We start from the raw sequence: 230,686 nt of genomic DNA, 5'->3' as shown, positions 1-230,686 counted from the left end.
CCAGATGGGCAACTCGGAAGTCGGCCACATGAATCTCGGCGCCGGACGAGTGGTCTACCAGGACTTCACCCGCGTGACCAAATCGATCCGCGATGGCGACTTCTTCGAGAACCCGACCATCTGCGCAGCAGTCGATAAAGCCGTCGCGGCCGGCAAGGCCGTGCACTTCATGGGCCTGCTCTCGGACGGCGGCGTCCACAGCCACCAGGACCACCTGATCGCGATGGCCGAGCTGGCCTTCAAGCGTGGCGCCGACAAAATCTACCTGCACGCCTTCCTGGACGGCCGCGACACTCCGCCTAAAAGCGCGCAATCCTCCATCGAGCTGCTCGACGCCACCTTCGCCGCCCTGGGCAAGGGCCGCATCGCCAGCCTGGTCGGCCGCTACTTCGCCATGGACCGCGACAACCGCTGGGACCGCGTGGCACAGGCCTACAACCTGATCGTCGACGGCCAGGCCGAATTCAACGCCGCCACCGCCCAGGAAGGCCTGGAAGCCGCCTACGCGCGTGGCGAGAGCGATGAATTCGTCAAGGCCACCACCATCGGCGAGCCGGTGAAAGTCGAAAACGGCGACGCCGTGGTGTTCATGAACTTTCGCGCCGACCGTGCCCGTGAGCTGAGCCACGTCTTCGTCGACGCCGGTTTCAAGGACTTCGAACGCGCGCGCCAGCCGAAAGTCGAGTTCGTGATGCTCACCCAATACGCCGCCAACATCCCGGCCCCCTCGGCTTTCGCCCCGGGCAGCCTGGAAAACGTGCTGGGCGACTACCTGGCGAAAAACGGCAAGACCCAGCTGCGGATCGCCGAAACCGAGAAGTATGCCCACGTGACCTTCTTCTTCTCCGGCGGGCGCGAAGAGCCGTTCCCGGGCGAAGAGCGCATCCTGATCCCGTCGCCAAAGGTCGCCACCTACGACTTGCAGCCGGAAATGAGCGCGCCTGAAGTCACCGACAAAATCGTCGACGCCATCGACAACCAGCGTTATGACGTGATCGTGGTCAACTACGCCAACGGCGACATGGTCGGCCACAGCGGCAACCTCGAAGCTGCCACCAAGGCGGTGGAATGCCTGGACCTGTGCGTCGGCCGCATCGTTGACGCGCTGGAGAAAGTCGGCGGCGAAGCGCTGATCACTGCCGACCACGGCAACTGCGAGCAGATGTCCGATGAATCCACAGGGCAAGCCCACACTGCCCACACCACCGAGCCAGTGCCGTTCATCTACGTCGGCAAGCGCGACCTGAAAGTGCGCGAAGGCGGCGTGCTGGCGGACGTGGCGCCGACCATGCTGAAGCTAATGGGGCTGGAGAAACCGAAAGAGATGACCGGCACTTCGATCCTGGTTTAAGTTTCGGATACACCCCAAAACAGTGTGGGAGCGGGCTTGCCCGCGATAGCGGTAGATCAGCAGACATTTATATGGCTGACCCACCGTCATCGCGGGCAAGCCCGCTCCCACATTGGTTTTGCAGAGTTTTCAAAGATATCGTTTTGCCATACCGGCGCCACTCGGCACCTATCTTGCCTTCCAGCCCGAATTGGGCGTTTTTTTTGCGGCGCTTGGCGGGCATACTAGGCCGTCCCTTTCCCTGGTGTCGCCCGCCTCTATGCTTCGCGCCTTGATTACCCTTGCTCTTGTCTGCCTGCTCCAACCGGCATTTGCCGATGAGCGCGCACAAACCCAACAACAGTTGGACGCTACGCGTCAGGACATTACCGAGCTGAAAAAGCTGCTCGGCAAGCTCCAGGAAGAAAAATCCGGGGTACAGAAAGACCTGCGCGGCACGGAAACCGAGATGGGCAAGCTGGAGAAGCAGGTCCAGGAGCTGCAAAAAGAACTAAAGAAGAGCGAGTCGGAACTGGAGCGACTCGACGCTGAGAAAAAAAAACTCCAGAGCGCACGCGTTGAACAGCAACGCCTGATCGCGATCCAGGCCCGCGCCGCCTATCAGAGCGGCCGCCAGGAATACCTCAAGCTGCTGCTCAACCAGCAGAATCCGGAAAAATTCGCGCGCACCCTGACCTACTACGACTACCTGAGCAAGGCCCGCCTGGAGCAGTTGAAAAGCTTCAACGAGACCCTGCGCCAATTGGTCAATGTCGAACAGGAGATCGCCAACCAGCAGTCGCAGTTGCAGGACCAGAAAAGCGCCCTCGACACCCAGCGCGACGAACTCGACAAGGTCCGCAAGGAACGCCAGCTGGCCCTGGCCAAGCTCAATGACGACGTGAAGGCCCGTGACGCCAAGCTGCAGGCCCGCGAGCAAGACCAGGCCGACCTGGCCAAAGTCCTCAAGACTATCGAAGAAACCCTGGCGCGCCAGGCACGCGAGGCCGAAGAAGCGCGGCAAAAGGCGTTGATCGCCCAGCAGGAAGCCGAAAAAAAGCGTCAGCGTGAGGCCGAACTGGCTGCCACCTCGGACGCTCCCGCGCCGCGTAAACCGGCACATGCAGCGCCCGGGCCGCTGGTTTCCAGCGCCGGTGAGTCGTTCGGTGGGCCTTTTGCTTCAGCTCGCGGCAAACTTCCATGGCCAGTTGATGGTCGATTACTGGCACGCTTCGGTGAAACCCGTGGCGATGACACCCGCGCCAAGTGGGATGGGGTGATGATCAGCGCCTCCGCCGGCAGCCAGGTGCATGCCGTTCACGGTGGGCGCGTAGTGTTCGCCGATTGGCTGCGGGGCGCCGGTTTGCTGGTGATTCTTGACCACGGTAATGGCTATTTGAGCCTTTACGGCCACAATCAGACTTTACTCAAGTCGGCAGGTGATGTTGTAAAAGCCGGTGAATCCATCTCCACTGTGGGTAACAGTGGTGGCCAGGACACCCCGGCGTTGTACTTCGCTATTCGTCAGCAGGGCCGCCCGAGCGACCCTGCACAATGGTGCAGAACCCAAGGATAAGGGTCGCATCTACATTAGGAGTTCGTTCGACATGCTGCATTTGTCCCGCCTCACTTCGCTGGCCCTGACGATCGCCCTGGTGATCGGCGCGCCCCTGGCTTTCGCCGACCAGGCTGCCCCGGCTGCACCCGCCGCCTCGGCCGCGACCACCAAGGCACCGTTGCCGCTGGACGAATTGCGCACCTTTGCCGAGGTCATGGACCGGATCAAGGCCGCTTATGTCGAACCCGTAGACGACAAGACCCTGCTGGAAAATGCCATCAAGGGCATGCTCAGCAACCTCGACCCGCACTCCGCTTACCTGGGCCCGGAAGATTTCGCCGAGCTGCAGGAAAGCACCAGCGGTGAATTCGGCGGCCTGGGCATTGAAGTCGGCTCCGAAGACGGCAATATCAAGGTCGTCTCGCCAATCGATGACACCCCGGCGTCCAAGGCCGGCATCCAGGCCGGCGACTTTATCGTCAAGATCAACGGCCAGCCGACCCGCGGCCAGACCATGACCGAAGCCGTCGACAAGATGCGCGGCAAGATCGGCCAGAAAATCACCCTGACCCTGGTGCGCGACGGCGGCAACCCGTTCGACGTGACCCTGACCCGCGCCACCATCGTGGTCAAGAGCGTGAAGAGCCAGCTGCTGGAGTCGGGCTACGGCTACATCCGTATCACCCAGTTCCAGGTCAAGACCGGCGACGAAGTGGCCAAGGCCCTGGCCAAGCTGCGCAAGGACAACGGCAAGAAACTCAGCGGTATCGTGCTCGACCTGCGCAACAACCCCGGCGGCGTGCTGCAGTCGGCGGTGGAAGTGGTCGACCATTTCATCACCAAAGGCCTGATCGTCTACACCAAGGGCCGTATCGCCAACTCCGAGTTGCGCTTCTCGGCGACCGGCAACGACCTCAGCGAAAACGTGCCACTGGCCGTGCTGATCAACGGCGGCAGCGCCTCGGCATCGGAAATCGTCGCCGGCGCCCTGCAGGACCAGAAGCGCGGCGTGCTGATGGGCACCACCAGCTTCGGCAAAGGCTCGGTGCAAACCGTGCTGCCGCTGAACAATGACCGCGCGCTGAAAATCACCACCGCGCTGTACTACACGCCGAATGGTCGTTCGATCCAGGCCCAGGGCATCGTGCCCGACATCGAAGTGCGCAAGGCCAAGATCACCAACGAGATCGACAGCGAGTACTACAAAGAGGCTGACCTGCAAGGTCACCTGGGCAATGGCAACGGCGGCGCCGACCAGCCAACCGGCAGCGGCACCAAAGCCAAGCCGATGCCGCAGGACGACGATTACCAGTTGGCCCAGGCGCTGAGCCTGCTCAAGGGCCTGAGCATCACACGCAGCCGTTGATATGCGCTTTGCCCTGATCCTCGCTGTGCTGTGCAGCCTGGCGGGAGTCGCTCACGCGGCCCCCGCCAGCGAGCCCCACAAAGCCTACCTGACCCTCATCATCGACGACCTCGGGCAAAACCTGACCCGGGATCGTCGCGTGCTGGCCCTGCCGGGGCCGGTCACCACCGCGGTCATGCCCGACACGCCCCACGCCGCCGAATTCGCCCGCGAAGCGCACAAGGCTGGCAAGATCGTGATCCTGCACATGCCCATGGACCCGGCCACCGGCCCGTTCGCCTGGCACCCCGAGCTGCCCATCGAAGAACTCGGCAAGCGCCTGGACGCCGCCTTCAAGGCCGTGCCCTACACCGCCGGTATCAACAACCACATGGGCAGCCGCATGACCGCCCAGCCGGTCGCCATGGCCTGGTTGATGGCCGAGCTGCAGCGGCGCAACAAATTCTTCGTCGACAGCCGCACCAGCGCACAAACCGTCGCCGCCGCCGAGGCGCAGAAGATCGGCCTGGCGCATGTCTCGCGAGACGTGTTCCTCGACGATGAACGCACCGAAGCAGCAATCACCACGCAACTGCAAACCGCGATCAAGCTGGCGCACAAACAGGGTTCGGCGGTGATGATCGGCCACCCTTATCCACAGACCCTGGCGGTGCTGGAGCGCGAGCTACCCAAGCTCAAGGCCCAGGGGGTCGACTGGATTGATATCAAGCTGATGATCAGCGTGCGCGGCAACCAGGCGATGGCCGGGCACGGCAAGAATGGTATTTATCGCTGACGATTCATTTTAGGAGCTGGCTTGCCAGCGATGGCGGGGCATCAGTCAGCAGCTTCAGTGACTGACCTGGCGCTTTCGCGGGCAAGCCCGCTCCCACATTTTTGGGCGTGTTTAGGCCGCTGATTGTGTAGCGCAATTTGTGGGAGCCTGGTTTGCCAGCGATGGCGGGGCATCAGTCAGTAGCTTCAGTGACTGACCTGGCGCTTTCGCGGGCAAGCCCGCTCCCACATTTTTTGGGCGTGTTTAGGCCGCTGATTGGGTAGCGTAATCTGTGGGGGCTGGCTTGCCAGCGATGGCGGGGCATCATTCAGTAGCTTCAGTGACTGACCTGGCGCTTTCGCGGGCAAGCCCGCTCCCACATTTTTTGGGCGTGTTTAGGCCGCTGATTGTGTAGCGCAGTCGGTGGGAGACTGGATTGCCTGCTCCATAGAAGTGCTCGCCAGTTAAAGATAGTTCGCCATGATCTGGTCGACGACGCCGTCTTTACGCAACTGGTCCAGCGCGGCCTGCAGCCTGGCCACCAGTTCGTCAGGGACCTCCTTGTTCAACGCAAGGTAAAGCTGCGCACTGTTGAACCGCAGTACGGTCTTGAGCCCGGTCACACCGACCTGACGCGCCAGGTAACGCCCGGCAGGATCACCGGTGGCCCAGAGGTCGATCTGGCCATCCATGAGCTTTTGCGCGTTGTCCTGGTCGCGCAGTACCACCAGCGGGTTGAGCCCCTGTTTCTCAAGCGTCTCGGCGATCGCATCGCCCTTGTAGGCGCCGATCTTGTAGCGGCGCGCGTGCTCCAGGTCGGTCAGTTGGATCTTGCTGTCAGCCTTGGCCAGCATCACCCAATCATCCGGACCGATCGGGCCGACCCACTTGAACAGCGCTTCGCGGTCCGGCAGTCGCGCCATCACGAATACGCCGTAGCCAGGCTTTTCCAGGGCGAGTTTGTAGATTCGCTCCCAAGGGAAACGCAGCGTGAGGTTGTAGGAAATGCCGGCGCGCTTGAAGGTCTCGCGGACGATGTCCACGGCGATGCCTTCGATGTTTTCTTCCTTGGCGAAGTTCTTGCCGTTCTTGGCCATGTTGTAGGGCGGGAAGTTTTCCGTCAGCAACACCAGGGCGGCGTCAGACGGTTCTTCGGCGTGGGCCGAACCTGCCAACAAAAGGGAAGTACTGGCGAGGGCGAGCAGCAGGGTCTTGAACATGAAGGCTACCGGAATCCATGGCAAGCGCAGAGAGTGCCGCGCGCCCGCCATGGTGTCCAGCAACGTTTAGCGAACGACGATACCGCGCGCTGCCATGTAGGCCTTGGCCTCGGGAACGGTGTATTCGCCAAAGTGGAAAATACTCGCCGCCAGCACCGCGCTGGCGTGGCCTTCGATCACGCCGTCAGCCAGGTGCTGCAGGTTGCCGACGCCGCCGGAAGCGATCACCGGAATGCCCAGCGCGTCGCTGATGGCGCGCGTCACGCCCAGGTCGAAGCCATTTTTCATGCCGTCCTGGTCCATGCTGGTCAGCAGGATTTCACCGGCGCCCAGGCCTTCCATCTTCATCGCCCACTCCACCGCGTCCAGGCCGGTCGGCTTGCGACCGCCGTGAGTGAAGATCTCCCAGCGCGGGGTTTCGCCCGGGGCGGAGACTTTCTTCGCATCAATGGCGACCACGATGCACTGCGAGCCGAAGTGCTGCGCGGCTTCGCCGACGAACTCCGGGTTGAACACCGCAGCGGTGTTGATCGAGACCTTGTCCGCGCCGGCATTGAGCAGGTTGCGGATGTCTTGCACGGTGCGCACGCCGCCGCCCACGGTCAGCGGGATGAACACCTGGCTGGCCATGCGCTCGACGGTATGCAGCGTGGTGTCGCGGCCGTCGACGCTGGCGGTGATGTCGAGGAAGGTAATCTCGTCGGCACCTTGCTCGTCATAGCGACGCGCGATTTCCACCGGGTCGCCGGCATCACGGATGTTCTCGAACTTGACGCCCTTGACCACGCGACCGTTGTCGACGTCCAGGCAAGGGATGATGCGTCTGGCTAAAGCCATTGACTTAATCTCCGATTAAGAAGCTTCAAGCTACAAGCGGCAAGCTGGAGCAGGTGTGCTTTGACTTGCAGCTTTCAGCTTACGACTTGGAGCTGTTCGCGTAGGCATCGCAGTAAGCCTGGGCTTCGGCGACGTCCAGGGTACCTTCGTAGATCGCGCGGCCGGTGATGGCGCCGATGATCCCGGGAGCCTTGGCGTCCAGCAGCGACTTGATATCGCCCAGGTTGTGAATACCGCCAGAGGCGATCACCGGGATCTTGGTGGCCGCCGCCAGTGCCGCGGTAAACGGCACGTTGCAGCCCTGCATCATGCCGTCTTTGGCGATGTCGGTATAAACGATGGCAGACACGCCGTCGGCTTCGAACTGCTTGGCCAGGTCGATCACCTGCACGGTGCTGATTTCAGCCCAGCCGTCGGTGGCGACGAAACCGTCCTTGGCGTCCAGGCCCACGATTACCTTGCCCGGGAACGCGCGGCAAGCTTCGGCGACGAACGCCGGATCCTTCACGGCCTTGGTGCCGATGATCACGTAGCTCACGCCCGCCTTGACGTAGTGCTCGATGGTTTCCAGGGAGCGGATACCGCCGCCGATCTGGATCGGCAGGTTCGGGTAGCGCTTGGCGATCGCGGTCACTACTTCGCCATTGACGGGCTGGCCTTCGAAGGCGCCGTTCAAGTCCACCAGATGCAGACGACGGCAGCCACCTTCCACCCATTTGGCAGCCATGCTCACCGGGTCATCGGAGAACACGGTGGAGTCTTCCATGCGGCCCTGGCGCAGGCGTACACAAGCGCCGTCCTTGAGATCGATAGCGGGGATAATCAGCATGCTTTTTCCTTCGTCAAAAGAGTTGCGAGTTGCGAGCTATAAGCTGCAAGCAAGCACGCGTATCAATTCTTGCAGCTTGGCGCCTGACGCTCTCAGCTGCTCTTTTCAAGCGACCACAGGTCGCTTTCGATGCTTTCGAACCTTTCTTTAAGGAGCGTCTGCGTGTCGAAAATCGCCCTGTTGTAATAGTGCGGAGCCACTTCGGTGGTGAACAACTCAAGGATCTCGGCGACCTCGAACGAGCCCAGCTTGAGCTCGAAACGATCTTCCATGAAGCGCTTGATCTTGAGGATCGCCTCACCCTCCTGCTCAGGCGTGAGGTTGAGCACCGGCAGCTTCGGCTTCTTGGCCATTTACCAGCGACCGTCCCAGGCGGCGAAGTTCTGCAGCAACTGCAGGCCATGGGTATGGCTCTTCTCCGGGTGGAACTGCACGGCAAACCGCGAGCCCTCGGCCAGCGCGGCGGCGAAGTCGACGCCATAATGCCCGCCACCCACCACCTGGCGCGGATTACCGGCGGCGATGTAGTAGCTGTGCACGAAGTAGAAACGCGCCATGTCAGGGATTTCGTGCCACAACGGGTGGTCGACGGTGCGACGCACTTCGTTCCAGCCCATGTGCGGGACCTTCAGGTGTTCGCCGTCTTCATACAGGTCTTTGCCGAAGAACTTCACCTGGCCTGGGAACAGGCCGATGCAGTCGACGCCGTCGTTCTCTTCACTGCTGTCGAGCAAGGCTTGCATGCCCACGCAGATGCCGAGGAACGGGCGATCCTGGCTGACTTCGCGCACCAGGCTGTCAAAGCCCAGGCGACGGATCTCGGCCATGCAATCGCGAATCGCGCCGACGCCCGGGAACACCACGCGATCGGCTTCGCGAATCACGTTGGCATCGCTGGTGATCAGCACCTTGCCGGCACCGACGTGCTCGAGGGCCTTGGCCACCGAGTGCAGGTTACCCATGCCGTAATCGATAACCGCGACCGTCTGCATTACAGGACGCCCTTGGTCGATGGCATTTGCCCGGCCATGCGCTCATCAAGCTCGACAGCCATGCGCAGCGCGCGGCCGAAGGCCTTGAACACGGTTTCGATCTGGTGGTGGGTGTTGGTGCCGCGCAGGTTGTCGATGTGCAGGCTGACCAGTGCGTGGTTGACGAAGCCCTGGAAGAATTCCTGGAACAGGTCAACGTCAAACCCGCCTACGGTGGCGCGGGTATAGGGCACATGCATCTGCAGGCCAGGGCGGCCGGAGAAGTCGATGACCACGCGCGACAACGCTTCGTCCAGCGGGACATAGGCGTGGCCGTAGCGACGGATGCCTTTCTTGTCGCCGATGGCCTTGGCAAATGCCTGGCCCAGGGTGATGCCTACGTCTTCCACCGTATGGTGGTCGTCGATATGCAGGTCGCCCTTGCTGACGATATCCAGGTCGATCAGCCCGTGACGGGCGATCTGGTCCAGCATGTGCTCAAGAAAAGGTACACCGATATCAAATCGGGCCTTTCCGGTGCCATCCAGGTTGATCGAGGCTTTGATCTGGGTTTCCAGAGTGTCGCGCTCGACGGACGCCTTACGTTCGGCCATCACCAGCTCCGCAAAATCATTGGGCGAAAAAGGCAGCCATTATAGGGGCGCGGGCGCTAAACAGAAACATCGGAGGGGATAAGACTGATGGAGTGTCGACGATAGACATGTGCATACAAGCAGGCGCCCCAACATGGTGCGCCCGAGGTATTTACTCGAATGCCCTCGGCGGCTTCGCTGTAACATGAACGCAACGTTTAAAACCTGATGAACTGAACAGTGACAATACCCAGAGTCTTAAGGCGCAGCGGCATTCTCCTCTTGTGGGCACTCACCTACTACGTGACCGGCGTCGCCTCGCTGGCCTTTGCTGATCCTGTCTCGGGCATGGCGATCATCTGGTTCCCGGCGGGTGTTTCGGTATCAGCCTTCCTCAGTTCGAAACGCGCACACTGGCCGCTGCTGTTCCTGGTGTTGCTGGCCGCGCGAGTGCTGCTGGATGAGCCAGGCTGGCAACACTTACCGGTCGCCGTGGCGCTTTCGGCCCAGGCGCTGGCGGGCTCGGTGGCGATTGCCTGGCTGGTTCGGCGCTTCGCCCGGCGTGGCGACGACCTGCACGCCATCGTGCTATGGCTGCTGGCAACCGTGGCCGTGTGTGGCGCCGAGGCGTTGCTGAGGAAAGCCTGGCTGATACTGGCCGGGGAGGCCTCGTCGCATACGCTGATGAGCAACTGGATGGCCGGCGTCAACGGCGTGTTCTTCGCGACCGTCGTGGTGATGAACGTACTGACCCGCAACCTGAGCGACGTCGCCCTCAGCGCGCGCGAGAAATGGGCCGGCGCCGTGTGCCTGGCGCTGCTGGCCGTGATGACCTGGTACGTGTTCGGCACGACGCCGCACTGGCTCACCGACATGCTGGACACCGACGCCGGTGCTGCGCTGTATTTCATCCTCGCCTGCCTGCCCATCGCCCTCACCCTCGCCGTCTGCGTGACCTGGCGCAGCCCCGGTGGCTCGCTCGCACTGCTGGTCCTGGGCAGTATCGTGGTCAATTACACCGATCAGCAGACAGGCCCGTTTTATGTGCCCGGCCTGCTGGAAGGTGAACCCTTGCTGCTTGCGCAAAGCTACCTGTCGATCACTGCCTTGCTGGTGGTCGCGATACGCCTGATGACCCAGGCAGCCAAGCCTTATGACCCGCAAAGCGGCCGCCTGGCGGGTGATGGCGTGATGTACCAACTGCACCCCGGCACGGGGGAAATCCTCTGGGACGACAACCTTGCAACGCTCCTGGATGTGAGCACCCTGCCACTGGGCACCGTGCAACAGGTCCTGGAACGCGTGCATCCCGAGGATCGCGACAAGCTCAAGCGCCACTGGACACCGGCCACCCACGCGCGCGCGGCCTCATTGGCGTTTCGCATCGACAAGGGCAACGGTGACTGGCTGACCCTTTATGACCAGAGCCCCGGCGCCCTGCGTGATGCGCACGGCCAAGTGATTGTCGGCAACTGGCAACCGAGTCGTTATGACTGACCCCATGACTATTGCCGACCCGCGCCTACCTGTACGAGTACCTTCATGATCCAGATTGCTTTACTGCTGTTCGGCGCAGAATTCGTCCGTTCCAAGTTCTGGTTTCTCGGCCTGGTCGGTATCGTCTGGGGCGCGCTGGGCCTTGGCGTGATGATTGATGGGCTGGATGGCGAGCTGTATTTCCCGCTGCGCGCGTTCGGGTTGATGTTGCTGCTCGAAAGCATTGTCACCCTGAGCGTGGCCGCCAGCGGCGTGGGCACTCAGCGGGCCGTGCTGTATTTCAAGGGCGGCATCTGCTTCTTCGTCGCGGTGCTGATTCTGGCCGACAAGGTCTACAGCAACCTGCTGCTGGCGATCATCTTCGGCTTCACCTACTTCGTGATCGGCCTGCTGACCATCACCTCGGCCTGGGTAGTGAGGTTCCCGCATTGGCGCACATCACTGATCAGCGGCGGCGCGCAGGTGGTGTTTGCGGGGTTGCTGGTCAGTCCCTATCCGATTGCCAACAGTGCAACGGTGTCGTTTTTCCTCGGCGCGTTGATGATCGTCAGCGGCTTGAACACCGTGCGGATCGCGCGTCGCGTCCGACGCCTGCGCCACGGCACCTCGACGTTCGAGTTGCTCGCGCCCAGGGACCTGCTGTCGGACTTCAAGAAGTTGCCGCCGCAAGCACCGCTCGAACAGCAGGAGCCCGAACCTGCCTGCAACGATCCGCTGGTGGTGCATATCTGGACACCGGAAGGCACCGCGAGCGCCACGACGATCCCGCGCCCGATCATCAACCGCTACATCGCAGCGGTGGATGCGCAAGGCGTGATTTCCACCGGGCATGCGGCCCTTGAACTGTCGCCCTCGGTGTACCTGAGCCTGTACCCGGTCGCCGACATCGATCGCTCGCCGTCAGAGTTTTTCCGCATCCTCAAGGCCACGCGCAACAACGACGTGCCCGGCACGTTCCAGCCGGACTACGCCACCGAAGTCGCCAACTGGTGCGACTCAGACCGCAAGATCGTGTTTCATCGGTACAGCCGCAAGGCGCTGATTGAGTTCTCGACCCACTATCGCCAACAGGCCACCTACAACCTGACCTATCGCAACTGCTCGAGCAGCGTGGCATTTGCGTTGGAAGCCTCGATGGATGGCGTGCTGTCGGAGCGGTCCCGGCGTTGGCGCTCGGTACTGCAGACCTTGCTGATGCCCGAGCTGTGGATTGCCGCGCAAGTACGCAAGCGCGCCATGACGATGGCGTGGACACCCGGATTGGTAATGGACTATGCCCGCGCGTTGCGGGTGATTGTGCATCCGGTGCCGCAGCCATGGTTTCAACGGATTCCATGGCGCGGCACTGCGGCCAAGGCCGCACCTGACAAGAAACAGGACTAGCACGGCCGGATGCCCGGGCCCCACTCACCTTGCGTGAAAGGGCGCCGGGAAACTGCGTATCAGTGGAACAGTACCGCGGTCTTCTGCAGGGTCACCCACACACCCCACGCCAACGGAATACCCACCACCAGCCAGGCGGCGATCGCCAACGGCTTGCTGCCCGCAGACGCTTTCCACTCCAGCGACGTAGAGGCATCGGTACCTTTGTCATGACCCAGCGCCTGTTCGGCGGCCAGTTCGGCATCGGTCATGAAGTACTTGTCGGCCACCGGACGCACCAGCAGGTTGCAGAGGAAACCCAGCACCAGCAGGCCCGCGAGGATGTACAAGGTGATGTCGTAGGCCGCAGCGCGATCCACGCCGATGCTCAACTGGTACTCACGCAGGTAGTTCACCAACACCGGGCCGAGTACGCCCGCAGCGGCCCAGGCGGTCAGCAGGCGACCGTGGATCGCGCCGACCATCTGGGTGCCGAACAGGTCGGCCAGGTAAGCCGGGACGGTCGCAAAACCACCGCCGTACATCGACAGGATGATGCAGAACGCGGCCACGAACAGCGCCACGTTGCCCAGGTGCCCCAGGTTCGGGATCAGCGCGTACAGGGCAAAGCCCAGGGCGAAGAACACGAAGTAGGTATTTTTACGCCCCAGGTAGTCGGAGAACGACGCCCAGAAGAACCGACCACCGATGTTGAACAGGCTCAACAGGCCGGTGAAGCCCGCGGCAATTGCCGCAATTGAAGCCAACTGACCGGCATCAAGCTGGCCGAATGGCACGTCCACACCCAGCAACTTGCCGCCGAAGACTTCCTGCAGCAGTGGCGAAGCCATGCCGAGGATGCCGATACCGGCGGACACGTTCAGGCACAGCACCAGCCACACCAGGCGAAATTGCGGGGTTTTCCACGCCACATTCACGTGCACGTGACGGTGGGTGATCATCGCGTTGCTGGCTTTTTTCGCCGGTGCGGTCCAGCCCTCAGGCTTCCAGCCGGTCGGCGGAACGCGGTACAGCAGCGCGCCGGCGATCATGAACACGAAGTAAATCGCCGCCATGACCACAAAGCTCTGCCACACGCCCACGCTGGTCGGCGTGGCAAAGTGGCCCATCAGCGCTGCCGCCAGGGGAGCGCCAACCATTGCGCCGCCGCCAAAGCCCATGATCGCCATGCCGGTGGCCATGCCGCGCTTGTCCGGGAACCACTTGATCAGGGTCGACACCGGCGAGATATAGCCCAGGCCCAGGCCGATACCGCCAATGACCCCGGAGCCGATCCACATCAGCCAGATCTGGTGGGTATAGATACCCAGCGCCGAGATCAACAGGCCGCCACACCAGCACAGGGCCGATACAACCCCGGCTTTACGAGGCCCGGCATGTTCCAGCCAGCCGCCCCAGATCGCTGCCGAGCAGCCCAGGAAAATGAAGAACAGGGTGTAGATCCAGCCCAGCATGGAGATGGGCCAGTCGCATTGGGACGAGAAGACTTGGGCGATGAACCCCATGTCCGGCGCGCAGGCGACCGGCTTGGTGATGCCCAGTGCCTTGGACAGTGGCAGCCAGAACACCGAGAAACCGTAGGCCATGCCGATGCACAAGTGGATGGCCAGGGCGGCCGGTGGAACCAGCCAGCGGTTGAACCCGGGCTTGGCGATAATGCGCTCCTTGGACAGAAACGCAGGCTGTGCGGCAGTATGACCTGCTGCAGTGCTAGTGCTCATTGGTGTTTCCCCCAGTTGTTAGTATGTGTCCGTCAGGCGCTCTCTCCCTCGGCCTTGCACGCAAAGCGTTGGCCGTTGTTGTTGAGTAAAGCTCCTTTTAAGCGCGACGCTGTGTCGCAGAAGGCAGACGAACCTGCGCAGATTAGCACCTGTGGATGACAGAAAAACCAAACTGATATCACCTTTTTCAGGAAATCTGTTTTGTTTGACGCCAGAAACCCGTTCCCGCGCCCCTGGATACAATGTAACGATCCGCGAACTGACGCGGGCCGTCGGGCGTTATACTCTGCGGCTAAATTTTGAAATCGACATACAAGGACTCGCCCATGAAAGCGTTCGGCAAAATCCTGGGTCTGGTACTTCTCGGGCTGTTGCTGATCATTGTGGCTCTGGGCTTTGCCCTGACCCATCTCTTCGATCCCAACGACTATAAAGACGAGATTCGCCAGATAGCCCGCGACAAGGCCCACATCGAGCTGACGCTCAATGGCGATATCGGCTGGAGTTTGTTCCCCTGGCTCGGCCTTGAACTGCACGAAGCCAGCGTCGCGACCCTGACCAACCCGACTCAGCCGTTCGCCGACCTGCAGATGCTGGGCCTGTCGGTGCGCGTGCTGCCGCTGCTGCGCCGCGAAGTCCAGATGAGCGACGTGCGTGTCGAAGGCCTCAACCTGCGCCTGACCCGCGACAAGCAAGGCCACGGCAACTGGGAAGACATCGGCAAGAACGTGTCGTCGGCCAGCACCGGCGCACCCGCTCCGACCGAGCAACCTGCCGAGACCGAGCCGGAAAAACCGTCAAAGCCGATCCGCCTGGATATCGACAGCCTGACGGTCAACAACGCCCGCATCGAATACAACGATGAACAGACCGGCAAGCAGTTCAGCGCCGAAAGCATCCAATTGAGCGCCGGCGCCGTGCACGAAGGCGCGAGCATTCCGGTGAAACTCACCGCCTTCTTCGGCAGCAACCAGCCGGTGATGCGCGTCAAGACCGAGCTCAACGGCAACCTGCGCATCCAGCGCGCCCTCAAGCGCTACCAGTTCGAGGACATGAAAATCACCGGCGAAGCCACGGGCGAGCCGCTGCAAGGCAAGACAGTGACCTTCTCCACCCAGGGCCAGTTGCTGGTGGACCAGGCGGCGAATATCGCCGAGTGGACCAACCTGAAGCTGTCGGCCAACCAGCTGCGCGCCTTGGGCGAGCTGAAGGTCAATGACCTGGACAAGACCCCGCAATTCAGCGGCGCGCTGTCCATTGCCCAGTTTGACCTGGCCAAGTTCCTCGACAGCGTCGGCCACCCGTTGCCGCCGATGGCGGACGGCAGCCTGAGCAAGGTCGAGCTGGTCAGCCGCCTCAAGGGCACGCCAAACAGCCTGGCGCTGGAAGACCTGAACCTGAAACTCGACGGCAGCACCTTCACCGGCCGCGTTGCCGTGGACGATTTCGCCAAGCAGTCGCTGCGGGTTCAGCTCAAGGGCGACACCTTCAACGCTGACAACTACCTGCCGGCCAAGTCCGACTCCGCCAAAGGCGCGAGCGCCGCCCGCCAGGCCGAGGTGCAGAACAGCGAAGCCGGGGCCATGGCCGCCGGTGGCACTACACCGCTGCCGGACGCGCCCACCAAAGGCGCCTGGAGCACCGACAAGCTGCTGCCGCTGACGCACCTGCGCACCCTGGACATAGACGCCGACCTCGCCTTCGGCCAGCTGACACTGAGCAAGCTGCCGATCCAGAACGCGGCACTGAAAGCCTCCGGCGTCGACGGCCAACTCAAGCTGGACACCCTCAGCGGCGGTCTCTACAACGGCACGTTCCAGGCCAACGGCAACCTCGATGTGCGCCAGGACATCCCGGTCCTCGCGCTACAGACGCATATCAAGCAGGTGCCGGTTGAACGCATCCTGCAGGCCCAGGGGCAGAACCCGCCGGTCAAGGGCCAGATCACCCTCGACAGCAACCTCAACGGCCGTGGCAACAGCCAGAAGGCGCTGATCGACAGCCTCAACGGCACCGCCAGCTTTGTGATCAACAACGGCGTGCTGCTCAACGCCAACCTCGAACAGCAACTGTGCACCGGCATCGCCCTGCTCAACCGCAAGACCCTGAGCACCACGCCCCAGGGCAAGGACACGCCCTTCCAGGAGCTGCGCGGCAACCTGACATTCCGTAACGGCGTGGCCAGCAACCCCGACCTGAAAGTGCGCATTCCAGGGTTGACGGTCAACGGCAACGGCGACGTCGACTTGCGCGTACTCGGCATGGATTACCGCGTCGGCATCATCGTCGAAGGCGACCAGCGCGATACGCCGGACCCGGCCTGCCAGGTCGGCTCCAACTTCCAGAACATCGAAGTACCGCTGCGTTGCCGTGGCCCGCTGGAACTGGGCGCCAAGGCCTGCCGCCTGGACAAGGACGGCCTGAGCCAGGTCGCGATCAAGGCGGCCGGCAACAAGCTCAGCGAGAAGCTGGAAGAGAAACTCGATAAGGTAAACCCGCAGTTGAAAGACGCGTTGAAAGGCCTGTTCAAACGATGAGAAACGAGCAGTTTTCAGAGGCCGTACTCAACTGGTACGACCGCCACGGTCGCCATGACCTGCCCTGGCAACAGGGCATCACGCCTTACCGGGTGTGGGTCTCGGAGATCATGCTGCAGCAGACCCAGGTGAGCACCGTGCTCAACTACTTCGACCGCTTCATGGCTTCGTTGCCAACGGTCGAGGCCCTGGCTGCCGCGCCGGAAGATGAAGTACTGCACCTGTGGACCGGCCTGGGGTACTACACCCGGGCGCGCAACCTGCAAAAGACCGCGAAGATCGTCGTGGCCGAGTACGGCGGCGAGTTTCCCCGGGATGTCGAAAAGCTCACCGAACTGCCGGGCATCGGCCTGTCCACCGCCGGCGCGATTGCCAGCCTGAGCATGGGCCTGCGCGCGCCGATCCTCGACGGCAACGTCAAGCGCGTGCTGGCACGCTTTACCGCGCAGGAAGGCTATCCGGGCGAGCCCAAGGTGGCGAAGCAGCTGTGGGCCACCGCAGAACGCTTCACTCCGCATGACCGCGTCAACGCCTACACCCAGGCGATGATGGACATGGGCGCCACCCTCTGCACCCGCAGCAAGCCCAGTTGCCTGCTGTGCCCGCTGGAAAAAGGCTGCGAAGCCCACATGCTCGGCCTGGAGACGCGCTACCCGATCCCCAAGCCGCGCAAGAGCATCCCGCAGAAGCGCACGCTGATGCCCTTGCTGGCCAATGCCGAAGGCGAAATCCTGCTTTACCGGCGCCCATCCACCGGCCTGTGGGGCGGTTTGTGGAGCTTGCCGGAGCTGGACGACCTCACCGACCTGGAACACCTCGCCCACCAGCACGCGCTGGCACTGGGCAAACAGCAGGAGCTGCCGGGGCTGATCCACACCTTCAGCCACTTCCAGCTGGCCATCGAACCCTGGCTGGTCCAGGTCGAGGAATCCGCCCATCACGTGGCCGAGGCCGACTGGCTCTGGTATAACCTCGCCACCCCGCCGCGCCTGGGCCTTGCCGCCCCGGTCAAGAAACTGCTGAAGCGCGCGGCCGACGTATTGAATGCAGGAGTGTCGTCATGACCCGCACCGTAATGTGCCGCAAGTACAAAGAACAATTGCCCGGCCTGGAACGCCCTCCGTACCCAGGTGCGAAAGGCCAGGACATTTTCGATCACATTTCCGCCCAGGCATGGGGCGACTGGCTGAAACACCAGACGCTGCTGATCAATGAAAAACGCCTGAACATGATGAACGCCGAAGATCGTAAATACCTGTCAGGCGAAATGGACAAGTTCTTTTCCGGCGAGGATTACGCCAAGGCCGACGGCTACGTGCCGCCTGCTCAATAATTGATCAAAAACCGGGGTCGGCACGTAAGCGACGGTAATAATTAAATATTTTTTGAAAACTTGCTTGACGACCCCCTGAAAAACCCGTTTAATGCGCCCCGTTGCCCAGATAGCTCAGTCGGTAGAGCAGGGGATTGAAAATCCCCGTGTCGGCGGTTCGATTCCGTCTCTGGGCACCACTATTAAGTTTCAGGTGGTGCAAATATCATCTGAAACACACAAGAAACCCGCCTAGTGCGGGTTTTTTGTTGCCTGCGATTTTTCGGTCTACCGAGGCGATTCAACATCGCCCCAAAGCATCGATCACCCTCCTCCACATCAGCGCCTTCCGCCCCTCACATGACCGGCCAACCACTCGACCGGCAGACGCATAGCCCGTCACTGACTCACTCCAACAAAAACACCATCAGGGGGTTGTCGTTCAAGCGCCCCTCAAAGCTTGGCGCCAGATGCTCCAGGGGCGTGCCCTTGAGCAGCGCGGTTTCCTTGCGCGCGACGATGACCCACGCCGGGCGGGGCAGAGTGTCCAGCCGCGCAACGTCGGCGCCACCGACAAACAATGGCTGCTCGTCATGCTCCAGATTCATCATGTAGCGCACCGCCCAGGTGTCCCGGCCGAGATTCACAAATACCAGCGGCCCCGGTTGCGCCACGCGCAGGGCTTCCACCTGGCTGACAAACTGGCGGGTGTCGAACTGCAGGTCCTTGGCGGGCTCCACCACCGTCACCAGCACCAACCACTGCGCCGCGAGTGCGAACACGCTGAGCCACACCAGCCGCCCTGCTCGCCGCCAGGCAAGCAGCGCCGCGACTTGCAGGATCACCAACCCACCGATCAACAACGGCAGCGGGACGCCCGGCCAGTAACCGTGTTTCTGCCAACTATGCCGACAGACAAACACGACAACCACGCACAACGCCGGCAGCGCCGCGACGAGCCCCTCGTAGCATCGGCGCACGCCAATCAGCCATCCTTGCGCCTGGAGCAGCCCATAGGCCGCGACAGCGGCAAACATCGGCACCATCGGCAGGATGTAATAAGCGCGCTTGAAGTGCGGCACCGACAACCCGAGCAGGATCATCAAGCCGCAGGCACCGAGCCGCACGACCAATTGCACATCATCGTCGAAGCGCTGCGCCCAGCGCTGGCGCAGGGCAACCAGTGTGGCCAGCGCCAGGGGCACCACGGGGAAATAACGGTACAGGCTCAGCTGGAAGTAAAAATAGAACGGCTCGCCGGTTTCATCGAGGCGCCCACCCACCTGCATCTTGAACACCTCATCGGCAAACGCATCGCCGCCACTCAAGCGCGCGAGCTTGACCAGCAGCCACCAACAGGCCGCCAGCAACACCAGCCCGACGATGCCATGAATCAGCACCTGCTTGACCCGCTCTCCAGGCCGGGCCAGTGCCCAGTACACGCACACCACGCCACAGACTTCGATCAAGCCCAGCGGGCCGCGAATCGCAAAGCCGAGGATGAACAACGGGAACACGGCGAGTTGGCGCCACCGCGAGCCGAGGCGCTCGCCCCTGTGCAGCAGGTAGAAACTGCCCAGGCACAACAGCGCGACCATTTGGTCCAGGCACACCGAGCGCGACTTCTCCAGCAACTGGGTCGTCAGCAGGGTCAACAGCACGGTAAGCAGCGCCCAACTGCGACCGTACGGCACCAGCAGGCGATAGATCAGCGCCACCACCCCGGCCGAGGCCAGCGCGGTCGGCAGGATATTCGCCAGATGGTTGGGCGCGCCGAACAACCGGGCGAAGACAAAACTGAAGAACGTCGCGGTGCCGGGATAGTCCGCGTAGGGCTGTCCGTAGGTGGTGGGGAAAAGACTCGCGCCATGGCGAAACATTTCCTGCAGGAAAAGCGCCCAACGTCCGTCAAACCCTTGCGGCTGCTGATCCCAGATGCCCAAGGTAAACAGCAACAAGGCAAGCAGGAAAATGCCCAGGGATTCCATGCGAAAACGGTTGCGATGATCCATCAGTAGGCCTGTCAGGTAGGGAGCGCCAACCTATGTTGCCGAGCGAGCCCCTGAATAGCGCCTGAACAAACCTGAACATTTGCGCTTTTACCGACCTGCGGGCCACACCGCTTTGGGAATCAGCCTAACGTAAATCAGCTCACCCACCAGTTCGACCAGGGTTTGCAGGATGACCGCCGTCGCCGCCAGCCCTCGTACGTCTTCCGGCAAGGCCAGCGCCAGGGGCAGCACCACCAGCGAATTACGCGTCGACGCGCTGAAAGTCACCGCCCGCGCCGTTGCCGCCGGCAGCGCGAACAGCCGCGCCGCCAGCGCACCCATCAGCGGGGCCAGCACCAGGAAGCCGACATACACCGGGATCACCGGCAGCAGCAGGCTGATGTCGCGCACCACCGAGGTGATTTGCGAACCGATCACTACAAACAGCACCGCTGCCATCGCCGGCACCGGCAGCCACGCCCAGGCGCTGTTCCAGGCATTGATGAGCACTGACTTGCGCGCCAGCGACGTCGTGATCACCGCGAGCACCATCGGCAACACAATCAACCACAGGAACGCCTCGATAAACGGCTCCGCCACCACCACGACCTCGGACTGCGCGCCCAGCATGAAACCCAGGTACAGCGGCAACAGCAGCAACTGCAGCAGCAACAGCACCGGCGTCGCCGCCAGCATCAGTCGCGCATCACCTTTGCCGATGTGGGTGAACACCACCACGTAGTCGATACACGGCGTGAGCAACACCAGCAACGCACCCACCAGCAACGCCGGGCGCTCCACCAGGCCACGCGTCAACGCCCACACCAGCAACGGCACCAGGATGAAATTGGCCAGCAGCAACGCCGCGAGGAAGCGCCTGTTGCCCAGGCCCTGACGCAGATCCAGAAAAGGGATTTGCAGGAACATGGCGTACATCAAGACCGCGATGGCAGGCGTGACCAGCGCACCCAATCCATGCCCCCAGGACGGCGCAAGCAGGCCGAAGGCGACGGCCAGAATGACGGCGACGAAGTAGACCGGGATCTGGTTGTGCTCGAGGGTGTCGCGGGTCATGGACTGACTCCGGTTGATCAAAAGTTCGTAAGCCTAAGCACCCCAGGGGATAAGGTCGAGCATCGCAATAATTCCTGCGCCTGCGCCGGGCGAAATTTGTTAATTTCGGCTGACTACAAAAGCGCATGGGCCTTCCAGCCCACATCGAAGCGCAAGGATCGAGTCGACCTATGAACCTGCCCACCCGACCTGCCCCAGAAGCATTCCGCGAGCCCGCTGCCGATGGCTACCCTCTCGGCGGCTTCAGCTGGCGCCACGTCCGAACCGACCTGGCGCGCCCCGCCGTGATCATCAACGCCGCCACCTCGGTACGCTGCCGCCATTACTCACGCTTCGCCGACTACCTGTTCGCCCACGGCTTCGACGTGATTACCTATGACTACCGAGGCATCGGCGAATCCCGCAGCGGTTCGTTGCGCGTCTTCAAGGCCTCGTGGTCGGATTGGGGCGCGCTGGATTTCGAGGCGATCCTGCAGCGGGTGCAGCGGGAGTTTCCGGGCCAGCCGATTGATGTGGTCGGCCATAGCTTCGGTGGTTGTGCGGCAGGGCTCGCCGCCTCAGGGGCGGTGATCCGGCGGATCGTCACGGTGGGCGCGCAGTTCGCCTACTGGCGCGATTACCAGGCGAGCGGACGCTGGCGGATGTTTGCCAAGTGGCATGTAGCGATGCCACTGGTCACCGCGCTGTGCGGGTACTTCCCCGGCAAGCGGCTGGGCTGGCTGGAGGACACGCCGGCAGGCGTGGTACGCGACTGGAGCACGCCGACGCCCAGGTATGAAACGCGGCCCAGCGGTCGCGCGCTGGCGGGCTTGCCGTTCAGTCGTGTGAGTGCGCAGATCCTGGCGATCAGCATCACCGATGATCCGTTTGGCACAGTGCCGGCGATTGAGCGATTACTGGGCTACTTCGACGGCAGCGAACGCACTCACCTGCGGATTGCACCTGAAGACATCGGCGAAAAACAGGTCGGACATTTCGCGTTCTTTCGCAGCGAGTATCAGGATCGGCTGTGGCCGATTGCATTGGCGTGGCTGCAAGACGGCGAATTAACAGCAGATACCCTTGGGATTTCCCCCAACCTGCGCTTCAATACCCATCCCAGATCCTCAGGACGTTGAGCCCATGGCCTCGCCAAACAAGCAGCAAAAACGCGCCCAACGGGCAAAGGCCAAGGCCAAGCAGAACCGTACCCAGCGCGCCGTCGCGAGCAAGCCGGATGCGTTTGCCGGCGATGACAGCCGCATTGACCTTGAATCGGTGGATTTGACCGAACTGTTCGTAGAGATGCGCACAGCCGGCGAGATCAGCCAGCAGGCATTGTGTGCCGTGTTCCTGGCGCACCCGTTGCTGGCGCTGGTGCTGGAGCAGGAAGGCGAAGAGGAAGCCACCGACTTCATCCTGGCGGCACTGATCGAATATCGGCAGTGGGCCACGGATACCGATGATGAAGCGGCTGCGCTGGCGTGGATCGAATCGCCGCAGTTCCAGGCGGATTACCTCGCGGCCTCGCAGGCACTGACCCAACTCTGACTCTGTAGAAGCCGGCTTGCCGGCGATGGGGCCCTTGAAGACGCCATCGCCGGCAAGCCGGCTCCTACAGGCATTGGTGCAACCTAGCTAAGTGCTGCAGCGCCTACCCGCTGGGCCTTGCGACGGCTCGACACAAACAGCCCCGCCACGACCACCAGCAAGCTGAGGATACCGGTCGCGATGATCTCGACCCGGTGCGCCTCCTGGAACAGCATGATGGTCAGCGTGCCCACGATGAAGACCATCACTGCGTAGGTCAGGCCTGGGAACAGCCACATCTTGAACACAATCTTCTCGCCCGCCGCCGTGCGCTTCTGGCGCATGCGCAATTGCGATACCGCAATCACCAGGTACACCAGCAACGCGATGGCACCGGAACTGGCCAGCAGGAATTCGAACACCGCCGCCGGAGCCACGTAGTTGGCAAACACTGCCAGGAACGCCGCGCCGGTCGACAGCAACACTGCCCAGTAAGGCGTGCCGCTCTTGTTGGTGCGCTTGGCGACTGCCGGTGCATCACCGCGACGACCCAGCGAGAACAGCATGCGCGAAGCGGTGTACAGCGCCGAGTTCAGGCAACTGGTCACAGCGACCAAGACCACCAGGTCGACGATCAGCTTGGCATTCGGGATGCCCATGCGTTCCAGCACGGTCTGGTAGGAACCTACGGCAGCCAGGGTCGGATCGTTCCATGGCACCAGCGACACTACGATGAAGATCGACAACAGGTAGAACAAACCAATCCGCCAGATGACCGAGTTGGTGGCCTTGGTGATTTGCTGGCCTGGGTTCTTCGATTCGGCGGCGGCGATGGTAACGATCTCGGTGCCCATGAAGGAGAACATGGTGGTCAGGATCGCAGCCAGGACAGCGCCCATGCCGTTAGGCATAAAGCCTTGGGTGTCGAACAGGTGTGAAACGCCGCTGACCTGGCTGGTCGGCAGGAAGCCGAAGATCGCCGCGAGGCCGAGGATCACAAAGCCCACGATCGCCACGACTTTAATCAACGCAAACCAGAACTCGAACTCACCGTAGTTCTTCACGCTGAACAGGTTGGTCGCCGTCAGCAGCAAAGTGATGATCAGCGTAAAGGCCCAGATGGCCACATCCGGGAACCATGCGTGCAGGATGGTCGCGGCGGCGTTGGCCTCCAGGGGGATGACCAATACCCAGAACCACCAGTACAGCCAGCCGATGGTGAAACCGGCCCAATGGCCGATCGCGCGGTCGGCGTAGGTGGAGAACGAACCGGTGTCAGGCGAGGCCACGGCCATTTCGGCGAGCATGCGCATCACCAATACCACCAGCGTCCCCGCAGCGGCGTAGGCCAGCAGTACGGCAGGGCCGGCGGCAGCAATCGCGTGGCCGGAGCCGACAAACAAACCGGCACCGATGACGCCGGCAATCGACAGCATGGTGACGTGACGCGGTTTGAGCCCCTGTTCGAGGTCATTGGAGCTTTGCGTACTACTCATTGACACACCTTTACGAGGAATTGCGAAAACGGTCCGCCCGGCCTGAAATCTTTCTCGTGAAAAGAAACCAACAGGGCGTTCTTTATTTTTTACGCAAGATTTGCGCCAAAATGTTACAAGGCCGCGATTGACGCGGGCTGTAGGACGATTCAACAGCAATCGCAAGTCATTGAGAACAATGGCATTCCGCTATAGCGTTACCGTGCGACTCACTTCCAAGGCCACCCAGCGCACCAAAAACACACACAAAAAGTACGTGACGCTCCATAAAAGGGCTGATAAGCACCGTTTGCCCGGTTAACCCTTCCAACACCCGCCCAAAGCTGGCACCATCGCGCCCTTTTTTACGCGAAGCCTGCGGTTTTACAGGTTCAAACGGTTGTTCGGTTGTTGATGGCGCGACACGCTGCTGTGCCGATGCGACACCCTGCCGCACACCGCCTGTTTACCGCCGGCCGCGCTGTTGGCTGCCATCAAGGCGCTATGCTAGCTTGGCGCCTCGCCAGGAAGGCGGCCCAACAGCAGGAACGCAATGAACACAATGAGGACCGCACATGGCCGAGGCCGCGCCCGCGCTTGAAATCCGCAACTTGCATAAACGCTATGGTGAGCTGGAGGTACTTAAAGGTATCTCGCTGACCGCTCGCGACGGCGACGTGATCTCGATCCTGGGTTCCTCCGGTTCCGGCAAGTCCACGTTCCTGCGTTGCATCAACCTGCTGGAAAACCCGCACCAGGGCCAAATCCTGGTCGCCGGCGAAGAGCTCAAGCTCAAGGCCGCGAAAAACGGCGAGCTGATGGCCGCCGACGGCAAGCAGATCAATCGCCTGCGCAGCGAAATCGGTTTTGTGTTTCAAAACTTTAACCTGTGGCCACACATGAGCATCCTCGACAACATCATCGAGGCACCCCGCCGTGTGCTCGGCCAGAGCAAGGCCGAGGCGATCGAAGTCGCCGAAGCCTTGCTGGCCAAGGTCGGCATCAGCGACAAGCGCCACGCCTACCCCGCGCAATTGTCCGGCGGCCAGCAACAACGGGCGGCCATCGCGCGCACCCTGGCGATGCAGCCCAAAGTCATCCTGTTCGATGAGCCTACATCCGCGCTTGACCCGGAAATGGTCCAGGAAGTACTTAATGTGATCCGCGCGCTGGCCGAAGAAGGCCGCACCATGCTGCTGGTCACCCATGAGATGGGCTTCGCCCGCCAGGTGTCCAGTGAAGTGGTGTTCCTTCACCAGGGCCTGGTCGAAGAGCAAGGATCGCCACAGCAGGTATTTGAAAACCCGCTTTCGGCGCGCTGCAAACAATTCATGTCCAGCAACCGCTAACGGAGCAACATGCATGCAGAACTATAAAAAATTCCTTCTGGCCGCGGCCGTCTCGATGGCGTTCAGCGCCACGGCCATGGCAGAAACCTTGAAAATGGGGATCGAAGCGGCCTACCCGCCCTTCAACAATAAAGACGCCAGCGGCAACGTGGTCGGCTTCGACAAGGACATCGGCGACGCCCTGTGCGCCAAGATGAAAGTCGAAAAGTGCGAAGTGTATGTGTCCGACTGGGACGGCATCATCCCGGCCCTGAACGCCAAGAAGTTCGACTTCCTGGTGTCCTCGCTGTCGATCACCGATGAGCGCAAGCAGGCCGTCGACTTCACCGACCCGTACTACTCCAACAAGCTGCAGTTCATCGCCCCTAAAGCCACGACGGACTTCAAGACCGACGCCGCCTACCTGAAGGGCAAGGTCATCGGTGCACAACGCGCGACGTTGGCCGGTACCTACCTGGAAGACAAACTGCCGGAAACCACCGCCAAGCTCTATGACACCCAGGAAAACGCCTACCTCGACCTGACGTCCGGCCGCCTCGACGGGATGCTCGCCGACAAGTACGTGCAGTACGAATGGCTCAAGAGCAAAGACGGTTCCGCCTATGAATTCAAGGGCGACCCGGTGGTAGAAAGCGACAAGATCGGTATCGCCGTACGCAAGGGCGACCCGCTGCGCGAGCGCCTGAACAAAGCCCTGGCCGAGATCAAGGCTGACGGCACCTACAAGAAGATCAACGACAAGTACTTCCCGTTCAGCATCGAATGATCTGAACGGCCTGACCGGCGCGCCCCCTCGGGCGCGCCGGCTTTCAGCAATGCCTGCCGCGATATGAAAACACCATGAATTTCGATCTCTACGGATTCGGCCCGGCGCTCGCCGCTGGCGCGCTGATGACCGTCAAACTGGCGCTCACGGCCCTGTGCCTGGGGCTGGTGCTCGGCCTCGCCGGCGCCTTGGCCAAGACGTCCCCGTACAAGCCGCTGCAATGGCTTGGCGGTGCTTACTCGACCATCGTTCGCGGTATTCCCGAGTTGTTATGGGTACTGCTGATTTATTTCGGCACGGTCAACCTGATGCGTGCCCTGGGGGAGTTCTTTGGTAACCCCGACCTTTCTTTAAGTGCCTTTGCTGCCGGGGTCATTGCCCTGGGCCTGTGCTTTGGTGCCTACGCCACGGAAGTATTCCGTGGCGCGATCCTCGCCATTCCCAAGGGCCACCGCGAAGCCGGTGTGGCATTGGGGCTGTCGAAGTTTCGCATCTTCACTCGCCTGATCATGCCGCAGATGTGGCGCATCGCTTTGCCGGGCCTGGGCAACCTGTTCATGATCCTGATGAAGGACACCGCGCTGGTGTCGGTGATCGGCCTTGAAGAAATCATGCGCCACGCGCAGATCGGCGTGACCGTGACCAAGCAGCCGTTCACCTTCTTCATGGTGGCCGCCTTCATGTACCTGGGCCTCACCGTCCTGGCCATGACCGGCATGCACTTCCTGGAAAAACGCGCCGCCCGCGGCTTTGCAAGGAGCTCCCAATGAGCGGCGACTACAGCTGGCTGGCGCATTTCGACCTGGGCCTGAACTGGGCCGTGATCATCAAGTGGCTGCCAAAATTGGCCCAGGGCGCGACCCTGACCCTGGAGCTGGTGGCCATTGCCGTGATCGCCGGCCTGCTGCTGGCGATCCCCCTGGGGATCGCCCGTTCCTCGCGCCGCTGGTATGTCAGCGCCCTGCCCTACGCCTATATTTTCTTCTTCCGTGGCACGCCACTGCTGGTGCAGCTGTTCCTGGTCTACTACGGCCTGGCCCAGTTCGACGCGGTGCGCAACAGCTTCATGTGGCCGTACCTGCGCGATCCGTTCTGGTGCGCCACGGCGACCATGACCCTGCACACCGCCGCCTATATCGCCGAGATCCTGCGCGGCGCGATCCAGGCCATCCCACCTGGCGAGATCGAAGCCGCGCGCGCCCTGGGCATGTCCAAGCCGAAGACGCTGTTCTACATCATCCTGCCCCGCGCCTCGCGCATCGGCCTGCCGGCCTACAGCAACGAAGTGATCCTGATGCTCAAGGCCAGCGCCCTGGCCAGCACCGTGACCCTGCTGGAACTGACCGGCATGGCACGCACCATCATTGCCCGCACGTATTTGCCGGTGGAAATCTTCTTCGCTGCCGGCCTGTTCTACCTGCTGATGGCCTACATCCTGGTACGGGGCTTCAAGCTGCTCGAACGCTGGCTGCGCGTCGATGCTTGCCAGGGACGTTGAGGCACGCTTTGCGGCGCTGGATGCGTTTCTGATCGAGCATCAGGGGCTGTGGAAACCACGGCCCTTCACGCATCGCCAGCTAGCCTGGGAAACCCGGCATCCCGACCTCGCCCAGTGGCTGCGTCAACGCTCGCTGGCCGATGCCGAAGCCAGTCACAACCACCCCCACGACCTGGCCGCACCTGCGCCTTTTCCACAGCTCGCCGAGCAAGCCCTGCAACTCAGTGCTGTGGATAAGTTGCCGACGCAGCCCCTGCACCCCGCCCGCCAGCGCTTGAACGTCGACGTGCCGGGCCGCAAGTGGGAACAAATCGAAGCCTTCGGCGCGGCGCTGCCGTTTGCGCAAACACCCCGGCACTGGCTGGACTGGTGTGCAGGCAAGGGCCACCTGGGTCGTCGCCTGCTGCAAACAGGCCAAACATTGACCTGCCTGGAATACGACCCGGCACTGATCGCCGCCGGCCAAGCCTTGAGCGAGCATCACGGCTTGCCGGTCACCCATCGCCTGCAAGATGTGATGGCCGACGTGGCTATCGGCCCCGAACACACGCCCGTCGCCCTGCACGCCTGTGGCGACCTGCATGTGCGCCTGCTGCACCTGGCCAGCGCCGCCGGCTGCAAACAGCTGGCGCTGGCGCCGTGTTGCTACAACCGCATCAACGCCGACACCTACCAACCGCTGTCCACCGCAGGCCGTGCATCGCGCCTGCAGCTGTCGATCGATGACCTTGGCCTGCCGCTGAGCGAAACCGTTACCGCAGGCAAACGCGTGCGCTTGCAGCGGGACACGTCCATGGCCCGACGCCTGGGGTTCGATCACTTACAACGCGAGCTACGAGGCCACGACGACTACCTGCCCACACCGTCCCTGCCCGTCAGCTGGCTGGACAAACCCTTCGCGGACTACTGCCGGGAGCTGGCGAGCCGCAAAGGGTTATCCACAGGTGAGCAGGATTGGGTGGCGTTGGAGGCATACGGCTGGCGCCGCCTGGCCGAGGTCAGGAACCTGGAATTGGTACGTGGTCTGTTTCGGCGCCCGCTGGAGGTCTGGCTGGTGCTGGATCGGGCATTGTTTCTGAGTGAAAACGGCTACACGGTCGAAGTAGGCAGCTTCTGCGAACCAACCCTGACGCCGCGCAACTTGATGGTGCTTGGCGAGCGCGATTAAGGGGCGAAATTGTCGCACCCCAACCTGTGGATAACTCTGTTGATGAATTCTTTACAGAGCCCGTAGCTATCTGCGCTACAGGCCGAAAGCCGCGCTGGTCATTTTTTGTTCACAAAATAAAACACACGTAAAACAGGCAGTTGCGGCGTGATGAGAACGGCTCCACAAAATGGCTGTTTCGTGACAACTCAGTCCAACCGATTGTGCATAAGCATCTGCTGTTACGCGTATAAACCGCCGTTCACAGCTGTTTTCTGCGTGCGATCAGCAGCCGGCAAAGCGCATCGATATCGTCACCCGCCAGGCTCAACGCCTGGCTGTCCAAGGGATCCGTGCCAAACGCCAGCGCCTCACTGATCGCTAAATCGTGGTGCACCTCCAATGGCTCCTTCGTGCCGAGGCGCTGCCTGAACGCCTCAACCATATCCAGGCTGAAGGCATTGTCCTCATCGAGTTGATTGATCACAAAGTGAACATGCGGTGGCCGCTCGCGCTCAAGGTGCGGCGCCATCAAGGCATCAAGTTGATCCAGGGTGCCCAAGGAAGCGGCATCGGCCTGGGTAATCACCAACACCACATCGGCGACACTCAAGGCTTGATGAAAATAGACGTTATTGCCGGCAGGAGTATCAATGATCACCGTGTCGCGGGCACTCAGCTCCAGGGCTGCCAGGCGCTGCGCCAGCCATTGCGGCTCATGTTTGAGCCAGCGCTGGAGGTCGTCCTGCTGGCGAATATCGGTATCGCCAAAGGTGATCACGCGACTGCCGACAAAACCCGGCTGCTGGAGGGTTTCCCAACGTGCATTGCGCAGGCTGGCGCGGCCAATCCCGGGCGAGGCGCGGCTGACACCGAAGTGCAATCGCAATGCATCCTGGGGGTCCAGATCCACCGCCACCACTGACTCACCCAGGCGCTGCAAACCGCTGCTCAACGCCGTGGCCAGAGTGCTTCGCCCCACGCCGCCATTGACCGACACCAACGCCACCACGCACGGACGCCGCTCGGCCTTGTCCACCGGCAGGCAATGCTCATTGGCGCTGGGAGTCTGAGCGGGAAACGGGGTGCCATCATCCACGGGGATGCTGCCGAAAAAGTGCAGCCGCGCATTCAGCCCACGGGCGTCGCGACTGACATCTTTGCCAAGCAAGGCAAGAAGACCATCGGTAAAACTCATAGCGCGTTCCTCGTCACGGCGAAGTTTAAAGACGTGAAAAGGTCAGCTGATACGACTGCTTACCGCAGGTCTTTTTCTGGTCGCCCTAGTCCGTGCAGTCTGCTTCAAGCGCTTAAAAGTGTCATTATTTTGATGCCGCGGCTGGCTATTTTTTAGACAAACGGCAAGTCGTCAATTTAATGACCATCAACGCGCTTGTCATAGGGGTTTTCAATCGATTTGCTGCATTAGACGAGGACGGGCCCCATAACCAAATTCCAGTGCGAAGCTAGAGGTAATTCCTTGCTGACTGTGCAAATAGAAGCCATTGCAGTGGGCAAAATAACCAGCCAGGCAAAAAAACTGCAATTGCGCAAAAATAGTCAGAATTCAGGGGTTTACAGAACCCCTCCAATCGCTATAATCGTCGCCCTAACACGCCGGTATAGCTCAGTTGGTAGAGCAACTGACTTGTAATCAGTAGGTCCCGGGTTCGACTCCTGGTGCCGGCACCATTTAAAAACAAGGGCTTGCAGCGATGCAGGCCCTTGTTTTTTCTGCCAGACGTACAAATACGCGTACAATAGGCCTTCCCCCCCCCCCCTTCCAGCATTTTTCTCACCAAATTCATATAAGCTCACTGTCAGAGATCCCAACAAAGTTCGGTCATCCATATCGCCTACATCCGCACATATGCAGTCTGACTGAATTTGGCCGAGGCGCTCGAACTGTTTTTGACGCAAGTCGCTGGCTGATTAATGAAGTCATATGGCCAGCGACTTGGCGATTTAAGCACTACTAATGGCCGTGTGGAGGTGTGAGTCGCTATCGGAGAAACGGTTCATATTGACCAAGGCAACGAACAGAGCAGCCCTGATTGACGCAGTTTTTTATAGGCCGACAACCTGGTCGTCAGCATGAGTCGTCGAGTAACAGCTAAGACAACGTCGTAGTTGAAAGTTTTTTCTGGCTGCTGACTTGGAAACGAATCAAGAGCAAAACATACACCACGCGACAACATACTCGTGGGTATGTACTCAATTGCATCCAGTGGTTAACGTTACGACTCAAAAATCAACTGTGGAAGATTAAGAGCTTATTCTAAGAGCCCTATAAAAACTTGATTGCGCCCGTTTCTTTTTGCATGGTATAGATTCTTGTCAGCCAGAACGAGCCAACTGTCCACGTCAGCAATACTGGGGCTCCAAGGCATAATTCCAGCGCTTAGAGTTGCATTAGATGATGGAAAAGCCTTCTCCACCTCAGCTTCAAATATTTTACCAACCTCAACCATTCTCGCCACTGACTCTTTAGCTGAAATATCCGTGAGAAATATACAAAATTCGTCCCCACCAAATCTGCATATATAGTCCACACCTCTAAGTTTTGACCTGAGAGCATCTGCCAACAAACAAAGCGCTCTATCACCAGCATTATGGCCATACGCATCATTAACAAACTTAAAACGATCAATATCAACCATTATAAGAAAAGCTGACTCCATTAATTTTGGCCGACTCATACGTACAGAAACCAGCTCACACCAATATCGACGATTGAGCAAACCAGTTAAAGAGTCAGTACAACTTAACCGCCTCAGCAGCATCTTACTATTCTTTAATTCAGTGGCCAAATTATAAAATGATAACCCCAGCACAATTGGGTATATACCCACCAAAGGAAGACATAGCAAGACCTCAGAGACCGCACTAATATCAAACTTATAATCCACACCAAAAAATAAAAACACCAACGCAAAACCTAGAAACTTGCAACCCAAGCCTTTAAGTAAAAACCTCGGACCTCCAATAGCCACATTATTCATAGCCACCATTGAAAATATTGCAACTGAAGGAAGTGGCTTTGCGTGCATTACCGCGATCCAAAACCCACAAAATATTGAATCAGCTAGAAAGTTAATCTTCTCCATTTTGAATGGATTACTAGAATTGCGCGATAGCCAAAAAGCGACGTGCCCCCACACCAAACTATTAAGAGCGAGAAAAACACACTCTACCAATGACATTTTTTCGTACGCTGTAACCGCGATAATAAACCCGCATAACATTGTACCTAAAACTCTAGGAAAGTATATTCTTCGCGCAAATAGCAATCCCTCTCTCACATCTTCCAAATCCACAGCAGTACCCCACCCACAATCAATATAGACCTAATTAAACTTTGTTTTTAAAGCCATGAGCCCGCCACATGCCAGAGAGCTCAACACCATAAATTTGACGCCAAATTATTGCTATGGATTTTAAACCAAGGTACTGATAGATACACTGACGAAACCTAACATCTACCTCTCATTCTCGTAAATCCCCCCTTATAATTCACACGCGACTGAACCCTGGGATTCGCATCTAGCTAAGTAAGGGAGACTTTCAACAATAACGCCAATACCAAATCATCCAGAAAAATTCAACACCACAAAAAAATAATTACAGCCATAATTGTGTAGGTAGTTACCGAATTGCATCTAGACGCCGTAAACCTCACCACAGCGGAAGCAAGAAAATTCACCTATTGGACATTAAAAAAAAAGATAAAACGCTAGTAAGTCATTGCAACAACATCATTATTCCTCTGACCCCGACAGAGCGGGACGTGATTTTTACAGTTTCAAGCCAACCTAGGCGGCCAGTGAAAAACGAAATGATAATAGAGTACATTCAAAGAGACCCTAACCAATATAAGGGTCTTTGCATGTGCATAAGCAGACTGCAAGCAAAATTTGAAAAATTTTCACACGGAGAAAAGCTTTTCCGCTCAGTAAGAAACAGAGGTTATTACCTGATACAGCATATTTTTGTAGACACCTGATAGCCCATCAATCAATATTCAATAATATAAATATAAGAAATCTATCAGAAAATTAGGCAGATCCAACTTACCAGGGATGGTTTGACAAACGACTGACAACATTTAAAACCTTTATGCCTCTATACTTTTCTCCTGACAACTTATAAGTTACCTCCCCTTAGTTTCGAAATTTCTCTAGCATAATCCTGACAGCCCCGCAATGCGATCAATCCTCTGTCGCCGGCATCTGTGATGCCGATAATTCGTTGAGCATGCGTTGGGTCAAGTTGGGCTCGACGGGCCGCATGAACCACGCCGACGGTCGAGGGGGTGGCAGACACGTTGCAGCGACTGGCTGAATCCTTGGCGTCGAGAAGGACTGACAGCCGCACATCAGCAGTAGCAAGGTGATCACGCAATAGAGCTTGATTACGTTTGGCATCGTATAGTTCTCGGGAGTGCTCTTGATCGGAGACGGCGAGTTGTTGCTCTATGGCTAGGCGCTTGACCTGTTCGGTCTGCATCTGGCGGAGCGCGGCTTGGGTCAGATTGTTTAGATCGTCAGCCTGAAGCGCGGCCTGGCTTTCGAGCTTTCCCTTGTAACGCCACGCTTGTACTTGCCAAGCCGCGCCGAAGGCAAAAGCCATCGCGATCAACAAAACAGCCGATTTCGGTTGCGTGGTCAGCATTGCTCATCCCTCCAACTGGGTAGATCGACGGAATGCCCCGCCAATTGGTGACTGCAGTCATCAAAGAACTGGATAAGCCCGCCGATCACGAACGAATTACAAACTCGGGGGCCGTCAGAACAGCTGTATCGGACCAGAATGCTCGACGTGAACGTCGGCAAGTCCAAAAGCTCCCAGTCCACCCTTCACCGTGACCGGGGTCCATTCTCATGCGAATTACCATGAGCTATACCGCAACTCAGGCAATCAAGACATACACAATCCTACTCGGCCTGGGCGATGCAGCGAATCTCCATAGTGCCGTCATGACCGCACTCCATCCGCCAAACGGTACTGCTGGATCAGATCGTCAACACGGTGTTCACGCTGCCCATACCCTGCACCAGGCAGGCTCGCCCAGATGTTCCGGCACTTTGCGATAGCGGATTCGACCTGGCCTGCATGCACGTCCGATAGTGCGCGGCATTCGCGGATGTGCTGCAGAGCCAGCAGGTCCTGACTGATCGGACTGAAATCAGGCAGGGCCAGTAGACTTCGGTAGTACGGCCAGTCCCTCAACATTTGCTGGTAACGGCCCGAGGCATTCGAGGTCAGCCCCCTACTGTTGATGACCTTCGACGGACGCCCTTTTGCGAACGGATGATCACTGAAGTCCTTGAAGATCTCGGGTTTCATGTCGACTCCTGTAACAATGACGTCATAGCCATCCAATACAGTGACCGGCGATCTACTGGTCCCCTCAGACCAAGCAAGCATGTCGAGAAAGGCGAGCGCGTTACTGCTGCCCGCCTGAGCAACTGAAAGTTGTGACATTTTCCCAACTCCAAAATTCGCAACGCGGGTAGTTTCAATTAAGTTATGCAAACTGCAATACAGACATTTACCCCTCTTAACTAGACAATCTAAAACCAAAAGAACGTTATTATTTGTCAGCCCCCAAATATAGCGCTTTGATATCATTCCGAGAAAACTTTAGCTTCAGCAATAAGGGCAGCTGTATGAATGCTAACTCCGAAAAAAAAACGAACAAACAAGGTTGGTTGTGGGCGTATCGAAAGGTGAGAAGTTTTGGATTTTCTAGAACTACGGCTTTTTACAGGGCAACCCGCTATACCGTCTTCGGTGATTCTGGAAGAATTGAATCCAGGTCGAGATGGGAAAAGTATCGTCTCAAAAAGAGAACCCGCTCATAAGCCCTATGCGCTTCGCCGCCATGGAAGGCAGTATTTATTTAATATTTAACACCAATCAATGTGACCTATTTAGCAAGACGTCAAAATTACGCCCATCAAACATCACTCCCCCTTAAAAAATTACGCATTACGATATACGATATAAACTCTATCAGCGACTATTAATAAACCTTCCCATCAAGTTGCCAAGAATGTCAGCCCCAAGCTGATTGGGATGAAGATTGTCTGTCGTGTAGATGGATAAGTTATAACTATTGATACAGCACTGGCCACCTATGTCTAAACACGGCACACCCATTTCCCGGCATACATCTATCATGGCCTTGCCAATACTTTGGATGCTCAAGCCATAACTGTTCAATGCCGGCGGCACTGGTTCAGAGCCAAATTGACCGCGGTTGGTCGGCGTGAAGAAAAAAAGCTGTACCGTAGGCTTGATGGTCAGGATCTTATCGATCAAATACCGTACGTTCCCGTGAATGGAGATCGTTTCCTTCGGATCGGCCAGAGTGCCCAGGGGACAGTTGCCGTGGCCGTAGTCATTCGTACCGCCCCAGGTGGTCACCACATCAATTCCGTCCAAATCACCGGTCGCCAAGTTATCCGCCATCGTACGTAACAGCTGGCCGCTGACTCCCAGATTTTTAGTTTGCTGCAGCCCGGTAACCTCACACAACTTCGCCGCGTACAAATTCAGCTGAGTGAACGAGTCCCCTAATGCGCACCATTTCTTCCCCCAGAACGGTGGGAGTATATTGGTCACACGTGTTAGCGATAACGAAGAATGATAGGGCTCATACCTGATAGGCAAGTCGGCGCCCTTGGTAAACATGATCTTCTCCGGTGAAGCACTGTTGGAGGAAATACGTATATAAGCGGCATCTGCAGGCGCGGTCAGGCTGTTCAAGTTCACTATTCCGGCCAAGAAACGCTTGTCGGCGTCATACCATGCACCTGTCACACCTTGCGTACTGAACTGCGGCTGGGGCATGACGTTGATGGTTGATGACTTTGTTGTTGATCGGTAAGTCGCACCGTCATTAGCAACGGGAATAAAACCCGTCGCCCACCAGCCTTCGACGTTGACCTCCAAGCCATTTGTCGAACTAATATTTTTACCGATTATCCGTGCTCTGTAATCAAACAAATTAGAGGGTGTGTCGATAAAAGAGGCATGTCGCTCAGTCACATAATCCAGTTGAGGTGACAACCCGGCGACTATGGCAGAACCCGTTTCAACAAGCGTTTTCGATAACAGGTCTTTACCAATGTACAGCCCCGCCTCGCTGCTATTACCGTTCATCTCCAGCCGGTATGGAACGTACTGACCAGGAAGCGCATCTGCAGCGACTATTGCCGTGATGGGACCTGCCCAGTTAAAGCTTACCCGCAGGTATGCAGCTCCAGCCGGAGCACTCACACTGTTGGCACCTCCAGCGCCAGAAATAAACGCTTTAGCGGCGGTATAAAAGGCATAAGCCATATTCGCTGCTGCAGGGACAGCAGCAAGAGAGAACTTATACGTTGCGCCAGCTGCCACTGGAATGTACTCGCTACGATACCAAGACCCACCCGGCGCCGTATCTCCCCCAGTTGTCGTATTAAAGGATCCACCTGCAACCTGCGTGGCGTTGTTGTAAAGGTTTTTGCCGACTTGGATACTGAGTGACTTAACCGGAGGCTCGATACTTGCCACCCGGGATGTCACACCACTCACGGCCGCTGCGCTTGGGTAGCGCTTGACCTCAATCGCAACCCCGGAACTGTTCTGGTACAGAATCAAATATTCATTGTTATCGGCGGTTGGCACACTGAAGTATTTCCCCGACACCGTACCTGCTAAACCGAGCGCCGTAGTCGCAAAGATTCCTGCAGATAGCTGAGCTTGACTACTCGCAATTTCAGCCCGATCTGCAGCCTCAACCACCACATTTAAAATGTCCTCGGGATCAGTCGTTACGATGTCCTTCAGCAAAGGCGCAACATACCCTCCGTAACCAATCGATACGTCAATCCTTCGTTCTTTTGCATAAAAAAACACCCGTGCGCTCGCATCCGCATGAGTCGGATTGGCAAGTGGGACAGTCGCCTCTGCGTCGCTAAACAACGCCGTAAGGATTGAGGTACCACTGCTGTAGACGTGAACGGTGGCTCCAGGCAGCAATACGCCGTCCTCAGCCCTTGCGGCAAAGAATTGAATAGGTTGCATGATGAGTCTCTGTCAGGTGATGAAGGTGATCGCCGGAGCGAAGTTGAGTTGACTGCGCACACTGCTCCAGGTGTCGTACGCTGCAGCGCAGAGGTAATACGTGGTGTCTGGCGTCAGCCCCGTGATCTGCCCGGTGCGTGATACGCCTTGATAGCCGATCGTTCCTGCAGTTGCCGGATCAAAGTCCTCCTCTGTCGAATACACAAACACATAGCCGGCCGCGTCTGGCTCAACACTGGCTGCGCAACTGACATCCGCTGTGGTGGTTCCAGTGACCGTGACGGTGGTTCCCGTAACGGGCACAGGCGCCGTATTGGTGACCAACAGCGACACCATTGGTGCCTGGCCTGCAGCGTTTCGCTCGATGATTTCTACCCGATAGCTGCGAATGAGCGCACCATCCACCAACGCATCTTCACGTTGGTAGGTGAATGCCGTACTGGTGGTAGCCACCTCTCGCAGGAGAGCATTGCTGCCCGCGTGACGAACACGTACCAAGCGATCCTCGGCACGAGCTCCGGCCACCCAGCTCACGGTGAAGTATGGCGCCTCGAAGGCACCGACCAGAGCGAGGTTTTGCGCAGTATCAGGCGCTACCCGGGCGGGTGATAACGTGACGCTGTAGGCCGTGACATCCGCCAGATCCTCAAGCGCTCGGCCGAACACGTTAAATGAGCGGAACTTGACCCAGACAGTCTTGCCGACCTGGTCGGATGTGTAGCTGTATTTCCAGACCGCATCATCCAACCGCACAAACGGTGAACCGATCGAGTGACTGGAGATGGCCGTGCTCAGACGCCCGCGTCTCAGATAGCTCAGCTCATACCCTCCGACTCCGGTGAGCACCGCGTCACGGTAACTCAGCAATTCACCAGCCACCCAACACAGCGTGGCGCCACTATCTGCCTCAGCGGTAGTGGCGGCTGCCAACTCGGTCGCCGCTGCCAACTGAATGGATAAGGTGTTAACCGTATCGGGGTCGCTTCCGGATGCGAGCGCTGCGGTCAACTGCCCCATGCGCGCCCTTCCGTAAATCGTCTCCGCTAACCGATAGCTGTCACCATCAGCGCTGATCCAGATCTCACAGCCGCCCCAGGCTTCACCCATGCCGGCAACACCTCCCCATATTTGCAAAGTGCCGGCGGGCAGCAAGCTTTCGGGTGGGTTGAACATGATGGGCGGAAGGACGGGGCCTGACGCGACGTTTTGATTGCCTTGATAACCGCTCTTGCTCTGTACGGGATAATTGGACGCGCTGCCGACGCCCAGCAACGCATCCTCGGCCACGATCGCCAACTTACCCATTTCGTCCTCCTCAACCGAAATCAACCGGACCAGGCGCTGATGCAGGTTCAAGCCAGGATCAGTGATCGTCACCAGGTCCATGGGCTCTAGGAGCACATGCTGCCAGCCGAGGGAGAATTCATATTCGTTGCGCACGTACAGCTTGCGCTGCACCAACAACTGCGCCGCATGGGCGCCGATGGCGATATTGCAGATCTCGTACGCTTTGATGGTGTCCATTGGTTTGGAGCCAAACTGCTCAATGGCAGCCTGGTCAGGCGCACGGACCACGTCCGTGTTGTACTCGTGATCGCGATCAAGGATCTCCAGCGACACCTCGTTGTAGCTGTCGGCCTGGCTCTTGATCTTGAGTGAGACCGGAGGCCCACCCTCCTCTGAGAGAAAATCGTCATCGGTCAGATCCGCCACTGGCGTGATGTTCGGAAACCACGTCACACCGTTGCCGGTGACAGCCTGGTCGCCGTAGGGGATCACCTTGAGTTGACCGGCAGACCATACCAGCTCGCTGTTGGTCAGCTGCAACCAGCGCGCGATGGCCTCATTCGCTGGCGCCTGCTCGTCGAGCACTGGACTCAAGAGTAAGTTTTCCGCCAAGCAATAGTTGCGGTAGTTCGACATATCCGCGACCCATGCCGGGGTAAAACCGATTCCGTCCAAAGGATCGAGCAAAAGCCCAGGCAGGAAATCGCCCGGGTTGGCATCCGGCAGGCCCGGCACTTGATAACGACCGTCCACCTCAAAAGTATGATTCTGTACGCCTGCGTTATCGTTGAGCAGGTACCTGCTGGAAAACACGTAGGCCGTGTCGGCGTAGGCGATCGCTTCAGCTGGGTGGCGAGTCTGAAGAAAGCCCCACACGGCCTGGTCATGGGTACCATTGGCGTAGTTCAAACCAATCTGCGCCAGTGAGGAAAACACTTCCTTGTCGCGAAAAACTCGGTGTATCGCCCCCAGCGGCCCTCGCCCGACAGCCAAAATGATGGCCGCATAGTAGGTGTAGGTCGTGTCCTTCTGAGTAGCCCCCCCACCGCCTTTACCCCCCGATTTTTTCGTCGTGGTTTTTGCGACCGCTTCAAAGTCGCTGTAGTAAATGAGATTAGGGCTGATGCGATTACGGCCGGCGATCCAGGCGATCGGCTTGCCACTGGCACTGCTCTGGACCTGCAACGCGTTGATACGTGTCGCACTGTTGGAAATGGTACTACTGCTGCCCCCCATCGCTGACTCCATATCGGTTAAGTGTGTAATAACGCACGGTGTGGCTGGAAAGCCGCTCTTCGCGCATATCCGCAAACTCGACGCCGATATCTCGATAGGCGTGAATGATGCGGTGCTCATCGACCACCACCGCGCCGTGGCTGAAGGTACGGCCGAATTTCCAGACCGCGACATCACCACGCTGTGGCGTATCGACCTGCCGGCCATACAACTCCAGCCAGCTCAGATAACGCTCCTCACTGCGATGCAGGTGCCAGTCCTGGGCATACGCCCCGGGATCGATCGAGGGAATCAATCCGGCGGCGTGATACACCTCAATCAGCAACCAAGCGCAATCGATACCAACGCCGAGCAGGTGCTGCCGGTGCTGATAGGGCGTGCACAACCAACGCTCGGCCTGCGCGACCACAGCATCTCGCTGCAGTACTTCGAACGCGCTCATACGGAGGTCTCCGCGACGGGAATGAAGGGCATACCCCGGTACCGCGCTCGGTTGCCAAATTTGTTGGTGCAAGCATCCAGCGTCCGTGGACAACCCGGGTAAATCAAAAATTGATCACCCGCCACTGGCACACCTGGCAGTCCCAGGATCATCGTCACGGCGCCATCTGCCGTGAATCGGCGCACGGTTCTTGTCACACCTGCATTGGCACCGCTCACAAAACGAATCACGCCTTGATCGAACCAGCCCTGAGTGGCCGGCACATTGGAGTTCACACGTAGAGCCGTGCTGCCGTCCTGGACCAGACCCACGGTTTCAAACAGGGCACGGTTCACCCCGCAATCGGCGCTGTATACCGTGCGCAGGCACGAGGGCTGATAGACACCCCGGGGCACCTTGGTATCCAGCAGCTCGATCGGCGACTTCACTGTCACCGTCGCCTGCTCGCGGTCGGCAGGATCCACCTCGGCGACACGCCCGATAAAACGTGTGACCGTGCCCACCACGGGCGACCGCCAGTCCGCCATAAACGCTCGGACAAGGTTCAAGGTGGCCCCGTCAAAACCGCCACCGGCAATGAATGGCAACAAGGGCTCGCCGAATAAGGTGTCGTCCATGCCGGCAGTAAAGGTCACGTTCAACGTGTCGACCTCAATCCCACGCACCGCCCGGACACCGGTGCGCTTGATCAGAGGACCGCTGGCCGAGTAGTTCTGACCCGCATAGAAGATCTGCATACCCGCATCGGTGTAACGCAGCACCTGGCCGCTGGCCAGGGCAATCGTGTACAGATCCGCCATGACGAAACTGCGCGCCGTGGCCAGAAAGGCTTTCAATTCAGATGTGGCATCGATCATGGTTTGATACTCGTAAACGCGATGTTTTTGAGCTCCCAGATCGTGCGATAGGGCTGAGCCCCGTCGAGCGAATCGGCCTCGAAAGCACAGCGGAAGTAGAACGCCCCGCTCCACACCAACGCAGCGTTAATGGGAGGCGCCACCGCAAAGGTGATAAGCCCCAACTCATCCACGCTGTAGGCAGAAATGGAAACGCCTCCGACGGTCACAGCATCCACATTGACGACGCCATACACCGGCTCCACCCAGTGACCGATCTCTCGGGAAAGCTGAAATGTTCGCGTGGTGCCGTCCCCGGTGCCGAAGCGCTGAAGCGTTACCAGGTGATCGCTACGGTCAAAGAACAGGAACTCGCCAAATTGCCCTTTGCGCTGATTAAAGAACTCAATCAGTCTCGACCACTCATCTAAACCTGGGCGCTTGCGCACGGCGTTGTAGCTCAGTTGGAAAGACCACAGCGGCGCGGGGTAGTACGCCGTTGTCCGGCGTCGACCACTGGCAGCTTTCTGCACACCGGTGCTCCACTCAGGCGCCTTTTTTGAAAGCAGGGTTTGCCCGGGCAGACGCGGCAGCACACCTTCAACCGCCGCGCCCATATCGGGGTAATTGGCGATCCAGCGCGCCGGCCAAAAAGGTCCTAACGACATCTCGCCCCCTAAGTTTTGATGGCGCCGTTGCGCCGCATTTTCTGCATTTCCTCGGCCAGCACTCGGGCACCACGCCGAATATCAGCAGGTGACATTCGCCCGCTGTTGTCGTGGTAGTGATAGCTGTTGCCAGCGCCTCCCAACTGCCCTTCCCCATTGGCTGCCTGGCGAATGACATTGGCGTATTGCTTGGGCAGCACCATTTCCTGCTCGTGGAGTTGCGTCATGGGATTGGTACCAGCGGGGATGTCATAGCCGCCCTCGGCCGATGCGACGTTTTTCACCAGGCCAAATACGAATGCGCCGGCAGCCACTGCAGCCGCCGCACCGAGGATCGGACCAATGATTGGAATGGCGGACATGGCTGCGAAAGCACCAGCCATGGCTTGCCAGGCGCTGGCGATGATGTTCTTGATCGTCGCCGCCCCCCAGATCGCCACGGACATAGCTGCACCGCCCGCCTCTGCTGCCGTTCGAACGCCAACTCCGACTACCGTCGCACCGGTTTTAGCCGTCTCTCCGAAGATCCAGGCCATCAATGGCTTCGTGACCATGTTTTCAACGAATGCCGTCCCGATGCTGGTGAAGATCCCTCGCAGTAGGCCCTGGGTACTCATGGTGCCGCTCAAGATCCCGCTCAACCCGCTCGACCAACTGGTACGCAAACTGTCGACCATACCCGTCCAGTTGCTTTGCGACTCGAAGGTTTGCTGCCTGCCGATCAACGCCATGCTGTTGCGGTGGGTTTGCTCCAGCGCCAGGATCTGCTGCTGGACCTGCTGCAGGGCGACCGGGTTACGGTCAGGATCCTGCTCCAGCAGTGCTTTACGCTCGGCCAATGCCTGAGCTTCGATCGCATACCGTTGCTTTTCGAACTCGGCTTGGGCCTGCAGCAGTTGGCCTTGGGTGATCAGGTTGGCCTGCAGATCCAGCTGGGCCATCTGTTCGGCATGGGCAACATCGGTAAGCCGCGCCTGCTGATCAGCGGCCAGCTGTTGCTGTTTCATGTTGGTGATTTGCTGCTGCTTTTCGCGCTCGACAGCAACCACCTCAGCCGCAGCTTTGCGGTATTCCTGACTATCCTGGCCGTAGAGTTGCCGGCTGCGCTCTAATGTCTGCTGAGCGATCTGCAAGCGCGCGTCCATGTTGTTGCGGTACTGCTGTGCCTGGGCCTGCAGATCGGCAAAGGCCTGGCCTTCGTCCTGCCGGCGCAACGCATTCAATGACGCCAGGTAATTGCGCTGAACACTCAAGCGTTCGGCCGCGCTCAAATCCGTGCGCTTGAGAATGCCCTGCCAATATTGCATTTCCTGCTGTTCGGAGAACTGCAGAAACGTGCCCTGCTCGGCCTGCTGCTGGGCGTGAGCGACCTTCTGCGCGTCCAATGCTTCTGCCCACTCACTGACCCGTGATTTGGTATTCGCCGGCGCACTTACCGGGTCATCCTCTTTTTTAGGGGGAGTTGTGGACTCAACCACTTTTTTCCGATGCTCGACAGCTGCAGCGTATGCCTGCTCCAGCTTGGTCAACTTGGCGACTTCAACGCCGTAAGCGGTCGGACTTGTCCTGCCCTGTTGTGGTGCCTTGGTCAGGGCTGTATTGCCGGTCGCGGCCATCTCAGCCACTTTGCGCCGCTGCTCTTCGATGCGAGCGGAACGGGAGCGCATACCCGCGTCCACTTCTTCTAGCTTGTTGGACACCAACTGCATGTTTTCCAGCAGCAGGCGCTCCTCGGCCAGTGTGGCTTCAAGCGGTGCCTTACTGCCTCCAGCACGTGGACCTGCCGTAAAATTCGCCAGCGCTTGTTCATAGCGGGCGACATTGGCAGCGACCTCATCAACGGTCACACCAACACCCGTCATGCTTTTCAGAAGGTTATTGAACCAACTGGCAGTCTCCGACAGCCGCTTGTTCAGGCTGATGAAGACAGGCTCAAGAATGGTACCGATGGTGACCTGCAGCTGGTTGCTTTTGGAGTCGAGCTCGGCCTGGCTGCCGGTCAATCCATCGGCCGCCTTGGCGGCGTTGCCGACCTGGGCCTCGGTCTCTTTCATGATGCCGTTGTATTCGGCGGTGATCTGTTGCGAGTCGGACAACTTGTCACGACTGGTGCCGATGCTTTTGGCGTACTCCTCCCACATTTTTGCGACGTTTTTGGTCACGCCGGCGTTATCAACCAACTGCGAGTTTTGATTTTTCAGGCCTTCAGTTGCCCCTACCACCGCTTCCGACATACTGAGATTGGCTTGCCGGTTAAACGCTGCTGCATCTTTCAGGCGGTTGATCACCGCCACCGCCTGGTCAACGTTGTAGCCACGGCTGAGCAGGTTTTGTAGTGCTTTGGCCGCGTCACCGACGCTGAGCAAGCCGTCAGAGGCGAGCTTGTTGGCCTCATCCATGGCTCGGCCAATACCGACACCGGCGTGATTGGCCACCGCTTCCAGGCCACGATAAGCCGACTCTTGTTGGATCGCCGCGTCCTTGCTATCGCTGACGATTTGACCCAGCTTGAAAGCACCCAGACCAAACACACCCGCAATGCCAGCCGCTACACCACCGATGCCAGAACGCATGATGGTGCTGACGCCGGAGAACGCCTCATTCACCGCCGGACCAAAACGAGCGAGACGGGTTTGACTACCAACCATCTCGGTATTGATTGCCCGCAGTTCACGACTGAAGGTCGTCCGCGCGTCACGCATATTGCGCTCAATACTCTCAACTGCACGGTCGAAACCCTGAGTGCCAGCCGTAAACTGGTAAGCAATGTTCCTATCCATACCAACCTCACCAAATAACACGCAATAAAAAGCCCCGTAAATACGGGGCTTTTTTACACACTTAAAAATTCACCAACCACAGGCATTTCGCAAAGGTTCAATCACCCCCTTAAGTCCAGTGATAGGAAATGTTACAGTCTCAGGCGACTGATTATAGGGGGTTGCCCTCACCAACATAACGTCATGATCCAACAGAGATTTGATCATGGGTATAGCCTTCTTACCCGACCACAGACCTAGGGATTGGTTATTGGTAGATGCCGTAAACGCTCTTGTCTCTGCCTTCTGGTTATCAATGCGGTAAGTTACATCACCGTAGCCACTAATATCCGCTAAAAACTCCCCCGCCAAATTGATCAAAAGTGAAGTTTCACGTTCTTGACATCGAAGCGTCAGCGTTGCAGTGTCAGAACCGCCAGAGCGTTTTTCAATACTTTCATTTGATACAACTTGCAGATACACGGCCTGACTATCGTCAACTTTCGAAACCTCGCTGCTCACAATCCATTTACCTACTCTTTCGGTCTTATCGATAGGCTTATACTTCATATCGTAACAAGCAAGCCTTTTTTTATCATCGCTAAGAGCTACACACTCATCTGCTGAAAACGCAGGTGACGAAATTATCAAAAAACCACATAGAAAAATAAAACGCATTTTGATCCCTCCTTAGTCCTACGGAGGAAATTACCTGCAAGTCGAAACGCCGTCTACTCACCCAGGAACAATGAGCGCGTCCAGTGCACTGCGCAGGTGATCGGGCAAATCATTCCGTAGTTCTGCAGCTATTGCTTCTAGGTTGCAGGCCAGGTCAGGCGCATCTGTAACTTCCTGGGTTGGCTTGTAGCCCATGTATCCAGCAACAAGAATGTGCACGGGTGGGTGACTACGCCAGTAGTCGGTCATATGGCCGACCATGACCATGTCCCAGTCCCGTCGTAACGTGACCGGACTCTGCCCCGTGCACGCGATCAGGTGAGCGTAGAGTTGGCCCCAGTCGAAGGGGCCTGGCCTTCCCCCGATGCCGGCTCCATAACTTCCAGACCCGAAGCGCTCATGACCGCATCCAGTGCGTCACGCATGTTGCGAAGGTCCAGCAGCGCTGCCACCTCAGCACGCTCAATGTCAGGGTAGTTCCGGCGCAATGCCGCATGGGTGGCATCAATCACCGTCGCGATGCTGTCCCGGTCCATGTTGCCGGCCATCACCGCGTTGATCCGCTCCAGTAGTTGCTCCAGATCCCCCAGAGCCAGAGGTGGGATGACGAGCGTTTTCCCTGGGAAAGGAAACGAAACACCGGGAACATTCACGACGGTCATTCGTTGGCACTCCAGTAGCACACCTCGCCGAACTCATCCGCGTAGCCGGTGAATTCAAAGTCCGGGATGGTGTAGTCGTCCTGTTTGGTGGCGATCCCTAGCTTGTTGCTGACGAAATTAGGGACGCGCACATACACGGTCTTGCCCTTGTATTTCAGGACCAACTCGCCCTGGAACACCGGCATATCGCCCATGGGCAGGTTTTTCACCGACAGACTTTTACCCGTCGTAACGGTGTAGCGGTAATCAACGAAAACTGACTTGGCCACGTCTGCAGCGGCAAATGCATATTCCCCCGTGGCGGCATCAAAGGTGTACTGCCCCGCTGTCGGCGCGCTCAGTACTCGTACGTAAGGGATCGCACCGGCGCCCCGTACCCCAAGATCTCCTGAGAGCGTCCCGCCCGCTGGGGGCGACACGCTTATCGTGGCCCCTGCTGGGATCACCGTGGGTACCGTCGCGTGATGGACTAGCACCTGGCCGGTGATCAAGGTCTGCCCAAACACCAGTTGATTCCACTGCAGCAGGCTTATCTGGGCGGACTTGGCCTTGCCCGTCAGCTTGCCCTGGCCCCGCGCCGCGTCAACCGCAAACTGCTCGCTGCCGAACAATTCTTTAGAATCAAACGACAGGTCCACCGATGCTTCTTGCATGATGCCCAGCAGGATGGGAGTCGGCGCGGAAATGGCATTGCCATAAGCGTCCATCAGCGGAGTGGCGTAAAACAACCCGCTGCCGAATGCGATTTGCATAATGTGTTCCTCAGTAAAAGGTAGGTCCGGCCGTCAGGTCGCCGGTGTTGCATAGGTAGGTGAAGCGGTAACGCACCATGCAGTTGCCGGCGGTGTTATCGCCTTCGTCCTCAATCCAGTCGATGTAAAAGCGTTGCACCCGATCCGCTTCCTCAAAGGCGTCCTCCGCCATCAATACGGCATGCACGGCAACCTTGACCACGTCAGCCAACTGATCCCATGCGGCGCCTGTGTCGGTGTCCTCCCGGGCGATGATTTCCACCGTCAGCTCGAACTGATTGCGATCCACTGCAGCGCTTTCGCGCTCACACGTTTCAAGATCAGGGCGCAGCACGATCGCCGGCGTCATATTCCGTCTGATCGCCTCAGTACGACTGCGATACACCCGGTCTGCCGCCAACGTACCGGCGGCCAGAATCAGCGCCTGCGCCTTTGCGACGATGCGTTCTTAAATCGAGGACATTAGGGTTAAACCTTGGTGAGGGAGGCCAGGCTAAAGGCGCCGTCATCGATCATCCGGCGGTCACGAACGCGAAAATTCACGCCGGCGACGGTGATCAGTTTGGGGTTGTCGATTCCGAGGCGCTCGGCCTCGGCGGTGATGACCAGGATCTCGTAGCCGGTCGACTGGCTGTTGGTGCCGCCCATGCTGTGGATTTCGTCCGGCATATCCCGCGCAGCCAGAAACAGCTGACCATCAACCATCCCGCCGACGTCGAAGTCTTCAAGGAAGCCCCTGAGATCTTCGTCAAGCATCAGGGCTTACCTTGACGGGCTTGCGTCCGCCCTCAGCCGCAGCGGAAGGTGCCGGTGGTGGCTCGACCATCAGCACTTCCAACTGGTGGCGAAAGCGCTGGGCCACGTCATCAGGCAACTCGATCACGCCCCCTGCCCCGGTCAGTTTGTCATCTGGCCCGCGAAAGGAGCCGGATAGCACCGTGTAGGATTTATTCGGCATTACGCTCTCCTGCGACCTTGTCCAGTTTCGACAACCGCTGCCCCAACGCCTTGTCCGGCTCGCCGGGAATCACAATCACCTCCCCGGCTTTGAACTGAACGGGCGACACAATGGTGTAGCGACCCTTCTTGTTTTCAACCGGCTCCAAGTTGTGCGCACGCGCGCTGGCCTGGGCCGCATTCAGGATCAGCTCACCCCCATAAAGGGTGATCGTCTGTTCCACGCGGTATTTCGGCATATCAATACCCTCAGTGAGGTGTCAGGCCGGATGGGTTACGCCACCAGTTGGTTGAGAACGGCGTACTGCCAGCGCCCAAAACCCACGTTGCGCCAGGTATCGACGCCGTATTGATGGGCATCGTTGTCGAACTCGTACTCCGAGCCTTCGGCCTTGGCTTTCATGGCCACGTCGGTTTCCTGTTGGCGGATGAACGCTTTCAAACGACCGTCAGTGCGGAAGGTCACGAATTTGTCCTGCCAGGCGTTGAGACGCACGTTGCCCACCACGCGGACAACCACGTTGTCCGGCATGACGATCTCGCTGATGTTGGTACCGCGCGGCACGCTAAGCGCCGTCTGCGCAACGCTCAGCAGGTTGAACGGCACCATCACCAGAAACTCGCGTGCCAGTTCGTTGATGGGTTCGCCCTGGTCATCCTTGAAGCTGGTCAACTGGGTGACCGATCGGGCAACCGCCTGCTGAAACTCCTCAACGCTCGGCCGACTGGGCGTCCCGTGAAGTGTCGCTGGCAGTTCGGAAATGTCGGTGGTGATCTTGTTGGACTGCACGCCGCTCTGGCCTTCTTCGTGGTCGGTATCGAAGAAGTACTGGCCGTCATAGCAGGTCTGGCTTTCACCGTTGAGCAGCAGCACCGACAGCAGTCGCGCCCAATGCGCGTTAGTGCGGTCGGCCAGCTCGCCCAGCCGTATACGCAACTGCCCGGTTTTATCGCGGCGCAGCTCGGTGACCAGCACTTCGAGGGTGGCCTCAAAATGCAGGTTTTCAATTTCGAGATCCGCGCTGATAAAGCCCTTGGCGTGGCGACCACCAATCCATTCACGCAGGGTCGGCACCATACCGATCCACGGATAGGTTTCTTTGGCCTGGTCGGAGTCGAACAGGTTGGACACGGCGTCGATCCAGTTCGACCCCACATTCTGTTCGAGCAGTTCGTAAAACATGCCGATGATGGCACGACTGGAAAGTACTTCAGCACCCATGGCTGATTCTCCTAAGAAAGGATACGGTCAGAGAAAAGTCTTAAAACGGGTTGAGCGAAGCGTCAGGCTGCTACGGGAACGGGCTGGGCGGTAAACTTGACGATGCCAACGCCGGTGCGCACGAAACGGTGAACATGCCCGACCAGGCTGTTTCCAGCGGCGGTGAGCAGAAACGTGCCGCTGTCGCTGGCATACACCGGCTTACCGATGTCGGTGATCGCCAGCGCAGTGACGGGCAGTTCAACTTTGCCAGCTTCGCGAAGACGCACGCGTGCTGCTGCAGCGGCACCGATTCGATTGTCGACACCGCGATCGGCGAAGCCCACGAACAGATCGCCTGCTGCGAGAGGCCGCGCAAGGCCGTTGGCCGCGACAATGCCGACCGCCGAACCTTCGAAAATCTGCACGCCGGCTGCAACCGATAAATCGTTGATGTCCCCGATCTCATAAGCGCGGGGAGTGTCGAGTGTAAGAGGCATAGGATTCTCCAGAGCCATGGGTGGAAAGGGGTTACCTGGTACTTACTTTTTCAGGACCTTGACCAGGCCCCGCTCGGTGGCCTTGCGGTAGCCGTGATAGGCCTCGAAGGTGCCAAACTCGGCTCGCAGCTCCTTGTCGCCGTCCCAGGTAGCCTTGGCGCGTTCCTCCAGCGGCGCCTCGGGATCCTCCTTCACAGCCTCAGGGGCTGCCGGTGGCGTCAGCACGTTGGGCACTGGCGCAGGCGCCTGGGTACGAATATCGGCCAGAGCACCGGCGCGTTTGGTTTTTTCGGCGCCGATTACCTGCGCCGCCGCTTCGGCACCGCTGGTTTTGCCGTCGAACTTGAGCGTGGCGATCAACTCTTCGTGCCCGGGCAGCGCGGCGGCTTCCACCGCCTGGATGCGTTCGCACTCAGCGCGGGCACCGGCAGCGACACCAGCGGCGTGTGCGTCATGTTCCAGGCTGGCGAGCAGCTCGGCATGATTCGCGGCCAGGTATTCGCGGTTGATCACGGGTTTGTTTGCAGTTGGAGCGGGTGCGTTACTGTTGGTGGTAGTAGACATAGGTCTTTCTCCAGAAGAACTGCTGTTGAACTCAGCGATGAGTTGTTCAAGGGTGGATTCACGGTCGGCCATGCCCAATGCCACGGCATCGGAGCCAATACGCATATCGCCCTGGCCGAAGTCGGCCAAAACGGTTTCAACACTGAGGCCACGGTAATTGGCGACGTCTTCGACAAAGATGTCAGTCAGCCGGTCGACATGGGCCTGGGCCACAGCACGTCCTGATTCAGTGCTGAAGTCAGGGCGCTTTTTCGGGCTCTGGCTGCTGACGATCTCAAAACTGCCGTCGTCGTCGCTTTTGCGCACCGTCAGCACCGTGCCGATGGAGCCCACAGCGCCGGTGCGGCTCATGACGATTTCATGGGCTGCTGCAGCTATCCAATAGCCAGCGCTGGCCGCGTTACCGGACACGTAGGCCACCACCCGCTTGGGCGAGGCCCGAATCATCTGGCCGAATTCAGCGATGCCACTGGCAATACCACCGGGGGTATCCATCACCAGAATGATGGTGTCGGTGCGCGGATCGTCGACGGCGGTGGTGAACTCCTTGGCCAGCACATCCAGCGACGTCGCACCGGACAGCGCCGTAAACAAGTTGGCGTAGCGAAACACCGGGCCGGTGACGGGCAGCAATGCCACATTGCCGCGTTGGGTCACCGCGCGGCTGTTCTGCAAGGGTTTGCCCTGCCTGGCCTCCAAGGCTTCCGGGCCTTCATGCTCCCGGCGGGCGATGGCGGTAATGGTCTGCAGCATGTCCGGGGTGATGGCCCAGGGCTCGCGTGATACCAGGTCGAACGCCGTCACCCGGTGCACGGGAGGTGCATCGGTTGGGTTGTCGATCATAATTAGGTCCGTTCAGGAAGATCAGGATTGGCCGCAGGCTCTTCCTCGGGGCGAGCCGTTGGTGAGACGGATAAGCCGTCATCGCGCCGGCGCTTCACTTCAAGCGCACGCTGTTCGTGGTTCTCTTCCCAGTCGCTGCCGTCGTAGAGCATGGATTCCTTGGCGAGCGTGCTGACACCAATATCAACGCGCTTTTCGGCAGCATTGATGTCTTTGAGCGGATCAACGGTGCCAGGACCATCACCCACCCATAGCGACCCGCTGTACGCATAGCGCAACAACGGGTGGTCGAAAAAACCGGGAGCCTCGATGTCTCCCTGCGCCACGGCCTCTTCAAGCCAATGCTCGTACACGGGCTGGCAGAAATGCTGGCCCAGAAAGTCACGGCAACCGCGAACGAATTGCCAAGCCTCCATCACCGCAGCACGCGCGGCGGTGTAACTGGCGGTGAAGTGCTTGATCAGCACCTCATAGGGCAGCTCCAGGGCCATTCCGATCTGCCGAAGCATGGCGAGCACGAACGGATCGAACGCCATGTTCGGGCGACCGGGTGATGCGGTATCGATCGACGCACCGTCATCCAGCTCGGCGACAATGCCGCCACTGAGTGAGCCATCCCAACCGCCCTGATCCCGCCCGGCAGGTTTATCGCCACCCACCGGGGTGTTGCCGGTAACGGCCGATGCCAAAGGGCTCAGATTGCCGCCCTGCCCCGGCTTGATGAACACGGCGAAGAACGCAGACACCACAGCCGCTTCCAGTTCAGCATCGGTGTAACGGTCCAACTGCTTAAGTTTTTCAATCACCGGTGCCAAGTACGGCACACCGCGTGGCTGGCCCACCCGACGACGCCGGTACACATGCAGCAGCACCCGACCGCCGCGCTCGTTGAAGAACGGACGGTCATCCCAGACGCGCTCTTTGACGCCCAACGCCCCAGGGTGGCTGCGCAGAATGTGAGCCTTGATCGGCGCCCCATCAGCGTCACGTTCAATGCCGGCGGTGAGGGCTTCCGTATCGGCCTTGTTGCTAGGGTTACAAACCCGGTCGGCCTCAATCAGTTGGATGCACGCCGAGTAGTGCTGACCCGGTTGTTCTTTGTGCGTGAGCAACGTAAAGACGTCACCGCTGCTCAGCACCGACCGCCATGTCAGATCCTGCAGACCATAAAAATTCTGCTCGCGAGTGATGTCGCAGCTGGTGGTTTCTGCCCAGGACTTGAACAGCGATTCCGTTTTGCGTTGCCACTCCCTGGCCTGGTCTTCGTTCCAGCCCAGAATCGAGCGATTGACCACCGACTTAAGCGCCAGGCCGGTGCCGACCGTCTTCGTCGTCACCGTATTGATCGCACCGCCGCCGATGGGGTTGTTGCGTTCTAGATCTCGGCAGCGTTCGCGAAGCGTGGGGAAATCGGGTAGCAGATCTGCCGCCGCACTGCCTGCTGTCGGGGTCCAGGCGCTCAGCGAACGCTTGGCCTTCGACGCGCCGCTGTAACCGCCCAAGGCAGTCATGGTCAATCGGGCGTGCATGCGCTTGGCGCCGCGTTCGGGGCTGAGCCAGGTGATGGCCTTATCCAGCAGCGTCGGCTCTGGCACTTTCGGCGCGCGGCTCATCGCGGCGTAATCCCACGCAGGACGATCCCCCGAGGGCGACCGCTTTCAAGGCGATCAACTTGCTGCTGCCAGTAGTCGATCGTCTTGGTGATTTCGGCAAGGTCGGCGTATTCCAACTGCCGGGTGCCGATGCGGTAGCTCTGCTTTTGGCTGACCTTCATGCTCGCATCGAGCCAGGCTTGCAGCTGGCCCTGCGCTTGTTCCAGGGTGATAGCCATGAATTAATTCCTGCGTTGGGAGAGCACGCGCATTGCACTACGGCGCCCAGAAACAACTCTCCCGCCAGAGGGCGGGAGATTGAGTGGTTCGACTGGTGTTGTTGGTTCCGGACTAGCCCCGTCCGTTTCGGGATCGGGACCCGTCTCGGCTTGATCGGGCTCGGGTGGGTCAAACAACGCCCCCTGACGGATCTGTGCATCAAGCCCTGCCCAATCTTGCTCCCGCATCAAGTGCGTTTTCAGGGAGCGGGCCGCGTGCAATGCATACGTTTCACAGTCGGTACCTTCGTTCGGCTGGCCGGCCTTTTTCTGCCAGACCTTGCGGTAGTGGTGTCGCCGGCTGGGCGCCTTCACTTCGGCGGTGATTTGGCGGAAATAATCCGGACGCACCGTTTTGTAAAAGTGCATCCGACCAGGGCCATCACCGGTCAACGGCAAACGCCCCTCAATCCACAGATCCTTGGCTCGTGACGTGCCGACGATATAAGGGCGAAGGCCGTACTTCGAGGCCTTTTGCTCTTTGTCCGTATCGACACCCTGCCGAGGGGCGCTAAAGATCTCCCGGCGCTCATCGTCGCGTGTGTTACCACGCTCGCTCGCGCCCTTGATCGCCATCACACCATTGCGCTGATGCTTACGGCAAAACGCATACGCCGCGTCCTGGGTGATGGTGCCGTCCGAGGTATCCAGCGAAGTAGCCAGCACTCTCAGCTTGGCGCCGCAGGCGTGTGAAATCGGCGCAAACAGCAACTTTTCCAGATCAAGCCAGACGCCCTGGTCGGGCAGTACCACCTCGCCGTAAATCTCGCCCCAGTAGATCAGCCAGGATTCCTCGCCTCGGCCCCAGGCCCGCATCACCACCGCCAGGCGATCGTGCTGCACGTCGACTCCGGCGGTGATCACCAGGCCCCCCATGGGCACAAACATCTCCGGGTAGTCCTCTGCCCGCTCAGCCAGTTTATCGGCCTCAGGCAGGTCGGATTTGTACTCGTAGGCACGGCCCTGTTTCTGGTTGACGAACTTGATCAGCAACGACAGGTTGCCAATCGACGCCTGGTGTTCGGCGTTGAGTTTCTCTCGCACTATGTCGGCCAGGCTGGTACCGGGGAGGCACGCGTACAGTTCGTTCAGCTCAATGAATCCAGCACGACCGGCAAAGGGCTTGGTGGGCACCCAGCCGCAATAGGGGTCGCCGGCATCAATCGCATTGAACACCGTGTTGCGGATGTTCTCTTTGCGCTGGTAGTCGTCCCAGCAACTGCCACAGTGCGGGCAGGCGTAATAGGCTGTATCCGGGAGCGCTCGGCCATAGATTTCATGCGGTTGATCAAGTATTTGAGCAAGCTTTACGGCCCCCTTCCCAAGACGCTTTAAATCCTTGACCAGATCGCTATTGTCTCGAAGCCAATCGTCATCACGTTTATCTAATGCCTCGAAATGGGACTGTTCGTCCTGCTCAAACCATTTGATGTGCTCAAAATCCAAGACATGAGCGCTGCCACAGTCATGGCAAACAATCGGCAACACCCGGCAATCGGTCTGGGCCAGGCGCGCTTCGGTCTTGCTTGCACCCTTAATCGCCGGCGTACCGCCCACCAGCATTTTAGAGCCGGGGTAGCGCTTGCCGCGCTCCTCCAGCAGGGCGATCGCATCACCCTGCCCCTTTACGTCATCGCTGGTATCGTCCGGTTCTTCCACCACCGATAAGCCCACCGACGACGTGGACTTAACGTTGCCGGGTGAGTTCGACGCTACCAGTTTGAGGAACCCGCCCGGGAAGGTCTTATGGTCCCAACGGTTCCCCGAGGTGCGGCTCACATCGACCGGCATCAATTTGGCCACCTCAGTGTTCGCCGTCACGCCGAACTTGAGCTTTTCATCGTGGAAGTTTTTGCCGTCTTTTTCCTTGGCAAACAGGATCATGATCGGGCGCGGCAGGTGATGGATGAACTTGAACAGGTAGCCGATCAAGAACCACGTCCAGCCGATCTGCGCCGCCTTCATCAGGTCGACCTCACTCACCCGGGGATCATCCAGGGCAGCGGCAACGCCGAGGAAGTAAGGCGTGTAGTGGAAATCGTACAGGCCGTGCAGCACGCCGCTTTCAGCGGGCAGGTAAAACTCGGTGCTCAGGTAGTGCGCGGTCGGGATGTCACGCGGCGGGTTGAATTCCCCCGCCGCTGCCAACAAGCTTCGCGCCAAGTTTTCGCGCGTAACCTGCAATTCGCTCGGTTGTAGGTCCAGCAATTTTGGCCACCACTGATCGATCAACCGTGACTTTTTGCACGCTCTCGATTTCCTGAATGATGCGTTCAAGGCCGCCCAGGTATTCCCGGTTTGCGAAACTGGCCCAGTCGATAAGCACCCGATCAGCCTCGCCAGCCGGAATCAATGAACGCAGTTTTTCGTGATACAGCAGGCGACCGTTAGCGGCCTTGACTCGGCCTTCATCGATCCGCACAGCGTTAAGTTCTTCCAACTGGCTGCCTCCGCGCCCAGCGGCTTTTGCGCGCAAGTCGCGGATGTAAGCAATCCGGATTTCATCTAGGCAGGCTGTCTGCCAATCGCTTATGCCGATTCCCTTCAGCACGTCGCGGGCGTTTCGCTCGCTCATGTCCAGGTGATCAGCAATTTCACGCTGTGTAGGCATGCTCATCTCCAAGGTCGGGACTAGGAAGCGGAACCCCCTACGTCGGGTTGAATCTGCAAAAAAGTCGGGGTTCGAATTACCCCGATTGCCCCGCTGACTGGAAGGACCCATTGATTTTGGGTCGCAGGTCGACCTGTTAAGCAAAACCTACGACAAATCATTGAAAATAAATGGTTTTTAGAAAAAATTCACGATCCGGACAAGAGGTCAGCCTCGCTCCATCTCCCGTACAAGGGCACGTCGGAACAGCGGCTCGAACTCGGCCTCGACGACGCGATTGGCTAACCCGTAGAAGTCAAAGCGCCGCCGATACGTCGGACGCTTGACGAAGATCAGAATGGGCCGTGCCCCGTTGCCGATCCGCTGCCAGATACCCAAAGGGCCAGTGCCGTTGCCAGGTCGACCCACGAAATAGTCCGGTGCGTTGCGGTTGCGGCGTCGGCTACGCTGAGTGCGGTTGGCCATGAAGCCCGACACCCGCTCAGCTGCTCCGAGTGTGGACAGGATCTGTACGATCTGGCCGCGACTGATGTTGCCATTGCCATCCATCATAGCGCGCCGACCAGGGACGGCGTACATGTCCGCTGGCATCAAGCCGTAGTGGATCAGCGCTTTCTCAAATCGCTTGTGTGGTCGGTTGCCACCGTCAATGTGGACCGGCAGGTACTTGGACGCGGGCACGCCTGAGCTGGCTTCGTCCTTGATCCACACACGGGCAAACAGGCGGCTGGCCGTGGCACTGCGCTTGAAGACCGAGTTGAGCGTCCACCGTGTGGGCCTATCGAACACTCGCTCAAGCTCGACCTTTTCAGCTACCTGGACGCGTTCGGCGGTGAAGGTCAGCGCTTTGGCAGCTGCTATTGGCACCTTCGACTTGCTGAGCCCACGCATCTCCCTGACGATCTTGTCGATGTTGTCACGCATCTCAAGTCGCAACATGGTCATTGCCTCTAGATGTTTATGGTCCAGCGTCACCGTTGGCTTGTGCTTCACGCAGACCAAGGCGCTTGGCCGCCCAGCGCTCGTACAGCCCGATCGCTACGTCTGCACCTGCCATGGCGGTCAAGCATCCCAGTGCCCCGGAGGTCCAGATCGACATGCCTGCCGCATACAGCAGCATGATGGCCGACACTCCGCACACCACGCAGGCGCCGGACCGGAGGGCCAATCGGCGGATCAACGCCCAGCCACGCGCACCCTCCTTGTCCGCTCGCCACATCTCGCCCGACACACCGCCCACCAGGGCCAGGACGATCACTAACCAGATCGGCATTTCTGCCAGCGCTTGCTGTTCGTTCGTCATTGCCTTGGCCCCTTAAACGAAAAAGCCCTGCACTGGGCAGGGCTTGAATGGGAAGTTAGTCAGATTAGGTTTGAGGGACTGGGACCTCATCAACGCTAACGCAGTGCTCAATATCCGTGATTTTCTGGAGAGCTTGCTCAGCAGTTGAATACGCGCCAAACATTCGCCCTTGATAAAAAACAACCCATGCAAATTGGATGTCCGCTTCACCAGAATGCCCAACCACCAACGTCTTGAATCTTTCAGCCAAGTCGTCGACATGCATCTGTGCCATGCCACGCAAAACCATGACGCTCTCCCCTTTTTTAGTCAGAGGCCCGTTTTTTTTCGGCCTTCGACAATGTGAGCGCAAAAAAACCGACTCAATGGTCGGGTGAAGACCACTCCTCAGTCCAGCCCCCAAATGAGAGGGATGGAGGGCGGACTGAGGAATGGCGGCGCAAGCATATCAGAGCTTGCTGAAAATTCATCATCGCGTCGACGCGCCAACAAAAAGCCCTGCACTAGGCAGGGCTCAAAGACGTTGTTGTCTAGTGGATGGGAAGCTCACTGCTGCGCAAACTCAGCCTTTTACTTCTGTCGAGATAGTTATATCCCGCATTGGTGACGCGCTGGATACGTATATCCGGAGTTTCCCCTTCAACATTGATACAACCCAAATCTACAAGCAGCTCGATATGGCCATCCACGACTACACCGGACCAATCAACACACTCGGTGCGGGAGAATTTGCTGCGTATATCCTTGGCCGATAAATCGAGCTTCCAGTCATCGGAGTCCTTGATGCAGACCTCTAGAATTTTCACCAACAGCCTCTGATCTCGTTCCATTTCTCAGCTCCAAAGGAAAATTGTCTGTACGAAGTAGTACGTCTGAGGAGAAATGAAAAAACCCGGCACAAAGGCCGGGTTTTTGGTGAGATCGCTGTTTGCGTACCTCTTTGAACATGACTGATTTATACCCCTTCAGTCCGGTGGCAGCAAGAGCTCAGCGCTGCCACCCTGCAATCAACGGTAATCAACGGCAATACGCCTGCAATCAACGGACATATAACGTCACTGGCTATAGCGCCGCAGGCATTGACCCTCCTGTCCCACTGATTTCAAGAGAGGCGCGACGACTCAAACACCGATAAATCAAAGCGGCGCCCCTCCGTCCTACCATTTATTACTTTTTCCATGTAAAGGGAGAATTAATAAACGCTGCGCGTACGCGCGCGCGTATGTGGGTGTGTGCGTCACATGCGGGAAAGATGCAAAAACGGTGGGACGGTGGGCCATCATCAATTAACACGCGGCGCGCAGTTGACCCACCCGCCAAAACACTAGCAGGCCGTACAGGGACGCGCCGCGCCATCAAGCTACGCGCTCCAGCAGCATGCCTGCGATCTCCAGATGTGCCGAGTGTAAGCGCGCATAGAACTGCGTTCGACCACACCCGCAGTGCGCCCATTTCTGGCGTTCTACGCTTTCACGGTTCAGGTAATGCTCCTGCACCACTTGGGCCAGATGCCAGGACAGACGCTTGTTTACGATCACCTCAATGTCTGCACTCCATGGCAGCAGCATCTTCGAACCGCCGCGCGTGCCTCGAATCAATTCCCCCCGGCAATCGATCAATTGACCCAACATACTGCTGGCAGATCCGTTAGGGCCGCCGCCACCGTGCATATCGAGCGCCCACAATTTCAACATCTCATCCATTTCCGGGATCAAAATGCGGTCTCCTGCCTGGGCACCGCCGACCTTCGCTTCCACTCCGGCGGTTTCACATACTCATAGCTGCGCACACCACGCACACAGTTACCCTTGCGCCGGCGGGGCCAATTCATCCGATGCATAATCTTGCCGATGCGCATTTGCTCGGGTCGACCCCAGTGGCTTGGATCGATGTTAAGCGCGTGCTCAAGCAAGTGCGCGCCTGTCACCGTATCGCCAATATGCTTGTCGGCTAGGTAGCCGACCACCAGGTCTTCCCACATATCGGCCTGATAACGCTGATCCTGCTCAGCGGCAAAAACATCAGCTTCATCGCGCTCCACCCACCATATGTCACCCGCGCGAAAACAGGCTAACGCTTCGGCCCAGAGTTGATCACGGTCGGCTCGCAAGCCCTCAAGATCAACTTTGGTACACATCACCGGCCAGTAACGGCGGTTGCCCGTATCGTCCTTCAGGTACTCATCCTGGTTGGTCGTACCGATAAAAACGCTCTGCCGGGGCACATCCAGCATCCGCCGGCCATAGCTCTCGCGGTAGGTATCGATGGGCGATGAGACGAATTGCTTGGCCTTGGTCGACTCTGCCTTGTTCAATGAGTCCAGCTCGGCCATCTCCACAATCCACTTGCCCCGGATCGCCTGATAGGCGTCTTTGCTGCTCAGATCAAATGACGTATCCATGAACCACTCGCCGCCCAATACCCGCGCAGCCGTGGATTTCCCCTCGCCCTGCAAGCCTTCCAAAATCAACATTGAGTCAGCCTTACAGCCAGGTCGACACACGCGGGCCACCGCAGAAATCATCCAGCGCTTGCCCACCTTGCGGGTGTACGAACTATCCTTAACGCCCAGCCGATCCTGCAACCAACGCTCAAGGCGTGGCAGGCCATCCCACTCAAGGCTTTCTAGATACTCGCGCACCGGGTGGTAAGCGTTGTCATTCGCCACCGCACTTACTGCCTCAACCACGTGGGCAGTCTTCACCCGCAGCCCGTACACATCAGCAAGCCACAGCGCCACCCTAATATCGTCCAGATCACTCCAGTCGCCCTTGCCACCACCATATGGAGGCGTACGTAACTTGCGGGTCTTTGAACTGAACGAATCCCAGGCGATTACCCCGGCCCAGCGTTTATCATTACCCAGAATCAATGCCACATTGAATGGATGTACGATCAACCCGCCTTTTTCGGAATACTGCAGCTTCTCGCGCCACCCCTCATCAGCAGACGGACGCACCACCGCTAGTGCCTGACGGCGCACCGTATCCAGGCCCTCAGCGCAGTGAAGATCGTTGAAATCGGTCCAGCCGTCTTCCCGGTTGTTGTCGAATACCGGCATAACCACCTGGCCACCAACCACAACCGCCGCATTGCTAGCCTTGATTACCCCCGCGTTATACGGGTGCCCATTCACTACAGTCTTCCAATCATCATCTGCGCAAAACACCAGCTGCCGGCCGGGATACTTTGTGCGCATGGCTTGTGCCACCGCCAACAGGTTGCCAGCATCAAAGCAAATACATACCGTCAACGAGGTCGCCATGTGCAGGCTGGCGCCGGTCGCGTATCCCTCTGCAATCAGAATCACATCGCCCGGCTCAGGCTCCGGGCCGATCAGGTGAAATGCGCCTTCCTTCGCCAAACCATACGGCCAATAGGTTTTGTTCCTGCCCGTAGCTGCTTGCTTTTCGGGATACAGCACCTGCAGGCCGACGATATCGCCTTTCACATTGCGCATCGGCACAAAAGCCGTACCGCTTTTCGCCTTGTAACGCAGACCGATCCCGACTACCCGCTTGGCATCCAAATAACGCGATCCGCCCTTTTCAGATAGGTGCTTCCACATACCAGCAGCGCGCCGGGCGGCAGTGCGATGCTTTCGATCCTCGGCCAAGGAGGCCTTACGCTGACCCTCCTCGGCCCTGGCGCGCATCACCGCTCGATCTTCAGCGCTCAGCCGCCCGCCCTTAGGCTTGATCTTCTGCCAACTGCCTTTTTCACCCTGACGCCAGTCGCCAAACGCGCCGCAATACAGTGTTTTGCCGTCACCAGTCAGATGGTCATAGATCACATACCAGCCCGTTTTCTCCGGGGCCTTATCACCGTCGCACTCGCAACGCGTTCGCTTACCAATCACCAGTGGCGTTTCTGGTTTAAGTCCGTAGCCCTGCAACTGGGCCAACACATCATCAAGTAGTTCGTGATTAGTCATGCCGTACCCCACGCCGGTCTGCCAGGTCCTGGCAGTCAGTGCAGCGCGTACAGCCGCGATCAAGCATTGCCAACCGCCGAGCCTCTAGGATGACATCCCCGCAGTCCACGCACTCGAGCGTACATTGGCCTGGATTGGCAGTAGGTCGCGCGGCCATGGCCACTGCGAAATTAAGAGCAATGACGTTATCAGCCACATCTGCGTTGTCAGACATAATGCAGATCCTCCGCATGCATCTTGCGGAGCACTGCGCGCAACTTGAACACCGCCTGCACCATTCGCTCGGCCAGCAGTTCAAACTCAGCCAGTTCGTCTTCATCCAATTTGTCATCAGACAACGACGTCGATACATGCGTGGCTAACTCCCCCTCACGAGAAAGCAACTCGCCAATGCCTGCCATCAGCGACTGCGCCGTGTCGGTGTCGCTCAACTCGGAAACGTCGATTCCCACCCAACCGATTGGATGCAGCAACGCGTCTACGATGCGCGGATCGCGCGTGGCATCCAGCACCAACTCAAGATCGCCAATGTTAGGCGTGTGGCTGGTGTTGGTCAGGCTCAGCTTGTGATTGAGGGTAGTGGCGTTGCCGCCGTCGATAGCGGCAATGGCAGTGGCGCCGCCCGGATAATCACGTGCGGCGTGGAGCAAAGCTTGCGGTAGAGTCAACAGCGAACGCCGTGCGCGCTCAATGGAATTGAACTGTTTACGGTTCATGGCAAAACTCCAAAAACTCTGCCAGTGACCGCCGCATGCCTGTTTGGTACAGTTACGCCGTGGTCACTTACAGGTGGTCGCATGCAGCCGGTTGCTCTGTGGTAGAAAACCCGGCTGCACCCCAATGGCAAGGCACACGCTCCGCATGTGCCCTGTCGTTACAGCCTGCAGATCGTGGTGGGTTAGCAGGCAACCCAAGGCATCCGTGCCCTAGGGGGGGGTGGTAGAACGGCGCGTGGTATTGGTTTGCTCCGCGCCGCTCTGCCCTTTACTTCATTCAAGCGGCTTGCTGGGTTGACGCTTTAACTGTCGCCCGGAGCTTTCCATCTGTAAGCACTTGAACCTGGTATTGGCGTGACTGCGGCGGCTCAGTACCCCATTGCGATACTGCAGCGGGAGAGACTTTCAGAGCCGCAGCCACTTTAGATTTCCCTCCGAAGAAGGCGATTACTTCTGTCGTGAGCATGGTGCTCTCCTGTTTGCCTGCCCAATACAGTAAGCACACTTAACTTATTTGGCAAGCAAGTGAAGGACTCCAAACAAAGTAAGCCTTAAGCTAGCTTAATGAATACTCCAGCGGAAAGAATCGCATACGCCATTTCCAAGTGCGGAAAGAAAGCCAGCGTCTTGGCCATAGAGTCCAACCTGAGTGCTGCCAGAATTAGCCAGTTAGCCCAGGGAGACGGGAGCCTCAAGGCTGAAAATCTTTTCTTATTCGCACGCGCTACCGGGTTCTCAGCACAGTGGCTTGCCGAAGGCATTGGGGACAAATATGACGCCGGTGCCCTCGAGGAGGGCCATGTGCTGATTCCCCAATTCACCGCCAAGGCGGGTGCAGGCCCGGGTCACACAAACCACCACATAGAAGACCTCGGCGGCCTAATGTTTAGGAGAGACTGGCTTAGCCGAATGGGCTTGAAGGAAAAGAACCTCAAGGTCATCTACAGCACAGGAATGAGCATGTTCCCGACCATTGCTGATGATGATGTGCTGCTGATTGACGAAGGCCAGCGGGAGCCATTGAACGGTAGAATCTATGCAATTCAGCGCCCAGACGGAGACATCAGCATCAAGCGCTTAGTCCACACGCTCACCAACGGCTGGATAATTCGAAGCGACAACGAGGACAAACGCGCTTATCCGGATGAGAGCGCTACCGATACAAGCATTGGTCATCTACTCATCATCGGACGGGCCGTATGGCACGCCGGCCCCCTATAATTCTAGCCCTCTTAACAAAATACATAAGCAAGCTTGACTTGAAAAGTTAAGAGAACTTTAATTGCCTCACTCTCCTACCACAGAGCGAGGCAATTCCCATGCAAACCGCAACCTTGCACGTCCTACCAACGTGCCCAGAAAGCCGCGTTTTCGAGGTGCGCCGCCTAGCCATAATCCACGGCTGCGCCTTCGCCCCCACTAAACGCAAATCAACCACCAGCCCAACTCCAACTCCCTCCAATCCAGACGATGGAGGGCGCGCAGCATGAGTAAACTATCTCTCAATGCCAGCGCCTACATCCGACTACAGGCCCAGGTAAACCTTAGCGGCACGTTCAATCACACCCTGCATTCGTGTGATGGCTGCCAATCCGTAGCGGCTCGGGTCGAGATCGATCAGTGCAATGCCGGCATCACGGTCTTGGTGCAGATTTGCGGGACGCTCAACTCTGTCACCCTTGATAAGCACCGCAAAAACAACGCCACGCGCATTGCGAGCTTTATTGAAGGTATCGCCAATGGCCGCAGCACTACCGGTGTGCCTGACGTAGATGAGCATGAAGCTGTCAGCGATATAGAGGCCACCCTACGTCTGGCTATCCGACGTGGGCGCGGCATCTACCACCTTATCGCCGATGAACTAGAGCCGTCACTTCAGATCCAGCGCAACCCACGTGGCGGTTATATCGCCACGCTCGAACTCGACGACGCCGGCTACTTGTTCACCCTGCCCGCCGACAACCAGCGCGCCCACACAATCCTGGCTGAATACCTCAACCAATTCCTGCAGGGCTACCGCAATAGCCTCGCAGCCGCCGCATGAGGTGCCGCCATGAGCCTATCCCTCAAACGCGTAGCCGAACGCCTGGGCCTGGGGCACCGCGAGTTGATGAAACGCATGCGCGACAAAGGCCTGCTGGATCAACGCAACCTTCCAACCAACCCTGCCCTGACCAAAGACTTTTTGGTCACCCGTGAAAGTCGCTGGTTTCACGAGAAGCATGGCATGCAATACAAGCGCACTACGCGCGTGACCGATATTGGCATTTCCTGGCTGGCCAGGCAGATCGGTATTGAGCGCCCAGCCCCACCCACCGTACCTGACCCGCGAGAAGTCGCGTAATGAGACAGCCCGAAGCATGGCCGCGCCAGTACGCCCGCCAGATCACGGCGATGCGAACCCGCGAGGAACGCGTCGCCGCGCTGGCAGAAGTACCGGAGCACCTACGCGCTCTGGTACGTACCCACGTTGAGATCGCCTGGAACCACCCCCGAGGGAACACACATGGACCGCAAACTGATTGACACCCTACTGATCGAACTACTGAACCTGCCTGAAGAACGTCGTACGGCTGAGAAAATTCTTGCCAATCTCACCCTGGCCGCAACTGCCGCCGACGTTTCCCTCACCATCACCGGCGCACCGCTGCAAATCGAGCACCTACAACTGGCGGCCGCTCTCGACCAACTCGTGATTGATCTCGGCCCCAACTACCGTGCTCGCGCCATGCTGCGCCTTGGCAATGGCATTGAAGGCGTTGAACTGGGTGCCGTTCTCGAACCGCTAGACAGTACTTCACCACTACCGCGTTTCGTGGCGTTTGCCAGCACGGCACGTACAGCACTGGCAGCCATCAACCGAGACATTCGAGCGAGCCACCAACCCCACACTAAAGAACCGACACAACGTAAATCTGGAAAGCTGACGCTCGGCACGCTCAAGGCGCAAGTAGATAAGGCAAATGCAGCATGACGGCCTCCGTACAGCGCGAACTGCGCCTGCCGATAGCGCCGAGAAGTCAGACCGTTGACCTGTTGTACCGAACGCTCGGGGATCTGCTCGTACCCGTCGAACAGGTACGTGAACGCTACTTCAGCAATCTCAACCAGGACAACTTCACTCGTGCACTGACAAGCGGCCGTGTAGCGCTACCCATCACGACTCTGGATACCAGCGCCAAGCGCCCCCGCTTTATCGACATCCGCCATCTGGCCATCTTCATTGATACACAGGCAGATGCTGCGGACGAGGAGCTGACAAACACTCAACCCCAGCCAGAAGAGCGATGACTTTTTGACCGACACACGTCGATAACAGTCGCACCACCGCAACCGCTGCGCCACCAGCCAAGCGGTATACAACCCAAGGAGCAAACCAAATGACAGCATTTGAAATTTTCGCATTGATCAGCTTCGTAATTGCACTCGCCATTCTGTATTGGGTCGGGTATCGAGGCGGCTTAAAGGATGGCTGGAGCGAAGGCTACGACGACGGCCACGGTAAGGGCTATATCGAGGGCATTGAAGAGGGCGAGTCGTCGGGCGCCACTGCTCTCGAAAACGCCACACGGCGATGTGAGCGCCTAGAACTGATTTTGATGAGGGAACCCCAGGACCGTCAGATCCTTCTGGCCATCGCGGGAAAACTCAAACTCGCCGCCGACTTCTTTCAAGCGATCAAATCGGAAGGCCACGCAACTCAAGCACTCATTCTGCGCGGCCACGCTTTGAGCATGGCCGCCGAGTTGGATTCCTTCTATCAGGAGGATGCAGCATGAGTCGCCCTATCCCAATGATGCGTCTGACGCCCCAGGCCGCTGGAACACTGCAACAGCAGTACAACAAGGCTATGAAGGAACTGAGCGTAATGACTCGACATAACAAAGAGTTTGACCGGCAGCTGAAAGCGCTGATCGGTTACGACGCCCTGCGCAAATTGCATAAGGCAACTGACAACGCCCTGCTGCTGGCCGATCTCGTGAAGGAGGCCGCATGAACTGGATCCTCACCCACACCGGCAAACGTTTTGACCTGTTCGAACCTGACGCCGACATGATCGACCCACGGGATATTTCCCACTCACTGGCACACCTCTGCCGCTTCAACGGGCATACCCGCGAGTTCTACAGCGTGGCGCAACACTGCTGCATCGTCGCCGAGCTGGTGCCGGAAGAACACAAGCTCGTAGCCTTACTCCACGACGCGCCAGAGGCGTACCTGGGCGACATGACCAAGCCACTTAAGCAGTGGCTACACGCATACCAGGACTTTGAAGACTGGGTATGGCAACGCGTGTGCCAACGCTTCGACATTGCTGCACAACTTCCTGCATGCGTTCACCAGGCCGACTTGATTGCGCTGGCCACCGAACGCCGCGACCTCATGCCAACCGATCCGGCTATCTGGGATTGTTTGGTCGGCATACAACCTATGGCCGAAATCATCCGTCCATGGCCTGCCGCAGAAGCCAGACTCACCTACTACCAGCGCCTGATGGACCAACTCGCTGTCGAACATCGGAGGAAAGCGGCATGAAGAACCAACTGGAAAACACCAGCGCCCTGCCCGCTTTGCTCCGCAGCACCAGTGGTGTCGACACGTCAGAAACAAACAGTCTCTGCTGCGCAGCAGCAGGCATTATTGCTCCTTCCAGCGCCACTGCCGAGGCACGTATACCCCACGAAAAGCTGCGCGGGGCAGCGGTCAGTGATGCAACGCTTACCGCTTCGGGACGCCCGCCTGCGCAGCCTGTCGCGGGGTATACGCACGTTTCGGGGAATGTGAGTTGCTATGCCGTGCGGGAGGCTTCCCATGCTTAAGCGCACCCTCACCCACTTCCATCTTTGCTGCGGTCTCGGCAGCGGCGCTGCTGGTTTCAGCGACTCCAAACCGGTCCTGGGACCTGTGCAAGCTGAATGGCGCTGCCTGGGTGGCGTCGACGTCGACCCCGCCGGGTTGCGCGATTTCCAGATGATGACCGGTGTATCTGGCACGCTGATGGACCTGTTCACCCGCGAACAATACACCGCGTTCCACGGCCAACAGCCGCCCGCCGGTTGGAAGGAAGCCACCGCCGAGGATCTGCGCCGCGCTGCCAGCAACGAAGATCCGGATGCAGTGTTCATCAGCAGTCCCTGCAAGGGTGCCTCGGGCCTTTTGTCCGAGACCATGAGCCAGACGCCCAAGTACCGGGCGCTCAATGAGCTCACGTTGCGTTGCGTATGGCTGATGTGCGAAGCCTGGAAGTACAACCCGGTGTCGCTGATCGTGTTCGAAAACGTACCGCGCCTGGCTACCCGTGGCCGGTACTTGCTGGACCAGATCACCAAGCTGCTAAGACACTACGGATACGCGGTGGCTGAAACCACCCACGACTGTGGCGAAATTGGTGGATTGGCCCAGAGCCGAAAACGCTTCTTGCTGGTGGCCAGGCACGTAGAGAAGGTCCCGGCGTTCCTGTACGAACCAGAGAAACGCAGCCTGCGTGCCGTCGGTGACGTGCTGAGCCGCATGCCGCTGGCAGGCGATATAGATCAGGCAGGGCCGATGCACCGCGTGCCGGCGTTGCAGTGGAAAACATGGATACGCCTAGCCCTGGTCGAGGCCGGGAAGGATTGGCGCAGCCTGAGCCGGTTTGCGATCGAGGACGGGCACCTGCGCGACTTTGTGATCGTGCCTGACTACCAATACGGCGTACTCGGGGTTGTCGATTGGGACGATACAGCCGGGGTGGTTGCAGGTGCGAGCCGCCCAATGAACGACAAGTTTTCCGTGGCAGATCCGCGACCCACCAACAAATTCGAGTACACCCAATTCGGCGTACTGCCCTATGACCGCCACTGCGGTGTCGTAACCGGTCAACGCAGCCCGGGGCAAGGGACGTTCAGCGTTGCTGATCCGCGCATGACCGACGAGCGCCACAATAATATGTTCCGCGTGGTACGCAATGATCAAACCGCCGGCACTGTGACTGCAGGACAAGGGCCGAGCTCTGGCGGGCAGGCCGTGGCCGACCCTCGGCAACCGTCCAAGGGTTTCGGCAAGTACCTGGTCACCGACTACAGCAAGCCGGCCGGCACCGTCATCGCCGGCAGCACCACCGGGCAAGGCGCTTTCGCCGTGGCAGATCCCGCCTATAAAACATGGCACCCGAATGCCAGCACGCAAAAGTTGCGGATCACGCCCTGGTGCGAGAGCGCCAAGACCGTGACTGGCTCGCAACAGGTTGCCAGCGGCGCGTTATCGATCGCAGATCCTCGCCCAGGAATGTCGCGCAGCAAGGGCGATGCGTACCTGACTGGCGGGCATTACGGCGTGGTCGAATACAGCGCACCGGCCGGCGCCATATCTGCCAGTGCTTGCCACGATAACGGCCGCTGGTCAGTTGCCGATCAGCGCATGCCGGCGCACAACGATCGGCTGACCTGCATGATCACCAGCCTCGACGGGACCTGGCACCGGCCGTTCACCACGCTGGAGTTGGCCGCGCTGCAATCACTGTTCGACCCAGAAGATCACTGGTCAGCAGATCCACAGATCGCCCATGAGATCGAGCGCATGCAGCGCGTTCGCAAGATTGAACAGGCGGGAGTCTTCCGGCTGGACGGAATCAACGACGGCCAGCACCGGGAGCGGATTGGCAACGCGGTACCACGCGCAGCGGCACGGGCAATGGCGGATGTGTTCGGCATGACGCTGCTGCTTTCCGAGGCTGGGGAGACATTCATACTCAGCAACATTTCGGTTTGGGTGCAGCCAGTGGCGATTGCGCTGAGTCTGGCCCAGCAGGAGGTTGGCGTATGACCGTTTTCCTACTGCTGTACCCGTGCGCGGACGCAACCCATACAGACTGCCAGGTGGTGAAGGCTGATAGCTGGAAGGGACCTCACGCCTACGAGCAATGCCTTGACGTTCTGCCTGATCTGACCAAGGCGCTGACTGCGCCCAACCGGAAACGACACAGATTCGTGTGTGAGATCCAATCCGACGGCGCACAACCCCGCAGAGCAGAAGCTACTGCCGTCGCGCGCTCATCAATCGTTTCGGATCTAACAGGAGAGGGCGATTGCAATGGCTTGTAAGCATGAAGACTTCAAGGCGACCGTAAGTGTTGCTCGAATCAAAAACAAAGGTCGATTCATGGCAGAAATCAGCATCGTATGCACGCACTGCGGCGTTCCGATGCAGTTCATGGGTCTCGAGCCGGGACTCAACTATGACGGCGCCACTGTCAACCTCGATGGTTTCAAGGCGCGCATTGGCATTCATCCTCGCGGCGAACGACCGAATCCCCTGCAGAAGCTTGCAGGCTATTCGATCCGCAATCACAACTGAGGCATTGGCCATGATCACCAAGCAAATGAATGACGGCATGCCGAAGCGATACCGGGCAAGCATTGGCAAATGGGGGGCTTCTCGGCGTGAATCGGTATACCTGTGTTCTGACATTGATAAGATGAACGAGGGCTTTTTTAAAATGGTTTCGGCGCTGCGCACCCTGCTTGATGGCCAAGATCGTCATGACAGTGTGCAGCGCTTCTGGTCCTACAACGCACAAAACATCCGCTGCGTTCGTGAGTCGGACTACGACGCCCTATCGCAACGTCTCGCCAACGCCGAGGCTGCCCTGAAGTGGGAATCGGAACGAAACGCGCTGTTACTAGCCCAGTTTAAGGACGCTCAAGCCCAGCCCCTGGGCGAGCAAGTGGTAATTATTGATATTGTTTACAGCGGAATGATCGAAGGGCTTCATATCTGTAAGCGGGAGGCAGTATGAGCGCAGCCCGTGTACTTGAGTTTGAAGACTTACAACGCGTAACCGGATATAGCCGCCGGGCAGACGTTGAAAAAGCGCTGCGCTCCCAAGGAATTCGAATCTTCAGTGGACGAAAGGGGCCCTGGACTACGGTGGATTTGATCAACCAGGCGGGCGGGCTAAAAACCTTGGATACCGGCAGCTACAGTGCGGACATCGTATGAAACGTGGTCGAAAGCGCCAACACAATCCCAACATCCCTGGGCACATTGACCAGGCGGCTTTGCCGCGCTCGGTCTATTTCGACCATAGGGGCGCTGGGTGCTGGTACATCCTGTATTTCAATGAGGCCGGGCGGCGACAGCGGCAGAACCTTTGCGCGGGTAACGTGACGCTTTCAGAGCTTCACCGCCTCATTGAGGAGCGCAACGGCGTCGACCGCGACAGCCTGCAATACCTCTGTGATGAGTTCCACAAGAGCGACCAGTATAAGGTCCTCAGCGAGAAAACCCACGACGACTATGTCTACTCCCGCGATGTTCTTTTAGCGTTTCCGACGAAGCTTGGCAAACCGCTGGGCGAACTGGCGGTGCTCAAGTTCACGCCGGCGCTCGTCCAGCGGATCATCGACAAGATAGCCCAAGATGGCACCCCCTCCAAAGCTGCCCACTCACTGCGCTACCTGCGCCGAGTGATGCAGTGGGGCCGTAACCGTGGTTTTGTGAAGGACAACCCAGCCAAGGGCATTGAGTCGCCGAAAGAGCGAAAGCAGCGCCGACTGCCAGACGATACTGTCATGGTTAACCTAATCAGGTTCGCGAAACAACAAGGCCAGCTCAAGAGCGGTCAGCCAGGGGCCTGCTCCCCTTACCTGTGGTATGTGATGGAAATCGGTTACCTCTGCCGCCTACGCGGTATCGAGACGATCACGCTCACCGACGAGAACGAGCTCGCCGAAGGCGTCCTCACCAACCGCCGCAAGGGCAGCCGAGACAATATTGTCCGTTGGACGCCCAGGCTGCGGGCGGCGTGGGATGCAGCCAAAGCCATCAGGTCGGAGACTTGGGAGCGGAAGCGTGTGCCGGTGCCGATCCGCGCAGACCAGCGCTTCCTGATCATCGCCGCCACCGGCAGACAGTTGTCGAAGTCGGGGCTTGATACAGCATTCCAGCGGCTGATCGTGCAGGCGATCGAGAAAAGTGTTCTGACCGAGGATCAGCGATTCGGGATGCACGACTTCAAGCGCAAGGGCATCACTGACACGGTGGGCACCCGGGCGGATAAGCAGCAGGCGTCAGGGCACAAAGATGAAGCGATGATGGACGTCTATGATTTGAGCTTGCCTCTGGTAGATCCATCCGGAGGCTAGACGTTTATCGGTACCTTTGTGAATGCGTCTGCAAGGTCCTTTCGAGCTTGCTTCTTTTCCGCATTCGAACGTCCCGCAACTTCGAAAACGTCGGCATGGACTACGTTATCCTCGAGAGCGGTGTCGTACACCGCTAAGAGCCTCTTGTTATCCATCATCAGGCTGCGAAGCGCCACGCAAGTCGCTGTGACGGCTCCGAGGTAGGTCCTCTCAGGCTTGTCCTCTGGCTTGACCAGATTGTAAGCCACAGCCTGCTGGCGTCCACGCTCATGACTTTGCGGGTCGATCGCTGCCGTATCAGCTCTTTCGCAAGATAAGCCTTTATCCTTGGCATCGGAAAACAGCGCTGGGAGCACTTCACCATCGTGCAAATGCAGCGGTGAAAAAACGAATCTGTGTAAATGCTCCTCAGCGCCTACCACGCGAGGAGAGAATTTACTGACGGACTCACACTCGCAGTATGCATCTGGAAAGCTGGCGTCGATCAGCTTAGCGCGGGTAGAGACCTCGCCCCTCCCAGTCGGTAATCCTTCAAACAATGCCCTACATGACATATATAAGTCAGACCAAATCCAAATGGGCCAAGAAGCCAGAATGAAGAACCGCTTCGTTGAGCGCCAAATCGGCACTCGCGAATCTTTGGCCGGGAGCATTATATATGTAGTGAAACGTCCCGTCCCCAGGGAAGGATATCTCTATGTAGCTATCAGCTTCCTTCCAAAAAAGGGAAATCTCTCCGTCACCGGCCAGCATGGGGATAGGAGCTTCAAATCTAATCGGAAGGACGTGCAGAAACTCAACTGCGTTGACCCACGAGGCATAGGTGGCCGGCACTCCGCCGTATCCGTCCCAGTCGTTATCCGCCTGGAGATACGAATGTAGCTTCGCGTAAAGCCTGCTCATACCCACATCCCTGCTATTGGTGTGCGTGGGAGGAAGCTGCACAAAAAAACCCGTAAGCCCTTGAGGGATCACCGTTTTAGGCGCGTTTTTGGTAGTCGGGATCTGCACCACGTATGGTGGAGGCTGATCCAGAATCGTGGACTGTGTTTCCATAGCTACGGCCATAGCAACTCTCCTTAGTTGGGATGGACTGTGTTGAACGAGATCATATCTTTAACCTGATCCGTCAGCATATCCCCCACTACCAATTTATTCTGATCATGCAGGTATTGGAATACGTCATTCATCTGATCGTTCAACTGACCATTTACAACCGGGTTGAACATTTCAAACAGCTGGTACTTATGGACTGTCGTAATTTGAACGTCGAACACCGAAGCGGTTTCGGTTACATTTACATTCACGTTGGTCAGTAGCTTGCCACGAAGGCCGAACTCGGGCCGGCTGAAATAACCATGATGAGAATGGAAAGCGTCAGTCAGCGAGGTGAAGGTCGGTGGCAAGTACTTATTCTGCGGGCTAAAAAGCTCTACAAGGGGTTGAGCTTCACCTCGCGGGAAATTCACCTTAAAGGCGTCTGTGTACTGCAAAGACAGCGCAGAGAACTTCGTGTCTCCCAGCCAAGGGGTCAGAATTGATAGGTATTTCCTGACCTCTGCCCACAGTCCAGCCCAGCGCACGTATTCGCCGCACACGATGATGAGCGCATTCGCCTGAATGTTGACTGAAAGCGCTGGTTCGCCGTTTGGCTTAACCCTATCGAAGGCAATGCCTGAGATTGGCCCTGCAGGGCCAAAGGGTCCGCCAAAGGGACTGGGAAACGGCGCGCCAAAAAATTGCTCAGCACCAGCCCCTTGGGGGATGTTCAACATCATCTGCTGCTGCTTAGAAACCCGAGGTAAATCCCCCACCAACTGGTCGTGGAGCTGGGTCCCCTCCAGCAAGCTGGCGAAAGCGTGCGGTGCCAATGGCGCAGAGAACTCGAACAGAAACAATACGTTACTGATCGCATGTTTACCGCCGTGGGGCTTGATAGTAGCTGCCATGGAACCTCAAAGGATCTTGTACAAAGCTTTAGCACTATATATAGCAGCTGCAAAGGGAATGCGCATGACACGCCAGCGCCGTTCACCCTACCGCTGTGGCCGCGGATAGTAGCACAGCGTACTCGTTCGTCTAACGCCAAAAGCGAAGCACGACGGGGCGCAGATGGCTGCGAATCTCGAGCAGTTATCCACAAGCGCAGCTGAATCTTCAATGAAAAAACGTTTCTTCACCACGTACATTAGATCGGCAGCAGCCAGTGAAACATGAGCCGTAGCTTATGCGTCACGTACATAAAATGTACGCAAGCCTATGATTATTCGAGCTAAGGCAGCTGACTTGTAATCAGTAGGTCCCGGGTTCGACTCCTGGTGCCGGCACCATACAAGGTTCCAGAGAAGGCTTTCAAAATCTCTGAAACCCCCGAAAAACCCGCCTTCTGGCGGGTTTTTTCGTTTTTGGGTTCCATCGGTTTCCGTCAGAAGCTGGTGGATTCCAACCGTTTTAAGGGTAGAGTTTGGGATACAGGTCACTTCGATAAAAGGGAGTACCCTTATGTCGCGCACCACAGCTCCGCTCTCCGACGCAGCTTGCCGCCTGGCAAAACCTACAGACCGCGCCTACAAGCTTTTCGACGGCGATGGCCTCTACCTCCTAGTCCAGCCCAATGGCCGCAAAGGCTGGCGGCTCCGTTACGTCAAACCTGACGGACGCGAAGGACTGACCTCGTTCGGCAACTACCCCGTCATTGGCCTCGCCGATGCGCGCCGCAAGCGCTTGGAGGTCAAGCGAATGCTGTCGGATGGCATTGATCCCATAGAGACCAAGCACCAAGCCAAGGCGGAAGCCGTGATCAAAGGCAGAACCTTTGAAAGCGTTGCGCTGGACTGGCACACAGAAATGTCGGCCAAGTGGGCACCAGGCCACTCCAAGACTGTGATGAGCCGCCTCAAAACCCACGTATTCCCGCTGATCGGCGCCCGCGCCATTGTCGACCTCGACACCCATGACCTCACGCAGCCCTTGGAAGCGATCAAGAAGCGCGGAACGATCGACGTTGCTTTAAGGGTACAAAACTACCTGCAGAGCATCATGCGCGAGGCAAAGCGCCTCCGGCTTATCACCACAAACCCTGCTTACGACCTCGAAGGCTCGATCAAAGCCCCGCGGGTGGTACATCGCCCCGCTCTACCCTTATCGCGACTGCCGGAACTGCAGGAGCGGATCGACACCTACAAAGGCCGCGCACTTACCCGGCTGACGGTCATGCTCTCGCTGCATGTGTTCGTACGCTCCAGCGAACTCCGCTTCGCCCGCTGGGGCGAGTTCGACCTCAAACGCGGCACCTGGGAGATACCGGACACTCGTCCAGCATTGGACGGAGTACCCTTTTCCACAAGGGGTACAAAGATGGCCAGGGACATCCACCTTGTACCCTTATCACCGCAAGCCGTGACTCTGCTTGAACAGATCCACGTCCTCACCGGCGAATTCGACCTGGTGTTTGCAGGCGATGCCAAGCCCTGGAAACCCATGTCTGAAAACACGGTGAACAGCGCACTCAGAAAAATGGGCTATGACACCAAAACCGAAATCTGCGGGCATGGGTTTCGTTCGATGGCCTGCAGCGCACTGATCGAGTCAGGATTGTGGTCGGAGACAGCCATTGAACGGCAGATGAGCTACAAAGAGCGGAACAACGTCCGCGCCGCTTACATCCACAAGGCCGAGTTCATTGAGGAGCGCAGGCTGATCATGAACTGGTGGAGCCGGTATCTGGGGGCCAACCGGCACGAGCATGTCACCCCGCACGAATTTGCAAACCAGACCGGGACGAACGTCACGCGGCTCAAGGCGAAAAGCCGCTTGAGGGAGTAGGCCGTTAGCCTACTCCTCGTCCTGTCCACTAATGTACGCTTTGTACGCCTGCCTTTCATGAGTCGGCTTGGACGGAAATGCCAACTGAATCTGCCTGCTTTTCACCATTCCATTCAAGTACTGCTGACGGAGGGCATCTGGACTGCGCTTTACCAAATTAGCCAAAACGTTGAGCGTCAGATAGTGCTCCTTGCATAGGGTGATAATCACCTGTTGCATACGATCCTTTTGCATGCGCTCTCGATTGCGCGGCTCCTCAGCCAGTATTTCGAGCTTTTCTCGAAACCCTGCATCAAGCCTGTCCAAAGCATCGATCAGCGGCGCGTCAATATGATCGCTCAACAGGCAGCCATCATCGTTTCGCTGCATATCCAGCTCGACCTTATGTTCGGAGCTACCTGCGTTATGTTCGGAGCTAGCCCCGTTATGTTCGGAGCTGCCGGCGTAATGTTCGGAGCTCTGTAGCGGACCTGCGAACACTTGCTCCGGCGTAGGCAGTTGCTCACCCGGCAGGTGATAAATCATGCCCCGTGATCGCCCGTCGGGCACAAGGAATCCCTCGCGTACCAACCGTGCAAGCAGTTGGCTCAAGTCATGAGCATGAGTATCACAAATCTCAAGGAGACGATTATGGCTGACCACCCGCTCAATCGCGGCTGTGGCCAAAATCAACCTAGCAGTATGTTCCAAGCTTTCGAAACGAACCCCAAATCGCTCTCGTAACTGCTCCACCACCCCTTCTGGAAGCAAGTCCAACATGCGAAGCTCAAGCAGGGTTTGCTCGGGCTCGGGCTTTTCATAAAGGGCTGGCGGTCGCCAATGCTGGCTGCGCCACCCGCTGTAGATTTTTGGAACCCCAGAACCACCACGCTCGCCAAGGCCGATAAGAAGAAACATTTGGTGCATTAGCCTGTTCCGGCAATCGCTGGTACCACCTTGCAACACCTGCTCAAGGGGTAAACGTAAGCCGCCAGGATTGCGAAAACCAAACAAGTCAGGACGCTTCACGACTAACACGGAAACCCGCCCGGTATAGTCAGCATGGACCAAGGTATTAACCAAAGCCTCGCGCAGAGCTTCATGTACCGGTGTGTCATCCTGGCGCTGATCACCTTTGAGAGCGAACGGTACCTTTAAGTCCTCAACCAACTTGCGATAAACCCGCCGGTAGAAATCAAACAGATTTCCTGACCAGGTTCCATCAGGGACGAGCCTATCCACCCAACGTAGTTCTGTTTTGGCGTACGGCCGCTCCTGATAGTCCACAAAGTAATGCGGCACACTCTCTTGGATCGAAAGCCAGCGTCCGAACATGAGTAAACCTGCCAGAGTCAGCCCTTCGACTCCGTTCGCGCGGTCCTTACGCCAACCTCCTATCTGTCGGAGAAACTCAATCCCTTGGTACTCCAGCGCTGGATGGCTTGGTTTTATGTCGCTTAGCATCTGGCGGTAGATACGCAGACTGTCCGGATCAATGTCCGCGAAGTCGTAATTCGGCAAAATCCGCTCGTCCCGACAGTCCTCCACTTGCTCTGCGAACATGCGGCGAACATCTTCCTCAGAGCAACGCCGATCACCCTCATGTAATCGACGATAAGTGTTACCTAGCGGCTGACCATTGAGAAATACCGGCTTCTGCTTACGCGAAGCCGCCGGGATTTTCACTTCAAGTACCTGCTTGCCCTCCAGCTCTCTGACGACCACCTCCCGGTCAGTCAGCAGATTGACACTGACCTTGGCCGGATTGTTGAGGGTATTGAACAGGTCAGTACGTACTTTCTCGATATTTGATAGGCCTGCGACGCTGAACTGCCCATCCTTCTCGCGCACGCCAAGCAGTACTACCCCACCCTGAGTGTTAGCAAAAGCGGAGTAGGTTAACCAGAAATCCTTAGGCAACTCTCCCTTCCCATCCTGCCCCTGAGCGAGCTTGCATTCGAGCTCGACAGATTCAACCAGCGAGGGCAGGTCTTCAAGGGTGTGGGGATTGAGTGACATCAAAAGACTTCCTAAATGATCAGCCTGCTTCAAGTAGCTGCAAAAGGTCGAAGAAAAGACATACGTGCGGGGATTGTACTCAGTCTTCCATAGTCGCACGCAACTCGACGAGCGGAGACTGATCATGAACTGGTGGAGCCGATTCCCAGTCACCCATCAGCAGGAGGATGTCACTCCTCACGACTCTGCACGAATGTCACACGGCCAAAAGCCAATCGCGGCGCAGCAAAGTAAGCGTACGTTCTCGAAAGCTCGATGATCCGCTTGTCCACGCGGGTCCATCCAAGCGGGGCTGCAAAGCCGCCCTGTTTGGATGGACCTCACTTAAAAAAACTAAAGCCCACACAACTATCTGTGGAAAACCACTGATTTCCACCGGTGAATAATTTCATCCACAGCCGCAGAAACCCCGACAATTCGAGCCTTGACCCGAATTATCCACAGGCGTAGAAAAGATCGGGCAAAGCGCTGTCGTTGACTGCAACCCAGGTAGCCAGAACCTTTAAGGCTACGCCACACCGTGGTGGTTCTCCCAAAGTGCGATTAGCGTCCGGCGGCTCGCACGGTCACAGCGATGTGATGGATGCCTACTTTTACCAGTGTGCCCACTGCGGCAACTCATCCCCTTTCATAGCTGCCCTGCAGCAACCCTATCCACTTGGCCATTTCCGTGCGCCAACCTGCGCCCGTCTCTTTCTTCCGGAAAGAGACGGGCGCTCCTACCGCTGCTGCAGCCCAAATCGTACAAGGCTTTGCGGCATCCCCCCTCGTGACAATCGGCGTGACAAACACCGAAATCACCAGCAACAGCGATGCAGATGATGGTGCCGCAGCCCACGGAGTGGACTGCACCTGACTGACAGTCAGGCACGCCCCGGTCATCGCTTCACTGCCTTCACCCGACTCAGGATCTCGCGGCGCCGGTCTCGTCGGCCAGTGCAGCCTCCACCCGCCCACTTCTTTGGAAATGTTCAGGAGGTCAGATCATGAGATGCCCAAGCTCCCGGTCGTAAAGAGCCGCCAGTCCTGCGTTAGAGGACAACCCTCACAGGTCGCAGGGGCCTTGATCCCTGATAACACTCAACATTCTTGGCGGGATGACGTGGGGAAAAGCTTCAACGTTTTGGCTTCGAGAGGAGTTTGGTCATGGGATTGGTCGGTAGACGAGATGGGCGGAATTTTGGCTATGGCCGGCAACTGAGTTATGCCGGACCGCAAGCGCTCAAGGATCTGTTTGCAGGTGGCCACTTCGCCACGGTCAAAGCGCATAGCGATCGCTGGCAGGCGTTTGTACGCTGGTGTCGGTCGAAGGATGGACCAGGGATTAACGATGCGCGACAAATTGATCGGAAGACCTTACTAGATTACGCCGGCCATCTGCGTCACCAAGTTGAACAAGGCGCTATCAGCATCGCCACCGCGCAAAACCGGTTGTCCAGCGTAAACCGAACCATGGCCGCACTTCGCGGTGATCAGTATGTGAAAGTGCCGAGTCCGAGCAAGACGCTGGGAATGCGGCGGAACAGTGTTCGTCGCTCGGTGCCGCAAGGCCAAGACCGCGAACACGTGAAGCGGATCGTCGACGTGCTCTGCGAACACCAAATGCCGCGTGCGGCGGCCATCGCCCAGCTGACGCGAGCCACCGGCATGCACTTGCGCGAGGCCATCTTGGCCGACCTTCCGCGCCTGCGAAGAGAAGCCGAACACTACGACAAGATCAACATCCAGGATGGCACCAAAGGTGGCCGCGGCGGCGCAACCGCGCCTCGGTGGATCAGGGTGGATGACCATATTCGCGAAGCGCTCAGGTACGCCGAACAGGTCTCTCCCGACGGTAGCCGCAACCTGCTGGCACCGAACGAGAGCTACCTCGATTTCCAACCAAGTGTCATACGCCTCGCCCGAGACATCCTCCATACGCACAACCTCAAAAGCTTCCACGAATTGCGCGCGGCTTATGCATGCGAACGCTATGAGCAGATCACCCATCACCTAGCGCCCATCAACGGTGGCAGGGGCAGGCGCCTCGATCCATGCCTTGATCGAGAGGCACGCTTACAAATCAGCTATGAGCTGGGACACGGTCGAATCGACGTGGTATCGGCGTACATCGGTGGTCGGGTATGAATAAACCATTCGATATGGAGATCTTCTTGACTGGGGCACTGACTGGAGCACATGCCACACGAGAACGTCACATCCGCCAGGCAAAGACTATTCAAGCAGCCATTTCTGAACGCTGGAACCGAGATAATCCATGGACATGGCAAAGAAAGCATCTCGTTTGGTTTTTGAACCACCACATGAACTCAAACTCGAAATCGACGCGCTACTACTACCTGCTGACCACGAGCCTGATCACTCTGCGCCTAGGAAAATCCTGGAATTTTCAACGTTAGCCGAATGCCAGCAACTGCGCGCTCTGTATCCCTAACTGGCAGATTGAGCCAGCCAACAATTTGATTGGGATTAGGGCGGACCTCTTGAGCTCCTGAACCTAACCTCTGTTGTTTGATAACCTCTATGTTTTACTGATGGACTGAGGGTTGTAGCTCGAGGCTACAGGCTTCACCTGAGACGTAGAGGCTGAAGGCGGTGATAGACACTAGTCTGGTGGCGAAGCTAAGGGCTGAGAATGCAAGATTGGTTGCCTTGCTGGATGCTCATGGCATCGAATGGCGCCCGCCTGCTGAGCCAGTCAAGATAGCGATTGTCCAAGCAGAACAATCACAGCAACTCGATACTGATGGAAAGCTTGCCCTATTTCGAAGCTTGTTTCGTGGTAGGACGGACGTTTATCCCATCCGCTGGGAAAGCAAGGCAGGCAAATCAGGATACGCACCCGCTTGCGCAAACGAATGGAGGCCTGGCGTTTGTGAGAAGCCCCGAATTAAATGTGGCGACTGCAGTAACCGCCAGCTGCTTCCGCTGACCGATGAGGTGGTCTATCGCCATCTGGCGGGCGAAGTGGTCGTTGGTATCTACCCCCTACTCTCTGATGACACTTGTTATTTTTTGGCAGTCGACTTCGATGAGGCCGAATGGCGAGATGATTCCAAAGCTTTTGTGCAGTCATGCCATGAGCTGAACGTCCCGGTGGCGCTGGAAATATCGCGCTCAGGCCAAGGGGCTCATGGCTGGATTTTCTTTGAGCGTAATGTTCCTGCCTGCGATGCGCGCCGCCTCGGTGCCGCAATCATCAGTCATGCCTGTGAGCGCACCCGCCAGTTGGCGCTCAGCTCCTACGATCGACTGTTTCCAAACCAGGACTATATGCCCAAAGGCGGCTTTGGAAATCTCATCGCGCTCCCTTTACAAAAGCGGGCCAGGGCCCAAAACAATAGCGTTTTTGTAGACGATTCGCTTGAGCCTCATCCTGATCAATGGGCCTTCCTGGCATCGATTCAGCGCATGAGTCCAGAAGATATCCAGCCCGTTATTATCCAGGCGATGGGTAATCGGGACCCTTTAGGGGTCGCCTATGTCGATGACGAAGGTGATGCAGAACCTTGGAAAAATCGTGAATCGAGATCACGTAAATTGACATGCCCGTTGCCTGCTGCTGTCAACATCACGCAGGCTAACTTAATTTACTTTGAAAAGTCGGAATTGCCACAGCCATTGGCAAACCAGCTTGTCCGGCTCGCTGCCTTTCAAAATCCTGAGTTCTACAAAGCTCAGGCCATGCGCATGTCAGTGTGGAACAAGCCAAGGATTATCGGTTGTGCCCAGAACTTCCCCAAACATATTGCGTTACCACGTGGCTGTTTGGATGCTGCGCTGGAGCTTTTAGAGGAAAACGGGGTTACCCCTATTCTTAAAGACGAACGCTTCGCGGGCGACCCCATCGACGTGAGCTTTCTCGGGACCCTGCGTTCTGACCAAGAGGCTGCTGTCAGCGCAATGCTAAGTCATGACACCGGTATCCTCTGCGCACCGACAGCTTTCGGTAAAACGGTGAGTGCTGCTGCGTTGATTGCCGCACGTGGCATTAACACGTTGGTGCTTGTGCATCGGACGGAACTGTTAAGGCAGTGGCAAGAGCGCTTGCAGGCGTTCTTGGGAGTCGGGAATGGTGTCGTTGGTACTCTTGGGGGCGGAAAAGCGAAGCTTACAGGCATCATCGACATTGCCGTCATGCAGTCGCTATCGCGAAAAGGCGAGATCAGCGATCAGGTAAAAAACTACGGCCAGATCATCGTTGATGAGTGTCATCACCTATCAGCAGTGTCATTCGAGGCACTACTGAGGAGCGCGACCGCGCGGTACCTATTGGGACTCACAGCGACCCCAGTGCGCCGAGATGGACAGCAGCCCATTATTTTTATGCAATGCGGACCGATCCGACATTCTGCTGCTCGACCAGCGAGTGCGCCCCATGACCTCTCTGTCGTGCCTCGATTGCTGCCCAAACCAATAGTGGTCCCCGACGGCTTTAAGATTCAGGACGTTTTTCGGCGTCTAGCCGACGACTCTGAGCGGACAGCCAAAATCGTCTCGGAGATTGAGCTGGCGTACAACGAGGGTAGAAAAATTCTAGTGCTAACGGAGCGGACGGAACATGTGGATGCCCTTGAATTAGAATTGAAGCAGCGCGTGCATAACCTTTTCACGCTTCATGGGCGAGTGCCCAAGAAACAGCGGATTTCCCGTATGCATGAGCTTGAGTCCCTTCCCCCTGATGCTCCACGAGTGCTGTTGGCAACAGGAAAACTAGTAGGTGAAGGCTTCGATCATCCGCCGTTGGACACGCTGGTGCTGGCAATGCCCATCTCATGGAAGGGAATCCTTCAGCAATATGCGGGGCGGTTGCATCGATCACATGCCGATAAGGCCGACGTGCGAGTGATCGACTTCGTTGACGAGGGTAATGTCGCGCTGATGAGGATGTGGGATAAGCGCCAGGCGGGTTACAAAGCGATGGGCTACCGCATGGCTGATTCTATGGCCACCATGGACCTACTCTAACTCTAACGTGGTTGACCGTTGACACATCAACGGCCCAACTCTCATAGACGAATGACCGGCCGCTGTAGGGGCAACTCCGGCCCTTCGCCGTTAGTCACGTCAAGCAAGATCCTCAGCCGTACGAGGACCTTGAGGTAGTTTTAGAGGTAGAATCGCACAGGGCTTTAAGTATTAATCAGCTAATTCAATAACTTATTAGATCGTTCGACTCCTGGTGCCGCACCATACGCAGTACCAGAAAAGGCTCACCGAAAGGTGGGCCTTTTTTGTGCGCTCTCGATTTTTGTAGGAGCTGCCGAAAGCTGGGAAGGCGTCATCCAACACAAGAACAACAAGCCCCCGGACCTACTCATTCCGTAGGAGCCGAGCTTGCTCGCGATAGCGATCTCAAGCAATCGAGCAATAACAGGCATGAACGTCGTTACAGCTTCCAGTCAGGCGCATTTAATCCACCCATTAAATCTCACTACTGGAGTCGCCTGCGAACAACGACGCATCAACCGAGCAAGTCCCGTATCACTCAATGCTCGCTCAACAGCGTACGAGTATCCGTGAGCGTCGCTCGCTGCGCTCATACGATGGCTCACAACTGGCACTGAACGCGGATACTGCATTGGATATCCGCTCCGACTCAAAACAGCGGTTGATCCAGGTGTACCGTGGCGAAATGCTTGTCAAGACCGCCCAGGATCCCACCCAGCGCCCATTTATCGTTCAGACCGGCGAAGGTCGGGTACGTGCGCTCGGCACCCGGTTTAGCGCCCGTCAACTGACCGAACAAACGCGTGTTGGAGTCCTGCAAGCCGCTGTTGAAGTAAATCTGCACCAGCATGTTGAACGCACTCTGCGCCTCAATGCTGGAGAGCAAGGCACCTTTGACCGCGATGCAGTCGATGTAGCCAGCCCTTTACCCCTGTACAGGGCATGCTGGGCGTCAATGACTGGCGGCTGGACGCTTTCATCGAAGAGCTGGGACGCTATCGCCCTGGCGTACTGCGCCGCATCGGTTCAGGGGCTGAGCATCTCAGGCGCGTTCCGCATCGATGATACGGATACCGTGCTGGAAAACCTGAGCCAGGCCTTACCGGTGAGAGTGCACTACCTGACGCGCTATTGGGCTAGCATCGAACCGGCATGAGTTCGATTTGAAAATGTTTAACGAGTCACCTTGCTGATTTTGATTCTCATCCGTCAATGACACAAGCCGCGATGACGGCGACTTTCTGCCATGACAACGGAAGGATCAACGAATGCCCCTGCTTCCCCTCTATGCGAAGACTTCAATGACCCGCCCGGTTCGCTTGGCCCTCTTTGGACTGAGCCTCGCGAGTCTGTCGGGGCTGGCGCTAATGTCCACGCCAGTTTTGGCGCAAAGCCAGACGTCCTACCAGATCGCCTCAGGCCTGCTTGGCACTGCCCTGACCCAGTTCGGAGTGCAGGCGGGCGTGACTATTTCATTTGATACCGAGCAAACCCGCCGTCTGACTACGGCGGGCCTGACTGGCGTGTACAGCGTCGAGGAAGGGCTGATGCGCTTGCTGGCGAACAGCGGGTTACAAGCGCAGCGTCAGAGCAATGGTGGCTACGTGTTGATCCCTGCCAATAACGGAACCACGGTGGTGCTTGGCGCGACGAGTGTCACGGGCCAATCGCTGGGAGCGACGACAGAGGGGAGCGGATCGTACACCACCGGCTCCATGAGTACCGCGACCAAACTGGCCACCTCCATGCGCGAGACGCCGCAGTCGGTCACGGTAATCACTCGCCAACGCATGGATGACCAGAACATGCAGTCTCTGGAGGACATTTCGACTCACACCCCAGGCCTGACCATGCGCAAAACCGGTGGTGAGCGCCCAGAGTTCTATTCCCGCGGTTCCGCCATCGACAACATCATGATTGACGGGCTGCCAGTCGCGTATGACAGCGACACCCTTGGCACGTCGACCCTGGCGATGTTCGACCGGGTTGAAGTCGTGCGCGGTGCGTCGGGCCTGATGCTCGGCGCCGGCAACCCCTCCGGCACCCTCAACCTGATCCGCAAGCGCCCCACCGTCGAGCCGCAAGTTTCAGTCACCTTGGGCGCCGGCTCGTGGGACAACTACCGCACCGAAATCGATGCCAGCAGCGCACTCAATTCTGTCGGTTCGATCAGAGGCCGCGTGGTCGGTGCCTTCCAGGACAAAGACAGCTTTACCGATGGCTACAGCAGCAAGCGCCAGTTGTTGTACGGCATCACCGAATTTGACCTGAGCGAAGCCACGACCCTGACCCTCGGTGCGTACTACAACCGTGAAGACAACCCGGGAGCCGACTGGTCGGGCATCCCGACCAGGGCCAATGGCACGTTCCTGCCGATATCCCGCTCGACGCGCATGAGCCCGAACTGGACCTACTGGAACAAGAAAAACACCAGCGCATTTGCCGAAATTGAGCACCGCTTCGACAACGACTGGAAACTGCGCCTGAATACCACGTGGCTGCGAGGCGACCTGGACATGCTGGGCACCAGTTTCTATCGACTGGACCCCAGTGCAGATCAGTTGAACCTGAACGTGGGCCGCTACACCTACCAGCACACACAAAAAAGCGTCGACGGCTACGTTTCCGGGCCCTTCACCCTGTTTGGTGCGACCCACGAACTGGTACTCGGTGGCAGCTATCGCAATGATAAAACCGACGATGGCCCCGGCGGTGGTTTCCTCAATGACCCAAACATCGTGCTCGACCCATCAAACTTCGACTATCACGGCGTAGAAAAACCGGCCATCAACTACAACTGGTCTCGTAAGGGCAAGGTCGATCAATACAGCACCTACGCCACCGTGCGCTTCCATCTGCGCGACGACCTGAAATTGATCCTCGGTTCACGCCTGGATTGGTATGAATACGAACAGAACACTATTTCCGGCGACTACACATTCGGCGCCGACTACAAGGCTACGCGCGAATACACCCCCTATGCCGGCCTGATCTACGACATAAACGATACCTACTCGGTGTACACCAGCTGGACCAGAATCTTCCAGCCGCAAGCCAACGTGGACTTCCAGGGCAGCCTTCTGCCGCCGGTCACGGGTACCAACCGTGAAGTCGGGATCAAGGGCGAGTACTTTGACGGGGCGCTGAACGCTAGCCTGGCCTACTTCCAGTTGAACCAGGAAAATCTCGCCCAAGGGCTTGATGCCTGTGCACCGGGTGTTGCTTCCTGCTCCGTGGCCTCCGGCGAAGTGGAAACCAAAGGCGTCGACCTTGAACTGCAAGGCATGCTTGCCCGTGGCTGGCAGGCCTCCGCCGGCTACACCTACGCCGGCGCCAAGAACGTCAAGGGCGGCAGCGGTCGCTTCGACAGCGACACGCCATACAACCTGCTCAAGCTGTCCACCACCTATCAATTGCCGGGCGACCTCGAAAAATGGTCAATCGGCGGTTCATTCCGCAGCCAGAGCAGCACATACACAACCTACGGCGTATCGCAGGGCGGCTACAGCATCGTCGACCTGATGACCGGCTACAACGTGAACAAAAACCTCAAGGTCCAAGCCAACCTGAACAATGTGTTCGACAAGCACTACTACCAGAGCATCAGTAACCCGGCGGGCGCAAACATCTTCGGCGACCCGCGTAACGTGGCCGTGACCATGAAGTGGAGCATGTAAGCTACATCTTCGGAGAATGACAACATCCTGCTTGGGCAGGTGCGCGCCGCAACATGCACTCAGGCGCTGTACACCCCGGCAGCGCCGAGCAATAAGCCGCAGGCAACAAAAAGGGCACTTGCCTAACCGCCAAGTGCCCTTTTTATCACCCGCAAATACGCTTAACGCGCCAACATGAACGTCTCATATTCCAGGTCTTCCAGCGCCGACGACAGGCGCGCCAGCCCCAGCAAAACACACACCAGCAACGACAGCGTGAACCCGTAGCCGAAGAAGCTCGGGCCCAGGTGCATGCTGAGGAGGGTCAGGCCGGCGTTCAACACGGCGAACAGTACGCACAGTTCCAACACCACGCGACGTTTGTCGAGGTAGAAGAACACGTTGAGCAGCGCCATGAACACCACCTGGATGCTCACGCCGATCAGGTCGATGTAGAACAGTGGCAGGTAGTAGCTGGAGATGCCGATCCACTCGAGCAAGCGCGGCGCGAAGAGGAACAGCAGGACCACGGTGAGGCCCTGGACCTTGCAGATTTCCAGCAGGCCCTGGCGAATGGACAGAGTCATTTCGGTTTTCAGCGAACCGATGTGCTGCAAGGTCTCGCCGTCGCGTATGGCGCGGAACAGCCGGTCGTACCATTCGGCGAAGTCGGTTTCGATGCGCACCAGGAAAACCGCCATGCCAGGGATGATCGCCAGGTACGCGATGAAAATCGGCATGTCATACAGGATCGAGGCGCGCAGCGGGCCGATGACGGCGTTGGAAGTGCCTGGGTTGAACCAGAACAGGATCTTGTCGACCCAGATGCCGAAGTTGTAGAAGAACCCGGTGACCAGCAGGCTGAGGAACACGTTGCGACGATTGAGGAAATCGAAGGCAATCATTTTCTCGGCACGGTATTCGCGCAGGATGTCGTAGAGGTACAGGAACAGTAGGCTGCCGTGCCCGATCAACAACGCCAGCAACAGGCCGGGCATCTTCAGGAAGCTCAGCAACCAGGCACTCGCCACCATCAGCGCGTAACCCACCACCATCACCAGCAGGATGCGGTTATATTTTTTCATCCCCGAGAGGAAGATGATCACCAGCCACAGGTTGCACAGCACCACGAAGTTCGACAGTACCAGCACGCGGTAGATCAGGGGCTGATCGAACAGCAGCGCCAGCACGATGACACCCAGTACGCCGGCGCCGACGGTGACCATCAACAGGATGCCTAACAGGTTCGGCAGGATTTGCTCGTAGCGTTGCTCGAACAATTGGTCGGACACAAAGCGGGTGAAGAACAACTGCAGCCCACCCGTGAGGATCAGCGAGCTGGCCATCAGGTAGGTCACTGTCACCAGGAACTGCCCGACCAGTGAGTTGGGCAACAACAGGCCGAGGCTGATAATCCCCACCAGCATTACGCTGATGATCGACAACACCCACGGCCCGGAGCTGATCAAGCCCGCATACACGTAGGCGTGCAGGGTTGCGGTGTATGAGTCGCGCGAAAGAATCTTGCGCAGTTCGAAGCCAATACCGGCCATTTAATTGTTCTCCATGGCTGCCTGGTACAGGTCGCGGTAGCGCTGCAGCATCAAGGCTTCGGTGTAGTAACGGTGGACCCGCAAGAGCCCGCTGGCCTGTGCGGCCTTCCAGCGTTCCGGGCTGCGCAGCAGTTCGAGGATCGCCGCCGAGGTGGCTTGTGGGTCGGCGATCGCCACCACTTTGCCGGCGAGGCCAAGGTCACGGTCTTCGGCGCTGCCACCTTCGATCAATTCTCGACACGAACCGACGTCGCTGCTGATCACCGGTGTACCGGCGGCCCAGGCTTCGAGGATCACCAACGGCTGGGCCTCGCTGATCGAGGTCAGCACCATCAGGCCCAGTTTGGGCAGGATGTCCTGGATGCGCTGGAAGCCCAGGAAGTGCACCTTGCCTTCAAGCCCCAGACTGGCCATCAAACTGCGGCATTCGCTGACGTACTCGGGATCTTCCTCTTCGGGGCCGACAATCCAGCCCTCGGCCTGTGGCATGGCGCTGATCACACCGCGCATGGCCCGCAGGAAGGTCTTGACGTCCTTGATCGGGACTACCCGCCCAATCAGCCCCACCACCGGCGCAATGCCCGGCTCGCGGGATTCCAAGGCCTTTGCCCACTGCGACAGGTCGATGCCATTGGCGATCAATTGCGTGCGGCTCGGGTCGGCGCCGTCCTTGATCTGACGCTGACGGTTGCCGTCATACAAGGCAATGATGTTGTCGGCGCTGTTGTAGGCCAACTGGCCGATGCGTTCGAAATAGCGCACCCACAGCGTGCGGATATACCCCGAGCCGCCATCGAGGCTGCGGTTGAGCGCCTGGCCGGAGCTTTCGGCGATCCACGTGGCCTGGGCCAGGTCGATCTTGCGCTCCTTGGTGTAGATGCCGTGCTCGCTGAGCAGGTAAGGACATCCCCAGCGATGCTTGAGGATGCACCCCAGGAGCCCCGCGTAACCGGTGGAGATCGAGTGCAGCACGCGCGCACGCGGCATCTTGCGCGAAGCTTCGGCGAGCATCAGCAACGGCGACTGCAGCGAGCGCAGGGTCCAGAAATAATTGACGAAGGAGGGGTCGGCGCAATGCTGGCGATAGCCTTCGCTGAGGGTCTCCCAACTGGCGCGGCTGCGCAGTACATCGTCGAGGGTCATGTGCCCTTCGGCGATACAATTGAGCATGCGCTCGCCCAGCTCGCGCGGGGGCGCGTCCGGGTGGTGCAAGAAGCGATACAGGTCGGCCAACTGCTGCGGGTCGGCCTCGCGTGGCTTACCGCGCTGGTTGGCGGGATGGGTGGCATCCTCAAGGAAGACTTCTTCGATGTGCACCACGTTTGTCGGCACTTCATAGCGTCGCGAGGAGTACGCCGAGCGCTGGCCGCCGATGAACATGACCGAAAAGGTCAGCTCCGGCAGGCCCAGGATCATCTGGTGAATCCAGCTCGATACCCCGCCGCGCACGTACGGCCAGGTGCCTTCCAGCAACAGACAGATATCAGCGGTGGGTGTCGCTTCCTTATGATTCATTCCAGCTCCTCACCAGCTCAGCGAACGGAGGACGCTGGCGGGTTTTCTCGGGAAGGCTGGCGAGCAACCCAGGGATTTCGTGATAACGACCGGCTTCGAACGCCAGCTCAGCATGAAACGGCAGCAATTGCGCGGCGCCCAGGCCATTTCGCTCGGCCTCGTGCAACAGCGCTTCAGCTCGCTCGTTCTCGCCGCGCTCCAACGCGATACGTCCCGCCAACAGCAGTAGCTCGCCGCCCTCGCCCGCGGCCAAACCTTGCTCGGCGTGTTCGCTGGCTTGATTGAGGACGTGTTCGAGCACACTGCCCTGGGCCAGGCCGAGGTAGGCCAGCTCCCAATACCAGCGCGCCAGCATGCTGTGCACCGGGCCTGCCATGCGTGGGCTCACGCCGGCCAATTGCTCCAGGGCCATCTGGATGTGCAGGTTGATGTCGCTTTCCTGCTTGTCGAGCATCGAGTACGCCAGCAGGCGCACATCGTCACTCGGATCGCCCAGGGCCAATTTGAGGATGGGCACCGCGTCCTTGCCGGGCATGCGCCGCGTCGCCAGCAAGGCTGCCAGGCGCTGGTCCGGGTCGGGCGCGTGACGCAACACATCCTGCAGGCCGCCATCGGCAAAAATCGGCGTGCGTGTCTGTGCCTGCGCACGGAACGGCAGGCCCGGGATGCCGACAGCCTGCCAGGCCTGGCGGTCGCGTTTACGCGGCAGGTACAGCGCCGGGAAGATTGCCGCCACCACGCCCAAGGTACCGATGACCGGCACGAAGAATGCCAGGCAGAAAATGAACAGCGGGCTCCAGGGAAGCGGTGCACGGTAGCGCGCCGGCAGCATCCGCCACACGGCAGCGCACAGCATCAGGCAGGCGAGGCCGTGGCTGAAGATAAACACCAGCAGTTGATGCAACTCCGGCGCATTGAGCCACAAACTGGCCCAGCTGCCCGCCTCTAACAACAAGGCTCCGCTAAACAGCCACTTGCTGATCATTCAGGCCACACTCGTTGTGAAGAAAGTTACGCAGCCCGTTGCGGTCACAGCCAGGCTCCAGGTTGAAAGGCATTACCCGCACACCCAGGCTGTCAAAATCGGTGTCGATGCCGAAGTGCTCGTGCAACAACAGGCCGATACGCGCCAGGTAGCCTTGGGTGCCTTCCGGGCTGGTCAGCGGCAACAGGACCAACAGCAAAGGATGATCGCGGTTGTTGCGAACCGGCAGGTGCAGGTCGAGACCACGCTGGCTGCGCTCCATCAAACGCGTCAACTCGTCGTTGGGGCGCGTCATTTCAAACGCGAACAGGCCGGCCGGCAACGTGTGCTGCTCCGCATCCACCAGCGAGCGCTTGAGCTGCAAGGTGAACTGCTGCGCGTCGGCATCGGGCAGGCGCAGCACTTGCGGATCGCGGCGCAACAGGTCGGCGATGTGGCCGGCGAGCAACGACAGGAGGCTCAGCGTGCGGTCCTGGAACGCGAAGAACGGCATCTGCCGGACCGCCAGGATCGCCAGCAGGCGACCTTCGGCGTCGATCAGCGGGATGCATGCCTGCAGCGATGAGAACTGCGCGGAGTTGCCGGAGTCGATCAGGTCCTGACGCACGCTGACCAGCTCGCCACGCTCCAGGCACAGGGTGATCAGACCGTCGTCGGTGCCCAACGGGCCCATCACGCCGATCATGGCCAAGGCCTCGGGCAGCACATTTTTTTCGCTTTCATCGACACGGTACAGCCCGGCAACGCGCAGGGCACCGTACTGGCCCAGCATCGCCACGATCGGCTCGGCCAGGTCGCTCAGGGCATCGCCTTCGATCGGCATGCTGCGCAGCTTCTCCCGCAGGCCCAGCAACGAACTGCGCAGGCTCTGATCGCTGCCAGCGACGCGCTGCTCCAGCAAGTCATGGGAAACCCGCAGGATCTGGTGAGCGCGGGTGAACTCATCAAGACGGTACTGACGGTACTCGTTGGCCATCTGCAGACGCTCCAGGCGGCGCACCCACAGGTCGCGAACTTCACCCACGAGCATCCCGCACACCAGCACGCCGACGATAAACGACGGCTCAAGCTCGGTGTAGCCTGCATGCCCGGTGTAGCGCAGCACGAACAAGGCCACTACCAGCAGACCTGCGCTGAACAAGCCGCGTACAAAACCGTAACGCACACCTAACAGCAGCGGCGCCAGGATTACCCAAGGGAAACCACCGTGCATCTGCAACGGGTCTTCGGGAGTCAGCCAGAGGCCGAGGCCAATCGCGGCACCCGTCACTATCAGCGTTTCCAGCCAAGACACCGGCCCGCTGGCGCGGGGCGCCAGGCTGTAATCCATGTGTGGAGAATTCATTGCGTTCACTCGAACCGAAGGGCGCCAACAAGTTTGTCGATTACCGTCTGAGCATTGCCCGCCAGGCTTTCACGGGACCAGCCGGCGCGCGCGCCGCTCTTGCTCCAGAGCACGGTACCGTCCTTGGCGTCCAGCACGCGCAGGCTGATGCCGACCGCTGGCTCGCCGTCCAGGCCGTTCTTGTATTGCCACTCTTCGACGCTGCCTGCAACGACGTAGTCGAGCTTCTGGTCGCGGGCCCACTCGAGGGCGCCGGTGAGGCGCTCGTTGTCATCCATCAGCGCTTGTTCGCCCTGGGTAGTGGTCGGGTAAACGCGAGGCTGCAGACCGTGGCTGCTGAGGACGCTGAGCAGGATCTGCTCGCTGCGCTCACCGGCTTGCGGGGTCTGGGAATAGTTGACCATCGGCACGATGCCCCATTTCGCACTGCGCGACAGGTTCGGGCTGTTTTCACTGGTGAAGCTCGAGCAACCGGCGACGAACAGTACTGTCAGGGCCAGGCTCAGTGTACGAATTGCTTGCATAGGTTTTTCTCCCGTAGATTCTGTAATCAGCGCCCGAAACGCACGCCGTAGCTCATGCCCAGTGTGCCGCCGGACTTGCCATCCCCGCCCTGTGGGGCAGATTGGTAACCGAAGGTCAGGGCCAGTTCGTCATCACCCAGCACTTCAAACCCGATGCCCGTGTTGATGCCGTAGTTGAAAGTCTGATCGGTCCATTGCCAGCCCGCCGTCATGTCCACCAGCCAGGTGTACTGCGGCTTGCTGCGCACCAGTGCGCCGGGTATGCCACGACGCCACGAAGTGCCGACGTAGAGCTGGCCATAGCGGCTTTGCAGCAGGTCGGCGCCGGTCACGGTGTCGACATCGAGAGGATCAAGCTGGCCGGTGTCAGGGTCGGTCGACTGAGGCGTGATCTTGACGGCGCCGCCATTGCGGCTGGACAGGTAGTCCAGGTTGCGATCCTTCACGTTGTTTTTCTGGTAATCCAGGCCGCTGCGCACCGTCCAGTTAGGCCCGGCGAATTCCAGCGTGTGGTTGAGTTCCAGCTTCAACGCCTGACCAGTCCCCAGCGAGTCACCCGCGCGGGTCGAGAACGACCGCTGCGCAACTTCCCAGCTCAACTGATCGCGTGCGGTCAGGCCGTGACGGCCCCCCACCCAGGCGCGGTCCTGCTGGCCGAAAGCACGCATCAGGCCGCTGTCGTCACTCTTGCGATGCCAGTCCAGGCCGGTCTCGATCTGGTGGCTGTTACCCAATTGCCACATGCGTGACAGGCCCAGGCCGTTACGGTCATCGTCCTTGCGCTGGCTGGTGTCGGCGAAGAGCTTCCAATTGCCGTTTTCAACCGAGCGAACCAGGGTCAGGGCGGCATTGCTCTCATCACCGATACGGGATGAGATGATGTCGTCGCCCTTGTAGTTACCGTGCTCGGCTTCAAGGTCGGCGTACCAGTTGTCACCCAGGTTATGCGCGATTTCCAGGCGCGGCGAGTCAAACGACAGGCCACCGAAATCCTGCTTCTGATAGGACAGCAACGCGCCTTGCGGGGTGCTTTCGTGAATTTCCACGGCCTGGCGACGCAGTTGCTCGTTCACTGAAGACGGCTGGTCGTCGCCGAGGGCAGACAGGCTCGTCTCCAGGGCTTCGTTGGTGCGCCCCAGACGGCTCAGCGCTTGGGAACGCTGGGCCGGGTTCAAGTCGCTGCTGGCCAGCAGGGTTTCAACCTGGGCCTTGTTGCGGCTGCGCAGGGCTTCCTGGATCTGCTCGTAGCGATCGACTTTCAAGCCTTGGCTGCGTGCCCACTCCAACCACTGGTCTTTCTGCGCTTCCTGGTTGGTCGCGTCCAGGCGGGCCAGCAGACGCTCGAACCACATCTGCTTCATCGACGGCGAACCGTCCTTCCACTTCAACAATTCCTGCTGCGCCTTGCGAGGCGAGTAGCTGCTGGACATCAACCGCAGCCAGATCGCATAACGCTGGGACGAAGGTTGCAGGTTGTCGGCCTCAGGGTTACGCAGCAGCTTCAAGCGCAGGCGCTGGGCGGCGTCCTGGTAACCGGCGGTGTCCAGTGCGTCGGCGTAGGCCGCTTGCACCAGCCAGTCGTTCGGGGTGAGCTTGAGGTACATGCGGTACCACGCCAAGGCCTCGGTGTCGCGCCCCAGCAACTGGCTGGCGCTCGCAAACGGCAGCCACAGCAAGCGGTCTTCACGCGCATAGGCACGCCACTTGGTGAGCAGTGGCTTGAGCTTGGCGGTGTCGGCCTGGTCGACATACAGCCAGGTCAGGCGCTCGCGGAACAGGTTGTCATCCGGGTAGTTTGACAAGCCGAGCAGGTACAGGCGCTCGGCCTCGGCCGTGTCGCCCTGCTCGATAGCCAGCGCGCCACGCACGGCCAGGACCTGGGCTTGCTCGTAGGCCTGCGGGTATTTGCGGGCGTCATCCAGCAAGGCGATCACTTGGTCCCAGTCCTGCAATTCCTGGGCGAGCTGCAGGGCTTCGACCAGGCGTTGAGGATCCTGGGCGCGGTGCCAGCTGGCAACCATCAACTCCAGCGCGCGCTGGGGGTTGCTGACGCGATACAGGGAGATCAACTGACTCTCGTCGCCGCTGACCAACTTGCCGTTGATGGCGAGCAGGCGCTCCAGCGACACACGCAAATCCTCATCGCGCTCCAGGTCCCAAGCCAGTGCGGCACGTGTGTGCCAGTACTCCGGATCCTGAATGGAGGGATCATCCACCTTGACCACGTCCCACGCAGCCTGCTCTTCGAACAGCTTCATGTGGGTGCTGGCCCAGTCGACCTGTTCGGCTGTGGTCAGCTTGTAGCGTTTGGCGTAGTCCTTGTAGAGCTTGCCTTTGGCGGCGAACTGCCCGGTGTTTTCCAGGTTTTGCAGCAAGCGGGTCCAGGCCAGGCGGTGCGAAGGGTATTTGCGCAGGTAAGTACGCAACCAGGCTTCGGCCTCGGCCGGTGTACCGCGCGATTCGTGACCGTAGATCAACGCATCCAGCTCGATATCGGTGAGTGCGCGCTGTTGCATGATCTCGGCAAGCAACGGGATCGAGCGGTCAAAGTCGAACTGTTGGCTGGCCAGGCGCCAGGCGTGTTCGCGGGTGGCCGGGTCTTCCTTGAGCTTGAGCAGGCGAACCCAGTAGTCCAGGGCCGCTTCGTTATCGCCGCGCCACTCACCGAGTCGGGCCATTTGCTCGAGCAGCTCGGTGTCATCCGGGTAATCGACGGTCAATTGCTGGCCGGTTTCCCAGGCACCGGCCAGGTCATTGATGGCCAGGCGTACGTGGAATTCTTTCAGTGCAATTTTCGGGTTGTCCGGCTGCAACACGCGCCATTGTTGCAGCACGCGCTGCGCAAGGTCGTAATGCTTGGTCGCCACGGCGACATCGACGCCCTGCTCCAGCCAGGCCGGATCGGTCTGCGGGTTGGTGAGGTCGGGCAACTCATCGGAGAGCACCTGTGCGGCTTGCTCATCTTGGCCTGCCGACAACAGGCTGTTGAACGCCAGTTGTGCGTACTCGCGTCGCTCGGCCGGTTGCTGGGCATCGCGTTTGAGTTGCAGGTAGATCTGCGCGGCACGCGCGGGTTTTTCACCGGCCATGAACCACTGCGCAGCGGCTTTGAGTGATTCACTGCGCTGCGCCGGATCGCGCGCGGCGATCTCTTCGAACACGCTGGCAGCAAATGCCGGTGCCTGCAATGTCAGCGCCAGCTTCGCCAGGTTCTGCAGCTGTGGCACCGCCAGTTTGCGGTGATCGAATGTTTCCAGGCGCTCGACCAGCGCCTGCTGCGCAATCAGGTCGTTGCTGCTGGCCGCGACCAGTGCATCCAGTTCCAGGCGATAGTACGCCTGGGTTTCCGGCTGCGGCTTGGGCCAGGCCTCCAGGTGCTGGCGCGCCTTGGTGTAGTCACCGAGGCGAATCAGCAAATCAACCAGCTGCAGGCGCAGGTGGTCGTCATCCGGGTGGGCCGTCAGCAGCAGCTCGGCGTAGTTGGCCGACACTGCGTCCGGCTGGCGCCCATCCGGCTGGAAGACTTCTTCGCGCTGGAACGTCGCCCACAGCAGGCCGCCCACGGCGACCGCGACCACCGCCAATGCCCAAGGATTGAGCAGGCGGCTATTTTTAGTTGCAGAGGAGCTGACCATTACTCACCTGCTTCATAGGTAATTGAAAAGTCCAGAGGCCGGCTGACGCCTTGCCCGCGAAACGCTGTCCATCGACTTCCACGCGACACGCCGTCGCCGAACGTACGGAGAAGGTCAGGTCGAACTGACCGGCAAACGCAAAACTCACGCGATTTGCATCGATGTAGCGCCAGTCAAGCAACGGCAGATTTGCCTCCTCCAGGGCGGGCCTGGGGTCTCGATCCGGGCGCAGCACCAGCAAGGCCTTGTCACTGCTCAGCGCCACATAGCGCCCTTGCGGCAAGTCGCGCACACCGGCGATGCCTTGGGATTGGAGCAGGTCCGGCCAGCCCATTTGCGCATCAAGGCGCACGGTGCGCAGCGCGTCCATCCCGCGGATCTGCCAGGCCCCGTCAGCGGTTCGCGCCAGGCTCGCCTGGTACAAGCCGTGCAGGCGGTCGACGTAATCGCTCATCCACAAGGACATCGGCTGCTGATCGCGCATGTAGCCGTAGATCTCATGCATGGCCTTGATCGAAGCCTGCTTGGTGCTGGAGTAGAAGTGATAGTAAAGATGCAGCCCGCGCAGGCGGCGGGGGCTGTCGGTGAGCTCGAAGGTCTCGATCAACTCGCGGAACCCGTAATACGGCCCCTTCCACAAGTTGGTGTAGAGGTTTTCGTTGATGATCGGCGCGTAGTATTGCAGCCCGCCCGGGGTCGGCCGCAGCAGCGGGTTGAGGCCCGTGAGTGACGGATTGGCCTTGGTCATGATGGTTTCGGCACCGTTGACGTTTTTCAAGCCAGCGTCGTAGGCCAGTTTGATCGTGTCGGACGATGGCAGCGCGTCACCTGGCCAGAACACCATCTTCACCGGCTTTTGCGGGGTGGTCAGGTTCTGGTTGATGTAGTCGCGCGAGCCGAAGATTTCACGGCGAAAATCAATTTTGTCGTAGCCGGCGATCTTCATGTTCATGCCGTATTCCGCGTTGAAGTTCTCGCGTTTCTTGGCTTTGTTCGGCTGCATGAAAAACGGGTGGCTGAAGGTGTGGGTGGCCACTTCAACTTTCGGGTTGGCGAAGATCTCGCGCGCAATCGGCTCCAGTTCGCGTGCCAGGAACGGGAACGCACCACGCGGCGAAATTTCCCCCTCGATGATCGACACCGACGTCAGGAACGGGTTGGGCTTGATGTAGTCGTCCAGGGTGTGACGCCCGGCGTAAGGCGTGCCGCGTACTTCGGCGCGCGAAGGAAAGCCGTCGCCGTCAATGTGCACGGTCGCGATGCGACGGCCATTTTCGGTGGTGGTGTCCGGGCGCGGCTGGTTCGGCAGGCGCAGGCTAGCCTGGAGAAACGCAAAGGGATCGAGAATCCAGCGGCTGCGCTCGTTGTTGATTTCCAGGATATAAGGCGCGAGGGCCAGGCCACCCCATTTGCCCACTACTACCGGGGTGAATACGTCGCCACCGACGCCTTTCAACGACAGCGCCGGGGTCGGGCCGCCGGGCAGTACCGAGACCGCGGCCAGGTCACGGGAGCGCGGCACTACAGGGGCTTCAAAAGCGCCGAGCAGGGCCTTGTCCTGATGGGTGACGGTCAACACCTGTGTCGCCGGCGGCGCATCGCGCTTGAGGCCCAGGCGCTTGAGCAGCAGCTTGTCTTCGACCGGCAGCCCGCTGAAGAACACCACGGGAACCTGCTCGTCGAGGCGCGCATTGAGGAAACGGTTGAACGCCGGGGCATCCTGCGGCGGGCCGCTGGTCATCCAGGTAATCACGCCGGCGTACAGGCCACTGAAGCTGTAGAGCGGCAGATTGCTGTCGGCCGGCAGGTAGTCGACGCGGTAGCCCAGGTATTCGAGCAGGCCGCCAAGATTGGTATGGCCGGCGGCATCTTCCATCGCGCCTTCACGCGGATCGTAGATCAACGCGATACGGCGCGGCTGCACTTCGATACTGCTGATGCCCAGTGTGTTGAGGTCCGGGGTGCTGATGTACGGGATGAAGCCTTCATCGCGCAGACGCTTGGCCAGCGTGCGGGCTTCTTCGCGGCGCTCCGGCGGCAGGTAGTCGATCGCGACCAACGGGATGCCTTTGGCACGCAGCGGTTGCAGGTGTGTTTCCAGCCACGCGCGGTCGGACTCCGATACCGGGCGATAACGCTTGGCGGCGGCATCCCAGCCGGCGTGGATTGACTCGACCGCAACGGCAGCGGCGACGCCGTCCAGTTCGGGCAGTACTTCGAAACCACGGTTGAAGAACAGCTTCAGCTTGGGCTGACGTTTGTGCAATTCCCGCAGCAGGCTGGCCAGGCCAACGCGCTGGGCTTCACGGGAGGCTGCAGGCACCAGTTGGAAACTGTCGAGCGTATCGAGAAACAGACCAGCATAACCCTGGGCTTCCAACGCCTTCGCACGGCCAAACAAATGCTCGCGCCAGGCGGGTGAAGTGAGGTCCATGACCTGGCTGTCCCAGGCATTGTTGCGTACCGGCGAAACAGCTTTGGTCAGCCCGGCCTTTTCGATTTCCGCCTTGTTGCCGTCGAACTCCCCCACGGACAAGTAGGCAAACGGCTGGCTGCCCAGGGCCCGCAAGGTTTTCACATCGCCCGGTGTCATATGGCCTGGCTCGACCACGGCCCAGTCGAATTGCGATAACTCTGGCAGTGGCGGCTGGTCGGCGTACCAGAAAGCCACGCTGGCTGGCTGGGGTAGCACAGCAGCCTGGACCGCTGGCCCGCCGACGAACAAGGCAAGAGCAGCTAATAGCCGCTCAGCGATCACGCGGACACGCGTCCTGCGGAAAACGATTTCCATAATTCACTCTTGAAAAATGACTGAGCCAATACTGCGTTAACGACGGACAGGTTGACCGGCGAGTTACAAACTTCGCAAAAGCTGCGCCAGACCCTGGCCGATGGAGGTCGGTTCCGGGAGTGCAAAGCGTTCCAGCAAACGGGTGTTGTTGGCGCGCGAATGGCGAATGTCACCTTGGCGTGGCGCCTGGTACGTCACGTTCAGCGGGGTGCCCGTGGCCTTGCCCAGTTCGGCGATCAGGTCATTGAGACTGGTCGCGCGGTTAAGCCCGACGTTGATGGCTTCAGGGGCCGGCTTGCGGGTCTCCACGGCCTGGACCAGGATGCTGACCAGGTCCTGTACATAGACGAAGTCGCGTGTCTGCTCGCCGTCACCAAAGACCGTGATCGGCTTACGGGCCAACGCGCGTTCGGTGAAGATGCTGATCACACCGGAGTACGGCGAGGAAGGATCCTGGCGCGGGCCGAAGATATTGAAGAAACGGAAGATCACCGGTTCCAGGCCGTGCTCGCGGCGATAGAAGTCCAGGTAGTACTCACTGGCCAACTTGTCGCTGGCATAAGGGGTCAGTGGCGACTTGGGGGTGTCTTCGGTGATGGCCGTGCCTTCGCCGTTGTTGCCATAGGTCGCGGCGCTGGAGGCGAACACCACGCGCTTCACGCCGGCCTTGAGCATGCTCTGGCAGACATTGAGGGTGCCGACGAAGTTGGCTTGGTGGGTGGCGACAGGATCGTCTACCGACGCCTGCACCGACGCCACTGCGGCAAGGTGGACGACGGCGCTGCAGTCGCGCATGGCTTGGTCAACGACGGCGCTGTCCGCCACGTCACCGACGACCAATTCGAGGTCGGCATTGTCGACGGGCAGGTTCGTCACCTTGCCGGTCGACAGGTTATCGAGTACGCGAATCTTGTAGCCTTTGCCAAGCAAAGCATCTACCAGATGTGAACCAATGAAACCTGCACCACCCGTAACCAGAATTCGTCCAACAGCCATGTAGTTTTCTTCCTAAAGACTCGAGCGCAGGCGTGTAGAAGCGAGCCTGCTAAATAAAGTGACAGCGTTTATTAGTTAACTCTGGCCGACGCCGCCGGACCGTTTGAATCCGAGCCGCCATATCCCTTTATCTTGAAAAACCACAGCGGGACGAACGCGCGTCATTAATGTCATTTTAATGGCTTAGAGCCATCAAAACCGTCGCGAATAATGTTGGATGAATATCAAACTGTCAACGCTTTGTCTTATCTGCCGCCCAACGGCATTTTTTGCGCAAAAACGTCACTTATTTGACGACATAAATGGAGCCATGGAGGGCGTTCGATAACGGGTTTAGTCGCGGGAAAAGTGCGGATACGTACGAGCGGAAAGTTTAAAAAGACCGACATTTTAATAGTACCGAACGCACTAAAAGAACATTCAAAGGCCTTGCCTAATAAACGTGCCATCACAATAATGAGAGCCATTACCATTTACACTTCGGTGGCACGCTCATGTCGACCCTCGATCCTTCAACACTTCACCAGCTGTACAGCGAACACAACAGTTGGCTGAAGGGCTGGTTGCGGGTGCGCCTGGGGAATGCTGCGGATGCGTCCGACTTGGCGCAGGACACGTTCGTACGGGTGATGACGGCTCGCCACACTACGCCCATCCGGGAGCCACGCGGCTATCTGAGTGCGATTGCGCGTTCGTTGCTGATCGATAAATCCCGGCGCCGGGCCATTGAGCAGGCTTACCTGCAGGCATTGGCGCTGCGGCCGGAGCCGGTGGAGGTGTCGCCGGAGGTGCGCTTGTCAATCATTGAGATGCTGGTGTCCATCGACACGCTGCTGGATGAGTTGGGCACGCGCACACGCGAGATTTTTCTCGCGGTGCAGTTGGAAGGCTTGAATTACGTAGCGGCTGGCGAGCGATTCGGGGTGTCGGTGACCACGGTGAAAAATCACCTGGTTCGCGCCATGACCCAATGCCTGTTGCTGGTCGAAACCTGATGGCTACACCGCCGGACCTCAAGACGCTGGAGGCCGCCGCCACCTGGTACGTGCAGCTCAATGACGGTACGCCGGTTGAGGCGCGCACCCACGCCTGGCAGGCCTGGTTGCAGGCCAGCCCGCAACACGCGGCGGCGTGGGCACGGGTCGAGGCGCTGCAGCAGCAGTGGGCGAAGATGCCTCGCCAGGCGGCGCTTTCCGGTCTGGGCGCGGCGCAGAAACAACGTCGCGCTGTGTTGAAGATTCTCGGCATGCTGCTCGCGGTAGGTGGCTGTTCGTGGCTGGCGGTGGAACAGGTGCCGTATCGCGCGGTGCTCGCACAACACCGCACCCACACCCGGGAACGGCGCTCGCTGAGGCTCGACGATGGCACGCAACTGGAGTTGAACACCGGCACGGCGCTGGATATCCGCTTCGACGCCCACCAGCGGCTGATCCAGCTGTACCAGGGCGAAATCCTGGTGCAGACCGCCAAGGACCCGGCCCAGCGCCCACTCATCGTCAGCACCGGCGACGGCACGATCAAGGCGCTTGGCACCCAGTTCAGCGTTCGCCAATTGGAAGACAGCACCCACGTCGGTGTGCTGGAGGCCGCCGTTGAAGTCCGCCCGCGCCGCCAACCAGAACAGGCGTTGCGCCTGGAGGCCGGCCAACAGGTCACGTTCGATCACGATGCGCTTGAAAACGCGCGTCCTCTGCCTCCCGGCTCGGCGGCATGGGTTCGCGGCATGTTGAGCGTGGACGATTGGCGCCTCGGCGACTTCATCACCGAGTTGGGTCGTTACCGCCCAGGCGTGCTGCGTTGCGCGCCGCAGGTCCAGGACCTGAGCATTTCCGGCGCGTTCCGCATTGACGACACCGACACCGTGCTGGAGAACCTGAGCAAAACCCTGCCGGTAAGGGTGCGCTACCTGACCCGCTATTGGGTCAGCATCGAACCCGCCTGAAAACTGTTCGCGCGCAGCCTTGCCGATTTTGATCTCATCCCGAACAGTGGGTGGAAGGTTTTTGTGCAGCGGTGCCCGCCATCGAGACTAGTCGGCAGGCGTCATTGACTCCAACCACCCGCACTCAGTGCCCGGCACTTTGGCCGCCGTCCACATGCAGAATCTCGCCGGTCACGAATGCCGCTTGCTCCAAATAGATAATCGCCTGGGCGATGTCACTCACTTCGCCCATATGGCCCATCGGGTGCAACTTCCCGAGTGCCGCGTGGGTGGGCTCGGCGTGCATCGGCGTCTTGATGATCCCCGGGCTCACTGCGTTGACCCGAATCCCGCGCTTGGCGTATTCAATCGCCAGCGACTTGGTCGCCGAATTCAGCCCGCCCTTGGTGAGGCTGGCGAGCACCGAAGGCACGCCGTCGACGGCATGGTCGACCAGGCTGGTGGTGACGCTGACGATGTGGCCGGCGCCGCGTTTTTCCATCTCGGCAATAGCGAGTTGGGTGATGTAGAAGAAGCCGTTGAGGTTCACCGCGAGCACGTTGGCGTAGTCCTCTTGGGTGTACGTGGTGAAGGGCTTGGCGATGAAGATACCGGCGTTGTTGACCAGGCTGTCGATGCGCCCAAAGGCTGCCAGCGCTTCGCGGATGACGCGCTGGGCGGTGGCGGAGTCGCCGATGTCACCGGCGACGGTGAGGATGTTCGGGTCGGTGGACGGCTGGATCGAACGCGAGGTGGCGACCACGCGGTAGTCGAGGGCGCGGTAGGCCTGGACCACGGCGGCGCCGATGCCTTGGGAAGCGCCGGTAACGATAACGACTTTACTCATGATGATGCTCCGGTAATGGATTTGCGGTATTCAGTGGTGGTGATGCCGGCGTAGCCCCAGTTATCGGTGTCGATTTCTTCGATGACGATGTGGGTCAGGTCCGGGCGTTTGTGCAGGACGCGTTCGAGGGTTTCGGTGAACTCGGCGATGACCTGGGCTTTTTGCTCCGGGGTAACGCCGTCTCGGGTGATGCGCAGGCTGACAAAGGGCATGGCAATGGCTCCAGTCGCCGGCCATCGGGGTGATGGGCTGGCAGTGGGGCCAATTTAGGCGTGCGCCTTGAGCGGATAAAGGTGGGGCTGGGTACTTCATTAGTGACGCGGTGTAATGGATCAACAGCGCCGTATTGCTCTATCCTCGCTGGCGTATTTTTCGGTATAACCGAAGCCCACGCGTTGTGAACGGACTCCCATGAACGCCCTGAAGCTGACCTTTCTACTGGTGATTTTCCCGCTGCTGTTGGCCGCACTCGGCGGTTGGGAGCACCAGCGCGCTGCCCAAAGCAGCAACGCCGTGATCGACTATCACCTCAATGTCGGCATCGCCAAGCAGCAACTGCAGGCGCTGGCGGCGCAAGACCCGGCCGCGACCGTCGACCTCGGCAAAGAAAAAATCCGCGTGCAACTGGCGCTCTCGCGGCTGGACAAGATCGAAGCCGAACTGCCCACCGCCCATCACATCAACCGTGCACTGCGGGCGTTGGCACCGTGGGTGATCGGCCTCGGGCTGCTGGCGGCCTTGATTGGCCTGGCGGCGCTGCTCGGCACCCAGTGGGCCGGGCAACGCGCGCAGCAGTCGCGGGACAAACTCTTGCAGGCGTTCACCCTCGGCAGCCGCTTGCTGCCCTACGTGCTGGTCAGCCATGTGGTGGCGATGGCAGCAACGGTCGCCCTCGCCTTGAGCTATGAAAGTTTGGCGATGTGGCATGTCGGCCGGCTGGGCAGCGGTGAAATCAAGCTGATGGCAGTGCTGGGGGTGGTCGCGGCGTTCTGCGTGTATTCGATCTGGCTGTTGCTCAAGCAGTTGCGGCACATGCTGGGCATGTTCAAGCCCGAGCCGCTGGAGATCTTCGGCGCCGTGGTGACGCCCGAACAGGCGCCGGCCTTGTGGCGACAGGTGAATGAGCTTTCGAGCACACTGGGTGCATTGGCGCCGGACCATATCGTCGTGAGCCTGGCCCAGGGCTTTTATGTGACGTCCAGCGAGGCCAGTGTGCTGCCGGCGCAAACCCGCTTGACTGGACGCACCCTGCACGTGCCGCTGCTGCACCTTGGCTTGCTGAGCCGCGCCGAAATCGGCGCGGTGATCGGCCATGAACTCGCGCACTTCGCCGGCGAAGACACCGACTACAGCCTGCGCTTTGTGCCGATCTATGACGGCGTCAATCGCAGCCTGCAGGCCTTGCTGCAAACCCTGCTGGCGAGCGACCTGATCCAGGGCTGGCTGATGCGCCCATCCTTTCTGTTCGGCGTGTTTTTCATGCAGCACTTTGATCACGCGGTGAACCATTGGAGCCGCGAGCGCGAGCTGCTGGCGGATGCCGCCGGTGCGCGCGTGGCCGGCAATCGCGCGGCGGCGTCGGCCCTGTTGCGGGTGTCGGTGCTGCATGCCCACGTCGAGGAATCGCTGCTGGCGTTATGTGACGCCGCATCAGAAGAAGACCTGCCCCGCGCCGTGCTCACCGCGCTGAGCGGTTGCGAATTGCATCTGCCGCCTGAAGCACTGGAGATTCATCAGCCGCATCCGACCGATTCCCACCCGTCCAATGGCGAACGCCTGCAGGCGCTTGAGGTTCCATTGGACGAGGCGCTGCGCACCGCCACCCGCCCTGTCGACGCCGCCGCGGCGAACGGGCAAATCGATGGTTATTTCAGCGCGCCACAGACGCTGCGCGAGCAACTGTCTCGCGATCTGCTCGAGGTGGCCGTCGCCGAGAACGCCGTGCACACTCAGCTGCTGGAAACCCTGGTCGTTTCGACAGATGGCGAACGCGCACTGCATGAAGGCGGCGCATGGCGCGGCGTCTTGATGGCGGTATTGACGATACCCTTCGTGCTGTTCGCCCTGTGGATAATGGCCCGCCCCTGGCTGGCCCCGGAGCGCCTGAAGGGCACGCCGTTGTCGACAATCGGCGTGGGCGCCGCCGTCGGTAGCGTCGCGCTGATATTCCTGGGGCTGGGCGTGCGACGGTACAAACGCGCAGCGCAGGTCGCCTTGCGCCTGACGCCGGAGCATTTTGTCTTCGCCAACCTGAAGCAGCCGGTGCCGATCGAGCACATCGCCGATGTCTCGCTGCAGTTCATGCAGGGCATCTGGGTAACGCTGGAGTTGAAGCCGGATGCGCCCTTGCCTGAGCGGCGCAAGACCGCGTTTGGCGTGCCCGGCGCGCGGATCAACAAGAAGAAACGCCAAGTGCTGCTGCAGATGGCGCAACTGTGTATCGACAACCAGAAGATCGAACCCTACGAGGGCCTGAGGCTGATGCTCGACTACGTCAACGCGTCTGTTGCACGCAAGGTCCTGCAGAGCCGGGAGGATTCTGCGCAGGCATAAAAAAACCCCGAACCAGTCGGGGTTTTTTATCGCCTTGGATCAGGCGCGACGCCAGATCAATTAGAAAACGTTGATCGGGTAGTCGGCGAACAGACGGATTTCGTTACCGCCTACGTTGTACTGGTCGGCGTTGCTGGAAACACGCAACCAGGACGCACGCGCACGCAGGCTCAGGTCTTTGGCCGGGCCGCTCTGAACGACGTATTTGAACTGGTTGAAGATTTCACGCTCGGTGCCATTGCCGCGGTTGGAACCGTCGTCAATGTTGGTACCGCGCACGTAGGCAACGTTGTAGCTCAGGCCAGGCACGCCGAAGGTAGCGAAGTCGATACCGTAGGCTGCTTGCCACGAACGCTCGTCCTTGCCGTTGAAGTCGGACCAGTAGGAGTTTGCCAGCAGGATGGTGTTGCCGCCGTCGCCGATGCCGCCAGCGTTGCGGTAGCCGCCATACAGGTAGCCGGTGTCGCCGGTGCTGCGCTGGTGAGCAAGGGTGAAGCTGTGCGGGCCGACAGCCCACGTGGCGCCCAGGCTCCAGATTTTGTTGTCGCGAGCGTCTTCGTCTTTCTGGTTTTCCAGGGCGAAGCTCTTGTCCAACTTGGTTTTGTAGCCGTTGAAGTCAAAGGTCAGCGACTGCTTCTCTGGCAGGGCCAGCACGTAGTTGACGTTGACGTATTGCTTCTTCAGCACGTCCTGCATGTCGGAAGCGTAGAGCGCAGCCGACAGGCTTTCGGTGAATTTGTAGCTACCACCGATGTAGTCGATGCTTTTCAGGCGACCGCTGTCGGTGCCTTCCATGCTCTTGCGCGCTTCTTTGGTGAAGTGACCTGCGTCCAGTTGCAGACCGGCGATCTCTTTGGAAACGATCGACGTACCGGTGTAGGTTTCCGACAACAGACGGGAGTTGTCGTACTGCAGTACAGGTACGGCCGGGAACTGATCACCGTACTTGAGCACCGTGTTGGAAACGCGGAACTTCACGGCAGCGCCGCCTTTGGCCAGGTCGTGCGGTGCCGAGCCTGGGTTGTTGCTGCCATCAGGGTTGGTGGTGCCATTGCCCTGCTTGAAGAAGTCGATGCCGCCCGCGCCGGCGCGACCTTTACCACCGTCCAGACGGATAGCGTATTGGCCGATGACGTCCACACCCACACCGACGGTGCCTTGGGTGAAGCCGGACTCCAACTTACCGATGAAGCCTTGGCCCCACTCGGCTTTATCTTGCTTGCCGTTCTTGTAGTCACGGCTGATGTAGGCGTTACGTGCTGCGATGTTCAGGTGGCTGTCTTCAACAAAACCCTTGGATTGCTCCTGGTCGTTGGCCATTGCCTGAGTGGCGCTCAAAATCCCCAGAGCGATCAGACCCATCCGTTGCTTCAACATTTCTTATATTCCTTATTACTGGTTGAGTACGCGCTGTGACACCAGGCTCCGTGTCGCTTTTCTGGTGTCGACTTTTCCAGGAAAAAAGAAAGCCCGCGGACGACTTAACTGCCGCGGGCCTTTTTTATTGGATGAGTCATGGCGGTTAGCCACAGGCGTTGGGCGCAATCCTAGTCGCGCGTTGAACTATGTGTCAATTTCGTGAATCGTCTGTATTTAGGCGAAATAATTCTAAGCAAAGGCCTATTGCCGCTCTGGAAACGACAAAAAATCGCCTTTGGCGACCTCTGAAACACATTTAGTAACATATTTCAAAGCCGATACATTTGGGAATAGATAACGCACGTAAATGCAAAGCATTACCATTAACGCGCAATTTCCTCCCTAACAATTCGGATACATTTCCCCATGCCAGCCCCACGCCTGATGCCCCTCACCCTTGGGCTTTCTGTTCTGCTGTCTGCCGGTTTTGCCTGTGCTGCGACCACCCTGCCCGAAACCTCGATCAGCGCCGACGCCGACGAAGACGATCCCCGCGTCAGGGAAACCACCACCGCCACCCGCACCGCCACTGCGGTGCGTTATGTGCCCCAGGCGATCGACTCGGTAAAGACCGAAACCCTGCGCGCCTACGGCACCAATGACCTCGGCCAGGCGTTGAGCGGCATCCCCAACGTGAGCAGCGGCGCCGACACACGTTTCGACAGTTTGCGCATCCGTGGTTTCGACGCGAGCAATGACTTCTATCTGGATGGCATTCGCGACGACAGCCAATACGTGCGCGACCTGCATAACATCGAGCGCATCGAAGTGCTCAAGGGGCCAGCAGCCGTACTTTACGGGCGAGGCGGTCAGGGAGGGATCGTCAACCGCGTGAGCAAACTGCCCATCGCCGGCCACGCCTCGAGCATCGAGGCCCAGGGCGGCAGCAATGATTTGCGCAGCCTGTATGCCGATCTCAGCGCCGACCCCAGCGACACCCTCAGCCTGCGCCTGAACATGGGCAACCAGGACAACAACAGCTTTCGCGATGGCGTCAGCGGCAATCGCCAGTTGTTCGCACCGTCCATGAGCTGGCAACTGACCCCGGACCTGAACTGGCTGGTGCAATACGAATACAGCCGCTACAACCGCACGCCGGACCGCGGCATCCCCGGCGTCAACGGCCGCCCGGCGGATGTGAGCCGCGGCACCACCTACTTTGACAGCCGCGACTACATCGACGACAAGACCCAGTCGCTGCGCTCCAAGCTGGCCTACGAACTCAATGACAATTGGCAACTGCGCCAGACGTTGGGCGTATTCAAGCTCGACAGCGATTTCGACAACACTTACCAGACCGCCTACGCGCCTGCGACTAACAGCGTCACACGCCAGCGCTGGCAGCAGGACCTGACCACCCTGAATATCTTCAACAACCTTGAGCTCGAAGGTGGCTTCAGCACCTTTGGCCTGGAGCATCGCCTGCTCAGCGGCCTTGAGCTGGGCAGCCAGCGTCGCGATCCCAAGCTGTACACCGCGACAGCCGTCAACCGTGGCGGGCAGGCCGTGCCGAGCCTGGACCTCAACCAGCCGAATCGCCACCTGAGCCACACCGGGCGGATGAGCGTGTCGAGCAACAATCACACTGAAGTCGACAGCCGCGCCGTATACGTACAGGACCAACTGCGCCTGAATGATCAGTGGCAATTGCTCGCTGGCCTGCGCTACGACCGATTTGAAGTGGACACCAAGAACAAGCTGCTCAACACCCGGCAAGCGGTCGAAAGCCACAGCACCAGCCCGCGCTTCGGTGTGGTCTGGACGCCGCTGGAACATCACTCGTTCTACGCCTCGTGGAGCAAAACCTTTTCCCCGGCGGGGGGCGGCGTGATCGGCATCACCCCGAACGCCGCCGGCAGCGTCAACGACCTGAGCCCCGAACTGACCAAGCAGAAGGAAATCGGGGTCAAGAGCGACTGGCTCGACGACCGCCTCAGCACCACCCTCGCCGTGTACGAACTGGAACTCTACAACCGCCGCACCAGCGACCCGCTGGACCGCACCATCACCTTGCTCAGCGGCCTGCAGCGCTCGCGTGGCGTGGAGCTGACCGCCACTGGCAAGATTGTCGGCAACTGGTCGGTGCGCGGCGGCATCGGCTTGCAGGACGCTACGGTCGTGAAGGACAACAACGGCTTTGAAGGCAAGCGCGTCAGCGACGTCGCCAAGCGCAATGCCAGCCTGTTCCTCACCTGGAAACCGGAAATGGGTTGGTACGCGGAAACCGGGCTGACCCTGGTCGGCGACCGTTATGCCGACAGCCTCAACACCGTGGTCATGCCAGGTTATGGTCGCTGGGACGCATTGGCCGGGTTCCGTCAAAAGGAATGGGACCTGCGCGCGGCGCTGAATAACATCGCCGATAAAACCTACTACGCCTCGGCGACCAGCGTGGCGCAGATCCAGCCAGGCGAGCCACGCAGCCTGGTGGTCACAGGCACTTACAGCTTCTAAATTCCCCCTCCACCTGTAGGAGCCGGCTTGCCGACGATAGCGTCGGCGAGATCAGCGCAGGCCCAAGGCCGTCGCCGCCGGCGAGCCGGTTCCTACAAGGGTGCGATCAATTCACACAGCGCGTGCACTTCTTCCTCACTGAACAACCCCGCCGGGTAGCGTTCACTCATCACGCTGCGCAAGTCAGGCTGCTGCCGGATCTGTCGCGAACCGTTTTCCTTCAACCAGAGCGCCAGCGCATGGATCGCGTCACCGTTGACCCGCAAAGGGTGGAAGGTGCGCGTGTACATCAGGTTGATATCGGCATTCATTTCAGCGCTCTCTCCTACTGCGTGAGCGGCTAACTTACTCAAGGTTTATGACAGAACTGCGCAGTCATCACCCTGGGCCACTGTGACAACACCGATACAAGAGCTATGCCAATGTCCCGTGTTTATAGGCATGCGGACACAAAAAAGCCCGCGACCTTGCTGGGCCGCGGGCTTGCTCAAAACGCTGAAACCGGCTAGCGCCCGCTCATCGCTCGAATGCTGTTACAACTGCACTCAGTTTTTGTGCGGGGCTGGCTGTTGTTGGGTCAGGCAATGGATATTGCCGCCGCCCAGTAACAGTTCACGGCCCGGCACCATCACCACTTCGTGCTGTGGGAACAGCTGCTGCAGGATCGCCTTGGCCTGGCTGTCCAGCGGGTCGTCGAAGCTCGGCGCGATAATGCCGCCGTTAACGATCAGGAAGTTCACGTAGGAACCCGCCAGCCGCACGCTCGGGTTGCGCTCCTGGGTACCGTCCACCGGGTCCACGCCGGCGCATTCTTCCTCGGTGGCGTACAGCGGCCCCGGGATCGGCATTTTGTGCACTGTGAACGCGCGTCCCTTAGCATCAGTGCTGCTTTGCAGGACGTCGAGGGCGGCATGGCAACGCGCGTAGTTAGGGTCCTGCGGGTCGTCGGTCCAGGCCAGCAGCACTTCACCCGGGCGCACGTAGCAGCAGAAGTTATCCACATGCCCATCGGTTTCGTCGTTGAACAGGCCGTCCGGCAACCAGATAATCTTATCCACAGCCAGATTGGCGCTCAGCACCGCCTCGATCTCGCCACGGTCCAGGTGCGGGTTGCGATTGCGGTTGAGCAGGCACTCCTCGGTGGTGATCAAGGTGCCTTCGCCGTCGACGTGGATCGAGCCGCCTTCGAGCACAAAGCCTTCGGTGCGGTAGCGCGGCGCGCGCTCGATTTCGAGGATCTTGCCGCCTACCTGCGAGTCGCGGTTCCACGGCGAATACAGGCCGCCGTCAAAACCGCCCCAAGCGTTGAAGTCCCAGTTCACGCCGCGCACTTCGCCGCTGTTGTTGATCACGAAGGTCGGGCCGGTGTCACGTACCCAGGCATCGTCACTGGACATTTCCACCACGCGGATATTCGGCACATCCAAGCGGGCGCGGGCGTTTTCGTACTGGCCGGCGGACACCGCCACGGTCACCGGTTCAAAGCGCGCAATGGCCTTGGCCACCGCGACGTGCGCCGCCTGCGCTGGCTTGCCGCCCAGGCGCCAGTTGTCCGGGCGTTCGGGCCAGATCATCCAGGTCTGGGTCTGTGGCGCCCATTCGGCGGGCATGTAGAAGCCATCGGCGCGGGGTGTGCTGTGCAGGGTGGTCATGGCGTTCAGGACTCCGAATGGGGTGAAAGCCGACTTTATAACGGATAAAAATCGGCTTTAAAAGCAATCAACGATCATAGTTTATAAATATGACAATAAATAGCCGATAACAATCGACTACCTACACAAGCTCATCCAGCACCTTCGACAGCATATCGACGAAGAAATCCACGCTGCGGCGGGAGGTGACCATCGGCGGCTTGATCTTGAGGATGTTCAAGTAATCACCGGTAGGCTGCATGAAAATCCCCAGCTCGCGCAGGCGCTCGCAGAGCAGCGCGGTTTCTTCGGTGGCGGATTCCAGGGTGTGGCGGTCGCGCACCAGCTCCAGGCCCAGGTAGAAACCCGAGCCGTGAACGGCGCCGACCAACGGGTGACGGTCGATCAATGCTTCCAAACGCGCCTTGAAATGCCCGCCGACCACTTGGGCGTTTTCCCACAGCTTTTCTTCCTCCATGACATCCAGCACTGCCATGCCGATGCGGCAACTGACCGGGCTGCCACCGGAGGATGAGAAGAAATAGCCCTCAGCCTCCAGCGCCTCGGCGATTTCGCGGCGGGTGATCACCGCCCCCAGCGGCTGGCCATTGCCCATGCCTTTGGCCATGGTGATGATGTCCGGCACCACGCCCTGCTCTTCAAAGCCCCAGAAAAAGTGGCCCATGCGGCCATAACCGACCTGCACTTCATCGGCGATGCACACGCCGCCCTGAGCGCGCACCAATGCATACACCTGCTGCAGATAACCAGGCGGCAGCGAGATGCCACCGGCATTGCCGTACACCGGCTCGCAGATGAAACCCGCCAATTGACGTTTGCTCGCGGCGATTTTCGCCAGGTTGTGTTCCACGCTTCGTACATAGTCCGGCGCGCTGTCCTGCCCGCGGAACTCGCCGCGATAGGTATTGGGCGCGGTCACCGGGTGCACCCACTCCGGGCGACTGCTCAAGGCCTGGGGGTTGTCGGCAATCGAAGTCGAGACCGCATCCGCTGCCACCGACCAGCCGTGGTACGCCTCCAGCACGCTGAGCATGTCGCGCCCGCCGCTGTAGGCCCAGGCCAGGCGGATCGCCAGGTCGTTGGCTTCGGTGCCGCTGTTGACCAGGAAGACCCGGTCCATGCCCGCCGGCGCCAGCGCCAGCAAGCGCTCGGAAAACTCGGCAATTGCCGCGTAATGGAAGCGCGAGTTGGTGTTGAGCAGCGACCACTGGCGCGCCGCCACCTCGGCCATGCGCGGATGGCCATGGCCGAGCACCGCCACGTTGTTGAGCATGTCCAGGTAGGAGCGGCCCTGCATGTCGATCAGGTGGTTGCGCCAGCCGCGCTCGATACGCGGCGGATCGGCGTAATAGTGTTTCTGCGAGCGGGCGAAGCTGGCATCGCGGCGCGCCAGCAGGGCCTCGGGGTCCAGCTCGGGCTCGGCATCGCAAGCCAGCCCCAGCAGCGCGGCCGGCGAGGGGCACAGCACCTGCCACGCCTGCGCGCGTGAGGGCGTGCAGAACAACGGCGCCGGCAGCTCGGTACGGCACAGTTGCACGGTGAGCGGGCCTTCGACTTCGCCGATAACCTGGCCCTTGAGCACCGCAGCGCCCGGCCGCAGCGACGCCTTGACACCCCACAACCGCACGTTGGCTTCACCGCTGTGCACACGCAGTTCGCCGTTGGCGCCCAGGTGCACAGTGCCCGCAAACGGCGCTTCGACGGAGGTACCCTGGGGCACGTGCAGCTCGACGTGCAATGGGAACGTCTGCGGCTCATGGGCACTGTCAGGCTGAGTCCGTGACAAACGGTACTGCCCATAACGACTGGCCGCCAGGCCATGCACGGCGGCCGCGTCCTGCAGCAAACGTTGATCGGCGCCGGCATGTTCCCAGTTGCCCGCCTCGAAATGCGCGCTGAGCACGCCCAGGTCGATCAGCGCAAATTCGCGCCCCACCAGCCCTGGCAACAACGGCGCGAAGCCTTGGCTGACCAGCGCTGCAGGCGCCTGCCCGACGCTGCTGAGAATCGCCGCTTCCATCAACTCAAACGGCACCGATGTCGCCACATGGAAGATTTCCCACTCGTGCTCGGCGTTTTTCAACAGGTAACTGTTATCCGGATCCAGGCGTTGCTGCTGCTCGCTGCTGAGTACCAGCACGGCCGCGCGGGCGACGATCAACGGCCACAGCACCTGCAATTCTTCGGGCTGCAGCGGTGTCACGGCATGGCAAGCCTGGATCGCCGGCAAGATCGCAAACGGGTCGCCTTCGGCATGGTGCAACAGGGCGGCGCAGGTCACGGACAGGTCGGCGATGCGCCAGGTGTGCACCAGGTCGCCGAAATCGATCACACCCTGGACTTGCCAACGGCGCTGGGCATCGCGTTGCCAGACCACGTTGTCGTCGGTGATATCCATGTGCACCGCTTGCCACGGCAAGCGCTCGACCAAGGGCCGGATGCGTTGCTCGACCTGCTCGGCCACCTGCTCCAGGGCCGCGCGATGCGGCAGGTTTTCCAGGCTGGCCAGCAGGTGGGTGATCAGTTCCCGTGCATGGCGCGGGTCCCATTGCAGGGTGCGTTCCAGGCCCGGGTGGGCAAAAGACGCGAGGGCCAGGCTCATACGGCCGCAAAGGTCGCCGAAGCCCGCGATCACCTCACGCCCCAGGTGAGGCAGGTGGGTCAACGGCTGCCCGTCGATATAATCCAGCAGACGCACATGCAGGGTTTGCCCGTCGAGGTTGACGCTCAGCAGCTCGTCGCCGCTCAAGGCCTGGATGACCTTGGGTACACGCAGGCCGGCTTGCGCCTGCAAGCTGTTGAAGGCCGCGTGCTGGGCGTGCAATTCCACAGCGGCGTAGTCGCCCCGGCAGATTTTCAGAACAAAGCGCCCGCGCGGGCTGTCGACCTTGTAGTTGAGGTCCTGTTGGCTGCCCAGTGACTGCAATGTGCCCGCGAGGCCGTAATGTTGCTCAAGCAACTGCGCCGCCTGATCGGGGCCTACTTGCGGGCAGGGTAGACTGGCGCGATGAATCAACGTGGCGAGCAACATGGGGTGGCCTCGGTTTTTTTTCAGGGGTGTATATCGCCATTGTTCAGGGGGCTTACGCAACCCCCGGACACATACCGCCCTGTCCAGCGCCACAACACAGGCTATGCTCCATTCGCTAATCGTTCGTCTAAGGAAAAGGGCCCCCGACATGCGCATTCTCATTACCGGTGGCGCCGGTTTTATCGGTTCTGCTTTGGTACGTCACCTGATTCAGCACACCGAGCACGAAGTGCTCAACCTGGACAAACTCACCTACGCCGGCAACCTGGAGTCGCTGACCAGTATCGCCGCCAACAGCCGCTATGAGTTCGTCCAGGCCGACATCATCGACCAGGCCACCGTCAGCGCCGTATTGGCGCGCTTTGAGCCCCAGGCAATCATGCACTTGGCCGCCGAGTCGCATGTCGACCGTTCGATTGACGGTCCATCGGACTTTATCCAGACCAACATCGTCGGCACCTACAGCCTGCTGGAGGCCGCCCGGGGCTACTGGCAAACACTCGAGGCCGCAGACAAAAGCGCGTTTCGCTTCCACCACATTTCCACTGACGAAGTGTACGGCGACCTGCATGGCGTGGACGACCTGTTCACCGAAACCACCCCCTATGCGCCGAGTTCGCCTTACTCCGCCAGTAAAGCGGCCTCCGACCACCTGGTGCGAGCCTGGCAGCGCACCTACGGCCTGCCGGTACTGCTGACCAACTGCTCGAACAATTACGGCCCGTTCCATTTTCCCGAGAAATTGATCCCGCTGGTGATCCTCAACGCGCTCGCGGGCAAGCCATTGCCGGTCTATGGTGATGGTTTGCAGGTGCGCGACTGGCTGTTCGTCGAAGACCACGCGCGGGCGCTGCTCAAGGTGGTCACCGAAGGCGCCGTCGGCGAGACCTACAACATCGGCGGGCACAACGAGCAGCAGAACATCAGCGTGGTTCGCAGCATCTGCGCCCTGTTGGAAGAGCTGGCGCCGCAGCACCCGGACGGCGTCGAGCACTACGCCGACCTGATCACATTCGTAAAGGACCGCCCAGGGCACGATCAACGCTACGCCATTGATGCCAGCAAGATCGAACGCGAATTGGGCTGGGTGCCTTTGGAAACCTTTGAAACCGGTCTACGCAAAACCGTGCAGTGGTACCTGGATAATCTGGAATGGTGCCGCAGGGTCCAGGACGGCAGTTATCAGGGTCAACGATTGGGCAACACCGACATGAGGGATCTGATCGCATGATGAAAGGAATCGTATTGGCCGGCGGCTCCGGCACGCGCCTGCACCCCATCACCCTGGGTGTGTCCAAGCAATTGCTACCGGTGTATGACAAGCCGATGATCTATTACCCGATCTCGGTGCTGATGCTTGCAGGGATCAAGGAAATCCTGGTGATTTCCACCCCGGCGGACCTGCCGCAGTACCGCAATCTGCTGGGTGACGGCAGCCAGTTCGGCGTGACATTCAGCTACGCCGAACAGCCGACCCCGGATGGCCTGGCGCAAGCCTTCCTGATTGGCGAGCAGTTCATAGGCAGCGACCCGGTGTGCTTGATCCTGGGTGACAACATTTTCCATGGTCAGCGCTTCAGCGAGCAGCTGCACGCGGCCGTCAAACGCGGCAAGGGCGCCACGGTGTTCGGCTATTGGGTCAAAGACCCGGAGCGCTTTGGCGTGATCGACTTCGACAGCGAAGGCCGTGCCCTGTCCATCGAAGAAAAGCCGGCGGTACCGAAATCCAGTTACGCGGTGACCGGCCTGTATTTCTACGATAACGATGTGGTCAATATCGCCAAGGCGGTGAAGCCCTCGGCTCGCGGCGAATTGGAGATCACCGACGTCAACAACGCCTACCTGCACCGGGGTGACTTGCAAGTGGAACGTTTCGGCCGAGGCTTCGCCTGGCTCGACACGGGCACCCACGACAGCCTGCTCGACGCCTCGCAGTACGTGCAGACCATCGAGCGCCGCCAGGGCCTGAAAGTCGCCTGCCTCGAAGAGATTGCCTACGGCAACGGCTGGATCGATCGCGACCACCTGCTCGAACGCGCCAAATACTTTGGCAAGACCGGCTACGGCCAATACCTTTACTCACTGGCCGGAGACAACCAGTGAACGTCATTGAAACCTCATTGCCAGGCGTGCTGATCATCGAACCCAAAGTGTTCGGTGATGAGCGCGGTTTTTTCTACGAAAGCTTCAACGCCCGGGCTTTCGAACACGCCACCGGGCTGCAGCGCAACTTTGTCCAGGACAACCATTCACGCTCACAAAAAGGCGTGCTGCGCGGCCTGCACTATCAACTCGAACACACCCAGGGCAAGCTGGTGCGCGTGACCGCCGGTGAAGTATTGGACGTGGCCGTCGACATTCGCCGCAGCTCGCCGAACTTCGGCCAGTGGGTGGGGGTTCGGTTGTCGGCGCAGAACAATCGCCAGCTGTGGATACCGGAAGGCTTCGCCCATGGGTTTGTGGTACTCAGCGATTACGCCGAATTTCTGTACAAGACCACCGACTATTACCAGCCGAGCGCCGAGCGCAGCATCCTGTGGAATGACCCGGCGCTGGCCATCGACTGGGAACTCACTGCACCGCCGCAACTGTCTGCCAAGGACCAGGCAGGCAAACGACTGATGGAAGCCGACCTGTTCCCATGAAAATCCTCATCACCGGCCAACACGGCCAAGTCTCCCTGGCGCTGCAACAGCGGCTGCAGGATCTCGGCGAACTCATCGTGCTGGGCCGCGATCAGCTCGACCTGGCTGACGTCGACCAGATCCGCCAGCAGGTCCGTGCCCAGCGCCCCGACCTGATCATCAATGCCGCGGCCCACACTGCGGTCGATCAAGCCGAAAGCGAAGCAGACGTCGCCTTCGCCATCAACGCGATTGCCCCCGGCGTCCTCGCCGAGGAAGCCGAGGCCTTGGGCATCCCGTTGATCCACTACTCCACCGACTACGTGTTTGACGGCAACAAACCCGCGCCCTACACCGAAGCCGACACACCGAACCCCCTGGGCGTCTACGGCCAGAGCAAGCTGGCGGGTGAGCAGGCGATTGCCGCCGTGGGGGGTGAGTACCTGATCCTGCGCACCAGTTGGGTCTACTCCAACCACGGCAAGAATTTCCTGCTGACCATGCAACGCCTGCTGCAGGAAAAACCGCACCTGCGTATCGTCGCCGACCAGATCGGTGCGCCGACCTGGGCCGGCACGATCGCCAACAGCACCCGTGCCTTGATCGATCGCTGGCAGGCCGGCAAGGCCGGTGAGTGGGGTGTCTACCACCTGACCGCCCAGGGCGAGACCTCTTGGTTCGGCTTCGCCGCGGCGATCGCCGAGCAGCTGCGCGCCGGCGGCACAGCCTGTGCCGAGCTGGAGGCGATTCCCTCCAGCGCCTACCCGACGCCCGCCAAGCGCCCGCTGAACTCACGCCTGGATTGCAGTCGCCTGCAGCAACAATGGCAGGTCAGCCAGCCACAGTGGCAAGACGCATTGCGCGAGTGTCTTGCAAGGCAGCACTAGGCATAATGCGCCTGTACCCACAGGCGCACGACTCCCATGAACCCACCCCTTCCGCGAAGACCCCGCTGGCGCAGCCTCGCCCTGTTGGCGTTGTGCCTGGCGCCGCTGCTGTGGCCGCTGGAGCACTTGGCCGAGCGCTATTACCGCAGTGAACTGGCCGGGCAGAACCGCCAGACCCTCGACCTGTACGTGGCCAACCTGCTGGGCACGCTGCATCGCTATGAAGTGCTGCCGCAGATTCTCGGTGACTTGCCGGCCCTGCGCACGGCCCTGGATGCGCCGCAGGTGAGCACCAACCTGGTCAACGCCAACCTGTTGCTCAAGGACGTCGCGGCCCAGGCCGGGGTGGAAGTGATGTACCTGATGGACACCACCGGCAAGACCCTCGCCGCGTCCAACTGGGACAAACAAGACAGTTTCGTCGGCCGCAATTTCTCTTTCCGCCCCTACTTCAGCGAAGCCATGGCCGGGCGCCTGGGCCGCTTCTTCGGCCTGGGCACCACCTCGGCCAAACGCGGTTACTTTTTCGCCGCCGCCGTACGCGATGGCACCACCATCATCGGCGTGCTGGTGGTCAAGGTCGACCTGGACCACACCGAGAGCCTGTGGGGCAATACCCCGGAACAACTGCTGGTCACCGACCACAATGGCGTGGTGATCCTGACCTCGCGCCCGCAATGGCGCTTCCGTGCCACTCGGCCACTGACCGCCGAAGAACGCCAGGCCATCATCGCCATCCAGCCCTACCCGACTCGCGACCCGCAGCCATTGGCACTGAGCTCCACGGCGTGGCTGCGCCAATCCACAGCCATCGCCGAGACCGGCTGGAACGTGGAGATCCTGGCGCCGCGCTCGCTGATCAACCGCCCGGTGCGCACAGTGGTTGCGGTGGGGGGCGCCACGCTGCTGGTGTTGATGCTGCTGCTCGGCCTGATGATGCAGCGCCGCCGCCACTATCTGGACCGCATTGCCTTCGAAGCCAAGGCCCGTCGTGAGCTGGAAATGCGCGTGGTCGAGCGGACCAGCGACCTCGAAGGCCTCAACCGCCGCTTGAAGCAGGAAGTGCTCGAACGCGAACACGCCCAGCAGGAACTGGTGCGCGCCCAGGATGACCTGGTGCAGGCCGGCAAACTGTCGGCTTTGGGCACCATGTCGGCGAGCATCAGCCACGAACTCAATCAGCCCCTGGCGGCGATCCGCAGCTACGCGGAAAACGCCGAGATCCTGCTCGACCACGAGCGCACCAGTGATGCGCGGGGCAACCTCAAGCTGATCAGCGAACTGACCGGGCGCATGGCCTCGATCATCGCGCACCTGCGCGCCTTTGCCCGCCGCGACCGCCATGCGCCGGAAAGCGTGGCGCTGCAGCCGGCGCTGGACGACGCGCTGGCCTTGCTGGCCAAGCGGCGGCGGTCGATGGAAGTCGAGTTGATCCGCGATTTGCCGGAAGCGACCCTGTGGGTGCAGGCCGGCGAAACCCGCTTGCGCCAGGTACTGGGCAACCTGCTGGCCAATGCCCTCGACGCCCTCACCGAAAAAGGCCCGCCGCGCAAGCTCTGGCTGAGTGCCCAAACCACCGAACAGGGCGTCAACCTGTACATTCGCGACAACGGCCCGGGCTTTTGCATGGAAGCCCTGGGCCGCGCCAGCGAGCCGTTCTACACCACCAAGACGCGCACTCAAGGCCTGGGGCTGGGGCTGGCAATCTGTGACACCCTGATGCGTGCCTTTGGCGGCGAGCTGCTGTTCGCCAACCACAAGGAAGGCGGCGCGCTGTTAACCTTGAAATTGCGTGCCGGCTCGCCGGGCGTCAGTCTGCAACCGTCCGAGGACCGCAGTGTATGAGTATCGATAACCAGATTCAGGTGGTGTTGATCGACGACGATCCACACTTGCGTCAGGCCCTGTGCCAGACCCTGGACCTGGCCGGGCTGAAAGTCCTGACGCTCGGCGAAGCCACCGGCCTTACCGCACGCCTGTCCCGCGATTGGCCAGGCGTGGTGGTCAGCGACATCCGCATGCCCGGCATGGATGGCCTGGAGCTGCTGGCCGAACTGCACGGCCAGGACGCGGAGCTGCCGGTATTGCTGATCACCGGCCACGGCGACGTGCCGCTGGCAGTGCAGGCCATGCGCGCCGGCGCCTATGACTTCCTGGAAAAACCCTTCGCCAGCGACGCCCTGCTCGACAGCGTGCGCCGCGCCCTGGCCCTGCGCCGCCTGGTGCTGGACAACCGCAGCCTGCGCCTGGCCCTGAGTGATCGCCAGCAATTGAGCACGCGGCTGGTCGGCCACTCCCCGCAAATGCTGCGCCTGCGCGAGCAGATCGGTGCATTGGCGGCGACCAAGGCCGATGTGCTGATCCTCGGTGAAACCGGCGCCGGCAAGGAAGTGGTCGCGCGCGCCTTGCATGACTTGTCGAGCCGTCGCAGCGGGCCGTTTGTGGCGATCAACGCCGGCGCCCTGGCTGAGTCGGTGGTCGAAAGCGAGCTGTTCGGCCATGAACCGGGCGCCTTTACCGGCGCGCAGAAGCGGCGTATCGGCAAGTTCGAATTCGCCAACGGCGGCACGCTGTTCCTCGACGAAATCGAAAGCATGAGCCTGGATGTACAGGTCAAGCTGCTGCGCCTGTTGCAGGAGCGTGTGGTCGAGCGCCTGGGCGGCAATCAGCTGATTCCACTGGATATCCGCATCATCGCCGCCACCAAGGAAGACCTGCGCCAGTCCGCCGACCAGGGCCGCTTCCGGGCCGACTTGTACTACCGCCTCAACGTCGCGCCGTTGCGCATCCCGCCGCTGCGTGAGCGCGGCGAAGATGCGCTGATGCTGTTCCAGCACTTTGCCGACGAAGCCAGCAGCCGCCACGGCCTGCCGCTGCACGAGCTGCAACCGGGCCAACGCGCGCTGCTGCTGCGCCACAGCTGGCCGGGCAATGTCCGCGAACTGCAGAACGCTGCCGAGCGCTTTGCCCTGGGCCTGGAGCTGGCGCTGGACAACACGCCGGACAATCCGGCGGCCGGTGTACTGACCTCCACTCCTGGAGGCTTGAGCGAGCAAGTCGAACAGTTCGAGAAGAGCCTGATCGCAGCCGAACTCACACGCCCCCATAGCTCCCTGCGCAGCCTCGCCGAAGCCCTGGGTGTGCCGCGCAAGACCCTGCACGACAAGCTGCGTAAACACGGCCTGAACTTCGCCGACAGCGGCAACCACAGTACCGACGACGAATGACCCCGCCCACCCATCAAGAGGCACCCATGAGCCGCGACAGCCGTTACCTGGAATCCATCCTTCACCACGACATTCCCCTCACCCGGGAAATGGGCCTCAAGGTGCTCGACTGGCAACACGGCCAATTGCAGCTGCACCTGCCCTTGCAGGCCAATATCAACCACAAGAGCACCATGTTCGGCGGCAGCCTGTATTGCGGCGCGGTGTTGGCGGGTTGGGGTTGGCTGCACCTGCAGCTGCGCGAGGAAGGCATTGAAGACGGGCATATCGTGATCCAGGAAGGGCAGATCAGCTATCCGATGCCGGTGACGCAGGATGCGACGGTGATGTGCGCAGCGCCGGAAGAGAAGGTGTGGAAGCGCTTTGTCGCCACCTATAAGCGTTATGGCCGAGCGCGTTTGACCCTGGAGACATGGATTGTGAATGAGGGCAGCGAGGCGCGCGCGGTGGCGTTTACTGGCCAGTACGTCCTGCACCGCTAAAAGCATCAGCGTGGAAGCGGCTAGCCTGCATCCCGCGCCCGACACAGTTCCCATGTGGGAGCGGGCATGCTCGCGAAAGCGGTGGATCAGCCAACATGTTCGGTGACTGGCATACCGCCTTCGCGGGCAAGCCCGCTCCCACATTGGGGGATACGTCGTCCGCTCTTGCGGTGCAACGCGGCAATTCCAACCGCACAGCCAAACGCGAAGCTTCACACCGATCAAAAATGTGGGAGCGGGCTTGCCCGCGAAGGCGGTGGATCAGCCAACATTTTCGGTGACTGGCATACCGCTTTCGCGGGCAAGCCCGCTCCCACATTGGGGGATGCGTCGTCCGCTCTTGCGGTGCACCCCGGCAATTCCAACCGCGCGGCCAAACGCGAAGCTTCACACCGATCAAAAATGTGGGAGCGGGCTTGCCCGCGAAGGCGGTGGATCAGAACCGGCTAAGCTGGCTGATCCACCGCCAGCGCCTCCAAGGTGGCGCCGTTCGAATGTGGGAGCCAGCTCCCACATTGAATCCCCGACCGACTCAGGAACGCGCCAGGGTGAGCAGTCGGTCCCGCCAGGCGGCCTTGGCTGGCAATGCCAGGAAGAATGGGTTCAACAATGAGGCCCGCGCCGGGTAGCTGAACGGCTCGCCGCTCAACTCCAGTACCTCGCCGCCCGCCCCTTCGAGCACGCCCTGGGCGGCCGCGGTATCCCACTGCGACGTTGGCGCCAGGCGCGGATAGCAATCGGCGCTGCCCTCGGCCAACAGGCAGAACTTCAATGAGCTGCCGATATTGGCCAGCTTCAAGGCGCCCAAGCCTTCGCTCAAGCCGTCCAGCAAACGCTCCTGCTCGGGGCTGGTATGCCGACGGCTGGCCACGACGGTGAAGGACTCGCCCACGGCCGGCGACTCGCGCACTTGGATCTGCTTGGGGGCTTCGTTGACATCCGAGCGCCACGCACCGAGGCCCGCGCCACCAAAGTAGCAACGGCCACTGGTAGGCATGGACACTACGCCAAACACCACGCGGCCCTGTTCGATCAACGCCACGTTGACGGTAAATTCCTCGCTGCCGGCGATAAACTCCTTGGTGCCATCCAACGGATCCACCAGCCACCAGCGCTGCCAACCAGCGCGCACGCTCTGGTCAATATCGGCGTCCTCTTCGGACAGCACCGGAATGCTCGGGTCCAAGGCCGTGAGGCCGGCGAGGATCAGGTGATGGGCGGCCAGGTCTGCCGCCGTCACCGGCGAATCATCGGCCTTGGACGTCACCGCCACATCCGCGCGCCAATACGGCAGGATCACTTCACCCGCCTGGCGAGCCAGCTCAATCACTGGGGCGATAAACGGGTGGCCTAAAAACAGTTCGCTCATGCGATAAACGCTCCACGCTGAATCAACAAATCTCGTACCAGATACAGCGCGGCCAGGGCGCGGCCTTCGCTGAATTGCTCGTTCTGCGCCAGTTGCGACAGCTCGTGCAGGTTGACCCTGTCCACGCGCATTGGTTCGGGCTCATCGCCCTCCAGGCGTTCTTCGTAGAGATCAGTGGCCAGCACCACCTGGATCTTCTGGCTCATATAGCCAGGCGACAGCGACAGCTCGGTCAGATGCTCCAGCTGACGTGCACCGTAGCCCGCTTCTTCCTTGAGCTCGCGGTCCGCCGCCGCCAGCACATCCTCACCGGGCTCGATCAAGCCCTTGGGCAACGACAATTCATACTCGTCCGTGCCGCCGCAGTACTCTTCCACCAGCAACGCGTGCTCGTCGTCGATCATCGCCACGATCATCACCGCGCCGTAACCGGCGCCGCGGCCTACCAGGCGCTCGTAGGTCCGTTCAACGCCATTGGAAAAGCGCAATTGCACTTCCTCCACGCGGAACAAACGGCTACTGGCGACTATTTCGCGGGCGAGGACGGTGGGTTTCTGGCGCATAAGCGGCTCCTTGGCGTGATCGGGTTACTATACCGTGGCTTTTCCGATTGTCTGTGTCGGATATCTTTACTTACATGAGACCACTCCATGCCCTCTCTGCCCTGGCACGCCATCGACACCGTCCTGCTGGACATGGACGGCACGCTGCTCGACCTGCATTTCGACAACCACTTCTGGATGGAACACCTGCCCCAGCGTTACGCCGAGCTGCACGGGGTGAGCCGGGCCATGGCCGAGATGGAATTGCAGCCGCTGTTCGAGCGTAACGCCGGACAGTTGCAATGGTATTGCCTGGATTTCTGGAGCACCGAGCTGAATATTCCGGTGCGCGAGCTCAAGCTGGAAACCGCCCACCTGATCGCCCTGCGCCCGGATGCCGACACGTTCCTGGCGGCGATCAAACAGGCCGGCAAGCGGGTGATCCTGATCACCAATGCTCATCGTGACTCGCTGTCGTTGAAGCTGGAACGCATTGAACTGGCGCCGTATTTCGAGCGATTGATCAGCTCCCACGACTACGGCTTCGCCAAGGAAAACCCGCAGTTCTGGGACGCCCTGCAAGCCGACATTGCCTTCGACCCGGCGCGCAGCCTGTTTATCGACGACACCTTGCCGATCCTGCGCAGTGCCCGCACGTTTGGCGTGGGGCATTTACTGGCGGTGAAGGAGCCGGATAGCCAGAAGGGGCCGAAGGACACGGCTGAATTTGCAGCAGTCGGTGATTACCGCGATCTCATTGTCGGACTCTGAACCATGTGGGAGGGGGCTTACCCCCGATAGCAGTGGATCAGTCACCTTGATATCGACTGACACTCCGCTATCGGGGGCAAGCCCCCTCCCACATTTTTACGTTGTGTATTACTCAGGAATACGCAGCGTCTGCCCTGGGTAGATTTTGTCCGGATGCGACAACAGCGGCTTGTTGGCCTCGAAAATCTTGTTGTACTGGTTGGCGTTGCCATACACCGCCAGGGAAATCGCGCTGAGGGTGTCGCCTTTTTTCACCACGACGAAACGGGCCGCCGCCACGGCAGGACCGGAAACTGTAATCTGGTCCTCGACGCTGGCAACACCGGCGATATTGCCCGCTGCCAGGATGATTTTTTCTTTCTCCTCCTGCGTCGCTACCTCGCCGGAAATCGTGACCTTGTCACCCTCGACGGTAGCGTGAACGTTAGGGTTACCCAACCCGACATCCTCGATATGCTTTTTCAAATCTTCACCAGCGTTGGCATTGCCTGGTGTCAGCAGCTTGACCAGCTTCTCGCCGGCCTCCTTAACAAAGCTAAAAAGACTCATGGTGCGCTCTCCTTGGTAGTTGATGTCCAGATGCTCAAGACTAGACCAGTCCGACGGATTTGGGTTCCGGCCCGGCCACAGACCCAAACGCGCTAGAATCCCCCCGCCATTGGAATAAGCCCTGGAGCGAAGATGGACATCAAGCAACTCAAATTCCTCATCGCCCTCGACGAGACCCGTCACTTCGGCCAGGCGGCCGCGCGCTGCCACATCACGCAGCCGACCTTGTCGATGCGCCTGCGCAGCCTGGAAGAAGAGCTGGATTTGCCACTGGTCAATCGCGGCCAGCGCTTCGAAGGCTTTACCGCGCCTGGCGAACGCGTGCTGGCGTGGGCACGTACGGTGCTGGCGGCCTACGACGGCTTGCAGGCCGAAGCCGCGGCCTGTCGCGGCAACCTCGTCGGTACGTTGCGCCTGGGTGTGGTGCCGCTGTCGAGCTTCGACCCCCTGGCCTTGATGCAACAATTGCACAAGGAGCACCCGAGCCTGCGCTTCGAACTCTCGGCGCTCAGTTCCGAACAGATCCTCGAACAGCTGGCGAGCAATCGCCTGGACCTTGGCGTGTCGTACCTGGAGCGCCTCGACACCGAGCGCTTCGACTCCTTTGCCCTCGGTGAAACCCGCATGGGCCTGCTCTACGACCAGCGCTATTTCAGCTTCGGCGACACGCCGTTGAGCTGGGAGGCCCTGACCGAGCTGCCCCTGGGCATGCTCACCAGTGGCATGCATTTTCGTCAGTCCATCGACCATAACTTCCACAGCCGAAACCTGAACCCGCAGCCGCTGCTGCAGACTGACGCCGTCCACCAATTGTTACAAGCTGTGCACGGCGGCCTGTGTTGCGCCGTAATGCCACTGGACGGCGGCCTGGACGCACTCACCGAGCATCTACGCCTGCAACCGATCGAAGACGCTCACACCCTGGCACGCCTGGGGCTGATCATGCGCCGCAGCGCGCCGCGTTCAGCGCTGGCGGAAGCGTGTTTCGCGCTGTATCAGAAATCGCAAACAACGCCTTGATCGACGTCATCTATCGGTAGATCAGTACTGGCAATTAGACGCGACGCTTTGTCGCGCCTAGTCTAAACACTGATCAATCCGTCGGTGGTACAGCCCCATGAACGCCAAGCGCCCAGTCTGCGCGGCGCCCGCTCCTGAAACACCCGCGCCCGCCGCCAGCCAGAGCTATCAGTTTTGCAACCTCGAACACACTGAAGTCGCCCGCACAGCGCTGGCGGAAGAAGTGGCGTTGGCGATTGCCTATAACGACATCAGCCAGGCGGTCATGCTGGTCACGCCGACGGATTTGGAAGACTTTATTGTCGGATTCAGTATCGGCAGCGGCATTATCGCCGACGTTAGCGACATTTATGACCTGAAACTCAGCGGTTCGGGTTCAGCCCAATACGCGCAGGTGCAAATCTCCAGCCGCGCCTTCTGGAACCTCAAGCAGCAGCGCCGCCAATTGGCCGGCACCAGCGGCTGCGGCCTGTGCGGCGTAGAAGCGGTAGAACAGGCACTGCCAGACCTGCAAGTGCTGCCAGGCGCGCCCTTGCCGCCTGCCGAATGGCTCGACGGCCTGCGCCAGCGCATCAGTGCGTTCCAGCCGCTGGGCCAATACAGCGGCGCCGTGCACGCGGCAGTGTTCATGAACAACCAAGGCGAACTGCTGATGGGCCGCGAGGACATCGGCCGGCATAACGCCCTCGACAAGTTGATCGGCGCACTGATCCGCCAAAAGATTCCGACTGACGGTGGACTGGCGATTGTCACCAGCCGTTGCAGTCTCGAACTGATCCAGAAAGTCCTGCGCGCGGGCATCCAGACCCTCGTCAGCTTGTCATCGCCCACCGGCCTCGCCCTGCAATGGGCGCGCCGGCACAACCTCAATCTCATCCACCTGCCGCAGAAAAGCGCGCCGCGGGTCTATAGCCCTGCGATGGAGTACCAGCCATGAGCAATCATCACCAAGCCGACCAAACCCCGACCCCGCGCTACAAGCCTTACAAAGGCCCGGCTGGCGGCTGGGGTGCATTGATCAGCGTGGCGCAGGCGTGGCTGACCAGCGACAACGCGCTGAAAAACATCCGCATGATGCTCAAGACCAACCAGAACGGTGGCTTCGACTGCCCGGGCTGCGCCTGGGGCGACTCGCCGGAAAGCGGTATGGTCAAGTTCTGCGAAAACGGCGCCAAGGCGGTGAACTGGGAAGCCACCAAGCGCCGCGTCGACGCTGCATTCTTCGCCAAGCACAGCGTGACTGCGCTGCTGGAGCAGAGCGACTACTGGCTGGAATATCAAGGCCGCCTGACCGAGCCGGTGAGCTATGACGCCGAGACCGACCGCTACAAGCCCATCAGTTGGGAGGCGGCATTCGACCTGATCGGCAAGCATCTCAATGCGCTGCCCAGCCCGGACATGGCCGAGTTCTACACCTCGGGCCGCGCCAGCAACGAAGCGGCGTATTTGTACCAGCTGTTCGTGCGCGCCTACGGCACCAACAACTTCCCGGATTGCTCCAACATGTGCCATGAGGCCAGCGGCGTAGCCCTGGCGCAAAGTGTGGGCGTCGGCAAAGGCACCGTGACCTTTGACGACTTCGAACACGCCGATGCGATTTTCGTCTGGGGCCAGAACCCCGGCACCAACCACCCGCGCATGCTTGAACCGCTGCGCGAAGCGGTTAAGCGCGGCGCCCAGGTGGTGTGTATCAACCCACTCAAAGAGCGCGGCCTGGAACGCTTCCAGCACCCGCAACACCCGCTGGAAATGCTCACCAACGGTGACAAGCCGACCAACACCGCCTACTTCCGCCCGGCGCTGGGGGGCGACATGGCCATCCTGCGCGGCATGGCCAAGTTCCTGCTGCTGTGGGAACGCCAGGCCCAGGCCGAAGGCAAGGAAGCGGTGTTCGATCACGACTTCCTCAACGAACACACGGCCAACGTGCTCGACTACCTGGGCCAGATCGACGACACCTCCTGGGATGAAATCGTCGCGCAGTCCGGCCTGACGCTGGTCGAGATCGAGCAAGCGGCGCGCATGTACGCCAAGGGCAAGAACGTGATCATGTGCTGGGCGATGGGCATCACCCAACATCGCCACTCAGTCCCGACCATCCAGGAAATCGCCAACCTGATGCTGCTGCGCGGCAACATTGGCCGCCCTGGCGCCGGCCTGTGCCCGGTACGTGGACACAGCAACGTGCAGGGCGACCGCACCATGGGCATCAACGAACGCCCACCGGTGGCATTCCTCGATTCCCTGGAGCGCCGCTTCCAGTTCCAGGTGCCGCGCACCAACGGCCACAACGTGGTGGAAGCGATTCACGCGATGCTCGAAGGTCGCTCCAAGGTGTTTATCGGCCTGGGCGGTAACTTCGCCCAAGCCACGCCGGACAGCCCGCGCACCTTCGAGGCCCTGCGCAATTGCGACCTGACCGTGCAGATCAGCACCAAGCTCAACCGCAGCCACCTGACCCACGGTAAAGACGCACTGATCCTGCCGTGCCTGGGCCGCACCGACATCGACATCCAGGCCGAAGGCCCTCAGGCGGTGACGGTGGAAGACTCGTTCAGCATGGTCCACGACTCCAACGGCCAGTTGCAGCCGCTGTCGAAGCTGATGAAGTCGGAACCGGCCATCCTCGCCGGTATCGCCGCCGCGACGCTGGGCAGCAAACCGGTAGACTGGAATTGGCTGGTGGCGGACTACAGCCGTATTCGCGACCTGATCGCCGACACCATCCCGGGCTTCAAGGATTTCAACGAACGCCTGAAACACCCGGGTGGTTTCTACCTGGGCAACTCCGCCGGTGCACGCCGCTGGAACACGCCGTCGGGCCGCGCCAACTTCCGCCCGAATATCCTGCCCAAAGACCTGATCCACGAACGCACCCACGCCACAGGCCGCGTGCCGGACCTGATCATGCAGTCGATGCGCTCCCACGATCAGTACAACACCACCATTTATGGCCTGGACGATCGCTATCGCGGGGTGAAGGGCCAGCGTGACGTGTTGTTCGTCAATGAAGCCGACATCATCCGCCTGGGCTTCAAGCCGGGGCAGAAGGCCGACATCGTGTCGCTGTGGGAAGACGGCCGCGAGCGCCGCGTGAAAGGCTTCACCCTGCTGGCGTTCGATATCCCCGCCGGGCAGGCAGCGGCCTACTATCCAGAAGTGAACCCACTGGTGCCGCTGGAAAGCACCGGCGATGGCAGCCACACGCCAACCTCGAAATTCGTGGCGATTTGCCTGGAAGCGGCGAGCGACAGTGGCTTGATCATGGCCCGCTCGGCCTGACACACGGCGCAAGCCCGCGTGCTGTGACAGGACACCATGCTGTGTCCTGCCGGCTTGTTGCTGTGTCCAGCTGACCTGTTGCTGTCTCTAGCGGCCTCGTCACTGTGGCGAGCGAGCTTATTATTGTGGCGAGCGGGCTTGTTATTGTGGCGAGCGGGCTTGCCCCGCGTTGGGCTGCGCAGCAGCCCCAATAACAGCAGCGCACAGTTCCAGTCAGCCCCCAATCACCTGGTTTCGGGACCGCTTCACAACCCAACACGGGACAAGCCCGCCCACCCCATTACAAAGCACTCTAGAGCCCAAATCGCGGGCACAAAAAAGGCCGCTTTTGCATAAAAGCGGCCGTTCCGAAGTAACTAGAGACTCGCAAAAATTACTTAAGTTCCCCATACAAAACAGCAACTTAGCAAATTGTATACAACCCATACCACTGGTCGGTTTTCGATTGTCAGTGCCTCGATACAACCTCAGGATCGCGCCGTCATCCTCTTGAGGTCTCTCTATGAAGTTCTCCTCGATTCTCTTGTTGTCCCTTGGCCTGGTCAGTGGCGCAGCCATGGCCGGTGGCACCACCGAAGCCGGTGTGGGCGGCGCATTGGGCGGGGTACTCGGTTCAGTTGTAGGCCAGCAGATCGGCGGTAACACCGGTTCGGCCATCGGCGCAGCCCTCGGCGGCGCGGGCGGCAGTGCGGTCGGTGCCGACAAACGCAGCCGTGGCGAAGCCGCCATTGGCGGCGCCCTGGGCGCAGCCGGCGGTAACGTCGTGGGCCGCAGCATGGGCGGCAACACCGGCAGCCTGATCGGCGCAGCCGCCGGCGGTGGCGCAGGTGGCGCACTGGGTAACTACATGGGCAACAAGAGCGATGATGACGATCGTCGCTCCCGTGGGCGTGATAACCGTCGTTATGACCGTGATGACCATCGCGGCCGTGGCCATGCGTACGGGCATCGCAAGAACAAGCATCACTACCGTCATCGGTAATTCAGCGACCTGAAGGACTCACCAGTCCACTGCGGGAGCTGGCTTGCCTGCGATAGCGTTGGACCAGGCTGACCGCCTGGCACCCAACCATCACGGGCAAGCCGGCGACGACATAAACGGCGTCACACCACCAACCGCTGCAGCGCCTCGCGCAGCGTCCCCGGAATGGCCACCGGCTGGTTCGTCCCGCGATCGACAAACACATGCACAAAGCGCCCCGCTGCGCAGGCGTCTTCTTCGCCAGCCTTGAACACCGCCAACTCGTACTGCACTGAGCTGTTGCCCAACTTGCCCACGCGCAGGCCAATGTCGATACGGTCCGGAAAGGCAATCGAGGCAAAGTAATCGCACGCCGAACTCACCACAAACCCCACGACCTCACCCTCATGAATATCCAACCCGCCCTGCTCGATCAGGTAGGTATTCACCGCGGTGTCGAAGAAGCTGTAGTAGGTCACGTTGTTCACATGGCCATACACATCGTTGTCGTGCCAGCGCGTGATGATCGGCTGGAAGTGACGGTAATCAGCGCGTTGTGGCATTGACTCAGGCATGGGCAGGTCTCACTGAAAGTGGATTTACAAGTCATTCAGATGGGCTTGGGCCCACTCACGCACATCGGCGTAGGGGTAGTCCTCCAGCGCAGCAAAACCGGGAATACCCCGCGCCTTCAGCTTGGTAAACAGCGGCACGCTGATGCCCCCCAGGAACCGCGTCAGCCGCTCGGCGCCGGGCAGTTGGCCGGTATGTTCATGATGCCTGTGGATAAAGTCACCGCACAGGCCCATGAAGTTTTTATCCACAAGCGGCGGCAGGCTGGGCGGTGGTGGCAGATGTGCCACGTCACCGTGGCAGACCGAACAATGTCCGCAACGCTGGGGCGCTTGTTCATCCCCGAAATACTGCGCCAGGCGCTGGCCGAGGCACTGTTCAGTAGCGAACAGATCAAGCATGGCGTGAATCCGCGCCACCTCTCCCACCTCGTGCTGCTTGAAGCCTGTGTATAACTCGGCGCTCAGCGCCTGTGGGTCAAAATCGATATTGAGCAGGCTGTAGACCTCGGTCATCTGCTTGCTTTCCAGCTCGATCAGACCTTGTTCCTGGAAGTAATCCAGCGCCTTCACCACCCGATTGCGCTCGGCATTGTGCTGTTGATAAAGCGCGTCAAAATCCACGGTAGCCCAGGTTTTCGCGCGCTTGCACACCTGGACAATCGCCGCGACAAACTGCTGCCGCTCGCCGGAAAATCGTGCGAGCAACGCCTCCGGTTCAATCAGGTACTTGAAGCGGTACTCGGCATAAAACGCATAGCGCGGCGCGATCACGCCCCTGAGCTCCAATTGCACCAGCAGGGTCTTCAGGGGCAGCTCGCGGATATTGCTGTGGTCCGACAATGAGCGCAGCAGGAACTCCCATTGCCCCTCACTGCGCGCGGCCTGCAACTCCTCCAGTACACGGCGAATACCGTCCTGCTCGGGGGTATCGCCGTACACGAAGTTCTCCAGCACGTTGAGGCTGTCGCGGTTAGCCAGCACCAGGCAGTCGGAGGGCTGCCCATCACGCCCGGCACGACCGATTTCCTGGCTGTAGTTCTCGATGGATTTGGGCAGGTCGAAGTGCACCACATTGCGGATATCACTCTTGTCGATGCCCATGCCAAACGCGATGGTGGCGACAATGCAATTGGAGCGCCCACTCATGAATCGCTGCTGGATACCTTCGCGTTTATCGTTGGGTAAACCGGCGTGGTACGCCTCGGCCTGGATGCCATTGCGATTCAGATGCTCGGCGATCTGCTCGGCGGTTTTCTGCAAGGTCACGTAGACGATGCTCGGCTGATCGGCGCGCTCGGCCATCCACTGCACCAGCCGCCGACGCTTGTCGGCGCCGGCTACCGGCTCAACCAGCAGGTTGAGGTTGGGCCGGTAGAAGCCCGTGGTGACCACATCCTGCGGCGCGATGGCGAACTTGGCCTGCATGTCGGCAATCACCTTGGGCGTGGCCGTCGCGGTCAGCAGCAGCGCCTGTGGGATATTGAACTGACGCTGGTAGTCCGGCAGCTTGAGGTAGTCCGGACGGAAGTTATGGCCCCACTCGGAAATACAGTGCGCTTCATCCACCACCAGCAGCGAGATCTGCACGCTCTGCAGGAAGTTGCGAAAGCGCTCGTTCTTCAGGCGCTCCACGGAAATCATCAGGATTTTCAACTCGCCCGAACGCGCGCGTGCCATCACATCATTGGCGTCATCGCGGCTTTGCGCCGAGTCGATGCTGCCCGCGCAAATACCGTGGCGCTGCAGGAAACCCAGTTGGTCCTGCATCAACGCCAACAACGGCGACACTACCAGCGTCAGGTGCGGCAGCAATACCGCAGGCAGCTGGTAACACAGGGACTTGCCCGACCCGGTAGGGAAAATGGCTGCGGCCGAACGGCCGGCCAGTACGGCGCTGACCGTTTGTTCCTGGCCTAAACGAAACTGTGGATAACCAAAGACCTGCTGGAGGGTGTCGTGCATTCGCTGTCACTCCATTGACCGCTGAGTTGGCTCAAAAACATAGCCCGAAAATTTCAGCGAATCGAGAAAGGTCGCATGGAAAAAAGAGACAGGATGATACACAGACTGAGGGATGGCCCAGGGCCGAAGTGGGATTTTTCGCGGGGTTTTGTAAGAACATCACAAACCAAAAGTGGGAGTTAGCTTGCCCGCGAAGACGGTGTGTCAGTCGATAGAGCACTGACTGATAAACCGCCTTCGCGAGCAAGCCCGCTCATTTTTAGCGCTGTATTACGTCTGAATCAGCGGTTCTGCACGCGCTCGATCGCAGTGTCGTACACCGGGTTGGCCTTCTGCTCCTTGGCCAACTGGTAGTGACGCAACGCATCCGGGAACTGCCCCGCCGCTTCGTAGATCCGCGCGATGTTGTAGTAAGCACCGGCACGCACGGTGGCGGCATTCGCGCCGGTCGCCAGGGCGATGGCCTTGCGGTTGGCCCAGATCGACTCGGCGGTGTTGCCAGCCTTCTGATACGCCAGGCCCAGGTTGCCGTAGGCCTTGCCGAAGCCGTTGTCCAATTCGATAGCCTGGCGGAACAGGTCAATCGCCTGGTCCAGCTTGCCAGCCTGGTAGGCTGCTTCACCTTGCACGTTCAGACGTTTCGCATCGGTCTGTGCGGAAGAGCTGACAGCCACCGCCGTGACCGCCACGCTGTCATCCAGCAGGGGTTTGACTTCATTGAGCACGCTCGCGGCATTCACTGTGACACCGCTGAAGGTGTTGATGTCCTGGAAGTCGCCGCTGCCGGTCATGCGGAAGACTGTCCACAGGTTGCCACTGCGGTTTTGCGGCACGTAGTAAGTGCGCACCAGCGATTGACCCATGTACACGAACACCTTGGCTTCGCTGTTGGACAACTGGCGCGAACCTGGATTGCCGCGGTTGGTGAAGTCATGCACAGCGTAGACGTAACTTTCGCCGTAGTGCTTTTTCTTCAGGGTGATGGTTTCCGGGCCATAACTGTCGACGTCATCCACGTCCAGCTCGGCGTCGGTGCCCGTCTTGTTCTCGAAGTAAATATTGTTGCCCGGGAAGATCATGTGGGAGTCGAGGTCTTCCGGGTTTTTGCCCCAGGTCAGCACGACGCGCAGGCCGTCGAGGTTTTCCATCACGGGGCTAATGGCGTAGGTCATGCCTGCGCATGGGCACTTCACCACCAGGTTGGAGTAGCCGGGCTTCTTGATGATCAGCAGGTTGCTGGCATCGTCAGCGGCTTCGCTGGTCAGCGTCACCTGGCCCTGGGCGTTGGTGCGGCCCACGACGTTCTGTGCGCCGTTGCGCTGCAACAGCACTTCGGCATCGGCGATTTTCTGGTCCTTGACCACCGCGCTGAGCACCTCGATCGGCAACTGCGCAGCCTGGATGGAAAAGGCCACTGCACACAAAGACATCGCCGAGGCGACACGAAGCAAACCCATGCTTAACTCCCTTTAAGTAGTGGGCGGAATTGCCCTACAAGATTTTGCGGTGAAACATACGCTGAATTCAGCCCGCCGGAGGATTTTTTCTACAGAATGTGACGTGGTTTATATCCCGCCTGGCGACGCAAGCATTGCGCTACAATCAAACCTTGCTACCCAGGAGTACGCTGCGATGAGCGAACTGACGTTTGAGCAAAAACAGGATCATTACCACAAGATCCGCCGTTCCAATTACTTGGCCAGCCTGCGTCTGGAAGGGTTTGACACCCAACCGACCGACGTCGACAAGCCCCTGCCGACCCGCGAGGCCGTGCTCGCCAAGTACCGCAATAATTCGCGCTGATGCTCGACAAATACGGGGTGGGCCAGGATCCTTACTGCTATCCCGGTAGCAGCGTCCTGCGCAACCGCCTCGATTTGCTCGACGAAGCCGAACTGCACCAGGCCGAGCGCGAACTGTCCGAAATCGCCGTAGGCAACCTCCCCCTCTTCCCCCCGCCCTACGACCTCGAACGCTTGCAACACATCCACCGCACGCTGTTCAGTGACCTCTACGAGTGGGCTGGCGAGCTGCGCAGCGTCAATCTCCAGAAAGGCGACACCCTGTTCTGCACCCCGGAACGCATTCCACCGGAGGCCGCGAAAATCATCCGGCATATGGAGGAAGCGAACTGGTTCGTCGGCGTGAGCCAGGCTGAGCTGGTGAGCAAGATCGCCGAGGCCTATGGCGACCTCAACGTTATCCACCCCTTCCGTGAGGGCAACGGCCGGGCGCAGCGGATTCTGTTTGAACAGATCATCGTGAATGCGGGATTTTCGGTGAATTGGTGGCTGGTGAAACACGCGGCGTGGGTACCGGCGAATATTGACGCAGTGGCGTGTGATTATCGGGGGCTGAAGGCGATTTTTGAGCGGTGTATCAATCGGCCTGGCAGTGCTTAAGCGAACCGCGCACACTTAAACTATCTGTTTATTGTCGAAAACCAACTCAGTTCTAAGGTTCGCGGTGTCGCCGCCAAATCAGCGACTGGGTTTGGTCACCCGAAAAACAGCACACATAAGTTTACTTACTATTCGAACGTCTTTCGTCTCGTATAGCAGTGCTATGGCGGTTGTGGGGGGACGCTTTCGGACGTGCCGGAGTGCTGTTTCCGGCTGGCCAACCCGCGCGCAGTCCGCCGCCCATCAACGCATTCGCGCTGCCACCGACTTGCTGGAAACCTTCTCCCGCCGGACATTCGAACACGCCGACCTCAACGGCATTTCCCACATCACCAATGTCCTGTAGCTGCTAGTCCAGGACGGCTGTGATTTGCTGGAAGCACGTAGCATGTTCAACTGCAACCTCAACAGCCATACACCTCAGCTGTAACCTTTTGTAGGAGCGAGCTTGCTGGCGAAGATCGTCAAAAGTAACGCGGTGTATCTGGAATTACGCGGCGTACCCGAGCTCTTCGCTAGCAAGTTCACTGCAACAACTGAACGTTCTAACAATGGAAAATCTCTGCCGAGCTAAAAATCTCGGAAAGCCCTGTAAGAAACCTCCAAATGTCGTGCCATCCCCTTCCGAAACTGCTTAAAACTCCTGCCCGCCCCCCTACAAAACTCACCTTTTTCTGACTGAAACTAACGCCCTTTCAACAGCTCCCGGCATATATCCGTGAATATCGAAAGGACTCAATACAATGGCCACTACGGCGTCACCTTCACGGTGCTGCGTCTTATCGTCTCGCCTTCCAATCACCTTGCAATGGCAAACCTCTGCTTGCTGGAAGCAGGTATTTCTGCAAACGAGGTGCGCCGAAGACTCGTAGATCTCTACAGAAAAATGCTCGCTCGCGATTTGCCTTGCAGGATGACTGTGGCCATCTCCAAACCGCTGACCCGGCAACAGGCTGAATTACTCAACATTCGTGGGGAGATCGTTGCAGGATTAATCAGCGGCGCCGTGTCAGCACCAATGAGCCTGGCATCGCCTGCGGCGGGGCTCGCCGCTGGAGCCGCTGCAGGCCTGACGATTAAAGGGATCATTCGTAGCTATCACGCTGGTGATGTGGTTATCGGCCTCGACGCACAGGTAAACGGCGGAATTGGTCCTCAGCGATCACTGTCGGCCATGGTCCGGCAATTCCAGGGTGGCTAATGCAATGAATGAATACATTCAGTGGATCAACCTGCTTCTCCTTCTCGTACTGGCTGGAATTGTCGACAGAACAATAAAGCGCCCCTTACTCAGAAGATGGCTTGGATTCTACTTCCTGGTAGCCGGCCCAGCGCTCCTGCTGTATGCCACCTCTTGGATCAGAGAGGCACAGCTTGAAAGCCTGCCGATAATCGCCTTCGTGACAGGCATCGGGTTATTGAGCACCCAAAATATATATTGCAGGGCTAAAACCCATCACCCTTTATTCATCGCCCCAACCTTGAACCTTGCGCCAGACTTCCCTGATGACCCGCTCATGCTCCATCTCCTGCAAATTTTGCATGAAGGCATTGGCCTGCCCAAACACAAAACCATCACCCTCGACACATCAGTCAACCATGACCTCGGGTGTAACAGTGCCGAAGGCAAGCAATTGATGGCACTACTGAAGCTTGAGTTCGGCATGAGGCTAGGGGACTACAACGACAAACGCTACTTCAAGCGTCGAGGCTTTGACGCGTATTTGCGATATGTGGAAAAAGGCAGCGAGGGAAAGCGCCCTTTAACCATTGGCATGCTCTACCACGCTGTTAAAGCCAAGTCCTGGGATACCCAGGCACTCGAGACGAAGGGGTATCAGAAACCGTGAATGTCTACCTGCAAGCAATGTGCTTCCTCGGTTTCTACCTGGTACTTCACTATCAAATTAACGACCGCACCCTCAGAAAGCGCTTCGCACTCACATTCCTCACAGCAGGCCTTCTTTTGACGCTCCTTCTACCCTATGTGCAAGTGATCCTCAGATTGCCCTTTCTACCTGTCTTCCTATTCTTGATAGGCTTGGCACTCTTTATCACCCGAAACACACACCGCTCCCAACGCAACCATTCCCCTCACCCATTCCTGCGTGCTCCCACCATGAACCTCGCGCCCAACTTCCCCGAAGATCCCGTCATGCGGCAACTCCTGCAACTGCTGCACGAGGAGATCGGACTGCCGAAACACAAGACCCTTCGCCTGCAGACCTCACTCAACTTCGACCTGGGCTGCGACGGCAGTGAGGCCAAGCAACTCATGGAAGCACTGGAGCAGGAATTTGCCCTCGACCTGGGCGACTACGACACTTATCGTTACTTCAACCCGCCGGTGTTTGATGTGTTTCTCAAGCGTCGGGCCAAGGGCCGTGGTGAGAAAGTGCCGCTGACCATCGGCATGCTCTACCTGGCCATCAAAACCAACAGCTGGGACACGCAGACCCTGGAAAACCTGAGCTAGTCCCAAGAGCACCGAACATCAAATGTGGGAGCGGGCTTGCTCGCGAATGCGCTGGGTCAGGTAGAGTATTTCTCACTGATACACCCCATTCGCGAGCAAGCCCATTCCCACATTTGGTTATGCGCTAACCTGGTGAACTGCCTACATACCAAGGACCTTACATGGACGTAATGATGGGCCTGCTGGCCGCCCTGCTCTGGGGCGGCACGGATTTTCTGGTGGGCCTCAATGCCCGCGCCGTGGGCGTTAAACGCGCGGTGTATTTCGGCCAGGCACTGGGCTTTTTGATCATGACCCTGCTGCTGGTCATCTTCCCCGCCTTGCTGCTCAAATCCCTGGATGCCTCATTGAGCGCCTGGCTGCTGGGCATTGCAGCCGCGCTGTTCACGGTCTCCGGCGCGCTTGCGTTGTCCAATGCCTTTGCGCTGGGCAAAGCCGCCATTGTGGCGCCGCTGGTGACGTCCTACGGCGTGGTCACCACCCTGCTGTCCTGGGCGACCGGTGAACACATCAGCCTGGTCCAACTCGGTTGCATCGGCCTGTGCGTGATCGGCGTAGTCCTCTCCAGCATCCACAAGGACAACGGCGTTCCTCACAACAGCTCTAACCACTCCATCGCCTACGCCATGCTGGCCGCAACGCTGTACGGCACCAGCTTCTGGCTGCAAGGCCGCTATACACTGCCTGCCTTGGGGCCGATCACCATGCTCTGGCTGGGCTATCTGGTCGGCCTCTGCGTTCTGGTGGTGATGGTGCTGAAGATCAAGGATGGCCTGAAGATTCCGCCGCTGAAAAACTGCGCGACATTGACCGGCGCGAGCTTGATGAACCTGGGCGGGTTCTCGGCATTTTCGTGGGGGGCGATGGCAGGGTCGGTATCTGTAGTGACGGTGATCAGTACATTGTCAGGTGGGATTGCGGCGATTCTGGGGTTCGTGTTTTTCAAGGAGCGGCTGTCAGCACTGCAGGTGCTCGGGGTTGTGCTGGTGCTGGTCGGCGCGGTGGTTTTGCATATCGCGCACTGACCCAACGCCCACAAAAAAGCCGCCCACGAGGGGCGGCTTTTTTACAGCGACCGAATCTTACAACTTCGGACCCGCAGCCTTGATCGCATCGCTCACTTCAAACTTCTTGAAGTTCTCGATGAACAGACCAGCCAGCGCTTTCGCTGCTTCGTCGTAGGCAGCCTTGTCAGCCCAGGTGTTACGTGGGTTCAGCAGGCCGGTTTCAACGCCCGGTACGGCCAGTGGCACGTCGAGGTTGATGGTGTCGAGGTGTTCGGTTTGCGCACCGATCAACGCGCCGCTCTGGATCGCTGCGATCACGCCGCGAGTAGTCGGGATGTTGAAGCGCTTGCCGACGCCGTAGCCGCCGCCAGTCCAGCCGGTGTTGACCAGGTAGACCTTGGAGCCGAAACCACGGATACGCTTGATCAACAGCTCAGCGTATTCACCGGCCGGACGTGGGAAGAACGGCGCGCCGAAGCAGGTGGAGAAGGTCGACTTGATGCCGGCGCCCGAACCCATTTCGGTCGAACCCACCAGTGCGGTGTAGCCGGACAGGAAGTGGTAGGCCGCTTGCTCTTCGCTGAGGATCGACACTGGAGGCAGTACGCCAGTCAGGTCGCAGGTCAGGAAGATCACAGCATTTGGCTCGCCGCCCAGGTTCTGCTCGGAACGCTTGGCAACGTGCTCCAGCGGGTAGGCAGCGCGGCTGTTCTGGGTCAGGCTGACATCGGCGTAGTCGGCGTGCTTGGCATCGTCGATCACCACGTTTTCCAGCACGGCGCCGTGCTTGATGGCTTTCCAGATGACCGGCTCGTTCTTCTCGGACAGGTCGATGCACTTGGCATAGCAACCGCCTTCGATGTTGAACACTACGCCCTCGCCCCAGCCGTGTTCGTCGTCACCGATCAGGTAACGGCTTTCGTCTGCGGACAGAGTGGTCTTGCCGGTGCCGGACAGGCCGAAGAACAAGGTCACGTCGCCTGCTTCGCCAATGTTGGCGGCGCAGTGCATCGGCAGTACGTCGGAAGCTGGCAGCAGGTAGTTCTGCACCGAGAACATGGCTTTTTTCATTTCACCGGCGTAGCGCATGCCGGCGATCAGGACTTTTTTCTGGGCGAAGTTGAGGATCACGCAACCGTCGGAGTTGGTGCCGTCACGCTCAGGCACGCACTCGAAGTTGGCCACGTTGAGCACTTGCCACTCTTCACGACCGGCTGGGTTGTACTGGGCCGGGTTGATGAACAGGCAACGACCGAACAGGTTCTGCCAGGCAGTCTGGGTGGTCATTTTGACGGCCAGGTAGTGGTCTTCTGCAGCCCCTACGTGAACGTGGGAAACGAAATGCTCTTGCGCGTTGTTGAATGCCTCGACGCGAGCCCACAGGGCATCGAACTTGTCGGCCGGGAACTTGCGGTTGATCGGGCCCCAGGCGATGGAATCCTGGGTGGAAGGCTCTTCAACGATGAAACGATCGACTGGCGAACGACCGGTACGGTGACCGGTTTCTACGACCAGCGCGCCAGTATCGGCAAGCACGCCTTCACCGCGCTGCAGGGCTTCTTTGACCAGATCGTCAACACTCAGATCGGTGTATACGGCGTTATTGGCTTGCGTCATGAGGTTCCCCGTCGGCCTATGGCCGAGTGCTCCAAACGTTTTGTAGTAGAAAGTTGCGCACTACTACCGCGAAAAAAGTGGGCCGGATTATGCCAGAAAAGCCCAAAAAGAGTAGGGCCCTCCCGTCAGAACAGCGCTAATCCGGCATTCGTCAGGTGATTTACCTGTGCTTAAACGTTTTAGTGGCGGGTGTCGGAAGGGGTGTCGATACCTGCACCGGCGAACAACTGAGCAACATCGGCGGCATCGAACAGGTAGCGCTGGTTGCAGAACTGGCAGTCGATCTCGATATGGCCACCGTGCTCCACCACCAGATTCTGCGCATCTTCCAGGCCCAGGCTCACCAAGGCATTGGCCGAACGCTCGCGCGAGCAGCTGCAATGGAAGCGCAGGGTCTGTGCGTCGAACAAGCGCACGGCCTCTTCGTGGTACAGGCGATGCAGGATGGTTTCGTTGTCCAGGGCGAGCAATTCTTCAGCTGTCAGGGTGCCGGCCAGGGCGGTGAGTTTGCGCCAGCTATCGGTACGCTCATCGTCATCCTTGATGCGGTCAGCCGGCAATTGCTGCAACAGCAGGCCACGGGCGCGCTTGCCATCGGCGTTGAGCCAGAACTTGGTGCCGACTTGCTGGGACATCACGAAATAGTTGGTGAAGCAGTCCGACAGGGTTTCGCCGTCGAGGTCGACAATGCCCTGGTAGCGCTGGCCTTCAGTCGGATCGACGGTGATCGCCAGTACGCCGTTGGCCATCAGGTCGGAAAGCGTGGCGTTTGGAGTAATCAAGTCGGCGTCGTAACGGGCCAGGCCACGGATTTCGCGCTCGCTGGAGCACTCGATCATCAGCATCGGGACCGGGCCTTCGGAACGGGCTTGCAGGATCAGCAAACCATCGAATTTCATCGTGCCGACCAGCAGCGCAGCCGCCGCCATCAACTCACCGAGCAGTTGCGCGACCGGCTCCGGATAGGGGTGCTTGGCAAGGACTTCGGCATAGCTGCGCTCCAGCGAGACCAGTTCGCCGCGGGCGTCGTTCTCGTCGAAGATAAAGCGTTGGGTGAAGTCGGTATCCGGTAGATCAGTCATAGGTCTGGGTATCTGAATTGATGACAAATTGATTACAAGGTTTATAAAATTAAACGCTTTAGCACCATCTTGGTGCGGCTTTCTCCTGGAAACAGAGAGCTTAATTGAGCGAGAGGGACAGTTTATGAACAATCCGGGTTTGTTCCAAGCCAAGTGGAACCTCCGGCGATGGGCTCTTTGCAATCTACTCGCTATCGGACTGCTGTGTTTTTGGCTGTGGCCCACGGGCCAGATGCTGTGTGTGATTTTCGACGAGTGGCTGTTTCATCTGCTCAATGATCCGCTGGCGAGCAACTCAACGTGGCTGCATGTGTGGGCCGTGGCCAGTTTGCGGCCATTTGATGCAGTGGTCGGGGTAATTCTGCTGACGCTGCTGATTCGCGGTGAGTGGGTATTCAAGGCCGTGCAAGTGCGCCAGGCAGTGTTAGGTTTTGTCGGCATTCTGCTGCTGTTGCTGTTTATTCGCATGCTGTTTTCCAAACTCGCGGCACAGATGGGCTGGCAACACAGCAGCCCGTCGATGGTGATCAGCGGCGCGATTCATATGAGTGACTATTTCCCGGGGCTGGAGAAGACCTGGGAATTGAAGGACCGCTCCAGCCAGAGCTTCCCGGGGGATCATGCCTCGGTGTTGTTGATCTGGGCGATGTTCATGACGGTGTTCGCCAAACGCATCGGCCAGATCCTGGTCATCTGGGGCCTGGCGCTGTTGTTCATGATGCCGCGCCTGGTAGCAGGCGCGCATTGGGGCCAGGATGATTACATCGGCGGTGTACTGCTGGCGCTGTTGGCACTGGGCTGGGGCTATTACACGCCGTTTGCGGCGAAGGTGTCGAATGGGTTGCTGCGGCTGACGGCGCCGGTGTTCGGGCTGTTTCAGCGGGTGCCGCTGATCGGCCGACTGAGCATCATGAACTCGCCGCAATAACCGACTGTAGCGAGCGGGCTTGTCCCGCGTTGGGCGGCGAAGCAGCCCTGGAAACAGACGCCTCACTGGGGGTGGGATGGGGCTGCTGCGCAGCCCAACGCGGGGCAAGCCCGCTCGCCACAACGAGTCCGCTGCAGCACCGGGACAGATAGGGGTCGCCGGCGGAGCTAGTCGTCATTGCCACTGCCGCGAAACTTGAACAGATCGCGGCGTTGCTTCTTGCTCGGCTTGCCATCGGTGGTCATGCCGGTGGCGCCCGCCTTGCGCATGGCCGCCGCGTTTTCGCGCTTGGCGATACTCGCTTCAGTCTCGGTGTACAACGCCTGCGCTTCGGGCGCACCACGGCGCACAATCGAAAGCGCCTGGACCACTACGGTCTTCTCGTCAAAGCCTATACGAATCTGCAACTCATCACCGACACGTGGCTCTTTGCCCGGCTTGCAGCGCTCGCCGCGATGATGCACCTTGCCGCTCTCGATGGCAGCCTTGGCCAGGGCACGTGTTTTGTAGAAACGCGCGGCCCACAACCACTTGTCCAGACGGACCTTTTCTTCCTCTTCCTGCTTTTGAGCCACTTGAATTCCCCGCTCTGAAAAATGTCGCAACTTTACCGTTGAAACCCTTCGACGCATAAACCCCAAGGCTCACCTAAGATACGCCAGGTAGCACCCTGATTTCGCGAGGATTCACCGTGACCGACTTTCCCATTTCACTCACCTCGCCTAACCAACGGTGCGTGGGGTGCCAGCAAAGCGAGCCCTTGGGTTTCGATTTTGCCTTTGCCTACCAACCTATCGTAGACCTGCGAGACCATACAATTTTTGCCAACGAAGCCTTGGTGCGCGGTATCAATGGCGAAGGCGCGATGTCGGTACTGGAGCAGGTCAACGACAGCAACCGCTACCGTTTCGACCAGCGCTGCCGGACCCAGGCAATTGCCCAGGCCAGCGCACTGGGCATGCAAACCCACCTTTCCATCAACTTCATGCCCAACGCCGTGTACCGTCCGGAGCTGTGCATCCGCAGCACCCTGGAGGCGGCTCGCGCGCACAATTTTCCGCTGGACCAACTGATTTTCGAGACACTGGAAAGCGAGCATGTAGATAACTATCGCCATTTGACCAATATTCTGCGTGAATATCGTGAATTCGGCTTCAAGACCGCCATCGACGATTTCGGCGCGGGCTATTCGGGGCTGAATCTGCTGGCCGATTTCCAACCTGACTTGATCAAACTCGACATGGCGCTGATCCGCGATGTCGACCGGGACCGTGTCCGTCAGGTGATCGTCCAGGGGATTGTCACAATCTGTGAGCAGTTGGGGGTTACTGTCATCGCCGAAGGCATCGAAAGTGCCGGCGAGCGCGATTTCCTGTCCGACTGCGGAATATTTCTGATGCAGGGTTATTGGTTCGCCAAGCCCGCATTCAAAGCCCTGGCCGAGGTTTCCCCGCGCGCCTGGGCAAATTGACCGGTTACCCATATTGAAGACATTTGACCATTTGACCGTTGTGGGTCTGCGTGAGTGGGTGGCACTTCCCGACCTGGGAGTGGCAGGCCTGCGCGCTAAGATCGACACCGGTGCCAGCACCTCCAGCCTGCACGCCACCGATATCGAGCCGTTTGAGCGCGACGGTGAGAAGTGGGTGCGCTTCACCGCCCACCTGGGCAGCGTGGTGCAACTGCGTCACCGCCGCTGCGAAGCGCCCCTGGTGACGATGAAAACCATCAAGAGCTCCAACGGCCATGCGCAGGTGCGCTATGTGATCAGCACCACCCTGGCGATGGGGGATCGGGTATGGCGGGTGGAGTTCACCCTGGCCTGCCGCAAGGCCATGCGTTACCGCCTGTTGCTGGGTTCCAAGGCGCTGATTGACGGCCACCTGGTGGTCAATCCCGGCGTCAAGTACGTTCAAGACAAGCCGGTGTTCCCGGTCTCTACTATTTCTGCCCCAGGTGCTGCATGAAGATTGCTGTGCTGTCGCGAAACCCGCGTCTGTATTCCACCCGCCGCCTGGTCGAGGCCGGCACCGAACGTGGCCACGAAATGGTGGTGATCGACACGTTGCGTGCCTACATGAACATTGCCAGCCACAAGCCGCAGATCCACTACCGGGGCAAGCCGCTGGAAGGGTTTGATGCGGTGATCCCGCGGATCGGCGCCTCGGTGACGTTCTATGGCTGCGCAGTGTTGCGCCAGTTTGAAATGATGGGAGTGTTCCCCCTCAATGAATCGGTGGCCATCGCCCGCTCGCGAGACAAGCTGCGCTCGCTGCAATTGCTCTCGCGTCGCGGCATTGGCCTGCCGGTCACCGGCTTTGCCCACTCGCCCGATGACATCCCTGACCTGATCGAGATGGTCAACGGCGCGCCGTTGGTGATCAAGGTACTGGAAGGCACCCAGGGCATCGGTGTGGTGCTGTGTGAAACCGCGACCGCCGCAGAGTCGGTGATCGAGGCGTTCATGGGGCTCAAGCAGAACATCATGGTGCAGGAATACATCAAGGAAGCCGGTGGCGCGGATATCCGTTGCTTCGTGGTGGGCGACAAGGTGATTGCCGCCATGAAGCGCCAGGCCAAGCCCGGTGAGTTCCGCTCCAACCTGCACCGGGGCGGCAGCGCCAGCCTGATCAAGATCACCCCTGAAGAACGCATGACCGCGCTGCGTGCAGCCAAGGTAATGGGATTGAGCGTGGCGGGTGTGGATATCCTGCGATCCAACCATGGCCCGCTGGTGATGGAAGTGAACTCATCACCGGGCCTGGAAGGCATCGAGACCACCACCGGCAAGGACGTGGCGGGGATCATCATCCAGCACCTGGAGAAAAATGGCGGGCCGAACATGACCAGGACCAAGGGCAAAGGCTAGTCTCAAGCTGTAAGCTGCAAGCCTCAAGCTGCAAGAAAGAGCAAATCGGCTTGCCTTGCTCTTGCAGCTTATAGCTTGAAGCTTGAAGCTTGAAGCTTGAAGCTTGAAGCTGCCCCTATACCGCGTCGCGGGGCAACATCAGGCCGAGCGGCAGCCGTACGCGCGCTTCCAGGCCGCCCCCTTCGCGGTTGCGCAGCTCGACATTGCCGCCGTGCATCGAGGCGATCCGGCGGACGATTGCCAACCCCAGACCGGTGCCCTTGCCACCCCGCGCACGATCGCCACGGGTGAACGGGTTGAAGATGCCTTCCAGCTCGGCCGGGTCAATGCCGGTGCCACGGTCCATCACACTCAGCACAACATAAGGTGCCGCGCTGTCGCCGGACACATACGCCGCCACTTCCACATCCGAGCCGGCATGGTGCAAGGCGTTGCCGATGAGGTTGTTCAACAAACGCTTCATGGACACCCGGCGCAGCGCAAACGGCTGGATCGGTTCCAGGCGCATGCGTACCTGTTCGCCGTTCTGGTTGTAAGGCGCTACCACCTCACGCACCAGGTCCGTCAGGTCGACCTCCTCCACCACCTCGTCACGACCATCGCGGATAAACGCCAGGAACTGGTCGAGAATCGCGTCCATGTCCTCGATATCGCGAACCATGTCATCGGTCAGGTCGGAATGATTGCCCATCAGTTCCAGAGAAAGCCGCAAGCGCGTCAACGGTGTGCGCAGGTCATGGGACACGCCCGCCAGCATCAGCTCGCGTTCGCGCCCGGCCTGTTCGACGTCCTCCGCCATCTGGTTGAACGCGCCATACACCTCGGTCATCTCACTGGGCGTATCGCTGACCGGCAAGCGCACGCTGCGACCCTGCCCCAGCTGGCGCGCAGCAAAGACCAGGCGCTTGAGTGGCTGGTTGAGCTGGCGCACGAAAATCCACGCCGAGGCGGTTGAGAGCAGCCCGATCGCCAGGAACCAGCCCAGCACGTTCCAGATCTTCTGCCCCCGCAGCGGATGCGGGTACAGCGGCACCTTGATCCAGGCATCCCCCAGGCTCGGCGCCCTCACCCACAGCGCGGGCGATACATGCATGCGCAACCGAACTTCGGTGTCCTCGCCCAGCTCGGCCTGCATCTGGCGCTGGTAGATCTCGCTGTAAGGCCAATGCTGCTCGCCTTCCGGCACGCCGGCCCCGTCCACCCGAATCAATGTCGACGCCTTGGCGATTTTTTCACGACTCTCGGGATCGGCTGCCCAATAGCCACGTAATGTCAGGGCGACACCGTGGCTGTACTGCCGATCCACCAGCACGTCTTCGTTCATCAACAGATAAACCAGCGTGAGCGCCTTGGAAAACAGAACGACGATCAGCACCAGCCAAAGGGTGCGGGAGAAAAAACTTTGCGGGAACCAAAGAGGGGTTTTCATAGAAGACAGCTGGACACCTGGCAGGAACGAGCGGCGCTCGCAGAATTGCAGACGCCGGGCATCCCGTCGACCCTCATGGAATCAAACGTTGGAATGCCCGCCCTGCAAATCATTGGTCACTTTGTTGCGGTGCCATCCGGCACAAACACATAGCCCACGCCCCATACCGTCTGGATGTACCGTGGTTTGGACGGATCCGGCTCGATCATCCGGCGCAGACGGGAGATCTGCACGTCGATGGAGCGCTCCAGGGCGTCCCACTCCCGGCCACGGGCCAGGTTCATCAGCTTGTCGCGGGTCAGCGGCTGGCGCGCGTTCATCACCAGCGCCTTGAGCACGGCGAACTCGCCGGTGGTGAGCATGTGCACTTCATCGCCGCGCTTGAGCTCACGAGTGGCCAGCGACAGTTCGTAGTCGCCAAATGTGACGCTCTCGTCTTCGCTGCCCGGGGCACCGGGTACCGGAGCGGCCTGGCGACGCAGCACGGCCTTGACCCTGGCCATCAGCTCGTCAGGGTTGAACGGCTTGGCCAGGTAGTCATCAGCGCCCAGCTCGAGGCCCTTGATGCGGCTCAACTCATCACCCTTGGCGGTGAGCATGATGATCGGAATCTGGTTGTTCGCGCTGCGCAGGCGCTTGCAGGCGGTGAGGCCGTCTTCGCCGGGCAACATCAGGTCGAGCACGACCAGGTTGAACACTTCACGCCCCAACAGGCGGTCCATTTGCTCGGTGTTCGGCACCGCGCGGGCACGATAGCCCTTGGAGTTGAAGAAACGCTCCAGCAGGCTGCTCAGCCCCGGATCGTCATCAACGATGAGAATTTTTTCGCCTTCAGCAGTTTGTGCAGTGCTGCTCATTGGATGCTCCTCTTATCTCGGCGCGCATTATGGCGTAGCTGCCGTTATACGCACCGTGTGCATTGTTAGCAGATTTTTCCTCTACCGCCAGCGAACCCGCGTCCCACAACCACGGGCGCAGTACCCCCCAAGGACAGAACGCTGGTTATAATGCGGCGCCGTCGTGCAGGGCAACGTCAGATCGTTACCGTTTACTGCCGGGCTTTTTTTCACCCGCTTGTCGTGATTTTTTCGATTTCGAGGGTCAATAGGCAGCCTCTTGACCCAGGCAGCGGCGCCAGTCGGGCCGCTCAACCAGCCGCGCAAGGCCTTGTTTTCCGGGCCTGCGGGCTGCTTCTAAGAATTTCAGGTGGTTTTATGGACAGCATCAACAGCCGCATCGCCGAGGAACTCGGTGTACGCCCACAACAGGTCGAAGCGGCCGTCGCTCTACTGGATGAAGGCTCCACGGTGCCCTTCATCGCCCGTTACCGTAAAGAAGTGACCGGCAGCCTCGACGACACCCAACTGCGACACCTGGAAGAGCGCCTGCGCTACCTGCGAGAACTCGACGAACGGCGTATCAGCATCCTCGCCAGCATCGAGGAACAGGGCAAGCTGACCCCGCAACTGGAACGCGACATCAAGCTCGCCGACACCAAGACCCGTCTCGAAGACCTGTACCTGCCGTACAAACAGAAGCGCCGCACCAAGGGCCAGATTGCCCTGGAAGCCGGCCTCGGCGAGCTGGCTGACGGCCTGTTCAACGACCCGTCGCTGACCCCGGAAACCGAAGCCGCGCGCTTTATCGACGCCGAAAAAGGTGTCGCCGACGTCAAGGCCGCCCTCGAAGGCGCCAAGTACATCCTCATGGAGCGTTTTGCCGAAAACGCCAGCCTGCTGGAAAAACTGCGCACCTACCTCAAGCAGGAAGCCACCCTCAGCGCCCGCGTCATCGCCGGCAAAGAGGAAGAAGGCGCCAAGTTCCGCGATTATTTCGAACACGATGAACCGCTGAAAAGTATGCCGTCCCACCGCGCGCTCGCGATTTTCCGTGGCCGCAACGAAGGCATTCTCAGTTCCGCGCTGAAAGTCGGCGACGAGCTGCCGGGCACCATGCACCCGTGCGAAGGCATGATCGGTCAACAATTCGGCATTCAAAATCAGAACCGTCCTGCAGATAAATGGCTGGGCGAAGTGGTGCGCTGGACGTGGAAGGTCAAGCTCTACACCCACCTGGAAACCGACCTGCTGGGCGAGTTGCGCGACGGCGCCGAAACCGAAGCGATCAACGTCTTCGCCCACAACCTGCACGACCTGCTGCTGGCGGCGCCGGCCGGCCCGCGTGCGACCCTGGGCCTCGACCCGGGCCTGCGTACCGGCTGCAAGGTCGCCGTGGTCGATGCCACCGGCAAGCTGCTGGACCACGCGACCGTGTACCCGCACGTGCCACACAACAAGTGGGACCAGACCCTGGCGATCCTGGCGGCCCTGTGCGCCAAGCACGCCGTGGACCTGATCGCCATCGGCAACGGCACCGCCAGCCGTGAAACCGACAAGCTGGCCGCCGAGCTGATCAAAAAATATCCAGCCATGAAGATGACCAAGGTCATGGTCTCCGAGGCCGGCGCTTCGGTGTATTCGGCGTCGGAGCTGGCGTCCAAGGAATTCCCGGACCTCGACGTGTCGATCCGTGGTGCGGTGTCCATCGCCCGTCGCCTGCAGGATCCGCTGGCCGAACTGGTGAAAATCGACCCTAAATCCATTGGTGTCGGCCAGTACCAGCACGATGTGTCGCAGCTGAAACTGGCGCGCGGCCTGGACGCGGTCGTGGAAGACTGCGTAAACGCCGTGGGCGTGGACGTGAACACCGCCTCCGTGGCGCTGCTGGCGCGGATCTCCGGCCTGAATTCGACCCTGGCGCAGAACATCGTCACCCACCGTGACGAGAACGGCGCGTTTAAAACCCGCGCCGCGCTGAAAAAAGTCGCACGCCTGGGTGAAAAAACCTTCGAACAAGCCGCCGGTTTCCTGCGCGTGATGAATGGCGACAACCCGCTGGACGCCTCGGCGGTTCACCCGGAAGCCTACCCGCTGGTGCAGCGCATTGCGGCCGAGACCGACCGCGACATCCGCTCGCTGATCGGCGACGCCGCGTTCCTCAAGCGCCTGGATCCGAAAAAGTACACCGATGAAACCTTCGGTGTGCCGACCATCACCGACATCCTGCAAGAGCTGGAAAAACCCGGCCGTGACCCGCGTCCCGAGTTCAAGACCGCCGAGTTCCAGGACGGCGTAGAAGACCTCAAGGACCTGCAACTGGGCATGATCCTCGAAGGTGTGGTGACCAACGTGACCAACTTCGGTGCCTTTGTGGACATCGGCGTGCATCAGGACGGTTTGGTGCACATCTCTGCGCTTTCGGAGAAGTTCATCAAGGACCCGCGTGAAGCGGTGAAAGCCGGTGACGTGGTCAAGGTCAAGGTCATGGAAGTCGACATCCCGCGCAAACGCGTCGGCCTGTCGATGCGCATGAGCGACACCCCTGGCGAGAAAATCGACGGGGCTCGCGGTGCCCGCCCAGGCTCGGCGCCGCGCCAGTCGCAGAACAACGCGCCGCGCAAGGAAACCGCGACCGCCGCGCCGTCCAACAACGCCATGGCCTCGCTGTTCGCCAACGCCAAACAGTTGAAGAAGCGCTGATGGAAATCCCAGCCGGCTTGACCCAGAGCGCCTTCAGCGAACTGATCGGCTGCCGCCTGCAACGCCTGGACGAAGGCGTTGCCGAGGTGGCCCTGACCCTGGAGCCGCAACTGCGCAACCGCGCAGGCAAGCTCCATGGCGGGGCGATTTTCAGCCTCGTGGACATCACCATGGGGCTGGCCTGTTCCAGCTCCCATGGGTTCGACCAGCAGAGCGCGACCATCGAGTGCAAGATCAATTACATTCGCGCGGTCTCCGACGGTGACGTGTTATGCACCAGCCGCGTGATTCACGCCGGTCGACGCACCCTGGTGGTCGAGGCCGAGGTGTACCAGGACGAAAAACTGGTCGCAAAAGCACAAGGCACCTTCGCTGTCCTATAGCTCCCCGCCCTCGATTTGAGTTAATTTCGGCGCTGCGACAACAGCGTCGGAATTTTCTTGCTGCGCTATAGCCCAATTCAAGGAGTGAAGTAGGCTTTTCCAAAGCGAGTCAAATCGACTCAAAACCAGGCGATAACGCCAGTTTTAACTTCACCCTTGTAGACCGTCTTGCCCACCCCCATATTGGGGCGACTGACGCGTGAAGGAATCCAACTTGAGCGAACTTCTCAACCGCCGCCTGGCCCTGCTCGGCAAGCGCGAACACCTCTCCCTGCTAGAGCAATGCTTGCACGGCATCGAGCGTGAATGCCTACGTGTCACCGGTGAGGGTCGCCTGGCGCAAACACCGCACCCCGAAGCCCTGGGCGCCGCGTTGACCCATGAACAGATCACCACCGACTACTCGGAATCGCTGCTGGAGTTCATCACCCCAGCCCTGCCCAACCCGGCCGATACCCTGAGCAGCCTGGACAAGATCCATCGCTTTGCCTACACCAAGCTCGGCAGCGAATACCTGTGGAGCCCTTCGATGCCGTGCCCGTTGCCGGCCGAGGAAGACATTCCGATTGCCTACTACGGCACCTCCAATATCGGACAGCTCAAGTACGTGTACCGCAAGGGCCTGGCCCTGCGTTACGGCAAGACCATGCAGTGCATCGCCGGTATCCACTACAACTTCTCGCTGCCGGAACAGTTGTGGCCGCTGCTCAAGGAGACGGAAGGGTTTGTCGGCACCGACCGCGACTACCAGTCCACTGCCTATATCGCGCTGATCCGCAACTTCCGCCGCTACAGCTGGCTGTTGATGTACCTGTTCGGGGCTTCGCCGGCACTGGACGCGGGCTTCCTGCGCGGTCGCTCGCATCAATTGGAAGTGCTCGACGCCGACACCCTGTACCTGCCGTACGCCACCAGCCTGCGCATGAGCGACCTGGGTTACCAGAGCAACGCCCAGGCCGGCCTGACGCCGTGCTACAACGATCTGGCCAGCTACACCGACAGCCTGCGCGAAGCGGTGGCAACGCCCTACGCGCCCTACGTCGAAGTCGGCACGCACAAGGACGGTGAATGGGTACAACTCAACACCAACATCCTGCAGATCGAAAACGAGTACTACTCCAACATCCGCCCCAAGCGCGTGACCTACACCGGCGAACGGCCGATCCAGGCGCTGATGGCACGTGGCATCCAGTACATCGAAGTACGCTGCCTGGACATCAACCCGTTCCTGCCGATGGGTATCGACCTGCCGGAGTCGCGCTTCCTCGACGCGTTCCTGCTGTACTGCGCGCTGAACGACAGCCCGCTGTTCGCCAATAACGAATGCGGCAACGCCACGTCCAACTTCCTCAGCGTGGTCAAGGAAGGCCGGCGTCCGGGCCTGCAATTGCAGCGCCAGGGCCAGGCAGTGGACATGAAGGAATGGGCCACCGAATTGCTCGAGCAGATTGCGCCGCTGGCGGCCCTGCTGGATGCGAGCCACGGCATCAGCGAACACAGCGAGGCGCTGGACGCCCAACTGGCCAAGGTCAAGGACCCGTCCCTGACGCCATCGGCCCAAGTGCTGGCGGCGATGGCCGAGCGCAAAGAGAGTTTTGCGCAGTTCTCCCTGCATCAGAGCGAGGTCCACGCCGAGCATTTTCGCCGCGAGCCGTTGCCAGCCGAAGAGCAGGCGCGCTTTGAAGAGCTGGCGCGCACGTCGCTGGCACAGCAGGCGGAGCTGGAACAGAACGAAGTGGGCGATTTTGACGTGTTTGTCGGGTCGTACCAGGCCAGTATCCTGGCGATCAGTAACTAAGGCATCACGCCACCCCGTGTGGGCGCTGGCTTGCCTGCGATAGCATCAACCCGGTAGATCTGAAATACCGAGTCGTGAGCATCGCAGGCAAGCCAGCTCGCACATTTGGCCAATGCGCCCTCAACACCCGCATTCACTCTTCTCCTCATAAGCTAATTCGAAAATGTTATTTATTTTCGGATTCTTAGATCATTTAGTCTCCTCACACGCCGACCCTCGGCCGCCTGATTGAGGAGCTTCCCTTTGAAACTTTTGACCCCACTGCGCCTCCTGGCGGCGTTGTCCTTGGCCGGTGCCAGTCTGTTTGCCCACGCAGCGGATGTAACCATTGCCTACCAGACCACCGTGGACCCGGCGAAAGTCGCCCAGGCCGACGGTGCTTATGAAAAAGCCACCAACGCCAAGATCGACTGGCGCAAATTCGACAATGGCGCCGACATCATCGCCGCCATCGCCTCCGGCGACGTGCAGATCGGCTACCTCGGTTCCAGCCCGCTGACCGCAGCGATCACGCGCAAAGTGCCGGTGGAAACCTTCCTCGTTGCCACCCAGATCGGCGGTGCCGAAGCCCTCGTGGCGCGCAACGGTTCGGGGATCAACAGCCCGCAGGACCTGGTCGGCAAGAAAGTCGCGGTACCGTTCGTGTCGACCGGTCACTACAGCCTGCTCGCCGCGCTGAAGCACTGGAACATCGACCCATCGAAAGTGACCATCCTCAACCTCGCCCCGCCGGCAATCATCGCCGCCTGGAAGCGCGGTGACATCGATGCCACTTACGTATGGGACCCCGCCCTAGGCGTGGCCAAGGAAAACGGCAAGGTGCTGATCACCTCCGGCGAACTGGCCAAGTTCGGCGCGCCGACCTTCGATGCGTGGATCGTACGTAAGGATTTTGCCGAGAAGCACCCGGAAATCGTCACGGCCTTCGCCAAGGTCACCCTGGACGCCTACGCCGCGTACCGCAAAGACCCACAAGCCTGGATCGCTGACAAAGGCAACGTCGACAAACTGGTGAAGCTCTCCGGCGCCAAGGCCAGTGATATCCCGCTGCTGCTGCAAGGCAACGTCTATCCGTTGGCGGCTGACCAGGTGACCCTGCTGGGCGCCCCGACCACCAAGGCGGTGACCGACACTGCAGCGTTCTTGAAGGAGCAAGGCAAGGTCGACGCCGTGCTGCCGGACTACGCCCCTTACGTCAGCGCCAAGTTCATCACTAACTGATTCAGGAGTTCATCGCGATGGCCTTGCTACAACTGGAGCGCATCAGCGCACAGTACCCAGGCGCCACAGAACCGGTACTGTCTGATATTTCATTGGAGCTCGGGCCCCAGCAATTGCTGGTAGCCCTCGGCCCGTCCGGCAGTGGCAAGACTTCGCTGTTGAATCTGATTGCCGGCTTTGTCGAACCGTCAGCCGGGCGCATCACCCTTGATGGCGTGCCGGTCAAAGGCCCGAGCGCCGAACGTGGCGTGGTGTTCCAGGACGACGCCCTGCTGCCTTGGCAGGACGTGCTCGCCAACGTCGGCTTCGGCCTCGAACTGGCGGGCGTGGCCAAGGCACAACGCGAAGTGCGCGCCCGGGAAATGCTCGCACTGGTGGACCTCGCCGGTTTCGACAACCGCCGCATCTGGCAGCTCTCCGGCGGCCAGAAACAGCGCGTCGGCTTGGCCCGCGCCTTGGCAGCAGACCCGCGCGTGCTGCTGATGGACGAACCCTTCGGCGCCCTCGATGCCTTCACCCGCGAGCAGATGCAGGAGCTGTTGCTGCAAGTCTGGCGGCGCACGGCCAAGCCGGTATTCCTGATCACCCATGACATCGAAGAGGCGGTATTTCTCGCCACTGACTTGATCCTGCTGGCGCCCAACCCCGGCCAGATCGTCGAACGCCTGCACCTGGACTTTGGCCAACGCTACGCCGCCGGTGAGTCGGCGCGGGCGATCAAATCCGACCCGCGTTTTATCGAAACCCGCGAACACGTGCTGGGCAAAGTGTTCTCGCAACGGCAGGTGTCCGCATGAGCAGCTACGAACTTCCCGCCACCGCGACCAAGCCGGTGACGCACGCCGTTATCCCCGTGCGCCGCAGCCTGAGCACGCGCTGGATCAGCCTGCTGACCCTGGTGGCCTTGCTGGCCATCTGGTGGGCCGTGACCGCCACCGGCCTGATCGAGCCACTGTTCCTGCCGCCGCCGTCTGCCGTGCTGCAAAAAGGCTGGCTGCTGGCGACCACGGGCTACATGGATTCCACCCTATGGCAGCACTTGGGCGCGAGCCTCAGCCGTATCGGCCTGGGCCTGGGCTTTGCAGTGCTGACCGCCGTGCCGGTGGGTATTGCCATCGGCGCCAACCGTATTGCGCGTGGCATTCTCGACCCGCTGATCGAGTTCTACCGGCCGATTCCGCCGTTGGCGTATCTGCCGCTGATCGTGATCTGGTGCGGCATCGGCGAGCTGTCCAAGGTGCTGCTGATTTACCTGGCGATCTTTGCCCCGATTGCCATCGCCACCGCGACCGGCGTGCGCACCGTCGACCCGGCCAAACTACGCGCGGCGCAATCGCTGGGTGCGACCCGCGCCCAGTTGATTCGCCATGTGATCCTGCCGAGCGCCCTGCCCGACATCCTCACCGGCGTGCGCATCGGCCTGGGTGTGGGCTGGTCGACATTGGTTGCTGCCGAGCTGATCGCAGCCACCAGCGGCCTGGGCTTCATGGTGCAGTCGGCGGCGCAGTTCCTGGTCACCGATGTGGTGGTACTGGGGATCCTGGTGATCGCACTGATCGCCTTCGCCATGGAAATGGGCCTGCGCGCCCTGCAGCGCAAATTGGTGCCTTGGCATGGCCAGGCACACTAAGCACTTATTGACGAGAACCGCATGAGCAGCCTGACCGTTACGCCATTAAGCACCGCCCTGGGCGCCCAGATCAGTGGCGTCGATATCACCCAGCCGCTGAACGTCGAACAGCGCGACGCCATCGAACAGGCGTTGCTCACGCACTCGGTGCTGTTCTTCCGTGGCCAGCCGATCACCCCGCAGCAACAGGCGCGGTTCGCGGCGAATTTCGGCGACCTGCACATCCACCCGATCTACCCCAACGTGCCGGAACAGCCCGAAGTGCTGATCCTCGACACCGCCGTCACCGACGTGCGTGACAACGCCGTGTGGCACACCGATGTGACCTTCCTGCCCACTCCTGCGCTTGGCGCGGTGCTCAGCGCCAAACTGCTGCCGGCGTTTGGTGGCGACACGTTGTGGGCCAGTGGCATCGCGGCGTATGAGGCGCTGTCCGAGCCGTTGAAGCGCTTGCTCGACGGGCTTACCGCCACCCACGACTTCACCAAATCCTTCCCGCTGGAACGCTTCGGCAACACTGCCGAAGACCTGGCGCGCTGGGAAGAAACCCGCAAGAAAAACCCGCCGCTGTCGCACCCGGTGGTGCGCACGCATCCGGTGAGTGGGCGTAAATCGTTGTTTGTGAGCGATGGGTTTACCACCAGGATCAATGAGCTAGAACCTGCCGAAAGCGATGCGATCCTGAAGCTGCTGTTTGCTCACGCGACCCGCCCGGAGTTCACCATCCGCTGGCGTTGGCAGGAAAATGACGTGGCGTTCTGGGACAACCGCGTGACCCAGCATTACGCGGTAGATGACTACCGGCCGCAACGGCGAGTGATGCACCGGGCGACGATCTTGGGGGATGTGCCGTTCTAGATCACACAGAAGATCGAGGGAGGGTGCTGGCTTGCCTGCGAAAACGGTAGCCCAGCCAACACCTTCATCGACTGACCCACCGCCATCGCGGGCAAGCCCGGCTCCCACAATGACCGAGCCGAACCACGGAAATTCGCCCCACTGAAAACCAACTGTGGGAGCTGGCTTGCCTGCGAAAGCGGTAGCCCAGCCAACACCTTCATCGACTGACCCACCGCCCTCACAGGCAAGCCCGGCTCCCACAGTGGTTTGGATCGTGCCGAAAAAATTCGCCCCACTGAAGATCAACTGTGGGAGCTGGCTTGCCTGCGAAAGCGGTAGCCCAGCCAACACCTTCATCGACCGACCCACCGCCATCGCGGGCAAGCCCGGCTCCCACAGTGATTTGAATCGTGCCGAAAAAGTTCGCCCCACTGAAGATCAACTGTGGGAGCTGGCTTGCCTGCGAAAGCGGTGGATCAGCCAACACCTCCATCGACTGACACACCGCCATCGCGGGCAAGCCCGGCTCCCACATTGCCCGAGCCGGACCAAGGAAATTCGCCCCACTGAAAACCAACTGTGGGAGCTGGCTTGCCTGCGAAAGCGGTAGCCCAGCCAACACCATCATCGACTGACCCACCACCCTCACAGGCAAGCCCAGCTCCCACAGTGACCGAGCCCGGCCAAGGAAATTCGCCCCACTGAAGATCAACTGTGGGAGCTGGCTTGCCTGCGAAAGCGGTAGCCCAGCCAACACCTTCATCGACTGACACACCACCCTCACCGGCAAGCCCGGCTCCCACAGTGACCGACTACTGCAGATTACTCAGCAGTAGACGGCTTCTCCCACAAGTTGATCCCGCCTTCCTGCGCGAACCGATCGATCTCCGCCAGTTCTTCGGCACTGAAGCTGAGGTTCTTCAACGCCCCGACGTTTTCAATGATCTGCTCCGGCCGGCTCGCACCGATCAGCGCACTGGTCACCCGTGGGTCGCGCAAGGTCCAGGCCAGGGACAGTTGCGCCAGACTCTGGCCACGGCGCTGGGCAATTTCATTCAGCGCACGCACATGGGCGATGTTGGCTTCGGACAGGTGCTTGGCCTGCAACGAACCGCCACCCGGACGATTCACTCGTGCGTCGGCCGGCACGCCGTTGAGGTACTTGTCGGTCAGCAGCCCTTGAGCCAGCGGTGTGAACGCAATCACCCCGGCGCCGAGTTCTTCGGTGGTGTCCAGCAGGTCTTTTTCCACCCAACGGTTGAGCAGGTTGTAGGCCGGTTGGTGGATCAGCAGCGGCACTTTCCACTCTTTGAGCAGCGCGGCGATTTCGCGGGTTTTTACCCCGGAGTAGGAAGAGATGCCGATGTACAAGGCCTTGCCCTGTTGCACGGCGGTGGCGAGGGCGCTGGCGGTTTCTTCCAGGGGGGTATCGGCATCAAACCGGTGCGAGTAGAAAATATCCACATAGTCGACGCCCAGGCGTTGCAGGCTCTGGTCGAGGCTGGCCAGCACGTATTTGCGCGAACCGCCGCCCTGGCCGTAGGGGCCGGGCCACATGTCCCAGCCGGCCTTGCTGGAGATGATCAATTCGTCGCGGTAGTGCTTGAAGTCTTCGCGCAGCAAACGGCCGAAGTTGATCTCGGCGCTGCCGTAGGGCGGGCCATAGTTGTTGGCCAGGTCGAAGTGGTTGATCCCCAGGTCGAACGCGGTGCGCAACAGGGCGCGCTGGGTGTCGATCGGGGTGCTGTCGCCAAAGTTGTGCCACAGCCCCAGGGACAGTGCCGGCAGCACCAGTCCACTGCGGCCTACGCGGCGATACGGAATAGATTCATAGCGGTTTTCGGCAGCAATGTAAGTCATCGAATCCTCTCTTGGACGTAGGCAAATAAGGCCTGGGAATAAGGTTATTCCCAGGCCTTTTAACCAGCTGAATCGCTTAAGTCTGCCTTTCCGTTTTACAGCAATTGCCTACCAGAGTGGAACGACATAGCTGACATAAAAGCGGTTTTCATCTTGCACGGTGGCACCGCTGATGTCCGGGCTGGCGTGGGCATTTTTCCAGGTCACGCCGAGCCCTTTGAGGGTGCCGGTGGGGACTTGATACGCCACGGCAACGTTACGTTCCCATTCGCTGGTGGTGCCTTGTGCGGTGCGGATGTCATCACCGTGGGCATACGCCGCGGAGAACGTCAGGCCGGTAAGGCCGAGTTTGCCGAAGTCATATTTGTACTGCGCCAGCCAGGTGCGCTCGCCGGCATGCTGGAATTTGTTCAACTGCATGTTGGTCAGGGCCGGGGTGTCGGCACCTGAACCTGGGCCCTGGCGGTTGTCGCCGCTGTTCAAGCCGGAATCCAGGTAGGGAAAGTCGCTGTCGCCGCTGTTTTTCTGGATACCCAGGCCGACGGTATGGCCGTCCAGGCTGTAGCTCTCAAGCAAGCTGGCGGTAGTTTGGTTGATGCGCCCCTTGTTCACGCCGTCACCGTAGAGACCCGCCGCCGCGAAGTCCTTGTCACCGTCGGCGTTGCCGCCCACGCCCAGGCTGCGGAACACCCGCACATCGGTGTCGATCGCGCCGACCGACAAAGCGTCATGGCGCTTGGCACCGAGGAAGAACTGCTGGTAGTAGTCCTCAAGATTGGAGTACCACAGGCTGACGGTGGTGTTCTGGATGCCGGTGTAGTCCGCACCGCCGAACAGGAAGCGATCGCTTTCCTTGGTGCCGCCGGCGGTGATCATGCCCTGGTCGCCGGTCTCGTTACGGATCTTGGTCTTGAGGATATCGCCGCCGGTGAAGGTGAAGTCGGTAAGGTCCTTGGACACCAGTTGCACGCCGGTATTGGTCTGCTGGTACAGGCGCCCGTCGGTGTTGGCCAGGACCGGGTTGTTGCCGTACAGCGTGCCGACGCGCAGCTCGTCCTGGGCGAAGCGCATCTTGAACGTCGGGCTGAGCACGCCGAACTGGTCGGCGGACTTGCCGTTGTCCAGCGGGAACATGCTGCCGGGGTAGCGGCCCTGGTGATCCTTGTCGTTGAGGTCGCCACCGGAATCCAGTTTCAGCCCGTAGAACGCCTGCAGATCCAAGCCGAAACCCACCGGCCCCTCGGTGTATCCCGACTTGAAGTTGAACTCGAACCCCTGGCCCCAATCGCGAATGCTGTGGGCCTTGGCATTGCTGTTCACCACATCACGCCCCTGCTGGTTGAGATAGCGATTGAGCAGGGTCACGTCGGCGTGGCTGTCATCGATAAAATCGGCATGGGCGGACAGCATAAAGCTCGCCATGGCGGCACCCACCATAGGGCTTAATAACGTCTTCATTGTTACCGGTCTCCGTCACTGTTTTGAAATGAAAGCGTCAAACGCTTCACACAATTACGCAGTGGCCAGATGACAGTTGCGCGTCAAACCGAGGGTTTGACGAATGAAATTAAATTTAAGAAAGCCCCGTAGAACGGGGCTTTGCGGGGAGTTACAGGTCAGCGCACCAGGTGCAGGAACTGCAGGTGGCGCTCGTACTGGTCGAGGATGTCGTTGATGATCTGCTCCTTGGTGTAGCCCACCAGATCGTAGTCCTGGCTGCCCTCACTCAGGTGCACTTCCGCGCGGTAATAGCGACGGTTATTGATCTCCTTGGAACCCATGCCACCCCGGGCGAACGACGGCGTGAAGTAGCCGCGCATTTGCACCTGGTAGATGAACGGATGCTCCTCGCCATGCCCGATTTCGAGGCTGACGCTGTCGTTGGCCGGGTCCGGCTGAGTGACCACGCTCAGGCCCTTCTCGACGAACACCGCCGTCACTTCTTCGATCGCCGGGCGAACCGTCGATTCGAGGAAGCGGTACACCTCATCGCGTGACGGGAAATGCACGGCCTGGCTCAAGCGCTGGCGCCAGCCGCCACGGCCCTTGCGGGAGGCCGAGATCGGCGCCAACGAGTGCAACTGCGCGATCTGCTTTTGCGACTCGAGGTAGAAGGCTTTGTGCAGCCCCCACATCATCAGCAGCAAGATCATCGAGAACGGCAGCGAGGTCAGCACCACGGCTGATTTCAACGAGTCGATGCTGCCGGCAAACAGCAGCGCACTGGTGACCAGCGCCGTCATCGCGCCCCAGAACACCCGCAGCCATTTCGGCCCGTCTTCATCGGCGTTGCCGCCCTTGGACGACAGCGTCGAGAGCACTACGGTGCCGGAGTCGGCCGAGGTCACGAAGAATACGAAGCTGATAAACACGGTGACCGCAATGACCGTCTTGCTCCACGGGTAGGTTTCCAACAACAGGTACAGGCTCATCGACGGGTCATCGATGGCCGACTGACCGAGGGCCGTCAGCCCGTGATTGAGCACCTGGTCGATGGCGCTGTTGCCGAAGATCGACATCCACGCCAGGGTGAAGCCCAGCGGGATCAGCAGCACGCCGAAGACGAACTCACGGATGGTCCGGCCACGGGAAATCCGCGCGATAAACAGGCCGACAAACGGCGACCACGCGATCCACCAGGCCCAGTAGAACACCGTCCAGCCGCCGAGCCAGTCGCTCGGCTTGTCGTAGGCGTACACGTCAAAACTCTTGGTCGGCAACGCGCCAAGGTAGTCGCCGATGTTCTGGATCAGCGTGTTGAGCAGGTGCTGGGTGGGACCTGCGAACAACACGAACAGCAGCAGCGCACAGGCCAGCAGCATGTTGATGTCGGACATCACTCGCACGCCCTTGTCGACGCCGGCCACCGCGACCAGAATCGCCGCGCCCATCATCAAGGTGATCAATCCAACCTGGATCCACTGGGTATGGGCAATGCCAAACAGGTAGTCGAGGCCGGAGTTGAGGTGCAGCACACCAAAGCCCATGTCGGCCCCCAGGCCGAACACCGTGGCGATAATGCCGAAGCCATCCACCGCATAGCCGATGGGGCCGTTGATGCGCTTGCCGATCAGCGGGTACAGCGCCGAACGCAGCGCCAGCGGCAGGTTATGCCGGTAGGCGAAGTACGCCAGGGCCATGCCGACAAAGGCGAACACGCCCCAGCCATGCAGGCCCCAGTGCAGAAACAGGATCTGCATGGCCTGGCGCGCGGCGTCGGCATTCATCGGTGCGCCCTGGGGCGGTTGCACCAGGTGCGTCAGCGGCTCGGAGACGCAGAAGAAGAACAGCGTGATGCTGATCCCGGCGGCAAACAACATGCCGGCCCAGGACAGGTAACTGAATTCGGGCTCGTCGTGGTCGGCACCGAGTTTTATCTTGCCGTAGCCTGATAGCGCGGTGACCACCACGAAGACCAGATACAGGGTCATCGCCAGCATGTAGTACCAGCCGACCGTATTGGCCGCCCAGTTTTGCGCGGCCAGCAGCCAGGCGCCGGCCTGTTGCGGGATAGCGATGACAGTGATGCCGAACAGCAAGATGAAGGTTGCAGCAAAGTAGAAGACGGGCGCATTCATGCGCACCAGGCCGCTGGCTGGGGTCGACGATGCACTCATGAACGATGCACCCCTCGGGCGGGAGATGTGGCTGTAAAAAACGGACTCAGCAAAGGTAAGCCTCCTGTTGTGAGCGGGCAGCGAACCACCGGTTTAACTTGAACGAACATTCAAGTTAAACATGGATAGGCGGTCTGGGACTAATCGCAGGGCTGAGTGGTAGATAATTCCTACACTAGCTCAAGGACTGGTATGACGGGTGCGGGAGGTAAAACGTTCAGCGATTTTCGGGAGAAATCCGCTCAGGTCTGGAATGCATTCCAACTGTGGGAGCGGGCTTGCTCGCGAATGCGCTGGGTCAGCCGATGATTCATTGACAGATACTCCGCATTCGCGAGCAAGCCCGCTCCCACAGGGGATGTGTGCAGTTTTTTTTACTTCTGCGCCCCATCATCATGCTGCAGATTCGCCTGGGTGATATTCGCCCCCGCCGGCACGCTGCGGGTCAGCCACACATTGCCGCCAATCGTTGAGCCCTTGCCGATGGTGATCCGCCCCAGGATCGTTGCCCCGGCGTAGATCACCACGTCATCCTCGACAATCGGGTGACGCGGGTGGCCCTTCTGCAGCTGCCCATCCTCATCCGCCGGGAAGCGCTTGGCACCCAGGGTCACGGCCTGGTAGATACGCACCCGTTCGCCGATGATCGCGGTTTCGCCAATCACCACGCCGGTCCCGTGGTCGATAAAGAAACTCGGGCCGATCTGCGCACCCGGGTGGATGTCGATACCGGTGGCCGAGTGGGCAATTTCGGCGCTGATCCGCGCCAGCAGCGGCAAACCGGCGCGATACAGATGGTGCGCCAGGCGATGGTGAATCACCGCGAGGATTCCCGGATAGCACAGCAGCACCTCATCCACACTGCGCGCGGCCGGGTCGCCGTGGTAGGCGGCCAGCACGTCGGTGTCCAGCAGGCTGCGCAGGGACGGCAAGGCCAGGGCAAAATCCTGGATCAGGCGGATGGCCAGGGCGTCGACCGCGCTGTCATCCTGGCCGCCCTGGCGCGCGGCGTAGCGCAGCTCCAGGCGCGCCTGTGCCAGCAAGGCATTCAGGGCGACGTCGAGGGTATGGCCGACGTAGAAATCTTCACTTTCTTCACGCAGGTCCACCGGCCCCAGGCGCATGGGGAACAGCGCACCGCACAGTGCTTCGAGAATCTGCGCGACGGCCTCGCGGGACGGCAACTCGCGGCCGCCATGCTCGCCGCTCAAGCGGCCATTGCGCGTTCGCCACTGGTCCCGGGCGCCGCGCAGTTGGCTGACGATGGTCTGTAATTGCCAATGACTGGAACGCTCACTCACGGTCTTCACTCCTGACGAAATGGCCATCACTTTACGGTATGCACCCTGGCCGCCCTTAAGAACCAATGGTGCGATTCTAAGAACTTCACGGAATAAGCGATTGGCGGTTGCCCGATGAAAAGTGCCTGCCTATAGTCGGCCAATCATTCAGTCACCGTGCGTAGCCATGATCAAACAACAGCTCGACCGTTTTAACCGCCTGGAACTGCTGGGCGGTGCCACTGCCCTGGAAAAACTCGAGCGGCTGTCGGCCTGGTTGGGCAGGGACATCTACGTCAAGCGCGACGACACCACGCCGCTGGCCATGGGCGGCAACAAACTGCGCAAACTCGAATACCTGGCGGCCGATGCCCTCGCCCAGGGTGCCGACACCCTGGTGACCGCCGGCGCGATCCAGTCCAACCACGTGCGCCAGACCGCCGCCCTCGCCGCCAAGCTCGGCCTGGGTTGCGTAGCGCTGCTGGAAAACCCCACCGGCACCGAAGACCCCAACTACCTGGGCAACGGCAACCGTCTGCTGCTGGACCTCTTCGACGCCAAGGTCGAATTGGTGGAAAACCTCGACAATGTCGACGACCAACTGAATGCCCTCGCCGACCGCCTGCGCAGCAACGGCAAGAAGCCGTACCTGGTGCCGATCGGCGGCTCGAACGCCCTCGGCGCCTTGGGTTACGTGCGCGCCGGCCTTGAGCTGGCGGCGCAAATTGAAGACAGCGGCATCGAGTTTTCCGCCGTGGTGCTGGCGTCCGGCAGTGCGGGGACCCACAGTGGCCTCGCCCTGGCCTTGAGCGACGTGCTGCCGAACCTGCCGGTGGTTGGCGTCACCGTGTCGCGTACCGAAGAAGCACAGTTTCCGAAAGTGCAGGGCCTGGCCGAACGCACCGCCGAGTTGCTGGGCGTAACGGTGCCCGAGGCGTTCAAGGTGATTCTCTGGGACGAATACTTCGGCCCCCGTTATGGCGAGCCGAACGCCGGTACGCTGGCGGCCATCAAGCTGCTCGCCAGCCAGGAAGGCCTGCTGCTGGACCCGGTCTACACTGGCAAGGCCATGGCCGGCTTGTTGGATGGGATCGGGCGTCAGCGTTTTGAGGAGGGTCCGATCATTTTCCTGCATACCGGCGGGGCGCCGGCGTTGTTTGCCTACAACTCGGTATTCAATTGAATTAACGCGGACTAAAAAATGTGGGATCTGGCTTGCCTGCGATGGCGCTCTGTCAGCTACCGATGTGCTGACCTTTGCACCGCTATCGCAGGCAAGCCAGCTCCCACATTAAATAGCTCGCATATTCGATAATCGAATATCAATTTAGATTTATATTATTTTCAAGTCTTAAAAACCCGCTCTATCATCGCGCCGTAGGCGAAGACGCGCTACGCGCTTTAAGGCAGGATACGACTACTGCGTCACCTGCTTCGCTCAACATAAAAAACACAGGGGCTCTTCATGACTATTTCTGTATTGCGTCGCACGTTGTTGGTTGGCACTTTGGGCCTGGCACTCGGGGCTGGCCTGCTCGGCCAGGCAGTGGCCGGCGAGCAGTTGAACAGCATCAAGAAAGCCGGCGAGATCAAGATCGGTCTCGAAGGCACCTACCCACCGTTCAGCTTTGTCGATGAAAGCGGCAAGCTCAGCGGTTTCGAAGTCGAGCTGTCCGGGGCACTGGCCAAAGAGCTGGGCGTGAAGGTCAAACTGCAAGCCACGCCATGGGACGGTATCCTCGCCGCCCTGGAATCCAAGCGCCTGGACGCCGTGGTCAACCAGGTGACCATCTCTGAAGAGCGCAAGAAGAAATACGATTTTTCCAAGCCTTACACCGTCTCCGGTATTCAAGCGCTGGTGCTGAAGAAGAATGTCGACAGCATCAAGACCGCCGACGACCTGGCCGGCAAGAAAGTCGGTGTGGGCCTGGGCACCAACTACGAGCAATGGCTCAAGGACAACCAGCCTAAAGCCATCATCAAGACTTACAACGATGACCCTACCAAGTTCCAGGACCTGCGCATCGGCCGCATCGACGCCATTCTGATCGACCGCCTGGCCGCCCTGGAATACGCCAAGAAAGCCCCGGACACCGCCACCGCCGGCGATGCCTTCTCCCGCCAGGAAGCCGGTATTGCCCTGCGCAAAGGCGAGCCTGAACTGCTCGACGCGGTGAACAAGGCCCTCGATAAGCTGCGCGCCGACGGCACCTTGAAGAAGCTGTCCGAGAAGTACTTCAACGCTGACGTCACTCAATAATGGAAGCAGGTTTCCAACTCGCGCTGGACTCCGCGCCCTTTCTACTCAAGGGCGCGTACTACACGGTGATTCTAAGCCTTGGCGGGATGTTTTTCGGCTTGCTGCTGGGCTTCGGCCTGGCCTTGATGCGCCTGTCGCGCTTCAAGTCAGTGAGCTTGCTTGCCCGCGTCTACGTGTCGTTCTTTCGCGGCACGCCCTTGCTGGTGCAGCTGTTCCTGATCTACTACGGCTTGCCGCAAGTGGGCATCGAGCTGGATCCGATCCCGGCGGCCCTGATCGGCTTCTCGCTGAACATGGCCGCCTACGCCTGTGAAATCCTGCGCGCGGCTATCAGCTCCATCGAGCGTGGCCAGTGGGAAGCCGCGGCCAGTATCGGCATGACCCGTGCGCAGACCCTGCGCCGGGCCATCCTGCCGCAGGCGATGCGCACGGCTTTGCCGCCTTTGGGCAACAGCTTTATTTCGCTGGTCAAGGACACCGCGCTGGCGGCCACCATCCAGGTGCCCGAGCTGTTTCGCCAGGCGCAACTGGTGTCGGCGCGCACCTTCGAAATCTTCACCATGTATCTCTCTGCAGCCCTGATCTACTGGATCCTGGCGAGCATCCTGGCGCATTTTCAAAATCGTCTGGAAGACCGGGTCAACCGGCATGACCTGGAGTCCTGAAGCATGATCGTGGTTGAAAAACTGACCAAACAATTCAAGGGTCAGGTGGTACTCAACGGCATCGACCTGGAGGTCAAGGAAGGCGAAGTCGTCGCCATCATCGGCCCCAGCGGTTCCGGCAAGACCACCTTCCTGCGCTGCCTGAATTTCCTCGAGCAACCCACCAGCGGCCGCATCAAGGTCGGGGACATCGAGATCGACAGCAGCAAGCCGATCAATCAGCAGCAAACCCTGGTGCGACGCCTGCGCCAGCACGTCGGCTTTGTGTTCCAGAACTTCAACCTGTTCCCCCATCGCACCGCGCTGGAAAACGTCATCGAAGGGCCGACCGTGGTCAAGAAGATGCCGCGCGAAGCCGCTGAGGCCCTGGGGCGCAAGCTGCTGGCCAGGGTTGGCCTGGCGGGCAAGGAAGACGCCTACCCTCGGCGTCTGTCCGGTGGCCAGCAACAGCGCGTGGCGATTGCCCGCGCGTTGGCCATGGAGCCGGAAGTGATCCTGTTCGACGAACCGACCTCGGCGCTCGACCCGGAGTTGGTCGGCGAAGTACTGGCAACCATCCGCAGCCTCGCCGAGGAAAACCGCACCATGGTGATCGTCACCCACGAGATGAGCTTTGCCCGTGACGTGGCCAACCGGGTGATCTTCTTCGACAAGGGGGTGATCGTGGAGCAAGGCGAAGCCAAGGCGTTGTTCGCCAACCCCAGGGAAGAACGCACGAAGCAGTTCCTGAGCAAATTCCTCGCCCACTGACAGCCTCCCGGGCTTGTGTGCGAGCTGGCTTGCCGGCGATAGCATCACTGCGGTGCGGCGGATACACCGAGGTGCCTGCATCGCGGGCAAGCCTTGCTCCCACCTGAGTGCGTTCCTACGCGAAGTCCTCGTTTCAACGAGTAAAACGCCTCGCCACACACCCGCTGAAATCCCCCTCACAGTCAGACCCTTCTGAATCTGCAGCAACCCGCCGTTTAGCCCTTTGCCGCCATTGACGCCCCTTGGCCAACCCTCTTATCTAGCACTCAGAGGATTGGATCCTATCCCGGCTATTTTCTGAATCGTTCATTTCGACCCCGTGCGCACCCGCGCCAAGGGGCCGGAACGATTGCTGCTGGCTGCATCAAGGAGATTACTTATGACGCGCACCGCCACCCCGGCCATGCTCAACGCCCCGACGTTGCCCCAGGCACTTCGCAACGGCATCAATGCCCTCGCCGCCACTCAGCTGCAGGTCGATATCGCGCCGTACCCCGGCATGGATGAAGGCGACCTGATCGAGCTGTTCTGGAACAACTGCTTTGCGGCTTCACGGCGAGTCACGGCCGGCAAGGTCGGCACGTCGACGCGCCTGCGCGTACCGGAAAGTTTTGTGCAGGACGGCCCGGCGCAGGTGCACTATCAGGTCATGCAGATCGGCCATGGCCCTGCGCGCTCGGCGACCACGCAGGTGCGCGTCAAGACCCAATGCCCGGGCGGGCAGCCTGCACAGCTGTACAGCGACGAAAACCACAACCTCGCCCCCGTTGGCCTGCCCGAGACGATCCGCCGCTACGGCGTCAACAGCAGCCAGGTGCGGCGCGGCATTCCCCTGACCATCGAACCCTACCAGCACATGACCACCGGCGATGCCATCACCCTGCGCTGGGGCGATGTGCGCATGGACCTGCCAAGCATCCAGGCCAAGGCCGTCGGCCTGGCCGTGCAGGTCTGGGTGCCGTCGACGGTGATTGTCGAAGCCGGCGACGACTGCCGGCTGGAGGTGACGTACTGCATTCTGGACCGCGTCGGCAACAATTCCCGCTGGGCGCCCGCCCGCACGTTGAGGATCGCCGCCTGGGTGCCCGCCCGCCCCGGCGGGGCCGCGCAGAGCTATCAGCCACGCCCCCTCGGTTCACCCTGCGAACCTGGGTGACAGACCTTCTATGCATATTCCCAAAAGTTAGTTTATTTAAATATTTAACACGCTTAGGGTATATGCACCGGACCACCGGACATTCCTGATTTTCCTGTTGTCATTTCATTGAATGCGAGGTCGGTATGGTCAGAATTACCCCGGTGCATAACGCCAGGGCATTACGTGCAGCCAAGGAGCGGCGCTGATGTCTAACTTGGCTCTAACACCCCCCCAGAGTGATCTGGACGTAGCCCCTCTGTTGTTGCCGGCCGTCGTGCTGCGCAACGATGCAGAGGCGCTGAACGCCGCCCATGAGCTGGCCCAGGCTGCGCGCCTGCAAGCCGCCAAGCGCGACCAGCAACGCAAGTTGCCGTGGGCACAGATCGAGCAGTTCACCCGCAGTGGGCTGGGCAGTATTTCCATTCCCCGCGAATACGGCGGCCCACAGGTGTCATTCACCACCCTGGCCGACGTGTTCGCGATCATCAGCGCGGCCGACCCGGCCCTCGGACAGATCCCGCAGAACCATTTCGGAATCCTCCACGTGCTGCAGGGCGCCGCCACCGAACGCCAGAAAAAACAGCTGTTCCAGAGCGTGCTCGACGGCTGGCGCATCGGCAACGCCGGCCCGGAGCGCGGCACCAGGAACACCCTGGAACTCAAGGCCCGCATCACCGCCGAGGGTGACGGCTACGTGATCAGCGGCCAGAAGTTCTACTCCACCGGCGCACTGTTTGCGCATTGGGTTGCGGTGAAGGCGCTCAACGATGACGGCAAGCAAGTCATGGCGTTCGTGCGCCGTGGAACCGAGGGGCTGCGCATCGTCGACGACTGGTCCGGCTTTGGCCAACGCACCACCGCCAGCGGCACCGTGCTGCTGGACCGGGTGCCGGTGGACGCCGAGCTGGTGGTCGAGAACTGGCGCCTCGGCGAAACCCCGACCATCCAGGGCGCCGTGTCGCAACTGATCCAGGCCGCCATCGATGCCGGCATCGCCCGTGGCGCGCTGGATGACACCATTGCCTTCGTGCGCGAGCGCTCGCGCCCGTGGATCGACGCCAAGGTCGAACGGGCCAGCGATGACCTGTACGTGATCGCCGATATCGGCAAGCTGAAAATCGAACTGCACGCCGCCGAAGCGCTGCTGCGCAAGGCCGGCCAGGTGCTGGACCAGGTCAGTGCCGCGCCGATCACCGCGCAATCCGCCGCCCGTGCGTCGATTGCCGTCGCCGAAGCCAAGGTGCTGACCACTGAAGTGTCGCTGCTGGTCAGCGAAAAGCTCTTCGAACTGGCCGGCAGCCGCGCCACCCTCGCCGAATTCAACCTCGACCGTCACTGGCGCAATGCCCGCGTGCATACGCTGCACGACCCGGTGCGCTGGAAGTATCACGCGGTGGGCGCTTATCGCCTGAACGGCACCTTGCCGGCTCGTCACTCCTGGATTTAACCGACCAGACCTCTGGAGAATACGCATGACCCTTTCTCATCACGTCGCGGTTATCACCAGCGACGAACAAGCCCTTATTGTCGCCAGCGACCTGGCCGAAGACTTCCGCCGCGACAGCGCCCAGCGCGACCGCGAGCGCCGCCTGCCGCTGCCTGAACTGGACGTGTTTTCGCGCTCCGGCCTGTGGGGCATCAGCGTGCCCAAGGAATACGGCGGCGCCGGTGTGTCCAACGTCACGCTGGCCAAGGTCATCGCACTGATCGCCCAGGCCGACGCCTCGCTGGGCCAGATTCCGCAAAACCATTTCTATGCCCTGGAAGTGCTGCGCGTAAACGGTACGCCGGCGCAGCAACGCCGCCTGTACGCCGAAGTGCTCGCGGGCCAGCGTTTCGGCAATGCCCTGGCGGAACTGGGCACCAAGACCGCCCACGACCGCGTCACCAGAATTACCCGCGACGGCGACGGCTTTCGCATCACCGGCCGCAAGTTCTACTCCACCGGCGCGATCTACGCCCAGCGCATCCCCACCTCAGTGGTGGATGAACACGGCGTGCAGCAACTGGCGTTTGTCCCCCGTGACAGCGAAGGCCTGAGCGTGATCGACGACTGGAGCGGCTTCGGCCAGCGCACCACCGGCAGCGGTTCGGTGGTGTTCGATAACGTCTGGGTGGCCGCGCAAGACGTGATCCCGTTCCAGAGCGCCTTCGAGCGCCCGACCACCGTCGGCCCGCTGGCGCAGATCCTCCACGCCGCCATCGACACCGGCATCGCCCGCGCCGCCTTCGAGGACGCGCTGCACTTTGTGCGCACCAAGACCCGCCCGTGGATCGACTCCGGTAACGACAAGGCCACCGAAGACCCGCTGACCCTCAAGAGCTTCGGCCACCTGAGTATTCGCCTGCACGCCACCGAGGCATTGCTGGAGCGCTCCGGCGAATGCCTCGACCGCGCCCAGGCCGACAGCAACGCCGAGACCGTGGCGGCAGCCTCCATCGCCGTCGCTGAAGTGCGCGCCCTGAGCACCGAGATTTCCCTGGCCGCTGGCAGCACGCTGTTTGAACTCGCCGGCAGCCAGGCCACCCTCGCCGAGCATGGCCTCGACCGGCACTGGCGCAACGCCCGCGTGCACACCCTGCACGACCCGGTGCGCTGGAAGTACCACGCGGTCGGCAACTACTACCTCAACGATGAAAACCCGCCACTGCGGGGGACCATCTGATGGCGAAGAAAAAGATCCTGCTCAATGCCTTCAACATGAACTGCATCGGGCATATCAACCACGGCCTGTGGACCCATCCACGGGACACCTCGACCCAATACAAAACCCTCGAGTACTGGACCGACCTCGCGCAAACCCTGGAGCGCGGGCTGTTCGACGGTTTGTTCATCGCCGACATCGTCGGCGTGTACGACGTGTACCAGAACTCCATCGATGTGCCGCTCAAGGAGTCGATCCAACTGCCGGTGAATGACCCGCTGCTGCTGGTCTCGGCGATGGCGGCGGTCACCCGGAACCTCGGTTTCGGCCTGACCGCCAACCTCACCTACGAGCCGCCGTATCTGTTCGCCCGGCGCATGTCCACCCTCGACCACCTGAGCCGTGGCCGGGTCGGCTGGAACATCGTCACCGGCTACCTCGACAGCGCTGCCAAGGCCATGGGCCTTACCGAGCAGGTCGAGCATGACCGGCGCTACGACCAGGCCGATGAGTACCTGGAGGTGCTCTACAAACTCTGGGAAGGCAGCTGGGAAGACGACGCGGTGCTCAACGACCCACAGGCGCGGGTGTATGCGCAGCCGGGCAAGGTGCACAAGGTCGAGCACCATGGCGAGTTCTACCAGGTGGAGGGTTATCACCTCTGCGAGCCTTCGCCACAACGCACGCCGGTGCTGTTCCAGGCCGGCAGTTCGGAGCGTGGCTTGCTGTTCGCCGGGCGCCACGCCGAGTGCGTGTTCATCAGCGGGCAGAACAAGGCCGCGACCAAGGTCCAGGTGGACAAGGTGCGCGCCAGCGCGGTCGAGGCCGGGCGCGCCCCGGACGCCATCAAGGTGTTCATGGGCCTCAATGTGATCGTGGGCGCGACCGAGGAACTCGCCTGGAAGAAGCACGCCGAGTACCTGAGCTACGCCAGCCCGGAGGCGGGCGTGGCGCATTTCTCGGCGTCCACCGCGATTGATTTTGCCCAGTACGAACTCGACGAACCGATCCAGTACGTGAAGAGCAACGCGATCCAATCCGCCACCAAAAATCTGCAAAACAACGACTGGACCCGGCGCAAATTGCTTGAGCAACACGCCTTGGGCGGTCGCTATATCACCCTGGTCGGCTCGCCCGAACAAGTCGCCGACGAGCTGGAATCGTGGATCAGCGAAACCGGCCTGGATGGGTTCAACCTCACGCGCATCGTCACCCCGGAAAGCTACGTCGACTTCATCGACCTGGTGGTGCCGGAGTTGCAGAGGCGCGGGTCGTACAAAACCGAATATGCGCAAGGGACGCTGCGGGAAAAAGTCTTCCACGGCACTGCCCGCCTGCCCGAACAGCACACCGGCTCCACCTACCGCCACTGAACCCTGGAGGAGCCGGCTCCTACAGTTGATCGCGTTATTAACATCGACACCTTATGACTGGAAAACCACTATGAAAAAGACGCTCCTCACTCACCCAGTCAAAGCACTGGTCCTGGCCTTCGGCTTGTTCAGCTCGGCGGTGTTCGCGGCCGATGCGCCGTTGAAAATCGGCACTACCGCCGCCTTCGCAATTCCGCTCGAAGCCGCCGTGGCCGAAGCCGGCAAGCAAGGCCTCAAAGTCGAACTGGTGGAGTTCACCGACTGGATCGCGCCCAACGTCAGCCTGGCCGCCGGTGACATCGACGTGAACTACTTCCAGCACATCCCGTTCCTGGAAAACGCCAAGGCCGCCGCCGGTTTTGACCTGGTGCCGTACGCGCCGGGCATCATCAACAACGTCGGGCTGTATTCGAAGAAGTACAAAAGCATCAACGACCTGCCCCAAGGCGCCAGCGTGGCGATTGCCAACGACCCGATCAACAGCGGTCGCGGCCTGCAACTGCTGGCCAAGGCCGGCTTGATCACGCTCAAGCCGGGCGTGGGCTACAAGGCCACTGAAGAAGATATCGTCGCCAACCCGAAGAAGATCAAGATCCTGCAAGTCGAGGCCGTGCAACTGGTGCGCGCCTATGACGATGCCGACCTGGTGCAGGGCTACCCGGCGTATATCCGCCTGTCCAAGACCTTCGATGCCGAGTCGGCGCTGCTGTTCGACGGCCTCGACCACCCGGAATACGTGATCCAGTTCGTGATCCAGCCGAAGAGCAAAACCGACCCGCGTGTGATCAAGTTCGTCGACATCTACCAGCACTCGCCGGTGGTGCGCGCCGCGTTGGATAAATCCCTCGGCAAGCTATACCAAGTGGGCTGGGAAGATAAAAAATGACCGCCGCCCACTCTCAACTGCGCGACCTGGGCTTGCCGCCCAGGGACGCCGAGCAGACAGAACTGCACCCTGACCTGAACCGCGCGCACGTGCGCTTTATCAACCTGGGCAAGACCTATGACGGCAACGTGCATGCCCTGCAAGGCATCGACCTGGCGATCCAGCGCGGTGAAGTGTTCGGCATCATCGGCCGCAGCGGCGCCGGTAAATCCTCGCTGATCCGCACCATCAATCGCCTGGAGCAACCGAGCAGCGGGCGAGTGCTGATCGATCAGGTGGACATCGGCGACTTCGATGAAGACCGCCTGGTGGCGCTGCGGCGGCGCATCGGCATGATCTTCCAGCACTTCAACCTGATGTCGGCCAAGACCGTGTGGCAGAACGTCGAGCTGCCCCTCAAGGTCGCCGGCGTGCCCAAGCCCCAGCGTGAGCAGAAGGTGCGCGAGCTGCTCGAACTGGTCGGCCTGCAGGACAAACACAAGGCCTACCCGGCGCAGCTTTCCGGCGGGCAGAAACAGCGCGTGGGCATCGCCCGTTCGCTGGTGCACGACCCCGAGATCCTGCTGTGCGACGAGGCCACTTCGGCCCTCGATCCGGAGACCACCCAGTCGATCCTCGACCTGCTGCGCGAGATCAACCAGCGCCTGGGCCTGACCATCGTATTGATCACCCATGAGATGGCGGTGATCCGCGAAATCTGCGACCGCGTGGTGGTGCTCGAGTACGGGCACATCGTCGAGCAAGGCCCGGTCTGGGAAGTGTTTGGCAACCCGCAGCATGAGGTCAGCAAGACCCTGCTGGCGCCGCTGCAACACGGGCTGCCGCAAGAGCTGCAAAACCGTCTGCAGCCCACGCCCGGCCAGGCGGACGCGGCAGTCGTGCTGCGCTTGCAGTTCACCGGCAACGACACCGACGAGCCGGACCTGGCCGCCTTGTTCGCGGCCCTCGGCGGGCGCGTGCGCTTGCTGCAGGGCGGGGTGGAACGCATCCAGGGCCACGCGCTGGGGCAATTGCTGCTGGCGGTGAACGGTTCACCGCACGACGCCGACGTGCTGCGCAGCCGCGCCGGTAACTGGGCACAACAGGTGGAGGTGCTGGGTTATGTGGTTTGATCGTTTAATACAAGGCGCCATCGACACCCTGTTGATGGTCGGCGTGTCTTCGTTGATCGCGTTGCTGGTGGGGATTCCGCTGGCGGTGTTCCTGGTCACCAGCGACAAGGGCGGGATCTATCAGGCCCCGGCACTGAACCGCGTGCTGGGAGCGTTCGTCAATCTGTTCCGCTCGATTCCGTTCCTGATCCTGATGGTGGCGCTGATCCCGTTCACCCGGCTGATCGTCGGCACCACCTATGGCGTGTGGGCAGCGGTCGTGCCGCTGACCATCGCCGCTACGCCGTTCTTCGCGCGCATCGCCGAGGTGAGCCTGCGTGAGGTCGACCACGGCCTGATCGAAGCGGCGCAGGCCATGGGCTGCCGGCGCTGGCACATCATCTGGCATGTGCTGTTGCCGGAGGCGCTGCCGGGGATTGTCGGCGGTTTCACGATTACCCTGGTGACCATGATCAACTCGTCGGCCATGGCGGGCGCGATTGGTGCGGGTGGCCTGGGTGACATTGCGTACCGCTATGGTTACCAGCGCTTTGACACGCAGATCATGCTCACGGTCATCGTACTGCTGGTGATTCTGGTGGCGGTGATTCAGTTGGGTGGCGACCGGTTGGCGCGGGTGCTGAACAAGCGCTGAGTATTGGGGGCTGCTGTGCAGCCCCACGCGGGGCAAGCCCGCTCGCCACAGGGTGGGTCGATCGATTGGGGTATAGTCGGGCCCTCTCAGTGCCCGGTATTGCTCACCATGCCTCTCAAGCCCGACGACCTCGACCAGATCACGTCCACTACCCTCGGCCACTACAACAGCGTGGCCGAGTCTTTCCGCGAAGGCACCCGCGACCACGATGTGAGCCAGAACATCGACGCGCTGTTGCGGCATATCCAGGGTACGGCGCCGTTCACCGTGCTGGATTTCGGCTGCGGGCCGGGCCGGGATTTGCAGACGTTTACCCGCCTGGGTCACATCGCTGTCGGCCTCGACGGCTCCGAGCGCTTTGCGCAGATGGCGCGCGAGGACAGTGGATGTGAGGTGTTGCAGCAGGACTTCCTCAAGCTGGACCTGCCGGTCGGGCGCTTCGACGGGATATTCGCCAATGCGGTGCTGTTTCATATTCCCAAGCAGGAATTGCCGCGCGTGCTCAAACAGCTGCATGGCGCGCTGAAGCCTGGCGGAGTGTTGTTCAGCTCCAATCCCCGCGGTGAAAATCGCGAGGGCTGGAATGGGCCGCGCTATGGGTCTTATCACGACCTGCAGGCGTGGCAGGCCTTGCTGACGGCGGCAGGATTCGTGGAGTTGGAGCATTACTATCGGCCGGCCGGGTTGCCTCGGGAGCAACAACCGTGGCTGGCGAGTGTGTGGCGCAAAACCTGAAAGCAGCGTGGCACTGCATCCAAATGTGGGAGCGGGCTTGCTCGCGAAGGCGGCGGATCAGTCGACATACCTATGACTGTCACACCGCTTTCGCGAGCAAGCCCGCTGCCACATTTTCAACCACGTTTTTCCTGTTGCTCTGGCTTCGGCTCGCGAATCTTGTACCAAGCCACATACAGCGCCGGCAGGAACAGCAATGTCAGCAACGTGGCGATGATGATCCCGCCGATCATCGCGTAGGCCATCGGGCCCCAGAACACTTCGCGGGCGATGGGGATCATGCCCAGGCTGGCCGCCGCCGCCGTCAGCAGGATCGGCCGGCGCCGGTGTTCGGTGGCTTCCACCACGGCGTCCCACGGCGTGTAGCCGTCGCGCTCGTAGGCATCGATCTGGGTCACCAGAATCACCGAGTTGCGGATGATGATACCGATCAGCGCCAGAATCCCGAGGATCGCCACAAAGCCCATCGGCGTGCCCGTGGGAATCAGCGCCAGCACCACGCCGATCAGCCCCAGCGGCGCGACACTCGCCACCAGGAACATCTTCTGCACGCTGTGCAGCTGGATCATCAGGAAGGTGGCCATCAAGAACAGCATCAGCGGCACCACGCTGGCAATCGGGCCCTGGGCCTTGCCGCTTTCTTCCACGGTACCGCCGGTGGCGACCTTGTAGCCCACCGGCAGGCCGGCGCTGAACTTGTCGATCTCGGGCTTGAGTTGCTTGACCAGGTCGGTCGGCTGCATCTCATCGCGCACCGACGCTTTGATCGTGATGGTCGGCTTGCGGTCGCGGCGCCACACCAGCGGCTGTTCAAGCTCGTAACGCACGGTGGCAAACGCCAGCAGCGGAATCGAGGTGCCGTTGGGCGTGACGATCTGCAGGTTCTGCAAGGTTTCCGGGGTGCCGCGCTCGGCATCTTCGGCGCGGCCGACCACGTTGATCAGGTAGATATCGTCATGCACCTGGGTCACCGAGGCACCACTGACCACGCTGTTCATCAACTGCGCTACGTCTTCCGACGACAGCCCCAATTGCCGCGCCTTGTCCTGGGCGATGTCCACCCGCAGGACTTTGCCCGGCTCGTTCCAGTCGTAGATGATCTCGCCCAGGTGGGTGTTTTTATCCAGCAGGGTCGCCAGCTCGATGGCGTGCTTGCGTACCTGGTCGGTGTCTTTGCCCGAAACCCGATACTGGATCGGGCGCCCCACCGGCGGGCCCATTTCCAGCGGCTGCACAAAGCTGCCGACGCCGACAAAGTCATCACGCAGGCGTTTTTGCAGGCGCGCAATCAACGCCCCTCGCTCTTCCAGGCCCTTGCTGACGATCACCAACTGCGCGTAGTAGGGGTTTTCCAATTGCTGGTCCAGCGGCAGGTAGAAACGGATCGCGCCCTGGCCGATGTAGGTGCTCCAACGCGCGATGTCCGGGTCGTCCTTGATGATCGCTTCGAGGCGGTCGACGGCCTTGCGCGTCTCGTTGATCGAGGCGTTTTGCGGCAGGTTAAGGTCGACGAGGATTTCCGGGCGGTCCGACGACGGGAAGAACTGGTTCTGCACAAACTGCATGGAGAACACCGACGCCACAAACAGGCCCACGGTAATGCCAATGGCCCACCAGCGGTTGCGCATGGCCCACAGCATGCCGTAATTGAAGCCACGCCCGATTCGCCCTGGCTCGTTGCTGTGGGGCTTCACGTTGGCGCTGAGAATATGCACGCCGATCACCGGTGCAAACAGCACCGCCACCACCCATGACACCAGCATCGCCACGGCAATCACCGCGAACAGCGTGAAGGTGTACTCGCCCGCCGAACTGGCGTTGAGGCCGATCGGTACAAAACCGGCGACGGTGACCAGCGTACCGGTCAACATCGGGAACGCCGTGGAGGTGTAGGCGTAGGTCGCCGCCTGCTCCTTGGTCTCGCCTTTTTCCAGGCGCGTGATCATCATCTCGACGGTGATCATCGCATCGTCCACCAGCAGGCCGAGGGCGATGATCAACGCGCCCAGCGACACGCGCTGCATGGTGATGCCGCTGTATTCCATGAACACGAACACCAGCGCCAGCACCAGCGGAATCGAGCACGCCACCACCAGCCCGGCGCGCATGCCGAGGCTGATAAAGCTCACCACCAGCACGATGATCACCGCTTCGAACAGCGCGCTGGTGAAGCCGCCCACGGCCTCTTCCACCACTTCCGCCTGGTCCGACACCTTGTGCACGCCGACGCCCACCGGCAGGTCGGCGGTCAGCTCATCCATGCGTGTGTGCAAGGCCTTGCCGAACGACTGGATATTGCCGCCCTTCTGCATGGCGATGGCCAAGCCAATCGCCGGCTTGCCGTTGAAGCGGAACATGGGCCGTGCTGGGTCGACGTAGCCACGGCTGATGTCGGCAATGTCCGCCAGACGATAGAAACGGTCATTGAGCCGCAGGTTGACGTTGGCCAGGTCCTTTTCCGAGGCGAATTGCCCCGAAGTGCGCACCGAGATCCGCTCCGGTCCGGCTTCGATCACCCCGGCCGGCGTCACCGCGTTCTGCGATTGCAGGCTCTGCACCACCTGGCGCTGATCAATGCCCAGCGCCGCAAGTTTGCGCGTGGAGAAGTTCAGGTAAATCACTTCGTCCTGCTGGCCGATCATCTCGACCTTGCCCAAGCCCGGCACCGAACGGATCTCGGCACGCACCTGTTCCACGTAGTCGCGCAGTTGGCGCATCGACAGGCCATCGCCGGTAAAGGCGTACACCGAGCCGAACACGTCACCGAACTCATCGTTGAACGACGGTCCCTGCAGGCCCTGGGGGAAGGTGCCGCGAATGTCGTCGATTTTCTTGCGGACCTGGTACCAGATCTCCGGGATGGCCTTGGCGCTGGTGGTGTCCTTGAGGAACACGAATACCGTGGACTCGCCCGGCCGGGTGTAGCTCTTCACGTAGTCGAGGGAGTCGAGTTCCTCGAGTTTCTTCTCGATGCGGTCGGTGACCTGCTTGAGGGTTTCTTCCTGGGTCGCGCCCGGCCAGCGGGTCTGGATCACCATGGTCTTGATGGTGAACGACGGGTCTTCCTCGCGGCCCAGGTTCATGTAAGAGAACACGCCCATCAGCAGCGCGACGAACATCAAGTACCAGACGAAAGACTGATGCTTGAGGGCCCAGTCGGATAAGTTGAAGCTCCCTTTCATCGCGGGCTGTCCTCGTCGATTTTGACTTTCTGCCCGGGTTTCAGGCTGTTCACGCCGGCAGTGACCACACGCTCACCGGGTTTGACGCCGCCGCTGAGCAAGGCGCTGCTGGCGTCACGGCTGATGACCGTGACGTCACGCGGTTGCACGGTCTGGCTCTGGGTGTCGAGCAGCCAGATGCGGGTCTTGCCGTCGACTTCCTGCAAGGCGCTGATGGGCAATTCGATACGCGGTGCGATGGTTGAACTCAAGGTCACGCTGATCGCGGTGCCAAGACGAAACGCGGGCGGCGTCTCGGCCAGGGTCAGGCGCGCGCGACGCGTGCGCGTGGCGCTCTGGGCCTGGGGTTCGATCTCACGCACGATGGCGGTGGTGTGCACGCTGGGGTCGAGTTGCCCGGCCACCAGGAACACCACATCCGGCGGCAGGCGCTCGGCCAGGCCGGCGGGCAGGTCGATCACCGCTTCCTTGATATCCGGGCGGGCCAGGGTCACCACTTGCTGGCCGGCGCTGACCACCTGGCCGGCCTCGGCGTTCCAGGCGGTGACGATGCCGGCGTGGTCGGTGCGCAGTTCGGCGTAGTTGAGTTGGTCCTTGGCCTGGTTGACCGAAGCCTGGGCCTGGTCGAGGGACGCCTGGGTAGTCTTCAGGTCGGTCTGGGCCACGTCCAGCTGGGCTTGGGCACCGACGCCACGGTTGAACAGCTCCTGCTGACGCCGCGCATTGGCCTGGGCGTTGATGAACTGCGCCTGCACGCGGGCAAGGTCGCCCTGGGCGGCACGCAACTGGTTTTGCTGGTCGGTGGGGTCAAGCACGGCGAGCAAGGCGCCCTTCTCCACTTCGGCGCCGACGTCCACGGCGCGGCGGGCGATGCGACCGGGCACACGGAAACCCAGGTTGCTCTCGTAGCGGGCCTGGATGGTGCCGGCGAAGCGACCGAGGTTTTCCTGGTCTTCGGACTTCACTTCCATCGACAGCACCGGGCGCAGTGGCTCGGGCGGCGGTTCTTCCTTGGAGCAGGCCATCAGCAACAAGCTGGCAGCGAGTACCACCGTCAACTGCTTCATGGTTGCACTCCTTGCGCCTGGGCCTGATCCGGCGGCTGGGCGATTTCCACCACCATGCCCGGATGCAGCAACTGCCCGCCGGCCACCACGACTTTTTCGCCGCCCTTGAGGCCGTCGCTGATGATGACTTTGCCGGTGAGATAACGTGCCACGGTGACCTTGTGCAGTTGCGCCTTGCCGTCGTCGTCGATCAGCCACACGGCGGGTTCGCTGAGGTCTTTGGTCAGCGCCGCCCACGGCAGTTCGATGCTGGCCTTGGCCGGGCCATTGGCGGTGGCGCTCACCACCGAGCCCAACTGCATGCCTTTGGGCAACGCCTGCAGAGCGATCTTCACTTGCACGGTGCCGGTGTTGGCCGCCACGGCCGGGGTGACTTCGCGGACTTTTCCCACCGCCTTGATGCTCGGATTGTCGAGCAGGCTCACGGTGATCGGTGCATCGGGCGGCGGCTCGACCAGCAGCGATTCATACACGTTGAACACCGCATCGCGCTCGCCATCGCGGGCCAGGCTGAAGATCGGCACAGTGGCCTGCACCACCTGGCCGACTTCAGCCTGGCGCGCGGTGATGATCCCCGGTGCATCGGCCACCAGCGCGGTGTAGCCGAGCTGTTCGCGGGCGTTGGCCAGTTGGGCCTGGGCCGCGGCCAGAGCGCTTTGGCTGCTGCGCAACGCGGCCTGGGCAGAATCGTATTCACTGCGGCTGGTGTAGCCCTTGGGCAACAGCTTTTCCTGGCGCACGAACGCGGCGGCGGTCTGCTTGACCCGCGCCTGCTCGGCCACGACCTGGGCCTGGGCGGAATCGACGTTGGTCTGCAAGTCCTTGGGGTCGAGCCTGGCCAGCACTTGCCTGGCGCTGACGCGGTCACCGACATCCACCGAACGCTGGATGATCTTGCCGCCGACGCGGAACGACAAATCGGTTTGCACGCGCGCCTGGATGTCCCCGGTGAGCGTGACCGCCGCGGCGAAATCCGCCGGCTGTACGGTCTGTACAAACACCCGGGAATGCTGCTTGGGCTCGGCTTTGTCCTGGCCACAGCCGCTCAGCAGCGCCAGGAGGCCAAGGCTCAGAATAATGTTTGCAGTGCGACCGCCCATGCAGGCTCCTTTTGCGTGATGCCGACTTGCCAGTGTGTATGCGACTGTGAGCTTAGATCAGGGTTCCTTATCTGCATGGAGGCTCCCATACTCCAATGGTTCCCAAGCCGACTGAATGCCCATGCTCAAGACCCTCGCGGTGGCCAATTACCGCTCGATCAACAAATTGGTGGTGCCGCTGGACCGGCTGAACCTGATCACCGGGCCCAACGGCAGCGGCAAGTCCAACCTGTACCGCGCCTTGCGCCTGCTGGCCGAAACCGCCCAGGGCGGAGTGATCAATGCACTGGCCCGTGAGGGCGGGCTGGACTCGACCTTCTGGGCCGGCCCCGAGACCATCAGCCGACGCATGCACAACGGCGAGGTGCCGGTGGAAGCGGTCGTGCGCCAGAGTGTGAAGCGTCTGCGCCTGGGGTTTGCCGCCGAGGATTTCAGCTACGCGATTTCCCTCGGCTTGCCGGAGAAGACCCTGTCGTATTTTTCCCTGGACCCGGAGGTGAAGAAGGAATGCATCTGGGCCGGCCACGTCTACCGCCCGGCCAGCCTGCTGGTGCAACGCTCAGGGCCGATGGTGCGCGCTCGCGAAGGCCGCGCCTGGGATGTGCTGGCCCAGCACACGCCGAACTACCACAGCCTGTTCGACCAGGTCGGCAGCCTGCGCGGCTCACCGGAAGTGTTGCTGTTGCGCGAAAGCATTCGTGGCTGGCGTTTTTATGATCACTTTCGCAGCGATGCCGATGCCCCCGTGCGCCAACCGCAACTGGGCACGCGCACACCGGTGCTGCACCACGACGGTCGCGACCTGGCGGCCGCGTTGCAGACCATTCGCGAGATTGGCGACCCCGAAGCCTTGCAGCGCGCGGTCAGCGATGCGTTTCCCGGTGCACGCCTGAATATCCAGCCGTTGCAGGGTGGGCGCTTCGCCCTTGAGTTTTATCAGGAGGGGTTGCTGCGGCCGCTCTCGGCGGCGGAGTTGTCGGACGGCACCTTGCGTTACCTGCTGCTGATCGCGGCGCTGCTGACGCCTCGGCCGCCGACCATGATGGTGCTGAACGAGCCGGAAACCAGTTTGCATCCGGACCTGCTGCCGGCGTTGGCGCGCCTGATTATCCAGGCGTCACAGCAGTGCCAGGTGTGGGTGGTGTCGCATGCCAGCCGGCTGATTGCGGCGTTGCAGCAGGATGAAGGGTGCAATTCGATTGTGCTGGAGAAGGTGCTGGGGGAGACGCGGATTGTGGGACAGGGGATTCTGGATGCACCGGCTTGGCATTGGCCGGAATAAGAGAGGCCTGGGACGGCCTCTTCGCGAGCAAGCCCGCTCCCACATTTGTCCGCATTCCAAAGGTGGAGCTCGGTCGATGTGGGAGCGGGCTTGCTCGCGAAGACGGTAGATCAGTCACCCAACAGCTGAATGATCAACCCTGCCACTTGCCGCCTTCAACAATCACGCTCTCAGGCTTGGTGTCATCGCTCAGCTCTTTACGCACGTACTGGTCGTACAGCTTGAGCAGGAATTTCTCCTCACCCAATTTCGCCAGCTCGGCATTCACCCAGTCGCGCAGCTCGATGTTGCCTTTCTTCACCGCCGGCGCAATCGGCGCTTCGTCACCGAGTTTTTCTTCCAGCACGCGATAGCCCGGGTTCTGCTTGGCCCAGCTGAACAGCACCAGGTTGTCCTGCGCGTACGCATCACCACGGCCGGCCGACAGTGCTTGCAGCGACTCGGAGTTTTTCTCGAACTTGAGCAGTTTCCAGTCCGGGTGGTTCTTGGTCAGCCAGATATCGGCGGTGGTGCCGGTGGTAACGATGGTGGTGCGGGTGGCCAGGTCATCCAGGCTTTTCACCGCGCTGTCGTTAGGCACCAGGGCCTGCACCGCGACTTTCAGGTTGGGGTTGGTGAAGTCCACCGCTTCCTTGCGTTCCGGGGTCACGGTCATGTTGGCGAGGATCAGATCGACCTTGTCGCTTTGCAGGAACGGAATACGGCTGGCCGGCTCGACGGCGACGAACTCAACCTTGTTTTCATCGCCCAGCAGGTCCTTGGCGAATTGGCGGCCGATGTCGGTATCGAAGCCCACATAGCGCCCGGATTCGTTGACGAAGCCGAACGGCGGTTTGTCAGTGAATACGCCGACAATCAGCTTGTCGCGCGCCTTGATCTTGTCCAGCGAACTCACGGCGGCAGCCGCTGGTTTTGCAGGCTCTTCGGCCTTTTTGTCGCAGCCGGCGAGTAATGCGACGGCAATCAGGGGCAGCAGTAACTTTTTCATATCAGCTCCAGTTCCTGGTTCTTCTTGGGCAGTGTTGAAACAAAGGAAAACTTCTCCAGGAACTGCTGCGCGCGTGCGGTTTGCGGGTTCGTAAAGAATTCTTCGGGGGTGTTGTGTTCGAGGATGCGACCGGCCTCCATGAAGACGACGCGGTCGGCGACAGCGCGGGCGAAGGCCATTTCATGGGTGACGATCAACAGGGTCATGCCATCGCGGGCCAGGCCTTGGATCACTTCCAGCACTTCCTTGACCATTTCCGGGTCAAGGGCGGCGGTGACTTCGTCAAACAGCATGACCTGCGGGTTCATGCACAACGAGCGGACGATCGCGATACGTTGCTGCTGGCCCCCGGACAACTGACGCGGGAAGGCGTCGCGCTTGTCGGCCAGGCCGACGCGCTCGAGCAGTTTTTCCGCCTGTTCGCGGGCCTCGCGAGGGTCGCGTTTTTGCACTTTCAGCGGGCCGAGCAGGATGTTGTCGAGCACGCTCATGTGCGGGAACAGGTGGTAGCTCTGGAACACCATGCCCACGTCCTGGCGCACCTGGCGCCAGTCGGTGGCTTTGTCCAACAGTTCGTTGCCGGCGAATCGCAGGCTGCCGCTGTGCGCCACTTCCAGGCCGTTGAGGCAGCGCAGCAAGGTGCTTTTGCCGCAGCCGCTGGGGCCGAGGATCACCACCACTTCGCCGCTTTGCACGCTCAAGTCGATGCCCTTGAGCACCTGCTGCTCGCCGAAGAATTTGTTGAAACCCTTAAACTCGATCAATGCGCTCATGCTTGGGCCCAGCGCCGTTCCAGCACCTTGGAGGCGGCCGACAACGGGTAGCAGATAAAGAAGAAAAACAGGAACAGCACGCCATAGATCAATACCGACTCGTAGGTGCGTTCGATGATTTGCTGGCCGACCTTGATCACGTCCACCACGCCGATCAGCACCGCCAGCGAGCTGGTCTTGATGATGCGCGTGTACACGTTGATGGTCGGCGGCGTCATGCGCTTGAGGGCCTGAGGCAGCAGCACATAGCCGTACAGCTGCGGGTCGGACAGGCCAATCGACAAGCCGGCTTCACGCTGGCCACGGGGCAGCGAATGCAATGCGCCACGCACCACCTCGCCCACCTCACTGGCGCCCCACAGCGACAGCACCAGCACGGCGCACCAGAAGCTCGGAATGCTCAGGCCGAAGAAAATCGGCAGTCCGAAAAACAGCAGGTACAACCACACCAGCACCGGGATCGCGCGAAACAGCTCCAGGTACACCCGCAGGACCGCGTTGATCAGTGTGTTGTTCAAGGTCCGCAGCACGCCATACAACACGCCACCGACGGTGCTGAAGGCGATGCTCAGAAACGAAATCGACAGGGTTTGTGCGGCGCCTTTGCCCAGTTGCGGCAACGACACCCACAACAACTCAAGACCCGAACTGGCCATGCTGGAGCCTCCTTTCCAGGCGGCTGAGCAGCAGCGACAACGGCAAAAACAGCAGTACGCAAATCAGCGTCAGCACGGCGAGCATTTCGTAAGTCTTGTAGTAAAGGGCGATGTAGCTCTTGGTGGTGTAGAGAATCTCCGGCACCGCCACGGCGGAAACCACCGTGGTTTCCTTGAGCAGGAAGATGAAATTGGCGAACAACGCCGGCAGGCTGAGGATGCCCGCCTGGGGCAGGATCACATGGCGCAGCAGTTGCCAGTCGGACAGGCCGATGGACTTGCCGGACTCGATCTGCGCCAGCGGCACCGCTTCCACGCCGGCGCGCAGCACTTCGGTGAGGTAGGCACCGCCGAGGAACGTCATGGTGATGATCGCCGCCCAGAAGCCGGAGATATTCAAGCCCAGCGCGGGCAAAGCGAAGTACACGAAGAACAGCTGGATCAGCAGCGGTGTGTTACGCGCCAGCTCGACGTACAGCGCCACCAGGCGCGACAGGTAGGGTGTGCGAAACACCAGCAGCGCGGCGTTGATCAGCGCCACCAGCAACGAGGTGGCAATGGCGATCAGGCCCACTTGCAGCGTCACCCCCACGGCCTTGAGAAACGCCGGCAGGGTGCTGAGGATAAAAGCGAAATCGAAGGTCATCTTGAGTCCATGACGCCGCAAGGGTAATGCAGCGGGCGCAATCCAGTCCGGCGTGGGTAACGTCGGGTAGCGCGAACTCTAAAGGTATAAAAAGCAAAATTTAAATACCCAAATAGCATATTGATATCACCCAAAAAGATAACCCCCGGATTCGCGGGTTTGATGGGTGGCAGCTATGGTTGGGGGGTCTGTGATTCGAGGGAATGAACAATGAACAACACGAAACCGATTGATCCGCAGGAGCTGGTGAAATGGTTGGTGGCGTTGCGCAGGGCGATCAATAGCCGCGCGGCCTGATTGTGGGAGAGGTCGAGCTGTAGCGAGGCTGTGAAGGCGGCGGCACTGACGGTCCTTTTGTGGCTGACACACCGCCTTCGCGGCCTCGCTGGGGCTCGACGGCTCCCACAGGGGGATCTGCTGTGTGGCTGGGATTTGAGCAAGAGCCGGCGTTCGCTGGTTGCAGTTTCTCCAGAGTGTCGCTGTGTGGCAGGGATTCCAGCCCCCACACCGCCCAACTGTGGGAGCTGGCTTGCCTGCGATAGCGGTCTTTCAGTCGCCGGTAGGCCGGCTGACCCACCGCTATCGCCGGCAAGCCAGTGCCTACAGTCTTGAAGCCTCTGAAGCCCATAAAAAAACGCCGACGCTGTAATAGCCGTCGGCGTTCAAACCTTGAAGGGGGTTTTGGGTTACATCAGAACGCAGGCACTACGGCGCCGTTGTACTTCTTCTCGATGAAGGCTTTGACTTCCGGGCTGGTCAGGGCCTTGGCCAGTTTCTGGATGGCGTCGCTGTCCTTGTTGTCCGGGCGGGCAACCAGGAAGTTCACGTACGGCGACTTGGCGTCTTCGATGATCAGCGCGTCCTTGGCTGGGTTCAGGCCAGCTTCCAGGGCGTAGTTGGTGTTGATCAGGTCCAGGTCAACCTGGTCCAGCACGCGTGGCAGCAGCGCCGATTCCAGCTCTTTGAATTTCAGGTTTTTCGGGTTGCTGGCGATGTCTTTCGGCGTGGCCAGGGCGTTGGTCGGGTCTTTCAGGGTGATCACGCCGGCTTTCTGCAGCAGCAACAGGGCGCGGCCGCTGTTGGAGCCTTCGTTCGGGATGGCCACGGTGGCGCCATCTTTGAGCTCAGAAATGTTCTTGATTTTTTTCGAGTAGCCGCCGAAGGGTTCAACGTGCACACCGACCACGGTGACCAGGTTGGTGCCCTTGCCCTTGTTGAAGTTTTCCAGGTACGGCAGGGTCTGGAAGTAGTTGGCGTCCAGGCGCTTCTCGGCAACCTGCACGTTTGGCTGTACGTAGTCGGTGAAGACTTTGATTTCCAGGTCCACGCCTTCTTTGGCGAGGGTTGGCTTGACCAGTTCGAGAATCTCGGCGTGCGGGATCGGGGTGGCGGCAACCACCAGTTTCTCGTTGGCCTGGGCGAAGCTTGCAGTCAGGGCAGCCGCCAGTGCGGTAAACAACAGAACCTTTTTCATGCAGTGTCCTTATCGAAATTCCGGGGCGTCTCTGACGACCGTTTTTTATGTGGTGTGCCAGCGAAGTGCTATCGCGGCGTGGAATGGACAATACCTAGATTTTTTATTCCCGAACAATATCTTTTATTCACGTTGATATTCCATTTTGTTCATGTAGCGGCTTGCTCACGTAGAAAGGCGCGCAAGGCTTCCTGCTCGGCAGGGCTGGCGGCGGCAAAGATGCGCTGCACCTGTTCCAGCGGCGAGCCCGCTACCGGCAGGTTCAAATGCTCGGGCAAAATCTCGTCGCCGCTGCTGACGAGCAAGGCGAAGTGAATGACGTTTTCCAGCTCGCGGGTATTGCCCGGCCAGCTGTGGTGTTCCAGCACCCGTTGCGCCGCATCGCTGATCAGCGGCACCGGCAGGTCCAGGCGCTGGCTGTAGATGCCCAGGAAGTATTCGGCCAGGGACAGGATATCGCCGACGCGCTCGCGCAATGCGGGCAAGTCCAGCTGGCCTTCGCTCAGGTAATGGAACAGGCGCTCATGGAACTTGCCGGCCGCTACGGCCTGGGCGAGGTCGATGCTGGTGGCCGCCACCAGCCGCACATCCACCGGGCTTGGCTGGTGGGCGCCGACGCGGGTGACTTCGTGATTCTCCAGGGCCGCGAGCAGCTTGACCTGGATCGGCAACGGCAAGTCGCCAATCTCGTCCAGGTACAAAGTGCCGCCATTGGCCGAGCCGAACCAACCGGCACGGCTACTGGCCGCCCCGCTGTGGGCACCGGCGGCGTAGCCGAACAACTCGGCGTCGGCGTAAGTCGGGCTGATGGCGCCGCAGTTGACCGAGACAAACAAGCCAGTACGGTCGCTGCCCCGATGGATATGCCGGGCCAACAGCTCTTTACCGCTGCCGGTCTCGCCGCGAATCAACACGGGCAAGGCGCGCGGCGCGAGGTTTTCCAGGTCTTCGCGCAGCTGGCGCGAGCGCGGATCGACAAACACCAGGGCCTTGGCGCGGATGCTCAGCGGGCTTTTTTCGGCGTCGGGGAAGGTCAGCAGGGGCTGACCGTAGGTTTCATGCAGACTCATGGCAGGCTCCCGCCCCAAATCCACTCAGGGACGGGGCGTTGAAAAAGGGTCAGGCAGTGCGCCGGGCGTGATGCTCGAGGCGGCTTTGCAGGCGATAGAGGTAAGCGAAGCCCTGCTCCCAGCGCTGGTGACCGGACTTCACATTGATATGCCCGGCCCCCGAGAGGATTCCGGCTTCGGCGCCCCAATTGCGCGCCAGCTCCAGCGCCCGAGGGGCACTGACGGCGCTGTCGTTATCGGAACTGACCACCTGGCTGGGAAACGGCAGCAGGTCGGTCGGGATCGGGGCGAAGTTGCGCAAGGCGGGCGAGCAGGCCGGGCGTTCGACATCGGCCGGGGCCACCAGCAAGGCGCCGCGCACCTGCCGCAAAAACTGCACGGGTGCGGTGGCGGCCCAATGAGCCACTGTGATGCAGCCCAGGCTATGGGCGATCAGGATCACCGGCGTGCTGTCGGCGGCGATGGCCTCGGCCAGCGCGGCCACCCAGTCTTCGCGGCGTGGCGTCAGCCAGTCGGCCTGCTCCACGCGCGCGCTGTTGGGCAGGCTGTTTTGCCAATGGGTTTGCCAATGATCTTCTGGCGATCCTTGCCAGCCCGGCACGATCAGATAACGAATCGACTCGCTGTGCATGGGTGTGCCCTCCTGCAGCGTTTAACGTTGCTGAACAGTATAGGGACGGGTGTTATATTCGTTAAGGAATAAGAAGCTATTTATTAATAACCAAAACCTCAATTCAAAGGAGAATCAAACTGTGGGAGCTGGCTTGCCTGCGATGGCGGTGTGTCAGCCAGCTTATCTGTATCTGTAAGACCACTATCGCACGCTGCTAAACGGTAGGTAGCAGCTGTACGCGGGTTAGCAGACTGGTCGATAGGAACACCAGCGCACCCGAGGGCGCCCCACGCACAGCCACCATAAGGGAGATGTGACCGTGTGCCTATTGAGCTCAGGCTGCTAAACCCGATCACTGAAAACCAGCGACGGGCCGAAGACTAGCCATCCATTCCAACAGCCACAAGGCGGCAGCGATTGCCTCGGAAACGTCCTGCAATCTAAAGGGACACGCCTTGCTGGCCCTTTACAAGACATGACGAAATGCCACTTCCGTTCAGATGATGGCTTTTTTGTAGGAGAGGTCTCCCATGACGGATTTTGATGGCAGCGCTGACGATGTTTCGCTTTTTCAGGGCGTGGTGAGCTTAGTTAAATAAGGACTTCAACTAACCTTCGTAAGGGATTGCGATGAACGTCAATGTCAGTATGTTTCGCCAAGAAGTATCTAGAGTCAGGCTGTCTAAAGCCGCATTTGATGAGCTATTGAGCACGAAAACCATACCCGAACCGTACTCTCACGCTAACCGATTCGATGCAAGACCTGCTTATATTGATCCCGTTCACTCGCAGGTCCTTAGCGCGGAATTGCGCAATATTCGAAACATGATTGATCACGAAGCCCATGTCCTTATTCTCGATGGGTTTAAAACTGATGACCTTGCGGATTTTAAATCACTGATATGGACTTTCGGCTCTTTGCTTGGAAAACCAATGGTGCAAAACCATCTTGGCCATAAGGTCATCGAGGTTTATGACCGGGGAGGTAAAAGCATTGAAGACGGTGCGCGATATCACCAGACCCGTCAGGGCGCATATGTCCATAACGATGGTGTAAGCGACCCGCTTCCTATCGATTATTTGATCTTGGCCTGTGGGCAGAAAGCCCTTCTGGGTGGCGAAAGTATTCTGATAAATGCTAGCGCGGTATACGCGGAGCTCATGGAATTCCCTGACGTACTGGAAGAACTTAAGTGCGATTTTTACTTTGAAAACCGCGGCATGGCAATCGAAGAACAATTGTTCAGAGCCCCCATCCTGAGCTTTTCCAAAGAAGGTATTCCTTTGATCAGGTACTTTCGCGTCTACATTGAGTCGGCTCACCTCAAAGCTGGAGTGCCCCTCACCTCCGGGCAAATTCAGGCATTGGATTTTTTAGATACCGTTCTTGATCAATCATCAGTCCAACATCGAGTGTTGCTCGAACCAGGACAGGTACTCATTTCAGCTGACAACAAGTTTCTCCATACCCGAACGCACTTCATCGATATCAACGCTCCGTCCGAAGAGATTGATGACGCGACACCTTTAAAGGACTTGAATCGGTACATGTTACGGATGTGGTTGCGCAAACAATGATGCCTTAACGGTCATCGCCTACGACTTCCAATATCTATCAACAGCAGAGCCCATGGACAACTCCGACATCGCGATCACCCTCGTTTTGATTTCCGCCATCATGCACGCGACCTGGAACGCGGTCGTTCGGGCCGGTAGCAGTCGTTTCATGACATTGGCCATGGTCGATGGTACGGCGTTGCTGATCTGTCTGGTGGCGCTGCCTCTGGTTAATGTGCCAAGCCTGCAGGTGTGGGGCTACGTGCTGGTTTCCGTGGTGCTCAACACGGCCTATCGATTGTTCTTGATCAAGGCCTACGAAACCGGCGACTTTGGCCAGGTCTATCCGGTCATGCGCGGCGTGCCACCGGTTTTGGTCGCGCTGTTTTCATACTTCCTACTGAATGAGCACCTTTCGATTCATGCAATGGCAGGGGTGCTGCTGATATGTGCAGGCATTATCAGCCTGACGTTCGTGCGAAAAATGACCGCACGCATGTTCAAACCTATCCTGATGGCAGTGTGCGCGGGTGCCTTCATCGCGTCCTACACGGTGGTGGATGCCAAGGGAGTAAGAGCCAGTGAAACGGTCCTGCAATACATCATCTATCTGACGGTATTCCAAAGCATTCCGATTCCGGCGCTGGCGTTTTTCAAGCAGCGTTCGTCACTCGCACAGGCCATTCGCGGCCAGTGGCGGATCGGCCTTATGGGCGGCGTTTTTTACCTCACATCCTACGGGTTGGTGCTGTTTGCACTGTCGCTGGACGCGGTAGCCAAGGTCTCAGCGCTGCGAGAAACCAGTGTTATTATCGGCGCCATTATTGCCGCGCTGTTCTTTCATGAACGCTTCGGCTGGCGGCGGATGCTTTCGGCACTCGTCATTGTTTGCGGGATCATCCTGATCAAAGTGAGCACCTGATGTCCCAACGCCCGCCTCCTACCCCCATGCTGCAAGCCTTTGTCAGTGCGGCGAAAACGGGGAGTTTTGCCCGCGCGGCCATAGAATTGAATCTCACCGCTAGTGCAATCAGCCATCAAATTGCAGGTCTGGAGGAGTGGTGGGGCGTGCCGTTGTTCGAGCGTCACTCACGGGGCGTCAAGCTCACAGCCGCAGGACAGGTTTTGCTACCGGTAGCCGATGGCTTCTTCAAAGAGCTTGATGCGGTGCTGCATTCGCTCAACCCGAGCAAATCCCAGCCGCTTTACCTGTCGTGCACATCTTCACTCTGTTCCACCTGGCTGATTCCAAGGATGCACGGCTCTCACACGCAAGCTTCATTCAATATCGACCTGATCCTGACCAGTGCAGATATGAACAGCGCCAATCTCGGAGCTCATCAATTCGATGTCGCGATTGTGATGGGATACGGCGATTACCCGGACCATCATGCTGAACTGCTGATGCGCGATGCGGTGTTCCCGGTTTGCGCAGCTGAGTTTCAACGAGTGAATGGCGATATTTCCCTGACGGATGTAGCACGATACCCGCTGATTCACCGCGTGGACGATCAAGTGTGCCCGGGATGGGAAAGCTGGTTTTCATTCCAGGGGCTAGCGGCTCCGCCTTATCACCATGGGCCACGCTTTCCGGACTCCAGCCTGGCAATCAGTCTGGCGGTGAAGGGCGGCGGGATTGCGCTGGGCAGGACTGCGTTGGTGTATGACCAATTGGAGGCGGGTACATTGGTCGCACTGGAAGCACCAGTAATGATGTCGCCTGCTGCGTACTACGTTATTTGTCGGAATGGGCGGCAGTCGGAGCCCGATATCGCTCGGTTAATTGATTGGCTCAAGACCAATGCTGGAGAGTTTTTGCGGGAAGTTGCAGTCAGGCACCCACACATCGCTGGGGTTAGCTTGACCTAAACGGCTGAGCCGTCGCGCTCACTCGATTGGCTGAAATTGAGGCAAAAAAAAGGCCGCACCCTGCCAAGGAGACGGCCAAAAAATTGTCGAGGCATTTGAAGCTAACGTGCGGTAATCACCGACAACTTGGTAATGCCCGCGCGCTCGATAGACGCCATGGCTCGCGCCACTTCGCCGTAGTTCACACCATCATCGGCCTGCAGTTGCACCCGCACATCGGGGTCCTTGGTCTTGGCCGCCTGCAGGTTGAATTCCAGCAGGTCCGGCTGGATTTCGTCCTTGTTGATAAACAGCTTGCCGGCACCGTCGATGCTCACCACCAGCGGGTCCTTCTGCTCCACCGGGGCCACGGCCTCGGTTTTGGGGAGGTTGATCGGGATCGCGTTGGTCAACAACGGCGCGGTGACGATAAACACCACCAGCAGTACCAGCATCACGTCCACCAACGGCGTGACGTTGATCTCGCTCAGCACCTCATCACTGTCTTGCGTGGAGAAGGCCATCTCAGGACGCCTCCTTCACTTTTTGCGGGTTGCCGGCGGCGTTTTTGGTCAGGGCCGGGTGCAGCAGCACGCGGAAGGAGTTCTTCTGCGCCAGGCTGTAGAAGTCGTGGGCAAAGTCGTCCAGGTCGGCAGCCGTGAGCTTCAGGCGACGCAGGAAATAGTTGTAGACCAGCACCGCCGGTACGGCGACGGCGATCCCCACACCGGTGGCGACCAGCGCGGCACCAATCGGGCCGGCCACGGTTTCGAGGCTGGCGGAACCGGCCGCGCTGATGCCCTTGAGCGCTTCCATGATGCCCCACACGGTGCCGAACAGACCGATAAACGGCGAGGTGCTGCCGATACTGGCGACCACGGCCAGGCCGGTTTCCAGCGAGCGGCGCTCACGCACGATCTGCTGGCGCAGGGCACGTTCAAGACGGTCCTGATGGTTGATCGCCTGGCTCAGGTCGGCAGCGTGCGGTGCATCGCCAACCTGGATCGCGGCATAGCCGGCCTGGGCTACGCGGGCAGCAGCGCCGGGCTGGGTTTCAGCCAGTTCTGCCGCCGAGTCCAGGCTGGATGCCGCCCAGAACTGCTTATGGAACTTGCGATCCTGCGCCTTGAGGCGACCGAACTGCACGCCCTTGAGCAGGGCCAGGCCCCAGGTGGCGACCGAAAAGACCACCAGCAGCCAGATCACCGCGCTTTCGATGGATTCAAGTGGAGATGCTAATGCCATGATGTTTTCCCTCTGTGCAGGTCGCGGCGTGTGCAACACACCGCAGCCGAATAGTTAGTGAATCTTGAAATCGATCGGTACGCTGACCCAGCCGTCCTGGGCGACATCGCCCTGCTTGGCCGGCACGAAACTCCAACGCTTCACCGCGGCCAGTGCGGCGTCGTCGAGTTGCTGGCGACCGCTGCTCTTCTGGATCTGGATCTCGCCCGGCTTGCCGCTGGCCAGTACATGCACCCGCAGCAGCACGGTGCCTTCCCAACCGCGACGCTGGGCCAGTGACGGATACTCCGGCGCCGGGTTCTTCAAGTACGCCGCGTTCGCTGAAGCGGGCGTTACTGGAGCCGGTGCAGGCGGAGCCACTGGCGCCGGAGCCGGAGGTGCCGGCGTGGGCGGCGCAGGCGGTTGCTCGACCGCCTTGGGTGCAGGTTTCGGCTCAGGCTTGGGCACAGGCTTCGGCTTGGGCTTTGGAATCGGTTTAGGCGGCGCCGGCTTGGCAGCCAACTCGTCCACCACCGGTGGCGGTGGCTCGACCACGGGCGGCGGTGGTGGCGGCGGAACAGGCGGTGGCGGCTCGACCACCGGCGGTGCCGGCTGGGAAAATTCGATGGTCATCGGCGGGATTTCCGGCGGCACAATCGGCAGCACCGGGGTGGGCTTCTGGCTCACCCAATAAATCACCGCACCGTGCAGGGCCAGTACCAGCAACCCGAGCAGGATCCCTTCGCGACGGCTCGAAAAGCGCTTCGGGGTTTTCTGCAGACGCAATTGCCCCAACGGCGCGCGGTGCGGCCGGCCAAGGTCGACCAACTCACCACTCGGTGCCTGGCGCCATTGCGCCTCGTGTGCACTGGCGGCGGTCTGGACATTGCCCATTGATTCACTCCCTACGGTTTTGAAACAAAAAAACCGACAGGCCTGCCTGAGGCCGTCGAGGGCTGAATCATCGGGGCCAGACGCTTATCTCTTAAAGTAATCTTTAAAGTTATACATAGATCCAAACTGAATAAACGAAACATTCGAAAACGCCGAAGCCCCGTCCTGCGGGGCTTGGCGCCACCGCGCGATTTTCTGATGCTTTACAGGCATAAAAAATATTCAGAAAAGGCATGGCTCAAGCGGGGCTGTTTGCACACAAATCGAGCAATTGACGCTGCAAACTCTGTCCCGCCGCCCCCAGGCCCGTGCGGCCGTACAGCGCCAGTCGCACACCTTCCACCGGCGGCAAGCCGCTCTCTGCAGCCACTATCACATGCCCGGCCTGCACCACGCGGCGGGGCAACAGGCTGATGCCCAATCCTGCCGCCACGGCTGAACACACACTGGCCAGGCTTGCGCTGGAATACCCGATGCGCCAGCGCCAGCCGCCGACTTCCAGGTGTTGGAGCATCTCATTGCGGTACAGCCCGCCCACCGGGAAGGCCACCAACGGCAACGGATCGCGGCCCAGAGACGGCGTGCTGCGGCTGTCGACCCAGCACAACGGCTCCGGCCACGAGGCCAGGCAGTCGGCGCTGTCGCCCATCTGCTTGACCAACAACACATCGAACTCACCGCTGCGGTACTGGCGCTGCAATTCCGGACCAAGGCCGCTGGTGACCTCCAGGCGCACCCGCGGAAATGCCTGCACAAACGCCGAAAGCAATGGCATCAGGCGTTCGGCGGCAAAGTCTTCCGGAACGCCCAGGCGCAGCACGCCGTCGCTTTGCTGGTTGATCAACACATCGGCGGCTTCTTCGTGCAGCGCGAGGATGCGCCGCGCATAGGCCAGCAGGCGCTCGCCCTCCGCCGTGGCCACCACCTGGCGCTGGTCACGGTCCAGCAACTGGCATGCCACCGCTTCTTCCAGGCGGCGGATCTGCTGGCTGACAGTCGACTGGGTCAAGTGCAGGCGCTCGGCAGCGCGGGTGAAATTGCCGCAGTCCACCACCGCGACAAAACTGCGCAACAACACGGGATCAAACATCGCTGTCACCATTGCGTTTGCCACTGATTGGCATGGTTATATTTAATTTCAGAATACATCGGCGGCTGGCCATACTTCACCCCTGCATTCTGCCCAGAGGCCTCCATGACCGACGATCATCATCACCTGCAACGCGCCATCCGACTTGCACAAGCGAACGTCGCCCAAGGTGGCCGGCCCTTTGGGGCGGTGTTGACGCGCAATGGCGAAGTGCTGGTGGAGGCCGTGAATGAAATCCACCTGACCCAGGACCCCACTGCCCACGCCGAGCTACTGGCGATCCGCGCCGCAAGCCGGCAGCTCGGCGCGCGCCTGGAAGGTTGCGTGGTCTACGCCAGCGGCCAACCCTGCCCGATGTGCCTGAGTGCCATGTACTTGTGCGGTATCCAGCGCGTAGTGTTTGCCGCCAGCAATGAAATGGCCGAGCCGTTCGGCCTGTCGACGGCGGCGATCGGGCAACAGGTGGGCTTGCCCTTGAGCGAGCAACGCTTGCCGATCCAGCACCTGCCGGACCCGGCGATGACCCAGTTGTACCACCAGTGGAAAACCCTGCATGACCCTGAATAAATCCCTCGCCGGCTGGTGCCTGCTGGTGGTGCTCGGCCTGAACCTGCGGCCGATCCTCAGTTCCATCAGCCCGTTGCTCGGCGAGATTCGCCAGGCCACCGGCTTGAGTTTCCAGAGCAGCGCCCTGCTGACCAGCCTGCCGGTGGTGTGCATGGGCCTGGTGGCGCTGGTGGGGGTGCGCGTGGAGGCACGCCTGGGTGAGCGGCGTGGCATCGCCCTGGGCCTGATGATGATCCTGCTGGCGTGCCTCGCGCGCTGGCTGATGGGCCAGGGTTCGGCACTGCTGGTCACGGCACTGCTGGGAGGTGCCGGTGTGGCGTTGATCCAGGCATTGGTGCCGGCGATGATCAAGCGCGAGTTTCATCACCGTGTGCCGGTGGCGATGGGCGTGTATTCGGCCTCGCTGATGGCCGGTGGCGGGCTGGCGGCACTGCTCAGCCCGGTGGTGGCCACGCACTTCCAGCAATGGCAGGCGGGGCTCGGCGTGTGGCTGCTGCCGGCGCTGGGGGCGTTGCTGTTGTGGGCCTGGTTGCCCCTCGGCGCGGCGCGAAATCCTCAGGTGGCGCCGGCGTTCCAGGGCCTGCGCAATCGCCGCGCCTGGCTGCTGGCGCTGTATTTCGGCCTGGTCAATTGCGGCTACATGAGCATGGTGGCGTGGCTGCCGGCCTACTATCAGCAACTGGGCTGGGGCGTGTTGCCCAGCGGTTCGTTGCTGGCATTCATGACGATCTTCCAGGTGATCGCCGCGCTGTTGATGCCGGTGCTGGCGCAACGCGGGATCGACCGCCGGCCCCTGCTTGGCATCAGCCTGCTGGCGCAGACCGTGGGTTACCTCGGCCTGATCCTCGCGCCGCAGGATTATCCGCACCTGTGGGTGGCCTTGTGCGGTTTCGGCCTCGGTGCGTGTTTTGCCCTGAGCCTGCTGCTGACCCTCGACCACCATCGCGACCCGCGACAGGCCGGACAACTGGCGGCCTTTGTGCAGGGCGTGGGGTTCTTGATCAATGCCCTCTCGCCCTGGCTGACCGGCTGGCTGCGTGAGCTGACCGGCAGCTTCGTCAGTGCCTGGGTCGTGCTGACCGTGACCGTGGTGACGATGCTGGTGGTGACGCGGGTGTTCAGCCCGGCGACCTACCGCACGGCCCCCGCTCTATAGATATGCATTTAAGATCTAGATAAAACAATCATGCTTCGTTGACGGAATAAGCAGCCGCCTTAAAATCCCGGTTCTCCTACAGGATGCCGGGCACACCATGGATCTTCGCCAACTGCGCTACTTCATCGCGCTCAACGAGCACCGCAGTTTCGTGCGCGCGGCGGATGCCATGGGTATCACCCAGCCGGCCTTCAGCCGCAGCATCCAGGGCCTGGAGCAGGAGTTCGGCTGCGTGCTGGTGGATCGCGCCAACAAAGACTTGCGCCCGACCCCGGAAGGCCAGGTGGTGCTGCAACACGCGTTGAGCCTGGTGCAAGGCGCGGCGCTGCTCAGCCATGAGGTCACGCGCATGACCAAGCTCGACGCCGGTGAAGTGCGCTTGGGCAGTGACGCCGTGGCAGCGGTGAACCTGGTGCCCCAGGCCATGGCGCGCTTTATCACCACCTACCCCAAGGTGCGCACCGCGCTGCAGGTGGATAACTGGGAAAAGCTCGGGCGCAGCCTGAACCGCGAAGAGATCGAATTCTTTATTGCCGATGTGCGCCATTTCGAAGCCGACCCAAATTTCCAGACCCAGGCCCTGACGCCGCGCCGCAGTGCGTTTTTCTGCCGCGACGGGCACCCGCTGCTGGCCAAGGACAGCCTGTCCACCAACGACCTGTTCGGCTACCCGCTGGCCACGCCGCTGATCGCGCCCGGCATTCGCAAGCTGTTGGCCAACCTCAGTGGGCGCGTCGACTTTGCGCCCGCCATCGAACTCGAGCAGTTTGCCGCGCTGGCCAGCATCGTGCGCCAGTCGGACGCCATTGGCCTGGGCGCCGAAGAAGCCTTCGTCGACGCCTTTGCCCGCGGTGAATTGCGCGTATTGCACTGGCGCAACCTGCCCCACGCCCTCGACAGCCTGAGCAACCGCTGCGGCGTGATCAGCCGCGCTGGGGTGCGCTTGTCGCCTGCGGCGAAGGCGCTGATCGAGACGCTGCTGGCGGTGGAAAGCCAAGCCGATTGGCCCGCGCAAACGTCCCGAAATCATTGAAGCGCACGCCCATCTCGGCCATGACTTTATGTGCCACCTTGGCCGTCATCTGGCGGATATAAAACGGCTCCTTCACCACAAAGTGGTGGATGCCGTGGGTGCTGCCGAAGTTGAAGCAGAACGCCTGCAACGGCCACAGCCACCAAGGGTTCAACACCTGGGTTTGCTCGATCACGTTGCCCAGCTCCACATCGCCGTAGTAGTGCATGTTGGAACTGACAAAGTGCAGGCAAAAGGTGCGCAGCACGTTGGGGCCGATGATCACCACGGCGGCGATATCGATGACCTGCATCATCTGCACAGTGCTGGCCGACCAGTCGATGGGCGTGCCCATCACGCTGGCGATGCCGTTGGCGGCATGAAAGCCGAGGAAGACGTACCAGGCACCCCAATGCAGCAGCGCCAACGGCGCGTACACCAGCAATGAGCGCTTGAGGATGCTGAGTTTGTGCTTCCAGGTCTTGGCGCGCAGCATGCGGATGAACGCCGACATGATGTTGTCCCCGACCATCAGCAGCCGCGCGATGCCCCAGGGCTCGCCGTTGGTGATCGCGCGTTCTTCCATATCGGTCTCGGTGCCCGACACCTTGTGATGGTTGAGGTGCAGATGCCGGCGGATCCACGGGTTGATCGTGCTCGGCCGCGCCAGCCACACCAGGCCCATCATCAGGTTGTGGGGCAGGCGTTGCTTGCGAAAGTACATGCTGTGGATCAGGTCGTGTTCCAGCTCATGGGTCAGTGAGGCCAGGAAGGCATTGAGCAGCAGGCACACCCACCAGGCCATATGCCCGGTGATGTACAGCGCCGCCGAACCGACCATGCCGAGCAGCGCAAAGGCCAGGATGCCCGCGCCCAACGCGTCCTGATGCAGCAGCCAGGGGTGCTGCCGGCGCAACCGGACGCCTTCGGCGAGCACCACTTCACGGATATGCGCCGAGCGTTGTTGTGCGTTCATCTGCTGGGGACTTGCAGAAGTACCGTCCATGCTTCCATCCTCTTGTTCATTGATGGCTACATCCTGCACCAAGCCCTCTTGCCGGACGCTAGCCGCACACGCCAACCTGTTGACCGCAAGCGCCAATCGTCATGACCGAACCCACGTCCCTCGCCAGCTGGACCCGCGCCCTGCGCAAGCAGCTCGACGCCCTGGGCCTCGACAGCGCCGCACTGTGCACCGAGGCCGGGCTCGACCCGCAGCAGATGGACGACCCGAATGCGCGCTACCCGCTGTCAGCCACCACGCGGTTGTGGGAACTGGCGGTGCAGGCCAGCGGCGATCCGGCGATTGGGCTGCGGGTGTCGCGGTTCGTCAGCCCCACCACGTTTCATGCGCTGGGGTATGCCCTGGTGGCCAGCGGCAGCCTGCGCGAGGTGTTCGAGCGCATCGTGCGCTATCACCAGGTGGTCAGCGATGCCCTCGCGCTTGAGCTGAGCGGCGACGGCGAGCGTTACCGTTTTCGCCTGCTGCAACCGCCCGGCAGCCCGGCGCCGGCGCTGGAAGCCATCGACGCGTTTGCCGCGATCTATGTGCGCACCTGCCGCAACCGCCTGGGCCGCGACTATGCACCGTTGGCGGTGTACCTGCGCCGACCGCCACCGGCCGATCCCACGCCTTGGCACACGGTCTTTCGCGCACCGGTGTTCTTTGCCGCCGAGGAAGACCGTATTGAATTCGCCGCGCACGATTTCGACAGCCATCTGGACGACGCCAACCCGGAACTGGCCGAGCACAACGAAACCGTACTCAAGCGCACCCTCGCGCAGCTGCAACCGCTGACCTGGGAGCGCAAGGTCCGTGCGACCATCGAGGCGCAATTGCCCGACGGCGAACCGAGTGCCGAACGCGTTGCCCAGGCCTTGCACTTGAGCCTGCGCAGCCTGCAGCGGCACCTGGCGGATGAGGGTTGCCGGTTTGATGCACTGCTCAATGAATGCCGGCAGAACCTGGCCTTGCTGCACCTGCGCGACCTGCAGTGCTCACTGGCCGAGATCAGTCATTTGCTCGGCTTTGCCGATACCAGCAGCTTCAACCGCGCGTTCAAGCGTTGGACGGGGATGACGCCGGGGCAGTTTCGGGATGGCTTGCGCTAAGTAAATCTGTGGTGTGTGTGATGGCCCCTTCGCGAGCAAGCCCGCTCCCACAGGGGAATGCATTCCAAATGTGGGAGCGGGCTTGCTCGCGAAAGCGATGGACCAGACACCCCCTACCCTGATCCTTCAACACCTCATCGCGGGCAAGCCCGGCGCCCACTTTTTGATCGGTGAACACTTTCCAATGTGGGAGCTGGCTTGCCTGCGATAGCAACGGTTCAGGCACTAGAGTTGCCGGCTCCGGTCCCGCCGAAGCAGCTTTTTCACCCGCGCCACCAACGCCTTGCTCTCGAACGGCTTGAGCAGGTAATCATCTTCATGCAGCTCCAGGCCGCGCAGGCGGTCTTCAATCCCGCCTGGCGTGGTCAGGAACAGCAGCGGCGTGGCGCCCTTCTGCCGGATCGCCTGCTGCAATTTCCAGGCATTCAGGCCGGGCAGCATCACGTCCAGGATCACCAGGTCGTACTCGGTGCTTTCGACAAAACGCTGCGCCGCCATGCCGTTGGCGGCGACTTCCACGCTGTAGCCCGCCTCGTTCAAGCCCTGGGCCATCCGCTGTGCCTCTTCGGATTCATGTTCCACTAACAGCACGCGCATAACACACCTCGATTGATCAGGTGTGCAGGCTACCACCCTCAGGTCTGCGCCGCCTCCCGCAGCCGCCGGGCGTCGAGGATTTCGATCTCGCCGTACCCCAGGCGCACGACGCCCTGGGCTTGCAGGTCCTTGAGCAAGGCGTTGGTGGTCTGGCGCGACAGGCTCAACATCGCCGCGAGGTCTTCCTGGGGCAATTGCAGCACGCGCCTGGAGTGCTCGATATCGCCATAACCCTCGACGATCATCAACAAGCGATGGGCCAGGCGCACCGAGGCTGGCATCAGGCTCAGTTGCTCCAGGCCGATAAAGCTCAGGCGCAGCTTCTGGCTCATCAGCAATGCGAGGTCGCGCCAGTAGCGGGGATTTTCATCGAGGACTTTCAACAGCGCCTGCTGCGGCACCTGCAACAGCGTGCACGGCCCGACAGCGCAGGCGTCGTGGGTGCGCGGCAAACCGTCGAACAGGCAGATTTCGCCGAACCAGTAGGGCAGCTCCACCAGGCTCAACACTGCCTCCTTGCCGTGCTCATTCACCGCACTCACCCGCAGCGTGCCCTCGAGCACCGCATACAGGCCACAGGGCGGATCACCGCGCTTGAACAGGTACTGCCCCGGCGCCAGCTGGCGCAACCGGGCATGCGCCAGCAGGCTATGCTGAAACGGTGCGGGCAGGTGGCTGAACCAGTGACCGGTGGCCAACCGGGAGCGCCATTGCTCTACGTCCATGCGAACTCCGAAGATTGTCGCCCAGCTGACAGTTAGTCACAGGCGGACAGGGCATGATCAAACATCCTACAGGAGGAACAACAATGAAAAGCCTCGTCGACCACCTCAGTCAATACGCTGCCTACCACCGCGACCCGCGCAATATTGCCAGCCACTTTATCGGTATCCCGTTGATCGTGGTGGCCGTGGCCGTGCTGCTGTCACGTCCAGAGTGGGCGGTGGGCAGCCTGCGGCTGTCGCCGGCGGTGCTTGTCGCGCTGTTTTCGGCGTGGTTTTACCTGCGCCTGGAACTGGCACTGGGTGTGCTGATGACGGTACTGATGGGTTTATCCGTGTGGGCCGGGCATGTGCTGGCGGCGCAAAGCACGCTGGTGTGGCTCAGCAGCGGTATTGGGATGTTCGTGGTGGGCTGGGTGATTCAGTTTGTCGGCCACTATTACGAGGGCAGGAAGCCGGCGTTTGTAGATGACGTCTCGGGGCTGATTGTGGGGCCGCTGTTTGTGGTCGCGGAACTGGCGTTTTGGCTGGGGCTGCGGCAGGGGCTCAAGCAGGAGATTGAAGAGCGGTCGGGGCCGGTGGTGCGCCGGGATATAAAGCCTGGCGAGGCCTGAATGTGGGAGCGGGCTTGCTCGCGAATGCAGTGTGTCAGTCAGTACATGGGGTACTGATAGACCGCATTCGCGAGCAAGCCCGCTCCCACAGTGAGTTTTGCGGTGTTTGAAGACTCAGGCTTTTTGCCAGACCTTGGGCTTGAAGAACAACGTTTCACCGCGCGCCAAGCCGGTCAGGCTGTCGTGATCCTTGACCACTTCAGCTTCGATCAGCTCGCTCTGGCCTTCCACCTTCAAGGTCACCCGCGTGGTAGCGCCGAGCGGGCGAATGTCGCGCACTTCAGCCGCATGGTGATCTTCGAGTTCATGCCGCGACAGCGACACTTCATGCGGGCGGAACAACACGTGCTTGTCTTCCCCCAGGTGCAGGCGGTTGGAGTCGCCGAGGAAGTGGTAAACGAAATCGCTGGCCGGGTTTTCATACACTTCGCCCGGTGAGCCGATCTGCTCGATCACACCCTTGTTCATCACCACGATACGGTCGGCGACTTCCATCGCCTCTTCCTGGTCGTGGGTCACGAACACCGAGGTCAGGTTGATGTCTTCGTGCAGGCGCGCCAGCCAGCGGCGCAGCTCTTTACGCACCTTGGCGTCGAGAGCGCCGAAAGGTTCGTCCAGCAGCAGCACTTTCGGTTCCACCGCCAGGGCGCGGGCCAGGGCGATACGCTGGCGCTGGCCACCGGAGAGTTGCTCCGGGTAGCGATCCGACAGCCAGTCCAGCTGCACCATGTTCAACAGCTCATGCACCTTGACCGCGATCTGGCTTTCGCTCGGGCGCTGGTTTTTCGGCTTCATGCGCAGGCCGAAGGCGACGTTGTCGAACACCGTCATGTGGCGGAACAGCGCGTAGTGCTGGAACACAAAACCGACGTTGCGATCACGCACATCGTGGCCGGAGACGTCTTCACCGTGGAACACGATGCTGCCGTCATCCGGGGTTTCCAGGCCGGCAATGATGCGCAGCAAGGTGGTCTTGCCGCAGCCGGACGGGCCAAGCAACGCCACCAGCTCGCCACTCTGGATGTCCAGATTGATGCTGTTCAGGGCCTTGAAGGCGTTGAAATTCTTGCTGACATTACGGACTTCGATCGACATGACTTATTCCTCAGCCGCACTGGCACGCAGGCGATTAATACGGTTCTCGCTCCACTGCTTGAGCAGCAGGATGAAGAGCGCCAGGATCAGCAACAGACTCGCCACCGCAAACGCAGCGACGTGGTTGTATTCGTTGTAGAGAATCTCGACGTGCAGCGGCAGGGTGTTGGTCACGCCGCGAATGTGGCCGGACACCACCGACACTGCGCCGAACTCACCCATGGCCCGTGCGGTACACAGCACCACGCCGTAGATCAGGCCCCATTTGATGTTCGGCACGGTGACATGCCAGAACATCTGCCAGCCGTTGGCACCGAGCAGGCGCGCGGCCTCTTCTTCCTGGGTGCCCTGCTCCTGCATCAGCGGGATCAATTCACGCGCAACGAAGGGCACGGTGACAAAAATGGTCGCGAGCACGATGCCGGGCAAGGCGAACACGATCTGGATGTCATGGTCTTGCAGCCATGGGCCGAAGAAGCCCTGGGCGCCGAACATCAGCACATAGACCAGGCCCGCGATCACCGGCGAGACCGAGAACGGCAGGTCGATCAGCGTGACCAGGATGCTTTTGCCACGGAACGAGTACTTGCTCACGCACCACGCGGCGCTGACCCCGAACACCACGTTGAGCGGCACCGAAATCACCACGGCGATGACCGTGAGTTTCAGCGCCGACAGCGCGTCGGGTTCGAGGATCGCGGTGAAGAACGCGCCGAGGCCATTCTTCAACCCCTGGGACACCACGATAAACAGCGGCAACAGCAGGAACAGGAAGAACACCAGCCAGCCGAGGCTGATCAGGATGCGTCGCGACACCGCGCTGCCACGACGGGCAGCGTTGGCCGAGGACGCGGCGGAAATAGACGATTGGGACATGTTCCGCGCCTCCTTATGGGTGTTCGATGCGACGCTGCAGCAAGTTGATCAGCAGCAGCAAAATAAAGGAAACCACCAGCATCAGCACACCGATGGACGTGGCGCCGTGGTAGTCGTACTGGTCGAGCTTGACCATGATCAGCAGCGGCAGGATCTCGGTTTTCATCGGCATGTTGCCGGCGATGAAAATCACCGAGCCGTACTCGCCGACGCCACGGGCAAAGGCCAGGGCGAAACCGGTCAGCCAGGCAGGCAGCAGCGCGGGCACGAGGATGTAGCGGAACACTTGCAGCGGTTTGGCGCCCAGGCAGGCGGCGGCTTCTTCGATTTCCCGGGGGATATCGGCGAGTACCGGCTGCACGGTGCGCACCACGAACGGCAGGGTGACGAACGTCAGCGCCAGGGTGATGCCCAGCGGGGTGTAGGCGATCTTGAAGCCCAGGTCAGTGGCGAACTGGCCGACCAGGCCGGTCGGCGTGTACAGCGCCGTCAGCGCGATACCGGCCACGGCGGTGGGCAGGGCGAACGGCAGGTCGATCATCGCATCGATGATCTTGCGTCCGGGGAAGGTGTAGCGCACCAGCACCCAGGCCAGCAGCGTGCCGATCACGCCATTGATCAGCGCGGCATACAGCGCGGTGCTGAAGCTCAGTTTCAACGCCGCCAGCACGCGCGGTGCGGAAATGATGTTCCAGAACTGATCCCAAGTGAGTTGAGCGGCGTGTACAAACATCGCCGCGAGGGGGATGAGTACGATCAGGCTGAGGTACACCACGGTGTAGCCCAGCGTCAGCCCGAAGCCGGGTATGACGGGGGAAATACGACGCGACATAAGAGTCCTTGGTTAGCGGGTAGATACCACTGTAGGAGCGCGCTTCCTGCAGGAGCTGGCGCTTGTGTGGGAGCCGGGCTTGCCCGCGATGCAGGCACCTCGGTGTATCAGTCGCACCGGGGTGACGCTATCGCAGGCAAGCCAGCTCCCACACAAGCCCAGCTCTCGCCGAGAGGCGGGCTCCTACCGGTAGTTTGGCTTACTGCGCCGTGTAGATCTGGTCGAACACGCCACCGTCATTGAAGAATTTCGGTTGGGCAGTTTTCCAGCCGCCGAAGTCTTTGTCGATAGTCACCAGGTCCAGTTTCGGGAACTGCTGGGCGTATTTGGCGGCAACTTTTGCATCGCGTGGGCGGTAGAAGTTCTTCGCCGCAATCTCCTGGCCAGCCGGGCTGTACAGGTGCTTGAGGTATTCGGTCGCGATCTCGGTATTGCCCTTTTTCTCGGCGTTCTTGTCAACCACGGCCACTGGCGGCTCCGCGAGGATCGACAGGGAAGGCACGACGATGTCGAACTTGTCGGCGCCGCCGTCTTCTTTCAGGGCCAGGAACGCTTCGTTTTCCCAGGCCAGCAACACGTCACCCTGACCGTTGTTGACGAAGGTGATGGTCGAGCCACGGGCGCCGGTGTCGAGGATCGGCACGTGCTTGAACAGCTCTTTCACGTACTCCTGCGCCTTGGCTTCGCTGCCACCGGATTTCAGGCCGTAGGCCCAGGCGGCGAGGAAGTTCCAGCGCGCACCGCCGGAGGTTTTCGGGTTCGGGGTGATCACCGAAACGTCTTTCTTGATCAGGTCGCCCCAATCCTTGATGCCTTTAGGGTTGCCCTTGCGCACCAGGAACACGATGGTCGAGGTGTACGGGGTGCTGGCGTCCGGCAGGCGGGTCTGCCAGTTTTCCGGCAGGGTCTTGCCCAACTTGGCGATTTCGTCGATGTCGCCGGCCAGGGCCAGGGTCACTACGTCGGCGCGCAGGCCGTCGATCACTGCCCGGCCTTGCTTGCCCGAGCCACCGTGGGATTGCTGGATCTTGACGTTGTCACCTGGGTGGGACTGTTTCCAGAAGTTGGTGAACTCAGCGTTGTAGTCCTGGTACAGCTCACGGGTCGGGTCGTACGAGACGTTGAGCAACTCGTAGTCCTTGGCAACAGCGGAACCGGCAAACACGGCACTGGCCAGGGCGGCCAGGGCATAACGGCGAATCGACGACATAGAAGGCTCCTGAAATTCTTGGGTGTTGGCTTTTTCTTATAGTTGCGGGTCTAGCATGCGAATCGCCGTTTTTGCTTAGCTCGGTTTGTTACCCGGGTTCTGCAAACGGAATTTTTCTTTGCGTTCGATCTGTACCACTTGGGCGTTGTGCACAGTAATTTCCACCGCGCCAAACCGCAGATCGCGCAGGGCGCTCTGGATCTCACGCAAAATGGCTGCTTCGTCCTGGCCGTCGACGCTACGTAGAGATGCGCTCATGGTCTCGCTCCTGAAATGAATAGTGCCTCGCAGTGGCGGCACTGCTTGCGGCGTGAGGGCGATAGTAGATAAGCAGGGATATTCTTAAAAATACTATTTAAGAATGTTTATATAACCAGAAAGAATTTTCTGGTGGGGCGCGGGGTTGCGAGGACTTTGGCCATGAAAATACTGACGCACAGGCGCCGCTGAACCCTGTGGGAGCCGGGCTCGCCCGCGATGGCGGTGTGTCAGGCGGCGAATATTTCGCCTGACAGTTCCTCATCGCCGGCAAGCTCCGCCCGGACATTGACCGCGGTGTGCCTAACGAATGGCAGGGGCCCTTGCCCAATCAATCTCCTGCGCCGGCATCGGCCGCCCGAACCAGTAACCCTGCCCCAGGTCGCACGCCTGCTCCAACAGAAACCGTGCCTGCTCCACCTGCTCGATCCCCTCGGCGTGCACTTGCATGCCCATGCTCTTCGCCAGGGCGATCACCACACGCACAATCGCCGCGTCATCCTCGTCCCACGGCAGCCCGGCGACAAAGCCCTGGTCGATCTTGAGCTTCTGCACCGGCAGGCGCTTGAGCCGCAGCAGCGAGGAATAGCCGGTCCCGAAGTCGTCGATGGCCAGGCGCAAGCCCAGCTCACGCAGGCGATGCAGTTGTTCCAAGGCCACTTCAGGGTCGTCCATCACCGCGCTTTCGGTGACTTCCAGCTCCAGAAAGGCCGGGTCGAGGCCGGTTTGATGCAGCACCTGGGCGACCTGCTCGTACAGTTCGCGCCGGGCAAACAAGCGGCTGGACACATTGATCGCGATAAAGCTCAACGGCGTACCCTCGGCCAGCCACTGGCACATCTGCCGACAGGCCTGGTGCATCACCCAGCCATCGATGTCGGCAATCAGCCCGGTGCGCTCGGCGATGGGGATGAATTCGCCCGGCGGCACCAACCCGCGTTCCGGGTGTTGCCAGCGCACCAGCGCCTCGACGCCGATCAGCCGGCTGGTGTGCAGATCGTGGACCGGCTGGTAGTACACGCGCAGTTCCTGCTGGTCGAGGGCACGCCGCAGCTCACTGGCGATTTCCACACGGTTCTGCGCATGGGCGGTGAGTTCTTCGGTGTACAACGCGTAGCCTTCACGCCCGGCGCTCTTGGCCTTGAACAACGCGGAGTCGGCGTTGCGCAGCAGCTGTTCGGCGCTCAGGGCGTCATTGGGGAACAGGCTGATGCCAATACTCGCGCTGATAAACAATTGGTGACCGTCGAAAATGAACGGCTGCTTCATCGCCTCCAGCATGCGCTGCGCCAATGCGGCCGCCTGGACCACCTGCGGACAGCTTTCCGCGAGTACGGCGAACTCATCCCCGCCTAGCCGCGCCAGGGTCACGCCGGGCCCGAACAGGCCCTGCAGCCGCTCGCCGACCAGCTTGAGCAATTGGTCGCCGACATTGTGGCCCAGGCTGTCATTGATGATCTTGAAGTGGTCGAGGTCCATCAGCAGCAGGGCGCAGCCGCGCTTGTGCAGTTGCGCCGAGGCCAGCGCCTGCTCGGCGCGGTCGGTGAACAGCAGGCGGTTGGGCAGGTCGGTCAGCGGGTCGTGATGGGCCAGGTGGGCCAGTTCGTGCTCGGAATCCTTGATGGCACTGATGTCGGAAAACACCGCGACGTAATGGCTGACGCGGCCCTGGTCATCGTGGATCACACGGATGGTTTGCCACTGTGGATAAATTTCACCGCTTTTGCGCCGGTTCCAGATTTCACCGCTCCATTCGCCGGTGCGTTCCAGGCTCTGGAACATCTGCTGGTAAAAATGCGACGAATGGCGTCCGGACTTGAACAGGCTGGGCTGCTGGCCCATGACGTCTTCGCGCCGATAGCCGGTGATCTCCATGAAGGCCCGGTTGACGTGCACGATCAGCCCCTGGGCATCGGTCACCAGCACGCCTTCACGGGTGCAATCAAACACTGCGGCGGCCTGGCGCAGGCGTTCGCGGTTTTCCTTGAGTGGCTGCTGCAACTGATGCGCGCGGGCAAATCGCGCGCACATCAGGTAGATGGCCAGTGCGCTCAAGGCCACCCACACGTACCCGCGCACCTGCAGCCAGCGCCCCAACTCCCGCGGTTCATCGAGAAAGTTGATCAATAAATGGTTGCTGAGCTGGAGCCACGCAATGGAAACCAGCAGGTATACCAGCCCTGCACGCAGGGCACCTCGGTATGAAAACAGCATATGGTCAGTAATCCTTACCCAAAAAACACAATCGCCCTACAAAGGCTGCGGATTATAGAATAAGAAACATCCAGTCACTCCTATCTGAAAGGGCTGCTGGTTTTCTCTGTAGGCTTAGTGATAATGCGTGAGCTGTTCTTTTCTTTTTCTGAGGGCCATACAGCCTATGTGGTACAACGGTTTTCTTGACTTGTCAGCCTGGCAACTGGTGGCAGTCACTCTGTTGATGACCCACGTGACCATCGTCGCGGTCACCGTCTATCTGCACCGCTATTCAGCCCACCGTTCCCTGGAACTCAATGCTGGCCTGAAACACTTCTTCCGCTTCTGGCTGTGGCTGACCACGGCGCAGAACACCCGCGAGTGGACCGCTATCCACCGCAAGCACCACGCCAAGTGCGAAACCGTCGATGACCCGCACAGCCCGGTGATCAAGGGCCTGTCCACCGTATTGCGCAAAGGCGCCGAGCTGTACCGCGCCGAGGCAGAAAACCCTGAAACCCTGCGCATCTACGGCAAGAACTGCCCGGACGACTGGATCGAGCGCAAGATCTACACGCCCTACCCGCTGCTGGGCGTGGCGATCATGGGCGTGATCGACCTGCTGCTGTTCGGCACCATCGGCATCACCATCTGGGCGATCCAGATGATGTGGATCCCGTTCTGGGCCGCCGGCGTGATCAACGGCCTGGGGCATGCCGTGGGCTATCGCAACTTCGAATGCCGTGACGCCGCCACCAACCTGGTGCCGTGGGGCATCATCGTCGGCGGCGAAGAACTGCACAACAACCACCACACCTACCCCAATTCGGCGAAGTTGTCGGTGAAGAAGTGGGAGTTCGACCTCGGCTGGGCGTGGATCAAAGTGTTCAGCTTCCTGCGCCTGGCCAAGGTGCAGCGTGTCGCGCCGATCGCGCACCGCGTCGAGGGCAAGGGCCACCTGGACATGGACACCGCCATGGCGATCCTCAACAACCGCTTCCAGATCATGGCCCAGTACCGCAAGTTGGTGATTGGCCCGCTGGTCAAGCAGGAGCTGGAAAAGGTCGATCACTCGGTGCGCCACCAGTTCCATCGCGCCAAGCGCCTGCTGTCCCGCGAGACCAGCTTGCTGGATGACCGCCACCACGTGCGCATCCAGAGCATGCTGGAGCACAGCCATGCCCTCCAGGTGATCTACGAAAAGCGCCTGGCACTGCAACAGATCTGGCTCAAGACCAGCTCCAATGGCCACGATATGCTCGCAGCCATCAAGGAATGGGTGCATGAAGCCGAGGCCAGCGGCATCCAATCCCTGCGCGATTTTGCCCACCAATTGAAGACCTACTCACTGCGTCCTGCAGCCGTCTGAGAGTGCGGCGGGAGGGCCTTCCCTCCCGCCAATCAGCTTTTTGGCGTCATTTCTCGGTCACCGTCAATCGGTCCAGTTGACGGAACTTCACTGCAAATCCCCTCTCTCAATGAACACTTCGCCATCATGGTGGCCCCTTGTAGTGACCGCTGCTCCATCCTGCGGCGCGCCCAGAGAGAGTTGTGCCGATGGTTCACGAAAAGTCCTACTTACACGACGCCCCCACTGCTGAGCATCCTCGCCCAGCAGCGGCGGCGACCCTGCTGGCGCTGATGCATGCCCAGGGTGAAGTCGAGCGGCTGAGTGAGCGCGAGCAGTTGCTGAGTTCGCTGCTGGTCAGCGTCAACGCCGTGCTGTGGGCCATCGATTGGGAAACGCGCCGCGTGCTGTACGTGAGTCCGGCCTACGAGCGTATTTTCGGCCGTTCCGCCGGCCTGCTGCTGGCCGACCATCGGGAATGGCGCAACAGCATCCATCCCGAAGACCTCGACTACGCCGAGCACAGCATGGCCCGCGTGCTGGAGCAAGGTGCCGTGGAGGACCGCGAGTACCGCATCATCACCGCAGACGGCCAGATCCGCTGGCTGAGCGACAAGTGCTACATCAACCAGCAGGTCGAGCCCGGCGAACCGGTGATCGTGGTGGGCATGGCCGAGGACATTACTGAAAAGAAGCAGATGGAACTGGAGCTGCATCGCCTCGCCACCACCGACGTGCTGACGCAGAGCAGCAACCGCCGGCACTTCTTCGAGTGCGCCAACCAGGCCTTCGACAGCGCCTGTGCCCAGGGTGCGCCGCTGGCTTTCCTGCTGCTGGACATCGATGATTTCAAGGACGTCAACGACACCTACGGCCACCTGGAAGGCGATCAGGTGCTCAGGCGTATCGCCGAAAGCGGTCGCGGTGTATTGCGCCGTGGCGACTTGTTCGGGCGCATTGGCGGCGAGGAATTCGCCGCCGTACTGCCAGGCTGCGCACCGGAAATGGCGCTGCAAGTGGCCGAGCGTCTGGGCAGGGAGATTCAGGAGCTGAGCTTCAGCTATGAAGGCCAGGCCTTCAGCGTGACGATCAGCCAGGGCCTGGCCAGCCTCAAAGAGGAAGACTCGACCCTGGACAGCCTGTTCGCCCGCGCCGATGCCGCCATGTACGAGGCCAAGCGCCTGGGCAAGAACCGCGTGATCGCGGGCTAACCCCGATCAACTGTAGGCGCCGGCTTGGCTGGCGATTTCGGTGTGTCAGTTACCACGGCTATCGCCGGCAAGCCGGCTCCTACAGAGGGGGCGCAGGCTTCAGGATTTGCGCACTCGGGTCAGTTCGGACAGGCCCACCTTGAGCAACCGAGCAGTCTTGCTCGCGGCCAGAGCTTCCAGCCCTTCATGCTCGGTCAACCGCGCCATTTGCGCGGCCAGGTTCACCACCAGCGCGTCCCGCGCATACACTCCGCCTTCCAGGGAATAGATCGCCGCAATCAATTGACGCAGCTCCAGCGGCAAACGCCAGCGTGCACGCAGCGCCGAGCCATAGGCGGCGCCGAAGGCATACAGCGACTCACCAATCGCTTCGTCATCCAGCGCACCACCGCCCTGTCGCCAGTCTTCCAGGCAGCGCAACAAGGCCAGATCGCCCAGCCGATGCAGGATGCCGGCGGTGTAGCAGCGCTCGTGATCCAGCTCCAGCATGCGCGCCAGGCGTCGGGCGTAGTCGGCAGTGTCCTGCGAGAGTTGCCAGTGGCGCTCGGCATAGGCCACCAGCGCGGGGTCGCCCAGCACCACGTTGTGCTTGAGGGCCAACCCCAGGATCAAGTTCATGCTCTGCCCGGCCACCAGCTTGTGCAACGCCGCAGGCAGGGTCTGTACCGGCGTGCCGTGGTGGCCGGCGCTGTTGGCAGCGGCGATCAGCACGGCAGTGATTTGCGGGTCCATGCGCACCTGGTCTTCCAGGCGCTTGAGGTCCAGGCCGTCGGCGCCGAGGCTGTGCTGCACGGCCGCCTTGACGTCTACGCGTAATGGCGCGCCATCGCAGGCATCACGGCGGCGCTCAAGGAAGACAGGCAAGGTCATGCCGGGCGCCAACGGCGGAATCTCGCAATACACGCTCTCGCCTTCGTTGAGCAGCAGGTCTTGCAGGCGCTGGGTCAGGCCTTCCATGTTCAACGGTTTGGTCAGATAGGCGGTGGGCGCCAGGGGCAAGGCTTCGCGCACGCTGGCGCTGTCATTGCGACTGCTCAGTAGAATAAACGGCAAGGCCGGCGTACGGCGCTTCTGGCGCACGCTACGCAACAAGCTCAGCCCATCTATGCCGGGCAGCTCCCAATCCGCCAGGATCAGGTCGTAGGCCTTTTCGCGCAGCAGCGTGGCCGCTTGCTGCCCATCGGCACACACGTCCAACCGTGCGTCACAGCGCACAGTCAGTAACACTTGCTTGAGCAGATCCCGTGACCAGGGGTCTGCCTCGGCGATCAACACTCGGGGTACAGCGGGTAAATCAACAGCAGTCATCTGCACGCTCCATCGGCAATGCTTGCACCTTAGACAATGCAGGCACCTACGTACAATGAACAACACCTGAATGTGCCGCAATGGGCACAAAAAAACCCGCCGAGGCGGGTTTTTTCTGTCGATCAGAGCAGCTTGTGATTACAACTCGGAGAAGCACTCTTCGATAATCGCCAAGCCTTTGTCCAACTGCTCGTCCGGCGAGGTCAGCGGGACCAGTACGCGCAATACGTTGCCGTAGGTACCGCAGGACAGCAGGATCAGGCCCTTGTCACGCGCCTTGGCAACCACCGAGGCAACAGCGGCAGCGTTTGGCTTGTGGCTGTCGCCGTCTTCGAACAGCTCGACTGCGATCATCGCGCCCAGGGCACGCACTTCGCCGATCACCGGGTACTTGGCTTGAATGGCTTTGAGGCCAGACACCAAGCGCTCGCCGACAGCTTTGCAGCGGTCCAGCAGGTGCTCTTCTTCAAACACTTCCATTACGGCCAGGGCCGCGGCGCAAGCGATCGGGCTACCGGCATAAGTGCCGCCCAGGCCGCCTGGGGCGATGGCGTCCATGTACTCGGCCTTGCCGCACACACCGGCGAGCGGGAAGCCGCCAGCGATGGATTTGGCGAAGGTGGTCAGGTCGGCAGCAACGCCCATCTGTTCCATGGCGAAGAAGGTCCCGGTACGGCCGGCACCGGTTTGCACTTCGTCGGCGATCAGCAGGATGCCGTGCTTGTCGCACAGTTCGCGCAGGCGCTTCATGAAGGCTTTAGGCGCGACGTAGAAACCGCCTTCGCCCTGTACCGGCTCAATGATGATCGCGGCGATATCACGCGGCTCGGCATCGTTCTTGAAGATGCGTTCGATGCTGGCGATGGAGTCGTCGACGCTCACGCCGTGCAGCTCGTTCGGGTACAGCGCGCGGAACACGCCGCCAGGCATCAGGCCCATGCCAGCGGAGTAAGGCACGACTTTACCGGTCAGGCCCAGGGTCATCATGGTGCGACCGTGGTAGGCGCCGGTGAACGCGATTACGCCGGCACGGCCAGTGGCAGCACGGGCGATTTTCACGGCGTTTTCTACGGCTTCGGAACCGGTCGTGACCAGCAGGGTTTTCTTGGCGAAATCACCAGGGACCTTGGCGTTCACTTTTTCGCACAGTTCCACGTAAGGCTCGTAGGCCAGTACCTGGAAGCAAGTGTGGGTCAGCTTGTTCAGCTGCTCGGTCACGGCGGCGATGATTTTCGGGTGCACGTGACCGGTGTTCAGCACGGCGATACCGCCGGCGAAGTCGATGAACTCGCGACCTTCAACGTCGGTCACGGTGGCGTTCTTCGCGGATTCGGCGAAGATCGGGTGAATCTGGCCAACACCGCGCGGTACAGCGGCTTCGCGGCGTTTCATCAAAGAAGCGTTGGTCTTGCTCATAAAGTCCTCATTCGCCACTCATCGGGTGGCCTAGCTCAAGGAATACGTGGCGGGGAGGCAACTACGGCAGCATGCGATGATCGACTGCCACAGCTTTCCCGGCCACTACGAATAACGTTTTGAAACACGCAAAGGGTCAGCGCTCTCGTGCCCTTTGCGTTTGCTGCGATCCCTTCCCGGCTTAGATGCCCAGGCAGAGGTATTTGATTTCCAGGTAATCCTCGATCCCGTACTTGGAGCCTTCACGGCCCAGGCCCGACGCCTTGATGCCGCCGAACGGCGCCACTTCGTTGGAGATCAACCCGGTGTTGACGCCGACCATGCCGTATTCCAGGGCTTCAGCCACACGGAACACACGGCCCAGGTCGCGGGCGTAGAAGTAGGAAGCCAGGCCGAACTCGGTGTCGTTGGACATCGCGATGACTTCGGCTTCGTCCTTGAAGCGGAACAACGGCGCCAATGGGCCGAAGGTTTCTTCCTTCGCCACAGCGGCGTTTTTCGGCACGTCGACCAGAATAGTCGGCTCGAAGAAGTTGCCTTCCATCACCTTGCCACCGGCCAGCAGCTTGGCGCCTTTGCTCAGGGCATCAGCAATATGCTCCTGAACCTTGGCCACGGCTTTTTCGTCGATCAGCGGGCCGGTAGTGGTGCCATCTTCCAGACCGTTGCCGATCTTCAACTTGGCCACTGCGACCTTCAGTTTTTCCGCGAACGCGTCGTAGACCGAATCCTGGATGTACAGGCGGTTGGCGCAGACGCACGTCTGGCCGTTGTTGCGGTACTTGGAGATGATCGCGCCTTCGACGGCCTTGTCCAGGTCCGCGTCGTCGAACACGATAAATGGCGCGTTGCCGCCCAGCTCCAGGGAGACTTTCTTGATGTCCTTGGCGCATTCGGCCATCAACTGGCGACCGATTTCAGTCGAGCCGGTGAAGGACAATTTACGCACGATCGGGTTGCTGGTCAGCTCGCCGCCGATGTCGCCGGCGCTGCCGGTGACCACGCTCAACACGCCTTTAGGGATACCGGCACGGTGCGCCAGCTCAACCAGGGCCAGGGCCGAGAACGGGGTTTGCGAAGCCGGCTTGATCACCATGGTGCAACCGGCGGCCAGGGCCGGGCCGGCTTTACGGGTGATCATCGCGGCAGGGAAGTTCCACGGGGTGATTGCAGCGGTCACGCCGATCGGCTGCTTGATCACGATCAGGCGCTTGTCGGGCTGGTGGCCGGGGATCACATCACCGTAGATGCGCTTGGCTTCTTCGGCGAACCACTCGATAAAGGAGGCGGCGTAGACGATTTCGCCCTTGGCTTCAGCCAGCGGCTTGCCTTGCTCGAGGGTCATCAGGCGACCGAGGTCTTCCTGGTTTTCGATCAACAGTTCGAACCAACGGCGCAGCTTGTTCGCGCGCTCCTTGGCAGTCAGCGCGCGCCAGGCCGGCAGCGCCTTGTCGGCGGCTTCGATGGCGCGGCGGGTTTCAGCGGCGCCCATCTTCGGCACGGTACCGAGGATTTCGCCCGTGGCAGGGTTGTTGACCTTGATGGTCTGACCGTTGTCCGCATCGACCCAAGCGCCATCGATAAAGGCTTGCTGGCGGAACAACTGGGTATCTTTGAGCTGCATGTCGGCTTTCCTTAACAGCACCGCGCGCACGCGGAGCGAATTAGAGTTGTTGAAAGGCGCCTTGTGGGCTGCCGTCAGGGAAATCAGCCCCAGCGCGCGGGATCAGTGAAAGAGCGCACGGGAGACAGAGCGTTTGAAATCTCAAACGAATCCTAGGATCAATGGGGGTACAGGGCAATAGTCTGTTCGAAAAAAAGAACGAAAACCGCGCATTTGCCGAATCTTTCTGATCAGCGTAACCGGGACCGGTTCCGCCACACCGACCGCTGGCGCCCGGCGCAGGGCCACTGTACGGAAAAATCCCACCCTTAAACGTCCAAAGACCGGCATGGACGCCCAAGGACGACATGGGTATGATGTCGCCCGCACAAGCATCCGTAGCTCAGCTGGATAGAGTACTGCCCTCCGAAGGCAGGGGTCGTGGGTTCGAATCCCGCCGGGTGCACCACATACTAGTTTCTGGCTGTATCAGACAGTCTATGAAACCCCAACGAAGCCCGCCCTGTGCGGGCTTTGTTGTTTCTGGCTTTTAATCGTCGCTCTTAAGAAGATCGACCGGTGTGATCCACTGCGAAGCGCAAAGGCGCCAACGGCGGCAAGGAACACGCGCATTATCGTCTCAGCGGTCTTTGCAGGCCCGGTGCCGAACCTGCTCGGGTATTAGCCGGGAGGTTTTCTCCATTTACGGGGACGGCTCCGAGGGCAAGACCACACAGCTGCAGCACAAATTCTTTCTATGACAGGCCATATCTGGTGGGCCCACCGCGCTCGGCTGGCGAAAAGACGTGGGCGCAGCGCATGGCGGATGCCAATAGGTAGCTGAAAGCGTGCATGGAAGTGCGCATGCTCGTCGTGCTGGCGGATGCGAGCAAAGGCCTCGGTATGTTCGATGTGTTGAAGGGTTTTTGAGGATGCTGCTGCCCTCTCCGATGCGCTCAAGGCCCGTGTAGCCAAATACCACGCCCCCCCCTCACCGCCTTTCTGCATGCACTGTGCGCGCCTGGCGAAATGCTCAGGTGGTCGGTGATCGTTCGCCGCACGGTAGAACAGTTCATCAGCCAAAACCTGCCCGCTTCGGCCACTGGACAAGCCCAGCGCGCCGCCCTTCGCTTCGGCCTCGCGGCAGCGGCCGGAGAATTGGCGACTGCCTTCGGAGTGACCGATTGGCCCGACGGCACGGCCACGACCGCCGCAAGGGTGTGCCTGCATGCATGGCTGGCAGAGCGCGGCGGCGGCGGTAACTTCGAGGGTGATGCGATCTTGGCTCGACTGCGCCAGGTCATCGAGCGGTTTGGAGAAAGCCGCTTTACCCGCTGGGAGTCCGCCGCCGCCAAGATCGATGAGCACGGCCCACGCACGATTGATCGGCTGGGCTTTCGCAAGACGATGGAACACGGCATGGGCGACGCCCTGCACACCACCAACACCTACTACGTGCTGCCTGAAGCCTGGAGGGCCGAGATCTTCAAGGGCATGAATATCAGTGCGGTGAACAAGGAGTTGCTGCAACGCGGCGTGCTTGAGCCGGGAAGCGACGGCAAGGCGTACAGCTTAATTCGCTTGCCCGGGTTAGGACCTCAACGCTGCTACGTGGTGAAGACCGTTCCAGGAACGGATGAAGGCGAGGCCAGGGCCGCCTGACGGCATGCCTGCTGATCGAGGTAGCGCCGGCTCATTCCCGGCCTCGCCAGCCGTTCGACAACCATCCCTATCAACCGCAGTGCCCAGAGACAATACAGATGAACACTATCCAAGAACTGAAAGACCGCCGCGACACACTGACCCTCGAAATGGAGAGCATTCAGGCTGACCTGGTGCCCTTCGAAACGGAACTGGAAAGCCCAGAGGTTATCCAGCAAGGGCGTCAACGGGCTGTGCAGGATGAAATCAACGATCACAAAAGACGCATCGACTCGCGAAGCTTTGAGATACACCGCCTGAATCAAAAGATCGATCGCCTCAAGGCACTGGCTAACCGTGAGAGCTTGGCTGCGGGCTACATCAGCGCGATCGCGAATTGGAAGGCCGACGAGATGGAGCTCAACGAAAAGCGCAACAGCATCGAGACCCGGTTGCAACAGGTCCGCCAGAGCGATCAGGAAGACATGGCAAAGGCGCGACAAGCTGAAACGGACGCAGCCACCGCATATGCGCAGGCGGTAGCGTGGGGCGATGTGGAGGGTGAGAAAGCCGCTAATGCGGAAGCCCAAAAGGCTGCGAAAAGCCTTACGGCTGCGGTTGAGCACCACCGCCGCCAACAGTTGCTCATCACGGCGCTGGAGCAGGAGCTGGTGACAATTGCTCTGCACATCACAGAGGCACAAAAAGAACGCGCCACGATCGAGAACAAAGCGGCTCACTTGGCGAACACTATGCTGGAGGAACAATGGAATGAGACCGCGAAAGCACTGCTGGAGACCGGCGGCAAGTTGTGGGCTGCGCGCAGACTGATTAATCGTGATCCGGTTGCGCTGCTGAATCTGGACATCCCTGAGCAAGGTGAAAACTTTGGAAGCTGGACCTTCCGAGAACTTGCAGATCGATCACACCAACACAGCCTGCTTGACCTTTTGGCTGCCTAACCCAAACCTTCCCCGAAGCAGCCTGAGAAAGGCAGGCTGTTTCGGGCATACCAAGGGTGTCCCCATGAACAAACCACCACAGAACAGCGCAAATATGCCTGATGACCTAAAGGCTCGAAAGCTTCATTTAAACGGGATAATTGTCGGCATGGCTGGCATGAAAAAGCTCAACGCAAGAGAAAACAAAGACACTAAAGTTGAGAGGCTCACGATTGATGCAATTCAAGCAGAGTTAGGTTTCATTGATCATCAGATGAAAAGAAAGGAGGGATAATGCAGAGGCGGAATCCTCAAAGGCTTCCGCTTCGCTAAATATATCTCCTACAGACGGCATTCTAAATAAGTCCGCACCCGGCCAATCAAGATCATTCTCCGTAAAACTTTAAGAGGACTCCTAGCTATTATAATCACTCCCCAAAATAGTACCGGGTACATCACTACCTGCTAGGACCGCACGAAAACGGCGTATAGATGTCGCGAGCCATTCGTTTTCTGGCGTGCCGGTCTCGGTAAACAATATATTCGTCCTCTCCAAAACGACATCGACATCAAACATCAAATCAAGAGTACTACGATCGCAGACGAGCCCTGGAGGCAGTATGAGCGCGGCTAGAGAGATTAAAGCCTCCGGGGTGTCCAATTGATCGGTAAAGCATTGCCTGAGATCGCCATCCCAATAGTCGCTATTTATTATGCAGAAGATTGCCTCAGTATCAGGCAGCCTCCGAAGCGCGATGCCTTCCATTACAGCCGATCGGTATCGAGGGAGCTCTCGCTCACATAGCGCCATGGTCTCGCTGAAAGTATATATTTGATCGCCAAGCCCTTGGCGCCTATACGAGGTAAGTCCGTGAGCAAACAGGTGCCTTCTTAATATCCAGGGAACAATCAAAAGATCTCCGCTCTCGATCAAAGCGTCGATAATTAATTTAAAGCGTAAAACTCCACCTTCACCAGCATGAGCAATCCGCCACAAAATTGAACCAATATCCTCAACGAAACCTCGCTCGACCTCTTCGCTTAAAATCCAATCATGCTCACGCATCAGCACCCTAGATAGAGCACCCCAAAAAACCTGGTCGGTACTTCGGGACAATAAAGATGATAGATCTCCGACGCGATCTAATAGAGTTTCAAGACGACCGACTTGCTGCATCGATCTCAGCTCATTGACAAGAACATCCTGATCATTAATTACCCAAAGTCGTTCTATATTAGCCCTTGAAAGCTGCGTTGGCGGATTTCCCAAATAGAGCAGACGGGTTAGGTTTCTACGTTTCGCGATCCTCTCACCGTCGAACGTTTCAGCAGGACGCTGTTGGCTATCACTGAAACGAGGAAAGAGCAGTTCTAACATCTCTAAATGGCTCTCTGCAGATGCCCCGAGTACATCCACCAAAGTTTCGACTCTATCGCTATTGTCGCGGCGCCATCGCTGCCGTCTCAATTGCTCAGCGCCACTTGGATCATTAACCAGGCTCTGAATCCTATCTGAGATGCCCTGGCGTATGCTAGGCGCTTTTGTAGTTAACCAGCTGTATGCGAGTACATCAAAAGGACATATCTCGCCTCGCACAATTTCTTCCAACACAGAAAACGCACCTATTAAACGCTTGATTTCACGCGGGGTACGAACGGCCCTGAGCAACTGGTTGAAAATCTCAGTCTGATATGGGTGTGCCACTGACGGCATAGCAATACCGTTATTTTTCATCGCATCGAGCAACAGACTACGAGAGTCGTCTTCGAACAAAGGACGCAAAGGAATAGGAAACTGGATAATTTTTTCAAGATAACTCTCGCCAGCTTTTTGCCTTTCTTCTTGGCTGCCTCCCCTGCCTAGAGCCTGAGCCACTCGATCAGGATCATAGGCTACGAGATAAGAAATCCCTTTAATATCCCCTACCGCTTTAACAAGCTGTGCGACAGCCCGTACCTCTTCGTCCTCTACTCGATCAAGTTCGTCGATCAATACTACTACAGCTACTTTCTGCTCCGAGAGTTTGGCCTCTAGGCTTTTTCGTTCTTGGCTCGCAGAAAGCTCTTTTGGCTTGATTAAGGCGCTGACCGACTTAAGAAACCATCTTTTAAAGAAACTTGAGCCTGTACCGCCGCCGACAAACACATCAATTAGGCTGGCAGTCGTTGTGCCCACATATTCAATCGAGGCCTTGTACCGCTCTAGCTGTCTCAGCAAACTTCTTGTTTTTTCTGTTTTGCTATGTCCGAGAGCCTCCCGCAGACTATTGAAATAAGCGTCCACCAATTCATCCCGCCCCTTGAAGAGCCAAGGATTCAGCGTAGCCACTACCACATGCTCCATCTGTTTAAGCTGGAGCCCAAGAAGGTTCAACACGCTGGATTTTCCTAAGCCCCACTCTCCTGTGAGCCCAACGACAAATCCGGTCGCACGGCGGGACACAACAGTGCCTGAGCCGGTGTACTCAGTGTGAACTAGGGTTTTTACCAAGCTAGCAACAAACGGGCCTCGTTCCAATGCATCTGATTTAGTATTTTCAATGGCGCGGTCTTGTCGTGCGACATGGTCAATATTTTCCACGCTCAAACTGCTACCCCTTTTGGATAAAGTTTCCAATACAATTGGCCATTTTTGAGCTTAAAAACTCACAAAGTTAGAACTTTTTCGCAGTCTATGCTCGGACCACTTACCACTCCAAGCAGGCACTGCTCAAGCCCTTTGCATTGATAGGTCATCCACTGCTTTCAGACTCGGCCAAAAGCAAAAGACATACCAATGCTTACAGTTAAGTCTAAATCAATATTTTAAATAGCGTGTTAAATGCTCGCTTCAATCGGTACCACAGCCTCAACATGAGTCGCAATTTTATTAGCAATTTCAGCATATAACTGCACGTCTTCGCCTTTAGAAGAAATTGAAATAATGAGGCTATAACGGGCTTTAGATCGGTGTCTATTCAAATGTGTTCTATAACGCCACCATCCCGACACAGGATAAACCGCGATTTTATCTCTAGCAGCCAAGTCAATCGCGTGACCAATCCAAACATCGCTGTGCACCGAACCTGCAGCTATACTTTTTGACCCAAAAGTCCAATTATTATCAACTTCAGCTGGTTGAGGCTTTATTTCCGCTTTTTCAAGTTTATTTATTCTATGCTTGAAATCAGAATCAGTATCTGATTTTCTCTTCAACTCAAAACGAAGACCGTAAGACTGATACCGGGCAGGTATGACCTGCGCCATCTCACCAGGGCTAGGCTCTATAAAATATGACAACGTAATCTTAAGTTGAACCTCTCGGTTTTCCAAGCGTTCAAGCTCGCCTTTTGGCCAAGGAAGATCGTAATAATGCACTTCGTTAAACGATGGCGACCCGATCTCTCTGCCTTTATCATTTAGCTCTTTTTTGAATGGTTGAATATAAGTTTCGGAAATTAGCGCAAGATCATTTTGTGCAGATGCGAGAGCGCGTTCTAATTGCGGTACGCCATACCCAAACTGGCGCGCTAGCATAATGCATTCTTTTTTTGTTTTCCCACGGAGCTTGGCAAGCATTGCCGGAGTCCACTGTGCACTATGAATAATAAGAGCCCTTATAGTTTCAGGCCAAAGCTCTGGAAACCTCGCCATGATTTCTGCCGCTAATCCGGCAGCCTGAGCAGTTGCAGAACTCGTCGCCCAAAATTCTTCAATCGGATTTTTTGTGAGGTTCTTTCCAGTTGTTAGTATGGAAAGTGCTGGCACACCAGATAGCAGCTCCCGCCCATCTGGGCTAATAGCTTTGTTACCTGCCTCAAATACGATTTCAGGCTTTATCGGGCTTCTTGAGTGCTGCCAGTCTGTACTAATACGACTATATGGGCTCTGGCCGCCAACCTCAGCTAGCACTCCCCAGCCATCCATCTTGGGTTGGTCCGACAGATCTACTTTGTCTGTAAAACCTCCAACAGCAATAGCATTCCATGACTGTCCTGGGTCCTCAATTGGAAACTCATCAAGATCAGAGACATCATCTGGATCCGATGAATCTGGGACATTTCCTGCCGATAGAATGAATAACCGTTTCGGGCCTGATTGATCGCCATCTAACTCACCAAGCATAGATCCAGAGCAAATCTGATCAATTGCCGAGCTCCATGTAGTTGGCCGCTCACCAGATACATCCTCATTAGAGATAGCCATACAAAATACACGTTTTCGCCCAGACGCCTGAGTTTCCGCAAGAGCAACAGCTGCCTGAGTGATGACGCCATAACTGGAAGGTTCGTTTCTTGACCAATTAGGTGGAGGGATAAATTTTACAGATTCTAATCGTATATTTAAGCTAATATTCCGCTGATCCGCTAAAGCAAATGTGAGATCGCCATACAGAGCGGTACCGGCCATATTTGTCCCATGACCATCATGGTCATCACTTCCCCAGTCAGAATGAATTGACTGACAATCTTCTAACGCCAAAGCACATTGAAGAAGAGGATGACCTTGATTAACCCCATTATCAAGTACACATACCGCCGGACAGTCAATGGAGGGAGGGACCACTCGCCCCACTAAATCAGCAACCCAACTCTCCTTTTCCGAGGGAGTTAATCTTGTAAAAAAATAGGGATTATCTGTTGCTTTTCGTAACTCTTCAACTGCGTCGGTGTTACTGATTAGTATACTCATCTCGAGTGGGTTAGCATAAACCAATAAGACCTCTGTATCTGGAAAACTCAAACCGGCTTCATTTATGCGCAATTTTAGCTTGCGGGCGATTCTGCGAAGCTTTTCTGATCTAGAAGATATGCACCAACACTCCCACCACAAATGTTTCGTCATATCTCTAGGAAAAGACCGTGAGTCAGTCCACAGACTTTCGATATCACCTACTGTGATATCCTCGACTGGTGCGAACTTTAACTCATTTTTTGCCTTACCTGACTCAACTGTCTCCTCAGCGTACTCCTGAACCTTTAGAGTTAGGAACTCCACTGCATCTTCGGGGACATATAAAGCGCCGACAACCTCACCATCTTCAGCCACTCTTAATGCCGAAAATCGTATATCCTGACTATTCCAATTAAGATCTGGAATAGAAAACTCTGCAGAAATTGAAACCTCCAAGTATATTGCTGGACGGCTCTCACTTATATCAGAATCATAAAAACCATTATTTCCAGCAGCAGCCTGAAAAGCCAACATCAACTTGTCGCGAAGTTTTTTACCGTGAGAGACACCTCGACTAGAAGTCATACCGCTTAAATCTTTATTCGGCCGCCGATACAGATGGCCGCTTTGAAAAGCTTCGACCCGAAAGTGTGGAAGATTGTAATTTAAGGCCTTAGTCGCATCTTCCATAGTTCTACGGCTCCTGCCTACGCTTACTACCTAGTTTTGGGATAACCCCGACATAGCTTCCCTAAGAGCATGGCGCTCTTTAAGAGCTCTTATTATCACATCGACTGCAATCTGTTTCACATCACCGAGAATCATCTCTTTTATAACTTCACTTGCGGCCCTGCTAAGTTCGGCCTGACTTAAGCCTACAGCAGCATCAACAATTTTCCCCCAGGAAAAGCGCTTGGGCAGATAGGGGCATAAAAATGAACTTAATACTGCTTTGATGCCCTCGGAATCGGGAAGTTCGTACTCTAGGATATCGTCAAATCTACGAAACAGTGCGCGATCTAAGAGCTCTGGGTGGTTAGTTGTAGCAACAACGAGGCTATCCGTACTATTTGACTCCTCGAGAAACTGTAGAAAGGAGTTCAATACCCGTCGCATTTCTCCAACATCATTGTCTGCATTGCGCCGCCCGCCAATGGCATCAAATTCATCAAATAAATAAACGGCACGAACAGATGCAATTTGATCGAAAATCAACCTTAATTTAGAAGCGGTCTCACCCATGTATCGTGTGATAACCGTTTCGAGGCGGATAGTGAACAGGGGCAGTTGCAGCTCACCAGCTAAGATCGAAGCGGTTAATGTTTTACCAGACCCGGGCGGCCCTACGAGTAACAAACGAGAGCTAGGTGAAAGACCGTGATGCCGCAGTCGGTCGCGCTGCCTTTGCTGATGAATCAAACGTTTTAGCCGATCCCGCATAGAGTCTTGCAAGATCAAGTCTTGAATTTGTGCCTTGGGATACGAAACAGATAGAAGGTTCTCGAGATCGCCCCGAGGTTTTGAAATGGGAATCGCAACTTCGCCCCCCAAACGACCGGAAACACTTCGGATTGACGTTTTTCGTTTGCGTGCGGTATCAACGAGCGTCTTCAACTCGTCAGCGACTTCCTGACGGCCACGACGCGCTTCCGCAGCTGCAACCTGGAGAGCGATCGAGAGAAACTGCTCCTCGTCCCCCTGATTGTGGCTGCTGAGCAGTGCGATAATTTGTCGGGCCGTAGCCATAGAAGCGTCTTCCCTGTCCTGTCTATGGGCTGCTTGGATTCAATCAGCAGTCTAGACGATCATCTATCCCGAGCCTACTCACGGTCGTCAGATAAAGCTCTCCAACGCTCTAATGTGAGCTATATCCGCCGAAAAAGCCGGCCATGAATGATTTGGGAGCAGTCCAGCCCTACAACGTACGCTTTCTGAGTAAGCAACAGCTAGTGAGCATTAAGCGCTCAGGGCCAGTAAGATCCTATCTAGCCCGAGCACTGCAGGCGTCATTGAAGAGCCTGAAATGGGTCTCACGCTTGCCTCGGGAGGGGGCATTGAAGCAGGTCTATCTTAGTCGATGACGTGCTTGCTGGTATTGAATTCATGCTCTTAGACGCCAATCAGTCAGCTCCCTCCAACCGTAGCGAGCTAGGTCAGAGAGGACAACGGTATAACGACGCTATAAGTACGTATGAACGGACCGGCAACATGCACCCCGCCCTCGTAGGCCATCTCCATGTGACACCAATTACCTATGTAACACGCCAGATCGACAACACAGCGCCAACGTGTAACAAATAAAAAACTCATTAAAATCATTATGCTATGCTCATTTTTACACGAGTTACACCTGTAACACCGACTTTCAAAGAGTATCCCCTAGCCCCAGTAGTAAATGCCCCTCCAGCGACATGGGTGATAGGCGTGCCTTTCTACTTCAAAACGAAGGGGCCTCTGGATGATCAGACTAGATACGAGGTAGGAAACCCGCGCGATCGTGTCAGCGGAAAGATGCCCAGCTTAGTGAACAGGTGAACCGGGTGAACTGCCGTTCACCAGTGCATTTGCCCTATGAATCGAAAAGCCGTTGGGGACCCTGGGCATTTCGGATAGACACGGGGCAAAGAACCCGCCAGATCTCGTTAGTGGCTGGGCTCCAAAGTTAGTTGACTGGTTGACTGAGTTGACCTAGCTATCCGTTCACAATCCTGAACAAAACCGAGGTCCGTTACCGTTCCGGTAAGGATCCCCTTTTTTCTTCAAGATCCTTTCAATTTTCAACGCTTGAAATTTCAGTAACTTCCAGCACCTCCCACTAACTCAGTCCCGCGGGTTTCATGCCCCGTATCACTTAATTCGCTCCAGGGGCCCCGGCGCAATCTGCTCGTTCTTAGCTCTAGCTACCCGCGTCTCAACATACGATCGCACGCCGGCTCCGATGGCAACCTCTCCAGGCACGCCCCCCATACTAAGCTCGAGAGCCTGATGCTAATCTGCAGCTACAGTGTCAGATGATCGCCCGATTGAGGGCACAACGGAAAATAGGGGGGCATCGTGTCGCTTAAAGTATTCGTGAGCTACGCCAAAGAAGACAGGCAGCAAGCGCTGAAATATTACGACCTTCTTGTCCAGGATGGCATGGCTCCATGGATCGATGTGAAGCACATCCTCCCTGGGCAAAATTGGGAAGCGGAAATCGACAAAGCCTTCCTAGATGCCAATGTTGTAATGCTGCTGCTCAGCAATCAAAGCGTTAACAAAAGAGGATTCGTTCAGAGAGAAGCGAACGATGCTATAGAGCGCCTAAGGTACAAACAGCCAACTGATATTTACGTTTTACCCCTATTGCTGGAGCAATGTGAGGTCTCTAGTCATATAGCAGGACGCCTTCAATATATCGATTTAACCACGTCGGGTGCGTGGGAACAGGTTCAGGCCTCCCTCCAATTGGCAGCTGAGCAACAGTCGATAGAAATAAAGCACGGCTCCAATGCGGGCCCATTTAAGGTTTTCTCTGAACACCTGAAAGATTATTGGGAAGGGGCTCCCGGGCATAATATTAAGATCGAGTACCCTCGCTTTGAATCGGCCTATTTAAGTGCCGTTGCTGAAGAGCTATCGCTCTATTTCGGCGGACGGGCTGCTCAAGGCCTGATTCAATCCAGACAGAAGCCATGGGAACAGCAAACGGATTTATTCCCGGAGCCCGGCGGGTATACGTCGCTTAATGGGCGTTGGGATGGCTTCGGGATCGTACATGCAACCGACGAAATGTTGAGCTTGACGTACGAAGTTAGTTGGTACGGGGCTGGTGCCGCGCACCCAAATTCGCATTTTGAAACCTACAATTTCTCCCTACGCGAGCGTCTCCTGCGTTTGAGTCTCGAAGATTTTTTTCGTGACCACGAAGCTGCGTTAAAACGCATCAGCCAGCTATGTATCGCAGAGTTGTGTAGAGAATATTGGAGGAGAACCGGTGAAAAGCCAGATCAGCACCAGATTGAGTGGTTTAACACCGGAGCCGCGAGTACAGAGGAAAACTTCAGCGCGTTCACAATCGGCGCAGACCATTTCACATTTTTATTCGCCCCATACCAAGTGAGCTCTTATGCAGCTGGAAGATGGAGTGTGGACATTTCTTTTTACGACCTCCTGGAATTCCTAAAACCAGACGGCCCTCACACGTACGCAGTGCAAAGAGTAAGTCGTGAATAGGATTGCAAGAGCCTTGGCGGTGTATGCCCACATGTATGCCTAACCGAACTAGAGGCCACAAGACCCAGCAAATACGGACCTCTAACCACCCAGTTCAAACGACGCCGGGGCACCACATACTAGTTTCTGGCTGTATCAGACAGTCTATGAAGCCCCAACGAAGCCCGCCTTGTGCGGGCTTTGTTGTTTCTGGCTTTTAATCGTCGCTCTTAAGAAGATCGACCGGTGTGATCCACTGCGAAGCGCAAAGGCGCCAACGGCGGCACAATTCAAGGCGCTGGTGGAGCGCAGCCAGTCGTTCGCATCGGATTTGACCAGCACACTGGGTGGCCTGATTGGCAGAAGTCGCCCCAAAGCGGGCATCCACTCGTGACTTTTGAGATCATGCGCCCACGTCATTTATCAGTTCGCGCCAGGCATCCCTTGCGTTCTGCTCCGAGGTAAAGACTTGTACTTTTGGATGCCAGAACTGCCCCTCAATTACGATGCATTCCAGAGTAGAGTCCTGAAACGTGAAGACATAATGGATGGCATCTTTTAGAAACCGCTGTCTATCGTGTCGCGGATGAATGGCGTTTCTCTGCTCAAGCTCTGCTAGCCAAGGCGAATTATCTATTCGATGAATTTGGTAATGCTTGAGACCAAGCCCAATAAGCGGATGACCGCCCAAAGCCTCGTCGTTTGGTGAGCCGAACTGCATTTTCCTAACTAGGGGAAAATGGATTACAGCTATTTCTTCCCCTGCGGCGCAATACCGTAAACATAGCTGCGTGTCCGTGGCAAACACGATGGGTTCGGGCGACGTACTTGGCTGTGGCCAGGAGTCAAGCAGCACTACGGTTGCGAATGACATAGGGAAGCCTAGTGAATAATAGGGGGGAAACAGAGTGCGAGAGCGACGCGTTGTCGTCAAACGTTACTGATCGCGATGGGCTGCTTCTGGCGGTTTTTTGCCGATCAAGGCCACCCCGTGTGCTGGTCAAATCCGATGCAAACGACTGGTCAAGTCCATGCAACTACGCATCTAGGGAATCAAGATGACCAGCGTGATTTCTGATCACCAGGTGGTGAGGACAGCTGATATGCAATGCGACTGGCTCGAGGTAGATTGACTACCTGACAACACGGCGGAGAGGATAAACGGCATTTTGAAGACCGAGCTCCTGCTGTATCGCCCTAAAGATCTGGCGGACGCAGTGAAAATGGTGGATGAGTCGGTGCTGATCTACAACGGGGAACGGCCACACCTGTCCCTGAAATACAAAACGCCCGATGCAGTGCATCGGGCGTTTTGAGACTGAAATAGGTGTAAACCTATTTCAGGACTAGACATGTTGATTCAGTGCTTCTGCAACGCCTCCAACCGCGCCGGCAGGTCTTCCTCGGGGAAACGCTCATGCAGCGCCAGCAGTTGCTCGTCCGCCGCCCTGCTTTCTCCCGCCGCGCGCAACCGCAGGATTTCGCGCAAGCCCTGTTCCAACGATGGCAATGCCACCGGCGCACGCTTGCTCAGTTGTTTGGCGGCGGGGGCATCTGCCAATGAGCCGGCGATTTCAGCTTGGGGCGGTGGGGCGACGGCCAGGCGGGCCATGGGGGCAGGCGCAGGCGCCGAGAACGCTTGTGGCGCCGGGCGTGCAGTGTCCTGTTGAAGACCGGAGAAGGTCGCGGTGGATATCTCGGGCTGCGGCACCGGCGAGCGCATCACCACGCCGATCATCAGGGCGAGGCCTGCGACGGTAGCGAATGCCATCTGCCAGCGCGGGCGTTGGCAGGCTTGCAGCCAGCGTTGCCACAGGTTTGGCTGCGGCGCCGGGGCTTCGCGGCGGGCGGTGGCGAGGATGAAGGCGTCGAGGGACGCAGGCGGTTCGCCCGTGCTGTGTTGACGAAAATGCTGGATCAGCTCGTCGTCAGGCATTTGTCGTGAGTCGGTCATGCGGGTATCTCCTCGGCCAGCAGGCGGCGCAGTTTCTGCTGGGCGTAACGCAGGCGGCTTTTTACGGTTTCCAGCGGGGCGCCGGTGAGGGCGGCGATTTGCGGCACCTCAAGGTCGCCGTGCAGGCGCAGCAGGAAGACTTCGCGCTGGTCTTCAGGCAACGCCTGCAACGCGGCGTCGAGGCGCGCCTGGTCGCGGCTCAGGCTCAGTTGCTGCTCGGGCCCGGCGCTGTCGTCGGGCTGGGCGTGCAGTTGCTCGTCGTAGCTGTCGTGCAGGGGGTTGTGAATACCGTGCTTGCGCCAGTAATCGATCAGGCGATTGCGGGCAATCTGGAACAGCCAGGTACGAAAACTCGCCCTCCCTTGTGGCTGCGTGTTGCTGCGGATCAGGCTGAGCCAGGTCTCCTGGTAGATTTCCTCGGCCAGTTCGGCCTTGTTGCTCAGGGACACCAAAAACCGATACAGGCCTTGGCGGTGCCGCGCGTACAAGGCTTCGAACGCGGCACCATCGCCGGTTCGGTAGCGGGCCAGCAGCGATTCGTCGCTGGGCAGGTCGTTTGGAGCGGGCATATCGATGGCTAACTCCCTTTATTCACTGTTTGGCCGGGGCTTTGAGGCTCTGGGCCAATTCCACCAGTTGTACAAACTCGTTACGCAACCCGAACGGGTCATCCCCGCGCGCCGAGCGGGCCAGTGCGGCGGTGTCCGGCAAACTCATGCTGCCAGTGTAGCGGCCATCGCCCTTGAGCTGTTGGGCGAAGGCCGCCACGGCCGCCGAGAAGCGCAAGTCGTCGCTGGCCGCAGTGGACGCGTTGACGATCGGGCGTTCGATCAGCCGGCTGTCCCCGCCTGCCGCCGGCTTGTAGCGCACCCGCAGCAGCGCCAGCTCGCCGGTGTTGTGCGCCACCTCAGGCGCTGACGTGTAGCGCAGCGGCTCCAACCAGCCTTTCTCGCCCTTCGGCACAATTTCATACAGCGCGGTGACGGTATGCCCTGCACCGATTTCGCCGGCGTCGACCTTGTCGTTGTTGAAATCCTCACGCTTGAGCGCACGATTTTCATAACCCAAAAGGCGATACTCGCTGACGCGCGCCGGGTTGAATTCGACCTGCAGCTTCACATCCCGCGCCACCACCGCCAAGGTCGAGCTGAGTTGCTCGACCAGCACCTTGCGCGCTTCGCGCAGGGTGTCGATGTAGGCGTAATTGCCGTCGCCGGCATCGGCCAATTGTTCCATCAGGTGTTCGTTGTAGTTGTCCACGCCAAAGCCGAGGGTGGTGAGGGAGACGCCACTTTTGCGCTGGTCTGCGGCCATTTGCTTGAGGCTGTCGAAGTCGCTGACGCCGACGTTGAAATCACCGTCGGTGGCCAACAGAATGCGATTGATCCCCTTGTCGATAAACCCTTCGCGGGCCATCTGGTAAGCCAGTTCGATGCCGGACGCGCCCGCCGTGGCACCGCCGGCAGTGAGTTGGTCGATGGCGTTGCGGATCTTGGCCTTGTCTCGCCCGGAGGTGGGCTTGAGCACTACGCGGGACTCACCGGCATAGACCACCAGCGACACCCGGTCCTGTTCGCGCAACTGATCCACCAGCAACTTCAGGGTGCTTTTGACCAGGGGCAGACCCTCGCGGCGGTCCATGGAGCCGGACACATCCACCAGGAACACCAGGTTGGCCGGGGCCAGGTCCGCCACGGCGCGGTCGGAGGCCTTGATGCCGATGCGCAGCAATTGGGTGTGCGGGTTCCACGGCGTGGTGGCGACTTCAGTGGTGACACCAAAGGGCGAGCCATCGGTAGGCAACGCGTAGTTGTAGGGGAAGTAGTTGACCATTTCCTCCAGTCGCACAGTGCCTTCGGGCGGCAGGCTGCCTTGGTTGAGGAAACGTCTTACGTTGGCATAGCTGCCTGTGTCGACATCGACGCTGAAGGTGGACACCGGCGTTTCGGCCACGCGGTGCACGGGGTTATCCGGCAGGTTCTGGTATTGCTCGCGGGGCTCACTGCGGTAAGCCATCGCTGCCGAATCCTGCATCACCAGGCGCGTGGTCATGGGGGCGGGCGACGGCATGCGCTGGCTCACGGCGCCCTGCACGGCGGCACTTTTCAACTCGGCGACCGGCGCAGGGTTGGCCGGCTTGGCCACATCATGCGAGGCAGACAGCCCGCAGCCAGCCAGCGCCACCAGCAAGGTCACGGCAAAGCCCTGGGCAGCAGGACGCAGGAAGAGCGGGGAGTAGGACATGGGTCTGAACCTCGTGAATGAATGATCCGTTCACAAGGTCAGACGCAAGCTTCAGGTGGTTCGGGTTAAGCCGTGTCTACTCAATCGACCCGCACCTCAATGGCACGGGCGATCGGCTGCCACTGTCGACTCCATCGCCATCGGGATGCCCTGGTTCGGCGCCAGCAACTCGTAGACAAAGAAGGGACAACGCACGCCCATCTTGCCCTCGGTATCCGAGCCATACACCATGCCGACGTAAGCCTCGTACTGGCGGCCCTTTTCAAAGGTGTACACCCGCGAAAGCGCCGGGCACTTGCTGTAGGTGCTGCCGTAGCTGCCCACCGCCAACTCCTCGCGCACCATCAGAAACGGCTTACCCGCCGGTACCTGGTATTCGGCCACGATCTCGGTGTACATCCCTTCGGCCATGCTGGTCACACCAAGGTATTCGGCCATCTTCGGCAGCACGCGCGGGGGCATGCCCAACTTTGGCGGCACCAAGGGTGATTGCGGGTAATTGATGCTCGGCTTGACCACATCATAAAAACGCCCGGCCTTGGCCAAGCCTTGCTCATTGCCGACGCAGCCGGTGTACGCGCCGCCCCGCACTTCGCCATTGGTGATCACACGCAACTTGGCCGTGTCGGTACCGGCGGGCGGTGCAACATAGGGCACCCAGGGTTGGTGGTTGCAGGCAGACAACAGCAACAGCGTGCTGCACAGGGCGAGAGGTTTCAGGTCCATTGAGCGGGTTTCCATGCAACGAATGCGAGGGGAATGTCAGGTAACGGGCGCGACTTTACTCCTGTGCCCCGCCGCTCGCAAAGCCGCCCGAAGGCCTTTTGGCGAAATAAAAAATGGAGGCTCAAGTTATCCCCGGATGGGTCGAGACACTGACTTGGTTCGTTCACTTATAGGGATATTGCGTGCTTAAACTTCTCCTCCGGGCCGCGGCCGTGATCGCGACGCTGTCGATGACCGGCTGCGCCTCCTACACCGTCACCGGCCCTATCGGCGCCCCGTTTCACCCGGCAGCGGCCAGCAGCCCGCGCAGCGCGCAAATCGCCGATGTGGCGGTAAGTGACGCCGACGTCAACGAGGCCAACAAGACGGCGATCAGCCGCTCCCTGACGGCCCAGCTCAACCAGTACGTGCGCACGGCGGGTTACTTCAAGCAAGTCACCGAGTACCCCGTGCGCCTGGAAGAAAACGACGTCGTGCTCAAGTTCAACATGACCTCCCTCAAGGGCCATCGCGGGCCGCACCCGGCCTACGTGCCCGGCGCGCTGCTGACGCTGACGATCTGGATCTGGGTCAACGGCCCGATCTATGTCGACAGCTTCGACGTCGCCGGCGACCTGGTGATCGTCGACCGCAACGGCAAGGAATTGGCTGCGGCCAAGGAGTCGATCAAGTTCGAGCACAACGTCGGCCTCTACAGCGGCGAGTATTGGGCACCGTCCATGGGCGCCCAGCAATTGAGCAAACTGGTCGCGCAACTGCTCGACACGGCCACCGCCAAACTGGCCAAGCCATAACTTCAAGGAGCACTGCATGAAAGGATTGATCAAACACTGCCTGGTACTCGCCGCCGTCCTGTTGACGGGCTGCGTGTCGTACTCGCAACACGAACTGCCAGCCGTGCAGACCTGGCCGCCGACCGCCAATGCGCCGGAGCAAAAACCTACGGTGTACGTGCGCACCACCGCGCAGAACCACGTCAACGGCGGCCCGGGCAATGCGGCGGCGGGTGCACCGGCGGCGCTGTGGGAAAAGACTGTGGCGGATACGTTTCGCCAGTCCAACCGCTTCGCGCGGGTGAGCACCGACAAGGTCGACTCGGACATCTATGTGGATGCCACGCTGCACAACAATGAAGAATACAGCCCGGTGTCGGCGTTCATTACCGGCTTCACGTTCTGTGTCATCCCGACCACCGCGAAGAACATCTTCACCCTTGAAACGGTGTTCAAGGACAAGGATGGCAAGGAACTGGGCCGGGTCAAGAAGAGTGAATCGGTGCGCACCTGGGTGCATCTGGTGCTGATCGTGGGCCTGCCGTTCCAGAGCGATACACGCGAAGTGGTCGACGCATTGACGCGCAGCACGCTCGACGAGGCGGTGCAGCGCAAGTTGCTGTAACACGCCTGGGATCAGGATGGGAGCTGCCGCGCTCCCACCTTGAATGCCCGCGTCAGGTATTGATTACCACTGTCTTGGCCAACATGTCGCCCAGGCGCCGACGCAGTCCCATCAATACAAACATACCGTCCAGCACACTGAGCAACAGCTTCGGCAGGTTGCGCAGGAACGACTGCACCACGGTGCAGTTCGTGGGGTACGGATAACCCACGACCGCCGTGCGGCACACGCGCTTGCCCAGGCTCTGGCCCTGGGGCAATGCATCGCAAAAGAGAAGGTACCCAATCGCCAATAAGGTCAGCGCGGAGCTGGCGTATTGGAAAAACATCAGGCTCGTCGCCGTGTGGGCATACAGGGCGGCATAGCCGAGCGGCGTCTTCAACAACAGCAAGCCAAACGCCACGCCCATATCGATGAGGTAGCCCAGCAGCCGCTTGACCGGGCTGGCCAGGTTATCGCTGCCGGCCACCAACGCTGAGTCGCTCATCAGTCATTTATCCTTAAGGGGTTGAGGGCGGCACACGTTGTGCGCCTGGTTCTCGGCGATGTCTTCCATGTGCTTGCCGACGATGGGGTTGAGCACCAACAGGCGTTCCGACTTGCCGGTGGGGCGGTAGGCCGGGCCCTGGGCATCGGTGTGCAGCGTGAAGCCGCTGGCGGCCAATGCCTTGACCAATTGCGTGCGCTTGAGCACGTCGCCATTGCCACGGAAGTCGCTGACGGTGAGGAACACGATACGGTCTTGCTGCAGCAGCCAGATCGGCCGATCACTGGTCTCGCCATCGAAAATGTACGCACAGTCCACCGTGGCCACGCGAAAGCTGGCCTGACGCACATAGTGCCCACCCGCATAGCCCACCAACGTGATCAGGCCCGGCTGCACCACGGCGATTGCATCCTCGGTCTGCTCGCCCTTCATCACGCCATAGTTCGTGTACGCCCAACGCAACCTGGTGAACTCGGCGGGCGTCGCCGCAAGCTTCAGGTCAGCCGTGATCCGCGCCTGATCTTCGGCGCCGCGATAGGGAAGGCCCTGGCATCCGGCGAGGGCTGCCAGGCACAGGAGGATAAAAGCTCGGTAAATCATCTGACGTGTCCTTGTCCGTTAAATAGCCATCAGCCACGGGAAGTGCCGTTGTCATAAATGTCCGCCAGGCTGCGCACCGTGGTCAGGTTGCCGGTCTGGACCACGATGGTCTTGGCGAACATATCCCCCAGGCGCGTGCGTGACTCCATGAAGATCCACACCCAATCGATCACCACCAGCACCCCGGCATTGCGGGTGAGCGACTGCGAAAGGGTACAGCCCTTGCGGGTCTTGCGGTCGACGGTGGCAATGCTCAACAGGCGCTTGCCGAGACTCTGGCCATTGGGCAATGCATCGGCCAACAGGACGTAGGCGAAGCCGGCAAAAAAGCCCGAGAGAATGCCACGCTGGGACGTCATCGCAGGCACATAGGCAGACACCGCGTCGGCGCCGGATTTGACGATGAAAAAGATCAGCACTGCGATGGCGCAATCAATGAT

General features: G+C 59.8%; 211 protein-coding genes, 3 tRNA genes and 3 pseudogenes (2 of these 217 only partly in view). 104 read left to right on the top strand and 113 right to left on the bottom strand.

The features are described 5' to 3' along the window. The 4 genes from gpmI to BBG20_RS02075 form a co-directional block, all read left to right on the top strand. A protein-coding gene (gene gpmI / locus BBG20_RS02090) for a 2,3-bisphosphoglycerate-independent phosphoglycerate mutase (protein WP_065899811.1) crosses the window boundary here: on the top strand, positions 1–1,351 show its 3' portion. Its footprint begins 176 nt before the window's first position; the window shows 1,351 of its 1,527 coding nt (coding positions 177–1,527); its start codon lies beyond the left edge, outside the window; the stop codon is at positions 1,349–1,351. A 259-nt stretch (positions 1,352–1,610) separates the two neighbouring features. Beyond that, positions 1,611–2,906, top strand: coding sequence for a murein hydrolase activator EnvC family protein (locus BBG20_RS02085; RefSeq protein ID WP_065899809.1), 1,296 nt, complete (start codon positions 1,611–1,613; stop codon positions 2,904–2,906). Between the two features lie 31 nt (positions 2,907–2,937). Continuing rightward, entirely contained in the window at positions 2,938–4,254 is a 1,317-nt protein-coding gene (locus BBG20_RS02080) for a S41 family peptidase (protein WP_065899807.1), read from the top strand. 1 nt (position 4,255) lies between these two features. After that, on the top strand, positions 4,256–5,029 hold the full coding sequence (locus BBG20_RS02075) for a divergent polysaccharide deacetylase family protein (RefSeq protein ID WP_065899805.1): 774 nt from the start codon (positions 4,256–4,258) through the stop codon (positions 5,027–5,029). A gap of 443 nt (positions 5,030–5,472) precedes the next feature. On the opposite strand, the gene BBG20_RS02070 is transcribed toward BBG20_RS02075, so the two are convergent. The 6 genes from BBG20_RS02070 to hisB form a co-directional block, all read right to left on the bottom strand. Beyond that, the gene (locus BBG20_RS02070; protein ID WP_065899803.1) at positions 5,473–6,228 is read right to left on the bottom strand and encodes a substrate-binding periplasmic protein; all 756 of its coding nucleotides are present in this window, start codon (positions 6,226–6,228) and stop codon (positions 5,473–5,475) included. Between the two features lie 66 nt (positions 6,229–6,294). Beyond that, positions 6,295–7,065 (bottom strand): imidazole glycerol phosphate synthase subunit HisF, encoded by a 771-nt coding sequence (gene hisF / locus BBG20_RS02065; RefSeq protein ID WP_065899801.1) that lies wholly within the window; start codon positions 7,063–7,065, stop codon positions 6,295–6,297. A gap of 79 nt (positions 7,066–7,144) precedes the next feature. Beyond that, positions 7,145–7,894 (bottom strand): 1-(5-phosphoribosyl)-5-[(5-phosphoribosylamino)methylideneamino]imidazole-4-carboxamide isomerase, encoded by a 750-nt coding sequence (hisA, locus tag BBG20_RS02060; protein WP_065899799.1) that lies wholly within the window; start codon positions 7,892–7,894, stop codon positions 7,145–7,147. Between the two features lie 92 nt (positions 7,895–7,986). Next, a complete protein-coding gene (locus tag BBG20_RS02055) occupies positions 7,987–8,247 on the bottom strand; it encodes a DUF2164 domain-containing protein (RefSeq protein ID WP_065899797.1) in 261 nt (86 codons plus the stop codon). Next, entirely contained in the window at positions 8,248–8,886 is a 639-nt protein-coding gene (hisH, locus tag BBG20_RS02050) for an imidazole glycerol phosphate synthase subunit HisH (protein ID WP_065899790.1), read from the bottom strand. Then, complete coding sequence (hisB, locus tag BBG20_RS02045; protein WP_017849940.1) at positions 8,886–9,479, bottom strand: imidazoleglycerol-phosphate dehydratase HisB; 594 nt, start codon at positions 9,477–9,479, stop codon at positions 8,886–8,888. Before hisB ends, hisH begins: the two co-directional genes overlap by 1 nt. 261 nt (positions 9,480–9,740) lie before the next feature. On the opposite strand from hisB, the gene BBG20_RS02040 reads away from it, so the two are divergent. Both BBG20_RS02040 and BBG20_RS02035 read left to right on the top strand, forming a co-directional pair. Then, positions 9,741–10,955 carry an MASE1 domain-containing protein gene (locus BBG20_RS02040; RefSeq protein WP_158267397.1) on the top strand — a complete coding sequence of 405 codons (1,215 nt, stop codon included), beginning with the start codon at positions 9,741–9,743 and terminating at the stop codon, positions 10,953–10,955. A gap of 45 nt (positions 10,956–11,000) precedes the next feature. Continuing rightward, positions 11,001–12,338 carry an HdeD family acid-resistance protein gene (locus BBG20_RS02035; protein WP_065899786.1) on the top strand — a complete coding sequence of 446 codons (1,338 nt, stop codon included), beginning with the start codon at positions 11,001–11,003 and terminating at the stop codon, positions 12,336–12,338. A gap of 59 nt (positions 12,339–12,397) precedes the next feature. On the opposite strand, the gene BBG20_RS02030 is transcribed toward BBG20_RS02035, so the two are convergent. Then, complete coding sequence (locus BBG20_RS02030; protein WP_065899784.1) at positions 12,398–14,059, bottom strand: OFA family MFS transporter; 1,662 nt, start codon at positions 14,057–14,059, stop codon at positions 12,398–12,400. Positions 14,060–14,385: 326 nt separating this feature from the next. Here BBG20_RS02030 and BBG20_RS02025 point away from each other — a divergent pair, with 326 nt between their 5' ends. From BBG20_RS02025 to BBG20_RS02010, 4 genes are all read left to right on the top strand, one after another. Continuing rightward, positions 14,386–16,596: an AsmA family protein gene (locus BBG20_RS02025; protein WP_065899782.1), complete on the top strand. Its 2,211-nt coding sequence runs from the start codon at positions 14,386–14,388 to the stop codon at positions 16,594–16,596. Further along, positions 16,593–17,660: an A/G-specific adenine glycosylase gene (gene mutY, locus BBG20_RS02020; RefSeq protein ID WP_065899780.1), complete on the top strand. Its 1,068-nt coding sequence runs from the start codon at positions 16,593–16,595 to the stop codon at positions 17,658–17,660. The genes BBG20_RS02025 and mutY overlap by 4 nt, the downstream gene beginning before the upstream one ends. After that, a complete protein-coding gene (locus tag BBG20_RS02015; RefSeq protein WP_065899778.1) occupies positions 17,657–17,929 on the top strand; it encodes an oxidative damage protection protein in 273 nt (90 codons plus the stop codon). The genes mutY and BBG20_RS02015 overlap by 4 nt, the downstream gene beginning before the upstream one ends. 103 nt (positions 17,930–18,032) lie before the next feature. Further along, positions 18,033–18,108, top strand: a tRNA-Phe gene (locus tag BBG20_RS02010). 207 nt (positions 18,109–18,315) lie between these two features. On the opposite strand, the gene BBG20_RS02005 is transcribed toward BBG20_RS02010, so the two are convergent. Continuing rightward, the gene (locus BBG20_RS02005) at positions 18,316–19,920 is read right to left on the bottom strand and encodes an ArnT family glycosyltransferase (RefSeq protein ID WP_065899777.1); all 1,605 of its coding nucleotides are present in this window, start codon (positions 19,918–19,920) and stop codon (positions 18,316–18,318) included. Between the two features lie 87 nt (positions 19,921–20,007). Beyond that, positions 20,008–20,973 (bottom strand): arsenic resistance protein, encoded by a 966-nt coding sequence (locus tag BBG20_RS02000; RefSeq protein ID WP_065899774.1) that lies wholly within the window; start codon positions 20,971–20,973, stop codon positions 20,008–20,010. Between the two features lie 170 nt (positions 20,974–21,143). Here BBG20_RS02000 and BBG20_RS01995 point away from each other — a divergent pair, with 170 nt between their 5' ends. Together BBG20_RS01995 and BBG20_RS01990 are read left to right on the top strand one after the other, a co-directional pair. Then, a complete protein-coding gene (locus tag BBG20_RS01995; protein WP_065899772.1) occupies positions 21,144–22,091 on the top strand; it encodes an alpha/beta hydrolase family protein in 948 nt (315 codons plus the stop codon). Positions 22,092–22,095: 4 nt separating this feature from the next. Next, complete coding sequence (locus BBG20_RS01990; protein WP_065899769.1) at positions 22,096–22,503, top strand: hypothetical protein; 408 nt, start codon at positions 22,096–22,098, stop codon at positions 22,501–22,503. An 83-nt stretch (positions 22,504–22,586) separates the two neighbouring features. Here BBG20_RS01990 and gabP read toward each other — a convergent pair whose 3' ends face one another. Beyond that, on the bottom strand, positions 22,587–23,978 hold the full coding sequence (gene gabP / locus BBG20_RS01985) for a GABA permease (RefSeq protein WP_065899768.1): 1,392 nt from the start codon (positions 23,976–23,978) through the stop codon (positions 22,587–22,589). 554 nt (positions 23,979–24,532) lie between these two features. On the opposite strand from gabP, the gene BBG20_RS01980 reads away from it, so the two are divergent. The 5 genes from BBG20_RS01980 (at position 24,533) to BBG20_RS01960 (ending at position 28,738) form a co-directional block, all read left to right on the top strand. Beyond that, complete coding sequence (locus BBG20_RS01980; RefSeq protein WP_017138656.1) at positions 24,533–25,306, top strand: ABC transporter ATP-binding protein; 774 nt, start codon at positions 24,533–24,535, stop codon at positions 25,304–25,306. A gap of 13 nt (positions 25,307–25,319) precedes the next feature. Further along, positions 25,320–26,072, top strand: coding sequence for an ABC transporter substrate-binding protein (locus tag BBG20_RS01975; protein ID WP_065899767.1), 753 nt, complete (start codon positions 25,320–25,322; stop codon positions 26,070–26,072). A 74-nt stretch (positions 26,073–26,146) separates the two neighbouring features. Then, positions 26,147–26,842, top strand: a complete 696-nt coding sequence (locus tag BBG20_RS01970) for an ABC transporter permease (RefSeq protein ID WP_065899765.1) — start codon at positions 26,147–26,149, stop codon at positions 26,840–26,842. 38 nt (positions 26,843–26,880) lie between these two features. Continuing rightward, positions 26,881–27,570, top strand: coding sequence for an ABC transporter permease (locus BBG20_RS01965; protein WP_058422651.1), 690 nt, complete (start codon positions 26,881–26,883; stop codon positions 27,568–27,570). After that, positions 27,551–28,738 carry a methyltransferase gene (locus BBG20_RS01960; RefSeq protein ID WP_065899764.1) on the top strand — a complete coding sequence of 396 codons (1,188 nt, stop codon included), beginning with the start codon at positions 27,551–27,553 and terminating at the stop codon, positions 28,736–28,738. The genes BBG20_RS01965 and BBG20_RS01960 overlap by 20 nt, the downstream gene beginning before the upstream one ends. Positions 28,739–28,979: 241 nt before the next feature. Here the strand turns inward: BBG20_RS01960 and bcsQ are convergent, their stop codons facing one another. After that, on the bottom strand, positions 28,980–29,915 hold the full coding sequence (gene bcsQ, locus BBG20_RS01955) for a cellulose biosynthesis protein BcsQ (RefSeq protein WP_065899763.1): 936 nt from the start codon (positions 29,913–29,915) through the stop codon (positions 28,980–28,982). Positions 29,916–30,333: 418 nt separating this feature from the next. On the opposite strand from bcsQ, the gene BBG20_RS01950 reads away from it, so the two are divergent. Next, positions 30,334–30,409: transfer RNA gene (locus BBG20_RS01950), tRNA-Thr, on the top strand. A gap of 581 nt (positions 30,410–30,990) precedes the next feature. Here the strand turns inward: BBG20_RS01950 and BBG20_RS31575 are convergent. Further along, on the bottom strand, positions 30,991–32,034 hold the full coding sequence (locus BBG20_RS31575; protein WP_141697258.1) for a diguanylate cyclase: 1,044 nt from the start codon (positions 32,032–32,034) through the stop codon (positions 30,991–30,993). 389 nt (positions 32,035–32,423) lie between these two features. On the opposite strand from BBG20_RS31575, the gene BBG20_RS31570 reads away from it, so the two are divergent. Next, a complete protein-coding gene (locus BBG20_RS31570) occupies positions 32,424–32,720 on the top strand; it encodes a winged helix-turn-helix domain-containing protein (protein WP_226940010.1) in 297 nt (98 codons plus the stop codon). Between the two features lie 140 nt (positions 32,721–32,860). On the opposite strand, the gene BBG20_RS01940 is transcribed toward BBG20_RS31570, so the two are convergent. The 31 genes from BBG20_RS01940 to BBG20_RS31555 form a co-directional block, all read right to left on the bottom strand. Further along, the gene (locus BBG20_RS01940) at positions 32,861–33,388 is read right to left on the bottom strand and encodes a lysis system i-spanin subunit Rz (RefSeq protein WP_065899757.1); all 528 of its coding nucleotides are present in this window, start codon (positions 33,386–33,388) and stop codon (positions 32,861–32,863) included. Positions 33,389–33,691: 303 nt separating this feature from the next. Beyond that, entirely contained in the window at positions 33,692–34,063 is a 372-nt protein-coding gene (locus BBG20_RS01935) for a glycoside hydrolase family 24 protein (protein ID WP_442622222.1), read from the bottom strand. Positions 34,064–34,732: 669 nt separating this feature from the next. Then, positions 34,733–36,790 (bottom strand): SGNH/GDSL hydrolase family protein, encoded by a 2,058-nt coding sequence (locus BBG20_RS01930; RefSeq protein WP_065899754.1) that lies wholly within the window; start codon positions 36,788–36,790, stop codon positions 34,733–34,735. Between the two features lie 12 nt (positions 36,791–36,802). Next, complete coding sequence (locus BBG20_RS01925) at positions 36,803–39,313, bottom strand: phage tail protein (protein ID WP_065899752.1); 2,511 nt, start codon at positions 39,311–39,313, stop codon at positions 36,803–36,805. Beyond that, positions 39,297–39,755 carry an NlpC/P60 family protein gene (locus tag BBG20_RS32260; RefSeq protein WP_065899748.1) on the bottom strand — a complete coding sequence of 153 codons (459 nt, stop codon included), beginning with the start codon at positions 39,753–39,755 and terminating at the stop codon, positions 39,297–39,299. Before BBG20_RS32260 ends, BBG20_RS01925 begins: the two co-directional genes overlap by 17 nt. Beyond that, positions 39,752–40,612: a DUF2163 domain-containing protein gene (locus BBG20_RS01915; protein WP_065899746.1), complete on the bottom strand. Its 861-nt coding sequence runs from the start codon at positions 40,610–40,612 to the stop codon at positions 39,752–39,754. Before BBG20_RS01915 ends, BBG20_RS32260 begins: the two co-directional genes overlap by 4 nt. Continuing rightward, a complete protein-coding gene (locus BBG20_RS01910; protein WP_083221317.1) occupies positions 40,609–41,259 on the bottom strand; it encodes a DUF2460 domain-containing protein in 651 nt (216 codons plus the stop codon). Before BBG20_RS01910 ends, BBG20_RS01915 begins: the two co-directional genes overlap by 4 nt. An 8-nt stretch (positions 41,260–41,267) precedes the next feature. After that, complete coding sequence (locus BBG20_RS01905; RefSeq protein ID WP_141697257.1) at positions 41,268–44,039, bottom strand: coiled-coil domain-containing protein; 2,772 nt, start codon at positions 44,037–44,039, stop codon at positions 41,268–41,270. A gap of 69 nt (positions 44,040–44,108) precedes the next feature. Continuing rightward, a complete protein-coding gene (locus BBG20_RS31560; protein WP_083221316.1) occupies positions 44,109–44,696 on the bottom strand; it encodes a type VI secretion system-associated protein TagO in 588 nt (195 codons plus the stop codon). Positions 44,697–44,753: 57 nt separating this feature from the next. After that, the gene (locus tag BBG20_RS32255) at positions 44,754–44,945 is read right to left on the bottom strand and encodes a hypothetical protein (protein ID WP_141697256.1); all 192 of its coding nucleotides are present in this window, start codon (positions 44,943–44,945) and stop codon (positions 44,754–44,756) included. A 65-nt stretch (positions 44,946–45,010) separates the two neighbouring features. Next, a complete protein-coding gene (locus tag BBG20_RS01900) occupies positions 45,011–45,358 on the bottom strand; it encodes a hypothetical protein (protein WP_065899740.1) in 348 nt (115 codons plus the stop codon). After that, the gene (locus BBG20_RS01895; RefSeq protein ID WP_083221315.1) at positions 45,355–46,110 is read right to left on the bottom strand and encodes a hypothetical protein; all 756 of its coding nucleotides are present in this window, start codon (positions 46,108–46,110) and stop codon (positions 45,355–45,357) included. The genes BBG20_RS01900 and BBG20_RS01895 overlap by 4 nt, the downstream gene beginning before the upstream one ends. A 10-nt stretch (positions 46,111–46,120) precedes the next feature. Then, the gene (locus tag BBG20_RS01890; protein WP_065899736.1) at positions 46,121–46,459 is read right to left on the bottom strand and encodes a hypothetical protein; all 339 of its coding nucleotides are present in this window, start codon (positions 46,457–46,459) and stop codon (positions 46,121–46,123) included. A gap of 119 nt (positions 46,460–46,578) precedes the next feature. Further along, a complete protein-coding gene (locus tag BBG20_RS01885) occupies positions 46,579–46,866 on the bottom strand; it encodes a hypothetical protein (RefSeq protein ID WP_065899734.1) in 288 nt (95 codons plus the stop codon). Beyond that, positions 46,859–47,068, bottom strand: coding sequence for a hypothetical protein (locus BBG20_RS01880; RefSeq protein WP_065899732.1), 210 nt, complete (start codon positions 47,066–47,068; stop codon positions 46,859–46,861). The genes BBG20_RS01885 and BBG20_RS01880 overlap by 8 nt, the downstream gene beginning before the upstream one ends. Next, positions 47,058–47,306 carry a hypothetical protein gene (locus tag BBG20_RS01875; protein WP_065899730.1) on the bottom strand — a complete coding sequence of 83 codons (249 nt, stop codon included), beginning with the start codon at positions 47,304–47,306 and terminating at the stop codon, positions 47,058–47,060. Before BBG20_RS01875 ends, BBG20_RS01880 begins: the two co-directional genes overlap by 11 nt. 35 nt (positions 47,307–47,341) lie before the next feature. Beyond that, positions 47,342–48,289 carry a Mu-like prophage major head subunit gpT family protein gene (locus tag BBG20_RS01870; RefSeq protein ID WP_065899728.1) on the bottom strand — a complete coding sequence of 316 codons (948 nt, stop codon included), beginning with the start codon at positions 48,287–48,289 and terminating at the stop codon, positions 47,342–47,344. A gap of 62 nt (positions 48,290–48,351) precedes the next feature. After that, on the bottom strand, positions 48,352–48,768 hold the full coding sequence (locus BBG20_RS01865; protein WP_065899726.1) for a hypothetical protein: 417 nt from the start codon (positions 48,766–48,768) through the stop codon (positions 48,352–48,354). 42 nt (positions 48,769–48,810) lie between these two features. After that, positions 48,811–50,175, bottom strand: a complete 1,365-nt coding sequence (locus BBG20_RS01860; RefSeq protein WP_065899724.1) for a S49 family peptidase — start codon at positions 50,173–50,175, stop codon at positions 48,811–48,813. A 2-nt stretch (positions 50,176–50,177) separates the two neighbouring features. Then, positions 50,178–51,788: a phage portal protein gene (locus tag BBG20_RS01855; RefSeq protein ID WP_065899723.1), complete on the bottom strand. Its 1,611-nt coding sequence runs from the start codon at positions 51,786–51,788 to the stop codon at positions 50,178–50,180. Then, the gene (locus BBG20_RS01850; RefSeq protein WP_065899722.1) at positions 51,785–52,006 is read right to left on the bottom strand and encodes a DUF6148 family protein; all 222 of its coding nucleotides are present in this window, start codon (positions 52,004–52,006) and stop codon (positions 51,785–51,787) included. The genes BBG20_RS01855 and BBG20_RS01850 overlap by 4 nt, the downstream gene beginning before the upstream one ends. A gap of 3 nt (positions 52,007–52,009) precedes the next feature. Then, positions 52,010–54,253, bottom strand: a complete 2,244-nt coding sequence (locus tag BBG20_RS01845; RefSeq protein ID WP_158267398.1) for a phage terminase large subunit family protein — start codon at positions 54,251–54,253, stop codon at positions 52,010–52,012. Then, positions 54,159–54,656, bottom strand: a complete 498-nt coding sequence (locus BBG20_RS32890; RefSeq protein WP_065899717.1) for a hypothetical protein — start codon at positions 54,654–54,656, stop codon at positions 54,159–54,161. Before BBG20_RS32890 ends, BBG20_RS01845 begins: the two co-directional genes overlap by 95 nt. 207 nt (positions 54,657–54,863) lie before the next feature. Next, a complete protein-coding gene (locus BBG20_RS01835) occupies positions 54,864–55,595 on the bottom strand; it encodes a hypothetical protein (RefSeq protein WP_065899921.1) in 732 nt (243 codons plus the stop codon). Between the two features lie 19 nt (positions 55,596–55,614). After that, positions 55,615–55,959: a phage holin family protein gene (locus BBG20_RS01830; RefSeq protein ID WP_065899715.1), complete on the bottom strand. Its 345-nt coding sequence runs from the start codon at positions 55,957–55,959 to the stop codon at positions 55,615–55,617. 64 nt (positions 55,960–56,023) lie between these two features. Beyond that, the gene (locus tag BBG20_RS01825; protein WP_065899713.1) at positions 56,024–56,248 is read right to left on the bottom strand and encodes a hypothetical protein; all 225 of its coding nucleotides are present in this window, start codon (positions 56,246–56,248) and stop codon (positions 56,024–56,026) included. 241 nt (positions 56,249–56,489) lie between these two features. Beyond that, a complete protein-coding gene (locus BBG20_RS01820; RefSeq protein WP_065899711.1) occupies positions 56,490–56,789 on the bottom strand; it encodes a hypothetical protein in 300 nt (99 codons plus the stop codon). 525 nt (positions 56,790–57,314) lie between these two features. Further along, the gene (locus BBG20_RS01815) at positions 57,315–57,674 is read right to left on the bottom strand and encodes a PA0613 family protein (protein ID WP_065899709.1); all 360 of its coding nucleotides are present in this window, start codon (positions 57,672–57,674) and stop codon (positions 57,315–57,317) included. Beyond that, the gene (locus tag BBG20_RS01810; RefSeq protein WP_065899707.1) at positions 57,671–59,893 is read right to left on the bottom strand and encodes a VapE domain-containing protein; all 2,223 of its coding nucleotides are present in this window, start codon (positions 59,891–59,893) and stop codon (positions 57,671–57,673) included. The genes BBG20_RS01815 and BBG20_RS01810 overlap by 4 nt, the downstream gene beginning before the upstream one ends. 206 nt (positions 59,894–60,099) lie before the next feature. Further along, positions 60,100–60,609 (bottom strand): phage regulatory CII family protein, encoded by a 510-nt coding sequence (locus BBG20_RS01805; protein WP_065899705.1) that lies wholly within the window; start codon positions 60,607–60,609, stop codon positions 60,100–60,102. 277 nt (positions 60,610–60,886) lie between these two features. Next, complete coding sequence (locus BBG20_RS31555) at positions 60,887–61,075, bottom strand: Cro/CI family transcriptional regulator (protein WP_083221312.1); 189 nt, start codon at positions 61,073–61,075, stop codon at positions 60,887–60,889. 98 nt (positions 61,076–61,173) lie between these two features. Between BBG20_RS31555 and BBG20_RS01800 the strand changes: the two genes are divergently transcribed. The 14 genes from BBG20_RS01800 (at position 61,174) to BBG20_RS01735 (ending at position 69,734) form a co-directional block, all read left to right on the top strand. After that, positions 61,174–61,830 (top strand): LexA family transcriptional regulator, encoded by a 657-nt coding sequence (locus BBG20_RS01800; RefSeq protein WP_065899702.1) that lies wholly within the window; start codon positions 61,174–61,176, stop codon positions 61,828–61,830. Positions 61,831–62,095: 265 nt separating this feature from the next. Then, the gene (locus BBG20_RS01795) at positions 62,096–62,653 is read left to right on the top strand and encodes a hypothetical protein (protein WP_065899700.1); all 558 of its coding nucleotides are present in this window, start codon (positions 62,096–62,098) and stop codon (positions 62,651–62,653) included. 9 nt (positions 62,654–62,662) lie between these two features. Continuing rightward, positions 62,663–62,953, top strand: coding sequence for a phage antirepressor KilAC domain-containing protein (locus BBG20_RS01790; RefSeq protein ID WP_065899698.1), 291 nt, complete (start codon positions 62,663–62,665; stop codon positions 62,951–62,953). A 162-nt stretch (positions 62,954–63,115) separates the two neighbouring features. Continuing rightward, positions 63,116–63,583, top strand: coding sequence for a hypothetical protein (locus tag BBG20_RS01785; RefSeq protein ID WP_065899696.1), 468 nt, complete (start codon positions 63,116–63,118; stop codon positions 63,581–63,583). Next, complete coding sequence (locus BBG20_RS01780) at positions 63,580–63,900, top strand: pyocin activator PrtN family protein (protein ID WP_065899693.1); 321 nt, start codon at positions 63,580–63,582, stop codon at positions 63,898–63,900. The genes BBG20_RS01785 and BBG20_RS01780 overlap by 4 nt, the downstream gene beginning before the upstream one ends. A gap of 89 nt (positions 63,901–63,989) precedes the next feature. After that, positions 63,990–64,388 carry a FliH/SctL family protein gene (locus BBG20_RS01775; RefSeq protein WP_065899691.1) on the top strand — a complete coding sequence of 133 codons (399 nt, stop codon included), beginning with the start codon at positions 63,990–63,992 and terminating at the stop codon, positions 64,386–64,388. Next, positions 64,385–64,606 (top strand): hypothetical protein, encoded by a 222-nt coding sequence (locus BBG20_RS01770; RefSeq protein ID WP_065899689.1) that lies wholly within the window; start codon positions 64,385–64,387, stop codon positions 64,604–64,606. The genes BBG20_RS01775 and BBG20_RS01770 overlap by 4 nt, the downstream gene beginning before the upstream one ends. Then, a complete protein-coding gene (locus tag BBG20_RS01765) occupies positions 64,603–65,145 on the top strand; it encodes a phosphohydrolase (protein ID WP_065899684.1) in 543 nt (180 codons plus the stop codon). The genes BBG20_RS01770 and BBG20_RS01765 overlap by 4 nt, the downstream gene beginning before the upstream one ends. Then, positions 65,142–65,429, top strand: coding sequence for a hypothetical protein (locus BBG20_RS31545; RefSeq protein ID WP_083221311.1), 288 nt, complete (start codon positions 65,142–65,144; stop codon positions 65,427–65,429). Before BBG20_RS01765 ends, BBG20_RS31545 begins: the two co-directional genes overlap by 4 nt. Next, positions 65,422–67,413: a DNA cytosine methyltransferase gene (locus BBG20_RS01760; RefSeq protein WP_065899683.1), complete on the top strand. Its 1,992-nt coding sequence runs from the start codon at positions 65,422–65,424 to the stop codon at positions 67,411–67,413. The genes BBG20_RS31545 and BBG20_RS01760 overlap by 8 nt, the downstream gene beginning before the upstream one ends. Positions 67,414–67,680: 267 nt before the next feature. Continuing rightward, positions 67,681–67,944, top strand: coding sequence for a hypothetical protein (locus BBG20_RS01750; RefSeq protein ID WP_065899682.1), 264 nt, complete (start codon positions 67,681–67,683; stop codon positions 67,942–67,944). A gap of 10 nt (positions 67,945–67,954) precedes the next feature. Beyond that, positions 67,955–68,386: a hypothetical protein gene (locus BBG20_RS01745; protein ID WP_065899681.1), complete on the top strand. Its 432-nt coding sequence runs from the start codon at positions 67,955–67,957 to the stop codon at positions 68,384–68,386. After that, positions 68,383–68,589 (top strand): DUF4224 domain-containing protein, encoded by a 207-nt coding sequence (locus BBG20_RS01740; RefSeq protein ID WP_065899680.1) that lies wholly within the window; start codon positions 68,383–68,385, stop codon positions 68,587–68,589. Before BBG20_RS01745 ends, BBG20_RS01740 begins: the two co-directional genes overlap by 4 nt. Then, on the top strand, positions 68,586–69,734 hold the full coding sequence (locus tag BBG20_RS01735; protein WP_065899677.1) for a site-specific integrase: 1,149 nt from the start codon (positions 68,586–68,588) through the stop codon (positions 69,732–69,734). The genes BBG20_RS01740 and BBG20_RS01735 overlap by 4 nt, the downstream gene beginning before the upstream one ends. Here the strand turns inward: BBG20_RS01735 and BBG20_RS01730 are convergent. Genes BBG20_RS01730 through BBG20_RS01720 form a run of 3 tightly spaced genes read right to left on the bottom strand, consistent with a single transcriptional unit; the run spans position 69,731 to position 71,683 of the window. Then, complete coding sequence (locus tag BBG20_RS01730) at positions 69,731–70,273, bottom strand: hypothetical protein (protein WP_141697255.1); 543 nt, start codon at positions 70,271–70,273, stop codon at positions 69,731–69,733. The genes BBG20_RS01735 and BBG20_RS01730 overlap by 4 nt on opposite strands. A gap of 22 nt (positions 70,274–70,295) precedes the next feature. After that, the gene (locus BBG20_RS01725) at positions 70,296–70,802 is read right to left on the bottom strand and encodes a hypothetical protein (RefSeq protein ID WP_065899672.1); all 507 of its coding nucleotides are present in this window, start codon (positions 70,800–70,802) and stop codon (positions 70,296–70,298) included. A gap of 11 nt (positions 70,803–70,813) precedes the next feature. Beyond that, positions 70,814–71,683, bottom strand: a complete 870-nt coding sequence (locus BBG20_RS01720; protein ID WP_065899670.1) for a TIGR04255 family protein — start codon at positions 71,681–71,683, stop codon at positions 70,814–70,816. 553 nt (positions 71,684–72,236) lie between these two features. Here BBG20_RS01720 and BBG20_RS01715 point away from each other — a divergent pair. Next, positions 72,237–73,559: a tyrosine-type recombinase/integrase gene (locus BBG20_RS01715; RefSeq protein WP_065899668.1), complete on the top strand. Its 1,323-nt coding sequence runs from the start codon at positions 72,237–72,239 to the stop codon at positions 73,557–73,559. 9 nt (positions 73,560–73,568) lie between these two features. On the opposite strand, the gene BBG20_RS01710 is transcribed toward BBG20_RS01715, so the two are convergent. After that, entirely contained in the window at positions 73,569–75,557 is a 1,989-nt protein-coding gene (locus BBG20_RS01710; protein WP_065899666.1) for an RNA-binding domain-containing protein, read from the bottom strand. A gap of 1,146 nt (positions 75,558–76,703) precedes the next feature. On the opposite strand from BBG20_RS01710, the gene BBG20_RS01705 reads away from it, so the two are divergent. The 5 genes from BBG20_RS01705 (at position 76,704) to BBG20_RS01685 (ending at position 84,184) form a co-directional block, all read left to right on the top strand. Then, on the top strand, positions 76,704–77,684 hold the full coding sequence (locus BBG20_RS01705) for an integrase domain-containing protein (RefSeq protein WP_065899664.1): 981 nt from the start codon (positions 76,704–76,706) through the stop codon (positions 77,682–77,684). Further along, the gene (locus tag BBG20_RS31535; RefSeq protein WP_083221310.1) at positions 77,681–77,956 is read left to right on the top strand and encodes a hypothetical protein; all 276 of its coding nucleotides are present in this window, start codon (positions 77,681–77,683) and stop codon (positions 77,954–77,956) included. The genes BBG20_RS01705 and BBG20_RS31535 overlap by 4 nt, the downstream gene beginning before the upstream one ends. A gap of 196 nt (positions 77,957–78,152) precedes the next feature. Next, the gene (locus BBG20_RS01700) at positions 78,153–80,525 is read left to right on the top strand and encodes a TOTE conflict system archaeo-eukaryotic primase domain-containing protein (RefSeq protein ID WP_065899662.1); all 2,373 of its coding nucleotides are present in this window, start codon (positions 78,153–78,155) and stop codon (positions 80,523–80,525) included. A 523-nt stretch (positions 80,526–81,048) separates the two neighbouring features. Further along, positions 81,049–81,663, top strand: coding sequence for a FecR domain-containing protein (locus tag BBG20_RS31530; RefSeq protein ID WP_226940011.1), 615 nt, complete (start codon positions 81,049–81,051; stop codon positions 81,661–81,663). Between the two features lie 211 nt (positions 81,664–81,874). Then, the gene (locus tag BBG20_RS01685) at positions 81,875–84,184 is read left to right on the top strand and encodes a TonB-dependent siderophore receptor (protein WP_226940012.1); all 2,310 of its coding nucleotides are present in this window, start codon (positions 81,875–81,877) and stop codon (positions 84,182–84,184) included. 161 nt (positions 84,185–84,345) lie between these two features. Here BBG20_RS01685 and pelG read toward each other — a convergent pair whose 3' ends face one another. The 8 genes from pelG to BBG20_RS01645 form a co-directional block, all read right to left on the bottom strand. Next, positions 84,346–85,716, bottom strand: coding sequence for an exopolysaccharide Pel transporter PelG (pelG, locus tag BBG20_RS01680; RefSeq protein ID WP_065899656.1), 1,371 nt, complete (start codon positions 85,714–85,716; stop codon positions 84,346–84,348). Further along, complete coding sequence (gene pelF, locus BBG20_RS01675) at positions 85,717–87,231, bottom strand: GT4 family glycosyltransferase PelF (protein WP_065899655.1); 1,515 nt, start codon at positions 87,229–87,231, stop codon at positions 85,717–85,719. It lies immediately after the preceding gene. Next, complete coding sequence (locus BBG20_RS01670; protein WP_065899654.1) at positions 87,221–88,216, bottom strand: HEAT repeat domain-containing protein; 996 nt, start codon at positions 88,214–88,216, stop codon at positions 87,221–87,223. The genes pelF and BBG20_RS01670 overlap by 11 nt, the downstream gene beginning before the upstream one ends. Then, the gene (locus BBG20_RS01665; RefSeq protein WP_065899653.1) at positions 88,194–89,561 is read right to left on the bottom strand and encodes a PelD GGDEF domain-containing protein; all 1,368 of its coding nucleotides are present in this window, start codon (positions 89,559–89,561) and stop codon (positions 88,194–88,196) included. Before BBG20_RS01665 ends, BBG20_RS01670 begins: the two co-directional genes overlap by 23 nt. A gap of 5 nt (positions 89,562–89,566) precedes the next feature. Next, positions 89,567–90,085: a penicillin-binding protein activator LpoB gene (locus BBG20_RS01660; protein WP_065899648.1), complete on the bottom strand. Its 519-nt coding sequence runs from the start codon at positions 90,083–90,085 to the stop codon at positions 89,567–89,569. A 26-nt stretch (positions 90,086–90,111) separates the two neighbouring features. Continuing rightward, the gene (locus tag BBG20_RS01655; protein ID WP_065899646.1) at positions 90,112–93,720 is read right to left on the bottom strand and encodes a tetratricopeptide repeat protein; all 3,609 of its coding nucleotides are present in this window, start codon (positions 93,718–93,720) and stop codon (positions 90,112–90,114) included. Then, positions 93,698–96,511, bottom strand: a complete 2,814-nt coding sequence (locus BBG20_RS01650; RefSeq protein ID WP_065899643.1) for a bifunctional glycoside hydrolase 114/ polysaccharide deacetylase family protein — start codon at positions 96,509–96,511, stop codon at positions 93,698–93,700. The genes BBG20_RS01655 and BBG20_RS01650 overlap by 23 nt, the downstream gene beginning before the upstream one ends. A gap of 63 nt (positions 96,512–96,574) precedes the next feature. Beyond that, a complete protein-coding gene (locus BBG20_RS01645) occupies positions 96,575–97,507 on the bottom strand; it encodes an NAD-dependent epimerase/dehydratase family protein (RefSeq protein ID WP_065899641.1) in 933 nt (310 codons plus the stop codon). Between the two features lie 494 nt (positions 97,508–98,001). Here BBG20_RS01645 and BBG20_RS01640 point away from each other — a divergent pair, with 494 nt between their 5' ends. Both BBG20_RS01640 and BBG20_RS01635 read left to right on the top strand, forming a co-directional pair. After that, a complete protein-coding gene (locus tag BBG20_RS01640) occupies positions 98,002–98,502 on the top strand; it encodes a sigma-70 family RNA polymerase sigma factor (RefSeq protein WP_065899638.1) in 501 nt (166 codons plus the stop codon). Then, positions 98,502–99,449, top strand: coding sequence for a FecR domain-containing protein (locus BBG20_RS01635; protein ID WP_065899635.1), 948 nt, complete (start codon positions 98,502–98,504; stop codon positions 99,447–99,449). Before BBG20_RS01640 ends, BBG20_RS01635 begins: the two co-directional genes overlap by 1 nt. 124 nt (positions 99,450–99,573) lie before the next feature. On the opposite strand, the gene BBG20_RS01630 is transcribed toward BBG20_RS01635, so the two are convergent. After that, the gene (locus tag BBG20_RS01630) at positions 99,574–100,275 is read right to left on the bottom strand and encodes an SDR family NAD(P)-dependent oxidoreductase (RefSeq protein WP_065899634.1); all 702 of its coding nucleotides are present in this window, start codon (positions 100,273–100,275) and stop codon (positions 99,574–99,576) included. Next, positions 100,272–100,487, bottom strand: coding sequence for a tautomerase family protein (locus tag BBG20_RS01625; RefSeq protein WP_065899633.1), 216 nt, complete (start codon positions 100,485–100,487; stop codon positions 100,272–100,274). The genes BBG20_RS01630 and BBG20_RS01625 overlap by 4 nt, the downstream gene beginning before the upstream one ends. A 199-nt stretch (positions 100,488–100,686) precedes the next feature. Between BBG20_RS01625 and BBG20_RS01620 the strand changes: the two genes are divergently transcribed. Then, positions 100,687–102,828, top strand: coding sequence for a M48 family metallopeptidase (locus BBG20_RS01620; protein ID WP_065899632.1), 2,142 nt, complete (start codon positions 100,687–100,689; stop codon positions 102,826–102,828). A 60-nt stretch (positions 102,829–102,888) separates the two neighbouring features. On the opposite strand, the gene BBG20_RS01615 is transcribed toward BBG20_RS01620, so the two are convergent. Then, positions 102,889–104,205: an OprD family porin gene (locus tag BBG20_RS01615; protein ID WP_065899631.1), complete on the bottom strand. Its 1,317-nt coding sequence runs from the start codon at positions 104,203–104,205 to the stop codon at positions 102,889–102,891. A 408-nt stretch (positions 104,206–104,613) separates the two neighbouring features. Here BBG20_RS01615 and BBG20_RS01610 point away from each other — a divergent pair, with 408 nt between their 5' ends. Continuing rightward, positions 104,614–106,701 (top strand): TonB-dependent receptor, encoded by a 2,088-nt coding sequence (locus BBG20_RS01610; protein WP_065899630.1) that lies wholly within the window; start codon positions 104,614–104,616, stop codon positions 106,699–106,701. Positions 106,702–106,793: 92 nt separating this feature from the next. Here the strand turns inward: BBG20_RS01610 and BBG20_RS01605 are convergent, their stop codons facing one another. The 3 genes from BBG20_RS01605 to BBG20_RS01595 form a co-directional block, all read right to left on the bottom strand. Then, entirely contained in the window at positions 106,794–107,012 is a 219-nt protein-coding gene (locus BBG20_RS01605; protein WP_065899629.1) for a hypothetical protein, read from the bottom strand. Between the two features lie 234 nt (positions 107,013–107,246). Continuing rightward, positions 107,247–108,353: an agmatine deiminase gene (gene aguA / locus BBG20_RS01600; RefSeq protein ID WP_065899628.1), complete on the bottom strand. Its 1,107-nt coding sequence runs from the start codon at positions 108,351–108,353 to the stop codon at positions 107,247–107,249. 121 nt (positions 108,354–108,474) lie between these two features. Further along, positions 108,475–111,384: an aminotransferase gene (locus BBG20_RS01595; RefSeq protein WP_065899627.1), complete on the bottom strand. Its 2,910-nt coding sequence runs from the start codon at positions 111,382–111,384 to the stop codon at positions 108,475–108,477. Between the two features lie 148 nt (positions 111,385–111,532). Between BBG20_RS01595 and rfbB the strand changes: the two genes are divergently transcribed. The 7 genes from rfbB to BBG20_RS01560 are packed head-to-tail and all read left to right on the top strand — an operon-like array spanning position 111,533 to position 118,604. Next, positions 111,533–112,615 carry a dTDP-glucose 4,6-dehydratase gene (rfbB, locus tag BBG20_RS01590; protein WP_065899626.1) on the top strand — a complete coding sequence of 361 codons (1,083 nt, stop codon included), beginning with the start codon at positions 111,533–111,535 and terminating at the stop codon, positions 112,613–112,615. Continuing rightward, a complete protein-coding gene (gene rfbA / locus BBG20_RS01585; protein WP_065899625.1) occupies positions 112,612–113,487 on the top strand; it encodes a glucose-1-phosphate thymidylyltransferase RfbA in 876 nt (291 codons plus the stop codon). Before rfbB ends, rfbA begins: the two co-directional genes overlap by 4 nt. After that, the gene (rfbC, locus tag BBG20_RS01580; protein ID WP_065899624.1) at positions 113,484–114,029 is read left to right on the top strand and encodes a dTDP-4-dehydrorhamnose 3,5-epimerase; all 546 of its coding nucleotides are present in this window, start codon (positions 113,484–113,486) and stop codon (positions 114,027–114,029) included. The genes rfbA and rfbC overlap by 4 nt, the downstream gene beginning before the upstream one ends. Then, the gene (gene rfbD / locus BBG20_RS01575) at positions 114,026–114,895 is read left to right on the top strand and encodes a dTDP-4-dehydrorhamnose reductase (protein ID WP_065899623.1); all 870 of its coding nucleotides are present in this window, start codon (positions 114,026–114,028) and stop codon (positions 114,893–114,895) included. The genes rfbC and rfbD overlap by 4 nt, the downstream gene beginning before the upstream one ends. 36 nt (positions 114,896–114,931) lie before the next feature. Then, on the top strand, positions 114,932–116,740 hold the full coding sequence (locus BBG20_RS01570; RefSeq protein WP_065899622.1) for a sensor histidine kinase: 1,809 nt from the start codon (positions 114,932–114,934) through the stop codon (positions 116,738–116,740). After that, positions 116,737–118,122 (top strand): sigma-54-dependent transcriptional regulator, encoded by a 1,386-nt coding sequence (locus BBG20_RS01565; RefSeq protein WP_065899621.1) that lies wholly within the window; start codon positions 116,737–116,739, stop codon positions 118,120–118,122. The genes BBG20_RS01570 and BBG20_RS01565 overlap by 4 nt, the downstream gene beginning before the upstream one ends. Before the next feature lie 26 nt (positions 118,123–118,148). Next, positions 118,149–118,604: a YiiD C-terminal domain-containing protein gene (locus BBG20_RS01560; RefSeq protein WP_065899620.1), complete on the top strand. Its 456-nt coding sequence runs from the start codon at positions 118,149–118,151 to the stop codon at positions 118,602–118,604. Positions 118,605–119,136: 532 nt separating this feature from the next. Here BBG20_RS01560 and cysQ read toward each other — a convergent pair. Further along, entirely contained in the window at positions 119,137–119,973 is an 837-nt protein-coding gene (gene cysQ, locus BBG20_RS01555; RefSeq protein WP_065899619.1) for a 3'(2'),5'-bisphosphate nucleotidase CysQ, read from the bottom strand. Then, entirely contained in the window at positions 119,970–120,536 is a 567-nt protein-coding gene (gene nudE / locus BBG20_RS01550) for an ADP compounds hydrolase NudE (RefSeq protein WP_065899618.1), read from the bottom strand. The genes cysQ and nudE overlap by 4 nt, the downstream gene beginning before the upstream one ends. Before the next feature lie 87 nt (positions 120,537–120,623). Between nudE and yrfG the strand changes: the two genes are divergently transcribed. Further along, complete coding sequence (gene yrfG / locus BBG20_RS01545; RefSeq protein ID WP_065899617.1) at positions 120,624–121,286, top strand: GMP/IMP nucleotidase; 663 nt, start codon at positions 120,624–120,626, stop codon at positions 121,284–121,286. A 108-nt stretch (positions 121,287–121,394) separates the two neighbouring features. Here the strand turns inward: yrfG and lysM are convergent, their stop codons facing one another. Beyond that, complete coding sequence (lysM, locus tag BBG20_RS01540) at positions 121,395–121,835, bottom strand: peptidoglycan-binding protein LysM (protein ID WP_065899616.1); 441 nt, start codon at positions 121,833–121,835, stop codon at positions 121,395–121,397. A gap of 132 nt (positions 121,836–121,967) precedes the next feature. Here lysM and BBG20_RS01535 point away from each other — a divergent pair, with 132 nt between their 5' ends. The 4 genes from BBG20_RS01535 to BBG20_RS01520 all read left to right on the top strand — a co-directional run bounded on the left by BBG20_RS01535 (position 121,968) and on the right by BBG20_RS01520 (position 127,119). Then, positions 121,968–122,855: a LysR family transcriptional regulator gene (locus BBG20_RS01535; RefSeq protein ID WP_065899615.1), complete on the top strand. Its 888-nt coding sequence runs from the start codon at positions 121,968–121,970 to the stop codon at positions 122,853–122,855. 97 nt (positions 122,856–122,952) lie between these two features. Beyond that, positions 122,953–123,792 (top strand): formate dehydrogenase accessory sulfurtransferase FdhD, encoded by an 840-nt coding sequence (gene fdhD, locus BBG20_RS01530; protein WP_065899614.1) that lies wholly within the window; start codon positions 122,953–122,955, stop codon positions 123,790–123,792. Then, positions 123,789–126,137: an FdhF/YdeP family oxidoreductase gene (locus tag BBG20_RS01525; RefSeq protein WP_065899613.1), complete on the top strand. Its 2,349-nt coding sequence runs from the start codon at positions 123,789–123,791 to the stop codon at positions 126,135–126,137. Before fdhD ends, BBG20_RS01525 begins: the two co-directional genes overlap by 4 nt. Before the next feature lie 502 nt (positions 126,138–126,639). Next, on the top strand, positions 126,640–127,119 hold the full coding sequence (locus tag BBG20_RS01520; RefSeq protein ID WP_065899612.1) for a glycine zipper domain-containing protein: 480 nt from the start codon (positions 126,640–126,642) through the stop codon (positions 127,117–127,119). 122 nt (positions 127,120–127,241) lie between these two features. On the opposite strand, the gene BBG20_RS01515 is transcribed toward BBG20_RS01520, so the two are convergent. The 3 genes from BBG20_RS01515 to BBG20_RS01505 form a co-directional block, all read right to left on the bottom strand. Further along, positions 127,242–127,673: an acyl-CoA thioesterase gene (locus BBG20_RS01515; protein ID WP_065899611.1), complete on the bottom strand. Its 432-nt coding sequence runs from the start codon at positions 127,671–127,673 to the stop codon at positions 127,242–127,244. Between the two features lie 24 nt (positions 127,674–127,697). Next, positions 127,698–129,635: a RecQ family ATP-dependent DNA helicase gene (locus BBG20_RS01510; protein WP_065899610.1), complete on the bottom strand. Its 1,938-nt coding sequence runs from the start codon at positions 129,633–129,635 to the stop codon at positions 127,698–127,700. 281 nt (positions 129,636–129,916) lie between these two features. Then, entirely contained in the window at positions 129,917–131,092 is a 1,176-nt protein-coding gene (locus tag BBG20_RS01505; RefSeq protein WP_065899609.1) for a tetratricopeptide repeat protein, read from the bottom strand. Positions 131,093–131,267: 175 nt separating this feature from the next. Here BBG20_RS01505 and BBG20_RS32240 point away from each other — a divergent pair, with 175 nt between their 5' ends. The 7 genes and pseudogenes from BBG20_RS32240 (at position 131,268) to BBG20_RS01480 (ending at position 135,538) form a co-directional block, all read left to right on the top strand. Further along, a complete protein-coding gene (locus tag BBG20_RS32240) occupies positions 131,268–131,438 on the top strand; it encodes a YhfG family protein (RefSeq protein WP_106805439.1) in 171 nt (56 codons plus the stop codon). After that, positions 131,438–132,037: a putative adenosine monophosphate-protein transferase Fic gene (locus BBG20_RS01500; protein WP_065899608.1), complete on the top strand. Its 600-nt coding sequence runs from the start codon at positions 131,438–131,440 to the stop codon at positions 132,035–132,037. Before BBG20_RS32240 ends, BBG20_RS01500 begins: the two co-directional genes overlap by 1 nt. Before the next feature lie 229 nt (positions 132,038–132,266). After that, positions 132,267–132,511: pseudogene (locus BBG20_RS33375) on the top strand (hypothetical protein); the annotation flags it as partial. Positions 132,512–132,755: 244 nt separating this feature from the next. Continuing rightward, entirely contained in the window at positions 132,756–133,238 is a 483-nt protein-coding gene (locus BBG20_RS01495) for a hypothetical protein (RefSeq protein WP_065899607.1), read from the top strand. 4 nt (positions 133,239–133,242) lie between these two features. Then, positions 133,243–133,887: a DUF1493 family protein gene (locus BBG20_RS31520; protein ID WP_083221308.1), complete on the top strand. Its 645-nt coding sequence runs from the start codon at positions 133,243–133,245 to the stop codon at positions 133,885–133,887. Positions 133,888–134,156: 269 nt separating this feature from the next. Continuing rightward, positions 134,157–134,513: a DUF1493 family protein gene (locus BBG20_RS01485; RefSeq protein WP_065899606.1), complete on the top strand. Its 357-nt coding sequence runs from the start codon at positions 134,157–134,159 to the stop codon at positions 134,511–134,513. Positions 134,514–134,686: 173 nt separating this feature from the next. Then, positions 134,687–135,538 (top strand): EamA family transporter, encoded by an 852-nt coding sequence (locus BBG20_RS01480; protein WP_065899917.1) that lies wholly within the window; start codon positions 134,687–134,689, stop codon positions 135,536–135,538. A 57-nt stretch (positions 135,539–135,595) separates the two neighbouring features. On the opposite strand, the gene BBG20_RS01475 is transcribed toward BBG20_RS01480, so the two are convergent. Further along, complete coding sequence (locus BBG20_RS01475) at positions 135,596–137,137, bottom strand: phosphoenolpyruvate carboxykinase (protein WP_065899605.1); 1,542 nt, start codon at positions 137,135–137,137, stop codon at positions 135,596–135,598. Between the two features lie 179 nt (positions 137,138–137,316). Further along, positions 137,317–138,219: an Hsp33 family molecular chaperone HslO gene (gene hslO, locus BBG20_RS01470; RefSeq protein ID WP_065899604.1), complete on the bottom strand. Its 903-nt coding sequence runs from the start codon at positions 138,217–138,219 to the stop codon at positions 137,317–137,319. 124 nt (positions 138,220–138,343) lie between these two features. On the opposite strand from hslO, the gene BBG20_RS01465 reads away from it, so the two are divergent. Beyond that, positions 138,344–139,147, top strand: a complete 804-nt coding sequence (locus BBG20_RS01465; protein WP_065899603.1) for a phosphatase PAP2 family protein — start codon at positions 138,344–138,346, stop codon at positions 139,145–139,147. Between the two features lie 167 nt (positions 139,148–139,314). Here the strand turns inward: BBG20_RS01465 and BBG20_RS01460 are convergent, their stop codons facing one another. Next, positions 139,315–139,722 (bottom strand): RNA-binding S4 domain-containing protein, encoded by a 408-nt coding sequence (locus BBG20_RS01460; protein WP_065899602.1) that lies wholly within the window; start codon positions 139,720–139,722, stop codon positions 139,315–139,317. Positions 139,723–139,838: 116 nt separating this feature from the next. Here BBG20_RS01460 and rimA point away from each other — a divergent pair, with 116 nt between their 5' ends. Genes rimA through rimK form a run of 3 tightly spaced genes read left to right on the top strand, consistent with a single transcriptional unit; the run spans position 139,839 to position 142,016 of the window. After that, on the top strand, positions 139,839–140,618 hold the full coding sequence (rimA, locus tag BBG20_RS01455; RefSeq protein WP_065899601.1) for a S6 modification regulatory phosphodiesterase RimA: 780 nt from the start codon (positions 139,839–139,841) through the stop codon (positions 140,616–140,618). Between the two features lie 13 nt (positions 140,619–140,631). Continuing rightward, positions 140,632–141,114, top strand: coding sequence for a retropepsin-like aspartic endopeptidase RimB (rimB, locus tag BBG20_RS01450; RefSeq protein ID WP_065899600.1), 483 nt, complete (start codon positions 140,632–140,634; stop codon positions 141,112–141,114). Continuing rightward, on the top strand, positions 141,111–142,016 hold the full coding sequence (gene rimK, locus BBG20_RS01445) for a 30S ribosomal protein S6--L-glutamate ligase (protein WP_003187674.1): 906 nt from the start codon (positions 141,111–141,113) through the stop codon (positions 142,014–142,016). Before rimB ends, rimK begins: the two co-directional genes overlap by 4 nt. Positions 142,017–142,131: 115 nt before the next feature. Here rimK and BBG20_RS01440 read toward each other — a convergent pair whose 3' ends face one another. Further along, positions 142,132–143,445, bottom strand: coding sequence for an ATP-binding protein (locus tag BBG20_RS01440; protein WP_065899599.1), 1,314 nt, complete (start codon positions 143,443–143,445; stop codon positions 142,132–142,134). A 116-nt stretch (positions 143,446–143,561) separates the two neighbouring features. Continuing rightward, entirely contained in the window at positions 143,562–144,302 is a 741-nt protein-coding gene (ompR, locus tag BBG20_RS01435; RefSeq protein WP_065899598.1) for an osmolarity response regulator transcription factor OmpR, read from the bottom strand. A 357-nt stretch (positions 144,303–144,659) separates the two neighbouring features. Between ompR and BBG20_RS01430 the strand changes: the two genes are divergently transcribed. The 7 genes from BBG20_RS01430 to tauD all read left to right on the top strand — a co-directional run bounded on the left by BBG20_RS01430 (position 144,660) and on the right by tauD (position 152,874). Then, positions 144,660–146,984: a Tex family protein gene (locus BBG20_RS01430; RefSeq protein WP_065899597.1), complete on the top strand. Its 2,325-nt coding sequence runs from the start codon at positions 144,660–144,662 to the stop codon at positions 146,982–146,984. Continuing rightward, positions 146,984–147,367, top strand: a complete 384-nt coding sequence (locus tag BBG20_RS01425) for a PaaI family thioesterase (protein WP_065899596.1) — start codon at positions 146,984–146,986, stop codon at positions 147,365–147,367. Before BBG20_RS01430 ends, BBG20_RS01425 begins: the two co-directional genes overlap by 1 nt. Positions 147,368–147,581: 214 nt before the next feature. After that, positions 147,582–149,165, top strand: coding sequence for a glutamate--cysteine ligase (gene gshA / locus BBG20_RS01420; RefSeq protein WP_065899595.1), 1,584 nt, complete (start codon positions 147,582–147,584; stop codon positions 149,163–149,165). Between the two features lie 243 nt (positions 149,166–149,408). Then, positions 149,409–150,386: a taurine ABC transporter substrate-binding protein gene (gene tauA, locus BBG20_RS01415; RefSeq protein WP_065899594.1), complete on the top strand. Its 978-nt coding sequence runs from the start codon at positions 149,409–149,411 to the stop codon at positions 150,384–150,386. Between the two features lie 17 nt (positions 150,387–150,403). Next, positions 150,404–151,183: a taurine ABC transporter ATP-binding subunit gene (tauB, locus tag BBG20_RS01410; RefSeq protein ID WP_065899593.1), complete on the top strand. Its 780-nt coding sequence runs from the start codon at positions 150,404–150,406 to the stop codon at positions 151,181–151,183. Then, positions 151,180–152,016 carry a taurine ABC transporter permease TauC gene (gene tauC, locus BBG20_RS01405; RefSeq protein ID WP_065899592.1) on the top strand — a complete coding sequence of 279 codons (837 nt, stop codon included), beginning with the start codon at positions 151,180–151,182 and terminating at the stop codon, positions 152,014–152,016. Before tauB ends, tauC begins: the two co-directional genes overlap by 4 nt. Before the next feature lie 21 nt (positions 152,017–152,037). Next, complete coding sequence (gene tauD, locus BBG20_RS01400; RefSeq protein ID WP_065899591.1) at positions 152,038–152,874, top strand: taurine dioxygenase; 837 nt, start codon at positions 152,038–152,040, stop codon at positions 152,872–152,874. An 804-nt stretch (positions 152,875–153,678) separates the two neighbouring features. Here the strand turns inward: tauD and mgrA are convergent. From mgrA to epsC, 4 genes are all read right to left on the bottom strand, one after another. After that, entirely contained in the window at positions 153,679–154,716 is a 1,038-nt protein-coding gene (mgrA, locus tag BBG20_RS01385; protein ID WP_065899588.1) for an L-glyceraldehyde 3-phosphate reductase, read from the bottom strand. A gap of 108 nt (positions 154,717–154,824) precedes the next feature. Beyond that, a complete protein-coding gene (locus tag BBG20_RS01380) occupies positions 154,825–156,153 on the bottom strand; it encodes an OprD family outer membrane porin (protein WP_083221307.1) in 1,329 nt (442 codons plus the stop codon). Positions 156,154–156,332: 179 nt separating this feature from the next. After that, a complete protein-coding gene (gene betT / locus BBG20_RS01375) occupies positions 156,333–158,294 on the bottom strand; it encodes a choline transporter BetT (protein ID WP_162946137.1) in 1,962 nt (653 codons plus the stop codon). A 413-nt stretch (positions 158,295–158,707) separates the two neighbouring features. Then, the gene (gene epsC, locus BBG20_RS01370; protein WP_065899585.1) at positions 158,708–159,634 is read right to left on the bottom strand and encodes a serine O-acetyltransferase EpsC; all 927 of its coding nucleotides are present in this window, start codon (positions 159,632–159,634) and stop codon (positions 158,708–158,710) included. A 166-nt stretch (positions 159,635–159,800) separates the two neighbouring features. Between epsC and BBG20_RS01365 the strand changes: the two genes are divergently transcribed. The 12 genes from BBG20_RS01365 to BBG20_RS01310 all read left to right on the top strand — a co-directional run bounded on the left by BBG20_RS01365 (position 159,801) and on the right by BBG20_RS01310 (position 171,811). Further along, positions 159,801–160,796: a D-cysteine desulfhydrase gene (locus BBG20_RS01365; protein WP_065899584.1), complete on the top strand. Its 996-nt coding sequence runs from the start codon at positions 159,801–159,803 to the stop codon at positions 160,794–160,796. A gap of 282 nt (positions 160,797–161,078) precedes the next feature. Continuing rightward, positions 161,079–161,873: a cystine ABC transporter substrate-binding protein gene (gene tcyJ / locus BBG20_RS01360; RefSeq protein WP_065899583.1), complete on the top strand. Its 795-nt coding sequence runs from the start codon at positions 161,079–161,081 to the stop codon at positions 161,871–161,873. Further along, on the top strand, positions 161,873–162,538 hold the full coding sequence (gene tcyL, locus BBG20_RS01355) for a cystine ABC transporter permease (protein ID WP_065899582.1): 666 nt from the start codon (positions 161,873–161,875) through the stop codon (positions 162,536–162,538). The genes tcyJ and tcyL overlap by 1 nt, the downstream gene beginning before the upstream one ends. 3 nt (positions 162,539–162,541) lie before the next feature. Next, positions 162,542–163,288 carry an L-cystine ABC transporter ATP-binding protein TcyN gene (gene tcyN, locus BBG20_RS01350; RefSeq protein ID WP_065899581.1) on the top strand — a complete coding sequence of 249 codons (747 nt, stop codon included), beginning with the start codon at positions 162,542–162,544 and terminating at the stop codon, positions 163,286–163,288. Between the two features lie 379 nt (positions 163,289–163,667). Next, positions 163,668–164,444, top strand: a complete 777-nt coding sequence (locus BBG20_RS01345) for a hypothetical protein (protein WP_065899580.1) — start codon at positions 163,668–163,670, stop codon at positions 164,442–164,444. A gap of 187 nt (positions 164,445–164,631) precedes the next feature. Next, positions 164,632–165,873: an SfnB family sulfur acquisition oxidoreductase gene (locus BBG20_RS01340; protein WP_065899579.1), complete on the top strand. Its 1,242-nt coding sequence runs from the start codon at positions 164,632–164,634 to the stop codon at positions 165,871–165,873. 25 nt (positions 165,874–165,898) lie between these two features. Continuing rightward, positions 165,899–167,092, top strand: coding sequence for an SfnB family sulfur acquisition oxidoreductase (locus BBG20_RS01335; RefSeq protein ID WP_065899578.1), 1,194 nt, complete (start codon positions 165,899–165,901; stop codon positions 167,090–167,092). After that, positions 167,092–168,444, top strand: coding sequence for an LLM class flavin-dependent oxidoreductase (locus BBG20_RS01330; protein ID WP_065899577.1), 1,353 nt, complete (start codon positions 167,092–167,094; stop codon positions 168,442–168,444). Before BBG20_RS01335 ends, BBG20_RS01330 begins: the two co-directional genes overlap by 1 nt. A gap of 70 nt (positions 168,445–168,514) precedes the next feature. Further along, positions 168,515–169,330: a MetQ/NlpA family ABC transporter substrate-binding protein gene (locus tag BBG20_RS01325; protein WP_065899576.1), complete on the top strand. Its 816-nt coding sequence runs from the start codon at positions 168,515–168,517 to the stop codon at positions 169,328–169,330. Then, on the top strand, positions 169,327–170,442 hold the full coding sequence (locus tag BBG20_RS01320) for a methionine ABC transporter ATP-binding protein (RefSeq protein ID WP_065899575.1): 1,116 nt from the start codon (positions 169,327–169,329) through the stop codon (positions 170,440–170,442). Before BBG20_RS01325 ends, BBG20_RS01320 begins: the two co-directional genes overlap by 4 nt. Then, positions 170,432–171,076, top strand: coding sequence for a methionine ABC transporter permease (locus tag BBG20_RS01315; protein WP_065899574.1), 645 nt, complete (start codon positions 170,432–170,434; stop codon positions 171,074–171,076). Before BBG20_RS01320 ends, BBG20_RS01315 begins: the two co-directional genes overlap by 11 nt. A 108-nt stretch (positions 171,077–171,184) precedes the next feature. After that, on the top strand, positions 171,185–171,811 hold the full coding sequence (locus tag BBG20_RS01310; RefSeq protein WP_065899573.1) for a class I SAM-dependent methyltransferase: 627 nt from the start codon (positions 171,185–171,187) through the stop codon (positions 171,809–171,811). 116 nt (positions 171,812–171,927) lie between these two features. Here BBG20_RS01310 and BBG20_RS01305 read toward each other — a convergent pair whose 3' ends face one another. From BBG20_RS01305 to BBG20_RS01295, 3 genes are read right to left on the bottom strand one after another with little or no spacing between them, the layout of a single operon-like run. Then, positions 171,928–174,993, bottom strand: a complete 3,066-nt coding sequence (locus BBG20_RS01305) for an efflux RND transporter permease subunit (protein WP_065899572.1) — start codon at positions 174,991–174,993, stop codon at positions 171,928–171,930. Further along, a complete protein-coding gene (locus BBG20_RS01300; protein ID WP_065899571.1) occupies positions 174,990–176,060 on the bottom strand; it encodes an efflux RND transporter periplasmic adaptor subunit in 1,071 nt (356 codons plus the stop codon). Before BBG20_RS01300 ends, BBG20_RS01305 begins: the two co-directional genes overlap by 4 nt. Beyond that, positions 176,057–177,160: an efflux RND transporter periplasmic adaptor subunit gene (locus tag BBG20_RS01295; RefSeq protein WP_065899570.1), complete on the bottom strand. Its 1,104-nt coding sequence runs from the start codon at positions 177,158–177,160 to the stop codon at positions 176,057–176,059. The genes BBG20_RS01300 and BBG20_RS01295 overlap by 4 nt, the downstream gene beginning before the upstream one ends. 121 nt (positions 177,161–177,281) lie before the next feature. Between BBG20_RS01295 and BBG20_RS01290 the strand changes: the two genes are divergently transcribed. Beyond that, the gene (locus tag BBG20_RS01290) at positions 177,282–178,442 is read left to right on the top strand and encodes an AAA family ATPase (RefSeq protein WP_065899915.1); all 1,161 of its coding nucleotides are present in this window, start codon (positions 177,282–177,284) and stop codon (positions 178,440–178,442) included. Positions 178,443–178,575: 133 nt separating this feature from the next. On the opposite strand, the gene BBG20_RS01285 is transcribed toward BBG20_RS01290, so the two are convergent. The 7 genes from BBG20_RS01285 to BBG20_RS01255 all read right to left on the bottom strand — a co-directional run bounded on the left by BBG20_RS01285 (position 178,576) and on the right by BBG20_RS01255 (position 184,680). After that, entirely contained in the window at positions 178,576–179,430 is an 855-nt protein-coding gene (locus tag BBG20_RS01285; protein ID WP_065899569.1) for a transporter substrate-binding domain-containing protein, read from the bottom strand. Further along, a complete protein-coding gene (locus BBG20_RS01280; protein ID WP_065899568.1) occupies positions 179,427–180,203 on the bottom strand; it encodes an amino acid ABC transporter ATP-binding protein in 777 nt (258 codons plus the stop codon). The genes BBG20_RS01285 and BBG20_RS01280 overlap by 4 nt, the downstream gene beginning before the upstream one ends. Continuing rightward, positions 180,200–180,859, bottom strand: coding sequence for an amino acid ABC transporter permease (locus BBG20_RS01275; RefSeq protein ID WP_032884905.1), 660 nt, complete (start codon positions 180,857–180,859; stop codon positions 180,200–180,202). The genes BBG20_RS01280 and BBG20_RS01275 overlap by 4 nt, the downstream gene beginning before the upstream one ends. Beyond that, complete coding sequence (locus BBG20_RS01270; protein ID WP_057725386.1) at positions 180,840–181,505, bottom strand: amino acid ABC transporter permease; 666 nt, start codon at positions 181,503–181,505, stop codon at positions 180,840–180,842. Before BBG20_RS01270 ends, BBG20_RS01275 begins: the two co-directional genes overlap by 20 nt. 691 nt (positions 181,506–182,196) lie before the next feature. After that, positions 182,197–182,979, bottom strand: a complete 783-nt coding sequence (locus BBG20_RS01265) for a MetQ/NlpA family ABC transporter substrate-binding protein (RefSeq protein WP_063033612.1) — start codon at positions 182,977–182,979, stop codon at positions 182,197–182,199. Between the two features lie 149 nt (positions 182,980–183,128). Then, a complete protein-coding gene (locus BBG20_RS01260) occupies positions 183,129–184,049 on the bottom strand; it encodes a sigma 54-interacting transcriptional regulator (protein ID WP_065899567.1) in 921 nt (306 codons plus the stop codon). 49 nt (positions 184,050–184,098) lie between these two features. Then, a complete protein-coding gene (locus BBG20_RS01255) occupies positions 184,099–184,680 on the bottom strand; it encodes an alpha/beta hydrolase (RefSeq protein ID WP_065899566.1) in 582 nt (193 codons plus the stop codon). A 612-nt stretch (positions 184,681–185,292) separates the two neighbouring features. Between BBG20_RS01255 and BBG20_RS01250 the strand changes: the two genes are divergently transcribed. From BBG20_RS01250 to BBG20_RS01240, 3 genes are read left to right on the top strand one after another with little or no spacing between them, the layout of a single operon-like run. Beyond that, positions 185,293–186,240, top strand: a complete 948-nt coding sequence (locus tag BBG20_RS01250) for a TauD/TfdA family dioxygenase (protein ID WP_065899565.1) — start codon at positions 185,293–185,295, stop codon at positions 186,238–186,240. 52 nt (positions 186,241–186,292) lie between these two features. Continuing rightward, complete coding sequence (locus BBG20_RS01245; protein ID WP_065899564.1) at positions 186,293–187,141, top strand: EamA family transporter; 849 nt, start codon at positions 186,293–186,295, stop codon at positions 187,139–187,141. Next, positions 187,141–188,088, top strand: coding sequence for a LysR substrate-binding domain-containing protein (locus BBG20_RS01240; RefSeq protein WP_065899563.1), 948 nt, complete (start codon positions 187,141–187,143; stop codon positions 188,086–188,088). Before BBG20_RS01245 ends, BBG20_RS01240 begins: the two co-directional genes overlap by 1 nt. A gap of 101 nt (positions 188,089–188,189) precedes the next feature. Here BBG20_RS01240 and BBG20_RS01235 read toward each other — a convergent pair whose 3' ends face one another. The 4 genes from BBG20_RS01235 to BBG20_RS01220 all read right to left on the bottom strand — a co-directional run bounded on the left by BBG20_RS01235 (position 188,190) and on the right by BBG20_RS01220 (position 191,275). Next, complete coding sequence (locus BBG20_RS01235) at positions 188,190–188,591, bottom strand: ExbD/TolR family protein (RefSeq protein ID WP_065899562.1); 402 nt, start codon at positions 188,589–188,591, stop codon at positions 188,190–188,192. Between the two features lies 1 nt (position 188,592). Continuing rightward, complete coding sequence (locus BBG20_RS01230; RefSeq protein WP_106805733.1) at positions 188,593–189,315, bottom strand: MotA/TolQ/ExbB proton channel family protein; 723 nt, start codon at positions 189,313–189,315, stop codon at positions 188,593–188,595. 51 nt (positions 189,316–189,366) lie between these two features. Then, positions 189,367–190,185 carry an energy transducer TonB gene (locus BBG20_RS01225; protein ID WP_065899560.1) on the bottom strand — a complete coding sequence of 273 codons (819 nt, stop codon included), beginning with the start codon at positions 190,183–190,185 and terminating at the stop codon, positions 189,367–189,369. 238 nt (positions 190,186–190,423) lie between these two features. Continuing rightward, complete coding sequence (locus BBG20_RS01220) at positions 190,424–191,275, bottom strand: LysR family transcriptional regulator (RefSeq protein WP_065899559.1); 852 nt, start codon at positions 191,273–191,275, stop codon at positions 190,424–190,426. A 105-nt stretch (positions 191,276–191,380) separates the two neighbouring features. Between BBG20_RS01220 and BBG20_RS01215 the strand changes: the two genes are divergently transcribed. The 3 genes from BBG20_RS01215 (at position 191,381) to BBG20_RS31515 (ending at position 194,031) form a co-directional block, all read left to right on the top strand. Continuing rightward, on the top strand, positions 191,381–191,842 hold the full coding sequence (locus BBG20_RS01215) for a nucleoside deaminase (protein ID WP_065899558.1): 462 nt from the start codon (positions 191,381–191,383) through the stop codon (positions 191,840–191,842). Beyond that, entirely contained in the window at positions 191,829–192,998 is a 1,170-nt protein-coding gene (locus BBG20_RS01210) for a CynX/NimT family MFS transporter (RefSeq protein WP_065899557.1), read from the top strand. The genes BBG20_RS01215 and BBG20_RS01210 overlap by 14 nt, the downstream gene beginning before the upstream one ends. A gap of 97 nt (positions 192,999–193,095) precedes the next feature. Beyond that, on the top strand, positions 193,096–194,031 hold the full coding sequence (locus tag BBG20_RS31515) for a LysR family transcriptional regulator (RefSeq protein ID WP_083221306.1): 936 nt from the start codon (positions 193,096–193,098) through the stop codon (positions 194,029–194,031). Here BBG20_RS31515 and BBG20_RS01200 read toward each other — a convergent pair. Then, positions 193,922–195,016, bottom strand: a complete 1,095-nt coding sequence (locus BBG20_RS01200) for a fatty acid desaturase (RefSeq protein WP_065899555.1) — start codon at positions 195,014–195,016, stop codon at positions 193,922–193,924. The genes BBG20_RS31515 and BBG20_RS01200 overlap by 110 nt on opposite strands. A gap of 101 nt (positions 195,017–195,117) precedes the next feature. Between BBG20_RS01200 and BBG20_RS01195 the strand changes: the two genes are divergently transcribed. Beyond that, positions 195,118–196,122: an AraC family transcriptional regulator gene (locus BBG20_RS01195; RefSeq protein WP_065899554.1), complete on the top strand. Its 1,005-nt coding sequence runs from the start codon at positions 195,118–195,120 to the stop codon at positions 196,120–196,122. Between the two features lie 225 nt (positions 196,123–196,347). Here BBG20_RS01195 and BBG20_RS01190 read toward each other — a convergent pair whose 3' ends face one another. Next, entirely contained in the window at positions 196,348–196,719 is a 372-nt protein-coding gene (locus BBG20_RS01190; RefSeq protein ID WP_065899553.1) for a response regulator, read from the bottom strand. Positions 196,720–196,757: 38 nt separating this feature from the next. Then, a complete protein-coding gene (locus tag BBG20_RS01185) occupies positions 196,758–197,444 on the bottom strand; it encodes a Crp/Fnr family transcriptional regulator (RefSeq protein WP_065899552.1) in 687 nt (228 codons plus the stop codon). A gap of 83 nt (positions 197,445–197,527) precedes the next feature. Between BBG20_RS01185 and BBG20_RS01180 the strand changes: the two genes are divergently transcribed. Then, positions 197,528–198,055 (top strand): Mpo1 family 2-hydroxy fatty acid dioxygenase, encoded by a 528-nt coding sequence (locus BBG20_RS01180; RefSeq protein WP_065899551.1) that lies wholly within the window; start codon positions 197,528–197,530, stop codon positions 198,053–198,055. A gap of 114 nt (positions 198,056–198,169) precedes the next feature. Here BBG20_RS01180 and BBG20_RS01175 read toward each other — a convergent pair whose 3' ends face one another. The 6 genes from BBG20_RS01175 to dibA form a co-directional block, all read right to left on the bottom strand. Then, positions 198,170–199,150: a sulfate/molybdate ABC transporter ATP-binding protein gene (locus BBG20_RS01175; RefSeq protein ID WP_065899550.1), complete on the bottom strand. Its 981-nt coding sequence runs from the start codon at positions 199,148–199,150 to the stop codon at positions 198,170–198,172. Between the two features lie 3 nt (positions 199,151–199,153). Further along, complete coding sequence (gene cysW, locus BBG20_RS01170) at positions 199,154–200,026, bottom strand: sulfate ABC transporter permease subunit CysW (protein WP_065899549.1); 873 nt, start codon at positions 200,024–200,026, stop codon at positions 199,154–199,156. 13 nt (positions 200,027–200,039) lie between these two features. Further along, positions 200,040–200,858 carry a sulfate ABC transporter permease subunit CysT gene (gene cysT / locus BBG20_RS01165; RefSeq protein ID WP_065899548.1) on the bottom strand — a complete coding sequence of 273 codons (819 nt, stop codon included), beginning with the start codon at positions 200,856–200,858 and terminating at the stop codon, positions 200,040–200,042. Positions 200,859–201,057: 199 nt separating this feature from the next. After that, entirely contained in the window at positions 201,058–202,068 is a 1,011-nt protein-coding gene (locus tag BBG20_RS01160; RefSeq protein WP_053137687.1) for a sulfate ABC transporter substrate-binding protein, read from the bottom strand. Positions 202,069–202,143: 75 nt separating this feature from the next. Then, positions 202,144–202,326 (bottom strand): sulfur starvation response protein OscA, encoded by a 183-nt coding sequence (oscA, locus tag BBG20_RS01155; RefSeq protein ID WP_003170956.1) that lies wholly within the window; start codon positions 202,324–202,326, stop codon positions 202,144–202,146. A 303-nt stretch (positions 202,327–202,629) separates the two neighbouring features. Next, entirely contained in the window at positions 202,630–204,540 is a 1,911-nt protein-coding gene (gene dibA, locus BBG20_RS01150) for a phosphodiesterase DibA (protein WP_065899547.1), read from the bottom strand. A 166-nt stretch (positions 204,541–204,706) separates the two neighbouring features. On the opposite strand from dibA, the gene desA reads away from it, so the two are divergent. Beyond that, entirely contained in the window at positions 204,707–205,891 is a 1,185-nt protein-coding gene (gene desA / locus BBG20_RS01145) for a delta-9 fatty acid desaturase DesA (RefSeq protein ID WP_065899546.1), read from the top strand. Between the two features lie 188 nt (positions 205,892–206,079). After that, positions 206,080–207,081: a sensor domain-containing diguanylate cyclase gene (locus tag BBG20_RS01140; protein WP_065899545.1), complete on the top strand. Its 1,002-nt coding sequence runs from the start codon at positions 206,080–206,082 to the stop codon at positions 207,079–207,081. 99 nt (positions 207,082–207,180) lie between these two features. Here the strand turns inward: BBG20_RS01140 and BBG20_RS01135 are convergent, their stop codons facing one another. From BBG20_RS01135 to gabD, 3 genes are all read right to left on the bottom strand, one after another. Beyond that, a complete protein-coding gene (locus tag BBG20_RS01135) occupies positions 207,181–208,389 on the bottom strand; it encodes an HDOD domain-containing protein (protein ID WP_065899544.1) in 1,209 nt (402 codons plus the stop codon). Positions 208,390–208,527: 138 nt separating this feature from the next. Beyond that, the gene (gene gabT / locus BBG20_RS01130) at positions 208,528–209,805 is read right to left on the bottom strand and encodes a 4-aminobutyrate--2-oxoglutarate transaminase (protein ID WP_065899543.1); all 1,278 of its coding nucleotides are present in this window, start codon (positions 209,803–209,805) and stop codon (positions 208,528–208,530) included. A 181-nt stretch (positions 209,806–209,986) separates the two neighbouring features. Beyond that, positions 209,987–211,429 (bottom strand): NADP-dependent succinate-semialdehyde dehydrogenase, encoded by a 1,443-nt coding sequence (gene gabD / locus BBG20_RS01125; protein ID WP_058426343.1) that lies wholly within the window; start codon positions 211,427–211,429, stop codon positions 209,987–209,989. Positions 211,430–211,800: 371 nt separating this feature from the next. Here gabD and BBG20_RS01120 point away from each other — a divergent pair. The 4 genes and pseudogenes from BBG20_RS01120 to BBG20_RS01105 all read left to right on the top strand — a co-directional run bounded on the left by BBG20_RS01120 (position 211,801) and on the right by BBG20_RS01105 (position 214,285). Continuing rightward, positions 211,801–211,877: transfer RNA gene (locus BBG20_RS01120), tRNA-Arg, on the top strand. 320 nt (positions 211,878–212,197) lie between these two features. Beyond that, positions 212,198–213,070 (top strand): annotated as a pseudogene (locus BBG20_RS01115) (DUF927 domain-containing protein); the annotation flags it as partial. Between the two features lie 98 nt (positions 213,071–213,168). After that, a complete protein-coding gene (locus BBG20_RS01110; protein ID WP_065899542.1) occupies positions 213,169–214,011 on the top strand; it encodes a coiled-coil domain-containing protein in 843 nt (280 codons plus the stop codon). Positions 214,012–214,075: 64 nt separating this feature from the next. After that, complete coding sequence (locus BBG20_RS01105) at positions 214,076–214,285, top strand: hypothetical protein (RefSeq protein WP_065899541.1); 210 nt, start codon at positions 214,076–214,078, stop codon at positions 214,283–214,285. A 120-nt stretch (positions 214,286–214,405) separates the two neighbouring features. On the opposite strand, the gene BBG20_RS01100 is transcribed toward BBG20_RS01105, so the two are convergent. The 3 genes from BBG20_RS01100 to BBG20_RS01095 form a co-directional block, all read right to left on the bottom strand. Then, positions 214,406–216,571, bottom strand: a complete 2,166-nt coding sequence (locus tag BBG20_RS01100; protein WP_065899540.1) for a KAP family NTPase — start codon at positions 216,569–216,571, stop codon at positions 214,406–214,408. Positions 216,572–216,807: 236 nt separating this feature from the next. Next, on the bottom strand, positions 216,808–219,333 hold the full coding sequence (locus BBG20_RS31510; protein ID WP_083221303.1) for a S8 family peptidase: 2,526 nt from the start codon (positions 219,331–219,333) through the stop codon (positions 216,808–216,810). Between the two features lie 30 nt (positions 219,334–219,363). Beyond that, the gene (locus BBG20_RS01095; RefSeq protein WP_065899539.1) at positions 219,364–220,389 is read right to left on the bottom strand and encodes an AAA family ATPase; all 1,026 of its coding nucleotides are present in this window, start codon (positions 220,387–220,389) and stop codon (positions 219,364–219,366) included. Positions 220,390–221,697: 1,308 nt separating this feature from the next. Here BBG20_RS01095 and BBG20_RS01090 point away from each other — a divergent pair. Beyond that, positions 221,698–222,858, top strand: coding sequence for a TIR domain-containing protein (locus BBG20_RS01090; protein ID WP_065899538.1), 1,161 nt, complete (start codon positions 221,698–221,700; stop codon positions 222,856–222,858). A gap of 382 nt (positions 222,859–223,240) precedes the next feature. Here BBG20_RS01090 and BBG20_RS01085 read toward each other — a convergent pair whose 3' ends face one another. Continuing rightward, on the bottom strand, positions 223,241–223,711 hold the full coding sequence (locus BBG20_RS01085; protein ID WP_065899537.1) for a hypothetical protein: 471 nt from the start codon (positions 223,709–223,711) through the stop codon (positions 223,241–223,243). A gap of 274 nt (positions 223,712–223,985) precedes the next feature. On the opposite strand from BBG20_RS01085, the pseudogene BBG20_RS01080 reads away from it, so the two are divergent. After that, positions 223,986–224,153 (top strand): annotated as a pseudogene (locus tag BBG20_RS01080) (integrase core domain-containing protein); the annotation flags it as partial. Between the two features lie 44 nt (positions 224,154–224,197). On the opposite strand, the gene BBG20_RS01075 reads toward BBG20_RS01080, so the two are convergent. From BBG20_RS01075 to BBG20_RS01060, 4 genes are all read right to left on the bottom strand, one after another. Continuing rightward, positions 224,198–224,791 carry a hypothetical protein gene (locus BBG20_RS01075; RefSeq protein WP_065899536.1) on the bottom strand — a complete coding sequence of 198 codons (594 nt, stop codon included), beginning with the start codon at positions 224,789–224,791 and terminating at the stop codon, positions 224,198–224,200. After that, complete coding sequence (locus BBG20_RS01070) at positions 224,788–225,360, bottom strand: RNA polymerase sigma factor (protein WP_065899535.1); 573 nt, start codon at positions 225,358–225,360, stop codon at positions 224,788–224,790. Before BBG20_RS01070 ends, BBG20_RS01075 begins: the two co-directional genes overlap by 4 nt. Before the next feature lie 22 nt (positions 225,361–225,382). After that, a complete protein-coding gene (locus BBG20_RS01065) occupies positions 225,383–227,035 on the bottom strand; it encodes a vWA domain-containing protein (RefSeq protein ID WP_065899534.1) in 1,653 nt (550 codons plus the stop codon). Between the two features lie 96 nt (positions 227,036–227,131). Then, positions 227,132–227,761: an amidase gene (locus BBG20_RS01060; RefSeq protein ID WP_065899533.1), complete on the bottom strand. Its 630-nt coding sequence runs from the start codon at positions 227,759–227,761 to the stop codon at positions 227,132–227,134. Positions 227,762–227,943: 182 nt separating this feature from the next. On the opposite strand from BBG20_RS01060, the gene BBG20_RS01055 reads away from it, so the two are divergent. After that, positions 227,944–228,555, top strand: a complete 612-nt coding sequence (locus BBG20_RS01055) for a hypothetical protein (RefSeq protein WP_065899532.1) — start codon at positions 227,944–227,946, stop codon at positions 228,553–228,555. Positions 228,556–228,571: 16 nt separating this feature from the next. Continuing rightward, entirely contained in the window at positions 228,572–229,159 is a 588-nt protein-coding gene (locus BBG20_RS01050) for a hypothetical protein (protein WP_065899531.1), read from the top strand. A 52-nt stretch (positions 229,160–229,211) separates the two neighbouring features. Here the strand turns inward: BBG20_RS01050 and BBG20_RS01045 are convergent, their stop codons facing one another. The 3 genes in view from BBG20_RS01045 to BBG20_RS01035 are tightly spaced (at most 29 nt apart) and all read right to left on the bottom strand, a layout consistent with a single transcriptional unit that may run on beyond the window. Next, a complete protein-coding gene (locus tag BBG20_RS01045; protein WP_065899530.1) occupies positions 229,212–229,646 on the bottom strand; it encodes an RDD family protein in 435 nt (144 codons plus the stop codon). A gap of 3 nt (positions 229,647–229,649) precedes the next feature. After that, positions 229,650–230,246 carry a hypothetical protein gene (locus tag BBG20_RS01040; RefSeq protein WP_065899529.1) on the bottom strand — a complete coding sequence of 199 codons (597 nt, stop codon included), beginning with the start codon at positions 230,244–230,246 and terminating at the stop codon, positions 229,650–229,652. Between the two features lie 29 nt (positions 230,247–230,275). Beyond that, positions 230,276–230,686 carry the 3' portion of an RDD family protein gene (locus BBG20_RS01035; protein ID WP_065899528.1) on the bottom strand. 69 nt of this gene lie beyond the right edge of the window, so only the last 411 of its 480 coding nucleotides appear in the window; its start codon lies beyond the right edge, outside the window; it ends in the stop codon at positions 230,276–230,278.

This window comes from Pseudomonas aylmerensis, assembly GCF_001702265.1.
Lineage (GTDB): Bacteria > Pseudomonadota > Gammaproteobacteria > Pseudomonadales > Pseudomonadaceae > Aquipseudomonas > Aquipseudomonas aylmerensis.
The sequence above is the reverse complement of the archived record's forward strand: the minus strand, read 5'-3'. Positions and strand labels throughout refer to the sequence as shown.

Bases quoted from the DNA above. Each gene is read 5' to 3' on its own strand.
- BBG20_RS01270 (WP_057725386.1), bottom strand. From the start codon at position 181,505: ATGACCTTCGATTTCGCTTTTATCCTCAGCACCCTGCCGGCGTTTCTC.
- BBG20_RS01240 (WP_065899563.1), top strand. From the start codon at position 187,141: ATGTCCCAACGCCCGCCTCCTACCCCCATGCTGCAAGCCTTTGTCAGT.
- BBG20_RS01325 (WP_065899576.1), top strand. From the start codon at position 168,515: ATGAAAAAGACGCTCCTCACTCACCCAGTCAAAGCACTGGTCCTGGCC.
- mutY (WP_065899780.1), top strand. From the start codon at position 16,593: ATGAGAAACGAGCAGTTTTCAGAGGCCGTACTCAACTGGTACGACCGC.
- BBG20_RS01185 (WP_065899552.1), bottom strand. From the start codon at position 197,444: ATGGACGTAGAGCAATGGCGCTCCCGGTTGGCCACCGGTCACTGGTTC.
- BBG20_RS31535 (WP_083221310.1), top strand. From the start codon at position 77,681: ATGAATAAACCATTCGATATGGAGATCTTCTTGACTGGGGCACTGACT.
- BBG20_RS01380 (WP_083221307.1), bottom strand. From the start codon at position 156,153: ATGGTGGGTGCCGCCATGGCGAGCTTTATGCTGTCCGCCCATGCCGAT.
- BBG20_RS01140 (WP_065899545.1), top strand. From the start codon at position 206,080: ATGGTTCACGAAAAGTCCTACTTACACGACGCCCCCACTGCTGAGCAT.
- BBG20_RS01725 (WP_065899672.1), bottom strand. From the start codon at position 70,802: ATGGCCGTAGCTATGGAAACACAGTCCACGATTCTGGATCAGCCTCCA.
- BBG20_RS01940 (WP_065899757.1), bottom strand. From the start codon at position 33,388: ATGCTGACCACGCAACCGAAATCGGCTGTTTTGTTGATCGCGATGGCT.
- BBG20_RS01885 (WP_065899734.1), bottom strand. From the start codon at position 46,866: ATGCTTGACGAAGATCTCAGGGGCTTCCTTGAAGACTTCGACGTCGGC.
- BBG20_RS32890 (WP_065899717.1), bottom strand. From the start codon at position 54,656: ATGCCTACACAGCGTGAAATTGCTGATCACCTGGACATGAGCGAGCGA.
- BBG20_RS02070 (WP_065899803.1), bottom strand. From the start codon at position 6,228: ATGTTCAAGACCCTGCTGCTCGCCCTCGCCAGTACTTCCCTTTTGTTG.
- BBG20_RS31510 (WP_083221303.1), bottom strand. From the start codon at position 219,333: ATGGAAGATGCGACTAAGGCCTTAAATTACAATCTTCCACACTTTCGG.
- BBG20_RS01180 (WP_065899551.1), top strand. From the start codon at position 197,528: ATGAAAAGCCTCGTCGACCACCTCAGTCAATACGCTGCCTACCACCGC.
- hisF (WP_065899801.1), bottom strand. From the start codon at position 7,065: ATGGCTTTAGCCAGACGCATCATCCCTTGCCTGGACGTCGACAACGGT.
- BBG20_RS01745 (WP_065899681.1), top strand. From the start codon at position 67,955: ATGATCACCAAGCAAATGAATGACGGCATGCCGAAGCGATACCGGGCA.
- BBG20_RS01095 (WP_065899539.1), bottom strand. From the start codon at position 220,389: ATGGCTACGGCCCGACAAATTATCGCACTGCTCAGCAGCCACAATCAG.
- BBG20_RS01860 (WP_065899724.1), bottom strand. From the start codon at position 50,175: ATGATCGACAACCCAACCGATGCACCTCCCGTGCACCGGGTGACGGCG.
- BBG20_RS01915 (WP_065899746.1), bottom strand. From the start codon at position 40,612: ATGATCGATGCCACATCTGAATTGAAAGCCTTTCTGGCCACGGCGCGC.
- ompR (WP_065899598.1), bottom strand. From the start codon at position 144,302: ATGAGCAGCACTGCACAAACTGCTGAAGGCGAAAAAATTCTCATCGTT.
- BBG20_RS01780 (WP_065899693.1), top strand. From the start codon at position 63,580: ATGACGGCCTCCGTACAGCGCGAACTGCGCCTGCCGATAGCGCCGAGA.
- gabP (WP_065899768.1), bottom strand. From the start codon at position 23,978: ATGAGTAGTACGCAAAGCTCCAATGACCTCGAACAGGGGCTCAAACCG.
- BBG20_RS01190 (WP_065899553.1), bottom strand. From the start codon at position 196,719: ATGCGCGTGCTGTTAGTGGAACATGAATCCGAAGAGGCACAGCGGATG.
- BBG20_RS01910 (WP_083221317.1), bottom strand. From the start codon at position 41,259: ATGTCGTTAGGACCTTTTTGGCCGGCGCGCTGGATCGCCAATTACCCC.
- rfbA (WP_065899625.1), top strand. From the start codon at position 112,612: ATGATGAAAGGAATCGTATTGGCCGGCGGCTCCGGCACGCGCCTGCAC.
- BBG20_RS01285 (WP_065899569.1), bottom strand. From the start codon at position 179,430: ATGAAAAAGTTACTGCTGCCCCTGATTGCCGTCGCATTACTCGCCGGC.
- BBG20_RS01820 (WP_065899711.1), bottom strand. From the start codon at position 56,789: ATGGAACGAGATCAGAGGCTGTTGGTGAAAATTCTAGAGGTCTGCATC.
- pelG (WP_065899656.1), bottom strand. From the start codon at position 85,716: ATGGCCGGTATTGGCTTCGAACTGCGCAAGATTCTTTCGCGCGACTCA.
- BBG20_RS02030 (WP_065899784.1), bottom strand. From the start codon at position 14,059: ATGAGCACTAGCACTGCAGCAGGTCATACTGCCGCACAGCCTGCGTTT.
- BBG20_RS01715 (WP_065899668.1), top strand. From the start codon at position 72,237: ATGTCGCGCACCACAGCTCCGCTCTCCGACGCAGCTTGCCGCCTGGCA.
- BBG20_RS01670 (WP_065899654.1), bottom strand. From the start codon at position 88,216: ATGATCAGCAAGTGGCTGTTTAGCGGAGCCTTGTTGTTAGAGGCGGGC.
- BBG20_RS32260 (WP_065899748.1), bottom strand. From the start codon at position 39,755: ATGAGCGCGTTCGAAGTACTGCAGCGAGATGCTGTGGTCGCGCAGGCC.
- BBG20_RS01870 (WP_065899728.1), bottom strand. From the start codon at position 48,289: ATGGGTGCTGAAGTACTTTCCAGTCGTGCCATCATCGGCATGTTTTAC.
- BBG20_RS01065 (WP_065899534.1), bottom strand. From the start codon at position 227,035: ATGTCCTACTCCCCGCTCTTCCTGCGTCCTGCTGCCCAGGGCTTTGCC.
- BBG20_RS01830 (WP_065899715.1), bottom strand. From the start codon at position 55,959: ATGACGAACGAACAGCAAGCGCTGGCAGAAATGCCGATCTGGTTAGTG.
- BBG20_RS01565 (WP_065899621.1), top strand. From the start codon at position 116,737: ATGAGTATCGATAACCAGATTCAGGTGGTGTTGATCGACGACGATCCA.
- BBG20_RS01850 (WP_065899722.1), bottom strand. From the start codon at position 52,006: ATGGCTATCACCCTGGAACAAGCGCAGGGCCAGCTGCAAGCCTGGCTC.
- BBG20_RS01070 (WP_065899535.1), bottom strand. From the start codon at position 225,360: ATGCCCGCTCCAAACGACCTGCCCAGCGACGAATCGCTGCTGGCCCGC.
- cysT (WP_065899548.1), bottom strand. From the start codon at position 200,858: ATGTCGCGTCGTATTTCCCCCGTCATACCCGGCTTCGGGCTGACGCTG.
- BBG20_RS01500 (WP_065899608.1), top strand. From the start codon at position 131,438: ATGCTCGACAAATACGGGGTGGGCCAGGATCCTTACTGCTATCCCGGT.
- oscA (WP_003170956.1), bottom strand. From the start codon at position 202,326: ATGAGCGCATCTCTACGTAGCGTCGACGGCCAGGACGAAGCAGCCATT.
- BBG20_RS01980 (WP_017138656.1), top strand. From the start codon at position 24,533: ATGGCCGAGGCCGCGCCCGCGCTTGAAATCCGCAACTTGCATAAACGC.
- cysW (WP_065899549.1), bottom strand. From the start codon at position 200,026: ATGTCCCAATCGTCTATTTCCGCCGCGTCCTCGGCCAACGCTGCCCGT.
- BBG20_RS01630 (WP_065899634.1), bottom strand. From the start codon at position 100,275: ATGAGTAAAGTCGTTATCGTTACCGGCGCTTCCCAAGGCATCGGCGCC.
- BBG20_RS01135 (WP_065899544.1), bottom strand. From the start codon at position 208,389: ATGACTGCTGTTGATTTACCCGCTGTACCCCGAGTGTTGATCGCCGAG.
- BBG20_RS01895 (WP_083221315.1), bottom strand. From the start codon at position 46,110: ATGCAAATCGCATTCGGCAGCGGGTTGTTTTACGCCACTCCGCTGATG.
- BBG20_RS01785 (WP_065899696.1), top strand. From the start codon at position 63,116: ATGGACCGCAAACTGATTGACACCCTACTGATCGAACTACTGAACCTG.
- BBG20_RS01720 (WP_065899670.1), bottom strand. From the start codon at position 71,683: ATGGCAGCTACTATCAAGCCCCACGGCGGTAAACATGCGATCAGTAAC.
- BBG20_RS01225 (WP_065899560.1), bottom strand. From the start codon at position 190,185: ATGGGCAATGTCCAGACCGCCGCCAGTGCACACGAGGCGCAATGGCGC.
- BBG20_RS01255 (WP_065899566.1), bottom strand. From the start codon at position 184,680: ATGCACAGCGAGTCGATTCGTTATCTGATCGTGCCGGGCTGGCAAGGA.
- tauB (WP_065899593.1), top strand. From the start codon at position 150,404: ATGGCCTTGCTACAACTGGAGCGCATCAGCGCACAGTACCCAGGCGCC.
- BBG20_RS01875 (WP_065899730.1), bottom strand. From the start codon at position 47,306: ATGCCGAAATACCGCGTGGAACAGACGATCACCCTTTATGGGGGTGAG.
- BBG20_RS01930 (WP_065899754.1), bottom strand. From the start codon at position 36,790: ATGCAACCTATTCAATTCTTTGCCGCAAGGGCTGAGGACGGCGTATTG.
- BBG20_RS02015 (WP_065899778.1), top strand. From the start codon at position 17,657: ATGACCCGCACCGTAATGTGCCGCAAGTACAAAGAACAATTGCCCGGC.
- BBG20_RS01865 (WP_065899726.1), bottom strand. From the start codon at position 48,768: ATGCCTCTTACACTCGACACTCCCCGCGCTTATGAGATCGGGGACATC.
- BBG20_RS01210 (WP_065899557.1), top strand. From the start codon at position 191,829: ATGACCCTGAATAAATCCCTCGCCGGCTGGTGCCTGCTGGTGGTGCTC.
- BBG20_RS01485 (WP_065899606.1), top strand. From the start codon at position 134,157: ATGAACCTCGCGCCCAACTTCCCCGAAGATCCCGTCATGCGGCAACTC.
- BBG20_RS01260 (WP_065899567.1), bottom strand. From the start codon at position 184,049: ATGAGTCTGCATGAAACCTACGGTCAGCCCCTGCTGACCTTCCCCGAC.
- BBG20_RS01705 (WP_065899664.1), top strand. From the start codon at position 76,704: ATGGGATTGGTCGGTAGACGAGATGGGCGGAATTTTGGCTATGGCCGG.
- BBG20_RS01835 (WP_065899921.1), bottom strand. From the start codon at position 55,595: ATGTTGCGACTTGAGATGCGTGACAACATCGACAAGATCGTCAGGGAG.
- BBG20_RS02075 (WP_065899805.1), top strand. From the start codon at position 4,256: ATGCGCTTTGCCCTGATCCTCGCTGTGCTGTGCAGCCTGGCGGGAGTC.
- BBG20_RS01805 (WP_065899705.1), bottom strand. From the start codon at position 60,609: ATGAACCGTAAACAGTTCAATTCCATTGAGCGCGCACGGCGTTCGCTG.
- rfbD (WP_065899623.1), top strand. From the start codon at position 114,026: ATGAAAATCCTCATCACCGGCCAACACGGCCAAGTCTCCCTGGCGCTG.
- BBG20_RS01685 (WP_226940012.1), top strand. From the start codon at position 81,875: ATGTCCACGCCAGTTTTGGCGCAAAGCCAGACGTCCTACCAGATCGCC.
- BBG20_RS01175 (WP_065899550.1), bottom strand. From the start codon at position 199,150: ATGTCGATCGAAGTCCGTAATGTCAGCAAGAATTTCAACGCCTTCAAG.
- BBG20_RS01060 (WP_065899533.1), bottom strand. From the start codon at position 227,761: ATGGACCTGAAACCTCTCGCCCTGTGCAGCACGCTGTTGCTGTTGTCT.
- BBG20_RS01905 (WP_141697257.1), bottom strand. From the start codon at position 44,039: ATGGATAGGAACATTGCTTACCAGTTTACGGCTGGCACTCAGGGTTTC.
- BBG20_RS01570 (WP_065899622.1), top strand. From the start codon at position 114,932: ATGAACCCACCCCTTCCGCGAAGACCCCGCTGGCGCAGCCTCGCCCTG.
- BBG20_RS01300 (WP_065899571.1), bottom strand. From the start codon at position 176,060: ATGAAGCAGTTGACGGTGGTACTCGCTGCCAGCTTGTTGCTGATGGCC.
- BBG20_RS01890 (WP_065899736.1), bottom strand. From the start codon at position 46,459: ATGACGCCGGCGATCGTGCTGCGCCCTGATCTTGAAACGTGTGAGCGC.
- BBG20_RS01735 (WP_065899677.1), top strand. From the start codon at position 68,586: ATGAAACGTGGTCGAAAGCGCCAACACAATCCCAACATCCCTGGGCAC.
- BBG20_RS01665 (WP_065899653.1), bottom strand. From the start codon at position 89,561: ATGAATTCTCCACACATGGATTACAGCCTGGCGCCCCGCGCCAGCGGG.
- BBG20_RS01625 (WP_065899633.1), bottom strand. From the start codon at position 100,487: ATGCCCTTTGTCAGCCTGCGCATCACCCGAGACGGCGTTACCCCGGAG.
- BBG20_RS01595 (WP_065899627.1), bottom strand. From the start codon at position 111,384: ATGTTGCTCGCCACGTTGATTCATCGCGCCAGTCTACCCTGCCCGCAA.
- pelF (WP_065899655.1), bottom strand. From the start codon at position 87,231: ATGAATCATAAGGAAGCGACACCCACCGCTGATATCTGTCTGTTGCTG.
- BBG20_RS01525 (WP_065899613.1), top strand. From the start codon at position 123,789: ATGAGCAATCATCACCAAGCCGACCAAACCCCGACCCCGCGCTACAAG.
- BBG20_RS31520 (WP_083221308.1), top strand. From the start codon at position 133,243: ATGAATGAATACATTCAGTGGATCAACCTGCTTCTCCTTCTCGTACTG.
- rfbB (WP_065899626.1), top strand. From the start codon at position 111,533: ATGCGCATTCTCATTACCGGTGGCGCCGGTTTTATCGGTTCTGCTTTG.
- gabT (WP_065899543.1), bottom strand. From the start codon at position 209,805: ATGAGCAAGACCAACGCTTCTTTGATGAAACGCCGCGAAGCCGCTGTA.
- BBG20_RS02055 (WP_065899797.1), bottom strand. From the start codon at position 8,247: ATGGCCAAGAAGCCGAAGCTGCCGGTGCTCAACCTCACGCCTGAGCAG.
- BBG20_RS01305 (WP_065899572.1), bottom strand. From the start codon at position 174,993: ATGAAAGGGAGCTTCAACTTATCCGACTGGGCCCTCAAGCATCAGTCT.
- BBG20_RS01660 (WP_065899648.1), bottom strand. From the start codon at position 90,085: ATGCAAGCAATTCGTACACTGAGCCTGGCCCTGACAGTACTGTTCGTC.
- tcyL (WP_065899582.1), top strand. From the start codon at position 161,873: ATGGAAGCAGGTTTCCAACTCGCGCTGGACTCCGCGCCCTTTCTACTC.
- BBG20_RS01750 (WP_065899682.1), top strand. From the start codon at position 67,681: ATGGCTTGTAAGCATGAAGACTTCAAGGCGACCGTAAGTGTTGCTCGA.
- BBG20_RS01330 (WP_065899577.1), top strand. From the start codon at position 167,092: ATGGCGAAGAAAAAGATCCTGCTCAATGCCTTCAACATGAACTGCATC.
- BBG20_RS01995 (WP_065899772.1), top strand. From the start codon at position 21,144: ATGAACCTGCCCACCCGACCTGCCCCAGAAGCATTCCGCGAGCCCGCT.
- BBG20_RS01825 (WP_065899713.1), bottom strand. From the start codon at position 56,248: ATGGTTTTGCGTGGCATGGCACAGATGCATGTCGACGACTTGGCTGAA.
- BBG20_RS02035 (WP_065899786.1), top strand. From the start codon at position 11,001: ATGATCCAGATTGCTTTACTGCTGTTCGGCGCAGAATTCGTCCGTTCC.
- BBG20_RS01085 (WP_065899537.1), bottom strand. From the start codon at position 223,711: ATGTCATTCGCAACCGTAGTGCTGCTTGACTCCTGGCCACAGCCAAGT.
- BBG20_RS01075 (WP_065899536.1), bottom strand. From the start codon at position 224,791: ATGACCGACTCACGACAAATGCCTGACGACGAGCTGATCCAGCATTTT.
- BBG20_RS01340 (WP_065899579.1), top strand. From the start codon at position 164,632: ATGTCTAACTTGGCTCTAACACCCCCCCAGAGTGATCTGGACGTAGCC.
- mgrA (WP_065899588.1), bottom strand. From the start codon at position 154,716: ATGACTTACATTGCTGCCGAAAACCGCTATGAATCTATTCCGTATCGC.
- BBG20_RS01520 (WP_065899612.1), top strand. From the start codon at position 126,640: ATGAAGTTCTCCTCGATTCTCTTGTTGTCCCTTGGCCTGGTCAGTGGC.
- BBG20_RS01475 (WP_065899605.1), bottom strand. From the start codon at position 137,137: ATGACGCAAGCCAATAACGCCGTATACACCGATCTGAGTGTTGACGAT.
- BBG20_RS01040 (WP_065899529.1), bottom strand. From the start codon at position 230,246: ATGATTTACCGAGCTTTTATCCTCCTGTGCCTGGCAGCCCTCGCCGGA.
- aguA (WP_065899628.1), bottom strand. From the start codon at position 108,353: ATGACCACCCTGCACAGCACACCCCGCGCCGATGGCTTCTACATGCCC.
- tcyN (WP_065899581.1), top strand. From the start codon at position 162,542: ATGATCGTGGTTGAAAAACTGACCAAACAATTCAAGGGTCAGGTGGTA.
- BBG20_RS01200 (WP_065899555.1), bottom strand. From the start codon at position 195,016: ATGGACGGTACTTCTGCAAGTCCCCAGCAGATGAACGCACAACAACGC.
- BBG20_RS32255 (WP_141697256.1), bottom strand. From the start codon at position 44,945: ATGACCGACTACTGGCGTAGTCACCCACCCGTGCACATTCTTGTTGCT.
- BBG20_RS01515 (WP_065899611.1), bottom strand. From the start codon at position 127,673: ATGCCTGAGTCAATGCCACAACGCGCTGATTACCGTCACTTCCAGCCG.
- BBG20_RS01635 (WP_065899635.1), top strand. From the start codon at position 98,502: ATGGCTACACCGCCGGACCTCAAGACGCTGGAGGCCGCCGCCACCTGG.
- BBG20_RS01280 (WP_065899568.1), bottom strand. From the start codon at position 180,203: ATGAGCGCATTGATCGAGTTTAAGGGTTTCAACAAATTCTTCGGCGAG.
- BBG20_RS01620 (WP_065899632.1), top strand. From the start codon at position 100,687: ATGAACGCCCTGAAGCTGACCTTTCTACTGGTGATTTTCCCGCTGCTG.
- BBG20_RS31555 (WP_083221312.1), bottom strand. From the start codon at position 61,075: ATGCTCACGACAGAAGTAATCGCCTTCTTCGGAGGGAAATCTAAAGTG.
- BBG20_RS01250 (WP_065899565.1), top strand. From the start codon at position 185,293: ATGAACGTCAATGTCAGTATGTTTCGCCAAGAAGTATCTAGAGTCAGG.
- tcyJ (WP_065899583.1), top strand. From the start codon at position 161,079: ATGACTATTTCTGTATTGCGTCGCACGTTGTTGGTTGGCACTTTGGGC.
- BBG20_RS01290 (WP_065899915.1), top strand. From the start codon at position 177,282: ATGCTCAAGACCCTCGCGGTGGCCAATTACCGCTCGATCAACAAATTG.
- hslO (WP_065899604.1), bottom strand. From the start codon at position 138,219: ATGACTGATCTACCGGATACCGACTTCACCCAACGCTTTATCTTCGAC.
- BBG20_RS01640 (WP_065899638.1), top strand. From the start codon at position 98,002: ATGTCGACCCTCGATCCTTCAACACTTCACCAGCTGTACAGCGAACAC.
- BBG20_RS01855 (WP_065899723.1), bottom strand. From the start codon at position 51,788: ATGAGCCGCGCGCCGAAAGTGCCAGAGCCGACGCTGCTGGATAAGGCC.
- BBG20_RS01790 (WP_065899698.1), top strand. From the start codon at position 62,663: ATGAGCCTATCCCTCAAACGCGTAGCCGAACGCCTGGGCCTGGGGCAC.
- hisA (WP_065899799.1), bottom strand. From the start codon at position 7,894: ATGCTGATTATCCCCGCTATCGATCTCAAGGACGGCGCTTGTGTACGC.
- BBG20_RS01775 (WP_065899691.1), top strand. From the start codon at position 63,990: ATGACAGCATTTGAAATTTTCGCATTGATCAGCTTCGTAATTGCACTC.
- BBG20_RS01245 (WP_065899564.1), top strand. From the start codon at position 186,293: ATGGACAACTCCGACATCGCGATCACCCTCGTTTTGATTTCCGCCATC.
- BBG20_RS01440 (WP_065899599.1), bottom strand. From the start codon at position 143,445: ATGAAAACCCCTCTTTGGTTCCCGCAAAGTTTTTTCTCCCGCACCCTT.
- BBG20_RS01960 (WP_065899764.1), top strand. From the start codon at position 27,551: ATGCTTGCCAGGGACGTTGAGGCACGCTTTGCGGCGCTGGATGCGTTT.
- hisH (WP_065899790.1), bottom strand. From the start codon at position 8,886: ATGCAGACGGTCGCGGTTATCGATTACGGCATGGGTAACCTGCACTCG.
- nudE (WP_065899618.1), bottom strand. From the start codon at position 120,536: ATGCGCCAGAAACCCACCGTCCTCGCCCGCGAAATAGTCGCCAGTAGC.
- BBG20_RS01925 (WP_065899752.1), bottom strand. From the start codon at position 39,313: ATGGGGGGCAGCAGTAGTACCATTTCCAACAGTGCGACACGTATCAAC.
- BBG20_RS01335 (WP_065899578.1), top strand. From the start codon at position 165,899: ATGACCCTTTCTCATCACGTCGCGGTTATCACCAGCGACGAACAAGCC.
- BBG20_RS01610 (WP_065899630.1), top strand. From the start codon at position 104,614: ATGCCAGCCCCACGCCTGATGCCCCTCACCCTTGGGCTTTCTGTTCTG.
- BBG20_RS01310 (WP_065899573.1), top strand. From the start codon at position 171,185: ATGCCTCTCAAGCCCGACGACCTCGACCAGATCACGTCCACTACCCTC.
- fdhD (WP_065899614.1), top strand. From the start codon at position 122,953: ATGAACGCCAAGCGCCCAGTCTGCGCGGCGCCCGCTCCTGAAACACCC.
- BBG20_RS01425 (WP_065899596.1), top strand. From the start codon at position 146,984: ATGGAAATCCCAGCCGGCTTGACCCAGAGCGCCTTCAGCGAACTGATC.
- gabD (WP_058426343.1), bottom strand. From the start codon at position 211,429: ATGCAGCTCAAAGATACCCAGTTGTTCCGCCAGCAAGCCTTTATCGAT.
- BBG20_RS01320 (WP_065899575.1), top strand. From the start codon at position 169,327: ATGACCGCCGCCCACTCTCAACTGCGCGACCTGGGCTTGCCGCCCAGG.
- BBG20_RS01275 (WP_032884905.1), bottom strand. From the start codon at position 180,859: ATGGCCAGTTCGGGTCTTGAGTTGTTGTGGGTGTCGTTGCCGCAACTG.
- BBG20_RS01795 (WP_065899700.1), top strand. From the start codon at position 62,096: ATGAGTAAACTATCTCTCAATGCCAGCGCCTACATCCGACTACAGGCC.
- BBG20_RS01430 (WP_065899597.1), top strand. From the start codon at position 144,660: ATGGACAGCATCAACAGCCGCATCGCCGAGGAACTCGGTGTACGCCCA.
- BBG20_RS01105 (WP_065899541.1), top strand. From the start codon at position 214,076: ATGAACAAACCACCACAGAACAGCGCAAATATGCCTGATGACCTAAAG.
- BBG20_RS01480 (WP_065899917.1), top strand. From the start codon at position 134,687: ATGGGCCTGCTGGCCGCCCTGCTCTGGGGCGGCACGGATTTTCTGGTG.
- BBG20_RS01110 (WP_065899542.1), top strand. From the start codon at position 213,169: ATGAACACTATCCAAGAACTGAAAGACCGCCGCGACACACTGACCCTC.
- rimK (WP_003187674.1), top strand. From the start codon at position 141,111: ATGAAGATTGCTGTGCTGTCGCGAAACCCGCGTCTGTATTCCACCCGC.
- BBG20_RS01535 (WP_065899615.1), top strand. From the start codon at position 121,968: ATGGACATCAAGCAACTCAAATTCCTCATCGCCCTCGACGAGACCCGT.
- BBG20_RS31560 (WP_083221316.1), bottom strand. From the start codon at position 44,696: ATGCGTTTTATTTTTCTATGTGGTTTTTTGATAATTTCGTCACCTGCG.
- BBG20_RS01505 (WP_065899609.1), bottom strand. From the start codon at position 131,092: ATGGGTTTGCTTCGTGTCGCCTCGGCGATGTCTTTGTGTGCAGTGGCC.
- BBG20_RS32240 (WP_106805439.1), top strand. From the start codon at position 131,268: ATGAGCGAACTGACGTTTGAGCAAAAACAGGATCATTACCACAAGATC.
- BBG20_RS01655 (WP_065899646.1), bottom strand. From the start codon at position 93,720: ATGGTCAGCTCCTCTGCAACTAAAAATAGCCGCCTGCTCAATCCTTGG.
- BBG20_RS01215 (WP_065899558.1), top strand. From the start codon at position 191,381: ATGACCGACGATCATCATCACCTGCAACGCGCCATCCGACTTGCACAA.
- BBG20_RS01560 (WP_065899620.1), top strand. From the start codon at position 118,149: ATGAGCCGCGACAGCCGTTACCTGGAATCCATCCTTCACCACGACATT.
- BBG20_RS31530 (WP_226940011.1), top strand. From the start codon at position 81,049: ATGCTCGCTCAACAGCGTACGAGTATCCGTGAGCGTCGCTCGCTGCGC.
- lysM (WP_065899616.1), bottom strand. From the start codon at position 121,835: ATGAGTCTTTTTAGCTTTGTTAAGGAGGCCGGCGAGAAGCTGGTCAAG.
- BBG20_RS01160 (WP_053137687.1), bottom strand. From the start codon at position 202,068: ATGTCGTCGATTCGCCGTTATGCCCTGGCCGCCCTGGCCAGTGCCGTG.
- BBG20_RS01315 (WP_065899574.1), top strand. From the start codon at position 170,432: ATGTGGTTTGATCGTTTAATACAAGGCGCCATCGACACCCTGTTGATG.
- BBG20_RS31545 (WP_083221311.1), top strand. From the start codon at position 65,142: ATGAAGAACCAACTGGAAAACACCAGCGCCCTGCCCGCTTTGCTCCGC.
- BBG20_RS01810 (WP_065899707.1), bottom strand. From the start codon at position 59,893: ATGACTAATCACGAACTACTTGATGATGTGTTGGCCCAGTTGCAGGGC.
- BBG20_RS02005 (WP_065899777.1), bottom strand. From the start codon at position 19,920: ATGGATCATCGCAACCGTTTTCGCATGGAATCCCTGGGCATTTTCCTG.
- BBG20_RS01990 (WP_065899769.1), top strand. From the start codon at position 22,096: ATGGCCTCGCCAAACAAGCAGCAAAAACGCGCCCAACGGGCAAAGGCC.
- BBG20_RS01045 (WP_065899530.1), bottom strand. From the start codon at position 229,646: ATGAGCGACTCAGCGTTGGTGGCCGGCAGCGATAACCTGGCCAGCCCG.
- BBG20_RS01465 (WP_065899603.1), top strand. From the start codon at position 138,344: ATGAACAATCCGGGTTTGTTCCAAGCCAAGTGGAACCTCCGGCGATGG.
- BBG20_RS01265 (WP_063033612.1), bottom strand. From the start codon at position 182,979: ATGAAAAAGGTTCTGTTGTTTACCGCACTGGCGGCTGCCCTGACTGCA.
- BBG20_RS01050 (WP_065899531.1), top strand. From the start codon at position 228,572: ATGAAAGGATTGATCAAACACTGCCTGGTACTCGCCGCCGTCCTGTTG.
- dibA (WP_065899547.1), bottom strand. From the start codon at position 204,540: ATGCTGTTTTCATACCGAGGTGCCCTGCGTGCAGGGCTGGTATACCTG.
- BBG20_RS01760 (WP_065899683.1), top strand. From the start codon at position 65,422: ATGCTTAAGCGCACCCTCACCCACTTCCATCTTTGCTGCGGTCTCGGC.
- BBG20_RS01645 (WP_065899641.1), bottom strand. From the start codon at position 97,507: ATGGCTGTTGGACGAATTCTGGTTACGGGTGGTGCAGGTTTCATTGGT.
- BBG20_RS02000 (WP_065899774.1), bottom strand. From the start codon at position 20,973: ATGACCCGCGACACCCTCGAGCACAACCAGATCCCGGTCTACTTCGTC.
- BBG20_RS01220 (WP_065899559.1), bottom strand. From the start codon at position 191,275: ATGTTTGATCCCGTGTTGTTGCGCAGTTTTGTCGCGGTGGTGGACTGC.
- cysQ (WP_065899619.1), bottom strand. From the start codon at position 119,973: ATGAGCGAACTGTTTTTAGGCCACCCGTTTATCGCCCCAGTGATTGAG.
- bcsQ (WP_065899763.1), bottom strand. From the start codon at position 29,915: ATGAGTTTTACCGATGGTCTTCTTGCCTTGCTTGGCAAAGATGTCAGT.
- BBG20_RS01650 (WP_065899643.1), bottom strand. From the start codon at position 96,511: ATGGAAATCGTTTTCCGCAGGACGCGTGTCCGCGTGATCGCTGAGCGG.
- desA (WP_065899546.1), top strand. From the start codon at position 204,707: ATGTGGTACAACGGTTTTCTTGACTTGTCAGCCTGGCAACTGGTGGCA.
- BBG20_RS01345 (WP_065899580.1), top strand. From the start codon at position 163,668: ATGACGCGCACCGCCACCCCGGCCATGCTCAACGCCCCGACGTTGCCC.
- BBG20_RS01765 (WP_065899684.1), top strand. From the start codon at position 64,603: ATGAACTGGATCCTCACCCACACCGGCAAACGTTTTGACCTGTTCGAA.
- BBG20_RS01880 (WP_065899732.1), bottom strand. From the start codon at position 47,068: ATGCCGAATAAATCCTACACGGTGCTATCCGGCTCCTTTCGCGGGCCA.
- tauC (WP_065899592.1), top strand. From the start codon at position 151,180: ATGAGCAGCTACGAACTTCCCGCCACCGCGACCAAGCCGGTGACGCAC.
- BBG20_RS31515 (WP_083221306.1), top strand. From the start codon at position 193,096: ATGGATCTTCGCCAACTGCGCTACTTCATCGCGCTCAACGAGCACCGC.
- BBG20_RS01970 (WP_065899765.1), top strand. From the start codon at position 26,147: ATGAATTTCGATCTCTACGGATTCGGCCCGGCGCTCGCCGCTGGCGCG.
- yrfG (WP_065899617.1), top strand. From the start codon at position 120,624: ATGCCCTCTCTGCCCTGGCACGCCATCGACACCGTCCTGCTGGACATG.
- betT (WP_162946137.1), bottom strand. From the start codon at position 158,294: ATGAATGCGCCCGTCTTCTACTTTGCTGCAACCTTCATCTTGCTGTTC.
- BBG20_RS01295 (WP_065899570.1), bottom strand. From the start codon at position 177,160: ATGGGCGGTCGCACTGCAAACATTATTCTGAGCCTTGGCCTCCTGGCG.
- BBG20_RS02085 (WP_065899809.1), top strand. From the start codon at position 1,611: ATGCTTCGCGCCTTGATTACCCTTGCTCTTGTCTGCCTGCTCCAACCG.
- BBG20_RS02025 (WP_065899782.1), top strand. From the start codon at position 14,386: ATGAAAGCGTTCGGCAAAATCCTGGGTCTGGTACTTCTCGGGCTGTTG.
- BBG20_RS01365 (WP_065899584.1), top strand. From the start codon at position 159,801: ATGATCAAACAACAGCTCGACCGTTTTAACCGCCTGGAACTGCTGGGC.
- BBG20_RS01740 (WP_065899680.1), top strand. From the start codon at position 68,383: ATGAGCGCAGCCCGTGTACTTGAGTTTGAAGACTTACAACGCGTAACC.
- BBG20_RS01935 (WP_442622222.1), bottom strand. From the start codon at position 34,063: ATGAAACCCGAGATCTTCAAGGACTTCAGTGATCATCCGTTCGCAAAA.
- BBG20_RS02080 (WP_065899807.1), top strand. From the start codon at position 2,938: ATGCTGCATTTGTCCCGCCTCACTTCGCTGGCCCTGACGATCGCCCTG.
- BBG20_RS01900 (WP_065899740.1), bottom strand. From the start codon at position 45,358: ATGACCGTCGTGAATGTTCCCGGTGTTTCGTTTCCTTTCCCAGGGAAA.
- BBG20_RS01195 (WP_065899554.1), top strand. From the start codon at position 195,118: ATGACCGAACCCACGTCCCTCGCCAGCTGGACCCGCGCCCTGCGCAAG.
- BBG20_RS01800 (WP_065899702.1), top strand. From the start codon at position 61,174: ATGAATACTCCAGCGGAAAGAATCGCATACGCCATTTCCAAGTGCGGA.
- BBG20_RS01975 (WP_065899767.1), top strand. From the start codon at position 25,320: ATGCAGAACTATAAAAAATTCCTTCTGGCCGCGGCCGTCTCGATGGCG.
- BBG20_RS01510 (WP_065899610.1), bottom strand. From the start codon at position 129,635: ATGCACGACACCCTCCAGCAGGTCTTTGGTTATCCACAGTTTCGTTTA.
- BBG20_RS01710 (WP_065899666.1), bottom strand. From the start codon at position 75,557: ATGTCACTCAATCCCCACACCCTTGAAGACCTGCCCTCGCTGGTTGAA.
- BBG20_RS01235 (WP_065899562.1), bottom strand. From the start codon at position 188,591: ATGGCCTTCTCCACGCAAGACAGTGATGAGGTGCTGAGCGAGATCAAC.
- BBG20_RS01770 (WP_065899689.1), top strand. From the start codon at position 64,385: ATGAGTCGCCCTATCCCAATGATGCGTCTGACGCCCCAGGCCGCTGGA.
- hisB (WP_017849940.1), bottom strand. From the start codon at position 9,479: ATGGCCGAACGTAAGGCGTCCGTCGAGCGCGACACTCTGGAAACCCAG.
- BBG20_RS01605 (WP_065899629.1), bottom strand. From the start codon at position 107,012: ATGAATGCCGATATCAACCTGATGTACACGCGCACCTTCCACCCTTTG.
- BBG20_RS01615 (WP_065899631.1), bottom strand. From the start codon at position 104,205: ATGTTGAAGCAACGGATGGGTCTGATCGCTCTGGGGATTTTGAGCGCC.
- tauD (WP_065899591.1), top strand. From the start codon at position 152,038: ATGAGCAGCCTGACCGTTACGCCATTAAGCACCGCCCTGGGCGCCCAG.